Here is a 230,686-nt window from a genome sequence, read left to right as displayed (position 1 = left end):
CGGGTCAATGAAATTATATAGCCGCTTAAAGGCATTAAAAATACTGGTATTGATCAAGCTCGTCACATACATGCCCGTTACCGAATCCTTTTCGATTGGTAGTCCGCCCTTAAACTGCAGATCGTCTCGATATCCTGTGATCAGGACCTTTCCCTTCAGGTTAGCATCGGCCGAATCATGTATCACTGTCTTGGTATTAAAATCGTCCTTTACCGGGATATCCAATTTTTCGTTCGCAATAAGTTCATCGATAAACTTTGATTTGATATAATCCGGATAGGTAATAGCTTTTACCTTACCCATATAAATAAACACCGTGTGTGGTACCCCCTGATACGGAAAATATTTTTTTAATAGCGAGTCCGACACAATGGTGGGCAAATACGCATTTTTCTCTTTGAGGTATTTATTCTTTTTATAAAATTCCGTGATCAGCTCTTTGGACTGCCAAGTCACCGCAAAGATCTGGGCTTTGTCCCCCACTTCCTTTTGCACTTCCTTGACATGGGGCATCAGCTGGATACAGGTAGCACAGCTGGTATCCCAAAAATCCAGGATCAATACCTTGTCTTTATAGTCATCCAGGTCGACCTTTGTCCCTGAGAAATTCAGTATTTCCATGGCAGGCATATCCGGTACCGCAGCGCTAATTTTCAACTGGTTACTTAAATCTACATTTGCATTATGTTGACCAAAGCTAATCTGAAAGGCTATCAATAAACCTAATGTCATTATTAATTTTCTCATCTTTCTATTTGTATATATTATCGTTTGTTCTGTTCAATTGTTGGATTTAGGTCTACTACTGCACGGGGGATTAAAAAAGCATATTTAGGACTGCCGACCACAAGCTGATAATTCGTCCCATTGACCTCGCGCCGAGGAACGACCTGTGTTACACCTGTTTGATTCAATCGTTTCGTGTCGGCCCAGCGTCTTCCCCTAAATACCAATTCGCGTCGTCGTTCTTTCAATATCTCGGATAGCAGCATATCATTCCCCCAATCGACGGGCACGAATTTTCCATTTGCGAACCTGTTCTTACGCAGCAGGTTGATATCAGCCAGAGCATCCATGTTTTTGCTCAACCGGGCTGCAGCCTCCGCACGGATCAGTAACATCTCACTGGAAGTAAAGCCTATGAATGCTCCAATAGCGCTCTGGTCGTAATTGGTCTTGTAACCATAGGTTCCGGGATCAAAATCATTGTATTGAAAGTAGATCAGTTTACGCAGATCATGATTCGCATAAAGCGCCATCAAGTCCGGATTTATCCGTGCGGCATAAGGTGTTAATGTTTCCGAATAAAATGTTTGCGCCGTAAATATGATCTCCGCATTGTTCTTGGGGATACTCATTTCATCGTATATATCCAGTGTATTGTAGTCTAACAAATTTGGCTGTGCTTTCCATGCAGAATCTGCATAGCGAAAAGCACCCGCGTAGTCCTGCATATCAAGATACAGTCGTGCCAGTCCGGCATAGGCAGCCGTTTTATTGGGTCTGCTCCGAGCAATAGCCGTTAGCGGCAGCTTATCTGCGGCCATCTGATAGTCCGACACAATCTGCTGATAGGTATCCAATAGGCTTGCCCTTCCCTTGGGCAACTCAAGATCCGGTGTAAATTTCAGGGGTAGCCCCAGTTCCGCAGCAGCCGTATTTTTATTAAAGGGCAGACAATAGAGCTCGAGCAACTGCTGATAGGCAAAAGCCCGAAAGAAATGAGCGTTACCCACAATCTCCTTTGCTTGCTGACTCTCCTTCTCCTGCGCCGAAAGTGCTTCCACTACACTTAATATCTGGTTTGCATAGAAAACCGCCTTATAGGGCCCTTGCCATGCAGCGGCATTGATCGTGGGCTCATCCGACCAGATGTAGGCATTGCGCTCATCCGGATCCGATATGGAACTCCAGTCTTCGCCATTCAGGTAAAACTCTTCCCCTGCGATTAGATTTGCTGCTGCAAAACTGCTGTTAAGTACAGCATATTCATTCAACAAGAGTTCGCAGTCAGCAAGCGTACTCGGAATGTCCATTTTCCGATCAGGCTTGAGCTCTAGAAAATCTGAGCAGGAGGCCATTAATAGGCCTATGGTAAGTATGATATAAGTTTTCATATAATCGTGTTAAAAAGAAAAACTAAGTCCTAATGATCCGGCAAAGGGGTCGGGTGGATTATTCCCAAATTCCGGGTCTATTCCCAATTTGTTTGCCCGCCATATGGACATGATATTGGCCGCGTAGGCATACACCCGCAGATCTTTTAGCCAGCGGTTTTTGGGTGAATAGCCGATCTGAATATCGCGCCATTTGATCTGATCTGCCGGCGACACCAGGGCGGCAGAATACATATAGAAATTCGCCTCCTGCGCATTGGCCGGATAGGTAAACACAGGTACATCCGTTATTTTTTCGTCCCCGGGTTTCTGCCATCGCCTGGCATAGTCAGCATGCCCTACATTGTTGGCCACCAAGGTGGAATAGTTAATAGACTTGCGCATAAACTTGTGCCCCAACTGAAAGCTTATATTGAACGAACAGTCCCAGTTTTTGTATGTAAAGCTATTCCGCAATGATCCAAAGTAAAGCGGCAATGCCGAACCTGAATTCTGCATATCTGCCAGCAATGTACCATTTACGATGGACGTATAATTGGTGGAAATCTCTCCGTTTTCATAGCCCCGCGGCTTGCCCGTCTGTGGATCCAGCCCCGCCCATTTGTAACTGATGATGCTATTGAGGTCAGCCCCTTCGATCGGTGTGACATTCATAGAATACGCCCCCGAGCGGTAGTAGCGCCCAAGCTGATCGGCCAGATACGATTTTGTCACCTTGGTGCGGTTATAGGAAAAAGCAAGATCCGAACGCCACGAAAAATCTGTAGCACTGATATTGACTGAATGGATAGAAAGATCTATCCCTTTGGCTTTGAGATTGGCACTGTTCACATTAAGCGATGCAAAACCTGTAGTCGGGTCTATCTGCGTAGCCGAAATCAGATCTTTTGGCGTTTTGATATAAAATTCTGCCGAACCGCTCAGGCGGCCACCCTTAAGACTAAAATCCATCCCTAAGTTAAACATCCCCACCGTCTCCCATCTCAGATCGGGATTTGGCGGGCTTTGCATACTTGCCTGGGGCAATCCCGTCAAAAAGTGATTTTGGGTAGACCGTAGCATAATCGGATAAGCCGATGTGGCATTGTTTACATTCCCATTTTTACCATAGGTCATGCGCAACCTGAGTGTAGAAAAGGGACCATCGGTCATAAAGCTTTCATTGGAAAGTAACCACGCGGCACCTATGGACCAAAATGGCTTGCCCCGATCATTGGCACTGACGCCAAACAGGTTGGAGGCATCCTTGCGCATGCTGGAATTAAAGATATACCGTTGTTTAAAGGTATAAGAAGCATTGGCAAAGTAAGATGTAAAGCGATTGGTTACCTCAGCTAACTGTGGGTAATTATTGATTTTACGGACACCCAGGATCCCATTAAGATAAGGGTGATCATGCACAAGGTCCGCTTCCTGATAGGACAGCGTCGTAGGGTCATAGCCAAAGAATACCGATGAGTGGGCTGTCGAATGATCTTGACGGATCTCGCCGCCCAGCAATACATTAACTTCGTGGGCGTCCGTAAATTTACGGTTGTAGTCCAGCTGTACCCTCCCCTGCTGTGCATCGCTGCTACCATTTAAGATATAGAGGTAGTCGCCGACCGGATAGTTCCATGTGACGGACTGCTTGTCCCATGATGCGAAATAGTTGATCTCATCGCGTTGGTGCATACTACCAATCCCCCGCCAATTTTCTTGTTTGGTATCCGCTTTTCTAAAATTATAGAGCAGCGAAAGCCTTAGCTCGGGCAGTATCTGATAGTTTGCTCCAAATGAAAACATGATCTCCTTTGTATTATCCTTGATCTGTGTTTCGTACAGTTCGGCAAGCGGCCTGTAATTCCAGTCGAGCAGTCTTCCGCCAGCCACGGTATCCCTAAAGTCGCGGCTCAGTCCCACAGTCTCTACCTCTAGTGGATTACCGTTTTCATCTGCCAGGCGCATATAGGGATAGTTGCCATAGCCAGCTCCCATTTCATTGTATTTGATCGGCACCATAGCATCCTTGGTGGTATACTGTGTGTACTGTGTACTCAGGTTGAGCTCCAAGCGATCTATGGGTTTGTACGCCGTCTGGTTACGGAAAGAAAGTCTATCGGACGAATTGGTAACCACCGCCCCTCGGTTTTTATCAAAACCTGCCGAGAAAATATTGCTCAGTTTTTGTCCACCACCTGCCAACTGCACATTATACTGCTGTTTTACGGCTTTGCGATAGATGTACTTGGAAAAATCATCCCGCATATCTATCGCCCGCAGCGCATTTATTTTATCGGTCAGCTGAGCATCCGTCAATTTGCCTTCCTGACGATCTTTGAGCAGTTGCACCACAGGCGTCATTGTATACATCCGGTCATACATACGGCTGTTGTAAAATCCCTTTTCAAAAAGCATCAGCTCCACATCAATGAAATCCGAGGTACTCATCTGCGGGAAATAGTAGAGGTCAGGTTTATTTTCAACGGTGGTATTTGCATTGACAGATACCCTAAAAGGTTCATTTCGTTTTGCTTTCTTGGTTGTGATGATAATCACACCATTTCCCGACTGGGCACCCCAAATGGATGAGGCAGAAGCATCTTTTAATATGGAGATATTTTCGATATCATTGGGGTTGATGTTATTGAAATTACCGCTATAAGGAAATCCGTCTACTACGATCAGAGGCCAGATGTTAGAGCTGATTGAGCTCCGCCCCCTGACATTGATATTGGGAAATTTACCCCGGTTCTCATCGAGCATTTTTACCGTCGAGATACTGGGCACTACATCTTCCAACCTCGATATAAAATCCATGGATACCTTGCGATTCAACAGCTTGTTATCTACGAATTCAAAGCTTCCCGCAGCCCTTTCCTTGGGAATCTGCTGTAATCCGGTGCTCACCACTTCCACCTCATCCAGCGTATTCTCTTTGAGAAAAAGGGTGATATTAAGCTTGATATCTACTTGATAATCGACTAATTGGTCGTTATAGCCGATATGAGAAAGTGCTACTGCTCCTTTACGGCTTGAAACCGGAATTGTAAAATTCCCATTTTTATCAGTTTTGGCGTTACCTTTTTCGCCTGATATGCGTACCGATACGCCGGCTAAAGGTTCCCTATCGAGGGATGATACCACGGTACCACGTAATAGTTCCTGTTTCAACCCATCGGCCCCACTGTCCTTGCGGGGCGTCTGAGCTGATAAACTAAACATATGAAATACAGCAATGCATGTCAGGAGCATTGATGTATTCTTCAATGCCTTAAAAGAAAAATATAAACATTGAAAAACTAAAGTTGCAATCAAGAGCAGTAAGTGCTTCGATACCTGCGTATATTTAAAATAATTTAGATTTGATAGAATAGAAAGTACCCTTCCACCCCTATAAAAATTTATCATTTTTTAAGGTATTAATGGTGGTTCAAGCAGCTTCTATCCCTCTGTTGAATTGTTTATTAAACAATACCGAGTCCGAGACAAGCTCAAACCACCGAATAAAAAATAAAATTATCTGTACTTCTAGTGCGGTGAAAAATTTCTATAACAAGGTCAATAACATAATGGTCGCTACGCACACTAGTAAAAATCGGAAGCCGATATATGGATGAGTCCTTGGTTAGATATGTAACATATCCCCAAAGTAATTCTCAACCTATAAAAGCTATTCTGGAGGGCATTTTTTTAGAATCAATGGATCCTTAAAAAATGTCCTCTTGATATATGATAGATAGAAAAGGAACCTCCCTTGCTCATTGGTTGAGCGTGAGAAACTACGCGACCATATCCTTAAATAAATAAGGGAGGCCCTATCTAAATATTTCCTGTATTCTTTTAAGCTTATAATGTTCATTCGTCTTGGTTTTCAGTTTCTCACGCTGTTACCAATGAATGATAATACAAATATAAGAAAAACAATGTAATTATTCCAAATTTGGTATAATAAATTTACTATTTTAAAGGTCTATTTGTTTATGGCTGAACAGTACATAGACAAGGAAAATTTAGAAATTATTAGGGAAAGACTTTGGGCTATTTCAAATAAAAAAGAAATTACCCTTGAGGATATCCAAGATCGCACTGGATTTAGTTATAGCCAAGTTTATCGAATCGTACGCGGAAGTAACAACATGTCAGTAAGTGGCTTTATCGCGGTATGTAAAGCCCTAGAAACTCAACCCACGGAAATATTTGACTTCAAGATCAGAATTCCCAAACATTTGCCATTGAGAAAAGACAGAAAATCCTAGCTTCTTTAAAGCTGCGTGATACGTTCGTTACATAGTCTTGTAACCACATCTTCAAGTTTACCAACTTTACCTATTAATTTTTTCAAATCCTCAGGATCGATATAATAATCATCCTGATAACGGGCATCCAAATAAGCCTTATTCAGAACATCAAACAATCTATATTCTTCACTATCATCAATAGGATATTTAAAGATTTGATTTAGGTTTTCATCAATATGCTTCGAGTATTTCCTATATACTTTTAATTTATGAGTTTTGGGCTTGTATCCGGTATACACTAATAGCAGTCCGCCATAAAGTTTCTCGGCTGCTTGATTTAAGTTAAAGATTATTTCATTCAGAGGATCTCCATCTTCCAACGCTACGTTCAAAGAGTTCTTTGTAATTTTCAAAAAGCGAGAACCGCTCTTAACCCATTTCTCATAGCTTCGAAGTGCAACTTCCTTCTCTTCATCTCTACTCAAAGGCTTAGAGTCTGAAAAGATAAATTCTCCTGAATCAAAAAGAACAATCCCTTCTTTGATGATATCCCTAAAGAAGTACTGTCCCATCTCTAATCCTTTGTTCACATAGTTAAAGCTATGTACAATCGGACTTACATCATTTTTATATTTCAGCGTTCTGTTTTCTATCTTGCTAGCAATATCATGCTCTCTATCTTTGTCGCCATCAGATATCACAACCAAAATATCGTAATCACTGATGTATGAATAAGTCGCACCCCTTTCCTCGTACTCATCTTCTACCCACTTATCAGATGTGTGACTGCCAAATAAGATAACCTTAGCCGGATTTGCTACTTCACAGATGATCTTCACGATTTCAGCTAATTCGTCCTGTTTGTGTTGGGGTAAGTGTGATAATGCGTTCATAGGGTTAAAGGTACAATTTTTTGAGATTTGAGATAAGCCCTACTATCTTCACTGCTTTTATGAATTACAAAAAAGTGTAACGAAAAAAACAGACAAAAACCAAATACTGCCATAAAATCAAAGACAATATGACAGCAAATGTCATGGTATATACAAATAATTACCGAAAATCACAAACGGCAATATAATTGATAAAAGTACAGTTTGAAAACTATAAAAAAGGAGACTTATATGATATAGATAAAACAACTAAAACCTTAACACTCTAAACAAGGCTTACAGCGTTCAAGTTTAGAATTATTCTAAATCATTGCCTCAAACAGTCTGCGAAGATAAGAAGCATTCTAATAAAAAAAGAATTTATTAACAATATTTAACAAATAAAACTAATTATAAATACAATAATATGTCAAGATGCACAGCACCAAGATATGGTCATCGCACAGCGAGTGGAGCAGCTGCTTGCCCCGCATGTAGCAGTCGCTACCGTAGTTACAGTCCCTATTCGTACTCATCATACAACGATACTTATTCTAATCCTATACGTAGTTCATCATCCGGAAATTATAACAGTAGTAAAGGGCGAACACAAAAAACAAGATGGTCGAAGTCAGGCTCATTAATCTATTATACTCCTGCAGAAATAAAAACTTTAACTCCAGTTAGAGAAATTGTAGAACAACGAGCAAAAAAAACCGATCTTAGAGACATTTTTCTCTGCCACGCTTGGGATGACAGGAAAGAATCAGCTAAAGATTTATGTGACTTACTTAAATCTAAAGGAGTATCAGTCTGGTTTAGTGAAAACGATATACCATTAGGAACAAATTTCCTTCGAGAAATTGATAAAGGCTTGGTAAAATCAAAAATTGGAATTGTTTTGGTTACGCCTAATTTTTTGAAAAGGGTCCAAAGTGAGGGTGTCGCAGATAAAGAGCTTTCTGCTTTACTCGCTAGAGATCAACTTGTACCAATTATCCATAACACAACGTTCGAGGACCTAAGAGATGTTAGTCCATTATTGGGTTCAAGAAATGGTTTAAGCACTAGCGAAGAATCGATGGAAATTATAGTAGAGAAACTAGCAGAACTAATTACTGTTGAAGTCGCTGAAATATAGTTCCAATGTGTCAGTGGCATTAAACCTATGCTAAGCGCAAGGAGTTTCCCATTCTCGTGAAGGGGTAGGAAACTCCTTTTGAATCAGTTCGTTTCACCCAACAGGCAAGAATTTTAATACTAAGTGATCGGCACCCTCATTAACCATTTTCCTGTTCAATTAACTTCACAACCTCAGCATATTTTAATGTAGAAAGTATATTGTGATATAGAGTAAATGGCGAATTTGAAAAGTTTAATCGATCGTTGGATTCAAGCCTTTTTTTGGAATAGGCTACATAATGAGTATCCTCTTCATCATTCATAGCCATTAGTTGATCAACCTGTTGTTGACTTAGCTCTCCATTCGGCATATTGAAAACCATTAAATCATGATCAGGAAGTTCGGTAAAACCTCCAACAGTTCTACAAAGCACATGTTTAAATTTTAATTTACTCAGAAATGTACCGATTTTTTCACTTCCGTCCTCGTTTGCACTTATGACCAAAATTTTCTTGGTATTCCTTAATTTATTATCGAATGTTTCTGTTTCTACCAAGCGGATAATATCATCTCTTTTCTTTTCGATCAATGATGCAATTCGCGACGTGACAAGTTTTCTAGCGTAAATAAGTAGAGCAATATAACCTAGTGCAAAACCGCCGATAGTCATTGGTATTCCCAATTTTACTAATAAATCAAGAGTCTCTTTTGATTCTTCAATCTCTTTTAAGCCATCTTTTACGTCTTTTTCAACTTGGTTTTTAAGAGTTTCTGCGCGCGCATCTGCTTGTGTGGCAATATCTATTTTGTAACCCTCCAGCTTAGATACCCGCTCCTCTAATGCTTTTATTTCTGGACCAGTCTTTGCTAAACTCATCTGTAACCATGTTATAGTGAACAGAAATAGCAAAAGTATTCTAAATAATTTCATATTTATATAATTTATTCTCTTTATAAATGAAAAATGCAAATTCCGCTGATTTCTCTGTAAGACCGATAATAATCATGACGGGGTTATCTATACTTACACTATCAGCAGTTACAATTACTCTCATAGCATTATAATCCGTATAACTCGGAACAGGAGCAACATTAGGATGTGTATGCCACTCTCCAATGTAAACCAAAGAAGGGTTTTGATGGTAATAGTCCTCCAATGCCTCCTTTAGACCTGCAACACCTCTTTCGAAGGTTGTTTCGGTAGATTTAAAATCAATTGGTAATATACTGTCGATGATATTCGCCGTTCTTTTATCGTCCGAATAATATCCGACTAACACACCTCCAAATTCTTTTGGATATTGATCAAGTCCATAACGCGCTAGCGTATCTATTAAACTCTGTTCAATAAAAATCCTTAATCCGGTTTCCTTATTTACCAATTTCACAGCTGCTGCAATTTAATTTCAAATCCATTTTTGTTATCCGTTGAGAGATAAAAAGACCGTTGCTTAACTTCACGTTCATAATTTAAATTGATCTGCTTTAAAGCATATTGCACAAGTACAGAAATATCGTTGTATGACGCTTTAAAAGTAGGACTCCAACATCCAGTAGGGCTGTAAAGATCTTCTATATCGTTATTCAATAAAGCATAAATAGCATTTGTTGCACCATATAAATTTGGATTTACAGCACAAACCAGCTCTTTGGCATGGTTGGTAATGCTAATGCTGAAAACATCTGCTTTTATTGGGAGGTTATTCAACATAAATGCGACATCATTATCCGTCGTACAATCGAATACTAGATCAAAATCAGAAAGTGCTTCGCAGAGATAGTTAGCCCACTCGTCGTTACCAATTCCAAGTTTCGCTGTATCTAATAACTGTTCATTAAATTTCAGTGCAACGAATGGAGAAATCGACCTTAACGTCATCATCAACTCATGAATCTTTTTATTCACTCCAGTTGCAAACAAATACTCCGATCTACATATATTTCCAGCCTCTTTCATATCGTGATCAATAATCGCCAAATTTGTTGCACCACCCCTTACCAAAGTTTTTGCCAGGTTGCTACCGATCGCGCCCACCCCTAATACTGCAATTTTTGCTTTAGCTAATCGATCGTTCATTTTGCCTCTTCCAAAGAAAAAATCATAGGAACAATTATCAGTTTGCTGCCACTTGATTTCTTGAGGTATGCTGAAGTAATTCCAAACCCTCGTTTTAGGAATTCTATCAGCTTTGATAGGAGGTTTGTTCATATCAATCCTTATTGATTGCCAATGAATATTGATATCATCTATTCTGTATCCTAACAAAAGAGATACATAACTACCATTGTTCGGCTTCCAAGCTCGTTGTATATTATACAAATATTCTTTGAATGAATATGGCAGGAATCCATCGAGAGCTGACCAATCGGATACCGCAAAACGACTCATTTCTACTGGGGGTTCTTTTAGAAACACAAAAAGTCCTTCAGACTTCTCCCTCGCATATAAATCAACAAAACCTGTATCCCACTTGCATGTAGCGACTTTTTTATTTTTAATTCGGTAATCGACTATAATATTTGAGTGTAATATCCGCTGAGGCTCTCCTTTCACAATATTTGAGCTAATAGTCGAATAAGTAAAAATTCCGAAATCATCATCGTTAAATAGGTAGTCTACATCTGTAAACAGAAACACGTCACCTTCTGTGCCTGATTCAACGGGAACAATGATATGCTCGTAGTGCTTATCTGTGTCTTTCTCAATGTAATATTTTCTTACCCAATGTTTTAAAGAATCGATGTCATAAGATATCTTTTGCGTTATATCTGGGCTATGTAGAGTATGTAAGCAAATTGACCCGTCACTATTAACGTGATTGAAAGAGATCAAATCTTTATTGATAAATCGAATAGCTTCCTGTCCTTGAAAACTTAGTGGATAGCAATCTAATATTTCAACTACGAAATCCAATTGAACGTCCTCGATCGAAATTCTTATATTCCCTTTGAGCCGAAATTCTTCGGCCTCAAAGGGAGTTAAGATATCGACTCCATCTATCTGTTCTAAAGCAGAACCTATTTGTTCAAACCGATCCATGTCTTATCCAAATTTGACAAGAGGAGGCACAGAACGAGAATTTCCCTTAGAGCCGTAAGTTTCCTCGGGAGGAAACTTCTCATTGATTGGAAAATAAAGTTTAATCAAATCGCTTGATTCATCAATTCTTTCAATCAGGTAAGCAAAATCTGATGAAAGACTTTGTTTTTCATAATCTGTTAATGTATCAGCGACTTCATTATTGGTATTACCCGGATCTGGAAGAGAAATTGATTCTATATTATCCTTAATAAATACTAAAACAGAACGTAATTTATCCCAAAGGTCACCTTCAATCGTCAGCTTATCAAACGCCTTTATAACAATAAGCTCTATAAGAAATGACTTAGGATAATTCTGGTTTATATGTTTCTTCCAAACCTTTAAAAGCCTGATGATATTACGAACGGACGTACGATCATCCCCGCTTTGTCTTATATGGTCGACTTGTTTGCGCACATTAGAACGGATATAGTCACTTCCTCGCGCAATCTTACCAAATTGCGAATACACATATAAGTTTAGCTTTTCATCCTCCTCGTACTGACCTTGATTTAATTCTCTACCTGGCACTATATCTATTTTTACTACCTCTCCGTCAACGTCAGGGAAGAATTCTATTCCAATAGATACTTTTTGTTTACGAACGTGCGCCTCTCCATTAAATTCTTCATATAAAAAGTCGTACACCGCTTCATACATTTCCTCCAATGTACTAAAGGCGTTGCGTTTAAAAGGAACCATTAAATCGAAATCAAATTTGAGATTAATTGCTGTATGCTTAGCAAACGAGCCAGAATTAAAAGGAGAATATAAATTATCCCCAAATCGTTCCTTGAGGCTGTCCTTTATTGTATCCCTCTTTTCTTTGAACTTATCTAATAGTCCCTCTTCTTTACTTACCTTATGGGAGCTCAATACATCCCATAGGTAACTACTTCTATCAGTTGCCATCTGTCACCTCCTTCTCGCTTTCCTCCTTATTATTACTTGTACTACTTTTCTCCTTTGAGCTGGTATAACTAGGTGTAACACTGGTGAGTATACCTGCAAGCATCACCAAACCCCAATAGTCCTTATCCGCATAAATCATATATGCTGATATTAAAATCAAAAGAACTGACACTAAATTGTAACTAATGTACTTCATTTTATTTCTCCCTCCTTACTCCTTTAAACTTACCACCAGATGTTTTCACATCCATAAATTGTCCTGTTTGTGTATCACGCTTAGTCCACAATCCTGTTGTTGGATTTTGAGACTGCGTACGCCCACCGACGTATCCGTGACGTCTATTGTCGCCAGATTTTCCATTTCCTGCCATAATCTTTTAAGCATTGAAATTTTAACCTTTGCTTATGCCAGACCATATTGAATATCTTTTTGCAAAAAATCCATATAGATAATCAAAGCGATCCTGCTTAAGCATTATTTAATCCCAGAAATAACGTGATTTGTACTTAGGAAACCGGTCAGCGTATAACCCCGGCTGTGACTAGAAAGAGAAAGTATAATTACGGTTTTTCCGCAAAAAATTTTGATTATGCAAAACAAAAAGCTTTATTTTGCGTTCAAATAAAAGAACAATTACTTTCGTCTTGGCTTTCTAGCCACGGATGATACAAAAGAGCTAAGAGGTCGAAGACTTAGCTCTTTTTTTTTATACCATCCTCCCACATCTATCCATATCTCATTTTCATACTACTAATTATTTTATTATTAATCCATCAGTTACAAACAAAAATACTAAATTTTAAATCATCTTCATCTTCAAATAAGATGGAAGTTTTCCACATATCAGGCTTTCCCTCCCAGTTCCTTAAAAAAAGCAACAAGCTTATGAACAGAGGTATATGGCTGTTGATCTAAGACTGAAACCCCTTCATTTCTCCTCTCCAATTTCTGGGCACGAACAATAGCATCATTGATATAGCCCCCCAATTGCTCAAAATGATTAACCTTTGTTTTATGATAATCCACCCAATGCTTTTTAAGATACTTTAGACATTCATCACCATTAGCAAATGAACGTCCACAATCTTCAAAATGCAAAATAAACCAATACTCAATGCTTATCGCCGAAAAAGCTAAATTGAATCCCTTCCTTTCAACCTCTTCAAATACCTTCTGTAGATGCGGAGAATTGTCATGGTCGAAAAACAACCAAACATCCTTATACGGAACTTTTTCCTTCTTAGCCTGACTCACTCTTTCCTTTGCTTCAGCAATCAAGTTTAATGGATCGTTCTTTTTATGACGAACGACATCAACATTCACGACACGCTGAAGATCCCGTGGCAAATACGCTGAACGCAAAGATTTCGCATAAACCTCTTCAGTGAACCCTTCACAGAGTATCAGTACTCTTCTTGTTGATGCTACCCTTCTCTTCATTCGCCTTGCATTTCAACCAAAAAACGTTCATCCCTAATAACAGGAGTCGCTCCTAGACGACCAGCAATATACCATTTATCCAAAGGGGTATCTGCACGCACACCTTCAATATCCGAACAACGAAACATCGTAGAAGAACCGCATTCATCCTTCTCTACAAACCAAACCTGATCACGCCTAAATATATCATGTGACAATTGGGTTACATCATGTGTAGCGAATATTAACTGTGCATTATTTCTGTTAATATCTGGACGATGGAATAACTTGATTAAAAATGTAGTTATGTCGGGGTGAAGATTCTTTTCTAGTTCATCCACAACCAAAACATGCCCCAATTCGAGTGCTTCAATAATAATTCCTCCAAGAGCAAAAAGATTCTTTGTACCAGCAGACTCATTTTCTACTTCAAAAGCTCGCTGACCAACAATTTTTCCATTCTTGTATATTGGATGAAATGTTTTTATATCGTATTTGTAACGGTCTAAAAACTTCTCCTTTACATCATTGGGAATATTGGAAGGAAATTTAAATAACTCCTCATTCGTTTCTTCAGCTGACACTTCAGAAATACCAGTATCCAATGCACATATTAGTGCATTAAACTTACGAGAGAAACCTGAATCTGAATCCTCGGCAAGCCTTCTAGCATACAAACGTTTCAAGTCTTCTTCAGCAGCCCCATCTAACATTGGGAGTACTTTTAAATTACTATCAAAGAATCGGTAAGCGTCCAATAATATCTCCACATTATTCTCCACTGCCTTAGAAAGGAACAATTGGTTGGAGAGAGTCATACGCTCTATAGTCTTCTTACCACCACGATAATTATCTCCAAACCTCATATCTTTGCCCCTTTCACGGCTAAAGAGAAGAGACTTGTAGTTCCCGTTCAAAACACTCATTTCCTCCAGCTCTATCTCTTTCTCATTATAAGATACCTTATACTCATATCGCACATTATTTGAAACAAAATCTATTTCAAATTTGACTGGATTACGTTCATTATCTTCGTCAAGCAGAAATGGTTCATAAGGAGGTATAGCTTTATCCAATTTATAAGAAGATGATCGGATCACTATATGCCTTAATGCCTTAAAAGCCCTCAAAAAACCACTTTTCCCTGAAGCATTAGCGCCGTAAATAACTGTTGATGCTAAAAGTTTACGGCCATCTATCTCGAAATAATTCCCATCATGCCCCCTTAATGCAGATTTAGTCATATCTAATTCGATACGATCTCTCAATGACCTAAAATTTTCGACTACAAACTTGATTAACATATTTTCCGTATTATTTCAATACAAATGTAACTACAAAATCTGATAAATCCTATTTTTTACGTTTTTTCGTATTTTTATTAGTTTATATCAGTTTTTATCCAAAACAATTTTAATGTCTACTTGATTTTCTAAACAAGCTTATGAATATAAATTTAATTGTAAAGTCACCCCAACTCGAGTGGTTCTATTTTAATCCTATCCTATCTCCTGCAATTCCAATTCAACTTTGGTAAGTACCTCATTAGACCTCTCCAATACAAATTGAATTCTTTCATCAGAAAACGAGATAGCCTGGTAAGAATGATCAATTGTATTATATACAAATACCCGCACCTTGGAGAGACTGCTTGCTTTCATTTTCCTCGCTATCCAATACTGTTCGATAGGCAATCGCAAAGTACTGCCAAAGTCAAACTCCCTATCTGTCAAAACAACTCCGACAGGATTTCCATCTAAATCTTTAAATATTGCGCAGCTCTGTCCCCCAATCATATGCCCATCTTCCAATCTTAAATTAATCTCAGAGTAGTTGAGGATACAAGTGAGTCCTTCTTGTATTAGAAATGTATAAAAATTATGCAATACAACTTGGCATAATTCTCTCCTCCGACGATTTGCCTTATTGTCTTTAAAAGTATCTCGCAATCTTATCTCAAGAAGACGTTTTGCCTCATTATAATCAACAATACCTTTTGCAAGTGAAAAACATACTTCGTGTGTTACCTTATTAAAACCACCTTTAATAAAGTTGTTCTGTTTTAAGACCTGCGCCATTCCTTTCGGATCCGCTTGGGCAAAATCTAGTTGTCTACATGACAATCTCATTACAACCTCCTTTTATACAATATCCTACCATCAAACTTGCTGCAATTCTGGCATGCAGACTCCTCCCATTTCCTCCAAAACCTTGTTTTGAAAGATCCGTTGTATTCTTTCGAATCATCTTTGAATAATATGAGTTAAGAGGCCACTAAACTCATCAAATTACGGGAGCCAAACCAATTGTCATTTTTCAAAATAAATTGTTACGAGTTAGCGTAAATATTTACATTTGAAAAACCAAAATATGAAGACGGGCTTGGACCTGTCCCAAAGATTTTAAGCCACACTAGCACTGTGGCTTTTATCTTTCTACAACAAATATCAATGATTTTCTTGCGAAGCGCTAGTTTGACTTTTACACATTTTGAACAAAAGTTTGTCATAGGATGCGTTTACCGTGAGTTATTAAAATTAAATATCTGACATACTGATATTTACGAATGTGGATAACTTTAAATTATAAAATATTACCTTATTTTTATGTACAAACAATTCAGTCATAAAATAATCATTTTTAACCATTTGAACTTTAAAAAATCACTATTTGTTCCTACTTTTGCACCACTCTGGCAGATTAATATTTATACCTACCATAAGAACTCTAACTCCCGCTTTCTACACCTAGTTCTAATCACCAATCTTCTGTATGAATCAAATTATATGTAGCGCAACAACGATCATTTGATTGGATAATAACATCTTTAAAGGATGCGCCGAAACAATTAAGTTTTTTTGCGATATACTCTTCTCTATTTTCAAGATACTCTCTTAATTTCCTTTCATTACCTTGTAATTCCCTCGGAATATTGAAGGTCATTTGATATGTTTCAATCATATTTCAAAGTTCCTATTATGAAACTTTTAGTGCAAGACATTGTGCTTTACGTTGCCTATAACGGTAACTTAAATTCATCCAAAAATGACACGAACTAAGATATAATTGTTTATAATTTACAGGGTACGGGATACCATAAAAGATTCTCTTCATCTAATTGTATTTTAGATAAAAACATTTTAAAATGGAAACAATTAAAGCAATCAAACCGGGACCAAAGCCAAACAAACCTGATGGCACACCCGACAAAAGACGACGGGTTACACCCGAAACGAAACCCAAACATCCAGAGCTAAAACCGCACAAGCACAAACCTGGGGATTCGAAGTAAAGAAAATAGAGGTAGTCTCATAATTGACTTACGAGACTACCTCTTATATATATTCTAAGCCTGTTGTCCACTTCCCCGATCAGATGTCAGCTTTAAATTAAACTGGGCTTTTAATTCATTGACCAAAGTTAAGGCCGTGGGTAAGTCCGTCGCATTTTGGGAAACAACATCAGCTACCGCTCCAGATTGTTTCACTACACCAAAGGTATCGACCTTTGCTTCATTTTTGGATGTTATCATAGTTAACCATTCACCAGCAATATTATTGGAGATTTTCTGAATATAGATATTCTCGTTACCTGATGACCTAAACGGCATGTAATAACGTGTCGCATAAAGATTAGCAACCTCAACCTTCAACGTGCCAGCAACTGCCGCACCAGTTGGAAGACCGATAATACTTGCGGCTATGGTATCATTTGTTATATTATATAAACCGGAAATGCTAAAGGTGTCTTGATTCATATCGCCAATATTTTCTCCCGCGATTAAATTGCGCCTAAAACTTATTGACTGGGACAACTTAAAATTAGGGGTATTGAACAAAGCAGTCAAAGTCGCCTGTGACTCCAATCGGATACGATTGCCGTTTCCCCAGAAATTATTCGTATCGAGTGTGCCTGATTCCAATAAATACCCACCAACTTTCAGCGAGTTATAAAACGTATTTCCATCGATTTCATTGCCATAGCTTTTGGAGACAGTATTCGCACTAGAATCCAATACAATACAGGCAACGGGTGCCACAGTGGCTACTCCCCATCGATTAAAAGTATTGCCCTGAATCTTGGAATTCGTTACGCCCTCGGACAAAATGGAAGATCCTGAGCTGGTAGTGAAATTATTGTTGCTGATGATTGTTTTATCTATCCTATCGGCATGTACTGCTCCTTTGGAATTGTAAGGCGGATTGGTCCCAGTATCGGAATAGCGCTGTGCGTGATCGACATTATTCGACGTAATATTGCTATTGATAATATTGCCCGCTTTAATAAAATAACCTAAAAGTGTGTAGTCAAGATTGCCGGTCACAAGGCTATTGACAAGATTACCCATAAAAAAGGTATTAAAACTATCGCTAAAATTGCCGATGATATCAAATCCATAGCCGTCTGTTGTCTTATTATTGATCAATGCAAAATTGTCCCGATTGGCATTGCCGCTATCGAATGAATGGAAGAAATTGTTCCAGATCCGATAACCTCTGGCACTGCCGCCATATTTGCCCAAAGTATTAAACTGTTTAAATACCATAGCATTATGACCACCGCTAAATGTATTATGCTTAATAGTAACTTGACGTCCCCAAAATTCCAGATGGGTCTCGGCATTGCCAAAGTCACAGCCTTGGATCACTGCATCAATGTTGTTTTCCAGATCGTCTTTCCATGGATCGCCTGAGTTTGGATATTCATCGACTCTTTTGAACAGTACGGCTACAGAATTTGCGATGTTAACCGATCGCCCCCTTATGGCCACATCTTTAAATGTGGTTCCCTGTGAGTAGTTTCTTATGGTATATAGGTCTGTAGAGCTTGCCATCAATTCGATACAGGATTTAACATAGGAATTACTACCTTGTTCGCTGACAATGCCCCCTCCTAGGCTATCATGTGGTACACTGAGTGTTTTTGAAGTATAGAATTTGCGCCCCGGAAGGCTGATACATTTTCCCTTGCCTGCACAATAGTTTAACGCATTTTGTAAATAAGGATAATCATCTGGGTGTGGTGGCTGTCCGCCCGTTTCGACACCTTTAGCGCCAAAATATAGCACATTCACATTGCCGCCCTTTAAATATCAAACCGTGGGCTAACTTAGTTTCCTATCGCCTGACGTGCAATAAGTTTCCAGCGTCCGCCATCGTTTTTCCAAATATTGGTAAACCTCCGATTTCGTATTTTCCCTCCAGCACCATATTCTACTTCGCCTCCCATTACGGTGGCTATGTCATCGTTAAACGTTATCTTTTCCACCTTCCGTTCTACTTTAGGAAACTGATGCCCAGATTTAATAAGATCCAATATATTTCGAACATTGACTATTTTTCCGGCTGCATTGTTAACTACATAATCGTCCGACCAAATCTCTTTCAGAGCAGTGGTATCATTGCTTTCCAGTAATTGAGTCCATTTTTTTTCAAGTTCCAAAATTACATTTTTCCTGTCTTGACAAAATCCTTTTGCCGAGAAAAGCAGCATTGATAATAACAATATCGATTTCATATCTCCTATAAACTTCAAACTATACTTTTTACCGTTAATATTAAAGTTAAATCCCACAAATACTAGCGTGAGTCCTCAAAATACAAAAAGCGATTTGCTTTCCAAAATCCAAACCTCTAAAAACAAAATTTTAACATAACTCACGAAGTCGAATGATACTCTTAGGGATTTATTTACTTTTTATAAGTTAATATCGGAATTTTTCTCAAGCGAGATAGTTCGTGTGTCGTTGAAGCAGAAAGTATTGGGTTTAAATAATGTTTAGATTTATTTATAAAAAAAACAACTAGAGACGGTCTTATTTTTCTAACCGCAAGATCAATATCTTCAATTAAAGTGTTCGTCGAGGTTCTGAGAGCATATTTAACCTTAACCGCAACTCCTATTCTTTTGAACAACCGCGCTTCTAAAAGCGTAGCTTTAAGCATAATTTCTCGTGGAGAGACAATATGCAGTAATTTAATTTCAAAATTAAGTGTTTTTAAAAACGCTACAATCTTCTTGATTTCCTTTTGATAATTAGTCATATCTGAAGCGTAACAAATACTATATATAGTTTTTGTCTTATAAAAACTAGGCACACTAATCACGGGAACTGGAGATTTCGCAATTAATTTGTTTGCTGAGGCACCAATCGTCTTTTTTAATCTCCCTCCCCCCTGAATACCATGGCATATACAGGTACATTTATGCTTGGACACGCATCTCAAAATAGTGGTCACTGTATTTGGATTCATCTGAAGATCGATCTCAAAATTGACGGCAGGCGCTTCTATGTTACTAAAAATTCGATCTAAAAACTTGTTTAACTTAGTTAATATAAAATCTCTTCTGACTTGACGGTAATTTTCAAACCTATGAGGTCTCCAGCTTTTGGGTTTCAAAAGATGATAAACATGCACAATAATCAAAGTAGCACCTTTTAACTGTGACAATTTATAGGCAAAATGAATAGCTGAGGTAGAACCAGCCGAAAGATCTGTAGCTACCAGAATTTTTTCCATACATCCTCATCATTTTTTTCTAAAATTACTTTTAGAATAATACAGACACAATGATGGCTATCAGTTAAAACACTGATCCTTAGCGTAAAATATGCTTCACAGATAATTTGATGATATACATTTTTCAAGATTTGGAGAGAACACCTTATACAGGCATTTTAGGGAAGGTAATTATAATTGTTCTGATGAAAACAGGGCTGTAAACCGTTTGTTTAGCTTTTCATCTTTATTAAACCGCCAAAATCCAAAATGTGGATCTGACTTCCATTTCTTTCTATTAATCCTCTTTCTCTAAAATCGGTAAGTATTCTACTAACCGTTTCTGTAGCGATACCAGCAAGTCCAGCAAGTTCGTCCCTACAAATATCTATTTGGTCTATTGGGACTGCATTCTTATTTAACCTAACTAATACTTGTGTAAGTCTTTTTCTCACAGACTCATAAGCAAGCTCTACGAGTTGATCTTTTTTTTCGCGTAAATTGGCTGATAATATTTTAATAAAGTGTTGATTAAGTCCAACATGTTCGTTTAACAAGTCAATAATTGCACTTTTAGATATAAGATAAAGAGATGAATCCTGAGTAGCTTCGGCACTTTCAAGCCAAGGATCATCTAGCAACAAAGTATCCAAACCAATAAAACTGTTTGGTTTAAACAACCCTGTAATCATTTGTCGACCATCGTCTGTTAGTTTCAAAGTTTTAATACAACCTTCGATCAATAGATAAAGCCATTGCGAATGATCGCTTTCGTAATACAACGTTTGTTTCTTTTTGATATGTCGTATTTTGCATTGAGAAATAAGATCGAACAGTTTTTCCAAGCCTGTACCATTATGGGGATGATTGTTATTCTTGTTAATTCGACCTTCTACAGATCTAATAAGCTGATCGCCCTGAAATGGCTTGGTGACAAAATCATCAGCGCCACATGCTATCCCTTTTTTTACAATATCTGGAGTCGATAAAGCATTTAAAAAGACGAAGGGTATTTTAGTAGTTGATGGATTTTTTGACAATATAGATAATACACCAAAACCATCTATATCTGACAACACAGTATTGCATAATATTAAACTAGGAAGTGTACTTAATGCTAGATTAATCCCTATTTCGCTATTAAATGCTGCTGTTACTTCATACCCTGATTTTTTTAATACATCCGAATATTTACCCAGTAAATCCAGATCATTTTCGATAATTAAAATATTATTCATTTTTGTCAATACCTGTATAAGATAATTCATAAATCTACTTCTAATTCTGCTTTGCGACAATTTTTTCTTAAAAAACATAACGTTTCAGCGACTAAAACCGATCAAAATATGTGACCATCGTCACTATAAACCCTGACAAGCATCATTTCACATAAAGAACATTTGAAGGAAATTTACATGAAAACTAATTTTGGCCTAAAAATTAAGAGAATTATGAACGCTATCATATCGGAAAAGGATTTTTTTAAAGTTGGTTTAAATCCCGAAAGCAGCAGAGCTACCTTAAAAGATTCTTCGCAAAAACATGCAGGTAATATTGTAGAATCCATTATTAGAAAGCAAGGTCATAATATAAGTAAGCTGGCCAAATATATGAAGATTAGCAGGTGTACATTATACAAATGGTTTGAGCAGGATACTTTACCTTTTGATATATTAGTTAGAATTGGCTCTTATACTAATTATGATTTTTCTTCTGATTTTCCCGAAGTTTTTCGCTCAAGTTCAGACGCTGAAATAGAACAGCATCCTTTACAAAACCCATCCAAAGATAATGAGAAGATTGACTATTGGATAAGAAAATATATCCTTCTGTTAGAAAAATATAACGAGTGTCTAATAAATCAAAATCACTCTCAACACCCCAAATAACTTTCTTAATTCGCTATCTTCTTAAAAAAAACATCCCTTTTATCTTTTCCGTTAGCTTATATGTACTAACGTCACTAAAACTTGGTTATGATCGTGCTTAGGATATAACGCCCGATTTGTACTCGTCTTTATATACCTCACCATAAAGACTGCACAATACCTGACGGGCTCCTCCCCCATTCTATCTGCTATATGCATTTTTCTTTTGGTTATCTGTAGTTTAAAACTGTAAAGAAATCAAAATGTTTAAACTGAGAAATACAAATCTCCTGTTTTACAACTTTTCTAAAATTGATATACAACAAAAATTACATTCATCACACATTAAATACAAACAAGTATTATACATATAGTAATTCACTTTTTTTACAACTCCTGCTAAATCTGTTGAACAAAACCGTAAACTCTTGTAAAACCGGTATACCATTTATACACTTTAAATACAAAGTAATCTGCCGCATAAATTATTGATAGTTTTCTATATAACTTAGTTGTGAAGAAGTTTTGCACATTTTAAGATATAAAATCATGAAAACAAAACACCTGTTAATTATTATATATATACTCACTTTTAGCTCATGTGCGCAAAAAAGAGAGTTGGCTTATTTCAGCAATTTAGCTCCGCAAACCGCCGAGAAAACGATACGAGACGAATCAATAAAAATACAACAAAACGATCTTTTGAGGATAAATATAAATAGTCTCAACCCGGAATCAAACACGCTATTTACGGTTAACCGCCAAAATGCAGCAGGAGCTACCTATGAAGGACCGACAGGTTACAGAGTAGCTAAAGACGGAACGATTACTCTCCCCGTAATAGGCAATATTAAAGTGGAAGGTTTGACTATTACACAAACCCAGGATGCATTAATAGAAAAACTAGCTAAATATGTCAAAGAACCAATGGTTGAAGTACAACTTTTAAATTTTAAGATTACCGTAATCGGAGAAGTAAATAAACCCTCGAGCTTTACCATACCTGGCGATCATATTAATTTATTAGAGGCGCTTGGTATGGCAGGTGATATGACGGTTTATGGTAAACGAGAAAACGTATTAGTCATTAGAGAGCAAAATGGGAAAAGAATAATGAAAAGGTTGAATTTAAACCAAGAAGATGTGCTTAATGACCACTTTTTTAATCTGATGCAAAACGATATAGTTTATGTGGAGCCGGATAAATCTAAAGCTATAGAGTATAGCCCTAACACGAGAATTATGCCTATTGTTATTGCCTCTATATCGGCAGTTGCGGTCCTGATTTCAGCCATTTTAAGAAATTAATTACTTAAGGAATAAGATCATGTTTGCAGAAAAGAACTTAAACGGCCCTAAAGATGTTGCAGAAGCTTTGAAAAGTTTTACCAAAAACTGGCCCTATTTTTTAATTAGCATTACGACAGCAATAGCTTTCGTTTATGGCTTCTTGTTCATAACACCTCCTGTTTATAAAATTAGTAGCACATTGTTAGTACAAGACGATAAAGAGGGTGCTTCTATGTCTAACGGCACTGCTTTTAGCGATCTGAACATGTTCCAAACCACTAAAACAGTTGAAAATGAAACTGAAATTTTCAGATCAAGAGATTTGATATCTAAAGTTTTAAAAGATTTGAATCTTGAGACATCATACTTTCAGAAAGTAGGTTTTAAAACAAAAGAGTTATACGGTAATACATTACCTATTAAAGTAGAAGTACAGGAATTGAAAAAAGGAGCTTATTCCAGAGCTATAGAAATTACATCTATTAACAACAACCAATTTCGTTTAACAGTTGGTAATATTAATATGATTGCAAACTATAATCAACCTATCAAAAATAAAAACTATACAATACTAATAAAGAAAGGGCCTGCTTTTAAATCTGAATATGGAAAAATAAATATTCAATTTCAAGATCTGTATAAACTGACAGAATCATATAGCTTAGCTAGGTTGAATATAGTTCCTGTAGTTAAAGATGCTAATACTATTACAATTAGTTTGAACGATAATATTCCGCAACGGGGATTAGATATCTTAACAAATCTTATTGAAAACTATAACATTAATAATGTAAACAATAAAAATATTATCGCTCAAAATACAATTAAGTTTATAGATGACAGATTAAAATATTTAATAAATGACCTCGCTGGAGCGGAACAAGATGTAGAGAACTTCAAACAACAAAATCAAGTGACCGATTTCGGTATAGATGCACAATTAAATGCAACAAGATCGGTTGAATACAATCAATTGTTAGCGGAATCAGTTGTAAAGCTCGGCCTAGTAAAATCTATAGAAACTTATTTTCAAAGCAATCAGGCACAAGGCAGTTTAGCGCCAAGCGCCATGGGAATAGAAGATCCTATACTAAATGTAATGATTGGAAAGTTTAATGATTTACAGTTAGAAAGAAACAGAATGCTTCGTACAGCTAATGCTGAAAATCCTCTTGTTTTAAATTTGAATGAGCAATTATCAAGTTTAAAAAGCAACATTCTGGAAAACTTAAAGTCAATTAAAAGTGGGTTTAATATTCAGAACAAAAATTTACAAAAAAATTATTCACAATTCTATAGTAAAAGTAAATCTGTCCCTACAATAGAAAGAGGACTTTTAGAAAGAAGTAGAGATCAAAGTGTGAAAACTGGGTTATACCATTACTTGTTGCAAAAACGTGAAGAAACAGCATTATCATTGTCTACAACTGTACCTACATCACAAGTTATAGATAGACCAGCTTATAATACGGTACCTATTGCTCCAAAAGCACAAATGCTTTATTTATGTGGTTTAGTCTTCGGATGCTTAATACCTGCAGGGTTTATTTATGTTAGGGGATTTTTTAACAATAAAGTGAGGGATGCCAGAACAATTGAGCTTACAGGTGCAAAATTGCTAGGTGAACTTTCCCACAATCTAGATAAAGATACCAATGTTTTTCAAACAGACCATCGCTCCACTATTTCCGAGCTATTTAGGTACATACGCATGAATTTAAGCTTTATGACAAATCAACGTCATAAAATGATATTGGTTACATCAAGTATGAAAGGGGAAGGAAAGACATTTTTTAGCATCAATTTGGCGACTACATTAGGAATGCTTAATAAAAAAGTTGTTATTGTAGAACTTGATTTAAGGAGCCCCGTACTATTAAAAAAGTTAAAATTATCATCAACGCTAGGAGTTACAGATTATCTTGATGATGAGTGTATTTCTGTAGATGATATTATCCAACCCAGTCTATTATCAGATAACGTCAGTGTAATTGGGTGTTCAGAAATTCCAAAAAAACCAGCAGAAATGATAATGAGCTCCAGAGTTGATGAACTCCTAAGTGAATTAAGAAAACGCTTTGACTATATAATTGTAGATACATCCCCTGTTGGACAAGTAGCTGATGCTTTCAGTTTAGCGCCTTATGTAGATGTAAGCATTTACCTGGTAAGATATAATTACACGAATAACTATCAATTAGATATCCTGAAAGATATTAACGACGAAAATAAGCTTAAAAATCTAATGGTAGTATTTAACGACGCTAAAAGAGGAAAGAACCAAAAGTATGGTTATGGTGGCTACGGATATGCCATGCCTAACTAACACGCTTCTTAAAAGAAAAAAATAGATCTATTACAATATTTAAAGCAATAACTATCATAAAAACAAACTTACGCTGCACCTGATTTGAAATAAATGATCTTTAAATAATTATTTTAGCCGCCTCCAATTTACCCTTTATCTAATTACTTCACCAAAACACACGCTCATCACTGTAAGTGATATGGCGAAGCCTTGCACCCCAAAGTAGCAAACCAGTATTTACACAATGTCCGGAAAACTCTATTGGGTCTAATAAAACAACACATTTTTTTACTTCCTCTTAACGAATCTGACAATGGAAATGGCATTAAATTACAAAAGAAAACTTAAAAAAAACTGGCTGGTTATTTATGTACGTCCTCGTTGGGAAAAAAAGGTTGATAGGTTGTTGCGGGAACAGGGAATTGATACTTTCTGTCCCTTAAGAACTACAGAAAACCAATGGGCGGATAGAAAAAAGATGGTAAGTGTACCACTTTTTACTGGTTATGTTTTTGTTAAAATAGATGATAGAGAGCTTACAAAGGTCAGATATACGCTTGGAGTAGTTAACTATATCTATTTTATGGGGAAGCCGGCTGTGATAAGGGATTCAGAAATTGAACAGCTTAAGGAACTGATGAAAACATATAATAACCTTGAAATAATTAACCTAAAAGATCTTTCGCCTGGTGATAGAGTAAGAATTAAAAGTGGCTTATTCTACAATCATGAAGGTAAAATAATCAAAGTACAAGGAAAAACAGTCCTGATGTCGCTTGACCATATAGAATGCGCATTGGTAACCTGTATCGAGATTAATCATCTTATAAAAGCTTCACCTTTAAACACAGCATTATGCACGAGATAGAACCCGTAAGTATAGCCATAATTGGCCTTGGGTATGTTGGACTTCCACTCGCAGTAGAGTTTGCCAAAAAGCATAAAGTCATTGGTTTTGACATTCTTCAACGAAGGGTGGATGAACTTAACGAAGGCAAAGATTGTACTTTAGAGGTAAGTGAAGAAGAACTCAAAAAAGTGCTGACTTTTTACAGTACAGTTCAAAATGGACTGTATTGCACTAGCGAAAAAGACAAATTAAATTCTTGTAAAGTTTTTATCGTCACCGTTCCGACACCTGTTGATAAAAATAATAGACCAGATTTAACGCCATTAATAAAGGCTAGCACTCTAGTAGCAAGTGTATTAAAAAAAGGAGATATTGTTGTTTATGAATCGACTGTATATCCTGGTGTGACAGAAGATGAGTGTGTTCCTATTTTAGCAGAAAAATCAGGACTAGTTTATAACGAAGATTTTTTCGTAGGATATTCGCCAGAACGGATCAACCCTGGTGATAAGGAACATACAGTTGCCAATATATTAAAAATAACTTCGGGCTCTACACCTGAAACGGCCACTAAAATTGACAATCTTTATAGATCTGTAATTGGGGCAGGCACCCACAAAGCTTCATCAATAAAAGTCGCAGAAGCAGCAAAGATTATAGAAAATGCACAAAGAGACATCAATATTGCCTTTGTTAATGAATTAGCGATGATTTTTAACAGGCTGGGTATAGATACCACTGAAGTGCTTACTGCTGCAGGTACAAAGTGGAATTTTCTGAATTTCAGACCAGGTCTGGTAGGTGGGCATTGTATAGGTGTTGATCCGTATTACCTTGCACAGAAAGCACAAGAAGTTGGTTATCATCCTGAAATTATTTTGGCTGGGCGTCGCGTAAACGATGGAATGGGAGCTTATGTAGCAGATCAGCTTATTAAACAAATGATCTATAACGGCACGCATATCATAGATGCAGAAGTGTTGGTGTTAGGATTTACTTTTAAGGAAAATTGCCCCGATGTAAGGAATACAAAGGTAATCGACATAGTTAGGAGGTTAGAAGAATATAAAGTAAAGGTCTGCATTCACGATCCTTGGGCCAATTCAGATCAAGTTAAACAAGAGTATGGCGTGATTTGTCAGAACGGGGAATCGAAAAAGAGACAATACGATGCAATTTTAATAGCCGTTGCTCATCAGGAATTTAAACAGCTCGACCTTACAAAGCTCTGCAAAGAAAATACAGTCATTTACGACATCAAATCAGTCTTGCCAAATACCATGGTAAGTGCACGCTTATAACAAATGACTTTAAAGGAAAAGACCATCTCTGGCGTAATATGGGCAGTAGGTCAGCAATTTGGTTCTAAACTAATTAGTTTTTTTATAACCATAGTGCTTGCCCGCATTTTAACCCCGGCAGAATTTGGGTTAATAGCTATGTTATCGGTATTTATATCCATCGGAAATACATTACTAGACAGTGGCCTTACTTCTTCGCTTATACGAACGGCCGATGCAGATCAAAAAGATTTTTCTACCGTTTTTTATTTTAATTTGATAGGGAGCACAATAATTTATTTTATATTATTTTTTTGCGCCCCTCTTATTTCATCGTTTTACCATCAGCAAGTCCTTACAACTATCATTCGTGTTTATAGTCTGATATTTATTTTAAATGCTTTCTTTGGTGTACAAAACACCTGTCTTATAAAAGAGATGAGGTTTAAAACACAAACAAACATACAAATTCCTTCATCTTTAGCAGGGGGAATTTTAGGAATTATTTTGGCTAAAACCGGATATGGCGTTTGGAGTCTGGTATGGATGAGTTTATTTACTACATTTTTATCTACCATACTTCATTGGATATATTCAGACTGGCGTCCTGCTTTGATATTTGATAAAACAAGTTTTAACCGTCATTTTGATTTTGGTTATAAAATGACCCTATCGGGAATACTTGACACCCTTTACCAGAATATATATACACTGATTATAGGTAAATTTTACTCTGCTACTCAACTAGGATATTATTCCCGGGCCGATTCTATCAGTCAGCTACCAACAGCAAATATTTCAGCAGCTGTCAATAAAGTTACCTATCCGATGTTTTCAGAAATATCCCATAATAATGTGCAATTGAAAAGGGTAAACAAAAAAGTGATGCAACAGGTTATTTTTTGGAATGCTCCCATATTGATTTTTATGAGTGTAGCAGCTCAGCCTCTTTTTAGTTTTTTATTAACCGATAAATGGTTGCCAGCAGTACCTTATTTTCAAATACTTTGCATTGCAGGTGTAATGCAGCCCCTTCATGCGTATAATTTAAATATTTTAAAGGTAAAAGGCCGGAGCGATTTGTTTTTAAAACTGGAGGTTATAAAAAAAGCACTAAGTGTAATAGGCATTTTGAGTGTAATACCATTTGGTATTTATGGTCTGTTATATTTTCAATTATCCTTTAATTTTATTGGATTTTACATCAACACAATCTATAGCGGAAAGATGATTAACTATCCGGTCAAAGAACAGATATTCGACATTTTACCCACCATAATCTTAGCTGTCTTTATTGGTATTTCAACTTATCTTCTTGATTCTTTCTTAGTGGATTCTTTTAATATTAACAATTTGACACGGATTATCATAAGTGCTCTGTTTTACGCTCTTACTTATTTAAGTATCAGCAATCTTATAAACCTTACAGCAATAAAAGATTTTAAACAATTAATACTAAAAAGATGATACCAGTAACTAAGCCTTTTCTTCCTAAAATAGAGGAATTTGAAAACTATGTAAAAAGCATTTGGGACCGCCAATGGTTAACCAATAATGGCCCTCTAGTTAATGATTTGGAACTTAAACTCAAGCAGTACCTAAATGTGGATTATTTATTATATGTATCCAATGGTACTATTGCTCTCCAGATGGCTATCAGAGCATTGGAATTGAAGGGAGAAATTATTACAACCCCATTCTCTTTTGTTGCTACAACGAATAGTATTTTATGGCAGGGCTGCAAACCAGTATATGTGGATATCGATCCGGATACGTTCAATATTGATCCAGGTAAAATCGAAGCAGCAATTACCCCTAGAACTTCCGCGATTTTGGCAACCCATGTGTATGGCAACCCATGTGATATTGATGCAATACAAAATATTGCTGATAAATATGGTTTAAAGGTGATATATGATGCAGCCCATTGTTTCGGAACAAAATATAAGAACAGGTCAGTCTTTGCGTATGGAGATATTAGTATCACAAGCTTTCACGCAACTAAATTGTTTCATACCATAGAAGGAGGAGCTGTTTTCACTAAAAAACCAGAGTTGTTAGAGAAAATGGCATTTATACGTAATTTCGGATATAGCGGCCCGGACACCATTGCGCTGGCAGGCATTAATGCGAAAAACTCAGAATTTCATGCAGCTATGGGGTTGTGTAACCTGGGACATATTGATGCCATTCTGGAAAAGAGAAGATCTTTGTCTCTGCATTACCGAGAGAACCTGAAAAAGTTAAAAGTTAAATTTCAGTTCATTGATTCTGCTCCCGATTACAATTACGCCTACTGTCCGATTCTGTTTGATTCAGAAGAACTGATGCATGATTGTATTGTCAAACTTGAATTGGCAGGTGTATATTGCAGAAGGTATTTTTTTCCTTCTTTGGCTACATTACCGTTTGTAAGCCGTAAAAGAATGCCCGTATGCGATTCTGTGGTAAAGAGAATTGTTTGCCTGCCCCTGTATGATACACTCACCATCCCCGATCTGGATATGATTTCACGTATATTATTGAGAGCACAGAAATATCCTGTGAAAACCATCAATACACAAAAAGGCTTTGGAGAATTGATTGCCAATCGAATAGAAAAAGTCATAAATGGTCATGAAAAAAAGTAAACCAGCTATGAAAAGTATAGAAACTGAAGTGATGGTTAGCATCTGCTGTGTAACTTACAATCATGAGAAGTATATAGCACAGGCTATTGAGGGCTACTTGATGCAGCAAACTTCTTTTAAATTTGAGATTCTTATCGGGGAAGATTGTTCTACCGATAATACCAGAAAAATTGTAGAGGAGTATGTGCTAAAACATCCTGATAAAATAAAATTAATTACTTCAGAATCTAACGTGGGTGTCCACAAGAACGCGGTGAGACTGAATAAAGAGGTAAAAGGTAAATATTTGACCCAATGCGATGGAGATGATTATTGGACAGACCCTTTAAAACTGCAAAAACAAGTTGATTTTTTAGAACAAAATCAAGAGTATATCATGTGTTGTCATTATTCAAAAAGGATTAAAGAAAATAATGAAATATATTATATGAATTTAAATCCAAAACCAATAATCTATTCGTTTGAGGATATATTATTCGATAATGATTTTGAAACAGTACTCAATACAATTCTTTTCAGAAATACGCCCGAAATTAGAGAAATTTACTCAACAGATTGGTTCTTTAAATTTAATGCCCCAGACAGATTTCTTAAACTTTATTTAACATTTACTTCCGGAAAGAAAATCTATGTTTTACCCGAAATAATGTGCTGCTATAGAAAACATCCAGGAGGCATCTGGAGCATGTTAAAAGCAAAAAGTTTAAAACAAAAAACACTTGACGATTTGTACTTGATTATTGAAATTTTCAAATATTCCCGCGTTCAAAAAATCAAGTTGCTTCTCTATTATCTTAAAAAATATTTCCTATTTGAAGTTAGAGATCACAGTCTACAAAATGCTTTTAGTACAATAAAAACCATATTGTAAGCGGTTAGAAAATATAATTATACATTAAATAATTTCCGATATGAAATATCTTAAGATTATTATTTTATTCTTAGTTTTCTGCAATCTTCCGAGTTATTTCTTGGTTAAAGCTAATGCCGCAATTGGCCAGCTTTTAAGCTACAGCACCTTCCTTCTCATAATCGTTTACTATTTTTTAAGTGAGAATAAGAAGCCAATAGTTCCATTTATCGTATTCGGTCTTTTATTCTTTTTGATATCGATAATAGTCAGTGCACAAAATGACGATGGTTATTTAGTAACGCTTATTAAATATTTTATTGTCATAGTTATGGGAGCAAGTGTTGTAAGCGATACCACAAAGGAAGATATATATATAGTGCTTTTACTAGGATGTTTAAGTATAATTTTTGAATCTATTTTTATTGAAGGTATTGGTGGCAGATATAGAGGGTATTATATTAACCCTAATGCAGCTGGCTATGCTTGTATATTAGGTTATTCTCTAAGTTTTTCAATAAATAACAAAAAATTAAAAATCATTGGCCAATTACTATTTTCAATGGCCGGCTTTCTTACTTTCTCCAGGACTTTCTTATTTATCTGGATATTAGTCAATTTGATATCTTTGCTAATCAATTATAAAAATGTATATAAAATACTAGTAGGTATTGTTTTATTTGGCCTGTTTCTTTCATTTGGAGATAAACTGGATTTAAGTACGAAAAGAATGCATGCATTTTCAGGAATACTTGAAGGAAAAGTAAATGATGATTTAAAAGAAGAATCGAGAACAGAAACCTGGTCCCATTATTATAATCAAATTTTAAACAATCCAATCTTGGGTAATGGATACCATTCCTTTAGCGGAGAAATTTTTGGACCTGAATACAATACTTACACCGTAAAAAATGGTGTACACAACACTTTTTTAATGGTTATTGGTGAAGCTGGCTTTTTTGTCCTTCTCTATTTTCTATGGATATATGGGTCTTTTTTAATTAATGGCATAAGAATGTTTCATGATAATCCGGTAATTTTTCTGGTTTCATTTTCTTTAGTAATGTACATGCTTACCAATCATAATTATTTTGAAAATAACCTGGTATTATTTGTTTCGATGTGGCTGTATATTCAAATAGATCTGGGTAAGAAAGTATCTGAAAAGAAACATTTAGATCTTCACCAAGTCAAGAACTATCAGGTTGAGCATCTAAATATAAATGCATTTTAGTATGTGTGGAATTTATTTAACCAATATTCCTATTGAAGAGGAGGCCGTAAAATTAAAACTGGAATCTATACAATTCCGTGGACCGGACTATTTAGGGATTCAAAAAGTATTTGATTTGACTTTTGGACATTTACGACTATCCATTTTAGATTTAAATGTTCGTTCACATCAACCTATGACATTTGAAGACCTTGTTATAGTGTTCAATGGTGAAATTTATAACTTTCAGGAGATAAAAACAGATTTAATAGCTCTAGGGTATACTTTTGATACAACCAGCGATACGGAGGTGTTATTAAAAGGTTATAAAGAATGGGGAGCTGCTTTAGTGCCGAAACTAAACGGAATGTTCGCTTTTGCTATATATGATGCCACATCAAGAAAAATATTTTGTTCACGCGACCGCTTAGGTGTAAAACCCTTTTATTATTCATGGAAGGACGGTGAACTTGAAATTTGCAGCCAGTTACGTCCAATAAGCCAACACAAACAAATAAACGATGAAGCTATATCGATGTATTTGGACTGCGGTTATATCCCCAGCCCATACACGATCTATCAAAATGTCTATAAATTACCTCCCGGAAATAATCTGGAGATTGATTTGGACAGACAAAAATACGATGTTAAAGAGTACTGGAATCTGAAGGAGGTCGCCGAAGTGAGCTTATCTTATAATGAGGCCAAAGAGAAGTTGCACAATCTGTTAAAAGATGCCGTAAAAATAAGATTGCAAGCAGATGTGCCTTTTGGATCATTTCTCTCCGGAGGAATAGATTCTGCTCTAATATCCAGTATTGCTTCAACGGTTTCAAAGGATCCTATCAAAACATTTTCGATAGGCTTTGAGGATCCGGAATATGATGAAAGCAAGATCGCTGCAGAATATGCAAAAATTATAGGTTCTGAACATACAGAAACAATTTGTAAAGCAACAGATATTTTAGAAATGATCCCCCAATTAGTAAAAGTGTTCGATGAACCTTTTGCAGATAGCTCTGCATTGCCTTCTTTACTGTTGAATAAAATAACGAAGCAATCTGTTACCATGGTCTTGTCTGGAGATGGGGGGGATGAAAGTTTCTTTGGATACAACCATTTTAGATTAGTGCCTTACGCAGATAAAATTACGTTTGTACCCTATTTTTTGAGAAAAATGGCCGCCAGCGTATTAAGTTTTAATTTCCTGGGTGCCCGAGCACTTTCCTATAAAGGAATACTCAACGCTGCTTCAAAATATGATTTCATTGCAGGTATATTTGTTGGATATGACTCTCTTCTAAAGAAGAGAAACTTTAATTGGTTGTCCCACTATAATGGCTATAAAATATGGTCGAAAGATTTGTTACAGGCAACAGCTGATTTAAATATTAAATTGTGGTTAGAGAACGATAGTAATGTAAAAGTAGATCGTGCCAGTATGGCTCATTCAGTAGAAGTAAGAAGCCCATTTCTTGACTATAATATCATTGAGTTTGCAAGAACACTTCCTATATCATTTCGTTACGAAAAAGGCCGAAGAAAAAAAATATTAAAGGATATTCTGAAAGAATACATTCCTGAAGAAGTATTTGACCAACCCAAAAGAGGATTTGCTGTGCCTTTAGCCGGCTGGATAAGAAATGAACTGCGTAGTGAATTTGAAGAAAATCTAACAGACGATTTTTTACGTCAGATTCCTATCTTAAATGTACCCAGGTTTAAAGATATTTTTAAAAAGCATTTAGAAGGAAAGCATGACTATTCATCTTTTATTTGGAGAATATATATATTGTCAAAGTGGTATCAAGAATTTGGATTTTATAAAAAATTTGGCACCCAATAAATACCTTTAGCACCGAATAATAATACCCTTTACTTCTTCTTTAACTAAAAAAGAAAAGCATTGTTTTAGGCATGTATGGCTTTTTTTAATGCTTTTAATCGTTGGTATTGCCCCATTAAATATTTTGATCATTGAAGTTTTCCAGATACTTGTCAACTATGAAACACTCATGGTTAGCAAAGCCCGCGTGTGTATTCCATTCCGGTAACTCGGAACAAGTTAATAACAGATAAAAGACAGATTAAACACATATGAAAAATAAGTTATTTTTTGTTATTAATAACCTTCATAGTGGAGGGGCAGAAAGAGTGTTATCTATATTGGCAAATGAATTTAGTAAACAAGGATTGAGCGTTTTTGTTGTTTGTCTCAATGAAGCCGAACCAGGTTATCAAATTTCATCTCATGTCAAGATGATTAATTTATTAGAAAAGAGGGAGAAGGAAAATATTTTTAACCGTATTAAATATGCATTATTAATATTTCTACGATTGTCTAATTTGATTATTAAAGAAAAGCCAACTTGTGTTATTTCTTTTATGACCACAGCAAATTTATGGACCGGTTTAGCTTGCTCTTTAATTAAAACACCCTTTATAGTTTCGGAACGAACTACCCCTGATCATACGATTAATTCATTCAACTTTTTTTTAAAAAGAATTTCCTATATCATATATAAAAAATCTAAGGCTATAGTTATACCAGCCAAAGGAATAGAGGACTGCATTAGAAACCATAAATCTTTTAAAAGATTAAATAATTTTAAAATTATCCGAAATCCTTTAAATGTATTTAAATCGCCCTCTGTTAAACCGGTAAACACCAGGAAGTTCATCTTAGGAGTTGGTCGTCTTTCCTATATTAAGGGATTTGACCAACTAATTGAGGCCTATAGTAAAATTAAAGCTGATGACGTTGATTTATTAATTGTTGGTGGCGGAAGTGAATATGAAAACCTATCCAACCAAATTGAAAAATTGGGTATGCAAAAACGGGCTAAACTAATTGGACCAAAAGATAATCTGCAGGATTATTATAATCAAGCCGAATTGTTTGTTCTACCATCCAGAAATGAAGGATACCCAAATGCTTTAATAGAAGCGATGAGTTTTGGCTGTCCTTGTATTGCAATGGATTGTGAGTTTGGCCCATCAGAAATAATAGAAAATGAAGCAAATGGAATTTTAATAGAGGCAAATAATACTGGTCAACTTACTTCCGCAATGGATAATTTATTAGCCGATGAAAGCCTTAGAGTAAAAGTTGCTAGCAATGCGCAGTTAATAACTCAAATAAATTCTATAGAAAACATTCTGCCAAAATGGAAAGATTTGATATTGCATAATGCATAATCAATGTCCTTTCTTTTACTGAAACAGACATTTAACCACCTTAAATTTTAGAATTATGAATATTCCATTTTCACCTCCGTTTATTGATCAATCGGTTATTGATCAAGTAATACAAACACTTCAAGATAAGTGGATTACAACCGGACCTAAAGTTAAATCTTTCGAGCAAGAAATAGTTAAACTTACCAATTCTGATGCAGCAGTTTGTGTGAATTCCTGGACATCCGGAGCAATACTGATGTTAAAATGGTTTGGGATTAAAGAGGGTGATGAAGTAATTATACCAGCTTACACTTATTGTGCAACCGCTTTAAGTGTTTTGCATTGTGGTGCTATTCCTGTAATGGTAGATATCAACGATGATTTTTGTATAGATCCTGAAAAAGTCAGAAAAGCCATAACTGCGAAAACAAAAGCTATTATAGCTGTAGACATTGCAGGATGGCCATGTAATTATGTTGAACTAAAAGCTATTATTCTGGAATCGGAGGTGAATAATATGTTTACAGCAGAGTCTGAGAAACAACAACTTTTAGGACGTATCTTATTGATCGCAGATGCAGCACATTCTATCGGTGCAACGTATAACGGTTTGTCTTCGGCTAAAATGAGCGATATAGCTATATTTTCATTTCATGCAGTAAAAAATATCACTACAGCTGAAGGGGGCTGTATTTGTTTAAATCTTCCTCGCAGTTTTAATGCAATGACAGAATATGAATATCTAAAGATATATACACTTAATGGACAAAACAAAGATGCCTTGGCCAAATCAAAAGGTGGTGGTTGGCGTTATGATATATTATTTCAAGGGTTAAAAATTAATATGCCAGATATATGTGCTGCTATTGGTTTGGCACAAATAAAAAAATACACGAATGAGTTATTGCCTAAGCGTAAAGAAATAGCTTCAAAATATTGTAAGGGCTTGGAGCAAATGGATTGGTTTATAAAGCCACCTTTGCGGGATGATGAGAGAGAATCTTCCCACCATTTGTTTCCACTACGAATAATGGGTATTACCGAAGCACAGCGGGATCGGATAATAGATGATTTGGCCCAACTAGGTGTAGCCGCCAACGTACATTTTATACCGATGCCTATGCTTACTTATTTTAAAAACCTTGGGTATCATATAGAAGATTATCCCGTCGCCTATAAGCAATACTCATGTGAAATTTCTTTGCCTATTTACCCTCAGCTTTCAGATGCCGAAATACAATTTATTATTGAATCGGTAATTGCCACCGTACAAATTCAAGTAAACAAACCAGCACAGGCAGAGGCTATAGATAAAAATAAGAAAACAAGAAAAGCAATCGTTTCAACAAGAATTTTTGGACATGGACACCAAACGCATATTTGATATTTTATTAGCCTCATTTGGCCTAATTGTACTTAGTCCGGTTTTTGTAGTAATTGCTATACTAATACTTCTAGATTCGAATGGAGGAATATTCTATCGTCAGATCAGGGTGGGAAAGAACGTGGAAGATTTTCCGCTGTTCAAATTCAGAACAATGTATGTGCATCCGAAAGACCAACAACTACTTACCATAGGTAATCACGATACTCGTATCACAAAAATTGGATATTGGTTAAGAAAATATAAACTGGATGAATTACCTCAGTTATTAAATATATTAAAAGGCCATATGAGTTTTGTTGGTCCCCGCCCTGAGGTTCGTAAATATGTAAATCTTTATAACGAGGAGCAAATTAGGGTACTCTCCGTTAAACCGGGAATTACCGATTGGGCATCAATTGAATTTTCTGACGAATGCGAACTTTTGGAAAAATCCAATGATCCGGAGCATTTCTATATAGAAGAAATAATCCCATTAAAAATCACACAAAATCTGAAATACATCAATAATCATGATTTATGGATTGATCTGAAAATCATATTTCTGACTTTAAAAAAAATTGCGATTGGATAAAGCAGTCAATTAATACGATTCTAAAACTCATCAACAAAATGAAAATAGTTCACATTATAGGCGCACTTAGAAGAGGTGGAGCAGAGCGCTTTGTTGTCGACTTATGTAATGAGTTGGCAAAGAATGATCAGTATCAAATATATTTAATTTCTCTTTGTGATAATGATGCTGATACAACTTTTCTTAATGAAATCAGTGAGAAGATAAGTTATTTATCCCTACACAAGGGCAAAGGTCTAAATTTCCGGGTACTTTTTAAATTGACCAGTTGGCTGGTTAAGCAAAAAGCGGATGTAGTTCACACGCACTTAAATGCTTTTGAGTATTTGCTTTTGTATAGATTTATGAGTGGTAATTGCAAGTTTTTTCACACCATCCATTCAACAGCCGAAGCCGAATGTCCGAATTTTTTAATTAAGGCATTTCGTAAAACTCTTTACAAGAAGAATAAGGTAATTCCTGTCGCAGTTTCAAATGATGGGGGCAAATCATTTAAGAAATATTATGGTTTGGATAATGTTATTGTAATTGAAAATGGTCGTCCATTTTTAACTCTGACTGATGAATATCCTGTACTTATTAAAAGATATAAAGAAAATATAAACTCTTTCCTTTTAATTCATGTGGGAAGGATTATGAAAGTGAAAAACCAGCAGCTATTAATTGAAGCTGTACAAAAGTTTAATGCAAATGAAGAGAAAAAATGCAAACTATTAATAATCGGTGATGTTCGTGATGAATCCTTATATCATCATCTTTATTCAATGATAAAAGACGACCCTTACGTTGAGTTTCTTGGAGGAAAAGAAAATATCGCTGATTTTCTAAGTATGGCAGACTTTTTCTGCTTATCAAGCTTTTATGAAGGGATGCCTATATCCTTAATTGAGGCATTATCAGTTGGATGTATATCGATTTGTACTAAGGCCGGTGGTGTTAAAGATATGATTAAGAATGAGGACACCGGCTTCTTGAGCAATGATAATAGTGTGGATTCATATTATCAAACGATAAAAAGAGCCGTTTTCTATCCAGATAAACAAAAGATAAAAGAAAATAGCCTGAATTCATTTAAACAGCACTACCATATAGGAACTTCGTGTAAGAAACATGTAGATGTATACCTTGTGATCTAAACATAAATACTAAATAAACAGAACCTTTTAAGAATTTGCATAATCAGGTTTGGATAATGAAATTCTTGTTATTTAATCTTGATGAAAACATGAAAAACGTAATTGACAGGTATTTTGGTGCAGACAAATGGAATATAGGATTTGTTAAACAATCTGCTGCAGATTTAATCCGGAGAAAAAGATTTAATGGAAAAGTAGTATGGCTGGAGGAGGATGAAGCCCATTATTCGGCAGACCCCTTTGTTGTCAAAATTAATTCCAGTCTTTTCATCTACTATGAGGAGCTTAACTTTTGGAAAATTAAAGGCAAAATTTCAAGAATTAAAAATTTTAATTTTAGCACTAAACAAAGGATATCTGGCCTTACACCAAAAGGGATACACTTTTCATACCCATACATTTTTGAAGAAAAGTCAAATTTTTATTGCATTCCAGAAACAGCAGATGCAGGTGAAGTAAGTCTGTATCAGCTGGATCATGAAAACTCGACCGAGTTGAAGAAGAAAAGGGTTTTGCTAGTGGGGCCACGCTATGTAGATACTTCGATTATCTACTACAAGGGAAAACATTGGCTATTTACCAATATAGATGGCATGTTAAATAATCTATACATATACTATTCAGATTCATTAGAGGAGGAATTTAAACCACATGCATTAAACCCCATTCCGGTAAGTTCAAAAAATTGCAGAAGTGCCGGAAACTTATTTATAGTAAACGGGCAACTTTACCGCCCAACTCAGAATCTGGAAATCCGTTACGGAGGATCCATAATTATTAATAAGATTTCTGAACTTTCTGAACATTCATTTAAATCAGATCCTGATTTTGAATTATTACCGGAAGCCCCTTATTTGGAAGGTATGCATAATATCAGCTTTGGAGACAATTTGATTGTTGTAGATGGAAAGAGAAGAACACATTCTCCCATTACTCCCGTACATAGATTATTAAAAAAAGTTCTTTACTAAATATTGGCGCATAATGTTAGCTGAAAAATGTGATTATTTTCAAAGGATGGATACGATTTCAAATAGATTATTATTTGTATCAATGTCTGATACTGCAGGTGGAGCAGAAAATATCCTGTGTATGGCAGCAGGTGTAACAAACAGTCCATTAATATTTCTGAAACATGTATTTGATTCTCGCCTTTTCATACCAAAAAAACAGGAGGTAAAGCATTTAACTAAAGGGGCGATGTTGATCGGCTTTTTAAAACTTGTTAAAGAGCTGTACCCTTACAGAAAAGATTACACGGTCATAAGCACAAATCCTTACCTAAATTCATATTTAGGCCTGCTCAAACGCGTTGGGTACCTAAAATCAAACCTGATTGTCCGTGAATGTACTTCGGTATTTACCCGTTTTACAGGTCTCAAAAAATTAAGCTATCAGATAGCTTATAAATTAGGTTATCCAGCCGTTAATTTAATCGTCTGCCAAACGGGAATTATGCGTAATCAGCTATTAGCCCAAAATAAATTTATCCCAAACGATAAGGCTGTAATAATAGAAAATCCGATTGACCTAAATCATATATTAAGAAAAGCAGAAGCCTCTATAGATGAAAGTCTGACAGATTCAGAATTTATTTGCTCAGCCGGCAGGTTAATTCCTGAAAAGGGCTTTTCAATACTAATCCATGCATTTGAAAAAATTGCACAACAGCATGAGAACCTAAAGTTATTGATACTAGGAGAAGGCAAAGAAAGGAAAAATCTCAATACTTTAATAAAAGACACCGGTCTACAAGATCGAGTAATCCTAATGGGGCATGTCGATAATCCAATACCATATTATAAAAAAGCAAAACTATGTGTTGTCTCATCAATTAAAGAAGGATTTCCAAATGTTTTGCTTGAAATGATGGCAGTAAATGACTCCGTTGTTTCAACCCTTTGCGCCGGCGGCATTGAAAAAATACCTTCTATTCTTAAAGTTGAACCCAATAATATCAACTCTTTAACATCAGCTATAGGGTTTGCGCTCGCTGATTATCCCAGCCAGAAAAACGATAGCAGGCAAGACTACCTCAAAGATCGCAGTCCTGAGCTATTTATTAGTTCCATTCTGGAAGAGTTGCACCGGGTAAATAGCTTATAACTTTTAATAAAAAGACTCAAACAATCTATAATTCATCTATAAACTTATATCTTATGAAAATTTTAGTCACAGGCACGGCCGGATTTATTGGCTTCCATTTAGCCAAACGTTTGTTAGAAAGAGGTGATACAGTAGTAGGTATAGATAACATCAATGATTACTATGATGTCAACTTAAAACACGATAGACTTATAGAAACAGGAATAGATGTGACAGAACTAGAATATGGTATAAGTAGGATAAGTACTAAATATCCAAGCTATACTTTTATTAAATTGGATATTTGTGATAGTGAAAGTTTAGCGACTTGTTTTGAAACTTTTCAGTTTGATGCTGTTTGCAACCTTGCTGCACAAGCAGGTGTAAGATACAGTATCACAAATCCTGAAGTTTATGTAGAGACTAATATAAAAGGTTTTTTGAATGTTTTAGAGTGCTGTAGAAATTTTAAAATTAAACACTTACTTTATGCCAGCTCATCAAGTGTGTATGGATTAAATAAGGTAATGCCTTTTTCTACACATGAAAGCGTAAATCATCCCGTTTCACTATATGCTGCATCTAAGAAAAGTAATGAATTAATGGCTCATGCCTATAGCTATTTGTTCAATTTGCCAACGACAGGTTTAAGATTTTTTACAGTTTACGGTCCTTGGGGTAGACCAGACATGGCTTTGTATATTTTTACTAAAGCAATAATGGAAGGTGAAGAAATAGAAGTTTTCAATAGCGGTGAGATGAGTAGAGATTTTACTTATATTGACGATATTGTCGAAGGCATAGTTCGAGTAATTGATACTCCCGCACAAGCAAATCCAAATTGGAATGCGAAAAGCCCTGATCCTGCCACTTCAAAAGTACCTTACGTTATTTATAACATTGGAAGAGGAGAACCGGTAAGTTTGCTAAATTTTATTAATGAAATCGAAAAACATACTGGAATTAAAGCCAATAAAGCTTTTTTGCCTATGCAAGCCGGAGATGTTGCCGAAACTTCTGCTGACATTAATGATTTAACCAATAAACTTCATTATCAACCAATAACAAGTGTGGGAACAGGGGTGAAAAATTTTGTAAACTGGTATAACACCTATTATACAGCGCCTTATCAAAATCAGACAAAAATTATACAAACCGCAAATGGTTTGTCATAATACTGTAACATAAGGTTTTTTAACAACTTGAATAATTTTACTTGAAAACAAAAATTTGAAAAACCACAACTAACTAAATATCAAGACTTAACGAAAAAACATTCAAAATTAAGTTAGATAACTACTTCATTATCTGCATTGTGTTTTAATTTACAAATCCTTTAGGTTTGCGCCCAAGATGTAAATTTAAAACACAAATTCATGCAGAAGAAAACAAAATTAATTACAAAAGTGCTAGTATTTAGCTCACTACTGTTTACAATTTTTACCTTTAGTCAATGTCAAAAAGAAGGGGTAGAAAATCTAACAATTGATGCGCCTAACGATGTGGATTTACAAAGTGTTGTTTCAACAACTTCAACTTCTGTATTCACAGTAAATGTTTCAAAAGGTATTTCCGATGGCGGATTTTCGGTACGAATTCCGATGGACGCCAATTTAATAAGCGACACAAATGATAAGCCAACTGCATCAACTGTAAGAGTATTTGAAAATGGTGTTGAAATAGGCCCTTCGCACTCTGTACACCAGGAAATCAGAAACTTAGGTAAAGGTCGTTTCAGTCATAAATCGGGCTTCTTGTTTCTTTCGGCTTCTGATAACTCAGATCCGAGAACCAATCGTAAGAAATACACCTATACTGTAGGCGATCAAAGCATTACAATACCTCCAGTAGTTCCGCCAACCGGTACACCAGTATCTACTAATGAACCTATCGGATATGCTTCTGTAAATGGTAAAACAACAGGAGGTGCAGGCGGTCAGACGGTAACTGTGTCAACTTTTTCAGCGCTTCAAAGTGCTGTTTCATCCTCGGCACCATTAATTATACAAGTTTCTGGTACAATTACAGGATCTGGATTACTTAGAGTACAATCTAATAAAACGATTCTGGGCCTTAACGGATCTAAACTGATTGGTGCAAGTTTGTTTATCTACGGGAAGAGCAATATCATTATCCGGAATATGACAATCAGCAAAGTTAAAACATATTCAAATATAATTATCAAAGGTGGTGCACACCACGTGTGGGTAGATCACTGTGACCTTTCATCAGAACGGGTAAGCGACTGGGATTACTATGATGGATTGTTGGACGTAGGAACTGGTGCTGATTACGTTACATTATCATGGAATAAGCTGTACGAGAACCATAAAGCTATGCTGATCGGTTTTAGTTATAACGAACCTGAATCTGTTGGTAAACTTCGTGTTACTGTACATAACAACTATTTCTATAATGTTTCAGAACGTTGTCCGAATGTAAGATATGGAACTGTTCATACTTTCAATAACTATTATGACAATGCAGGATTTGTTAGCTCTCTTATGGGAGCAATTGTAAGAGTGGAAAATAGTTATTTCAAAAACACTACGCTTCCGATCAGAACAGAACTTAGTCCTGTAGCAGGTGTTATCAGCGGTGAAAATACCAATATATTTGATAACTCTGGAAAAAACAAAATTACTACGGCCCCTTCAAATTGGGTACCTACTTACGAATATAGATCAGTACTTAGTGCTGCAGCAAATGTTCCATCTATTGTGATGAAAGGTGCTGGCGCAACTTTATAATCAACAGAAGTAAGTTAAAACATTTAATTGCAAGGCCATCTGACTGTAAGTCAGGTGGCCTTTTGGTTCATGTATAATTCTTTTTAATTCCACTATTATGGCAGAAAATAGAAAAAAAGTATTGATAGCGTGCGATTCTCCGCGTACATTACTTGATTTTAGGGGTAAACTCATTGAAGAACTTATCAAGAAGAATGAGGTGTTTGTTTATACCCCAAAAATTTCACAACAGCATGTTCAAGAAAAGCTAAAGAATCTTGGAGTAACTGTTTTTGAAAATCATCTGAACGGAAGTAATGTATCGATCCTCTCCGATCTTACATACATGATTCAATTATACAAGGTTATCAGGAAACTAAGACCGGATATTTTCTTTCCCTACACATTTAAACCTGTAATCTATGGAACTATTATAGCAAAGCTTTGTGGAATAGATTGTATAACTCCGATGTTAACCGGACTGGGGTATAATTTCACCGATAATGGTTCTAAAAAAAGTGTAGTAAGCCTGATAACCAAAACACTGCTTAAGTTCAGCCTGATGGAAAACCGGAGGGTCAGAATCATTTTTCAGAACCGAGATGATTTTAATAAATTAATAGAATCAGGTATAATCGGAATTAAACATCAGGCATTTGTAGTAAATGGTTCTGGTGTGGATTTGGGCCATTATGATTATTCTGAACCAGAAACTACTAATATCAGCTTTCTAATGATAGCTCGCCTTATCAATGCAAAAGGTGTAAATGAGTTTTTTGAAGCCGCGAAAACCATCAGATCCAAATACCCGGATATAAAATTCAGGCTTATTGGTTCTTTTGATGATAACATTGACTCCATTAACAAAGAACTGTATTTCAAAATCCAATCCGAAGATACCTTGGAATATATTGGGCAAGTGGATGACGTAAGACCGTATATAAAAAATTCATCCATCGTTGTACTCCCTTCGTATTATGGAGAAGGTGTTCCCAGATGTATCCTAGAAGGCATGGCCATGGGAAGGGCCATCATTACCAGCGATTCTGTTGGATGTCGTGAAACTGTAAATGTTTCACCTTCCTGTACTAATGGTTTTTTGGTTCCGGTAAAAAATATTCCAGCGCTTGCTTCCAAAATGGAACACTTCATAAATAATACCCGAGATATTATCTCATATGGTATCAATGGTCGAAAATTCGCCAAAGAGAAATTTGATGTGAACCTTGTCAATGCAGAAATGCTGAAAATCATGAACGTTGGCTAGCTTGTACATCTAAAAAACTGTAGTTCTTTAAAAATACTATAAGTCATGGCATATCGCTTGATCAATTTTCAACAATCGGAAGAATGGACAGCATATGTCCTTAATTCTGTAAACTATGATTTTTATCATACCTGGCACTATCATTCACTAGAGAAAAACGGGGATCCATTTCTTTTCGTTTACGAAGAATCGGATGTGTTTATTGCGCTACCTCTGCTAAAAAGAGAAATTGAAAATTCAGGTTTATATGACCTGACTTCTGTATATGGTTATTCAGGGCCGATTTCCAATAGAAAATTTGCAGACATAAGTGACCAGATACTTGAAAATTTCAAGTATTTCTTCTTAAACTTCATGAACACTGGAAGATATATCTGTGTTTTCTGTAGACTTAATCCTTTTATTGACCAGAAAGTGTTGATTGAAAAAATAGGAGGTATTTCCAACAATGGTAAAACTGTATACATGGACTTATCCATTTCTATTGAAGAGCAAAGAATAGGCTATGAAAAAAGGATGGGCAGACAAATCAGACACTTGAGAAAGATGCCTTACATTATTAAAGAAGCTAAAACCGGAGATGAAATAAGTTTATTTACGGCCATGTACAATGAGAACATGCACCGGCTGAAAGCAGAAAAAAGCTATTTTTTCAACGAAGATTATTTTGCAGCAATCATTAAAGAGGATAGTTGCAAGTTAATCGTGATGTATGATGGAATTAAAATGATGTGCGGCGCAATTATTATGTGTTGTGGAGGCATAATCCGAAACCATCTGTCTGCCACAGCAGTCGATTATGTTAATCAATCGCCCAGTAAGTTACTCACGGACGAAATAAGTATAATAGGCAGGCAGCTGGGAATGAAGTATTTTCACCTGGGCGGTGGTTTGGGAGGTCGGGAAGACTCCTTATTTAAATTCAAATCATCCTTTTCAAATCTGTTTCTCGAAGATTCTACCTGGAAATTTGTATCGGATACAGTCGTATACAATGATCTGATCAAAGAAAGAAAGAACGATTTAAATATAAATTATTTCCCGTTGTACCGTTGCCCTGAAATGGCCATTAAATAAAAGCAATCCGATTTCAAAATACCGGGTTTTCTAAAAAAAAATAAATTTTTAACCATTAAATCTATATACTTTGAAAAATATATTTAATTATTCTGGAGCTACTATTAGTGACTTTAAGAATGCAATTGATCAGTTTGGTTGGGTTATATATGAAAACGCTCTTAATGAAGGGCTGATTACTCAAATTATTAATGACCTGGAACCGGCTTATTTGCAAAGAAGAGAAATCCAAACCCAAAACGGTATTGAAACAAATATGGAGGGTACCCTTCATCATTTATTGGAATGTGACAATTTTAGTTTACATTTTTTAGAACAAATGTTTTGTGATAAGGAAATGCGCTTCTTTTTAGGCGGAAACTATATCTTAAATGGGTTTAGTGCGGTTATTAACATGAAGAATGATAGGCCGTATGTTCAAAATATTCATCGGGATTTGAGAAGTTTTACTGGAATTAATAAAATGATGATCCAAATGATTGTACTGCTTGATCATTTTACAGAAGAGAATGGCGCCACTTATCTACTTTCCGGTTCACATAAGGAAGATGTCAAACCAAGTGAGGAATATTTTTACAAACACGCTGACCGGGCGATAACAAAAAAAGGTAGTATTATTTTGTTTGATTCTAACTTATGGCATGCTGCCGGTAAAAATTATACTGAAAATGCCAGAAAAGTATTAACATTAAGTTTTACCAAACCATTCTTTAAGCCGATGTTCGATTTTCCAAGATATTTAGGGTATGAATTTGGAGAATCTTTAAGTGAAAGCTTAAGGCAAGTTGTTGGTTACAACGCCAGAATTCCAGCAGATTTGTACGAGTTTTATCAACCTCCTCATAAAAGAATGTACTTATCAAGTCAAGGTTAATAGTTTTTTCGAAAAAATTTTATTTCCAATTTTTATGAAATATCAAAAAGAACTTCAGAAAACCATTGGAGGCTTTTTTCAGTTACAACTCTCAAATGGCGAAGAATACTATCCTTCACTCATAAAATTAAATACAACCAGAAATGCATTAGAATATATAATGAAGGTTAAGGGCTATACTAAAATTTATATACCCTATTTTACCTGTGATACGATATTGGAACCTATGTTAAAATTGGCAGTTCCATATGAGTTTTATACAATAGATAAACAGTTAGATCCTATAGTCAATTTTGAGATTGGGTATACTGAATGCTTTTTGTATACCAACTATTTTGGTATAAAACAGCATACAGTAGAAAGATTAAGCAAAGACATTAAAAATTTAATTGTTGACAATTCGCAGGCCTTCTTTTCAAAACCAGTAGATAAGATCGATACAATATATTCATGCAGAAAGTTTTTTGGCGTCTCTGATGGTGCTTACTTACAACTTAATAGTAGTCTCCGATTGAACATAGAAATGGACATATCTTTTGATAGATTGTTACATCTTATAAAGAGTATCGATGTTGGGAGTGAAAATTCTTATGGGGATTTTATTGAAAACGATAAAAGTCTTGAAAACAACGATATAAAAAAGATGTCTGTTCTAACGCAGAAAATTCTTTCTGGAATTGATTATCAAAACAGTGAAAAAATAAGAAAACAAAACTATAATTATCTGCAGGAAAATTTGGCTCTAATAAATGAACTTGATATTGAAATACCTTTAGATGCTGTTCCTATGGTATACCCTCTTCTTATTTCAAATGATAAAGTTAAAACTAAACTTATAGCGAATAAAATATTTGTTCCTACCTATTGGCCTAATGTTTTTAAGTGGACAAACGAACGTATGTTTGAAAATCATCTGGCAAAACACCTTGTCCCACTACCAATAGATCATCGGTATACTATAAAAGATATGGAACGAATAGTTTGTGTGTTGAAAGATATAATACATGAACTAGCATCCTAGTTCTATTAACTAGCCTCTTTATTTTTTGATTCACATTATGAATTTGCTTTATTTTTTTTTTAAATAGTATGGATAACTTAGTTTATATAAGACCATTGGTTTTAAGCGATGCAAATGTCTCTTATCAGTGGAGAAATGATTCTGACATCTGGAAATATACTGAATTTAAACCTGATAGATACATTTCTTTAGAAGCTGAGCAGGAATGGATAAAAGGCAAATTAGAGAATAAGGATGAACGACGGTTTGCAATTTGTCTTAAAGAAAACAATCAATACATAGGAAATATTCAATTATTAAATATAAATAATGGACTGGCATCCTTTCATATATTCATAGGTAAAAAAAGCTTATGGGGAAACGGAATAGGCAAGCAAGCTACAAAGCTTATATTAAAGTATGCTTTTTTCGAACTAGGCTTAAAATGTGTCTTATTAGAGGTAAATCCATTAAATATTTCTGCTAGAAAAACTTACGAAAGAATGGGCTTTGTGGCAGTAGGTTTCAATGAAGGAAATGGATTTATTAAAATGGAATTAAATAAAAAAGAGTTTCCCATCTAACCTTAGTTCACTTACTATCATGAGAAAATTAATTACTCTTTTTCACAAAGAGCAATGAAAAGCCTACGTATGGCGCCAATGAGCCAATATATAATTCCTTAGTTGATCGTATAGGAATCGATCCTAATAATAAGATTGAGTATTTCCCCTTATACAGATGCGACTTTATGCCGTTAAATAATGCAATACCCCAATATTAGCTGATATATGTTAGTATTTGTTTAACCTCTTGGTCTTGTGCCCACCTAAAAATGCACCCTATGATTAAATTACTTACTCTTAACGAAAGAAACGAATGGAATTCTTACATTAAACGCTCTTTTATACACGATTTTTATCATACCTGGCATTATCATTCTTTAGACAATAGTGGTAATCCTATACTCTTGATTTATGAAGAAGGTGAAAATTTCATAGCCTTTCCGTTCCTCAAAAGAGTTATCCCTGATTCGCCATTTTTTGATTTAAGCTCTGTGTATGGATATCCTGGACCAATTGCAAGTAAAAAATTCGAACACCTGGATGAAGGATTAATCGATAATTTTAAAAAGTCATTTTTAAAATTTCTGAAAAACGAACAGATAGTCTCCGTATTCTCCCGATTGAACCCTTTTTTTGATCAGTATATTTTGATGAAAGAATTTGAGGGGGTTCATGAAAATGGACTTACTGTTGCACTCGATCTGAATTTACCTTTAGATGTTCAGCGTAAAAAGTACGATCGGTCTGCCACTAAAGCGATCAAAAGGTGCCGGAATAAAGGATACTTCGTAAAGGAATCAAAACGACAGGAAGATATTGATACATTCATTGATATCTATACAGAAAACATGCGTCGAATCGGCTCCACTGAATACTATTTATTTGATAAACAATACTTTATAAACCTAATTCATTCAAAAGAGTTTGACTGCAGATTATTATTGGTTTATTTAGGTGATGAAATAACATGTGCAATGATCATCTCTTTTTCTCACGGCATTATTCAGGCACATTTGGTTGCTACTAAAGCATCATATTTAAATCAATCTCCTGCAAAATTTCTAGTTGATGAAATTACCATTATTGGACGGGAAAGGGGAATGAAGTTTCTTCATCTAGGTGGGGGGCTCGGCTTTAAAGAAGATTCCCTGTTCCGATGGAAATCGGCTTTTTCAGATCTGTTCTTAAACTATAAAAGTTTCCGGTTCATTGCAAACCGCAAAGCATACAACTATTTGCTTGATAAGCGAGGAATTGATAAAAAAATAGCAATCGACTATTTCCCTTTATACAGAGCTTTCATTACCTTATTTTCCTCTCTATTATTTATCTAAAATTACGCTTATTATGAAAAAGTTATTATTTAGTAATAAAGTACATTCAAGATGGCTGATATTATTGATCGATCAGTTAATCGTAATCTGGACACTCTTTATGTCTTTATTGCTGACAAAAAAAATTGAATCTGCTGAATTGTTTTACACCAGCGATATCTTATATATAGGACTTTACAGTGTGATCTCTATTTACGTGTTTATCAACATGAGAATTCATACAGGGATCATAAGATATTCCAATACAGAAGATATCTTCCGCGTATTCATGGCGGTGCTAATAAGCAGTATTGGTTTTATGCTTATCAGTAATTTGTTTGTTGCTCCATATTTTAAACTTCCGTGGAAATGGTTTGACAAAGTACTGTTATTGAACTTTTTTATTTCTTCATCCTTGTTAATTATTTTGAGAATAGCCGTCAAACACATTTTTGGATATTTAAAAGATTTACAACCCGGAAATATAAAGGATAATATTTTAATTTATGGCACTGACAACACCTCAATTCTGGTGAAACAAGCATTGGATACCTGTCAGGAAACACCTATAAATGTGTTTGGTTTTATTGATGATGATCAGGATAAAATAAACAAACATATAGAACAAAAAAATGTATATCCGTCATTTTGCATAGAAACACTTAAGAAAAAATATGCTATCAATAAAGTTTTATTAGTTGGCAACGATCTAAATATTAATGGAAAAAAGAAAGCAATTGAAAAATGTATAGAACTGGGTATTAAAGTGGTTACAGTGCCGTCTTCTGATAAATGGCTATATGGTAAATTAAGTCCTAATCAGATACAGGACTTGAAAATTGAAGATCTTTTACAACGGGAACCTATTATCCTCAAAAAGAATAATGTATCAAAAGAGATAAGCGGAAAGAGAGTTTTGATTACCGGAGCAGCAGGCTCAATAGGCTCCGAAATTGTACGTCAGGTTTTAAACTATAACCCAGAGTATATCATCCTCTGCGATCAGGCAGAAACACCTTTACACGAACTTCAGCTTGAAATTCAAGATTATTATCCCGAAGGTAAAACCAAAATATTCATGGCCAACATCCAGAACAAAAGCCGAATGAAAACACTGTTTGAAGAATTTAAACCACAGATTGTTTTTCACGCAGCGGCTTATAAACATGTTCCGATGATGGAAAATAATCCTGCAGAAGCTATATTAACCAACGTATTGGGTACGAAAAACATATCCGAGCTTTCGATAGATCATGAGGTAGAAAAGTTTATTATGATTTCTACAGACAAAGCTGTAAAACCCACTAATATTATGGGAGCTTCTAAACGTCTTGCAGAAATGTATATCCAATCGCTAAATAACAATAATATATTATCAGCTTCGGAGAATGTTAGAGCAAATTTTAAGAGTTTACTTAAACCAAAAACTAAATTTATTACGACCCGTTTCGGAAATGTTATGGGATCAAACGGATCTGTCATTCCGAGATTTAAAGCTCAGATAGAAAAGGGTGGCCCAATAACAGTTACCCATCCCGAAATAACCAGATATTTTATGACTATTCCTGAATCTGTACAATTGGTATTGGAAGCTGCAGCAATGGGAAATGGAGGTGAAATCTTTATTTTTGATATGGGAGACCCGGTTAAGATTGTTGATCTGGCAAAGAACATGATCAAACTTGCCGGCATGGCGCCTGATAAGGATATCAAAATTGTTTTTACCGGACTACGCCCCGGAGAAAAGTTATATGAGGAGTTACTCCTTTTGGAAGAAGAAACTATTCCGACCCATCATCAAAAGATTAAAATATCTAAAATTATTGATTATAGCTTTAATTATGTTCATCAGGTTACAGAGGAATTATTGTGCTTAAATAGCATGAACAATGACTATGAAATGGTAAAAAAAATGAAAGAAATTCTACCAGATTTCATCAGTAATAATTCCAAATATGAAGAGCTAGACTTGTGTGGGGACTAATTAGATCAACTTTTACATTTTTTTATTATGGGCATACACTTAGGAAATATTCTAAAACAGGTTCTTCGAATGGAACGTATTGGGATTAGCGAATTATCCCGAAAGCTAAAAGTAAGTAGAAGAACAATATATAATTGGTTTGAACAAGAAAATTTGAATCTTCAAATTCTCTTAGAAGTTGGTAATATAATTGGACACGATTTCACGGCCGAACTACCTGAAACGTTAGTAAAAAACCATCGTCACGTGCTTAGTGCACAAGATGCTTCTTCTATAAAAAATACAGATGTCGATAATAATTCTGTTTACTTCTGGATGAATAAATATATTGGCTTGTTAGAAAAGTATAATGATCTATTAAATCTCAATTCAGAGAACTCACCTTCAAATAAGAATTCAACAGGCAAAAATGGTTATTTTTTATTGTAAAGATGACCTGAAGCCTACCCTCCGTTATGATGGAAATAGCTTCACGGACTTTAAGTTACCAACTAAATATAGATAGCAGAAAACTTGAAGTATCTTTGCTTGACGATAAGCAACTCAATAAAAACTTCTCCATGATTTCTTGTTTGTCATTTTTTACAATGATGACAAAACCAGAATGGATGAAATACCAAATCTTAAGCAGGACGAATACAGCACGAGCAACAACACCATTGGTAAACGTAACCAAGAAATTCAGCAGCAATACCTGAGCTCTAAAGCTATTCCTGCATTTATATTATTGGATAGCCAAGGAAAATTAATCAAAACGTTGTCTAAAAATATAAATGAAGAAACCTTGAGAAGTTTTCTAGCAAATTAGACAAATAGATACTTTATAAAAAACCGAGTTTATTAGAAGTCCAGGTAACGCAGCAATGGGCGGACCGTTTTAACCAACGATTCAGGTCTGAGTCTGCCTCTGATTATTGATCATTAAAAGATAACAATTGGAAAAAAATAGCCGCTTAGGATACAATCCCAAGCGGCTTAATATTACGCAAAAAAACATATCCCAAGCTAGTTCCAACCGGGATTCTGTACCAAATTTGGATTCTTGTCTATTTCAGCTTGCGGGATTGGAAACCAATAGTTTTTTCCAGTAAAAATGCGCTTTTGATAGACCGACCGTTTGAAAAAAGCTTTGGGATTAGACTCACTATCGTCCTTTTCAGTTCCGGAAAAATTCATCCCATAAAAATTTCCATTCAGTGTGGTCTCTCCTATCTTCCAGCGTCGAATATCGCGGTAACGGATGCCCTCATTGTTGAGCTCTACACGACGTTCATTCCTAATGGCTTTGCGCATCGCGTCTTGTGAAGCGGGTACCGGCAGTGCATTAGGCCCCGCACCATATTGTGGCACTCCGCCACGCAAGCGGATCAAATTGACGTACTTTAAGATATCCGGATGATTGGGTTCCGTCTCGTTGAGGGCTTCGGCATAATTCAGATAAGCCTCTCCCAAACGATAAAGTATACCCGGCCGATAAGGATTTGTGTTATTACGCGGGTCATGGTCTGGATGAACTTTCTTCCGGATGAGATAGCCATTCTGTGGAGCATCGTGGGTAGGCCCTCCATCCCAGTTTCCGCTATAAAACTGGGTGGTGCGATTTTCCCTCCTATACCAAGCTCCGTTGTATAATACGGAAATATAGAAACGCGGTTCACGATGGGTATACATGTTATAAGTTCCCTCTAACGTAACCTTGCCATTGCCCTGGGATTCGACCCAACGCGTATTTCTGATTTCTGCAGTTTTTGAAAAACCTTTCTCCTGATAGCCGGACAATGGATCGTCGATGGTCCTGCCATTCTCCATAAAGAAGGCATCGACCAATGATTGCGTAATCCCCAATCCCCCATTGCCACCAGTTCCCCTAGGTTGAGCATGGCGGTCATACTCCCCGAAATTACAGTCGGGCCGGGCAAAAAGAATCTCTTCATTGCCGTCCTGTGGCCTGCGGAACAACATGTTCTGGTAGGATAGAAATGGATCAACAGAACCATCACTATTATATTCTATATACAATTTGTGCCCAGCTGCCTCAGCCTTTTCGATAAGGAGCTTGGACGCTGCCACTGCAGATTTCCATTTATCTGCCGTATAAGTAGCATTAAATATCGCTTCACCTTTGTTATTGGTAAAACCAGCATAGGATGTGTTCCCATTGACCAATGGACTTGCTGCAAATAAAAGAAGACGTGCCCTGACCGCCAGACACATTATGGAAGTTGCCCGACCATACTTTTGTGCCGCACTATACCTTGCTGGCAGAACTTCCGATAAATCCAATAGTTCTTTATCTGCCCATTGTACCACCTGATCAAAGGGAGTCTGTCCAATCATCAGTTCCTCAGCAGGTGCATTGGGATCTGACAAACCAAGATGGAATGGTATCGCACCATAGGTTTCCAGTAAAAGTGTATAATAATAGGCAATCATAAAGCGGGCCTCGGCTTTCATTAGGTTGACCTCTTCTTCGGTCACCAATTGCGCAGGGTTGGGCTTGACATTGTCCAGGAAAATATAGGCCGAACGGATACGTTTGGGAAGCTCCACCCAATAATTGGGATCCCAGGATGTACTCGGATTCCAGTTCCCAGTCTGCATACCAATAACCGACCAGCCGAACTGTTCCCAACCGGTAGACGGAGCCATATCATCAGAGAGTGGATCCCAGCCCAGCGTCCGCGTATTTCCCCAATAGGGATCGGGCACATTGCTGTATATACCCGCCAGCCAATCTTCTGTTCTGGTCTTATCTTTAAAAATCATTTCAAGGGTAAGCTGATCATCAGGGCTTTTGTCAAGATATTTCGAACAGGCCCCCATTGTGATACCCAGAGCCGCAAGCACTAATACTCGGGTAATCTTATGTTGTATTTTCATCTTCATCATTGGTTAATGCTATTTAAAATTTAACTCTAGACCCATCGATACCGATTTCATTATTGGGTATCGCATGCCGTTATTTGAACCCAGTTCGGGATCCCAAAGCTTAAAATCGCTGATTGTTAACAAATTATTTCCACGTAGGAATATTCTAAAATTTCGGATGGAAAGATGATCTAGCAATTTTGGCGGTAAGCTATATCCGACCTCAACATTGCGCAAACGAACAAAGCTCATATCGCGTAACCACCAAGTAGATGCCAGATTGTTATTGGCACTTTGGTAATCCGACAACCGTGGGTAAAAAACATCCTGGCTGGGGTTGCTCACAGTCCATCTGTCTGAAACATTGTCAAATATATTCCCCATGGCACCATTGGCACTTCCGGGAATAAAATTAGAACCACCGATAATGCGATAGGTCCGCGAAATCCCCTGGAAAAAGAAGCCAAAATCAATGGCCTTGTACCGCAGGTTGGAGCCAAAACCGAATACGATCTGTGGATCTTCGGTACCGCCAATTGCTGTTCTGTCAAGTGCATCGACGACTCCATCATTATTCAGGTCGCGGTAGCGGATATCGCCGGGGCGCACCGGCCCGAAGGTATGCCGTGGGATATCTGGACGTAGTGTACCATTGGACACATCTGAAAAATCAGCATCAGTAAACAGTCCCTCATCAATAAAGCCAAACAGCTGCCCAATCGGCCTGCCGGTAGAGGAACGTGTGCTTCCCACTACTGCAATAGGCTCATCTTGCTCTAGAATCTTATTACGGGCATAGGTAAAGGTGCTACGCACGGAAAGGAACAAATTTGGATTCAACTGCTTGTTCAACTCAAGTGACATATCTATACCTTTATTGTTGACGCGCCCAAAATTTGCCCATGGTGCATTGGTAAAACCACTGGAACCGGGAATGGAGCGGCGCTGCATAAAAATGTCTTCGCGATTCTCATTAAATAAATCAAGCTGGAATTCTAATGCTCGCCATAATCCAAGTTCGACACCAATATTGGATTTGGCGACTGTCTCCCAAGTAAGGTTACTATTCCCCTGATCGCCTTCCATACGGCCCGCACGCTTAAAGTCGTTGTTTAAGCCCCAGGAGTAACCACCGGTCTCATTAATGGTCGTAATATAAGCGAACCGACGGCCATCAAGCTTGTCGTTACCGACAAGTCCATACGAACCGCGAAGTTTGAGTTTGGAGATCGTACTTTTCAGCTGTTCCATAAATGGTTCTTCGGATATGTACCACCCCAAGGCAAAGGAAGGAAAGAAACCGTAGCGTTTGCCGGGAGCAAAGTTTTCGGATCCGTTATAACCAAAGTTGAACTCAGCGATATACCTATTGTTATAGTTGTAGGAAAATCTGCTGGCTATTCCTTGATTCCGATAAGGCAACAGATCACCGTTATCGTAGTTACGCTGATTGTACAGGAACATACCTTCTACATTGTGATTGCCAAAAGACTGGGTATAGTTGATGGCTCCTTCGAGGTACATGCTTTTATCGCCCCAGTCTGAGTTTTTCTCATAACCTAAAAACTCTTGGCCATAGCTGTCAATCACAAGCTGTAATTTCCCATTTTCGTCCCGACCGATGGCTGGATTATAATAATCCGGACTTTTACTCCTTACAACGGACGTGTTTGAATACCTGTCGAACGAGAAAAGCCCCCTTGCTTTTAATCCCTTGAGCCAAAACGAAAGATCCTGCTCTACAGCAAATAAGGATTCAATTTTGCTTGCGCTGATGCGTTCATAGCCACGTTGCGTTGCCAAAGCCCAGGGATTTGTACGCTGTGGCGTACGTGGTATCTCACCTGAAGAATAAATGGTGGGATGGACATATGGAGGAATCGTAAATGCTTCCTGAAATAGGTCATCCACACTTTGGGGCGCACGGGTCCGATCCTGCAGATAGCCTCCAATATTGAGCCGGAAGAGCGTGGTCGGACTTACATTAATATCCACATTGGAGCGTACATTATAACGGTTCAAACGGGAGGAAGAATTCCAGGCTTGTTTCTCATCACGTTCGATCAGACCACCCTCGCGATAATAGGAGGTAACCAAAGAATAACGCAAGATATCCGACCCCCCATTGACGCTCACGTTCCCTCTTGAATTCCCAGCACGATCGCGGAGTACTGCATCGAGCCAGTTGACATCTGGATAAAGATCTGGATCAGTTTGGTTCCGGATATTTTCGATTCGCTCTTTAGAATATAATCCCTGTTCACCTCGCTCCTCCCGGATACTGTTCATAATCTCCAGATAATCAGCAGCCCCAACAAATTTAGGGAGCTGGATGGGAGATGTGATGCCCTGCTCAAAACGGGCAGAAACACTAGGCTTTCCCACCTTACCCCTTTTGGTGTTGATCAGGATCACACCATTTGCGCCACGAACACCATAGACCGCACTTGCTGCGGCATCTTTTAAGATCGAAAATGACTCGATCTCTTCGGGATCCATATTGTCCAACGAACGTTCTACTCCATCGACAAGAATCAATGGGCTGCGGCTTCCCCCGAAAGTGCTGATACCACGTATCCAAAAATTCGAATTATCATAACCCGGTTCGCCGGAGCGCTGTACCGCGATGATGCCCGCCAGTTGTCCAGCAAGATTATTGCTCATGGAACGGGAAGTTCCAATCTGCAATCGTTTGGGTTCAATAGTCGTGATTGCCCCTACCACAGAAGCTCGCCGTTGTGTACCAAAACCGACGACGACAACTTCATCTAGCGCGCTAACGCTGTCGGCGAGCACTACAGTATAATCTCCACTTGCCTTAAGCGCCACGCGTTGACTTACATAGCCGACCAAACTCACTATAAAATAGCTATCCTGACGGTCCAATTTGAGCGTAAACTGACCATCCTCATCGGTAGAAGTTGTGTTTTTACCCTGGCCGCTGCTCACGGTTGCCCTGGCGAGGGCAATCTGGCGCTGGTTGACCACACGACCAACCACTACACGCTCCTCCTGTGCTGTAGCTTGCCTGGCATAACGCTTTATGATGATCGTATTGTCGTTTATGGTATAAGAGGCTTTTAAAGTTGAAAAAATTCGATCCAGAACCACCTTTATCGGCTGATCTTTGAACGTCATTGAAATACGTTTGGAATCGTCAATATCGTTTGGCGAATAAATAAATTTTAACCCCGTTTTGGAATTTAGCTCTTTAAATACCTGCTTTACTGGAAGGTTATTAAAATCTAGGGTAATGTTTTTTTGGACATCAAAGAATGGCCTGGCAGAACTAAATAACCAGACAAGACAGCCAAAAAAAAGACATAAAAAGTTTGGCGCAAACTTAATTTGTTTGCGGGATGTCATAAGTAATTTATACATTTGAAAATTGATTAATAGTTGATCATTATCCAAAGCCTTTACGGCACGATTAGGAATGTAGCAGCATTCCTAATTTTTTTTACGGATTTGCCTGTGTTACATATATCTTTCCTTTCTTTTCTGAATAGTTTATATTATTGGTCATTTTAATGATATTTAGGACTTCCCGAATATCTTCGTATCTGCTTATCATACCCGTAATCGGTAGATTTGCGATAGCTGGCTCAATATTAATCTCAGCTCCATACCACTGTTCAAATTCAAGTACGACATCCGCAAAGTTTTCATTGTCGAAATAAAATAAGCCTTTTCGCCAAGCATTGGCTTTTTCGATGTTCTTGGACTGGATCAGTAAGATCTTCGGTTTATCTTTCTGTATAAAAGCCTGTTGACCGGGCTTAATCAGCACTTGCGTGCCGTAGTGATTGTGTGTAAGTCGGATACTGCCTTCGCTCAACAGCACATTTTCTTCTAAGCCGTTGGAGGTATTAACGTTGAATTTGGTACCGAGAACTTCAATAGTCTGTAAGGAGGAGTGAACCAAAAAGGGAACTTTCCGTCCCATAGCATACTGCTTATGCACATCAAAGAAAATCTCTCCCCTAACATGTACAGAGCGGTTGCTCTTATTGAAGCTGGGATCAAGCTCTAGTGATGCCATATAGTTGAGCCACACCTGTGTACTGTCGTCCAACAAAACTGAAAAGACCCCTCGCGAAGGATTCTCAATCCGTAGTTTACTGTTACCGGCCGTTTGGGCGAGTGTGCCAAGTGCAAGTACTTTTTCCTCGTTTATCGTCGTGTAATGACTGCCTGGAGGCAATGTATCCAATAGATCAAAATGTTCTTGACTGCCGACGAATAAGGATGGGTTTTGGAGATTTGCCTGTTTCGGCCTGTCAGTGGTATTGTAATGGTCGATAATCCGATAAGATATATATATACCCAGCACCACAAATAGACTTGCGGCTGCGTACCAGGCTGTATGTAGACGGAAAGCAGATACCCGGGGTTTTCCAATGTGCTGCTGCACCCCTGCTTTGATTTCTTCACCGATACGCGCTAGATCGTCAGTCTCAGATTTACCTCTGTCCATGGCATCATACAGATGTTCGACAAGCTTTTGCTCCTTGTGATTCGCACTCCCCGAAATATATCGATCGAGAAGATCTTTTAAAACTGCACGAACATGACGTTTCCTTTCAGACATATCAAATGGTTTATAATGGTCCCTTTCCTATATGTCGTTGTCACCCCTGGTAATTCCCAAAAAAAATTAAAAAAACATGAAAAGAATTTTGTGTATCAGATCTTTTAACGTGTTTGTTGTATTGAGCAATTGATTTTGAACGGTTTTGGTAGATATTCCAAGCAATTTAGCGATCTCCTTGACCGTTTTATCTTCGTTGTACCGCAATTGGAATATCGCTCTACGTTTGTGTGGCATACGTTCGATCCATCCGTTGAGCATTGTCTGGAGCTCATGTTGTATATACCGCCCGTCGGCAGTTGATCCGTCACTCAACTCTTCGACCAATGTTTCCAGTTCGTCAAAATACTTTTTCTCTTTTCTAAACTTATCGATCACTTTAAAACGCACAGCTTGACAAAGATAATGGTCTATATCTTGGATAGTTTTGCGATCACGTTTCTCCCATAAGTCAATGTATATATCTTGAACAATTTCTTTTGCGACATTTTCGTCTTGTAGCCTTCGAACAGCGATTCCATACAACTTCTTCCAGCTACGATGATAAAGTTCGTCAAATGCGCCTTCATTTGATTCTTTCACCAAAAGAAAAAGATCCTCTAGACTCATACTACGCATAGCTAACGATTTATAATGTTCCGAAATTTTAGTGGCTTAAAATTGATGAATGCAATATATAAATTCTGAGGGGAACTTCCTATAAAAGTTATACATTCAACAGAACTTATAAAGCTATTAAATAGTTTTAGCTCGGTATCGAACACGCTTGATTATTATCGCACCACCTCCCCTCAAGTATAGGATATATATTTGAATATGGTACTATCCCTTACATCAGACAACGTGTATAAGCTATACAATATTGATCTTTCTCAAAAGACAGAAGCAATTGCTCCGCTCCAGCAAAAGCACATCAACGCTATACTGCCTGGGACAATGCATACCATGTTGACACAAAAAACAGATTTGTTAATAGCCATGATTTCCGATTTCCTTGATTTGGAATCTTATATCGGGATAAAAAGAAAAGATTTGATGCACAATACCGTATCCGTTACTTAAAATCGAATAGTGTTCCGTCCTGATAATGATTCAAGCGGTTTCATCAGTATTACTTTGTACTGAATTTTAGGTAATGGTCTTTCATCGGTATCCCATCTGCAGTCCGGAATGCATTCCTTGTAATAATAATCTCATAGGTTTTGTTTGGTTCCAATTCCCAATCTATAAGCACGGATTTCTTATCTGGGGAATAGCGATGGCCTTTTATTATCGGAAAACTTTCTTTGGAAATTCCCCTAAATGACCGTCCCTGTCCCAATAGGGGCTTGTCGAAATTTATCTTCAGCTCACCTAACATGCTGCTGACATTTGTTTGTCCATCCTGAATTCCATCAAAAGAAATGATTTTTGGCCTTCTTTCTTCAAAGGTTGCATCTAACGAAGAAATATCTGCGGCATAGGATTGATAGGCCTTTGCAAGTACTGGCATGTAGTTCTCCAAAGTAGGATATCTGTCTCGCTGACGGTCAAAGTTATCAAGTTCATCAACGAGTTGTTCAATCCAAAGAAATCCCCTATCGAGTTGTTCATTAGTTTCCTTTGAGATCTCTTCGGAGCTAAAATGATGATCTTTTTGATATTTAATAACCGCAGCTCGAACCAATGCCTCATTCAGCATCGTTTGCCAGCTACCGTATGCCTGTCGGTTCATTTTTTCCTTCACGGCGCTATATAATTTTTCGCCGCTGTCTCTAAAAATTGTGGTGTCTTTTTCTAATAAATAATTAACAAAGGAGTGGTTAAACTCATGAAGTAATGTGGGGAAATAATGCTGTAACGGAAATTGCGCCATACCAAGACTATCCATACTCCATGTCCCCATAATAGCATAAACTTCCTTATGCCCCGCTGGATTCTTAATGGCTACTCCATAGTTACCACCACCATTCCCCAAACCATTCACAATCAAAAACTTTTCGGAGGGTTTCTTACCGTAGAATTTAGGATACCAGTCCAATTCAATATGTTCGTAAATTGGAAGAAAGCGCTTTTGTACCTCATTGTACAGTGCCCTGTTATCTTGAAAAAACCGTTTACTATTACTGTCTTTGTAAAACTTCTTTAAAAGTGCAACAAATTGAAGAGCATTAGTTCTGCTCCATCTTCTGTCCAGGGTTTCGTCGATATTTTTTTGCTTAAGATTGAACTTGTCATCTAGATGTATGGCCATACTCATCACGGCATCATAGCCTATGCCATTTTCATTTTTAATCTTATTGACAAAAGTGATCAATTCGTGTTCTTCAAAAGGGCCATAGTGTTCATTGATCCGATCAACGTAACGCTTGAAAACGTCTGAATTATACTCTCGATTGCCCGCAAGCCTAAATACAATACTTAGCATCTCGATACGCTCATCAACTTTGGGCCTATCCATAATTTGATTACGCTGTCCATAGGTCAACATAAATGACAAACTGAATAGTATAATCAATACATATTTATAAGTCTTTTCGAACATATTCGAGATACGTTTTACCATTGTTTATTAATTGTATATTTTTAATGGAGATGCCAAATGGTCTGCCAAAAAAATAACACTCTATTTATCAACACACTAAGAACACCCCCCTTTTTTAATACTGACCGTTATTGAACACTAGCCGTTCAGTATTGAACAGGCTGCCTGCCGTCTTCTATATTCCTTTTTGCTATCACTTAAGTCCCATAATTCAGCAGTAAAATTAATGCAAGCAAAGTCAGAGAAGAATATGAGGGTTGGGTTAATTTAAAAACACGCTTACCGTAGTCAAAAATAACCTTTTAAGTTTACTAGAAACGATTATTTACTAGAATAACTCCTTTAATCTATTCGTTTTAAATCCAGATCTTGGAAGTCGAAACTAAAATCAATGGAAGGTGATATTCCTTTCATTTTAAATGATTGGGCTTTACCTTTTTTACCATAAGAAAACATTACAAAAGCATCACAATTCATATCGTGATAATCCCATTTCACGGCAAATGTATTTTTGTCATAAAAGAACATGCGACCACTTAATTTTGGCGAACGCAAACTCCTGATCCTAAGATCACCATTCTTCTCATAAATCTCTATGCGTCCAAACCATTTATCGTTATACATACCGATTAAATTCTGACGATTATATTTGATATTGCTTACAGAATCTACTTGTGCCCAAGCTTTTTTGGTTACCGCATCTGTTGCACTTATGTTGCGCGAGAGATTTCGGGCTCTGTTGTCGATCCACTCCGCATCATCCAAGCCGAAATAACTGTCAATAATTGCTCTAGTAACAGCAAATGCCAGCCCCCCGCCCCCACTTTCAGTATTGGTTAAAACAACAATCCCTAACTTCATATCCGGTACCAACATCACCTGTGACAACATTCCGGGTAATCCGCCGGTATGCATAGCAGTAAGATGGCCTCTCATATCATTTATCAACCAACCTAATCCATATCCGTTAAATTGCGTGTGATATCTTTCCGAAATATAGTTGGGTAGAACCGTTTGAATCGTCCACATTTTTCCGCTGCTGGAGGAACTAAATAATAATGTTTTTGGATCAGCACCATAGCGTCCCTTATTAAGCTGTGTTAACATCCATTTTGACATGTCTGACACATTTGAATATATTCCGCCGGCTGGTCCAATCATCCCAATATTGAAACGGTCTATCTTTTTCAATTCACCTGTTGCAGCAGAATGCGGTGCTGCCAGATTTTTGACATCCTGAATATTTGAATCTCCGACAAATGAAGAATTCATCTGCAACGGACTGAAAATTCGTTTTTGAATAAATTCTTCATAACTCATCTTGCTCACCCTTGCGATAATTTCTCCGGCAATGATGTATAGTAAATTGTCATAATTGTATTCTGTCCGGAATGAAGAAACTGGTTTGAAATGTTGGAAAATACCAAACAGATCTTTCACTGTGAAGTCAGCTCCATCGGGAATAAATGTTAAATCTCCTGCCCCAAGTCCAAGACCGCTACGATGAGTCAGTAAATCAACGATATTAAAATTATCGGTTACATACTCATTATACATTTTAAACTCGGGAATATGATCTTTTACTTTATCCTCCCATGTTATCTTTCCTTCATCTACTAATATTGCAAGTGCAGCAGCGGTGAAAGCCTTAGTGTTCGATGCAATTTGGAAATTGGTATATTCTGTTACTTTTTCTTTCGTAGTAATTGAAGCAATACCATAACCTTTTTGGTGTATCACTTGTCCATCTTTCACAACTGCAATCGAGGCCCCTGCGACATTCAATTTAACCAAAGCTTCTTCCATAAGCGAATCGATCTTTTGAGAAGATAATTGGGAGAAAAGCGGAAGTGCTATCAATAACAATACTATTAATAAGGCAAACTCAGATACTCTTTTTTTCATGATTTAATTGTCAAAATGTAGCTTAAAGTAACAATGAAAAAAACACTAAAAATTGTAAAAATGTTACCCACTATATAAAACGCCAAATATTCTTTATTTCGATATCTACATTTTTAAAGAAAGAATTCGGACTCGATTTAGTAAGAGCCTTAAAATCTTTTACAAAGTGGGGCTGATCGTAGAATTCGTTTTGATAGGACAATTCCGTTAAATTTCTAACTCTTCCTTTGCTATTTATTGTATTCCTAAACCTAAATATTTTTCGGTAATCCATGGGTGATTTTCCAAGATGTTTGTAAACCATCTTGTAAAGATGCTTTCTTGAAATATTGTTCTTTTGGGCAATGTCTGCAATCTTCATATTAGATTCAAGATCAACTAAAATATCTTCGATTTTACTAAAATCTTTGACTGTAAACTTCGACAGCCAATAAGCTTCTAGTTTGTTTCGCTGAAATTGTCTATCGGTAATATTAAAAATACGCTTCATTTCCCCCTCAAAATCGTCAAAATGAGATACAAATTCCACTGGCTGCATTGAAGAAAACATGGTCTCCAAGTTGTTCACAAAGCGATTTATTCCAAGCGGCTTAAAATAAATAGTTATCTCTCTAATGGGCCGTTCGTAATGTATTGTTATTGGCGTGGTATAATTATAAATCAAGCTGGCATAGATATTCTTTTTTGCTGAAGGGACAATCGAGATTTGATTTTCACTAAATGTAACGTTTGAATCAGAATTTATTGAAACGATGGCGTAGTTATTAGGGAAGGTAAAATATTCTTCAACTTCTTCCGACTCATCATCAGCAATGAAATAGTAGCCCTCAATGTATTTCCTTAACGTTTCATTTTCTGGTATATAAAACTGTAGTTTCAATTGACGTTTTGTTTAGTAATAACGAATAGTAGGTTAGTTTTCTGCCACGTTGTATGGAGAACAACTCAAATATAGTATACACCGCTAATTGGGTTTTCTATCATGGTGATCCCTGATACGTTGCTCAACATGGATAATCGTATAAATCTACAATAAAATACGTTCTTAATTTAATCGGTATCTTCATTATTTAATTTCAGTAAATGGGCGCTGTGATTGCATCGCACATTTCGACCCTAATCTCCCCTATCCTAATGGCCTATCCCGAAGCAGATATCTATCAAGTATCTGAAAATGGAATAAAGCTGATTGCATACCAGGATACTGAACAGTATAAACTGATGAAGTATTTTATGAATAATCATGAACGGATGTTATCCGAACTAGGATTTGATCTGATCCTTTAACGTTGGACAAGAACCTACAAAGAACAATAGCCGAGGTGAATTACCATATCCATACGGGCCCACTCGATCAGATGCCAGTTTTAAATTAAACTGGGTTTTCAATTCATTGACCAACGTTTCGCTTGTCAATAAGCCCATCGGATTTCGGGACCTCACATCAGATAGCCCTTCAGATTTTTTCACTGAACCAGTGGCGTTAACAGCTGCTAAATTTTTTGATGCATGGGGAGTTTTTCGAACACATAATTGTTCCGAAGCCATTTTTTTATGATATCAGTTCGATTGAACGTAGTATTATTAAGTTTCTTTAATATTCGGAAAATAAAGCGTTAAAAAAACTTTCAGATTCAAACCCAACTAGCGTATAAGCCTGATGTTATTATTCATCGCTTATATAATTCCGAAAATTGATAACTGAAATCACTACGTTAAAAATTGCTAAATAATAGAGGGACAAGACTATTGGTTTTATAATTTTAATTATATTGTAAGTTCATTAATATTCAAAAAATATGAAATGTCCAAACTGTAACGAAACACTACTGATGACGGAACGTCACCGAATTGAAATTGATTATTGCCCAAACTGCAGAGGAATATGGCTGGATAAAGGAGAACTGGATAAATTGCTGGAACAAGCCAGCAATAATATGGACAACAGTAGCCAAGCTCACAATAAAGATGTTAGCGATTACAATAAGTACGAAAGAGAAAACTATCAATCAAAGCAATCCTACCGCGAAAATGACCACTATACGGACAATCACAAATATCCACATGGGCGAAAAAAGAAATCTTTTCTCTCCGATCTCTTTGATTTTGACTAAAAAGAGTCTAAAAGAGTTTGCCATTAATAGATGATTCAGAACAAAGAAAGTAAGTACAAACATAACTGTCTGAATGATAAATACAGGGTAAAGTAGATCTCCTTCGGCATAGCAATATCCAAAACTTACAATCGGTACTGGAAATGTAAATACAAGTCCAACAACAAACCATTCGCTATAAAACGTATCGTCAAATGGGATAAATCCGGCAGGATAGTCATATCGGAAGCCCAGAAATAGATAAATCCACATCTTATTAAATGTGGATTTATTATTTATCCTAAGCCTGTTGTGGAGATTTTGATATCATTGACCAATTAGATCAGGCGATAGCGGCTTCAATTTCTCCCGTCGCCAATAACATATTTTCGTCCTTAAGCCCAGGCAACATCGTACCCTCTGTCTTGAAGACCTCTACATCTGATATCCCGATAAATCCAAAGAAAGTGCGAAGATACATTTCCATATTATCCACGATTCCATTGTCATAGATACCGCCAACCGCAAAGTTAAGATAGACCTTTTTATTTTTAAGAAGTCCTTTTACATGACCATCAGCATACGAAAATGTCTTTCCAGCAATCGAAATATGGTCAATCCAGGATTTCAATGTCGAAGGGATACTAAAATTAGTTGCAGTCACCAGTAGCTTTCCTTGTCAAACAACTAATTTGGCTTAATAAGCCATATATCCTCTCATCGGACGATTATTATATTTTCTTTTCAAAAATTTATTAATTTAGCTATGGCTCGTAGCATTGTCCAAGGTTTGTGTTAAATTGAACTTTTAGTCCAATTTAGCACAAACTATTGCCAAGCTGTGAACCGTTACCCATACTACTCAATCGACCGATATGACAAAATACTTTCCCGAAATACTAACCAATGAAAAAATTAACGACAGACACATTGAGTTTCGCAATGCGTTATTTGATTTAGACAAAAATGTAATCAGCGTAGAAAATTCACACTACCTGACAAATATTTACTACTCCACCAAACAACTTGACATTAGAAATAAGATTTTAAAACTTTTGTATGACTTTAATTTTGCGACATTGAAAGAATTCTTTGCAAATGCTTACAAGAAAGAACGATATTTAGATATGAAAATCTATGCTTTGCGTGGGCTTTCAAATTTTATGGAAGAGAAAGAGATTGCTAAACTGCTTGATAAGTTTAATCAAACATTAGCAAAAAGGCAAGAAACGACACCATATAATTACCAAGAATACGAATTATTAAGAGGGAAAAACGCTTTGCCTTTTTTAGTCGAAAAATTTGGATATAGCTGTTTCAAAGAAACCTTGGAACAAGTGAATAAACAATATGATGCAATGCCAGATGCATTCAAAGGACATTTTACGACAGACGAAAACGGAGAAAGTGTCATGCTGAGAAAACCGGAAGAAACTAAAATTATGATGGATAAATTTTGGGAAAACGCAAGAAAGTAATACACAAAATGATACTGCTGATAGTAAAGGTTTGCTATCATCAATTAGAAAAGCTATTCCACAACTCAACTATTAATGCCTTTGCAAATATCTTTAATTCTATCTCGCTATAAAAACCTATATAGTACAACGATCGTCCAAAACTATCAAACTCAGCTAGCTCATTGCCATTTTCAAACCGACCTCGATACAACAAGTCAATAGTCCTAAATTCCTCAGAAACATCTTTGTCAAAAACAAATAGGCATGTATCCATAACGGCATCAATAAACACTACATCAACTAGATTATAGTTAACATCAGTTTCTAGATTGACACGTTTAAAAGTAAGGCGAAATTCGTTATATGCTGCATTGTATACCAATTTAATGCAGTCATAGTCGTTATGTAGATCAAGATGAGCATCATCCAAATCTACCGGTATAATATTTTTAAATAATTCAGATTTTGGTAAAATAATCTTCCTCTTTATTATTGCGCTAGCCATGTACCTACAAAGGATAATAAAACCTATCTCAACATCAATCCCAAAAGGTACATATTAGGTTTTCCATCATAGTGATCCCTGATACGTTGCTCAACATGGATCGCATTCCAAGTCGCCAATCTTTCAAGTCCAAAACATTCAGACTTAGTCACTTGATTTCTTATACCATTATAATCGATCCAACATAAGTCATCATTACCTATTTCCTGCACGAAAAAAGGAGTTGCAATTTTGAATTTCTCCTCCAGCGGCTTAATAGCCAAAACTTTCCATCTTTTAGAAGTTATAGCAGCCCAGCCAACATGAATGGAAAATAGAATATTCTTTTCTAATAGCACATCCAAGTCAATATCTTCCTTTGATGATTGGAAATCAAAGAAAACAAAAATATAATCTTCAATGATTCTTCCGAATACATAATAATCCTCTAAATCGACAACAAAATATGTTCCTAATTTAATTGGTATTTTCATTAATTTCCTCCTATTTAAATGGATGTAAATTTTCAAATCACCATACGACGGATATTCCAGGACGCCACTTTCATATGAACAGCTTACGGACGATGTAATCGAATAAATCTTCTAGAAGAAGCAGCATCGAACTCTTAGTTTTTTTTGGGGGAAATCATTGAAGTAGATATATCCTTTTTTAGAGTCACGGTGCATTAATAATAAAATACAAGGCCATCTCTCTTCGTTGTAATCTCCTTTAATTGATCATAGTCCATTCCCAAGCATTGATACAATGAAAAAACTACGCCTGATCGCATTGAATAGATTTCATCAGGAAGTTTCCCTAAATAGGTGCCATTTAAAATAACATTGTTCACATTTTTTAATGCACAGATTTGTACAGGAAACTTCTCCAGTTTGCTATAATTGAAATCTAGCTTTAGTAAACCATCCAATTGTCCAAAACTGTTTGGAAAATGAGTTATCGAAGATGCTCGCGCATTAATTTCCTTGAGTTTTTTGAGCTGTCCAAATGTTTCTGGAAGGCTGCTCAATTTACTATTTTCCATATTGAGGTAGGATAGATTTGTCAAGCCGCCAAATTCATCCGGAAGCTTCTCTACGGAAGGGGACAGCCAAAGATCTTCTAAATTTTTCAAATTGCCTATTGAGGTTGGTAAGGTCTTAAACTTACCGCCTACTAACCAGAATCTAAGATTGGACAAATTTCCAATATTATCAGGAATCGATTGCAGAGTTTCCCCCTGAATCCAAAGTTGCTTTAAGCTTTTTAAATTACCAAAAGATTGTGGCAAGGTCTGAAGCCTACTTTCTCCATAAATTTCCAAAGTGTCCAACTTAGTCAAATTATCGATATCCGAAGGTAAGGTAACTGGTGATGATCCAGGATAAACAAAATTGAAACGTGCAAACCTCAAATTACGGCATTGACTCAAACTTGAAGGTATATAGGCTTGCTGCGCTAGAATTTCCGTAGAAACCAGTTTCGTCAGATTACCAAAATCCTTAGGTATCTGGGTAACAAAACAGTCAAAATGCTTTAGGTTTGCCAGTTTGCCCAACGTACCATTGAAATCTATATTGCCGACATATCGCATAATAAGAGTTTCCAGCGACTTTAAATTCCCGAAAGTTTTTGGCAATACCACAGTATACCCCAGATCAGGGCTTCGCATTGGTGTCAGGTGAAATGATTTCAGTTTGGTCAGATTTCCAAAATTCTCAGGGATGGTAAGGTAATAGCCAACTCTGTCTAAACTGAGTTCTTCAAGGGCAAGATAATGATCGCCAAAAATAGTGGGGACGTCTTTCAATGAAGATCCACCTAAAATAAGCTTCCTTAGATATTTAAAGGCTTTAAGTGCCGGAAAGAAATCTGGTTCATTAAAACGATGTGCAATACCAGAAGCCTGCATATTTATTTCGATAATATGTCCGTCCTTATCCTCGATAACACGTCCGCCCCGGCCCATCTGAAGTTCACTTAACGCTTCGTTTTCTTGATAGTCTCCTGTCTGAACCTTTTTTGTAAACTGATAACTTTTTCCGGCGTAACTCATCGTATAGGTAACCTCATAGTTCGTATTGGCATAACCATGCAACTCGATGGTAGGGTTTTCTTCTACGGGTCTTGCCCAACCATCGTGGTATGTGCTATTTAAGTGACCATAGGGTTTATCGATAGACCATTTTCCTTTATATTTTGGATCAACAGCAAAGTGCAGAATTGTCTTGAAAGAGGCCGGAGTATTTTCTTGAATTTCAATATTAAGTTCTGGAATTTTAATTATTACATCTACTATACGGGTAGTTCCTGCATTTGTGACTGACCAGGTTAAGTGGTATTCTTCACCAGGTAATCCTTTAAAAAACGAATTGGGATTATTGGGATCTTCAATTTTCACATAATCTTCGACAATCTTGCCCTTTTCGATATTCCATGTACCAGTCTCTCCTTTCTGCAAGGGGCTACCTTTAAGCTGCACTGTGAATTCGTCATATAGTTCACCTGGATCGGCTTTGGGTTCATATACTGTTTTCAAAACGTCTTGATACTCCGTTTTGGAGCAAGCAACGAAAAAAAGGCTTCCAAAAAAAATACACAGAAATAAGTATCGGAATAGTGTGGACTTATGATACATGGCTGCTAGGGTTGAGTTGTAAAATTAAAAATTGCTGAGCGTGCAGTATTGCCATTACTATCGTAAACAATTAATTGATAATAGAATTTTTTGTTTTTTTCCAGAGGCGAAAAAAACACACCATATCTACTATTACTTTGGCTGACAGCATCATAAACCTTTCCACCAGTCTGTTTATACATGACAGCAAGATCTTCATGCACATACACCTCCACCTTACTATATGAATATGGAGCGAGTACAAAAGACAGTATATACTGGCCTCTGTCTAAAACAACTTTATTTTGCGTGTCTGCAAAAGCATCTATTTCATTGTACACGATAGCATCCTTTTTGCAGGAACTGATCAGGAATAATAGAATCCCTAAAAACCAACTTACATTGATTTTATTGAATGGACATTTCATAAATCGAACCTTCTAAAAAGTTTAAATCAGCGTTGAGGTAATATTTATCTTTATAGGTGAACATACCTCCAAAATACATATGATTTGCATTATTACTTAAATGCACGCGACTAAGCGTATTTTTTGCCACATTGTAAAGCATATAATTATTAACATCAAGCGCTAGCAATATATCATCCTTATAATTTATGACACCTGCTGGTGCATAGGGATAGGTTTGATTGGCCGTTCCGGCACGGTATAATTCAGTGAGTTTAAAGTTATTGGCATCAACAGCATAAATGGTGAGTGTGTACCCGATATTGAAACCTTGGTCAAACACATTTGTGACACCAAGTGCATATAATTTACCTTTGACAGAAACAAAGCAATCACTGGAAAATTTGATATCGAAAGTGGCGATCTCTTCAAATTTATCCTTAACTGGATTATACTTGGCAACGATATTTTTTATACCACGCGAATTCAATGTCAATGTGTAGGTTTGATAGACAGCATTGTTATGGACAAAAATCCCGAGATTGCTATAGCCGTGCGCTTCCTTTATTTGAGGCCGTCCAAAAAAGTATCTAGAAAATTCACGTTTATCGACCTGGAAAGACTGACAAAACAACTCATAGCCATTGAAAGGATCAGGCTCCAGTGAAGGTAAGATATGGCTCACTGGTTGCGCAAGAAAAAATATCCTATTACCTAAGGTCACTGACTTTGGAGGAATAACCCCGATCGTATCGGGAATATGAGCAATATTTTGCAATCGGCTCGTTTCAGGATCAAAGTGCGAAACCGAATTATCCCAAAAATAATAGATCTGGTCATTGCAGACGGATGGATAATTAGTTCTCCAGTTCGTCTTTTTCAGTCCAATGGCCAATATCTTACCGATATAGATAAAATCAATCGCCTGGCCAATGATCTCTTTCTCTTTATAAATTACACGCAACATATAATTGCCGTCCCCATAGGGGTAATAACCCGTCAGGTTGATCTGGTAGGTTCCATTTTTCGTCGCGATGGGATAGTCCATATGGAGCGTATCCATTCCAAACAGAAATTTGATATCCCTTAGATTGATATTATTAAGGTTTTTCCCTTCTACCACAGTACTGAACCGGCCATTCTCATCGTACTCTGCCTTTGTAGTTGGCCAAAAGAGCGTAAAATCTTCGGGGAACAAAGCGGTGGTCGTTATTTCTTTTTTTTGCTCAGATTCAACTATATTACCATTATATTCAATAAAAGGGATCAGAATATACGTAGATTCAGGATCCAGCTCGTCTAATGTCAGACGAAATATATCTCCAGTACGGAAGGCTTCGATGGTTTTTCCTTGACTGGGATTATCTTTTTTATAGTACCTGACGCCAGATTTTGTATATCCAAGACTGGAAATTTGATAGGTCATTGAAATTTTTTTATCCCTAATACTAACAATAGCCTCGTTGATAATTTGTGGCGTAATTTCAATTTTTTCGGTCTTACAGGCTCCTATAAAAATAATCAGCCCCAATAGACAAATGTATTTGCTAAAGTTGCCCATCTGCCTTTGTTTTAATATAAATGAAATTAGAATTCTCATAAGACCATGTCTGTATATAATAGAAAAACAAATTGTACGAATTATCGACATTTTGAGTCACATTTTTGAACATATGCATTTCCAACTGAGGATATTTTAGCGTCGAAAGGAGCTTAAGATCAGTGTCATACTTATTTATGATACCATATGTCGCTATTCCACTGCCTTCTTCCTGCCCATATACCACGATATGGTTGTCCTGATCAAAAAAAGCGCCTGCAGGCTTCAGGTTGACATATTCATTTAATTTTGCTTTGACGTCACCATTCTTATCAAATTTGATATACCTTAACGAATAGGAATAAAAGTCAAAGCCCCATATGTAAAAAATATCATTTTTATCCTTCAACAAAATAGGCATATGGTATTGGCGTTCGTAATCACCGGAAATCTTCCCATCAAATTCAAATGTGGCCAATACATTACCCTCACGATCTGCTTTTTGAACCTTAATTTTTGTTGCTTCCGAATCGAGTAAACTATAATAGATTCGCTGCTCATTGTCAAATTGAATGGAAGAAATTCCTGCAATACTGTTCTTACGTTTCCAAACAGTTTTAAAATCATTGGCAGTTATTTTTAATAGTTCTCCTCCAGCCGTTCCCAAAATAATATTTTGAGATGCATCAAATTGCGCTGCCGAAACATAGTCATTCGGAGACAAATCGATCGTAGTGGGTTTATCCGTTTTCAGTACACCTTTATTTCGATCAATAACATAGATATCATGTTTAACAATAATGATGGCTTCATCCTCTTTCGAAGGCAACAATACATGTGGTGGCAAATCAAAATAACCTAGGTCCTGGATCAGACGGTACCATACAATTTGACCCTTATTATTCGTACGGTATACGATCATTTTAAAATTGGTCTCTCCGCCTTCGTGCTGCAAAAATGTACAGATCAAATGCCCGCCATCCGCCAAGAGACGGATGCTATTATTGCCCGTAAGACGAGACTGTGTATGAATTTTATATTCGACATATATGCCTAGATCAATCGAGCCTCCCCCTACTGTCCTAGCATCTATTTTTTGCTCTTGTGTTACACCTCCCTCCGAACTTGCTACGACACGGATTTTATAATTTTTATTAGCTTGAAGATTGATCAAGCTGTATTTTGTAATGCTAAGGTCCTTGACTACAAGTTTGTCGTCTGCGTAAATCGCGTAGGAAACTGGTTTAAAATGGGAACTGATTACCTTATCCCAAGATAACTCTATAAGATCTTTGCTGGCAGCGCTTACAACAAGATTTAAGGCATTTAATTTTTCGGCTTTTTCTATGTATTCATCAGGCTTGTTAACAATATTTTCTTTTTTTGAACACCCCCAAACCAATAAAAGAAGAAATAAGAAAAATAGCTGACCACAATGACTAAAAGTTACTCTTTTCATAAAAATAAGTTGCTCTTCAAATATATTAAAAGATCATATCAATTATTTATTTATTTTTCAAAATATTTCTTTGGTATCTAATCCTTTAGCCATTCCGCTTCCGCCAACTACTTTTATACTTTAGGATAACTTTTTCCAAAAACAGATATATCTGTATTTAACTGCAAAAGGCTCATTATTATAATTACCTTTAGCTCCATCTGCAAAAGTAATGACAGCCAAATCTTCTATGATGTTCACTGCTTCACCTTTGGGGATGATTTCGTTTATATCCTAAACTGTAACTTCGAGCTTATAGTGGTATTAAGTAGAAGAATAAGGATGGAAGTTATCGTTAATGAGAAAAACCAATAAAGCTATATTATGACGCTAGTTGTAAAAATATAACCCAATTCTAAACCCCTCGAATTCGACGGGTTTAGAAAACAAGCTGGTTTAAATAGCTTTATAATGGCTCCAAATCGCTGGATGGAAAACCTATGTAATTGGTATCGTATCCAAAGCCTTATTTACTCATCCCTCAAGCTATTCACTGGATTTGCCAAAGCCGCTTTTATGGACTGATAACTAACTGATAGGAAGGCTATAAAAATTGCGCTTAACCCTGTAATAAAAAATATATTCCAACTTATGTTTGTCTTATAATCAAACTTTGATAAAAATTTATCCATCAACCAATAAGCAATTGGAAAGGCTACAACACAAGAAATCAGAATTAAATAAATAAATTCTTTGGACAATAGGTTAGTTACAGATAATATAGAGGCTCCTAATACCTTTCGGATTCCAATTTCTTTGGTTCTATTTTCAGCCATATATGCCGATAAACCAAATAATCCTAAACAGGAAATAAATATTGTTAATCCTGTGAATAGATTTGCTAATAATCCTAACGTTTTCGTCTCCTCAAATTTCTGCGCATAGGCTTCATCAACAAATTTGAATTCAAAAGGGTAATCAGGGTTATATTTTTTAAATATTTCTTCTGTTTTCTTCAAAGCCTCTTGCGTAGGTAGCTGAGGATGGAATCTAATATTAGTAAATGCTGACCAACCATATGCTCCTTCAATAACCATAGGTGTTATTGAACCAAATGGGGATTCTTGAATATAATCCTTAATGACACCGATGATATGCCAATCTCTGCCTTCGTCGTGAACAATCTGTCCAATGGGGTCGTTAAAATTCATTTCTTTTGCCGCAGATTCATTAAGTATCATCGCAGAGGAGTCAGTTGGGAATTTTTGAAGATCAAAATCCCGCCCAGTAATTAGGGTAAGACCAAAGGTTGTTATGAAATCTTCATCCGTAGAAATTCGATTAAATTGGGTTGTATTGTCAATTGGTTTGCCTTCCCATTCCATTATATTTCCACTCCAATTTTCAGTAATTGGGCTTTTACTCCGAGATACAGATGTAGCTATGCCTTGATCTAATAACTCCTTTTTTATTTTGGAATAGTTTTTTTTCAAATCTCCATCATCATTGATGTAAATAAGTTTTTCTTTGTCAAATCCTGATTCTCGATGTAGGCCGTGTTGGATTTGTTTTGCTGCAATAATTGAAATCAGGATGAAAACGATGGCCATAGTAAATTGGAAAACCACTAATATTTTTCGAGCATTCATCCCTCCAGCAATTTTTTGTAAACCTCCCTTTAAAATCCGAGTAGGTTTAAAAGAAGAAAGAAAAAATGCTGGGTAACTACCAGCGAGTACCCCAGTGAATAATGAGAATAAAAAAATAGAAATCCATAAATAAGGGGATTTTAAATTAAAACTCAGCTGAGTGCCAATCAAGTCATTAAAATATGGAAGTATTATTAGAAGTAGGATTACTGCTATAAAACTTGCAATAAAAGACATGATTAAAGCCTCAACTAAAAATTGGGTTATCAAACTGCTTTTAGTCGCTCCCACTACCTTCCTTACCCCTACTTCTTTTGCTCTTTTCTCACTCTGAGCAGTACTCAGATTCATGAAATTAATACATGCAATTAGTAGAATAATGCCTGCTATAGATAAAAAAATAATGACCAGATCAACCCTCCCTCCAATTGCAATTCCATTTTCAAATTTATTATATAACCAGCTTTGGGAAATTGCTTGCAGATAAACCTCATTTTTAGTATCTCCGTGTTGCTGGTAAAACCCCTTTATTTTGTTTTGAAAGTCTATAAAATTTACACCTTCATTAAGTTCGATAAAGGTTTGTGTCGAATTGTTTCCCCAATTCTGGTCTGACCAGCCTATTTTTTCAAGAAATTTCCATGACAGAAAGTAATTATGATTTCTAAATCTTGAATTAGATGGAATATCCTTTAAAACTCCTGAAACTGAAAGCATCTCTGTACTATCAATTCTAATCATTTTACCTACAACATCGGTGGATCCAAATATTGACTTTGCGAGTTTTTCGGTAAGCACAATTTCAGAAGGACTTTTTAATATAGTTGTTTTATCTCCTGATAAAAGAGGAAGCTCAAACATCTCAATAAACGACTGATCAACAAATGCACCATTCCCCGGCTTCAATTTCTTGTCACCGACGGTCATCAAAAAGTTCTTGCTAAATTCTAGTCGTGAAATACTAGCAATCTCTGGAAATGCTCCCGAAGCTGCAGGACCAAAAGGCTTAGGAGTAGAAAAATAGACTCTTGTAATGCCGTCTAATATGCCTTTATTCCCAACAACGTAAAGCTGGTCCGTTTTTTTATAAATACGATCATAACTTATTTGATTGTATGCCCAAAGCATAATGAGAAAAGATGAAGCCATTCCAATGGCCAATCCTATAATATTTATCGCGGTAAAGCCCTTATTCTTCTGAAGATTACGGAAGGCAATTTTTATGTAGTTGGTCAACATAAGGTGAAATTGAGATTCTAGTACTAATTATGATGTTTCAATTCGTCTGCCAATTTTATAAACAACTTAATATCAGAATAATAAAAGTTTATAGTTAAATAGAATTGTTCAATTCCGAACATTTTTTTTGTTCAAAACTGAACAGAAACCTATAGCGTTCCTTTTTTCAGCTCGTGTAAAAGTAAGTATGAAAAACACATAATTGGAAAGACGGAGACTTTTTCAATTCTGATTGACTTCGAAATAGAAACACTGAATACCTAGATATTTGGAAAAGCATTTATACCCCACTTTCTATTCATGGCGAATTCATCATGAATAAAAGTCAGGCAAGACTTACCGGTTATAAAATCAGTATTTAAAAATTGGGTTGAGAAGACAAATGCCATCGGCTTAAAAGCGAACGTAGGACGTTAGAAACAAGGAAACAGTATACGGAAATACGGGCTATAACCATTTAATCTGTCTCAAAAATAAACGCAGAGGTAAATAACGAAATCATTTGCATCTGTACTACCGATTATCGTGTGGCATAGCCCCCATTTGCAAAAATAGTCTGTGAATAATATAAGTAACCAGTAAAGATGATTACGACAGAAAATGTTCAATAACAAATTTTACTGACGAACTCAATTTTAATAATTAGGTATTAAGTTATGGCAAGATAAAATAAAAATGATATATTTGATCAAAGCAACCGATTGCATAAAACTAAAGTATTGTACAATGAAGCCTCATATCTTTTTAATTGTGATGCTGCTGACCTTGTCTGGGATCACGTTAGGGCAGAAACCTACTCCCATAAAGCCCCGTGTTCTAATTAGTACAGACATTGGTGGCACAGATCCAGATGACAATCAATCCATCATTCATCTATTTATGTATAGCGATAGATTTAATCTTGAAGGCTTGGTCTCCTCACCCTCATACGGAGAGGGAAGTAAAGAGGAGATATTACGAATGATCAACCTCTATGAGAAAGACTTCCCTAAATTAATCAAACATCAGAAAAACTTGGCTACTCCACAATTGCTGAGATCAATCACAAAACAAGGGGCAAAGGGCGCTACGGCCTTTAAGGGTTATTTATCTTCCACCGAAGGTTCCAACTGGATTATAAAAAGAGCAAAAAAGAAAAGTAAAGATCCACTATGGGTACTAGTTTGGGGTGGCTTGGATGATCTGGCTCAAGCCTTGCACGATGCACCCGAAATTCAGAAAAATATTAAAGTATTTTGGATCGGCGGTCCTAATAAAAAATGGAGCGCAAATAGTTATGCCTATATCGTAGCTAATTTTCCAGATCTTTGGTTTATTGAAAGTAATTCCTCTTATTATGGATTCTTCTCGAAGAATACTGAAAACGATATTTCTAACAAAAATTATTATAATAATTTTATTAAAGAGGCAGGTTTTTTGGGCAAAGACTTTCGTGCAAATCGTTATAATGGAAATGTAAAAATGGGTGATACTCCATCCCTCCTTTACATGATGGATGGAGATCCCAATAATCCGCAGAAAGAAAGCTGGGGTGGCAGCTATGAAAAATTCACACGAAGTCCTCGTGAAGTATTTGAAAGAAATCTAACGATTAATGATACAGTCGCAGTTTTCTCAATTGTAGAATTAAGGTTTAAAGGGCCCAAAACCGACATCAACAAAGACAAGCCCTGCTTCAAAATGGTTGTAAAAGCAAAAATCGGAGAGCAAAGCTGGGATGGCTTCTATATTGGAGATGGTAATTATGCAGTACGTTATATCCCTAAACAAACTGAAACTATAAACTATGAGATAAGATCCGATATCCAAGATTTAAAAGGTCACTCCGGACAGTTTTTCGTCAGCAATGTTTGGCCAGGGAAGAAAAATGATACGGATTATTTATTAGGTTCCAATTATTACACAGATAAGCAAGCCCCTGATTTGTACGACGAAAAATGGCAGGGCGGTAAAACTGTCCTAAAATGGCGTAGTGATGTCCTGAGAGACTGGGCAGAGAGATGGAAATGGTTGCAGTAGGCCTCTTGAACAGGAGATCAACTTCTATCGCTGAACGAATATTTACGTAAATTACTTGTAATCGAACTAAAAGATATTCTAGAGGCGGAAACAACTTTTAAAAAGTTAAAAAATAAGCAAAGCAGCCAACGAGCAACAAGCATTCGATGAATATTATAGGTAACTAAAGGACAGATCATACAACTTAAAAAAGTATTCATTTTTTGGAAATTATAGCAATCTAATTTAGTGATTATTACCTTTGTTCAAAATTTTGAAAATGAAAAAAACGTTTGTTTTACCAGTTCTTGCAGTAGGATTTTTAATTTGGTTTTTGGCAACGTTGGCTTTCCGTTTTGCGGGGCAGTTCTTTTTTATCACAGATTCAGCAGCCATACTTACTAGTTTATATATAAGTGTAATCCCTGCATTGATTTTGATTTCAGTCCTAACTTTTAAAAGATTTAAACTTTCAGGTCTTGAAATTATAGTCGCTGGCGTACTATTGGTATTACCAGGAATGGTTCTCGATACGTTCGTTATTCAATTTTTTGAACAGATCTACCCCAACATGCCGTCAAGCCAAGCTGCAACATTTGGTTCTTGGCTCATGTGGGCATATAGCGTGGTATTATTGACATCAATCTTTATTGGGTTGCGACAAAAAAATCTTAACAGGGAGTAAAAAAATGCGAGCGCTAAAGAATAGCCTCTACTTTAGCACCGATTATTTTTAGCATCCTTTCAAATCCGACATCTGTCGGATGGGTACCGTCAACGGTTCCTTCCGAATCATCGCCTATTAAATGGTCGGTTGGCAAGTAGTACAAATCTTTATATCCGGCTTGCAGCAGTTTTTCATATTGTAACCTAAAATTCTTATTCTGCTCAATCAATCTTGCTTTCCACTTCAAATTGTAATTGCTTATCTGCCGTGTGATACTTTCTATGAGCAATATGGGGACCTTCGGATGAGATTTACGAAGCCGCGCTACGAAATTAAAGGTCCTTTCTTTCACCTGCTCTGGACTGCTATTTGGAACACAATCCATGATAATCAAATCTATAGAACCGATCTCGCTCAGCATATCAGCTACCTCAGACTCCATACGGGCATTACCACTGACTCCCATGTTAATTACATTGGCATTCAACCTACGCCCTAATTGAGCCGGATAAGCTAAGCCTGGACGGCTTGCCGAAGCGCCATGAACAATACTAGAGCCATAAACCACCACAGTTTTATTAAAGTACTGCCTAGTGGCTACAAAGGATGCTTTCTCATCAATAATCACGTCAAAATCCGCTAATTCTTTGTACAAGGGAAAATAAAGAAGAAATTCTTTTTCGGTTGTGGCCATATCTTCGACCAATATAGCCTTACTTTCTGCATTCTTGAGATCTGGACGGGCCACTCCCGCAAAGCACCAGCCGGTTACCTCTCTTACATATACATCAAATCCCCGTGACATAATCGGAGTTGAATTATTGCCCAGTTCCGCATCGACAGTCTTCCATCTCAGCGATAATTTGCTGGTATTACTCTTAAAAGTAACAAACATTCCTGTCGCATGTGTATACAATTTCTTTACGGCAGCAGGGAGTTCTCTATACTTTAATGTGTCTACCCTGTGAAATTTTGGGGTATTTTCAAAAGGCCTTCCTTGAATCTCAAATTTAGAAGCAGGAATAATTTGTTGTGCGTAAATAGAAAATGAACCACAAATAAGGATGAGTAAGAGAAGAGTACTGATCTTTTTTTTCATTGCACTTTAAATTACTATTAACAGAAATCATAATTGGTTTAATCATTGCCTTATCAACGCTTGAAACGGCTGTCTCCAGAAATTCGTATAATACGCTGATAAACGTTTGATATCACAAGATAATAAAATTCGCCCCCATAAGGAGCGAATTTTATTATTTACTGAGCTTAAGCTCTATAAATGTTGGGTAATGATCAGAAATATAATGTGTATATTCATTCTTGATGATACCACTTTTGGTAATCCGGGATGCTGCTACTAAATTGGCCCAAATAAAATCAATACGTTTAGAATGACCGGTATTATTTTGCTTGACATTTCCATTACCATCCTTATAGGTCGGAACGGAACTTTCAAACTCCTTATGTAACAAACGATAAGTATCCTGAAATCCTGCTTCATGTAATTTGCCTAATACAGAATAATCAATTGCTCCATTACGCAAGTTACGGATATGATCATGTTTTTGCTCACTTTGCTGCATAGCGTTCAAGACCTCCTTTCCATATTGGTCCTTGTCCGATATATCCAAGGAGTTAAAGTCACCCATGATCAGTATAGGTTCGTTACCTGGGATCTCATTGACTTGTGCCAAAATATCGGTTACTTCCTTCAATCGCTTTTCATAGCTGAATGGCGAAAAATGAATGACAAAAAAGTGTACACCTTTTATCTTCGCATAGATGTAGCTATGCCACATATTTTCAGTGACTTTCCTAAAATTGACCAGTGGATATTTCGAAGTAATAGCTACTGGAAATCCCTCTTCTTTAGATTGAAGAACATAGTCGTGACCGATCTCATGACCTAATTGTTCCAGTGTCTTTTGCGTATATCCATTCATTTCTTCGAGCGCTATGACATCTGGCTTCCAGTCTTTTGTAAACTTTACAAACCGATCTATATTGGCGGAATCTTTCTTTAATCCATAAAGCACATTATACGAGACAATCTTTAATGTTTCCTGCGCATTTGCTACGCCCAAATTCACCGCCATGATGATGGCAATAACAATCGTATTTTTATAGTTTTTCATTTTCTTTTTCTTTTAAGTTCCTGATTTGTCCCAACCTTTGTTCTGTTCGAGCTTGGGATTTAACTGAAGTTCTTGTGTCGGAATTGGATAGTAGTAATCTTTTTCCTCTGTCCATTTTTTAAGAATGTCCGGCAAATTGACAATACGGCCCCCGCTCTTTCCATCTTCTAAAACGAGCTCACCTAATTTCTGATATTGGACACCGGGCTTTTTGACCGGTGCAGTGCCTTCATAAATAACAAGATCTAATTTGCTATCCCGATCTAGGTCATACTCCCCCGCCCCCGGAAAATACATACCGTAAAAAGGCCTGGCAACTTTCGCTCCTTCTTTCCAGCGCAAAAGATCATCGTAACGCAGTCCTTCTTTGACCAGCTCGATGCGGCGCTCTCGTCGGATTTCCAATATCACCCCTGTTTGGCCACTTTTGCTAACATTAGGATAGCTGGACAAAAGATAAGGATCAATTTTGGAGTTGGCATGTGCTAATACCAAATTGGGCATATTAACGCGATCTCGCAGTAACTTAATAGACCTATCGATATCATTTTGGCTGATCGTACCTAATTCGGCCTTTGCTTCGGCATAGTTTAGCAATACCTCTGCATAGCGGATAATGGGCATATCATTGCTGCTTTGTCCTGCATCAAAAACCGGCGAAAGAATATACTTTACACATTGATAACCTGTTACTGATGTTGCAAAATCCGGAACTGAGGTGGTACTTGCACCGATACGTTTGTAACCTGGCGTACGAATGGTTTGCGATAGCCTCGGGTCACGGTCCTGCGTTTCGTCGTAAAACGATAGTTTATCAAAATTAGGTTTGTCCGTAAATCGACTTCCATCTTTCATCAAATAACTGTTCACAAGTTCTTTAACCATCCCTGGACGACCATAAGAAGCCGACAGAATATAGAAATTTGCAGAGTGTACAAAAGGAACAGTTGCGCTATACTGCCTTGCCAAGATCATTTCCGCTGGATTGGCTTCCTCAGCAATAAACAGTTCCTGATAAGCCTTACTGGGATCGCCTTTGTAAATACTGTAAGTATTGGACCTCATCAATTCGTCTGCAGCCGCCACACTTTGTTGAAGAATATCTTCCCAATCACCCAAGCCATGGTATTTGCGAAAGGTCCCTTCGAATAAACACATGCGGGATTTGAAAGCAAGAGCCGTCCATTTGCTGATTAATTGTGGACTTTTGTTTGTATTACAGTTCGCAATAGCAAAATCAAGATCTTCAAGTATTTTAGCGAAAACAACTTTGCGGGAATCCCTCGGTTTGAACATAGCAGGATCATCAAGCTGATTTACTTTATCGTACCATGGCACGTCACCAAAGCGTACGATCTTGTCATAATAGAAATAAGCACGAAAAAAGCGAGCAACACCGTCATACTGTAAACGTGCTGCCTCATCCGCACATTTGTGCGAATTTTCAAGATAGAAATTTATACGGCGGAGTGATGTCCATGCCCACCCGCCACCACTCGCTGGGGTTGTACGGGTACCCTGAAATTCAGAAGCCAGCGTATTACGGGCTTCGTCATCGCCCTGACCGGGCGTATTGTAATGTATGGCGAGTGCATCAGGAAGATCTGCGTAAAAAGCATTAGTAAAAGTCTGTAACTCGGAGGCTGTCCGGAAATAGTTTTCAGGTGCCAATTCGGCTATGGGATACCGCTCCAGATAATCGTTATTGCAAGAACTAACTGCAAGTCCAATAATGAGCGTAAAAATATTGAGGTTTCTTTTCATGATTTTTCATTTTAAAATTTACACGCACAAACTAAAAAGACAACTGAGCGCCAAAAGAATAGACGCGGCCTACAGGGTAACTCCTACCTGTATTATCGCTCATTACTTGTTCGGGATCAATATAATCGGTCTTCAATTTGGTCCAAGTGTGTAGGTTTTCTCCACTAAAGAATAGACGTAGTTTATTTATTTTTGCCTTTTCGGTAAGTGCAACAGGAAAGGTGTAGCCTACAGTCAGATTACGCAACTTTAGGTAGGCAATATTTTGTATATACATATCATTGGCGACAGAAAGTTCAGAGTTTTGCGCTGTATAGCCCCGTAAAAATGGAAAATAAGCATCTGGATTCTCTGGTGCCCATATTTTATCCTGGAAATTGGACGGAATAAATGAATCGTATGGTCTCGCATAAACGGACCAAAAAGCTTGTGCTTCTAGGTTAGGATACCAGTTTTGTTTGCCAATACCCTGAAAAAATGCGGACAGGTCAATGCCATTCCAATTCGCTCCTAGATTTAATCCATAAGAGTAACGTGGCTGATCGTTACCGATGATTGTGCGATCTCCGGGATTAGACAGCGTATTATCTCCGGCATCAATGATGCCATCGCCATTAAGATCCAATATCTTGATATCTCCTGCTTGAAGCATACGCAGGTCGGCCGTGGGAGCTTGCACACGACGCCTATTGATCTGATCTTGGTTTACATGCTTGGCATATTCCTGTGCCTCTTCGGTTGTCTTAAAAAATCCGTCGTAATGATAGCCCCATATTTCGCCCAATTTTTGTCCTTTATAATAATTACTCAACAGTCCGGCATCGTTGGCAAACTTGGTGATTTCAGCTTGATAATCGGATAGCATCGCTCGCACGGAATAATTAAAAGGTCTTCCGCCGACATCAAAACGGTCCTTCCATAAAAGAGAAAGCTCAAAGCCTTTGGTCTTTAAATCGGCTGCATTCTCTTTGGGCTCGGATGCGCCAAATACCGCCGGCTGGGTCTTACCTTTACTGAGCATACCTTTGGTCTGCCGGACATAAAAATCAGATTGAAAATCCAGTTTATTATTGAATAAACTAAAGTCGAGACCTATGTTGCTAGTCGTGATTTCTTCCCAGGTCAGTGTGGGTGCTACTGGTGCGGGACTATTGGCGACATTTAATTTCTGACCATTAACTAAATAAGAGATCTGGCCCGTACCCATCGATGAAATATAAGCATAGGTATCCACTTCCTGATTACCAAGGGAACCATACGAATACCTGATTTTTAGATTATTAACCTTATCCTTTAGCGGAGCAAAGAATTTCTCTTCGCTGATACGCCAACCTGCAGAAAAGGATGGAAAGAATCCAAAACGGCTATGCTTCGGAAAACGCGAAGTACCATCGTAACGACCACTGACTTCTAGCAAGTATTTGCCTTTGTAATCGTAATTGGCACGATAAAACCCACCACGTACTGCCCACTCGTCGCCACCTGCTTCAAACTGCTTCTCCCCGATCACCAAATCAAGATCGTTTAAATTTTCGGACAATAGATCCTGACCAATTCCTCCAATCCGCTTGTAAAAACGATCTTCTTGATTAAAACCGCCCATCATAGTAAGGTGGTGATAGCCAAAATCTTTTTGGTAAGTGGCGAAAATGTTTATAAAATGCCAAGCATATTTGCCCATATTTTCGCGAAGCTTATCTTGGTTCAGGGCACCTAGAGAAGACAATTCGAGCTGTCCGGGATATTTCGAATAGTACTGTTTGGTCTGTCTATAGGAATAGTCAGAACGATATTCACGATAAGAATAGTTTCCTGTTAGGGATAAACCTTTTCCCAATTTCAGCACCGCTTCAGTCATGTTGGTAAATTCGGTACCGCGTGTGTACCCCCGCATCGTGCCGCTTTCGAGTGCATTGTGCAGGCCGTACCCAATGGGGTAGCTATTGATACCGGAATAACCAGTAAGTGTGCCATCCGGATTTCGCGGCACGTACATCGCATGGTAATGGTAAGTAGGACTATTGCTTACGTTGTTGGCAACAGTACTGAAATTATTTTCCAATCCTGCCCAGTCATAGGTAGATTTGAAAAAGTGTGTACTATTACTGATGGTCAGCCAGCTCCGGATATCTGACGCGATATTTGCCCGGAGATTGTAGCGTCCAAATTTATCGGGATCAATATTGAATATCCCCTGTTCACTCGCTTTGGAACCAGATACCGCATAACGCGTATTGCCCGAAGATCCGGAAAAAGAAAGATTATGCTCGTTTTTTGGTCTTGTCTTTTTGTACAAATAGTTGAACCAATCGAAGTTGGCATAGTACCGATAGATGTCATTGCCGCTGGCATCTTTCTTGACTACGACCCAAGGTCTATCTGGATTTTCGGTCTTATCGTTAACACGTGCTAGCAATTCTTCATAATCTTCATCCGTATAGCGTGTGGTCCGATACCCCAATGCATTGTACATGGCGTCATCATTGATCTTGGCATTCCAATAACCACTGGTTATAAAATCAGTGTTGGTGGCATGAGTGGTGAAACCAATATTGTTATTATATTCAATGGAGGTCTTTCCATTTTTACCACCTTTTTTGGTTGTGACCAAAACGACACCAAAAGCACCACGCGCCCCATAGACAGCCGCTGCCGATGCATCTTTGAGTACCGTGACTGATTCTACGTCATTGGGGTTGACACGGTCCAATGTTCCTAAGATACCATCGATCAAGATCAAAGGACCACCGCCGTTGATGGAGGTATTCCCGCGTACATTTACCGAACCGCTGGTACCTGGTTTCCCGGACCCAAAGACAATATTGAGATTGGGAATATTGCCCTGCAGCGCTTGGGTAAGTTGTGTGACAGGACGATCTTCAAATTCCTTGCCCGATATCTGGCTAACTGCCCCTGTTAGATTGACCTTTTTTTGTTCTCCATAACCGACTACCACAACTTCATCCATGGCTGTGATAGCCATATCGAGCCTAACTTGAATCTTATTTTGTCCACTTACATTAATTTCCTTGGACTGGTAGCCAAGCATCGAAAATATAAGCTGATCATTGTTTGTTTTGAGACGAATCTCAAATTGGCCATTTTCATCGCTGGTTATTCGATTTTCCGTACCTTTTTCCGTTATAGTGACATTACTAATTGGGTTTCCCTTCGAATCAACAACGTTCCCAGCTATACTGCGCTGTTGGAGGACAACAGTATGATTGAGACCTGCAACATAGCGATTCCATGAGGTTGCTGTTGGTGTAGAAGCTGGCCTGCTTAATACGACATTGTTGTCCATTATCTTATAGACAATCTGATAGTTTGCAAGAACATCTTTCAGTGCGTGTTCGAAAGGTACATTCTTGTAGTTGACATCGATGCGTTTAGCGTCGTTTAGCAGAGCGGCTTTATACAGAATATTGTAACCGCTCTGCTCTTCAAAAACCTTTAATATGGTTTCGAGCTTAGCATTCTTCTTTTGGAAATTGACTCCTTGTCCAAATGTAATTGCACTCAACTGGAGGTTAGAGGCCAGCAACAAGGGAATCGCTAATGACATTTTCATAGCAAATTCTTTTTTGGTAGAGATCGTACTTTTAGGCATAGGGTCTCCATACCGTTTTTTTTTGTACTTTTGCATACGGTTGTAATGGTTTTTAAGTCTATTAAATCTTTTTCAACTAGTCTTTTCGAAGACAAAATTCAGGAGCGATCGCAACGCTCCTGAAATCTTCTTAATTGGTTATCTTTTCACATAAATTTTCCTCCCTTTTACTTCAAAGTGAATATCTCCGACTAATTCGATTGTACGGAGCAATTTGTTGATATCATCATATCTTGACACAGTGCCCGAGAACGCAAAATTTTCGGGACGATAATCAAAGTGAACTTCCACGTCATACCATCTACTGATAATTTCCATGACTTCGTCAATAGATGTATTATAGAAAGCAAATTTTCCTTCTTTCCATGCGGTGAAGTAGCGCGGGTCAACTGCAGTCTTTAAAAAGTTTTTGTTCGTAAAATGTAGCACGGCCTGTTCAGCAGGACTTAGGTATAGGTTGTCCTGTGGGCTATCGTGAACATTTAACTTCACCTTGCCTTCTACCAAGGTTGTCACGATCGATTTCCCATAGTTCTGAAGGTTAAAAGATGTTCCCAAAACCTCCAATGTCTGATTTCCCGTATTGACAATAAAGGGGACGCGCCTTCCATGGTGAACTCGTTTGGAGACTTCAAAATAAGCTTCACCCTGTAGTTGGATTTTTCTCTCATCGCCATTAAAACTAATCGGATAACGTAGTGTAGTGGCGGCATTCAGCCAGATCTTTGTACCATCCGCCAACAGTAGTTTATATTCCCCTCCCCGTGGTGTAACGATTGTATTATACGCTGTCTGCTGATTACCAGCTTTTGAGTTCTTCAAGCGATAAGATATAATGCCTTTGTCCGATTTTATAATCTCAAATGCACCATTATCGATGACCGTATCTAATTTTAGTTTTTCGAGATCTATCCGCTCTCCATTTTCTAAAATTATTTCGGCTTTTTGGGAACCTGGAACTACAGCTAGTGAATTGGCAGCCACCGATTGACTTTCATGTCTATTTTTTTGCACATAAAAGAAGATCGAAGCAGATATACCGACGAGTAGTAACATGGCTGCTATGCGGACATATCTTAGCATATAGATTGTTGATTTCTTTTTATCCGAGCTGGATACAACTTGATCTTTTATTCGTTTATCTTGAATGATTGTCTTAAAAAGATTATCATGCGCAATTCGATTGTTTGGAGACTGCTCTATCTCTCCCTCCTCCAAAAGCTGTTGCCATGCTTCCAAAAAATCTGGATCATTGAGATAGTTGGCAAAATTTTCCTTTGCACGCTCGTCTAATGTTTTTGCCAAAAACTGACTGATAATGATTTTATATGCTTCTACTTTGGACATCCTTATCTATTGTACTCTATAATAATATTCGTACAACCGGATAGAATGAACTAGTCAAAAGATATTTTTTATTAAAAAAAAGATTAGAAGTAAACTATCAAGTTTCAAACGTACAAACTGGCATGCTGCTACGAGGTGGTTACGGACGGTATTTTTGGAAATACCAATTTCTTCGGAAATTTCAGCATAGCTCATCTCATCTATTTTGCTTTTGTTAAAAACAATCTGCTGTTGCGGTGGTAAACGGGATACAATTGTTTGAAGTATTTTATCCAGATCTTTATGAGCGATCTTCCGTTCCAATTCATCGCTCAATTCATCCCATTCAGCCAAGTGCGACGCTTGATATTTTTGTCTCGATAGTTCTTTTCGAAACAAAGTGATAGCCATTCGTTTCGCTACTAAAAATAAAAATGGAAAGATGGCTTCCGTAGAGGGGATTGAATTGCGTTTCAAAAAAAGCTGTACAAAAATCTCCTGCGTAATCTCCTCCACGTCTAGGTCGGAAGTACATACACGACGTACTTTGTGATACATCAAAGGTCTGTAAAAATCAAAAATCTTTTTAAAAACCTTTTCGTCTCCCAATTTAAAGCGATGAAATTCATCAAGACTCAATGGAACTGCATTTAAATCCATGGTTATATTTTCCCTAGGTTACACTTGGTCTAAGCAACAAAACTCATATTAAATCTATATAAATGCAAGGTTATTTCAAAATGAAATGTACATATCCCGAAATTCGAGCCAGTTTTCAAGAACGCTACGAAAAATGCAGTCACATCATTTTTCGTTTATATTCATTTTTTTTATAGAATTCATGTGTTTAACCATGAACTTAAGCAAGCTTGAACAGGATTTTTTTGTAAAAAAAAGACCGTATCAAAAAGGCACAATATGATTCTTTAAAAGTCGTTAACAATCAGCTGCATATACTGGAACATTGGCAAAGCAATAACGCTCAAGCAGAAAGAGGGGCGGCGAAAAGATCAATAGTCCAAAAACTATCTACTGAGCTTCAAAAGAAGTTTCCGGATATAAGTGGATTTTCGACAACAAACCTGTGGTATATGACTCTATTTTATAATGAATATAATGATAATCCGAATATCCAACCATTGGTTGGAGAAATTAGTTGGACGAAGCATATCGCCATATTATCTAAATGTAAGGATTAACAGGAGTGTAAATTTTATATACAAGCGACCAAAAAATTTTGCTGGACAAAAAACATATTAATTAATCAAATTGAAAATAAGAGTTTCGAAAACTAGCATGCTGTTAGAGATTGGTCTGTATGCTACGCTGGGTTTCAATAACAAAAATAACTGTCATTCGCTGTCTTCTAACTTTATTTTCCTTATTGCATGAGCTACTTGAGGAATTTTGATATTGACGATATATTATGACACATCACAGCCAAAAAGCATTTATTTCTGTGGAATATATATGTGGTGGATTGTGTGGCCAAGGATGGTATTTTATTCTAGAAAAAACAAAAGGCAAATGGAAGGTTGTTAAATATGAGGGCACTTGGATAGCTTAATACCAATAGCAACATTGGGTGATCGTCAACACGGCTTGAATAGGTTCTCGGATTATTAAATGGAACAGAATTTTCAATTGCGTATAAAAAATTAATACTAAATGCTATTTTTACAGAATATTCGTATTTGGCAACCAATTGATAATAGCAATATGATGGCAGACGACGAGCTTGAAAATGTAGATCCAGACGACATTAGTGATTTACTTGTTAAAGTTGAAAAATCATTTGACATGAAGTTTGGGAGCACCGAACTGATGCACATCTTCACTTTTGGTGAACTGTGTGATCACATCGCCAATAAAATCCAACTGGAACATTCCAACGACTGCACAAGCCAACAGGCTTTTTATAGGCTTCGTGATGCAATGGCATCAACGTTTCAAATAGACCACAAAACAATCACAACCAGTTCTGCTCTCGTTGACCTTCTACCAAAACAAAGCAGACGTTCTCTGGTAAAAAAATTGGAAGTGCACCTTGGTTTTAAACTTCATATCTTACGACCACCCTACTGGGCATCAGTGACACTTGGGATTCTACTTATTGTATCTTGCGTCGCTCTATTCTTTAATTGGCAGATCGGACTTGCAGGACTTTCATTTTCAAATGCTGGACTTTGGTTTGCAAATAAATTCGGTACCATACTTGACCTACAAACTATTGGTCAAGTAGCAAAAAAAATGACAAGTGAAAATTATTTCAAATCTAGACGCAACCCAAAGACTTTTAATAAAAGCGAAATTGAAGAAATATTGACTGATTGGTTCAGTAATGACTTAGGCATAGACAAAAGTAAACTAACAAGAGAAGCCAAACTCAGCTAGCTTTACATTATGGAACCTATCCAGTTGTTAGGCATCGGTAAGTTTGAGCATGCTGTTGCTCTTTATATCTCTCAATAAGGTCTATCATAGATTAGTTCGATCTCCATGAGATTTAGGTTCTGAAATCACAACAAATTCTAAATCCTCGGTAGTTCGGTTGAAAATTCTGTGTATTTCATTTGCTTGAATATGAAATCCACTTCCTTCTTCAACGGAATAAATTTCGTTATCAACCTCGAAAGTTGCTGTTCCTTTAAGGATATAAAAGAATTGCTGTGCTTTAGTATGAAAGTGCAAACTTTCTTCAGTATCAGGTGGCATTTTTTCTTGGATTATACTTAAAGAATCAGATTTCAATAAGTGCCATCCATCACAATTCTCTCCCCAAATATAATGTTCGGAATTACTGGTATTTTTTATTTTCATTATTTATAATCTTTTAAAATTTATTAACTATCATATTTAATTTGTACTGAATTTTAGATAACGATCTTTCATCGGTATACCGTCGGCAGTCCTGAATGCAGTTCCTGTAATAATGATCTCATAGGTTTTGTTTGGTTCCAATTCCCAATCTATAAGCACGGATTTCTTATCTGAGGAATAGCGATGGCCTTTTATTATCGGAAAACTTTCTTTGGAAATTCCCCTAAATGACCGTCCTTGCCCCAACAGGGGTCTATCGAAATTTATCTTCAACTGCCCTAACATGCTGCTGGTATTGGTTTGTCCATCCTGAATTCCTTCAAAAGAAACAATTTTTGGTCTTCTCTCTTCAAAGGTTGCATCTAAAGAAGAAATATCCGCAGCATAGGATTGATAAGCCTTGGCAAGTACAGGCATATAGTTCTCTAAAGTAGGATATCTGTCGCGCTGACGGTCAAAGTTGTCAAGTTCATCAACGAGTTTTTCAATCCAAAGAAATCCCCTATCTAACTGTTCATTGGTTTCCTTTGAGATCTCTTCGGAGCTGAAATTGTGATCTTTTTGATATTTAATAACCGCAGCTCGAACCAATGCCTCATTCAACATCGTTTGCCAGCTACCGTATGCCTGCCGGTTCATTTTTTCCTTCACGGCGCTATATAATTTTTCGCCGCTATCTCTAAAAATGCTGGTATCTTTTTCTAATAAATAATTAACAAAGGAGTGGTTAAACTCGTGAAGTAATGTGGGGAAATAGCTCTGTAACGGAAATTCAGCCATGCCAAGACTATCCATACTCCATGTTCCCATAATAGCGTAGACTTCCTTGTGGCCCCGAGGATTTTTAATGGCTACCCCATAGTTACCACCACCATTCCCCAGACCGTTAACAATCAAAAACTTTTCGGAGGGTTTCTTACCGTAGAATTTAGGATACCAGTCTAACTCAATATGTTCATAAATTGGAAGAAAGCGCTTTTGTACCTCATTGTACAGTAGTTGGTTATCCTTAAAGAATCGTTTACTATTACTGTCTTTGTAAAACTTCTTTAAAAGTGCAACAAATTGAAGAGCATTAGCTCTGCTCCATCTTTTGTCCAGGGTTTCATCAATATTCTTTTGCTTAAGACTAAACTTATCATCAAGATGTACGGCCATACTCATCACGGCATCGTAGCTTATACCATGTTCATTTTTAATCTTATTGACAAAGGTAATCAATTCGTGTTCTTTAAAAGGGCCATAGTGTTCATTGATCCGGTCAACGTAACGCTTGAAAACGTCTGAATTATACTCTCGATTGCCCGCAAGCCTAAATACAATACTTAGCATCTCGATACGCTCATCAACTTTGGGCCTATCCATAATTTGATTACGCTGCCCATAGGTAAGTATATATGGCAAACTGAATAGGATAATCAATACATATTTAGAAGTTTTTTCGAACATATTGGAAATAAGGTTTTACCATCTTTTATTCATTTCTTTCAACGGGGATCCCAAATAGTTTGCCAAGAAAATTAACACGCTATTTGACAGCACACTACAAACAATTTCTTTTTTAATACTGACCATTATTGAACACTAGTCGTTCGATATTGAACAGATCGAATGGCACTGGCCCCTACAACAAGCGGGTTATTTCTAGGAAGGCTAATTGTAGGGCTTAGATGCGGCAGTATGTCAGCCGCACATCTTTAAATTTGGATCGAGTGAGCAAATGGTGGTTATCTTTACCCCTTATTGTTTATCTATAGAGGCACTTATAATTCTAATCCAAATAACCATTTGGAATAAAATCCAGCGAACTTGATGAACCTATATAAGCCTCCAAGATAAAATCAGTATTAATTTCTTTCATCGTAGTAAATACTAAAGTTGTCGGTGATAATTTGGTTGTTGGAAATGACGGTAATTCCTAATTTACGCCAAGTAATGAATGTACAGCATCATAAAACTGACTGTTGCTTCCTGTTAAATCAAATTTATGTTCGGTAGGTATGTTTCCCGTATTTGTAGATTTTCCACTCTCGTCTGATGAATAGGATAACAACAGAAACGGAGTTTTAGTCTTTCATTTTTAGAGATGCTTTAATGATTATTTTTTTAGTATCCACACTTGATTTTTTTCATCATAGCGACCGGAAAGGTCATTTTGCTTTATATCTATTAGTTTATAATCCTTGCAGGGCGACTTTTCGTCAATTTTTGAAGTATAGCTAATTTTGTCTAAAACATTGGAGTTAAGTTTGATATAGAATACCCCGGATTCAACTTTGTCCAAATTAATCGTAAGAAATTTTGCATCCTTATTGATGTTAAATGTCAGAGGCACAGCTATGTCATTCATTATGATCTTATAGATCTTTATCTGGTCTACCGGATATTTAGCTTGGTCACCAAAAAGTAGCTCCTTTCCATTTGAATCTGTATAATTTATATTAACTATTAATGGACGGTAAATATCTTCACAAAGACCTAATGGTTCTTTTTTATCTTGACAAGAGACAGAAATGAAAATAAATAATAGAATAATTAGTTTTAGAGAATATTTCATAATTGATTTGGGTTATTAATACTCTTAACGTTTCATTTTGATAATTCGCTACACGAATAATTATCCTACACTACAGGATTATTAATTTACTACACAAATTGTGTAGCTTTCCACTTAGTCAGCTAAATATGCTAAGCCGAACAAAACAGCTAATCCATCTGATATCGCAATTTATAATTGCAACACATTGTCCTATACTAATGGCCTACCTTAAAGCAGACATTTACTAGGTAACTGAAGATGGAATAAAATTAATTGCATATCAGAATACTGAGCATTATGACAAAGAATAAAAAGACTAATTTACAGGGAGTAGATATACACCTATGCGGTCCCAAAATATAGTGATTTTGTATACAAATAACCCTACAAAAATTAAAAGGAGGCAAATTTGATCGAACTAGGAATTGGACACCTGGAAGAATTAAGAGCAATTTTTACTAACGTAAACTTCTCATTTCTCCATCTCGTCACAGAATGACGAAAAAGGCTTTGTAGCATTAGTCTATGATCGTGGATACTTTGTGGTCAGAAGAGTGAATTTCCTCTCAGTTCCGAAATAATACCGTGATAAATTTACTGCGCAAAATACCCTGCGTACCTTTAGAATATATTTGTTTAGTTTTTACAGTTTTATGTTCAATATCGAAAACATCTAACAACAGTAAATAATAATAAGTGATTATAGTATATGAGACTCGAAGAATTAACACTTGAAATTTATGCGGAAAGAGCATTGACGTATTTTGAAAGTAAACACCTGGTTGCCTGGGCCGTCAATGTTTTAACCTTGGGCTATGAGAGTGACAATCTGTATGTATTAGCTGTTTGGATTACGCATCTACTGAAGAACGCGAAATCTATTTTTGGAAATCAATTGCTGATCTGAAGCTGGATATTGAGAAAAGCGAAGAAGATCTAATCGAAAACTATGCCTTAACAATCGCAAAAAAAGCGATCAGAAAAGAGATCAATATAGACTATGCTTTTAGCCAAATGTTAAAAATTGTATCTGCAAGCGAGTATAACTATAGGTATATTGCTTTTTATGAAATTGATGAGGATTTGAATTATTTGAGGTATAGCAATTCAACCCTTTATAATACCGAACTTACACTAGAAAATTCCAAAGAATTCATCTTGGAGGAAATGAAAATCTTCGTCGAAATGGAAGAATTAAATATATTTCCCGAAGAACGCGCCAAATGGTATTGTGAGACTTGTAAAAACCTAAATAACCCTATAACAAAAAATAAATTTCAATTCAAAAAACCATTTAAATATGCAGTTTGGACCTGTGGGATATGCGGTTCAGAGAAACTGAAATACAATAGCAACCATGATGTTAAGAGGATAATAATAGAAAAATCAAAAAAGAATTAGGATTGAATAAATATGTTGGGGAATATCCTTATCGAAGTATACAAATAATCACACAAAACAACGAAACATTGAAATGTGTAATCGGTAAATCAGAATGGTTCTCCGCCAATTTTTATGCACCTATCCAGTTTGTGAAAGGCAAACTTTTCTCCTGAGTAGCTCAAAATCTCATCTACCATACATCTCATGCTTTTTGTTCTTTAGTCTGTTTACATTGATCTTAACTGAAAAACCTGAGACTTAACTTATATTGAAAAGCAGATTTACCAATTGAGCTACAATCTTTTCAAAGTATTCAGGGTTCTGCATTGGGTGGTGGCACTCCCCTCCACTTTAATACCGATTAATGATCTGTTTCATAGAATTAATCATGGCCATCTCAGAAACAAATATCTTTAGTAGCTCTAATCAATCCCAATTTGCTGCATACGGCCTTAATATGCTCCAAAAGGCCCCTAGAGAATGGGCTAAAACCCTAGCCATCAGATCGAATGAAGGTCACACTGGATTTCAATAATAAATATTTTCTTGAAATAGCTTGCATAAGCCATGTCTTTCTCTTTATATTTGACTGCAATTTTTAATCAATCTAAATAAATGTATATATCTAACAATTCAAAATATGCTGGCAGGTATATTAATTACATTTTAGCAGCAATCATTGCTATATGTTTATATAGTCTTCCAGCATTCTCGCAGTCTACAGATCTCAAACCGACAATGAAAGGTCTGGTCGTTGACGAAAGCAACAGTCCTCTAGCAAATGCGACGGTTATGGTCGACGGGAAAAATGTGAGTACAACGAACGCAAAGGGTCAGTTTAACATTTCTATTCCTAAAAACGGTACGTTCAGCTTGCGCATTTCTTCCATTGGAAAAAAAATCTTAACAGACAAGATTTCAAGCAACGAAGTGGCCGGAGGGATCAGAGTGTTTATGCTCCAAGAGCAAATCAATACGTTAGAAGCAATTGAAATATTAGGATTGAGTAAAGTAGACGAAGTCAATAAGCAGTCTTTCAACGTAACCGCACTGGACGCGACCAAATTGCACAACACATCCATGGATGTCGGGCAACTGATCAACCGTGTTTCGGGCGTCCGTGTCCGTGAGTCTGGTGGTATGGGATCACAGACAGCAATAAGTCTCAATGGATTTACGGGCAATCAAGTAAAACTATTTCTGGACGGACTCCCCATTGACAATTACGGCAGTTCATTCCAGATAAACAATATTCCGATCAATTATATCAATCAAATTGAAGTTTACAAGGGTGTTGTACCGGTATGGCTGGGTGGCGACGCATTAGGCGGAGCAATTAATCTAGTAAAGAATACAAAGGCTGGTAACTTTTTAGATGCTTCATATTCGCTGGGCTCTTTTAATACGCACCGCGCTAACGTAAATCTGGGATATATTGCTAAAAATGGATTCACTGTAGAACTAAATGCGTATAAAAATTATTCCAAAAATAATTATTGGGTTGACATCAATGTCGTACCTGATATTGAAACTGGGGTAACTGTGGCAGATCGTGTAAGACGCTTCCACGATCAATATGATAACCAGATGCTGGGCCTGAACGTCGGCTTGAGCAACAAAAAGTGGGCTGATCAATTTCTTGTAGGCTTACAGGTGGGCGATAATCATGCGGACATACAAACCGGTAATCGTATGGATGATGTGTTTGGAGCACGCTTTAGGGAGGGTACCATTGTACTGCCATCCGTCTACTATAAAAAAGATAACTTTTTGATAGAGGGATTGGATCTCAGCTTACGTGGAAGCTTTAATCTGGGCAAGGAAAAAAATGTAGATACGGTATACCGACAATTTAACTGGTACGGGGAAAGTATCCCTAAAGGCCGAAATTCATGGGACGAGGGCGGAGAGGTATCCAAAGAATTATACACTTATAAAAACAATAATAGCAATGCTGCCCTCAACGTGAAGTACGCGATCAATCCGACCAATACGCTCTACCTAAATAATACCTTTACTTCGAATAACCGAAAGGGGGAAAATATATTGCAACCTGACAATGATTTTTATAGACAACCCAAAAAACTACAAAAAAATATAACAGGGCTTGCCTTAGGAAATGCCGATATCAAGCACATGGTCAACCAGATTTTCGTTAAATATTATGCGCAACATGTACACGCTTATCAGGTAAACAATAACCTATATAGTGACTATCAGGACCGGCAAAATATGCTGGGTTATGGATTAGCCTCTTCATATGCGCTGGACAATAATTCACAAATCAAGTTTTCCTATGAGAAAACGTATCGTATGCCCACGGTAGACGAACTTTTTGGTGATGTGATCAACCTCACGGCCAACCCGCAATTAAAACCGGAATCTTCACACAACTTCAACCTCAACATTAACCATACTTTTCTGTGGAATGAAAAGAATGCCCTCGCTGTTAGCGTTGATGGCATATACCGTCAGGCTAAAGACTTTATCCGCTATGTAAATTCAGCGTCCAATAATAATGGAAATATGACGCAGATGGCACAAAATCAGCGCGATGTCAATAACCTCGGGGGCGATCTCGAAATTCACTATGCTTATGACCAAAGATTTAATATCAGTGGGAGCTTAACTTATCAAAACCTTCGTAATAAAACAAAATATGAGACAAGTACAACTGATGTCAGCATATTCTATAAGGACCGTCTGCCTAATATCCCCTACCTATTTGGACATGGTGACATCTCCTATGAATGGCGGAATGTATTACTCCCAAACAGTAGTCTGAAGGTGGGAACTTATGTTTATTATGTACATGACTATTTCCTAAGATGGCCCTCGGCCGGTACTACCAGTACAAAGGAAACTATCCCAGAGCAACTTTCTTATGATGCTAGTATCGTGTACTCATTTGCCAGAGGTAAATATAATGTTGGTATCGATGGTAGAAACCTCACTGACGCTTTACTTTATGATAATTACATGCTACAGAAGCCAAGCCGCAACTTTAGTGTCAAATTCAGATATACAATTTCAAAATAATATACACTCAACAAAATCATGAACTTAAAATTCTATACAAAAATTGCATTTCTAGGAATTGCTATCTCCACTTTATCTGCTTGTAGTAAAAGCAAAGACGATTCTGCTCCAATAGTAAATAGCAGCGGAGAAAAATTCGTATTTGTTGCTTATTCTGATGGTACAGCCGGAGAGGCTGCCAATTATATCATCACTGCTGATGATCTCAGTAAAGGAGAGATTTCCATCAAGAACAATGGCGTCGAAACCAGTGCATATTCTTTTCTGGTACAAAACAATACACTCTTTGGCATTACGTATGCCAACTATGGCCCTACACAAGCTTTTAAACTTAATAGTGCCGGAAAGATGGAGAAAGCCGGAACCCAGGTAAATACTGAATTTACAGGAGCTTATACACCAATCAATAACGATGCTTATGTCGGTGTATCTCTTTCTGGTGGCATTGAAAACCCCGAAGCGACTCTTTACAAATACGATGCAAAAAATTTCAAGGTATCCCTACGCAAACCTTTTAGTCTAGACTTGTTCAAAACCGGCGAATTTGCCAATTACAATGCCGTAAAGGAAATCGGCGATAAACTTTATATGCCTCTTAACTCGGCCACGGGTATTACCGGTAAAAGTACAGCATATATCGACAGTGCATGGATCGCTGTATTTGATAAGTCTACTTTAGCTTACAAAAAATTAATCCGCGATGGCAGGATAGGCTCTATCGGAAACTGGTTCGGCATGCAAGGCGTAGAAAAAATTTCCAACGGTGATGTATATGCTTGGTCTACTTCGGGAAATGCACTGAATAAAGCGCTCACACCAAAAAATCACTCTGGAATTATCAAGATAAATCCAACAACTGATGAGGTGGATAAAACATACTTCTTCGATGTCGAAGCTGCCTCAGGACATAAAATCGCACGCGGCACTTATCTTAAAGAAGGTAAATTCCTCATGACCATGTACCAAACAAGCGAGGTGGGTGCTGTCTCTGGCGGAATTGTCAACTTGGCAATAATTGATGTCATCGGCAAAACATACACTGCTGTAAGTGGTATTCCAAATCACGCACAAATGCCTTATGATAACAAGACTTACGTGGATAGCCAGGGAAATTTAGCTTACTATGTGATGAAAAATAACGAAGGTAACTTCTATGTTTATAAAGTTGAGGTCAATAAAGCAACCGCTACGCAGGGAGCTCGCTTTGTTGGTGTCTCAAACATCACTGCCATATCAAAGTTAACATACTGATCTAAAAATCTGATTAACATAGCTATCAAAACGCGACAAAATAAATCCTGACCAGCCTGGTCTAACCTCATATGGAATGTTTTCAAAAATCTGCTTTCCAATTTTGATGTTTGATCTTAAGTCTTTTTGCTGTCTTATCATAAAATTACATTTCGTTTATAGACATGGCCAAGTACAAATTCAGTGAATTTGATAACCCGCTACAATGCAGCTTATAATTTCGAACTTGGCCATGTAAATACTTTTAATTGATTATGACGATGTAAACTAAAACAAATTAGCCCAATCTTTTTATAAAAAGATTGGGCTAATTTAATATTTAAAAGTTTGAATTTATTGAAGCTTAGTAATCAAAGGGAAAATAGAGCTTTCAACATGAGCTTTTTCGATCAGACTACGTAATTCCATTACCTTTTTTGGATTGTCGATAGCAATATTATGCTGCTCTTTTGGATCTTTCTTGAGATTGTACAATTCCATTGTTGGTGAACCGCTCATAACTTTCTGCAAAATAAGTTTCCAATCACCTTTACGGACGGCCTGACGTCCTCCATCCTCATGGAACTCCCAATAGAGATAGTCATGCTGCTTTTGCTTTTTACTATAACCCAGCAATGTCGGCACAAAAGAAATTCCATCCGTATATCTTGGATGGTCTGTTTTTGCTAGATCAGCCAGCGTTGGCATAATATCCCAAAAAGCACCTAAATAATTTGACGTTTTTCCTTTGGCAATTTTACCTGGCCAATAAGCAATAAACGGTGTCTTTATCCCACCCTCATAAAGATCCCGCTTCGTCCCCCGCAATCCACCCGAGCTATTGAAAAAATTTGGATCTGCTCCGCCCTCTTTATGTGCCCCATTATCACTGGTGAATATAATAATTGTATTATCAAGCAGGTTATTTCGACGTAATCGTTCAACAATTTGTCCTACATATGCGTCCATCCGACTTACCATACTGGCATACATCGCATGGGGCTTTTCGACACTGTTGTACCCAGGGACTGTTGCTTTGGAACCATAATCGTTTCCTCGGTAAGGCTTTTCATCAAACTTTTGAGCGTATTGCTTATAGTACTCATCCTCAGGCCCTGCGAGTTCAGCATGCGGTAGTACCGTGGGCACATAAAGAAAGAAAGGTTTATCTTTGTTGGCATCGATAAAAGCGAGGGTTCTCTCCTGAATCAATGCCGGAGCATATTCACCCTGTGCCATCAACCCATTGCCATCAAGCTCTATGCGCTTTGTATTGTGCCAAAGATGAGTGGGATAATAACGATGGGATTGACGTTGACAATTGTATCCATAAAATTCGTCAAATCCTTTCTGGTCAGGCGCTCCAGTTGTACCCACCATGCCCAATCCCCATTTGCCAAAGGCACCAGTGGTGTAACCGGCCTTTTGTAATAACATAGCGATAGTCTGCACTGAATCGGCCAATGGCTCTTGACCCTCTGGTTCAATCTCTTTATTGCCCCTGACGTAAGTGTGTCCTGTATGCTGACCGGTCATCAAAGACGAACGTGATGGCGCACAGACGGAAGTGCCTGCATAAAAGTTGTCAAACTTCATACCTGAGCTGGCCAATGAATCGATATGTTTGGTTTCAATCTTAACCTGCCCATAGGCCCCGAGATCGCCGTAGCCAAGATCATCGGCCATAATAAAGACAATATTCGGTCTTTTACTTCCATTTTGTGCAAAAATACTACTTGTTGTTGTTACCAATAATATAGCTAGGACCGCTTTCTTCAGCGCGATAAATATTAGTGCTTTCATGTGTTCTAAATGAGTGCTAAAATATGAAGGTTAGGATAATATTTACCAAACCTCGTTCTGTTTTAAATTTTTATTCTGTACCAATTGACCTTGACCAATGGTTCTCTTGGAAGCTTGCTCTTCTCTGCGGTGGCCAATATCTTATAAGCGTCAATATATATACCTGCTGTAAAGTAAAATGCAGCGAGATCAAAATTGCTTTCATTGATCCGATAAACAACACTGTTCTTAATGGCCAACTGTAGATTCTCTCTAGTATAGGCAATAGCAGAGTCCAGCTTATAGGAAGTATATTCTTGATAAAGTAGCTTGTTTAATTCATATAGCCGAGAAATAGTCTTATTCCCATCTCTTCTTTATTTTTGAAATGATAGTAAAAGGCCCCCTTGGTCACATGTGGCGTAGCCAAGATGTCATCAATACTTTTGGATTGAAAACCTTGCCTGTATATTAATTTCATTGCTCTTCTGAGAATATCTGATCTTATTGCCTGTGTTTTTGACATAAACATACCAATTAGTAAAGCGAAATTCAAATCTGGATAAACAATTACAGCAAAATGGTAGAGCAGGCATTACACTTTCTGCCAGTGAAAAAAGCAAAATTACAGTCTTCTTAACAACCTTAACATACAAAGATTTTTTAACTGATCCAAGATTTCAATGGCCATGAAAGCGTAGAGCAAGATTGCCGCAATTTAATATAATAAATTATCTAAATACCATAGCACTCCTTCCTTCTAAATGTATAATGATTACTTACCTGTTACTCCGCATATTTAATGAACTAGAAATTCCCTGAATTATCCGCTTGGATGGAGACGGACAGGTTCAGGAAAGATCATTGCTAATTTGTAAAAAAGAAAAAGCTTATGATCAACTTAAAAACTTTCTATATCGCGATACTCATTGCAGTAAATTATTTCACAGCAGCAGCACAGGTAAATTCCAATACCACCATTGCGCAACTGCATAAACAGCTCGAAACCGTTATACAAAAGGAAAACATCCCGGGTCTGATGGTCGCGATTGTTAAAAATGATAGCATTCTTTATTCTGGCGGACTGGGCTATGCAGACCTTCAGAAACACCGTCCCGTAGATCAGCTCACCCAATTTCACTTTGCCTCCGTTACCAAATTTTTCGTGGCTATGGGCATACAACAATTGATTGCTAAAGGAAAGCTTAAACTCAGCGACCATATTCGCGATATAGCACCTGAAATTCCATTCAGCAATCGTTGGGAAGATACAGATCCAGTTAGGGTGGTTCACCTCCTAGAACATACAGCAGGCTTTGATGATGTGCAGCTCAATAGTATGATAAACATAAGCGAAAAACCTCTACTTGGTATTAACGCGATCAAGGCTGTCAGCAATTCACTGACCGTTCGCTGGAAGCCCGGAACGATGATGTCCTACTCAAACCCGGGTTACAATGTACTGGGCTATATCATTGAAAAAGTGACGGACATGCCTTGGGATAAGTATCTACACGAGCAGATTTTTTTGCCACTGAATATGCACAATAGCTTATTTGATCGGAATGGAGCACGCAGGCCTAACTTCGCCATAGGTTATGATTTTCAAGATGGTGAATTCAGGCCAATGCCATTCTATCAGCCAGGTAGCAATGGAGCTGGAAGTGCACTGGTATCAAATGCCCATGATATGGCCAAATTTATGCTTTATCTGCTCAATGGCAATGCCGACAGCACACTACTAAATAATGCTTATTTAAAGGAGATGGAGACTATCCACAGTACTTTGGCCAGCCAGGCGGGATTACAGACTGGCTATGCCTTGGGAAATGATCTATTTCCGAATAATAAAAAGGTTAGCCTGCGAGGCCACAACGGCAAAGGGGAAGGTTTTGTATCCTGGCTATTTTTTAACCGTGAAGCTGGTTTAGCCTATGCCATAGCAGCCAATAGTGTCGTCAATATGTGGCCAATCTCGCAGGCTATCGAAGAATTTCTGACAAAGGACATTGCCGCTCGGAAACCAGTCAGTCTACCAATAGATGAGCAAAAAATAAAACCGCTATTAGGTTACTACCAATTTATGAATCCCAAAAATGACCGTTGGGAATTCTATCGGCGGATCTTTGGCGGCATTGAATTAAGGGAGATCAGCAAAGATCGACTCCTCGTCAAAAAAGAGAATGGACAGATAGATTCTCTTGTCCATCTGGGCGATGGCATATTTCGCGCAAAAGATGATATTCTCCCTTCTTTTGTATTAGCCAAAGATTCCAATGGTCAACCTTTCTTTCAAGGTTATGGCAATAGTTTCTATCGAAAAGTGTCCCGGGCTTCCCTTTTAATACAAAAGATTCCTATCTATCTAGGTTTTTGTGCCATTTCGATTTATATGATCTTTAGTCTGGTGGGAATAGTGCTTACACTTTTTCGAAAAATGAACCTGATGGACCTCGGAATTCCTTTATTGCCAACAGTAGGGACCTGTTGTTTTATTGCAGCCTATCGTCTCATGGGATTGACAGATGCCAGTCACAAGGAGTTGTTTACCTCTTGTAATACAACAAGTTTTTCCATTTTTCTGGGCATGCTCTTATTTGCAATATTAGTTATGGTCAGTAGTTTACTTCTCTATAAGCGTTGGTTTCAACTAAGCCCCAAATGGTTGCGTCTGCTCTTAGCGCTCTGTAATTTCTTTTTATGCTACCTGGTTGCACTACTGTCTGTAAATGGTTGGATTGGTATGCCGATCTGGATGATGTAGTTTCTTTTGATTAATTATATTTAAATTCACGGTACAAAGATAGGTTAATACAAACCATGGTCAACATACTCTATACTTTTCACGCTTTTTCAGCGGGTGCGCTTTGGTTGCTCGGAACTTTAATCTTTATGGGGGTCAACAAAACAGGTATCCGGGCCGATCGCTGGCTGGGCACATACTATTTTCTGTTGGCATGTTTATTTACCCAGCTCTTTCTCGAAGGTTTTCATATCGACAACGAAGCATTGATCCATGTCCTTGAACTACCCCGCTGGGCCACCCTCCCCTGCTTTTATCTTGCGGTTCATTACATGGTCAAACCGACGAAACCGATTCGGTATTGGGGATTACATTTTGTTCCTTTCCTGGCTTTTCTGCTTCTTTCTGTTATTTACTTAATACCGGGGCTTTTTAATAGTCACATCCATCCGCCTCAATTACCGCAGTGGATCATATTTGCTGTTAAATATTTCTTCTTTGCTCAATGTATCTTTTACTGGCTTGCTTGTTACAGACTCTTCAAAATACATCAGAATAACATTCGACAGTTATCTTCTTACACGGAAAAGATCAACATGATCTGGTTGAAATATCTATTGATCGCTCTATTATTTATGATCGTTGTCCGCTTACTGGCGTTGGCTCATTTCGCCTTTAACTCCTTTGCGCCAATCCTATATTTTATGGGCACAGTGGCACTTGGGTACGCAACTTTAACACAACGGTCAATATATACTGTTGAATCTACCGATAATCTGATTGATGAAAGTGATACAACAGAGAAAATTAAAACCGAAGAGCGGTTGACAGAACAACAGGTAGACACATTAAAAGAAAAACTCGTGCAGAAAACAACAGCTGAAAAGCTATATCTCGATCCGGGATTAACGCTCTCATCCCTCGCAGATCATATCGGCATCAATCCGCATGATCTTTCCTATATTATAAACAATGGATTGAAAAAAAACTTCTATCAATTTATTAATGAACTCCGTACGGAGGAAGCCAAAGTACTGCTATTATCAGCAGAGTCAAAGCGCCTCGATATGTTTGGGATCGCGATAAGCGCAGGCTTTAATTCAAGAACAACTTTTTATAGCAGCTTTAAAAAGGCGACCGGTATTACGCCGACAGAATATATGAAAGTCCATGGTAAAAAATTAACTTAACGCATGGCAAAGTGAAGTTTGTTCGATTGCATCCATTCGGACGTTTAGCCTATCAAAAAGACTTATTCTTGTATCATATCAACAAAAAAAATTATGATACAACAAATTAAACCACGTATTCGCTCGAAAGCGATACGCCAAATTTCTAAAGCAACCTTCGGTCTACTAGTGGGAGCATGTTGCTTTTTAGCCTCCAATGATACGTTTGCACAGATCCGCTCCACAAGTGCCTCCTACCAGCAACATCAGACTCCACTGAAATCATTTCAGGGCTACTACCAGCTACCCAATAAAGTAGCTTTCATTGCTTTCAACGAGCAAGATAATACGCTACATGCGACACAGCTATGGGATCAGAAAAAAAGATATCAGCTCGTCCGTAAAGATGATACGCATTTTGAATCCAAAAACGAAGGCTATGCGATAGAGTTCTTAAAAAATAGCGCTGGAGATTTTAGCCAAGCCAAGATCCTTGGCAGAATTGTATGTGAGCGTGTACCGTTTGACCCCAATAAAATTGTAAGTCTAACCGCATCTCAACTGAAACAGCTTGCCGGAACTTACCTTATGGCCAACGACAACAATTTAAAAATTACCATAGAACCTTCAGCACAAGGCTTAATCCTTAAACAATTGTGGGACAACAAAACAATTTCATTTACCCCACGTTCGGAGCTTTTCTTCCTCAACGAAGATGGTACCTTTCCTTTGACATTTTCTGTTTCTAATGGAAAGCTGGAGCAGATGACATGCTTTGAAAAAGATCTTTGGCTGAGGGCTGATTAATAATCCCAATAAAAAAATCGTATGAAAAGAATGATTGGCTGCTTATCCATTATACTGATGGGTATAGCACAACTAAAGGCGCAGCAGGTAGCTGATGAACAGTTTCATTATCCCATTACCGATCCGCACCATCGGGTCGGTAATGGGCCTCTGCTCCTGTTTGACGAAGCGCACAACAATCCGGTTACTTTGCGAGGAGCTTATGCTGCCTTTTCAGATCTCTTAAAAGCTGACGGGTATAGCCTCCGAAGTACCAAAGAGAAAGTTAGTTTTGAGAGCCTGAAGGAGGCAAAAGTATTCATCAGCGTAAATGCGCTATATGATCCAGAAGACTGGAGCCTACCAGCCCGTTCGGCTTTTACTGATAAGGAAATCGATCTCCTTCGTCAATGGGTATCTGACGGCGGAAACTTATTTTTGGTCACAGACCATATGCCCTGTGGTGGTTCAATACAAGCTCTTGCCGCCGCATTCGGCATTCATGTTATCAATGGTTTTGCGCTACGCAAAGATGAGCAGCCCGAAATTTTTTCAAGAGATAGAAAAACACTTTTGCCCAATGAAATCACAGCTGGATCAGGTAAAGAAATAGACAGTATAATGTGCTGGGGCGGTACGGGATTTACAGTCCCTTTAACCGCACATATTATCTCGTTGTTGAACGAAGAATATGAGATTTATCTACCGAGCGACGCTAATCAGATAAAAAGACCCATTCCAGATGATATCCCCCGGATATCGGGCAAGGGATTTGCCAATGGTGCTTATCTTAGGTTTGGGAAAGGAAGAATTGTGCTATTCGGGGACGGCGCTCCTTTTTCGGCACAACTCCATGGCATCAAAAGTAAAAAAAGGGGTATGAATCATCCTTCTGCTTACCAAAATGCACAATTGCTACTTAATATCGTTCATTGGCTCGACCAATGAACGATCAATCAATCCCAGTAACACGATATTGAAAAATTTCATGTCAGTTCCTATATTGACAGGCTTATTTTCAACTTTTATTCCGGAAGTTCAGGCATCGCAATCCGACGTTGCGTTGGTGTACTTAAAGCCTGTAGAAAAGCTATCACCGCATCAACTTCCTGTCGCGATAAATTCAATTTTTTTAATAATGGTGAATGTATAGGTCTTGTCTTTTCATCAATTTTCACATGCCTTTGTATAGGTGCCGGATTGCCCAGATTATAGAGTTCGACCACATCACGCAAGGTTGGAAAGTTGCCGTGATGCATCCAGGGACCTGTCAGGCCTGTATTTCGAAGGGATGGCGTACGGAATGCGCCAATGTCTTTTTGATCTCCCGTGAGATGGTAGTGGCCAAAATCCTGTTGTTTGCTTCCGTACAGTGTCTGTCCATCATTATGAAAAAGATTATCCGAGAACAAAGGTGTGTTGTGGCAATTTATACACCGTGCCTTTGTACGAAATAAATGCAGGCCGGTAAGTTCCTGATCGTTCAGCGCATCGGCCTGCCCCTGCACAAATCGGTCAAACTTTGTTGGATAGCTTACAATACCACGTTCAAAGGTTGCTAATGCTTGTTGTATTCGGAACAGGGTAATCTGTTTATCCCCAAAAGCCTGTTCGAAGTATGCCGCATAGCCAGGCACAGCTTTTACATGCGCTATTAAAGTATCTAACGGCGTATTCATTTCCAAATGGTCCTGTGTCGGCAACAAAACCTGATCTTCCAGACTCTTAGCACGGCCATCCCACATAAAAGATTTGTAAAATGCGACATTGTATAGCGTCATCGCATTTCTTTTTCCCTCTCGCCTTCCATGACCGTGCGCAAGGCTTTTTCCATCTCCAAATCCCAATTGCGGGTCATGACAACTTGCGCATGATATTTGCTTCGATGCCGAAAGTCTGGGGTCAAAAAACAATAACTTTCCGAGCAATGATTTTTCCTTGCTATAAGGATTATCTGCCGGATAGCTTACCTCGGGCAATACCCCGATATCCACAAAATTAGGTCTCACAGCTGAGTCGATATGTGGTTTGGGCCATAGTTCCTGGCGGCCGCTACTGTAGCGTTGGCGCAATGCCTGTAGATCTTCCTGCTCGTCAGTACGATTTGCAAATGCCGAAATCAACAAAGGTGCAATAAAGATGGCGATAACAATCAGTGTATTCTTCTTCATCAAGGTCCACTTCCTAAAATCCATATGCTACCATTAAATTCACTTGTTTCCGGGTGGTCCCTATAGGGGCAAGATTCTCGCGATTCAGATCAGATAAACGTCCCACTTTTTGATAATTGTAGTCTGCTATCAAGTGAATGAAATTCCCCTTTCTTAAGCGCTGTTTGAAACCCAATTTTACTTTACCTCCATATAAATTTGCACGACTGTAAAGGACATCATGATAAAAAACATATTGGTGGAATACATTTTCATTGATTTGTGGTAACGACCAGGATGTTCCTATATTTTGGCGAAGAGAACCTGTGAGACCAAATTCTATTTCTTGATTCGTAGCGGTTATATAGGTCCACGCTCCATTGAGTTGATAGTTTAAATGCTCGTAGTCCAGACTTGTACCAGTGCCACCATCCCTTCTGATTTCATTCAATATACTAATTTTGCCGCCGTAATAGTGTTGCCACTTCTTCTTCGCTAGCATATAAGATAAATTCAATGCGCCATTATCATTCTGGTAAACATAATTCTGTGCGTTGCCACTTTCCGTTACCTGATCCTTTCCACGTGTGCTCGACCAATCAAACGATGCCATATAGGAATGAACTCCTTTGGACAGCTGCCATACCAAATTATAGTCTAGTCGATTTAAATTATACTGACTGAGTTCATTGATGCGAGACTCGTTGCGCAGCGTTTGTCGATACTTCTGTTCTTCACGCAAATAAGCTGCATTGCCATAAAAGTCACCTATTGAAGAAGTCCATGAAAAGTAAACCTTACCACCAAAGCGCTTCATGTCATTCTGATAGAACATCTTCTGCTCCAGGAGCCAGTCACTTACCTTCCATCCATACCCTCTGATAATATAATTCATATAGGGTGATTCCACAGCGCTTGTGGCCGTATTTCCATTTTTATAAGCTATTTCAAAATCCTCCTGTCCATAACCATACTTCCCTTCGATACCAATATCAAAATCTGTGGCTATACGCATGCTACCGCCCGCTGTACCGTTCAGTTGCGCTACGCGGATGCTACCTCTCGGATCATTATTGCTAAAATGATTGCCTACCTGGTAATCGAATCCACCAAAAACAGCATATTTTCTGTCTGCAAAATAACGCTGTCCGCGTGTCTGGATACGATAGGTCGTTCGTTCATAATGATTGTAACCATAGGAGCCAAAATACCAGGGGGAAGAAGTGTTTTCTCTGGTCTGATGGGCAAACCTCGTACTGTCCTCGACAGATCTCGTATAATTGAAACGCCCCCACAAGCGTACATCTTTAATAGTAACAGCTCCCTCCGAACTAAAATTCAGCGTATTTACCCGCTGTGCGTCCTGGGCGCGGTGATAATCGCCCGAGGTGGAATTGTATCCCATACTAATCAAACTGTAACGCTGCGGCACCTTCTTTTCCAGCCACATCGGATTATCGACAGCATACTGCCGTAAGCGCAATTGCATGCTATCCTGGTCAATATATTGAATATAGGGTATGGTATCTTGTCTTGCTATCGCTTTGGCCGGAAGCTGGGACAACGCCCCAACAATTAGGCATAAGGTAACTTGAATATAGTTTTTCATTTTTCTTTGCTTAATCAATAAATCCCTTTGGATTTGCCTTCATTGACACAAAATCATCACTTGAGTTATTAGAATCCTCCAGTATTCTTTTTCCATTGATAATCTCTTTTGTTTTCCTAATAACTGAATTTGAGGAACGCACACCTCCGTCTACAGCGATAGACCCTGCATCGATTTTTGCCGTAAATCGTTTCGGATATTGTGTAGAGGTTGAGGACTGAATTTCCACACCATCCAAAATATTAGCTACTGGAATCTGGAGGTAATCTGTGCCCAAATTTTCCCGTCCATCAGCATATGGCGGCATATAGCCCTTCCAACTGATTACCGGTCCCATGTTCTGATCACGGAAAATGATCCAGCTGCGTTGGCCCGCTTGGTTCATAATCATGTCAGCACCAACACCCCGGTTGATCAGCCTTATATTGGGAACATTTGGATTATCGATGTCAGATGCCAAAGGTTTGGTACTTCCAAGATAGGGTACATAATAAGCTTCAAAATCTGCCTTGCTGAGGTCGATGGTGAGGCTCGGATTCTTTACGGAGATCCCGACCCCGTCAGCTCCTATATAGGGCGACTGATGGTTAGCTGCTGTTGAGGCGACAACAATACTCTCGCCCGGCAGAATCGGATAGTCCTTTCCACTGCCCGGAAGCTGGATGATCAGATGAGCGTAGACATAATCATTATTGGCATCAATATCCTGTGGCATACGATACGACTTACTCCAATCATACTGTCCACTATTGGGCTGGTACACATAGGTGGTACTCGCATTTGTCGTACCAAAAGCTTCGGCTATATAGAGACTGTCTGCATAACGGACCTGATCGGAATTATTATAGATTTCGATAAATTGATCCCTAAAACTAGCGCCTTGATTGGCGTCTGAACCTGCGTAATAAATCTGTTTGATAACCAAGCCCTCCTCATTACTATTACCGGTCAGGAGAGAAAGGTCCCAATGTGTCGCCGCCGACCCTTTGACGACTTCGATCCGACGAATCACCGAACTAAAGGTAACCTCACTGTCTTCACGCTGCCCTGTTAACTGGTTGAATTCTGCAGCACTGAATTTTTTCACGACCTGAACATTATACGTATTAGGCGCCAGATCCACGAACTCAATTACACCATTTTCATCAGATTTTACCGTCAACAACAGTTTGCCTTTCAAGGTGTAAAGGTTTAAAGTAATATCATCCAACGGCAATTTATTGGCATAGGTTTCACTTTCGTAGGACGCACTCAACGAGATGTCTACCGATCCATTTTCGGCATAGCTATCTTTTTGACAGCCGCTAAAAAGATAGCTGGAGCCAAAGATTAAAAGTATAAGTTTAATGATGATTTTCATGGCGTTATAGTTTAAGTCTGAGTTGCGCACCGTAAGTAGGTTTGCCATTGGGAATGATCATGGAATTATCAGAACGTTTGTACTGTGGACGATAATTAAATACGTTATAGACATGAAAAGCCAAGCTTAGCCGTTTACTGATTTCCTTCGATACATTTAAGTGGAAATTTGTATAGACAGCAGGCTGGTTCTGATTGTTGATTTCTTCTATTGGCTTTAGCGTATGCGCATAATTGACATTGTCACGATCAAAATTGTCTATGGCATGGTAGGCTCCATCCTGCGTATAATAACCGATAGGTATGCCGTCGGACGCATCGGTATTCGTTTTATTCATGAGGTTAAATTCGGTCGTAAAATTGATCAACAGTTTAGCCTTAGGAATATGCGTACTTGAAGTAATTGCCGCATTGCTTACCGTAGTCGTCCTGCGCTGTGTTGGATATATTGCAGATTCTGCACGATTGGGATTGTCGGTGTTGTTGGGAAATGTCGCCATATTCTGCAAGGGTCTATAGGTTGATTTGGTCAATCCCGCCCTTAGATTAAACGAGGTAGCGATGGCCATCCATTTTGGGGTCGATAGCATGAATTCGATCCCCTGAGTTCTTTTGTCGTCAGCATTCATAAATTCAAATCGCGATAGCCTATATTGTTTTGTCCCATCAATAATATAGGGAACTTCCGCATTGGGATCGGGATTATCGTTGTATTTGTCCAGCACGATTTTCTCAAAACTGTTGACGGTAACGACATCTCTGTAATTCCTTTTATGATAAAGGTTCACCCCCCATTTAAAATCTTTATATTCATAGGTGGCTGAAAATTCGAGCTGTTCGGACAACGAAGGCTTAAGCTTACTATTATCCGGTGTAAATTTATCTACATACATCAGGTAAAGGCTATTTGCCTCATCGACACTTCCCCCATTAAAAGCGGTATGCTGAAATAAAGGAATCTCATAAAATACCGGGCCCGGATACAATTGCGCCAATGCGGGCGCTTTACTTGCCCAGCCATATGCTACCCCCACTGTCAGCGCAGGGGTAATTGCATAGTTAATATTCGTACGTGGTGAAAATGTAATATATTTTTCAAATTTGTCCAACCGTGTACCAATACGGACGTTCAGGTCACGCTCAGCGATTTTCGCCGTAAAGAGGTCTTCCGCATAAAATCCCAGCTGTTGTTGTCCATGGATACGTGAGACATCATAATAGCGTTCTTTGCGAATATCAGCATTTGCTGCGATGGTATTATTGCGTGGTCTGGACGGGTCGACAATCTGTCCCTTTCCTATATTTTTTGAGTAATTAAAAAATGAACCAAAATTCACTTGATGCAGTAGGTCGCCGGTCTGAAATGTGCCCGTCAGATCCAGGCGTGCTGTTAAATCGATGGGTTTACCCTCAATATTGGTTACCGCCTGATAAATCCCGCTTGCATATTGGCCTTGATGAACTCCTATTTCTGTGGCATCTGAGTAGATGATATAAGTACCGTTGACGTCCTGTTCTTTATATGTATTCTGATAAGTTTCGCTGTAACGGACATTCAACCCGATATTGGAAAGAAAACCTCGGTCAATCCGATAATTGGCGCGGCTTCCGATAGCGAAATTATATGATTTGAAGCGCATGACCGCAGCCGTTGGATCATCACTATCACGACGGACTTTATCCATGTTGCGGCCATAATCTATGGATAAGGTATTGGTGAAAGCTTTTTCTTTTCCGGCGAAAGTGCTCCACATGATATTTCCGCCAACACGATCGTAGGATTTCATCTTATCCCTGTTGTCTTCAAAGGAGCGCGTGAAATTTCCACCAACAGTGAAAGCTCCAAACTTACGGGTATCAATACCTTTACTAACTCCGTAAACGGTTGCATTATCGCGAAGTTGAACATTAAAATTGAGCGGCGTTTTTCCTGCAATACGATTGATGATAATCGCACCATTTGTCATATCCCCATACTTCACGGAGGGTACGCCGGCAGCAATTTCTATACTTTCGATATTGTCTGTGGCAATCTGGCGGAGATCGGTACCTCCAAAAGTATAATCACCGGTATAATTATCTGTACTGGCATCACTGCCACTCAGCCCAGATATCTTGCCACTGACGTAGGAATTACCCATACCATAGATTCCCGCATTTAAGGTCTGCATATTGGCGTTGTTGGACAATGCGATACCATCCATGATTAGGGCTACACCAAAAGAATTATTGAGTGCAAATGGATCTTTGTTGGAAAAAGAATTTGTGCCTAATGTTGCACTTCTTAAATTAGCTTGCTGGACCTGTTGTAAAGAGGGTGCGGCAAGCTTTTGTCCAGGAATAAGGCTCAATAAATCATTGATACTTAATGCGCCCGACTGTTCGATCACTTCGCGGTTGATATAAAGTGAACTATTGCTTTCCAGTCGCCTGTTAGTCCGGGGAGTGACGGCTATTTCTTCCAGCCCTACACTCAATGTTGGTAATATGATGTCGGCAATAGCATTATTTGTTCCATTTAAAACAGTTGTAATGGAAGTCCCTTGTCTTCCGATCATGGAAAACTGCAAATTTGCTGACTTCAGCCGATGGGCCGGAAACTGGAATTTAAACGAGCCATTATTATCCGTAAAATAGTACTGGTTCAGTTCTTTAAGATGTACGGTTACCAATGGTATTCCTTGCCCATTCTCATCGACAACTCTACCCGATAGCACACCCAAAGAAGCCTTACTGATCAAAATATTCTTACCTGAGACCTGCAATTTGAGATAAGTTAACTGTTCCAGCTGATTTAAAACCTGTGGAAGGGCCCCATTTACCTCGATATTGATACGGCGCTCCACATTGATCTGAGATTCGTCATAGAGAAAGCTATAACCCGATTTTTCTTCAATCTGCTTCAAAACAGACCTTAGTGGTTGATTTTTGCTTTCAATCTTCAGTTGTTGTGCATCTACAACTAACACCTGAAAAGAAAGAAGTACACCAAGAAGCAGGGCGCTTCTATTGATGGATTTAGAAGACATAGATATATGATGTTATTTTTTGCGAACGATAAGTGTATTGGATTCGATGTTGAACCGGTAGTCTGTTGTCATGGAAAGTTTTTCAAGCACCATTTCCAATGGCTCGTGTCCTATGGTCCCTGAATACATCAGTTTGATATCTGGTCGGTCCTGCACGATGATTCCATATTTTCGGTTCAGCTGTCTGGCTATTTCGCTGAAAGTGGCCCTCTCAAAATGCAAAACACCCGCCATATTTTCCTTTTCTTTCGCTGGATCAAAGGATTCTACCGCAAAGGTCGCTTTGTTTTTATTATATACAATAGCCTGACCTGGATTTAGCTGTAATCTCTGGGCTCCCTTTAAAACCTCCACCTTCCCCGTAAACAAAGCTATTTTTGACAGTTCATCATCTTCAAAAGCGTGTACATTAAAAGAAGTTCCCAACACTTTGATTTCAAGTTCACCTGTTTGAATAATAAAAGGCTTATGGCTGTTATGAGTAACTTCAAAATAGCCTTCCCCATTCAGGCTAACTATCCGCTTATCTCCCGTGAAATGCTTCGGATATCGCAGTGTAGACGTTGGGCCGAGCTTCACTTTGGTACTATCGCTCAAAAGTACATTCATATACTTACCGGTCGGTACCAGCTGGCTGACAAGCTCAATTTGACTGGCATTTTCCGCTAGCGGCAATTGTCTTTTCAAAAATAGCAAACCCATGGATACGAATAAAAGACTGACAGCGGCATAGCCGATCCACCTGTAGTTTCGTAAACGATGTACTGGAGTGTTATTTTTATGGATAAAGGCCTGAAGTCGGGCACGCTCCTCATCTATCTCGACCGGACTTGGACCAGCCTGCATCAGTTCGACTAATCCTTTCGCATCTTCTATAAGCTGCCGATGCTGCGGATTTGCCTCAACCCATTGTTTCCAATATTCCATATCCTCAAGCCCTGCTTGCAGACAATAATTGATAAAGGATTCATCACAGATCAGTTTTTCCAAAGTAGGTTGTTCCATTGCTTGATGTTGCGTTTATACAATAGTGCAGCAAAGTCTCTTTTTTTACCTATTTTTATTTGGAAAAATTTAAAATAACAACAATAACGACTGATAGTGAGCCTTTTAATTTTTTAATCGCTTCATGAACAACGTTGTAAACTGTTCTTAGTGCGGCATTTTCCATGTCCGCGATTTCCTCATAACTCTTATTTTGAAAAAACTTTAGATCAATATAGCGATGCTGTTTTTTCGTCAGGTTGTCCATCGCTGCACGCAGCGCCTGATCCCGTTCCAACGTTTCTTCAATTATGATTTTTTGCGATTCGATAGAATCCTCTATCGGTGTGTGCAACAGGTCTTCCAGTGGTATATTTTGGTAAGTATGCTGTTTGTAGATCACGCGTTTTAGCCATACAAAGAGATAATATTTTGGATCTGTAGTTAGCATGGGTAATTTTTCCCGTTTTTCCCATAGGTCACAGAATAAGATATGGATGGATTCTTTTACAACTTCACGGTCGGCATTAATTTTCAATCCGTAGCGGAACAGGGCTGTATATAACGAGTCGTATAAGGCCAAAAAACTGTTGCTATCGCCGGTTTTAATCGAGTTCCATATTTTTAGTGCATCCAAGTGCGCAAAATAAACAATTATTTAGATCTATTCCAAATAATATTAAATCTTTAGTATTCCATCTTTTTCACTTAGAATATGACCTCTCCAAAAGAACTGGATTATTTAAAAGACACCATCACTACCCAACGATTCATAAATCTCATCTTGCGAATTGTAAGTCCATTCATAAACAAATACAAACCTCTATATATTTAAAATTTAATTCAAGATGACTATGTTGAGCAAATACAAATTCAGTAAAAATCCACTGCATTATATTTATGCCCTGATCTGGTTGGGGGTGTTCGCTACTTTTGCTTTTTATCTCTTCACTGGGGAGATGTTCAGGCCGGAAAACGGCAAGATCCATATTGTAGCAATTCTTATCGCTTGGGTTGTACAATATCTTGGCCTTACACTGACATGCCTGATCATCCTATTTTTAGGGGTATACAAAGCATTACGAACCGTTTTAGACAAGAAAGAAACTGAATCTTAATAAGTTGATACGCATGGTCAAAAATACTAAAGGCAAATTTTCCCTTCAGCAAGTCACAGCATTACCATTTGTTAAGACATACGGTCATTAAATTTTTTGTGATTATTTGCGTTACCGTTTTTTTTCCAAAAACTTTTGAAATAAATACGCTGTATGTCAAAATCGGGATTGTCTTTCAAAAATTTATATATGGCAGTGGCGTTTTCCGAATCGCCCAACACATAGGCGACTGTATTTTTGCTATCTTTTGGAAAATAAATGTTGATTAGGTCTAAAATACTTTCGGAATCTATTGGCCTTAAAATATAATATTTTAAAGGAAAACTATGGTCAATATCCGGGAATACATCCTCTTTGCTCCCTGCATAAATCAGACTGTAGACCTCTTTACTGACTGCAAGTGCCCGGTTGATCTCGTACAGATGCGATAAAGCTGTGATGTCACCAATTAAAAAATAATTTTCTCCGGATTGATCTATAACTAAGTCGCCTGAAGGTTCTTTGAAAAATATCGTATCCCCCTCCTGTATGCCTTTTACCCAGTCTGTACCTTCGCCGTTTGAGAATGTATTAATGGCAAGATCAGCTATGTTATAGACCGGTTCGTAATTCCAGAAAGAATATTCGCGGGAAACGCTGTGTGGATTATAATAAGGGTTGGAAAGAAATACATCCGTAGTAAAGCCTGCAACATATTTAATTTTGGAAAAATCAGCACTCTGGATTTTGATATGAATAGTATGTTCGGCTATCTTACTTTTTTGAAGAATAATGCCGGTAAAGATTTCTAAAGTTGTACCCTGATTGCTCATTGTCTGAAAATTAATGATGTAAATTTGCTAAGACCTGCATCCTAAAACATTGACTTGAGTCAAAAAATGAAAAATCAAAGCTTAGATTTCAACCGACTGAGTGTTTCCTGTGATATATTAAGATAAGACGCTACCATTTTGTTGGACAGCCGGCGCACTATAATAGGACTTTCGTCCAATAACTGACGGTATTTTTCCAATGCATCCTGAATAAGAAATGACATCAGTCGTTTGGTATTGTTAACGTAAGCAATTTCAAGATAAATTCGGTAAAACTTTTCCCATTGTGGTACAATCTCCAAAAGTTGGTAAAAATTTTTGTGCGTGATATAATAGACTTCTGAATCTTCTACTGCCTGAATAAATTCCTCGGAAGGTTCCGAAGTTATAAAACTGACTAAAGCAGTGGCAAACTGATTTTCAAAAGCAAAATACCGTGTAGAATCCTGTCCTTCTTCATTAATAAAGAAAATACGCACGCAGCCCTTTACCACGAAAAACGTCCGTTGGCTGGATTGTCCGTGCGTAAGAAGCAACTCATTCTTCTTCGCTTTCATCGGTTTGAAATAAGAAAGAATAGTCGCCAATTCCTCATTTGTTACGGATATTTTGCTTTTGATATAGGAAATTAAAAGTTCTTCCATTCCATTGAAATCAGTCTCAGTCAAATTTACCATTAATTGATAAAACGTAATATTGCCTCGATTTAAAATTTATCGTTCAGATGGTATTTCATCTTCTGATGCTCCGGCTTTCCAATAACTGCATGTGTAAATGAGATGCGGATTCCATTCCATTTCGTCTCGGAAATAGTTACGCAGTTCTTTTACCGTTTTATATTCCGCAGCAACATAAATGTAAGTATCTTTTTCATTATCTGAAAAACTATTCAATAATGCCTTTTCTGCTAAATGACTTCCGTTTTCAGGATTGGTGTTATGCAACCATTCCACTTCAACATTCGCAGCCGAACACAGCAAAATTTCATCTTCTTTGCTGTGGACTTCCAATATAGCCTTTGCTGACACTCGCCAAGGCAGCTGTTCCAAAATTACTGTTATCACAGGGACAGCAGTGGCATCACCCACAAAAAAATAAGCATCTGCTTTAGGAACTAATGCTCTTTTGCTTTCTTTCATCCCGATTCCCAAAGGGTCGCCTATTTTTGCATTGATTGCCCAGGCAGAAGCCGGGCCATTTTCCCCGTGAGCCACAAAATCAATCGTCAATTCTTTGTTTTTCAAGTCGATTTTGCGGTTGGTATAAGTTCTAGTAACAGCGGAAAATTCCGTTTTTATTTGCGAACCACCTTCTAGAAAATAGATAATGTCCACATTCGTCGGTGGTATGAAAATTTTATTATTAGAACCTTCCTGCACATTGGACAATAATGGCATTTGTTCATCTGAAATTCCGAACACCACGCGGATAAAGTGCGGCGTAAGGAACTCTTTTCTTTTGACGGTAAATACAGAGCGTATTTTCCGTGTATTGGTCTGATTTATCATTACACATTTGTTTTATAAAAACATCTCAGTTTTCAGTGGGAATTCCACTGTATGGTATTTTCTGTACGCAATAATATCCTCAATAGATAAAACCATCAAGTTATTTTTACCGGCAAATTCTATAATCTCTGGCAGGCGTGACATTGTGCCATCATCATTCATTAATTCGCATAAGACAGAGATCGGTTTTAATCCAGCCAGTTTCATCAAATCAATACTCCCCTCAGTATGTCCGTTTCTGGCCAAAACACCGTTATCACTGGATCTTAGCGGAAATATATGTCCGGGACGTACCAAATCGCCGGGTTGGGCATTGTCTGCGCATGCTGCCTTGATGCTTGCAATTCTGTCGGAAGCAGAAAGGCCGGTTGTAGTTCCTTTTTTCGCATCAATAGAAACCGTAAATGGTGTATGAAACGGACTGGAATTATCATTCACCATAAAAGGTAACTCTAATTCATCTGCTTTTTCATTGGTAAGGCAAAGGCATACGACACCACTACAATGCCGAATCATCTGTACCATATCTTTTGTATTCATTTTTTCGGCGGAAAAAATAAGGTCGCCTTCATTTTCCCGATCTTCATCATCAATTAATAATACGCCCTTGCCAAATTGCAATTCTTTTATAGCGTTTTCAACTCGTTCTTTTGCGTTAGCACCGAATATTTCTAAGGTGTTTTTCATTCTTAGATTTTTTTACTTTTTGTTAAACATTAAAATTATAATCGACAAGACACAGCTTATGCCCCCGAATAAATATACTGCCTGATAATTGAACCATCCTGCTATCAGCCCCGCCATCGGACCGGCAATACCCAACGATAAATCAACAAATGCAACATAAGCTCCAAGAGCCGTTCCTCTCATTTGAGGTTTCACCTTTTTGATGGCTAATACACCCAAGGCTGGAAATACCAAAGAAAAACCGATACCGGTCAATCCGCATCCGATAATAGCAGCGGTTTTGGAAACAGAAGTCCAGATGAATACCTGCCCCACAACTTCTATAAACAAGGATATTAATGCAATTTTGTAACCTCCAAATCTGTCGGGAAAAGATGCAAAGAATATCCGCGTCAGTACATAGCACGCTCCAAAAACCATAAATGCTAGAGAGGCATCTCCCCAGTTTTTCTCAGTAAAGAACAAGGCGATAAATGAAGCAATACACCCAAATGCCAAAGAAGAAAATGCAAGACTTAATCCCTGACCAGATATTGCTCCGATTACTTTGTAAAAAGGTGTTCTGATATGGTCTTTGTCTATCGGGATTGCAGGAAGTTTTGCCGTGGCCAGCCAGCTCACAAATGGCAATACTATAATCAGCAAAAATGCCGGTAAATCCGCGAAAGATCTTTCTAACCAAATACTTAGTGGCGCTCCGATTGCGATACCCGCATACATTGCAATACCATTCCAAGTCATTACTTTGCCGGAATTAGAATGACCAACCAAACCGATACCCCAAGTTAAAGCACCGGTTACTAAAAAACTTTCCCCAACACCGTGAATAATCCGCGCTAAAAGTAGTAATACCAGAGCAAGAGCTCTGTTAACCTGAAAATAAACAGCCAAAACGTAAACAACCCCGGCAATGACAGCCAAAACAACACCTGACATTTTGCTTTTCTTCGCACCTTGGGTATCTGTAATTTTACCCGAATATGCCCGGGTTATTAAGGTTGAAACAAACTGTAAACCGATAACGAGACCGACAATGATACTGTCGTAACCGAGATTGCTCTGCACAAACTTTGGAAGTATACCTAATGCAATCCCTATGGTAAGGTACACCCCAAATACAGCTATAATAATCGGTGTGGTAGCCTGATAAAAATTAATTGTTTTCCCTTTTTCTAATGTTACACTCATAAAATTTTGTTTTAAAAAATAATTCAAGTGCAAATATGCAATTGCCGGAAAGGGTAAACATTGACTTGAGTCAAAAAAGGAAAATAGTTTAAAAAGATTGCATTAGATGAAAAACAGTATAAACAATCATTTGATGGTATTTTATCAAATCCGCCCCCGTTCGGTTCAAAAGGAGACCTGCAGATCTAGCCGCTAGGCTTACAGGGGAGAAAGTCTAGAAATTTTTTGGAGCAGTCAAAGAGTTATCCAACATGTATTTGATCATGAGCATTCAATTGATACAAATGTAGTAGCACAATTGCAAAAAAAATATTCAGAAATATGACTAATGAGATTAAATTGATGATTTAATTAACACAAAATACTAAAAAAACTTATTCCACATCAATATTTACAATAAAAACAGAAGATATTTACTAAAAACAAAGCACTTTAAACTTAAAGCAATAATAAAACAAACATAAAAACAAAAAAACATAAACAATAAACCACAAAAAAACAAAATAACATAAATAATAAAAATAAAACCAACCAAAAACATGTTTTATATAATATTATTTTTAAATTTGATATAAATAATTGAAAAATAATATGATAAAAATCATAAAAACTCTTTTTATTAATGATTTTTTAAAAATTAAAGCTACTTATTATATATAAAAAAGAATAAAACGTGTTTTTTCTCATAAAATAAGATTAAAAACATTTTTATGAGATCTATTTCAACAAAAATTGACTCTAAAAAATAAAAAAACAATCAACATGAAAATTTAGATAATTATTTCAATCATCAACCCATAAACTTATTAAATCATGAACCTACAAGATCAACCTCTTAACAAGCTCCGTATCTTTTCTTTTAAGGGGGTACAGATGCGTACCTTTCACATCACATGGATCACCTTTTTCTTTTGTTTCTTTGGCTGGTTTGGCGTTGCCCCGCTTATGCCACTGGTGCGAGAGGAACTCGGATTAACTAAAAATGAAATCGGAAATATCATTATTGCATCTGTTTCAGCAACCATTATCGCGCGATTATTTGTCGGGAAGATGTGCGATACACTGGGGCCACGAATTTCATACACCATCCTCTTAGTTGCAGGCTCCATCCCTGTTTTACTTATCGGATTAAGCAATAGTTACGAGTCATTTTTGTTATTCCGTTTTTTCATCGGTATTATCGGCGCATCTTTTGTGATCACGCAATTTCACACGTCAATGATGTTTGCGCCCAACATTATTGGCACGGCAAATGCCGTAACCGGAGGCTGGGGTAATCTTGGCGGTGGGGTCACCAACCTAGTGATGCCGCTTATTGCCGCCGCGTTCGTTGGCATGGGCTTCGTTAGTCAATCTGATTCTTGGCGGATCGCCATGGTTGTTCCGGGTGCTATCCTACTCATTATGGCATATATCTATTATAAATACACTCAAGACACACCACAAGGTAATTTCAACAAACTGTCCGCAGGTCAGGCAACAAACAAAAAGAAAAATGGTTCTTTTTTGCTCGCATTAAAGGACTATCGCGTTTGGATCCTCACACTCGCCTATGCAGCTTGTTTTGGAATAGAGATCACCGTAGACAACGTCGCTGCTACATTCTTCATGGATCGTTTTGATACAGGAATTATCCTGGCCGGAGCTCTGGCCAGTATCTTCGGCGGCATGAACCTTTTCGCCCGTGCACTTGGCGGAATTGTAAGTGATAAAGTAGGGCGAAGTTACGGTATTAAAGGCAAAGGCTTGATTTTGGGCATACTGTTGCTTCTGGAAGGAATTGGCATCAGCCTGTTCGCCACTTCCAATACCTTACTTCTTGCGATAATTACGATGTTGCTCTTTGCGCTCTTCCTTAAGATGGCGAACGGCTGTACGTATGGCATCGTTCCATTCATTAACAAGGATAACATTGGCAGTGTGAGTGGAATCGTCGGTGCCGGAGGGAATATAGGAGCCATGTTAGTCGGATTTCTTTTCAAATCTGAAACGCTCAGTTATGCTGATGCCTTTCAGTACATTGGTATTGGTGTTTTTGTTATAGGTTTCACTGTCCTCTTCGTGCGCTTTCATCCCCGAACTGAAACTGTTGTTCAGAATGTATCATTAGAAGTGTAAAATTAGCATCCTTTCACTATGAATAAAGAGTCGAACAGTGTGTATAAAAGTACCTGCTGCTACTGTGGTGTGGGTTGCGGGGTGAAGATATCGGTCGAGAAAAACCAGCTGATTTCAGTTACCGGTGATACCGAACATCCTGTCAATCAAGGCAAATTATGTAGTAAAGGCATGAACTTGCAATATACAGTCAACGATCGTTCAGACAGACTCCTCTATCCGCAGATGCGCCATCACAGATCCAGTCCGCTTCAACGTGTTTCATGGGATGAGGCGTTGGATCGTGCTGAAGCCGTCTTTCGTACATTGATTGCAAAATATGGTCCTGACGCAGTGGCATTTTATGCTTCCGGACAATGCCTTACGGAGGAGTATTATATCCTCAACAAACTGGTCAAGGGATTTATTGGCACCAATAATATCGATACCAACTCTCGTCTTTGTATGAGCAGTGCTGTTGCTGCTTACAAAAAATCGCTGGGAGAAGATAGCGTGCCGATATGTTACGATGATATCGAGCTTGCTGATTGCTTTCTAGTCGCAGGAGCCAATCCCGCCTGGTGCCATCCGATCCTTTGGCGACGTATTGAGGCGCACAAGGCTAAAAATCCAGAAACCAAAATTATCGTTGTAGACCCTCGTATTACGGATACCTGTGCATTGGCTGATCTGCATTTACAGATTAATCCGGGAACGGACATTGTGCTCAATTATGCGCTAGGAAGATTGCTTATAGAACAGGGAGATATAGACCTTGATTTTATAAACGATCATACCGAAGGGTATGAAGCGTACAAAGAGCGGGTGTTCGAACGCTCTTTATTGGAATCTGCTATAATATGCGGTGTCCCAGCGGAGGACATTGAACGTGCAGCCAGCTATATTGGCGAATCTAAAGGCTTTTTGAGTTTGTGGACAATGGGACTGAATCAGAGTGTGGTAGGCGTTAACAAAAACCTGAGCCTAATTGACCTCAACCTGATCACAGGGAAAATCGGAAAACCAGGAAGCGGCCCTTTTTCACTAACCGGGCAGCCCAATGCCATGGGTGGCAGAGAAGTTGGCGGACTGGCCAATCTCCTGCCCGCTCACCGTGATATGGATAATAAAAAACATCGCGATGAACTTCAACAGTTCTGGTCGGGAACTATTGTGAGCGGCAAACCGGGGCTAACAGCTACTGAAATGTTCGAAGCATTAGCCGATGGACGATTGAAAGCAATTTGGATTCTTTGCACCAATCCCCTCACCAGCCTTCCCAACGCACGGCTTGTGGAAAAAGCATTGCAAATGGCTAAATTCGTCATCGTTCAGGAGATATCCAATAAGGCCCAGACCCTGGACTTTGCGGATATTATTCTTCCCGCTGCTGGATGGGCTGAAAAAGAAGGTACAATGACGAATTCAGAACGCAGGATCAGTCACCTGCACAAGGCTATCCCTCCCCCGGGCGAAGCTCTTCCGGATGCAGAAATCTTTTCACGATTTGCACAGAAAATGGGTTTTAAAGGATTTTCATATCCTACACCTGAGGATATCTATAAAGAACATGCCCAGTTAACCTCCGGGACAAGTATTGACATTTCTGGCTTAGATTATACACTTATTGACAGCCTGAAAACCGTACAATGGCCTTTTGATTTGAAAAAGAAACAAGGAACAACACGTCTTTTTCAAGATAAAAAATTCCTTACACCGAGCGGTCGTGCACAATTACATAGCCCTCCTGATCAGCATCACAGCGAACTGCCGGATCAAAATTTTCCATTTATCTTGACAACAGGACGGGTCCGTGACCAATGGCATACAATGTCGAAAACAGGTAAGGTAAGTAAGCTTAATCAGCATATTCAGGCTGCATTTTTGGAAATTCACCCAAACGATGCAGCAACGCTGAACCTGGCTGACGGACAATTGGCAAATGTTTATTCCATACGAGGAGAAGTTCGTGTCAGGACACGGGTTAGTAAGACGATTAAGCCCGGAGTGGTTTTTCTGCCCATGCATTGGGGCAAGCTATTGGGATCTGATCTTCATAGAGCCAATAACCTGACCAACGATTTAGTGGATCCTATTTCCAAGGAGCCCGACTTTAAATTTTGTGCTGTACGTGTTGAAGCCCATGTGAAGAAGAAAGAACGTATTGTTATTATTGGTGCTGGTGCTGGAGCACATGGCTTTGTTCGCTCCTTTCGGGAGTTAAACAAGACCGATGAAATTGTCATTTTTAGCAATGAAGATCTACCCTTCTACAATCGTGTTATGTTGCCACATTATGTGAGCGGAGAGCTTCAATGGGAGCAATTGGTCAAGATGAAAGATGCCGAGGAGCCCTTACTGGATATACAACATATACGTGGTGTGCAGGTTAACACGATTGACCGAGACAATAAGTGCGTCTGGGATTCCCGGGGAATCAAAACACAGTATGATGTCTTGATTCTTGCGACAGGCAGTCGTCCCAGTCTACCAAAGCATGTACCGCAATTGCCCGGTATTTTTACAATGCGCCGTCGTACGGATGCCGATCTTTTGAAACGGTACCTTCCCGAACAGGCACATGTCGTTATTGTGGGAGGAGGTCTATTGGGGCTTGAAATGGCAGCTTCACTCCGCGAGAATGGAACCAAAATCACCATTGTGCAACGCGTTTCGCGTTTTCTGAACCGGCAACTTGATTCTCTGGGAAGCCAATTGCTTCATGAACAAATGGTAGATCTCGGTTGTGATATATTCTACAATGATGAAGTTCAGCTATACTGTGGCCGCAATAAGCTGACAAAGATCGAATTAAAAAGCGGGCGACAGATAAAATGCGATGCTGTTATCCTGGCAATTGGCACTACTCCCAATATTGAGTTGGCTAAAGAGGCTAATCTCATATGCCAGCGCGGCGTGGTTGTGGATCATCATATGCAAACCAGCGACCCCACAATCTATGCTATTGGTGAGATTGCCGAATTTGAAGGAACACTCTATGGTATTACTGCAGCGGCCGAAGAACAGGCAGCTATTGTAGCGCATTACCATCAAGGTGATATCAGCAGTCATTACAAGGGAAGCCTATTTATGAATATTATCAAAATACAAGGTTTTGACCTCTGTAGCATTGGTTTGACGGAAGCACCAAATGAAGACTATGAAGAGATTATCTTTATCGACAAGGCTAAACGTTATTATAAAAAATGTATTATCTATCAGGATAGACTTGTCGGTGCCATTTTAATTGGAGACAAAAATGAATTTCTAGAATTTAAAAACCTGATAGCAAACAAGATTGAATTAAGCGAGAAACGTCTGCAGTTGCTACGAAGTGGTGCCGCAAAAGAAGATGTCATTGGCCGTTTGGTATGTTCATGCAGTCAGGTTGGAGAAGGAAACCTACAGCGACGTATGAGCGATGGATGTATCGATCTCCAGGAATTATGTACATTAACTGGAGCCGGGACGGGTTGTGGATCTTGTAAACCCGAGGTTAAGCGCATTCTGGAAAACTATAGAATAGAAAAGGATCAGGAGGTAAAATCCTATGCAAAGTAAAACAATGAAAAACGAACAGTTCGTTAAGATTAACCTCTCGGGTGGTGCAATCTCCCCAGGAGAACTTACCAACCTATTGATCCCTCTGGAAGAAGCGGGTATAACGGAGGTTAAATTCGGTAGTAGGCAGCAAATGTATTTTAGGATAAATGATGTACAACTCGAAGAATTGGAGTACACATTGCTCAATCAGGAGTTTGCTTATGAAATTTGTCAGGAGGTATATCCAAATATTGTGAGTTCTTATGTCTCAGACGGGCTTTTCAATCAGAGTTCGTGGATACGTGAAGGGGTATATAAGGATGTGCTGGATAGTTTTGATTTCAACCCGAGGTTAAAAGTGAATATTGTGGATTCTACTCAATCTCTTGTACCCTACTATACTGGAAATCTAAATTTCATCACTTCCGAACTTAGTAATTATTGGCATCTGCAGCTTCGATTTCCAAAAAGCACATTATTTCATTCCTGGTCAACTTTAGTAAATACTGACGATATTGCTGGACTCAGTCAGTTTTTGGAACCGATGATGATTGAAACAATGATTACAACAGCAAATGAAGGACAACAACTTGGTCAAAAATTGGAGGGATTGGCCGCTGCCTCAGGAAAATTTCTTTTTCAGCCCATTGGGCAACCCTTTCCGGAAACCGCATTCAAACTCCCTTATTATGAAGGATTTAATGCTTATCAAGATAGGCTTTGGCTGGGGGTATATCGGCGCTCTGAAACTTTCCCAATCACTTTTCTACGCGATATATGCACCCTCTGTATGCAACACAGGATTGGCCAACTCTATACTACACCATGGAAGTCGATCATTATCAAAGATATTCAAATCAGTACAAGACCATCCTGGGATGTTGTATTGGATCGACATCGGATTAACTTGCGTCATGCCCTCAATGAGCTCAATTGGATGACGGAAGATTTCGATCCCACAGCATTAGCCCTTAAGCAGGAATTGGTACACCATCTGAACTGGTTGGACATTCGTACTTACAAACTGTGTTTTGGAATTAAAATGCATCCCAAGAGCGGGATTTGGGGCTCTGTAATTTTGCGTTTCATTGACTCCAGCGATAATAAATCCTGGTTCCAAGTTGAACATACGCACGATTTTAACCCCAATTCAAGAGACTTTGTCACTTACCGTAAACGTGTGGAGCGCGGAGAGCTCACGGGTGTAATTTTGGCGCTTTGTGAAGATTTCTACCAGCTTCAAAGTCGAGAAGCAGTTCGTGAATTTTCTAATATCCCTATTCCGGCTACCACGGAAAAATCTGATCTAATCAGTATTACCTATCAATGCCCAGCCTGTCAGACAATCTACGACCCCATTTGGGGGGACAGTACACAGGATATCGCCCCAGGGACCTCATTTGAAGATCTGCCTGCGACATATTGCTGTAGTATTTGTGAAAACGAAAAGTTAACTTTCAGCAAATTGATAAAATAGTACTGATTGGACTTTCCGCTTTGACATATTTTCTTCCAGATATTGTTTGAGAAAAGGTTGCCGATTCTCTGTGGAAACATCGCGTGTAAATGGTCATCCTCGTCCAGTAAAGGCACATTGTCTTCCTGACGACCGTTTACACATCGCCGATCAATCGATACACCGTAAACTTTAGAAGATGATGCTACGGATTTCACGCCATCAAGTTTAACAAAATCATTAAGCGCCTCGTTGATGGAAGCGTTTCAAATTTGCGGTGAAAATATGTAACTTCAATAAGATTGATCCATTAAAAACAGTAATGATAGTTCCTAATGATAATAGAGCATATCCTTTAAATGGCCTGGTGCTTATCGGCGGCAGAAGTCGACGTATGGGGAGTCCAAAAGAAAAGATCAATTGGCACGGTAAAGAACAAGTGTATTATTTAGCTGATTTATTACAGAATTATTGTAAAGACGTATACATTTCTTGTCGTCCAGAACAGTTAGATGAAATAGACTACGGTAAAAAGACGGCGTCAAACTACGCATGGCTTTCCGATCGTTATAAAGATATAGGTCCTATGGGCGGTATTTTGACCGCTCTTGAATTTCAGTCAGACCAAGCATGGCTTGTCGTCGCTTGTGATTTACCCCTATTGGGGCCAGAAGCAGTCGATTACTTAGTCCAAAAACGTGATCCTCGAAGGATTGCCACTGCATTTACAAGGTCAAAGGACAATTTGCCCGAGCCATTGTTTGCAATTTGGGAACCCGATAGTTTGCCCCTAATCCAGCAAATGTTTGCGCAAAATAGATTATCTCCGCGCCGGGTTCTGATAGAACATCATGCATTGTGCGTTCAAGCGCCCGATCTGCAAATACTTACCAACGTAAATACACCTGCTGAAGCCAAAATTGCAGCGGCAATGATAACCAACAAAGGTCAAAGCCGCTGAAGTGCATCACAGTGAAGCATTTCGTCTACCTTTTTGTATACCTCAGGATTGTGTTTTTTTAATTTTGATCTTCACATATTTAGACGCCGGCATATTGCTTTCTTTTACTACATTGTTGATCGAAACAAATCCATTCGTCTCCGGAAATACGTCACTGTATTTCCGATATGCTCAGCATTTGAGATTTGGATTCGGAAAGTTGTCACTCTGATCCTCCATGGTATTGTCGAGGCAAGCAAAATCCTTTTCGACGAGTATTTTAACTGGTCCTGACTGACCTTCGAAACCTATTCTTTCTGTGTCCACCAATTCCTTTATCATATTGGTAGGTAATCCGATCACAATTTCATTTTCAACAAAAGAGGCAATGATTTGTGCAGTATCCGTTTGCACAATACGATATACAAAGGGCTGGTTGATAAATTCAGTTCGACAGTCAACCTCCCCAACATTGCCCAGTTTATTGATTTCAGACATGGTCAATCGCAGTCTAACGGAATTATCTTTAATCCTTATTTTCATTTTTATATTTTTTGTTCAAATTCTTTTTTAACTACTTAGATCAATTGGCAAGGTGTAGATCCGCTTCCCTGTTGCAGCATAAATCGCATTACAGAGTGCAGGTGTAAATGGCGGTACTGGAGGCTCTCCTACTCCGGTCGGTTTTGCGTCGCTATCGATAATATCCACATGGATCTGTTTCGGGGAATCAGGCATTCGAATGATCTGATAACCGTCAAAATTACCCTGCTCTACCTGACCATCTTTTACCGTGATCGTGCTTTTGAGTGCCAGACTTGCCGAAAATTGTGCACCACCTTCAAATTGAGATTTGATACGGTCTACATTGACAGCCAGCCCACAGTCGACCACATAGTAAACATTGGGAATACTGATTTTCTTGTTCTGATCCACATTTACCTCCACCACGCAGGCAACGTAAGTTAAGAAGCTTTTATGTGCAGCAAAGCCCAGTGCACTCCCTGCTGGCATGGATTTCCCCCACCCGGAAAGCTTGGCTACCCGCTCGATCACCTTTTTCATGCGTGCTGTATCCCAAGGGTAATCTTCGATCTTCTCTCCATAATTGGGATAGCTTGTCTTGATCAGTTCCTGCTCAAAGGTAATGTGGCGGTCTTCACCGAGTAGCTCCAGGGCATTCGAAACAGCATCAATACCTCTTGCTTCAGCAATTTCGTCGAGCATTGTCGCAGCGGCAAAAACCTGTGGAATATTGCGCACAGACCTCAACCAGCCAATCCGCAGATGGGCTTTCGCATCATGCGTAGCAATATTGATCGCTGGAACATTGTAAGGGAAATCCGAGGCTCCCAACATTAATTCGCCATCACTGGGTTGTACCACCGATAAATCCTCTGTTGCAGAGATAGATGGATTGGCAATATGATGGGCCCAGCCGCTCAATTTATTTTGGTTGTCGATAGTAGCGACAATACGCTGTACGCTCATGGCATGGTAGTAGTCATGACGGATATCATCCTCACGCGTCCACTGCACCTTGATCGGTAGACCAGATTCTTTGGCTAATATTGCTGCCTCCAAGATAAAATCAGGCTTTGACTTTCTACCAAAACCGCCGCCCAAGAGGGTTACGTTCATTTTCACCTTGTCCACTGCGATCCCCAGTTCGGTGGCTACCGCATCCCGTGCTCCCTGCGGATTTTGTGTACAGGCCCACACTTCGCAGCTTCCGTTTTTCACGACAGCCAAAGCACAAGGCGGTTCAATGGTGGCATGCGCCAGGTAAGATGCGATGTAAGTGTGTTCAATAATTTTTTTTGCATTCGCTTTTGCGGCATTGAAATCGCCACGCTTACGTCGGAGCGTTCCCTCCTGTGCCACCACCTGCTTAAGTTCTTCGATTTGCCTAGCTGAATCGTAGCCGGCATTGGGTCCCATTTCCCATTCTACCTCCAGCAAGTCGCGGGCTTTTATGGCGGCCCAGGTATTTTCAGCGATGATAGCTACCCCACTCAATGGCTTGGATAAGGTGGCTGGCAGTCCGGCACCTTTGATCGTAATCACCTTGAGAACGCCAGGGACAGCCAGGGCTTTACTGTCGTTTACGGCTTTTACTTTTCCTCCCACCACCGGGCAACGCTTAATGACCGCAATTTTCATCCCTTCGACAACAGCATCAATTCCAAACACAGCTTTCCCAGTTACAATATTGTGTAGATCAATGATCGGTGTTTCTTTGCCGATCATATTGAATTGCTGTCTGTCTTTTAGTTTAACTTCGCTAGCTTTCGGAATAGGAAGGGTTTTTGCAGTTTCCACCAGGTCTCCAAAATCTTTTTTCTTGCCGGATTCCCGTTGGATGACCTGTCCATTCTTGGTGTCCAATTGGTCTACGCCAACGTTCCATTCTTTGGCTGCAGCACGAATAAGGAGTAATCGCGCTATAGCACCGGCTTCCCGCATAGGTTTATAGAACATCCGTACTGAAAAGGAACCGTCCGTGTTTTGGTTACCATATTTTTTTTCATCACCTTCAGCCTGGATGATTTCCACCTTAGTCCAGTCGGCCCCCAATTCATCGGCAACAATTAGAGGAAGAGAGGTGCGGATACCTTGCCCCATCTCTGAACGATGTGCGACAATGGTGACTTTACCATCTGAACCAATCGTCAAATACACATTTGGAGCCACAGTGGCCACTTTTTTACCTTTGTCATCACAGCTAAAGAAGCTTACACCAAGAACCAAGCCACCAGTAAGCAAGCCGCTAGCTTTTAAAAAGTCGCGTCTAGAAACAGTAAAAATCTCCGAATTGACCTTGTCGGTTTTTCTTTTTTGAAAAGGAGCTAATATTTTCATCTTGTTTATATTTTTGATCAATACCTAACCGTTTGTAACTGGTGTACCGGCTGCTTCTAAAATGGCTGCTTTGATTCTATTATATGTGCCACAGCGACAGAGATTGCCCTGCATAGCTTGCTCGATCTCCGCTACCGAAGGTTTCGCATTTTTCTTCAAAAGAGCAGCTGCATTCATGATCTGTCCGGTCTGGCAATAGCCGCACTGAGGTACGACATATTTTTCCCATGCCTCCTGAACAGGGTGATCACCCTCCTCCGAGAGCCCTTCGATTGTTGTAATTTTGCCCTCGCCGATCGCAGAGACCGGAAATGAACAGGATCGGATTGCAGTATCGTTGAGATGTACGGTACAGGCACCACATAGCGCTTTCCCACAACCAAACTTGGTCCCTTTAAGACCAATGATATCACGGAGTACCCAAAGCAAGGGCATATCCTCAAGCACATCAATTTCGTGCTTTTTGCCATTTACTAAAATTGAATATTTTGCCATAATCGTTATTTTTTCTTGTTTATGTAAGCGATATTTATCGGTCCATATGGGATAAGCTCTCTCACTTATACACTAGCATTCAGTTCATTCAGTTATACAAAATCGTTACTTAAATTAATCAAATAATTATACATTTCACGGATGTTTTTACCATTATTACAGTTTTGGTGTTTTTTAACGCGTAATTCACTAAATTTGATAAACGGCATTGTATCATATCGCTGTTGATTTAATCATTATATCCGAGTTCAATGCCTTGCCCGTATTTGCATGAAAGAGATTAAAGACATTGTTTTAGCTGCAGGTGTAGCTGCTTCCGAAAATATCAGGATGGTGCTTGCCACTGTGGTTAAGGTTGAAGGTTCCTCCTATCGAAGACCCGGGGCCCGCATGCTGGTAACAGAAGACGGGCAAATGACGGGAGCGATCAGCGGCGGATGTCTGGAAGGAGATGCCCTAAAAAAGGCTCTCTTAACTATCCATCAACAGAAAAATCGACTGGTGAGTTATGATACGAATACTGAGGAAGGTTCGTCAATCGGATTACAACTTGGATGCAACGGAATAGTTCATATTCTTTTCGAATATGTAGACCTTCAACGAACGGATCATCCAATCGCGTTACTGCAGCACTTGCTCCAACAGCGTGAAGAAAGCTTGTTAATTACGTTCTTTTCTACAGACAGACAGGGAGAGCAAAAAGGAACCCGTTTACTTATTAAAGATTTGACGGAGCAGGTTTTTGCCGTAGATTCTCACTATTCGGCACTGCATGCACATATTCAATTCGCAAAAAAAGAACGGAAATCGGTCCTCACTTCCTTTCAGGAGAAAGGGGAAAGCAGCGAAGTGCTCATTGAATACCTCGTTCCTACCGTGCACTTGGTTATTGCCGGTGCTGGTAATGATGCACAACCTCTCGTGGAGATGGCGCATGTGCTCGGCTGGGAAATTACGGTGATCGATGGACGTGCCAGCCATGTCAATGCCTCGCGCTTCCCAAAAGCCGCTCAGCTTCTTGTATCTCCGGCACGTGAGATCGCGACCAATCTAAGCATAGACCCATGGACTGTTTTTGTGTTAATGACACATAACTATGCTTACGATCTCACACTCCTTAAAGATTTGATGCACACGTCGACACGTTACATTGGCTCATTGGGCCCGAAGATCAAATTACTACGTATGTTCGACGATATGCAAGAGGCCGGTATAACCATTACTGAAAGTCAACGAAGCATTATCTACGGCCCAGTAGGACTCGATATCGGTGCCGAAACTTCCGAAGAGATCGCCATAGCAATCGTTGCAGAGATTAAAGCTGTGCTGAACAGTAGGCCAGCAACTTCATTAAAGTTCCTCAAAACGAAAATACATACTGAATACCCTACAATAATTTAGAGATCATGCTAACGGATACATTTGGACGGATACACAACTACCTGAGAATATCGCTTACCGATAATTGCAACCTCCGTTGTTTCTATTGCATGCCGGAGGAAGAGTACAGCTTTACACCGAATGACAAATTGATGCAGGTGGATGAAATTGAGCAATTAGCTCGATTGTTTGTCGATCAAGGAATCAGCAAAATACGCCTAACAGGGGGGGAACCATTGGTCCGCAAGGATGCAGCCAATATTATAGCCTGTCTGTCCAAACTTCCGGTTGAACTCCATATGACCACCAACGGAATCCGTATCAACGACATGTTGTCTCAGATTGTAGACGCAAAATTCAAAAGCATCAATATCAGTCTGGACACCTTGCAACCCGGAAGATTTTTTCAGATCACCCGAAGAGATTATTTTGACCGTGTGCGTGCCAATATAGACCTTTTGCTTGAACATGGAATCCATACCAAGATCAATATGGTGGTCATGAAAGGCGTTAATGACGATGAGATTTTAGATTTTGTTGCATGGACAGTGATGAAGCCAATAGAAATCCGTTTTATCGAGTTTATGCCATTCAGTGGTAACAAATGGACCAGCAACCAAGTATATACACAGGCCGACATTTTAGCGACTATCAAGCGGAGCTATCCCATAGAACCGATCACTGCAGGTCCACACGATACCGCTAAAGCATTTTCGATTGTAGGACATGCTGGGCGTATTGCTATTATAAGTACAATGACCGCCCCTTTTTGTGCAGGATGTAACCGGATACGGCTTACAGCGGACGGGAAACTTAAAAATTGCCTATTCTCTTCAAGTGAAACCGATCTATTGAAAGCATTACGGACCGGCGAAGAAGTGCTTCCATTGATCCGAGCTACGATTAGCGCCAAAGCAAAAGAATTGGGGGGACAATTATCAACAGATTTTGAACATATTGACACCGATTTTCTCAAGAATCGAAGTATGATAACCATTGGCGGATGACAAAGCAAACAGGTATAGTGATATTGGCGGCCGGAAATTCTTCGCGGCTCGGCCTACCTAAGCAACTGCTCGAATTTGAGGGTGAGACTTTATTGAAACGTATCAGCAGGGAGGCTCTTGCAATACCCGATGTTAAGGTATCTGTCGTGATAGGTGCTTATCCTGACCCAATCAATATGGCATTGAAGGATAGTAATGTCTCTGTGGCAATCAATCCGCATTGGACAACAGGTATGTCTACCTCTATTGTTGTGGGCTTAAGCGATCTACTAAAACATCATCCCAATCTGGACCGTTGTATAATCAGTCTATGTGATCAACCTTTTGTTGACCGCCATGTCTTTCAGCAACTTATTCAATTGGCAAATAGTACTGATAAAGGTATTGTAGCAACCGGTTTTTCCGGAATATGGGGAGCCCCGGTACTTTTTGACAAAAAATACTTTGAACATCTGATGCGCCTGGAGGGACAACAGGGAGCTAAAAAAGTCGCCGAACAATTTTCCGACGATCGGGTCATATTCTCTTATGAGGCCGCAAAGTATGATATCGATACGCAAGAAGATTATTTCAATCTACCTCATCAGTTTATCAGTGTTCAGCAGGCCAAAGATATTATCCATCATCATCTGCCTAATCCAAAACAAATACGGCTTCCCTTAGCGGAAGCGTTGGGCTACACGCTGGCCCAAACCGTTGTTGCCGAGCAGTCAATCCCTGCTTTTCCGCAGTCATCGATGGATGGTTACGCTATTCGATATAGCGACAAAGATCGTGGACTTCCTGTCGTAGACAAAATTCCCGCAGGTACCACGGTTGAAAAAATATTGACAGAGGGACAGGCGATGCGCATTTATACTGGAGCTCCGTTGCCTCGAGGAGCAGATACGGTGGTGATGCAGGAAAAAGTAGATTTGAGTGACGCAAATACAATCCGGATTAGCGATGAAACCCTCCAGTTGGGGGACAATGTACGCCCTACAGGGTCAGAAGTTCCGGCAGACAGTATCGCCATGCTCACAGGAACAGCATTGACCCCGGCGGCTATTGGCTATCTCGCAGGCATCGGATGCAGGGATGTTCTTGTTACTGCGCCACCGCGGATACAACTTATTTTAACCGGAGATGAACTGAAACCTATTGGTACAATACTTGGATATGGGGAAGTTTACGAGTCTAACTCCTATCAGCTAAAAGCCGCACTGCAGCAGCTAGGCATACTGCATGTCGAAAGTCGGCATGTACCGGATGACAGAAGCCAACTTCGGGCAGCTTTGGAGAATGCATTGGATGAAGCTGATATTGTTCTTTTAGTTGGCGGTGTCAGCGTAGGTGACTACGATTACGTGGTGGATGTGGCTAAGGACTGCGGTATTAAACAGCGTTTTCATCGTATCCGACAAAAACCGGGAAAACCCCTCTTTTTTGGCACACAAAATGAAAAGCTGGTGTTTGGGCTACCCGGCAATCCGTCCTCTGCCCTAACCTGTTTTTACCTCTACGTCGCTCCTGCATTAGAGCGTATCATGCAACTTCCGGAGCGAACACGTTCCATCAAAACCCATACAACACATGCTTATAGTAAAAAGCCCGGTTTAACTCATTTCCTTAAGGCACGATACGACGGACTTACTGTTGAACCTTTACACGCGCAAGAGTCTTATCGCCTCCAATCCTACGCACAGGCCAATTGCCTGCTGATTCTCGAGGAGGATAGCAATGGTTGTGCTGCTGGAGACGAAGTTTTTATCCATCTTTTAACGTAATCGCGCCATGCAATTTGAGCTTTTTTATTTTTTCCTTTTTATTCTGGCTTTTCTTTACGCATCAGTAGGGCACGGTGGTGCAAGTGGCTATTTAGCATTGATGGCAATCTATGGGATCGCACCGCAGGAGATGAAACCTACAGCACTGGTACTTAACCTCTTTGTTTCTTTAACATCCTTTATACAATATTACAGGGGTCATTATTTCAAACGAAATTTGTTTTTGATGGTAGCCATCACCTCTGTTCCCATGGCATTTATAGGCGGTATGATCACTTTAGAAGATCATTTGTACAAGAGGTTGCTGGGACTACTGCTACTCTTTCCGATTTTTCGTTTTTTCTTTTTCAGAAGTCCAGCCGAAGATGAGCTCAAACCGTACAACAGTTATGGTGCACTGGCAATTGGTGGCATTGTAGGACTACTTTCAGGCATGATTGGTATTGGCGGTGGAATTATCCTCTCCCCTTTTCTGATCCTGCTTAAATGGACAGATCAAAAACAAACTGCAGCTATCAGTGCTGCATTTATTTTCGTAAATTCATTGTCGGGACTTGGGGGTATGCTGACAAAAGGTGTATCGTTCAATGCCCATATGTGGGGGTATATTGCAGTTGCATTCCTTGGTGGCCTGTTAGGAGCCTATCTCGGATCGAAAAAACTAAAACAGGATGCTTTAAAATACGTACTTGCCACAGTACTGTTTGTTGCAGCCTATAAATTGCTATTTACCTCGGCTTAATAAATTTAAAAAACAATATGACTCTATTTCTCCGAATTGGATAAAATAAGCATAGATAACACGTCTTTTGATTGTGGGATGGGGCAAAGCTGAATGAAAGAGGTGAAAATTTGAAAAAAAATGAATTAAAATATGAAAGTTCAAGTAAAGACCTTTGGCTCCTTGACAGATATATTGGCAAAGGAGTTTTATATAACAGCCAACGATACGACAGAGTTATTGGCAACATTAACGCACGACCATGCTGAATTAGCACAGCGTAGCCTATTGATAGCCGTGAACAATACCATTGTTAAGACAGCAGTGACATTTCAAGAAAATGATATCGTTGCCTTAATGCCACCCTATTCAGGAGGATAAGCGATGCGAAATGAACGGTATTCGAGGCATTATATCCTCCCGGGTTTTGGTGAATTAGGCCAACAAAAGCTGCAAGCTGCCCGCGTACTCGTCGTTGGTGCCGGAGGACTAGGTTGCCCTGTACTCCAATATCTGGCAGCGGCAGGGGTTGGAACACTTGGTATCATAGACCATGATCATGTCGGATTGAGCAACCTGCACCGCCAGGTTCTGTATGATACCAACGACATCGGTCGAGCTAAAGCTGAGGTAGCGGCTAATAAGCTCAGGCAGCAGAATCCTGAAATTGAGATCCGCTATTGGGTAGAACAATTGTATTCAAATAATGTCGCCGACTTGATCCGTCCGTACGACCTGATCATGGATTGTACAGATAATTTTGCTGCGCGATATCTACTTTGCGATGCTTGCCGCTTATTAGATAAACCATTGATTTTTGCTGCAATCTACCAATATGAGGGACAAGTAGCTGTATTCAATGTGGCCGATAAAGAAGGAATCAAGACAGACTATCGGCATTTGTTTCCTACAGCTCCAACACCCTTGGAAGCTCCAGATTGTAATGTAGCAGGGGTATTGGGTGTATTGCCCGGTATGATCGGAATATTACAAGCAACCGAAGCCATCAAGTTGTTAACCGGTATTGGTGTCGCTTTGATTAATAAATTAATGACGGTCAATATGCTTGATAATAGCAGCTTTATCTTTGAAATACCCTTAACGGCATCCGCAGGAACTGTTTACCCACAAACTTTAGCTGAGTTGAGTACGTTTAATTATGAACAATACTGTGCATCGGAGAGCCAACTAATACAGGCGATAGATGCAAAAGAGTTCGTTGAAATGTGGTCTGCAGAAGATGTTGTCCTTGTCGATGTGCGCGATCCAAATGAACTTCCGCGCCTGTCACATCCACATCTATCCATTCCGCTTTCTACATTATCAGCACAAATCAAAAAAATAGATAGCACACGTGTTATTTTTATCTGTCATACCGGAAAACGGAGCCTGATAGCTGCCCGGTATTTTTATGAGCAGGCGGATGCCGGACAACAAATATTCCATTTGGACGGCGGCATGATTGCCTTAGAAAACTATACAAATGACTAAACAAAAAAACGACATATTTTTTCAAGGACCCATTCCGGCCACTTTGGTTGCTGAAGCTATCTCACAGCATCACAATAAACCTAAAATAGGTGCACATAGTATCTTTCTTGGACAGATTAGAGCAGATCAGATCGATGGAAAGGCTGTAAAATCCATCGATTACACGACAAATCGAGAACTGGCCCTGCTTAAAATGGCAGAGATTCGCGAAGCGGTATTTGATAAGTATCCATTAGCCTGTATGCATGTTTATCATAGTGAAGGTGAAGTACGGGTTGGCGAAATTTGCTTCTTTGTATTCACATCTTCAGCACATAGACGCGCAGCGATGGATGCTTGTGACGAACTTGTTGAACGTATAAAAAAGGAAATGCCCATCTGGGGGAAAGAACTATTTGAAGACGATACGCATCAATGGAAAATTAATAAATAATATGGTTGATATTACACATAAAAGTGCGACTTTAAGGAAAGCAACAGCAATGGCCACGGTACTTGTTTCTTCTGAAAATACCATCAAGCTTATTGAACAACGACAGGTTCCGAAAGGCGACATATTTGAATTTGCACGTGCCTCCGCATTACTCGCAATCAAGAAAACTGGCGATATGATTCCAGATTGTCACCCTTTACCAGTAGAATATGCAGCTATCCGGTATACCCTATTGGACTTGCAAATTCATATTGAGGTTGAAGTACATACGGTCTATAAGACTGGTGTTGAGGTTGAAGCCATGCACGGAGCATCTGTTGCAGCTCTTGTTATTTATGATATGCTAAAACCCATAGACAAACAGGTGGAGATTGGTGGTATCCGGTTACTTGAGAAACGAGGGGGGAAGAGCAATGATTCCCAACCTTGGATCACGGATCTTAAAGCTGCAGTCGTAGTTTGTAGCGATTCGGTAGCTCGAGGAGATAAAGAAGATATCTCAGGCAGGCTCCTTTGCGATCTTTTGGAGCAACAAGGCTTACACGATATTGCCTATGCGGTAATTGCTGACGAAAGGAATGCGATACAAGAACGTCTGGAACACTATGGGCAAGCCGGCATAGATCTTCTGGTCTTCACGGGTGGTACAGGACTCTCGGAGCGAGATATTACACCAGATGCTGTGATGCCATATATTACCAAAAATATTCCCGGAATTATGGAAACAGCAAGACAATACGGACAGCAGCGTGTTAAAACGGCTATGTTGTCCAGAGGTATTTCAGGATTTGTTGATCGCATGTTGGTGCTTACCCTGCCGGGGTCACCTAATGGTGTACGCGAAAGTGTAGGCGCATTATTTCCACAGGTGTTGCATGTCTTTCAAGTGAGAGCAAACGTTGGACATTAAGTCCTCAGCTTTTCGACAAGCTGTTTGACCCGCATAATGGTCTGGCTGATTTCCGCTTCACGCGTAAATCGGCCCAGACTAAATCGAATGGATGATAAGGCATCCAAATCTGACAGCCCCATAGCCTTGAGCACATGTGAGGGTCTTGAGGTCACCGCAGAACAGGCCGAACCACTGGATACCGAAATTGTACCCAATCGCGTAATCAGCTGGTCTGACAGTACACCTTTAAAGCAGATGTTTGTCGTGTTGAATAACCGATGGGACGTACTTCCATTTATGAATGTATCTGGAATAGTGAGGAGTTCGCTCTCGAAGTGATCTCGAAGCTGTTTTATATGGTGTTGATCTACTTCTAAGTCTTCCAGCGCAATTCGCAAAGCTGCAGCCATCCCAATGATGCCGGTGGTATTGACAGTGCCGCTACGCCAGCCTTGTTGTTGTCCGCCTCCATGGATTTGAGGTATCACCTGCTCTTTAACCCGACTGGCGGTATACAGCCCTCCTATCCCTTTCGGTCCGTAAAATTTGTGTGCTGAAAAAGCCATAAAATCCACATCTAGATGCTGAAGACTTATATTCATTTTCCCAACTGCCTGTGTTGCATCACATAAAACAAGTGCATGGCTTTGATGCGCTATTTCACAGATCTGTTTTATCGGTAAGATAATACCCGTTTCATTATTCACGAGCATGGTACAAATCAACAGCGTATCCTCGCGAATGCTTTCTTTAAGCAATCTGAGATCGAGCATACCTTGATGATCTACCTTTAGAAAGGAAACTTCAAATCCCAATCGCTCCATAAAAGTGCAGCTTTCCAAAACAGCTTTGTGCTCTGTGGAAATGCTGACAATATGTTTTTTTGGCGAAAATTGGAATCCCTTTAGGACCAAGTTAATTGATTCAGTCGCACCCGAAGTAAAAATGATATTTTGGGGCAGTGTACTCAGTCTATCAGCAATGTTTTCGCTCGCCTGGTCCATAGCATCCTGTATGGTTAAACTAAATAGATGCGAACCACTTGGATTAGCATATCCCGTCCTAAAAAATGGAAGCATCTCATTCAAAACACGCTCATCTACCGGGGTGGTCGCATTGTAGTCGAGATAGATAAAGTTTGAGTTTATATTGTCCATTTAATTATCCTATAGTATCTTTCTATCAAAAGTTTTTCGTTCTCATTTTCAACAGCTATTTTAGTTCGTTTTACCTTCAATAAAGGACTCAGGATAAAAAAAGTAAGCACAAACATAATCCCCTGAATGATAAATACTGGGCAAAGTAGATCTGCTTCGGCATAGCGGTATCCAAAACTTACAATAGTTACCGGCAATGTAAATACCAGACCAAAAAGAGACCATTCTCCGTAAAAGGGATCTTCAGGAAAGTGAATATACGGATAAAGTACCTAATCCTACATAGATCAAAGTAAAATTAATGTCAGCCTATCATATTGATAATCACCCTATCAAAATGATCGTTTTTTGTATATATTATCTACCTAAAAACAATATAACACATTTATATACAAAAACTTAAATAAAAAAAACTCCAGAATGGAATAGATTTTGGCATAGTGGATAGAAAAGAAACTAGAAATGAAAAAAGAAAATGTAAAATGGCGACAACGGAAAAAACCTCCCCAGTTTCCAAAATGGCTAAAATCATATCATCTTTTGTTTTTCGCATTTATAGTGGTGTTGATTTTCGGGGCAATTTTCAAACAGTTAAGTGAGGCATAATTTAATAACATGATGACAATAATTTTGGCGCTAGCGGGTTTAGCCCATTTCGGTCTATTTACAAATGCAATTGATTTTTTTGAAAAAATATAGTATGTAGACTGAAATCTTATCAGCCAATAAAAAAGGAATAATTAAATGAAAACAAAAATTATAAATACCATATGCCAATGGGCTCCTGAAGCCAATGACCTTATGTCGGATATCGAACGCATAGATGATACCCTCGCAGACTATGAACTACTTCATAAATTGGCGGAAGTATGTATGCAAAAGATCCACTCAGGATCGGAAAATGAAATCGAACGCGTGCAGGAAATAGCAAAGGTTGTTAATCTGCTTTATCAGGGGGGGAACCAGTATACCCGCAACGCCATTGAGAATGAATTTTTAACAGTAATGTCGTTTGATGAAAGTCCAGGAAGTCTAAAAAGACATCTTGATCTATTTCCTGCTGAATTGCGAAAAGGATATATCAAGACAATCCTGGAAAATTAGCTTTCTTCCTGTATCGTTAACGAAAGACCAGTTAGCGGATATCCTAACATATTTGAGCGTTGAGTCAATAAAGAGGAACGAGCGAGTGCTAATGCAAATCGTTTTTTTAACAAAAGCTGCCTGCGTCTTTATTTTCGCAACGACGAGATATCTGCCGCAGCGCGCTGTATGGCTTTTGAGCAGACATTTTTAACCGCTATTGTGAGCTTTATCTTAAAAAAAACCGATACAGCCTCATTCATGAATTCCAATATCTAATTAATTCATAAAATGAGAAGTGAAAAGTAAAAAATTCACTCCGCTGTCGTTATTCCCCCCTCAAATTGTCGTATATATAGACTAAGATGAATACAGCTGTGTCTATATATTTGTAATATACAATTTAATAAATCAAGAATATGAAAAGAATAACGCTATTGTGGTTTACAACGACCATCTTCCTTGGACTTTTAGTATCCTGCGTGCAAACGCCTGTGAAACAGGCGCAGGAATCAAGTCGAAAAGATTCATTGAGTGGAAAAGCTCTCCGGGCGTCGGCAACCGGATATGCAGATGTCAATGGGCTGAAAATGTACTACGAAGTTTATGGTAAGGGTAAACCTTTGGTGCTATTGCACGGCTCCTATATGACGATTCCGTTAAATTGGTCAAATATAATTCCATATTTCACCGACCGGAAGGTTATTGTCGCCGAAATGCAGGGGCATGGTCGTACGAGGGATATCTCTCGCAAAATCAGCTACGAAAGTATGGCAGACGATGTCTCCGGCTTGTTAAAACATCTGAAAATTGACAGTGCAGACATCCTGGGTTACAGCATGGGTGGTGGAATTGCCTATCAGCTAGCAATAAGACATCCCGATCAGGTTCGCCGCCTCATTGTTCTATCAGGGAGCTATAAACATGATGGCTGGTGGCCGGATGTAGAGAAAATGTATTCCACTATAAATGCCGATATGTTCAAGGGATCTCCGATCGAGAAACAATACGATAGCCTCGGCAATGATCCCAAACACTTTCCGGAATTTGTAAAAAAGGTAATCCAGATTGATCTCGAGCCTTATGACTGGTCTAAAGAAGTAAAAGCGATAAAGGCACCGTTATTTCAAGTTATTGGCGACGCCGATGGAATACGGTATGAACATGCACTGGAATTATATACAGCATTGGGAGGTGGTAAAATGGGCGATATACATGGTCTACCAAAGTCCAGACTAGCGATTGTGCCCGGTACAACACATATTGGCATAATGTATAGAATGGATTGGCTTAAGCCTATGATCAATGACTTTTTGGATTCGGATCTAAACACAGCACCGCCTACTTTTTAAATGCGAGCACCATCATCCATCTACTCAACAGATAAATCTTCCAAGATTGACATGATCGCAATACTTTCGGATCGAGAGGAAGATTAACAAATAATAAACCCGTCCCTCATTACGGGCTTATTATTAGTTAGCACTTGCCTGTTGATGAAATAGGATTTTTAAATTTATGAGCTATCTCTGCCGTTTTAATAGGCGTTTTTCACCGTTAAATTATAAGTGCTTGGTGCTCCTGGGATTCCACCTCCAGTTACTACCGTTTTTACTAGCGTAACTGGAGTCGTAATGTTGACATGGTATTTGCCATTGGCATCTATCGTAACGTCGGCCGTTCCACCTGAGGTAGCAGTTGCTACATAACCAACAGCACCGCTTGATACTGCAGTTCCCACGGTGCAGGTTAGCGCCATATAGCGTACGTTGGGATTAGCCGACATAACACTACTGGTCGTTAAAGTATATTTCCCTGCTCCCAAAGAAGATCGAAAAATAACATTTAATGCACTGCCCGAATAGGCACCATAATTACCCCCGTCTCCGGAAGTTGTAACTGATATGCCCGCTAAACCACTGGTATTAGTTTGGGCAGAGGCTCCTCTGTTATAGGAATAGGTGCCGAGTTTCCAGCTAGATTCGGATGCATGTGGCTCGGGAACCGGGTCATCATCTTTGCTTCCACAGCAAAGTAGTGTGGTCGAGCTGATAAGTAAAATGTAAAGAAGTGATTTTTTCATGTTGTTTTATATTAATTATTAAAGATCGAATTAGACAATATTTTGGTTAAAAAATTTCACAGTAAATTACCTTACTATGGATTGCGCGATTATTGTAAATCCGTATTGCCCAGAATCTCGCTATTCGAAACTGAATGATTGAAATGTTGATAAACTCGTTTGATATAAACATGTCAATTGTAGAAAAAGCTATTAGGTATAGCATGATTTATCGGGTTTCGAGCCATATACTATTCTGGCTGGTCGTTTTTATTGTCCCTCAATATCAAACGGATATGAGCATCCGTGATATGCTGATCCAGAATCTGTTTTACGTTTCTTTTTATATGATGGCTTCTTATTTTGTCGCTTATTTTATTATTCCAAAGTTTCAAAAAGGAGAACATTATTTGATTGTTATTTTTTATTTCATAATGGGGAGCTATTTAATTAGTGCCACTTCAAGAATCATGGTTGTCTATATGCTGGAACCCTTGATACGCACCCCCCCATATAGCCAGGAGCCGATCGTAGAAATTCTTACGGATCTCAGAAAACTCATCACGGTTTATTTCATTCAAAACTTTTCGTTGGCATGGATTTTCGGTTTTATTAAACTTGCTAAAAACCAGTATCTGACAAAACAACATACATTACAGTTAGAAAAGGAAAAGGCCGAAGCTGAGTTAAATGCTTTAAAAGCACAATTAAATCCACATTTTCTATTTAATACTTTAAATAACATCTATAGTCTTTCATTGGTCAATTCTCCAATCACTTCTTCATCTATAGCGGGATTGGCCGAAATCCTAGATCATATATTATATCGCTGCAACAGCAATTATGTCCCGATATCTACCGAGGTCAATCTGCTGGAGAATTACATTGCATTGGAAAAAATTAGATACGACAAGCGCTTAAACGTCAGTTTTGATCATACAATCGAACAAGACGTGCAGGTCGTCCCACTAATCCTATTATCTATCCTGGAGAATGCATTCAAACATGGTGCTGGAGAGGATATCGGCGATCCACGCATCGCTATTGATCTGACAGTGCAGGCAGGCACTTTAAAGTTTAAAGTAGAGAATACATTTGTTGGTCAAAAAGAACATGAATACACGAAAAAGATAGGGATGAGCAATATAAGCAAACAATTAGCGTTGGCCTACACTAAAAATCATGAATTTAGAACTTACATTTCAGATGGCAGATTTGTAACTTTACTCACCATATCAAATTTGACTAGTGATGATACTCGATTCAAAGGTAAAGATACGATGTCTTTTAGTTGATGATGAACCGTTGGCAATTCAGTTGCTCCAGACTCATCTAAAAAGAATGGAGATATTCGAAGTGACAGCAACTTCGAGCAATGCCTTAAAAGCGCTGGAAATCATACGGAATCAAGCAATTGACCTTATGTTTTTGGACATAAAAATGCCACAGCTAAATGGAATAGATTTTTTAAAAACGCTAAGACATCCCCCAGCTGTTATTATTACGACTGCTTTCAGGGAATATGCTGTAGAGGGATATGATCTGGATGTTGTAGACTATTTATTAAAGCCGATTACTTTTGAGCGTTTTTTTAAAGCAATAGACCGTTATCTTAGAAACCGAGAAATTCAGCCTCAAAACATATTGCCAACATCAAAAGATCAAGCGATCACGATTAGGTCCGGTGGGAAATTTCATAGGTTGGAGATTGCAGATATTCTTTACATTGAAAGCAACAAGGATTATATAACCATCCATTGTAGCCAGCGAAAAGTGACTACAAAATATAGGATCACCGTAATTGAACAAGAATTAAGGCAATTCAATTTTTTACGTATTCACCGGTCATTCCTCATTAATATCAATAAAATTACAGCTTTTACAGTAAACGATGTCGAAATCGTTAAACAGGTGATTCCAATTGGTACCAATTACAAAGAACTTGTCCAACAAGCGTTAAAACATCATTAATTCATGTGACTTACCAAAAACGGACAACCATATGAAATTAAATAAAGTCGGGATAACCAGCACGGCAACTACAAATTCACGAATGGTGCGCCCCTTGGAAATTTTGCCAATTCTACGATCGGATAATTACGAAGCCAACTTTCGAAAGCTACAAAACACAAAATTCTGTGTCGTGTCAGATGGTGTCCGATGGTTTACGCTATGGCAATTGATCTTACTAAAATAATCCTTGAACTGATTTGTTAAACTTATTTCGGAATACTGTTTGATCTCAATGCCGCTGCATTTTTTTGGACCTTGCTCAGAAAATGTGCCTATAACTAAAATACCATCTGGATTTATATTTTCTTTTACCTTCGCTAGATAACCTGCAATATCATCTTCGCTTGTTAAAAAATGAAAAGCTGCCCGGTCATGCCAGAAATCATAGCATTCTGTAGGTGCAAAATGAGTAATATCCTCAACGATCCACTTTACCTTATCAGCTTTATCGCCTAACCGTTGTTTTGCTCTGTCAATTGCTTTTTCCGAAATATCTAAGACCGTAATATCTTCATATCCCAAATCTAATAGATAGTCTACCAGCAAGCTATCGCCACCACCAACGTCAATAATTTTTGCAGAGACAGGTACATTGAAAGCACTTAAATAATCCAAGGATGTTTGCGGTGTTTGCTGATACCAGCTTGTCTCTTTAAGCTCCTTGGTTCGGTAAATATTTTCCCAGTGATTTTTACGATCAAATCTTTCCATACATGTTTTTATGTTATGAACTTACTTAATTTTTATAGCCTGTTGCACCTACGCTATTCCGTTCGGGCTGTTGGCCTACTTTGCTACGAAGACTTAAATTTACAAAAAAGAGTCTATAAGCTCTTGCAATAAATCCATTTGTGATTTATTGTAGTTTACTTTAGGTAAAAGCTTTTAAATACAAAAGACGAATGTTTCGAACAGGGTAGTTATTTCATAAAAATAAAAGCTATTTTTCTTAAATTTGAACTTATACGCTGCTACTGATGCTGACCCAATCGGAAATATTAAAACATTTAGAGTGCCTTCAACAACTGAATGATGAAGAACGGCTCGAATTGTCTAAAATATGCAAACCGCTATTTCTTCCAAAAAAAACAAAACTTGTAAAAACGGAAGATAAGTTTGATTCGGTTTTTGTGCTCACGACAGGCCTGCTGCGCTGGTATTTCTATTCAGATGACGGTACCGAGAACAATGTTTTTTTCTCCTCAGAGGCCGACCACGCATTTATTGCCGGAATTCCAGAATATTATGCTGATCAGAAGGAAACGAAATACACCATCGAAGCAGCTGTCGACACGCAATTGTTACTCTTTCCCAAAGATCTATTTGAAGATTTGGCTTTCCGATACAAAGGAATATTTCAGTTCTATATAAAATCATTGAAAATTGTCATTGATACACTACGCATACGTACCGAACAATTGTGCAGTGATTCTCCGAGTGCCCGCTATGAGGTTTTCCTTGAAAACCGTTCTTACATCACCAGAAATACAAACCGAAAACATATCGCCAATTTTCTGGGCATCACCCCCAATTCACTGTCTAGACTAACGGCACGTATACAAAAAAAACGGCCACCAAAAAACTAACTTAAGAATACTTTTCCCAGGCTTATTCGTTCTAATTTTGCTGTGTCAAAAAAAGCTGTGAAACAGCATTTTGCACAAATAGTATGATTTAAAACGAAAAGAAAATGAACAATTTTTTTGTAAGAATAGGTGTGCTAAGCTTATTCGTACTTTTACAAACCAATGCCGTAAATGCACAATCATCGAATGTAGAAAAGGTTGGCACTTACATGACCCAAGAAATGTCATTTTTAAACATGACAGCAACGCAGGCCGAGCAGATTTATCAAATAAACTTTCAAGCGGCTAACGCAATGGAAAGGCTAAGGGCGCTAAAGAAAACGGACCGAACATTTGACCAGGTTCTGAGCCCTCAACAAGTTACAGTTTACCATGAAAATGTTGATTTTTTGCGAAACCTAATTCGCGAAGAATATGGAACTAACGATTCGTTTTAAATCATGTTTTCGTGATGCTCGGCTTTATCTTAATTGATATTGCCGAGATTTTTAACACCAAATTTACTTTATCATGCAAAAATTATTGGCAACACTGCCCTTACTACTGTTCTGCAGCGTTTCGCATGCGTCTACCGGCGGAGCAGAGGACACCATCGCTGACATCGCATCATGGCTTATTATATTCATTTTACCGCTGGCGGGAATTTTTCTATTTTGGAAAGTACACATCTATCCCGAAAAAGTTGCGGAGAAGAAAAATCATCCGCAATTGAGCGCCATAAAAAGCATGTGTTTGCTGTCGCTAATATTTGGCGGACTTCTTTGGCCGGTTGCTTTAATATGGGCCAACTATGATTACAAAAAAGATAACACATCTTCTTCAGGTTTAGAAGAAACAGATTCTTCGTCAGCAAAGAACGAGGAATCTGCCGAAGACAAGAAATAAATTCCGTGAATACGGAATCATCAAAAACAAAAAATTATGTTAGAACTACTCATAGGAATATATGCTGGTATTTGCTGGCTTCTTATCAAAAAATTAAACCTGATCCCCTGGAATTTCAATACACAGGTCGTGGTATTTTCATTGCCAATTTTTGGGTCTATTGCCCTTATATTGAGCCTTAACTATTTTTGTCCAATAACATCGGACGTCAAAGTAGGTAACCGAAGTGTGGACATTACGACCCAAACATTGGGCAAAGTAAAGAAAGTATATGTAAAGACAAATCAAGAAGTAAAAAAAGGAGATACGCTATTTACCATAGATCCAGTACCCTACGAACAGGAGATAAAATCATTGGAAGCCCAACTAAGCAATATGAAATCCACCGTATCCTCCTACAATTCGGATATTGAGGCCTCCCGCAAAAACGTTTTGAGCTTACAATCCCAGCTTGAATTAAGCAATAAAAGAATAAAACAATACCAGGAGCTCGTAGCTGCTGGTGCTGCGAACAGATTTGACCTTGAACAAGCTGTCGCTAATTCGCAGGATCTACAATCGCGAATTAGTGCTGCACAGGCACAAAAGTCATCTTTAGAAGCCAAATACCATTCAACACATCATGGCGAAAACGCTTCCATCGCAGAAATAAAAGCAAAATTGGATCAGGCGAAATGGAATCTTTCACAAACAGTGGTTTTAGCACCTACTGACGGGTTAATACCGAACGTACAGCTGAACGAAGGAGCCATGATGGCGCCTTTTAAATCAGCTTTTGTATTGATTCAAAAACAGCAATCCATTGTTGCCTTCTTCTCCCAAAATGAACTAGAAACGGTAAAAATTGGAAATGAAGTGGAACTTGCCCTAAAAACTGCTCCCGGAAAAGTGGTGAAAGCCAAATTGGAATACGTGGTTGATGCGACGAGCCAAGGAATCATGAACAATGCCGGTGGAATGCTTGGCGGCAATGGAACAACTTCGGGAATTCCGGAAACGGCACGTCTACAGCCCGAAACGGATGGAAAACTCATCGCTAAATTTGTGCTGGATGAAAACGAACAACCGCTGACCGTGGGTGCAAGAGGAACAGCAGTCATCTATTCCGACCATATCAAACCCTTACATCTTATCCGGAAAGTGATGGTACGTGTAAGCAGCAAACTCAACTTCTTAATTCCAAAACTGCATTAAAATGATAAAAAAAATAGGTATTGGAATTCTCTTGTTCGTAAACTTGACTTCTTGTATCGGTTACAAAAATGCAACACCAGAAACGGTTGAAAATTTAAAAAACTCGAGCGTGGTAAAGGCGAATATTGAAATTTCTGATAAATGGATCCAAGATAAAGCTCAAAATCAATCTGCTTTTTCCTATGAGTGGTTGAACGAACTACTGACACCAGAACTCAAACGCTTGATCAAGGAAGGGCTTGCCCACAATGCGGATATTATCATTTCCAAAGAAACATTGGATCAAGTTGAATTGACGATGGATATTGCCGGAAGTAACCTTTATCCCAGCGTCAATGCCCTGGCGAATACGGGCAACAATCTTATCAGCGGGAGTCATATCGGCAAGCTGCAGCTTAAAGCAAGCTGGGAGCTTGACCTCTGGGGAAAAAATAAGTCTGCGGAAATGGCAAGTGTAAGTCGATATTTCTCCGCGCAGTTTCAACAAAAAATGCTAGAGCAGTCTATCGCCGGAATGATCGCAAAGGCTTATTACCTAAATATTGCGGGACAATATCAAGAACAAAAAATCAGCGAATACATAGCGAAAACCGAAGAATTGAAAAAAATCTTGATCATTCAAAATAAAGTAGGAACCGCAAATGCACTGGACATATCTAATATTGAAAGCGAATCTATTCTCTTGAATTCGTATCTTGAAAAAATTAGGAATGCGAATACGCAATCAAGCAGGAGTATAGAGATCCTTTGTGGGAAATATCCAGCAGGTTTGACAAAAGTAAATGCTAAATTTTCAGCGTTGGAACAGCATATTCCCACAGATTTCCCGCTCAATATATTAGAAAAGAGGGCCGATATTATGGCCAAGCAATTTCAAATAGAATCCAATTTCTATCAGGTTCAGGAAGCCAAAGCAGCGAGACTGCCCGCCCTTAATATCGGAGCAGGTTTTGGCGCAGCAGAAACCAATGTCGCTGGTATCAGTAATTTATTTTCTAATCCTTTGATCAAAGTTGGCGGTGGTATAACGACCCCTATTTTTAATAATGGAAAACTAAAAAAGAATGTCGAGATAAAAACCTCACAACAAAAGCAAGCGGTGGAAGAGTATGCGAAATCGGTCCTAATAGCTTTCAATGAAGTCGAATCTGCTTTAGCAAATTTGGGTTCTATCGATAAACAGGAGATATACCAACAACAGGCAATCTCATCGTTGGAGAAAAATATAGATTTAACAAAAAAACAAATAAAAATAGGTAGTAACAACAGCTTTATTCTACTCCAAAAGCAAAGAGACCTCATAAAAAGGGAGATGAATACCATAGATCTTGACCTCCAACAGCGGATCGAAAGAATCAATCTTTACATGGCGCTGGGCGCAAATGGTCTTGTGAATTTTTAAATTTCACAAACTTCCATAAAAAAAGCTAATCAAGAGATTAGCTTTTTTTATGGAAGTTTGTGAGAAAGCGCGATACGGTCAGCGTACCAGACAAGTACAAGAAAGGGTCTTGTAACTATCATTATACCCGGCACGCCTTTAAATATGTCGGTGCGATCAATTCGTCGGGCGAAGCAATTATATGTGCGACATAAATGATTTTTAGGGCACTTAATGCCCTCTTTTCGAGCAAAAATCTTGAAATAGAAGAAATACGATTATGGCATGGTTTCAATTGGTTGCTAACGGTGATGCCACAGATCCTAACGATTGCATTATAACAAGCCTGCCAACACCTGTACTCAACACTTCATTGCGGACCGAAATGATCACTGCATTAAAGAATAAAGACAGTACTCATGAAAGAGAGTATTAGGTTAGCAAATCCCCGTTACAAAGGGATACTTAAACTTTTATTCTGGGTAAAAATGAGCATCGCTCTTAGATCCTACTCCAAATAACCCTCAGCCCACAATCACGCAATTTAAATTACAATATATTAAAACATCTATATTAAAAACTGTAAACATTTCTCTACAACCAAACTCATAGACCTAAAAACATCATAGTTAATCAAAGGGATACCAATATAATTGTAACACGAAATTTTAGAAGTTAAAGAAAAACATATATAGCGAAGACTAGCTAAATCACACTTATATAAAGTCTTTAGCTATATGGTATAACTAAAACAAATAATTACACAATTAAAAAAAAACAAAATCATGGACAAGAAACAAAGTTATTGCACACCGCAGATCCACATATCTGTGATCGAACTAGAGCAGGGAATTGCTGCAGGCTCAAACTCCCATCGACCTGAACATTCACATGAAGGAAAGGAATGGGGGCAAAGTCATAATCCTCATAATGATATGGACGAATAGCCATTATACCCCAGGAAATAAAAATCTTGGGGTTCATTTTTTTACTTCAAAACAGCCCCCTTTCCTGGTCTGGCATAAATTCCTTATTTACTGGATAGCTTCCTTTATGCAATTATAAATACTGGGCTATGAATCTCAGGCAGCAATAAACCACAAAGCATAAAGTCGCTCGGAATTTTTTCCAAACGACCTTGATTTCTCAGTTCTTCAATAGTATTAGCATAGCTGCCAGTATATCTATCACTTTACAGATCCCATATGCTTGGACTTTTTCATCATACTATTTATAGGATTTGGGCGCGCGACCTTACTGTTTGGCAGTTTTACATAATAGGAAGTATGGTAACCGTTTCCTGGTCTAAAAAAATCTGTAGAAACAATTTGAGCGCCACTGTTAAATGCCGCATCTGCCCTACTGTAATCGTTGATCTTGGCTTCATATGTTTCAATATCGGATCTACTCCTGACGATATACCCTGCTCGCACCAGATCCTGAATTTCCTGTTGGCGGACCAGCGCATTATCCAACAGAACAAAAGATGCAAAGCTATCATTGGGATTTGACTGCACAAACATCATCCGCTTTTCAAGATTAGGTCTGTTTTTGGTATAAGCAGATTCAAGATTCATCCCTGCTGTTGTTGGCAGTAGCAAGAAAATAAATTTTCCACGGGATGCCTTGACACTGGGCCAATGACCAGCATGCACTGCTTCACGCAAAGTACCGTAATCCCCACGTATATCATCAGGTGTAATGAGCTTTTCTTTTCCCAACACCTCGACAACTTCTGCATCCAACTCATCAAAAGCTTTTTCATCAAATGGAAGTATATCGGCACTATTGGGGAAAAGCGGAATGCCCTTATCTTTAGCTTCGACCATAATGAAAACAGGTAGGTGTCCGGGGTTCTTTTCTGACCAAGCCCGCAAAGCTATAAGCCCGCTACGGAAGGAGGCATAATGTGATCGAAAATCAAAATCCGCTATATGTAGCATCTTGAAACCGGGTTTTTCCAGCTCTTCTTTTTGATATGGAGCCAGATCCGAAACTCCCATTTTATTTAGTACTTCATATCCGGCAGGTCTATCAAACCGATGTCCTGTGGGATCGTAATATACATCCATTTCTAAACTTCTGATACCGCTATCAAGTTGTACGTCAAACGCTGGGTGATCGTATTTCAACCCTTCACTCATTGTCATTGGATTGGGATGGAATTCTTTAAATGAGCTCAGTTTATCAGGAGGAAATAGTGTTGCCATCTTCTCCGACATTTTCGAAAAAATGGGGTCAGCATATGCCGCGAGACGTGGATCTACTGGCCTTGCATAACTATTGTGTGTACCAAGCACCTGAATCTGATTAATCTTGTGCTGATCAAGCTGTGATAACTCGGGCTGCTGAGCAAAGGCTGTTCCTATACCCAGCGAAAGCAAGGATACTTTGATGAAAGTGATTTGTTTTAATTTCATATTGCTATTGTTTAAAAAAGTTTTGCGCTGATTCCGACCTGGCCGCGTACAGAATACCATTCGGCTTGTTCTGCACGATCATATACACCATGATAATAGCGTACTGGGGCACCAGTAATGTTATTTAACTCAGCGAATATTCTGAACTTGGAGTTAATCGAATAAGAAGAAGAAAAGTCCACTGAAAAATTGCTCGAATACCACCGGTAATGTTCAGGTCCGGCAATCTGCCGAATGGCATCGAGGTATTTTCCTTTGTAATTTCCGGCAATACGGGCCATAAATTTGCTATTTTCAAAGATTAGGGAAAGATTAAAAATGTGTTTAGCCTGCTTGGGAATCACGCTTTCATCTTCTATTCGTTTTCCCTTGTCAAAGCGCGGAACTTTAGCCTTAGAATCTGTAAACGTATAGTTGGCATCTATACCAAATCCTTTCCATATCCCCGGTAAATCGACAAATCGCTTGGATATCCCGGCTTCAAAACCTGCTAACCAAGCATTTTGGAGATTATCCGGTTCGTTTACATTGAACATGACACCATTGATATTTTGGGTAGATTGATTTGAATAAATCAAATTGGAAAGTTTTTTATAGAATGCTCCTACCGACACCATACCAATACCACCGAAATAATGCTCAGCCATCAGGTCAAAGTTGCTGGCAAAAGTAGGTTTCAAGTTGGGATTTCCCCGTGTAATGATCCGGTTGATATCGTCTTGGGTTGTACCCGGATTGAGGTTTCCAAAATCGGGACGCGCGAAGCTTCGCGTAAATGCCAGTCTAATAAGATCATTTTCAGTCGCATTGATCTTCAGGTGCAACATAGGTAGAAAGGCGTTGTAGCTATTGTCCTGATTAATGGCCTCGACTTGAGGGGATTTGTCTCCGAGAGTAGATACTTTGCTGCCAGAGAAAGTGACTTTGTTGTATTCGTTTCGTATACCTGCAATTACTGTAAGCTGATCAGTCAATTTGTATTCAGCAGAACCATAAATGGCGTATACATTTTCTCTTCCACTGTAATAGTTAGCTGCACCTGAGGCGTTTTCAGCAGAATCAACGCGGAAAGGGTACAGCTTATTGTCTGCAATCCCTGCTGGCGAGGCAAGCTGTCTGACTGATTCCATCGACATCTGGTCGATAAGCACATTGCTGTAAGGTGATCCAATTTCGGTCAAAAAACCGCCACGATATGGATAGGGTTCAGTGCCTAAACCGGCGAGTGTCGGAGCTGGTCCTGAGACACCTGCCACATAAACGCTATAGGGATTTTCTACGTTTTTGTCCTTATGAATAAATTTTCCACCAACTTTGATGGTAAGCGAACTGCTAGGCGTATATTTTAAATTGATTCCAGCACGTTTGTTACTCTCCTGGTTTTTGCTCCTGATATTGACAACTTGTGTTAACTTCATAGCCTCAGCACTAATAGGGGTGGTAGATGAAAGCTGTGGTAGAATTTTGTCGATATAGTCCCCCTCTCCATCCGGTGAGTCCATGGCGAGGTATTTCTTCCCATCTGCAGCCATACCATCGTAAGAAACTTTTTGAGAGAAAGTCGCCATAGGATAGTAGTCCGGATCTTTAAATTTAAATGCAGATTTATCCATGCTAAAGGACCAATCCAATCCTATTTTTTCAGAAAAATTCGATTGTCCGCTCAGCTCTCCGGAATAAAGATTTGTATGATAATCCGCAGCTCGCGTTGTTATAGTTGCTGTTTTAGTATTAAAATAAAAATAATTTTCACGCACCCGTTGCGCATCCAGGTACTCACTATAAAGTCCCTTGAAGATAATTTTATGCCTTTCATTGAAAGCATATTCAAGACCTCCATTAAACCCAATGGTGCGTCTGTGGGCTATATAATCGCGTAATTGGAGATCGGTAATAGAAAAAGCTTGGCCCGCATTGCTGTTTCCAAAATCATAATTTAGATTGTATCGATCTTGGGCGGCTGTTCGGTCCCAGATCACTGCCGAAAGGATATAGCCCAATTTTCCATTGGCAACACGATCGCCAAAGAGAAGAGAGCCATTATATGATGCTCTTTGAGACTGCCCATTGTATCCACCGGCAGCACTGATGTTTAGCGTACGCTTAAGTGGCGCTGTCTTGGTAATAAAATTGATCGACCCACCAATAGCATCTCCTTCCATATCAGGCGTGATCGCTTTTGACAATTGTACATATTGAATCATTTCGGATGGAAAAATATCCATCTGAATTCTTCTGTCCGCATAATCGAGACTAGCAGAAGGAAGCCTATTTCCATTTAACAGTGAAGCGCTCCATTGGATAGGTGTACCCCGTACCGAAACATACCTTCCCTCGCCTTGATCCCGTTCGATAGAGACGCCTTGAATACGTTGGACGGCTTCTGCTGCATTTCGATCTGGCAGTTTACCAATGGCATCAGCAGCCAGCACCTCCATAATAGCATTTGCACTCTTTTTAATATTCAGTGCTTTAAGCTGAGAGCCGGCAGAAGACCCTACTACAATGACCTCACCCAAGCTATTGTTTGAGGGTTGTAATTTAATGTTTCCCAAATGGATACCTTCTGTGGAAACTACTGTATCCAGTGTGAATCCCTGGTAACCGGTGTAGAAAATGGAAAGTTGGATACGTCCTTTTTCTTTTAAGATCAACGTAAATTTACCCTCAAGATTGGTTTGTGTCGCAACCTTTCCAACTTGTACTGTTGCTCCGGGCAATACCTCATCGGTCGTTGAAGTGACAGCTCCTGTGATTTGTTGTGCCTGTAGAAAAATAGGCATCAACCAAATCAAAAAGAATAACGTTCTTTTCATATCATGCAATCAATTTTGTTATTTGCTGCGAAATTGATATTTCATAGAATAAGGGTCGTCTTTCTCGATAAAGAAGAACGTACTACTTGAAACAGAAGACATAAACACCTGTACCTATGTTAGTTACAAATGTTAATTTTTTATTAAGCTTTGATTATCGACGGATTGGCACCTATTTAATGACACTGAAATACTCTTTTCCCTGACGTATTGAAAAAGTTTTTGCGACTGATAAAGCAATACATATTAGGTATTAAGTAGGTTATAATATGGTTTTTCTTTTAAGTAGGCTGATGGAGTACAGCCCTGGACTTTCTTGAAATATTGATTGAACGAAGATTTGGAATGGAATCCAGCCTGAAATGCCAACGAGAGGATATTGATGTTCTCTCCCCTACTTCTATACTTATCCATCAGGCTAACCACTTCCATAATCCGATACTCGTTGACATACTGATAAAAAGATTTTTCTTTATACTGATTCAATGTTTCGGAAAGGTGATGACGTGATACCCCGGCCCTTGCCGCCAGGCTCTCGAGTGTGAGATTGGGATCTAAAAACACCTTATGTTGGGTCATCAAGTTTTCTACGTTCTCTAAGATACCGGCATAGTCCACACTAGTGTTCTTTTCATTTTCTGCTGCAGATAGATAAGTAGGCATGTCACCGATAATCGCTATCGAGTCTTTAAGATTATCGGCAGAATTTGGCTCGTTTAGTTCTTCTTGTTGATACATGTGAATGTAAAGAAAAGAACTTACTTTGACATAGATTATGGATATACAGATAATCACCAAAATAGAATAGATAAATACCCGAAACCATAAATGGATAAAAGAAAAATAAGTAGATATATCAAATAGTTGGGCACAGGAAGTGATGAAAAGAAATGCCAAGCCGATCAATAGGAATAGACAAGCTGCTAATTTGATCATACGCTTTTCCAACTTCCAGAACATCGGTATCTTCTCAATCCTAGCGAGAATCTTTAAAGGGTAATGAATATATAATATCGTATATGCATAACCAGATATCGAATTGTACATTTTAATAAATGGCGGTAATTCACCGGAACGGTTAATCACATAAGCGGCGATCCAAAAATAGCCAACCAACGCACACATCGATGGAAACATGGCCAAAAGGATATCAATAGGCTTTCCTCTATGTTCAAGATAGCTCATATAACACCATAACAGTCCTGGGTAGGCCAAAGCAATAAATGTATTGAACTGTTGATGGATCTTTGAATTGGGCCAAAAGACATTCAATATAAAGGTGATAGCCAAGTGTAAAAAAATGGCAGCTAATAAATACGAAAGAATATTATCATGCTGCCGATTGTTTTTTTTATTTTTTAATAAAATACCCAGTGCCAATAATGCTTGGGTTGCCCCTACAATAATAATATAATTCACGTCCTTGATCTGATTATGCTGCTCAACAAAGTTAATAATCAGGTATTATCAAATTGTTAAATAACAGAAGCCTTCAAACTGAGAAATCTAGGCGATTATTATTTCTGATTTTTCATAACTATTCAATTATTGTCAAGAGATCAAGTCGTTAATATCCATTCTGTCAATACATGTTTTAAGCGTCTCCAATTTGCAGTCAGGAAGGTTAATTAATAACAAATGTCCAATCTATTTTTCCATAATTTTTAGTCCAATAGCTTGTTCAATTCCGCAAACCGATCATTTGTAGAGTCATCGTCCCAATTATATTCCGTTCGCTGTGCAATAGCCAAGGCTTGTTCCCTGCCAAATAGTTTCGCGATAAGTGCCAAAGACATATCAGTTCCTGCAGATATTCCCGAGGACGTAAAAAAATTAGCATCCTCCACCCATCTAGCTTTATGTATCCAGTTAACTTTCTCATTCTGGCTCACGACCCAATTATATGCTCTCTTATTTGTTGTTGCTCTCCTGTCATCTAATAACCCTGTTTTGGCCAAGAGTGCTGCCCCAGTACAAATGGTAGCAACATGCTTTGAGCTTCTGGCCAATCGGCTAATTTTTTGAATAAGGCTCTCATTGGTCACTTCCGTTCTCGTGCCGGCACCCCCTGGAATCATTAAAATGTCCAAGGCCGATAGGTCTTCAAACGTTTTGTCGACGATAACTGATGGGCCCGCTGTACTTTGAATCTTTCCAAGCCTCTCTCCGATCAGAAAGATCTCCACCTGCTCTTTAAGAAACCCGAACATCTCTAATGGACCGAAGACATCTAGCAATTCAAATCCCTCAAAGACAAGCATACCTAATACTAATTTCTCATTTCTCATCTTCAATATTATTACTCTACATATAATGCATCTTTGAAATCCTAAAATAAGCACTTCCAATTAAACAACAAAGGTTTGAAATTTAATTAGTTTTAACGTTGGATTTATAATTTATCAATGGAACTTTTGCTGAATACCTATCCTTCAATGTGCCAGAAGACTTTGGATTTAATGATGCATTGAATAGGGATTTCCCTTTTTTCAGCTTCTAATTTACGTGTTTTACATAGGTAATTTTAAGGTCACTAAATGGAACAATTACTTACAGCTGGTGCCGAAGCACTGAGAAAGGCTGCTACAGGACATTGTCGAAACAAAGTAATCATTAGTATTAGAAAGTTTATAGTATATACAACCCTAATTTTAAACCCCTCGAATTCGAGAGGTTTAGAAAACAAGCTGGTCTCAATAGTTGAATTAACAGCGCTCAACTTAAAAACGATCTCTTGCGATTTAGTACTGTTTATCCGTCGGGTAGCGGTTCATCGGGCTATTATTAAATTTTCTTTTCAGAAAGAGATTAGTTTTAATGGAATTGGAAAATTTCCTTTTACCCTAAAGTAGCTACTTTAAGGTATCGTTTATACTGATTTCTATTGGGATATCAATAAGCTTTTCAGGCCCTTGATCAATTTGTAATTTGAGCTGTACCGAACCTTTTAATTTAGAAAAAAATTGTTTGGTCTGTATCATTACACCTACATTTTGACAGAGTTTATGATCATAGTCCCAAAGACCAAAACGTTGCAGATATAATGGATTTTGAACGGTATCCATCAAGTTCACTTCTTCGTTTTTTTCATTCCTAAGCTCAACATGTGTGAGCGTGCAATGTATTTCATCTGCTAAATCCGTTGCAAAGCTACCTTGTTGCTTAGATGCAAGCTCCATGGCCTTAGTTTCCGCTTGAGTCAATGGATAATAGCTCGCCAATAAAAACTGATTGGCCGGAATACGCTTTGCTTCGGTAAGATCGGTAATGCTAGGATGCATGTGACTGCCTAACGCATCTAAAACAGCTTGCTGTTCCGATACGCTCATCCTATCAGGCGTAGGTTTCGAATCGTTGTGACAATTTGAAAATAAAATTGCCGAAACTAATATTGGGAATAGTCTATTCATCATCTATTATTCATTAAATTTCATTGACTGGCTTTACTTACGCTGTAATCCAACACATCCTTTTCACTAAAATAAGTACTTTTTAAGCATTTTGTCAGGACAGTTACAATTCGCTGAGGCTAGTTTATTATTTGTCGAGCGTAAACTGATAAGCGCTTTGTAAATGAAAGCGACAATTCATAAAGGAATTCAACTTTTGAGGTTAGTTTTCACAAGATTTTCTAACAAATTCAACTTGATCAATGAAATCAATCGTTTCTAAATTTAAATTTTTGGAATATGAAGATCTTCTGTTCCTATCACATAATAATATTATTTGGATTAACAATGGTCTGTGCAGGTCTCGCATCTCCCCATATATCTCTTATCTCATTTTCAAGAGTATAACATATGTGCGAAATAGGGATATCATTTGGGCCGCCCTCAAAAGGATTTTCAGTACTTTCTCCCACTTGATCTAATGATGTATATACCCAGGATATTATCATGCTGAAAGGGATGACAAGCCACACCATGTGGCCCCTCATCCATCCAGTTGTAAATTCATTGAATGAATTAAACTCCTTTAACATAGCAAAAGGCAGCAGAAGACAAAAAAGCCAAACAAATATCCGATTAACAGTGGCATACTGCCTTGGGTAAGGAAAATTTTTTATTTTTTCACTTCTCGCTTGTAAGGTAGAAAATTCACGCAAATATTTATGTAGTTCGAAAAAACGGGAATTATCAAGCGCACCGGTATCAGACAACCTCGCCAGTGCGGCGCTTTGTAGACTCATCAGCTGTGTCAGGGGATTACTGGAGGAAATCACTTCTTCAAGTTCTTCATGACGAATATATTTTTGTAGTACTGTTGATAAGGCTATTTCCCGTTCTGGAATCGTATAGAAGCTAGCGTATTCGCGATTATAAGACTTATCAATATTTTCCCAAGCCCGCTTGGAGCGTAACTCATACCGCAGCAATGTGAGCCATGCCAAATGGCGAAATGCAATCTCCCGCGCAATATCGCGGTCTTTGATAAAATCGCGACACATTATTGCCCAAGCCCTGCTCATGCCGATCTTCAGCCCCCAAATGTCACGTGCCTCCCACGTCCTGTTATAGGTCTGTTGGTTTTTAAATCCGACGACAAAGGCTGTTGCTGTTCCTAAAAACGCTACTATTGGCCAGGGTACTACCAGCCATTGAAGGCCCAATAATTCATACATCAAGACTGGAACAATACTGATCAAGAGCAACAAAAACAGATTTCGTCGCGTCCAAAAAAGAAATTCGGTTATTTTATAGGTTCTTCCAATGTACATCGTTCAATGTCTTATTAAAAATAATGATAATCAATCAGGTAAAATATTCGCTCTTTCGAATATTTAGTTTTTTCATTTTTGAATGTAGAGTGTTGCCGGGAATCTGCAGAATTTCTGATGCACTTCCCGGTCCCGAAATCTTCCCGGAACAACGCTTTAAAACCTGGATAATATAATTGCGCTCCAATTCATCGAGTGAATAATTTAAATACTGCAGCTCTTCCTGTCCAGATTCAGCATGCACCTTAGGAAGATAAACATAATCAATCTCTGCAGTTGTGGTCAAAAGAATTGTCCTTTCAATCAAATGTTCGAGTTCACGTACATTTCCGGGCCAGCTATAGCTACGCAATTGCTGAATTACTTTTGATCCTATTTTCTTCATTTTACGCCCTGTATTGCGACTATATTTCTGCATAAAAAAGTCGGTAAGCTGGGGGAGATCTTCCAGCCGCTCCCGTAGTGGTGGTAGGTGTATCGGAAATACATTGAGCCTGAAATACAGGTCGGCCCGAAAACGTCCTGCCTTTACCTCTTCTTCCAAATTACGGTTGGTCGCTGCAATAAGTCGGACATCAATTTTTATGGTCTGCTGCCCACCGATCCTTTCCAGTTCGCGTTCCTGAATAATCCGCAACAATTTTGATTGCGCTTCTAACGGAAGTTCTCCAATCTCATCCAAAAAAAGTGTGCTTTGGTGCGCCAGTTCAAATTTACCGATACGGCGTTCTACGGCGCCTGTAAATGCGCCTTTTTCGTGTCCAAATAATTCGCTTTCGATCAGATGGGCAGGCAGAGCTGCACAATTTACCTTGACCATGACTTTATCTTTTCGATCCGAGGATATATGGATACCCCGGGCGACCAGCTCTTTTCCAGTCCCGGTTTCACCTGTAATCAAGATGGTAGTAGCTGTACCCGCAACGAGCGACATCAGGTGATATACGTGTTGCATAGACTCTCCACTGCCGATGATTTCAGAAAAATTGTAAATAGTTTTGATCTGCTCTTTTAAGTAATCATTCTCTATTTCCAGATTCTTTTTATAGGCCAATAGTTGCTCATTAGCACGGATATTGTCAATGGCAATTGAAATTTGTGAACAAATGCCTTTGATAAGCATCTTATTGAGCTGGTCCGCCAGCAACCATATCGTACCGATATTTTTGTCACCGATCCGCAAAGGCAGACCATACATATTCCTTCGCCCTGTGGTCTTCCATAACCGGGCATAATCGTTTCCTTTTTTAATTTCCTCCTCAACATTGAACACAAGCCCCTCCTTGCTGGCCAATACTTGGGCAGTATATAGCTCGTTGACTGTAATAAGATTGTTCGCTAATTTATCAAAATCGGATTTTGCACCGGCAAACAGCGCGGCATCATACATAAAAGGAGATAGGTGGATACCATCGGCTTCGATCACACGGATCATGGATAATCTTGTGGACAGGGTTTTATCCAGAACCCTACTGATAGCTGACTGAAGGTCTTGCTTTGTCCTCAGCTGGGTAATATCATTGCTGAAATCTAATAAAAAAGATTGCTCTTGCTGCTTTTTAACCAGCTGTTCATTAGCTAGCGTATTGGAAATCGCTGTTGAGATCTGCGCACAAATGCTCTGGAGTAAGGGGATATTGATTTCGGCAGTCTCCAATAACAACAGGCCTAAATTGGTCTCACCATTCCGCAAGCGTATCCCTGTAAATGTCGCTATCCCCAATGACTTCCAATAATGGAGATAACCTGAGGAAATACCACGCTGCACCTCCCGGTCTACATCAAATAACAAAGGAATCGCACTTGTTAAAATACGATTCTGTAAACCATCATTGAGGGGCAATTGTTGGAACCAATCCACTTTGTTTTTCGGTACGGGATGCGTTCCGAAATCATAAATGTAGGGTTCTGTAAAAGATTTCGAATCACCACAGATTCGTCGAATGACAAAACTTCCCGTCGGACTAAGTTGCTTCAATACATCGCGAACAGTCTCCGTTAACTCTTGCTTCGTCCGAACGGCGGCCATTCGGCTGCTGAATTCGAGCAGAAAAGTCTTCTCCTTTTCCCTTTTAAGTAGCTCTTCGTTTTTTATGATATTGGAAACTGCACTCGATATTTGGGGAATAATACCAACGATGACATCTCTGAAATTCTGGCTAAAGCCATTTATTTTATCGGTATAAATATGAAGGAAGCCAATAGCACGTCCCTCACGCATCAATTTGGCCATTAAAATTTCCCGTACACCTTTTTCATAATTGACGCGCAGAAATTTTGGGCTTCCCGGATCGTCCATAATATCCGATAACACAAATGAAACTGGCTCGGTTGAATTCAATACAGCCTGAATAAATGGTTCATTAAGGGGAAAACGGGCTTTTATCATTTCTGCATAACGTGGATGATCCCTGATCGGGGATCCGTCATTGTCAAGTAGAAAGGGACTGTAAGTATCGTCTTTGTAATCGATGGTCGTAACAATGGTATGGGTAATAAAGTATAAGCCTTTTATGCCTTCCTTAAAAAGCCGAATGAGATCATTTTTGTCTCGAACTTTTGTTAGATCATTGCCCAATGCTAATAGTATCTCGCGCTCTTTCTGGTAATATGCGATACTCGGCTTGGACACCTCATTTTTAGGACTGGTTGTTTTATTTGCTTTCATGATATACAGAAGTGCGGTACGACGGTACCCTTACATTTTTACTCATGCGTTTATGTAGTTGGCTATAATTCGAATATACGCAATTCTGAGTAATCAATTTATCCACTTAAAATAAATTGACAGTGGCATCAAGAATAATATAAGGGGCACAATTACTGAAAAGCTCGTTCCCATCCATTTTATAAAACCATTGTACCGACGATGCGATATACCGAGCGAAGTAAAAGCACTGGTAAAACCATGCAAGAGATGCCAAAATAAGGAGACACAACCAAATAAATAAACCAACACTTCCAGCGGGTTGCTAAACTTCTCCAGCATCAAATCATAAAGTGGCAGCTCCTCATCATAACGAAACTGGTGAATACGATTTGGTATCCAAAAGTTGGAGGTGTGTATCACTAAAAACAGAAGCAAAAGTGTCCCCAGCAAGGTCATACTCTTGCTATACCATTTTATTTTAGGCGTAGCCAATGGATAAGCATATTTAATGGGGCGCGCATCTCTATTTTTTTTCCATAATAGAAGCCCTTGCACGATATGGAGAACAAATCCAACAATAAGAACGATTTCCAAGGTCCTGATCACGGGATTTGTGGCCATAAAATGTGCGCCAATTGTAAACGTTGCTCCACCATCATTATAAAATATGAGTGCATTGACCGACATATGCACCAACAAAAAACTGATAAGGAACAGTCCGCTCAATGCCATTGTAAATTTTCGGCCCAAAGAGCTCGTAAAGGTGTTATAAAAACTCTTCATAGTTATAATCTTTTTAAGAAGGGATAGATAGGCTTCGAAATCCAAGGGCATTATCTGCCCTTGGATCGGAATATATTTATTTTTGAGCACTAAGGCGAAACCATTCTTCAAAGGTTAGCTTACCCAATTTTGCATCCGCGGAAGGCACTAAAGTTAATTCTTCCAAGGGCGCACCAAAATATAAGGCATCCTTACTTCCAACAACTTTTTTGGAATTTTCTGTTTTGATCAAATATTGTTGCACCAGGCCTGCAAGTTCAAATTGTTCGGGGCCACCAATTTCCACGATTCCATTCATAGGCTGGCCAAGTACGAATTCGGTAACAAAAGAAGAAACATCCTCAGCTGCGATCGGTTGTATTTTAGCGGTCGACAGATTGATCACATCTCCATCCTGTGCAGAAGCAACGATACCGCCTAAAAATTCTAAAAATTGCGTGGAATGAATGATCGTGTAGGGAATGCCTGATTTGACAATAAGATCCTCTTGTACTTGTTTTGCCCTAAAATATCCACTTGCCTGAAGGCGGCTCGTACCAACAACAGACAATGCAATATGGTGTTTAACTCCAGCATTAATTTCGGCTGCCAACAAATTTTTCCCAGAAGTCTCAAAAAATTCCATCACATCCTTGTCCGCAAATGATGGTGAATTAGCAAGATCAATCACCACTTCGGCTCCGTTCACAGCTTCTGCTAAGCCTTCGCCCGTAATCGTATTTATACCAGTATTAGGGGATGCTGCAATAACTTCATGCCCGAGTGCTCTCAACTTAGCTACAGTTTTTGTTCCGATCAATCCTGTGCCTCCAATAACTAAAATCTTCATGTTTTTAAATTTAAAGTTTATCAATTCTTTGTATATGGCGACTGAGACAACAGTGAGGCCAAAAGAAACAACTCTTTAATAATCAGATTTTTAAAAAACTACAACCATTTAATAGTTCCTGAAATAAAGTGATATCACCCGAATGATCACTATATATCGTGATTCTGCGTCTTTTAATTGTGTCTAAGAAATAGAGATTCCACCATCCACTGGTATAATAGTTCCTGTGGTCCACTTGGAATCTAAAATAGCTACGACAACAGAAACAATGTCTTCAACATTCCCTCTACGTTGCAAAGGAATTTGTACTAAATCGCCTGAAGGTTCTTTGGTTTAATCATTTATCTCCTGCCAATACGGTAGCTCAGTGCAGCTTTTCCATATGCCATGTTGGAAATAGAGAAATCATTGACTGTCTTTTGATTGATGTCGAACAGTTCATAACGATTCAAAAGTCCCATACCGCCTTGTACCTGAAGCCAGATTCTTCCTATCAGGCGTTGATGTACCTGTAGGCCACCATGTATAGTGGAGAATTGCGCATAATCGACTTCCTTACCACTGTAACCACGATAATTTTTCAAATTAAATCGAGTCCAATCTATTGACCCCGCTAAACCAACCTGTGTGTTTGCACTCACACTATAAAGCACATTTAATCTGGGCCAATAAAACTGGGCTAACCATTTGTTATTTGGACTCCGATAATCAATTGATATTCCTGGAGTAATTAAAGTCTCGCCAAAGGAATGTAAAGCATGAACACCAAATCCAATTTCGAGATTCGATTCAGCCCCAAATTTTTTCGATACACCAAGTATTCCGTCCAGGATCAGGTCATCTAAGGAGAGCGATTTTTTAAAATCCGTAGCAAGGGTTGGCATTGCTATTCCCAAAATAGACCATTTGCCTGAAATGGGGTGTCGGATAATAATTACTGATTTTATCTCATGAATTCTTTCAATCCGGTTTGGATCTTCTATCGTCTCGTTGCCATAATTGAAATCCATTAAACGATAATTCAGATTACTAAAAACGCTTGTTCTGCCAATTTTTAAAGGAGGAATAGGCAGCCAGGCATCATAGGTCTTCAGTTGAAATTTATTTCCTGAAAGGGAACTTTCTGAAGGCAGATCTTTAAAGTTAGCTTTACCATGGACAGTGGTGGCAATACCGCCAACATCCTGAATGATCTGACTATTGCTTTTATTTGAAAAGAGGAGCGTTAAAATAAAAATACCAAGATATGACCATCTGGGTGTCATCCGGTTTTTACAATAGGAAGTAAATTGGAGGTCAGTTCTGATGCCAAGGTTTCTAATAGCGATTAGTGTTTTCATTTTCTTTGAATTTAATAATACAAAGGTGGACTGAAAACATGCATTGCTTTAAAACTAAACCACTTTTTACTCGGACAAATCTTGCATAAAGGCAATTCTATATTCGGATGGGGTTACTCCGGTTATCTTTTTAAATAGACGCCCGAAATAGCTAGGATCGCCATAATTGAGCTCAAAAGCAATTTCAGAAATACTCTTGGTCAGGTCCTGCAAAAGCAGCTGGCTCTGCAGGACACTAACTTTATTGATCCATTCCTTTGGACTTTCACCGATGGTTTCCTTGACACATCTATGGAGATAGTTTTCAGAAACAGACAGCTCGCCGGCATAAAATAAGACTGACTTATGTTTCAGATAGTATCTGTAAACCAGCTCTTTGAAGTTAAAAGTAATCTCTGCACCCCGATTTATACTTTTATTCAGTTCTTTACTTGAGGTAAGAATTTTCTGTAGTCCTGCCTGCAAAAGAGAATAGCAAACACCAAGATTCGGATTTGGGTAATATATCTCAATGCTCAATAGTTCAAACAGAGATGTTAACCATACGCTACTCTCCTCTGACAGATGAATAATTGTATTCGCAGAAAAGAGTTTAATGAGCTCCTGTTTTGACAACAATTGACTGAGTGTCTGATCTTCAAATAAAATCATGTATCCCGCAGCATCTGGGCTGACCTCCTTTAATGAAGTTACGTTTCCTTGCCTGACAAATAAGATTTCATTCTCTTTTATTGACACCAAATTAGCATCTACCTGTTGTTTTGCGCTTCCCCTTGTAATATGAACAATGAAGTTGAACTCGGGTCTATGTAACGGCGTGGGGACTTTAATGAAACCAGATGTTTTTCCGATATCATGTATCTGAACAGGTGTTCTTAAAATTGCAAAGTCAGTTGACATTTCTGACATAAACTGCCCCCTGAAATCTGTTGGAGTTATTCTCTTTATTTTAGTCACAGCACAAAACTATAGGGTAAATGATATCATGTATAAACTTTCATTAACAAATGAACGGAATTTAGATTTATCATTGTTGTTTTTATTGATAAAATAACTTCATTTTCTATTCTCAAATCATTTTTTTTAAATTCCTCTCCAGACATTATTAAGTCTAAAGGGTTGGGTTCAAGATGCAAAGAATAACTTATGAAATTAAAAATAACAATAAGGAAGTCCTAGCTGGCTACGGTGATGCTTAAGGCCTGATCTAGGACAATTTCCTTCAATACCACAAAACACGAGGATTTATTTTATTTTTACCTTTCAAATGACTTACATGGCTAGCAAAACAATTATCGTAAAAGATAAACTCGAACCCCAAAAATTATTAAAGGTTGTTGCATTTGACAATTCAAAAGCCATAACCAAACCACATAGGCACAATGGATACCTTGAATTGGTGTTTTTATCAAAAACATCTGGAAAACAGCTTATTGACAACTGCAAAAGCCTAGTTAAGACGCCATGTATATTGATTATTCGCAAGGAATCCGTACATTGCTGGGAATTGGAGGTTCCAATCGAGGGCTATGTGCTCTTACTAAAAAAATCTTTCGTAGAACAGAGCTTAGATCTTGAAATCGCAAGGTTAGTCGATGAGATCAGTCAATTTGACATTCTTTACCTAAAAGAAAATAAAGTCATTCCGACCCTTCTGCAATTGCTATCACAGGAAGAAAACAAAATATGTCAGGAGGGATTGTTTAAATCACTTTTAGCTAAAACTCTTGAAAATATTGGCAAGACGGAGCAATCCACATCGGTCTCCAACGACCTGTATGTAAAATTTATTGAGCTGTTAAATACTGATTCGAAAATCATAAACAATGTCGCTTACTATGCAGGCCTGCTCCACACAAGTCCTCAAAATCTGAGTGCAGCTTGCAAGAGAAATGCCAATTACACGGCCTCTCAGATATTGGCAACTTATATTATCAAAGAGGCGAAAAGGCTTATTTTCTATACCAACAACTCAATCGCCGAAATTGCTTTTGTCTTGGGTTTCTCCGATAAATCAAACTTTTCAAAATACTTTAAGCGATACACAAACTTCACCCCTTCCGAATTCAAGAGACAACATAACTAAAATTCTTTTTCGCCAAACTCACTCTTAGGCAGTTTCAAAAGCTGATTCAGCTTATAAAAATTAAAATTGAGGTTAAGCATCAATATATTCTTTTCGTAAATATAATTAGTGGTGGTGAAAAAGTCATTTGAGGATGTCGTAATACGCTGCTCATTGACTCCCCATTTACCAAGTTCAATGAACTGCCATTGAAACTGTGCTTTAATTGCTCCTTTCAAAAAAGCCTTGCTCAGATTAAAGTGGGGGGCGACAAACCTGGAATCCTTTCCCTGTACCGTAGGCCTTTCTGAGAGATAGTTTACCTGCAAACCTGTACTCCAATTCTTGGCCAGATCTGCCTGAACCCCAGCGTTCAGGGAATAGACCCAGTCACTATTACTGTTTGTCTCCTGATAAGTAAGCACTCGTCCAGATATCTTATAACGATACAGGTTAAGTCCACCGTTGACTCTTAACCAAGGGAGAAGCTTTCCCTCCCCTCCCAGTTCCGCCCCCAAACGGGTAGCATAGTCGGCATTGGTAAACACCCGATTGAGTATTGTATCTGCATACACCGAATTGACCCGTTGGATCGGATTTTTCGTGTGTTGGTAGTAGGTGTTTAAGAATATACTTCCTGTTTTTAACTTCTTCACAATACCAGTCTCGACATTAGTTGTAAATTCTGGAAGCAAGTTGGGATCTCCTTGTTCCAATGTCTCCGAGTGTTCGCGTTCGGGTATGGGATTTAGCTCAAAATTATTGTTTCGTTGAACTCGACGGGCAGCAGCAAATTTCCAGGACCAATCCTCGCTGAGGTTATGCATTAAATTGAGCGTAGGATACAATTGGTGGACGGAATATGGATATTCCATCCCGGTATTGACTAACAGTACATCACGTTGATAATATTCATAACGAAGTCCAAGTGACAACTGCGTTCTTTCAAGTTTATGATCATATTGGCTAAAAATAGCATGCACCGTATTATTTGCATTTAACTTTCCTGTAAATTCGGGTATAAGTTTAATTGCCTCACCTGGCTTTTCCGTGGCAAAATATTCAAAGTTACCTTTCTGCCGATCATTTCTTAGTTGATAACCACTCAATAGCTCCCCATGCGACAATTTCCATTGATGTTGGACTGAAATCCGTAGCCCGTTTAAAGGATTGGTATAATTGTTATTTGTCCATTGGACAGTATCAATCCGATGTTCGATATTCGCGTTCTTGGTCGATCCATATATATTGGCGTATTCATAAATAGCACCTGCCTGCAATAAATGGGTATCACTAAACTTGTACTTATAATTGAAATCGATAAGATAAAATTCTCCCTGTTTATTCTGCAGATTGGAGTTGAAATAATTTATTTTTGAAAGTTCTTCACCTGTTGATGGACGAACTGTTCGATTTGTATAATCGATATCGGCCAGTCGGTCCTGAAATTTCCGGGATGCCAACATACCTAAGTTAATTTGCTGTTTCTTTGATAGTTCATATGAACCATTCAATCTGAGACCAAAATTATACTTGTCAAAACTCCGTTCGCCTTTAGATGGAAAGAACGTCTGCCGGTCGCCAATAATGGTATAAACGCTACCTTCTCTGAAACCAGCATTGTCGTTGCGCAGATAATTGGCCGAGCCGCTCAATTCGAGCTTATTTTTTTTTAGCTGAAAGGAGATATCTCCACCAAATCGTTTTTGCCTCCTCTTGTTCCCATGATTATCTATACTCGGCAATCCACCTTGGAGATTAACTATCCAAGCAAATCCATCCGATGAAGCTTTTTTCGTCCTGAGATTGATAATCCCTCCTTTGCCATCAGGATCAAATTGAGCTGAAGGGCTGGTAATATACTCTACATCGGTTACATCATTAGCTGCGATCTGGCTTAATATTGTCGCAGGATCTAGCAAGGAAGGTTTACCATTGATAAGTACAATAATGCCCGTATTCCCGCGCATGCTTATATTGCCATTCCCATCCACAGCAGCCGAGGGTAGATTTTTCACGATATCCAAAGCTGTACCGCCAACAGCATTTCCATACTGACTAGCCTGATAGCGCTGCCTATCAGCGGAGTGCTTCTGCGCAGCAAGCTCTCCGGTAATCTTTACTTCGGTCAACCGCTGATCCGTACTGACAAGCGCGATTTCAGCTAGATTGGTCTGGCTTCTACCATCGAAGTCCACTACTAGTTTTTTCTGGCGGTAACCAATAAATTTAACCACAATAGCATATTGTCCTCTTTTCAGATCGAAAAATCGGAAACCACCTATCGAATCCGCAACCGCACCATCGACAACATGACCATCCATATCGAGGACAGCGATAGTAGCAAAAGAGATTGGCAAACTTGAGATAGAATCCTTTATACTTCCAAAAAGCAAGGATTTTTGCGCATGCACTACTGTTAGCGTAAATAAAAGGTAGAATAGAATAAAAAATCTTTTCACGGGTGTCTAAGTTTCCCCAAAAATAGAAAAGTTAATAAAGATGGTGTACATACCTGAAAATTATACCACAGTTTTTTCAAATCGACCTTAATCTTACTGAAACAAAATGTTATACCTGGCATTGCTATCTTTAAAATCGAATAAGAGTGGACGTCTGAACCATCTTCATTCTTATGTTAGTCCACCCAGATTTCATCACAGGCGATAGAGACCTTTCGTGTGGGATGATAGCGCCATTCTGGCAAGGAGGAAAATGGTAAGGCATAAACGCGAATTATTTTAACATCATCCGCTACTGGAGCTTTAAATTTGACTTTCTGCACCGTATAGTCCTCGTCTATTTCTTCAATTTTAGAGGAAAGTAACTCCTTAAAATTTTCACCATCTTTTGAAGCCGTGATACGGATCTCTTTTGGAATAAAAATCCAATGCCGTGCATCCTGAAGGAAATTGAGTTCTATAGCCTCCACCTTTTTTGCCTTTTCGAAGTTAAAGGCAATCTCCATAGGTTCTCCAGTCCATAAGAGCCAATTATAGCTATAATCCAGATAGCCGGGGACACGATCAGTCAGGGTCTGCATACCGTTGGCAGGGAATGAAGGGTCAAAAGGGTATTTCATCGTCATTTTTGCTTCAGCAGCTTTATTCACACGTACTCCTGTGCTAAATATCTCGCTCCATTCTTTCGCATATTGGTTGGGTGAGGCACCGCCCTCGGCAAGTTCAGCTACGCCGAGTTTCTTGGCATCTTCAACAAACTGTTGCAGTTTGCGCTGTACATTCGGCCTTACGTGCCACTCTCCATTCTCGTTGCTAAATATCCCATGTTGCCGTGGTCCATAAAACCGGGCCTGTTGTAAATAGGTATAATCCAGACCTAGTCCCAACCGTCTGATACGTTGTTCCAATACCAGGTTGCCTTCACTCCATATTTCAGCCTTTTCCAGTAATGTACTATAGTGATCCATTTGCTCCGGACTTAAATAATCCTTCCTATTATCAATGGGATTTCCATAGATCGATAGCGCTGATGAGGCAGCAGGCAGAGCCTTTCGCCGAGCATTGAGGTAGGCTTTGACAGCTTGACCGGCCTTGCCATAATAAGCATTTACAAATTCATCCGTAAGCTGTTCTTCAGAGATCGTATTGTCCCACAACAGGTGGGCCAGAATATAAGCATTTAGTTCAGCCATATCACTATAGCTAGCACCCCCACCCTGCAAAAACACGCCCTCCACGCCTTGCTGTTTTAAATAACCCAGACTTTTTTGCAATGTTCCCTGAATAGGAAAAGGAACCAGATAATTTGTAAACTGTGTTAAATAATCCCATACAAAGACATGTGCAGCTTTGGATTTCCAATCACGCAGCTGCCTGCGGAATGTCGCTGCAGAAGGTTCGTTGCCAATATCACCTTTACGAAAAGCATCAATATTGCTTAATATCACCGAAACATTATTCGCCACGCGTAGATGGGCGGGGGCATTCGCTGTCTGTAAGTATGCGAGCGTTGTAAATTGCTTATCCGGAAATTTAGCGGCTACTCTATTCACAAAATAGATCAATGACCCCTGGGCTCCGCCTTCGCGTTTATCAATCGCTTGACAGCGATCACAGGTGCAGCTACCAATGTCATCATTTTGCGCTATCGACCAGTATTTAGCTTGCGGATTTTCAAGCATTCTTTGCCTGAAATATGCAACGGTATGTTCAAAAACAGCTTCGTTGGAAAGGCAGAGCTGGGTAGCTTGTCTTTTCCCATGATACAGCGAGTAGTATTCGGGATGTTCTTTAAAATACACGGATGGCGGTAATATCTTGTTGAAGGTGTGTCCCCAGTCGCCCCATTTTTCTTCTAAATTATGCAGCCCATACCAGTCCAAATATTCCTGATCCAATTCGATCGGGAAATAAACTTCGCGAAACTGGAAGTTAGGTTTCGCGAAAACGTGAAAATCGGCATCCACCACTAGCGAAGACAACTCGGGAACGAAGGTATTCTCCCTACCGGTATACCATTTCTTTGCACCGATAATATCTCTCACGTAACGGTAAGCGCCATAAAGAACCCCTTTTCCACTACCTTTAATATACATATTAGCCCCTTTAAACTGTATTGAATAGCTGTCTTCCGGGTAGCTTTTGCTTAGTGGCACCTGCTCCAGTATAATTGCCGGCCGATCCTGTTCCCGGGCCTGCAATTCAAAGCCTGTCCCCGTGCTCAATAAGGTAAATTCGTTGATTACCGCTGCTGCTTTCAGCAGGGCCGAGTTGTTTTGGTCAGTACGGATAACATAATTGGCCACACCTTCATTCACCAATGTAATCCGTTCTTTAGCCTGAGCGATTGTTGTGAAAAAAAGCAGCGCTAACATATACTTCCACATATTAAAAATATTTCCTTAATGAAAGATTCAGATCATACTGATTGATAAATCTGTTTTCAGCCACCTTATAATAACTCCATCCACCCATAAGCGTAAATCCCCAGCTTTCGATACGATGTTGCCATCCGGCGTTGACTGATCGTGACAAAAAACCAAACCTGTTGTTTAAAAATTGGTACCGAGAAGGATCATCCGGAGATGTTCCGATATTAGCAATGACGGTGACATAAGAATTAGGCTTTTCGCTATTGTAATAGTGCCTTACTGCCAGCGAGTAGGCCTGATTCCAACGCTGTTCATCATGCAACAAAAATCCCCGGAGATAGACAAAGGTCGGCCCAAGATACCGGCCTACCGAGGCCACCATGCCATAGTTGCCGGTATGGTCTGCCGATCGCACGTAACGCCCGCCTACATCAAAGAGCCAGGGGCCGGCCTCCCGATAAAGACTATATGCCGCCCGCCATGTCGGAAATACTGTTCCATCGGCCCAAGACAAATGATGATAGGCATATATTTTTGCGCTATAATTCAACCAAGCATCCAATCCCACCTGATACCCTTTTTCTCCTCTTCTGTTTCCATAGTTAAACTGACCAATGAACATACCCTTTGTGCCCACTTTCTTCCCATATTCCACTCCAGAAATAAAGAAGTGTCCGTTGGGCCTATCTTGTGCGCTTTGGGTATGATTTAAGCCAACATAGAAGCTATAGGGTAAATTTTCCCGGTAGACTTTTGCCTGTTGGCGATAACGTTCCACTTGCGGTGATTGCCGCGACAGTCGTTGCATATAGGTCAGAGCGGTCTGATAATCTTTATTTGCAACAGCGATATTCGCTAACTGTTCTTGTATAAACACGGTACTATCCCCTTTATCCCAAAGCATCTCATAGCCACTTTTGGCTTTATTATAGTCGTTAACGGACATATAAGCACTGGAGCGGAGGTATAAATACCGGTTATCGCCAGCATCTGCCCGCTGCATACTGTCCGAAATTGATATGGCTTTTTGCAGCTCTCCACGTGCAATACATTTTAGGCCTTCTTTGTACCAATTGTCGATGTTATTGTTGACAGCATTTCGCATGCTCCTAGCTTCATATTCCCGGTAAGCAGCTGCCAGCTCCATATCATCAGGAAATCGCGTGCGTGCCAGCTGCCAAACTTTATCGGCTTTGTCTAGATCGCCTTTCGCTTCATACAATAATGCTAGGGGCGAGTAGCAGTCTTTATACTTCGCATCATTTGCCATTACCTTTTCGAAATACGGAACAGCCCAATCTCCCCGGCCCATCTTTTGATAACTCAGTCCCAAAATATAGTTAAAATCGGTGTACTGCGGGTATTTTGCCAACACGGTGCGGCTCAGCATAACCGACTGATCAAGCTTTCCCTCATGCAGATAGCTGATTGCCTGCGGTACCAAACTATCCACATCGCATTTTTTATTTTGCCAGATCACCTGTGCGGAAATGGTATATGCTAACAAGGATTGCCAGAAAACGACCATCAATATCAATAATTTTTTCATTGCTCTATTTTTTAGTCCCATTCGGTGATAAGGCTGTTAAGGTACCTTTGCGTTTCATTTCTCCCCAGGCATGTTTTTTACCGAAAAGCTCCTGTATATATCCTTTTATGGAACTGTACACAATGATCGGATGATATATAAAAGGTTCTAAAAATACAGTAAGGCATAAGCGGACAATATCCTCCCTGCGCTTGTAATACTTATAGACATAATTGTCCAACAAGATCGAAAAGCTGGTTAAAAAAACCGAAAACGCATATACGAAAATCAGTAACAGGATGGCCATCTGCCAATTGATACCATTTGTCAAGATCAGGTAGATATAAAAGAAAATACCCAGAATTTCCATAACCGGCGCGAAGAATTCAAAAATGGCATTGTAGGGAAATACGACCAGCCCGAACCTTTTATAGCTGGGATTGAAGAAAGCCCTGCGATGGGTGCGCATGATCTGCATCAAGCCCCTAGCCCACCGGATCCGCTGTCGGGTCAGCATTTTAAGGCTATCCGGTCCCTCAGTCCAGCATAATGTCTGGGGAATATATTTGACCTCATATTTTTCGTTATTGTCGCACATCTTCATACACATCCTGGTCACCATCTCCATATCCTCTCCTAGGGATTTTGGGTCATACCCACCCGCCATGATAAGAATTTCCTTGTCAAATAAGCCAAGGCCACCAGATACATTGGGGATACAATTCAGGTAATTCCATCCCATTTTACCGAGAAGGTATGACCGGATATACTCCATCTCCTGAAATCGCGCCAAGATGGGTTTAGGTAAGGCTGCTTCGACCAACATCCCTGAGTCCACATAGCTTGAATTGGACATCCGTAAAGTGGCCCCCACGGCGATGACCCGTTCTTTAGCGTCCAATACCGCCTCCATCAGATATACCAGTGTATCATTGGCAAGCACGCAGTCAACATCTGTATTCAATATATACGGAAAAGCCGCAACGTTTATCCCTGCATTGACCGCATCAGCCTTGCTTCCACCGTTTATCTTGTCAACGACAGTCAGGTGTTTATGGGAAATATCACGCGATTTATAAATGGCTTTAATTTCCTTACAGGGAACCAAATAATCGACCAGAAAATCGACCGCTACCAGATCAAATTCTTTGATCAGTTTTGCCAAAGTATCATCCTTACTTCCGTCATTAACGATAACCACCTCATATCGCGGATAAAACAGCGTCATCAATGAACGCACGTTATTAACGATAGTCACTGACTCATTATAAGCAGGTGCGACAATACTTACCCCTGGCGCAATTTCCGATTCCATCAGCGTCTGGACATGTCTAGAACTGTGTTTTTGGAGATTCCTACGAATTGATAGCCATGACATGCGAAACAGCATCACATATACGACCAGCAGCAAAAGACAGTACAATCCAAAAACAAACTCTACTGAAGAAATAAAATGTGTCATATCAAACCCCTTCCTTTTAACTCTTTAAATGTAATGGACCATTGGGTGATTAACATAGCGGATGAGTTTACTTTCTACGCGATCCACCTGTTCATCTATTTTTCGCAAAAGCGGTATACTGTAAGGCCTTTGAGCGACCAATGAGCGATAAGCATGTTTTCGCAGGCTTAATGGCAAATTGCTGTCCATAAACAATCGGTTCAGAAAATCAATGGACTTTCCTTGTCCGACACGGCCGAGTGCCTTTAGTATTTCCAGCTTGGCTGCCAAGCTGCTTTCCTCTGTATATAAATCCTGCAATCGCTCCTCACTATCCTTAGCCAATAGCTTTCCCAACGAGTTAATGGCTTTTAAAGCAGTTTTTGATTCTTTATTGGCAGTAATTAATGCCCAGAGCCCAGCTTCGTTTAACTCCTGATAGTAGACCATCAGGTCCATGAACAAGCTGTTAACGGCAAAGGACTTTGACACATTCAACCATTGCGAAAACATATAGTTACCGTAATAGTCTCCCTGAACAACCGTCTGAAAGATATCGAGCGCCTGAAGCTGACTGATCCCAATTAGTCCTTCAAATACCCTGTCAAAGGCCTGTTCGCCTTCTACTTGCAGGAGGTATTTAGATGCTGCGACACGGATTTCAACCTGAGGGCTTTTGAGCAGCTGATCCAGGATCTTTTCCTGAATGGGTACCTTCATCAAGGCCAAATTGGCCAGAGATCCCACTGTTGTCACCATGTTTGCGGCCGAATGTCTGATTTCATATTGCGCTTCTTTATCAAAGCCCAACTCATTGAAAAGACGCCGCAGACTCTGCCCTTTCTCTCCGCCGACGGTAAAGATAAACTCGTGTATAATATGCCGGACCACATTACCTACGAGCTTATTATGCAAGTCCAGTCCCAATTTATCCACAGGGAAATGACTGGCCCTGTTGTTCACCAAAATCTGCTCATAGATAAAATCCCTTAATGCCGGATAGATACGGGAATAGACATTCCGATATCGATAATCACGGTAATAAAAGAAGGCGATGCCAATTAGACAAATAGTCCAAAACAACACGCTCAAAAGCAGGGCTACGGTAACAAGTACCGCCCAGCCGTCACCTTCAAAAAAGGCGCGAATATCACGGATGATATGTACCAATGTGCTAAGCATGGCCAATTCTCAAACGTACACGTGAAATCAGCTCGGTTGGCGATATAGGCTTTTTCATATAATCGTTTGCCCCCACTTCAAAACCCTCAACAATACTGTTGTCGTCGTGATAGCCCGAAATAATTATAACCGGTACCTGATTATTTGTATTGCTCTTTCTGATCCGGTCTATAATTTCAAAACCATTGGCAAAGGGTAGTGCCAGATCAGTAATGACCAGATCAATTGATTCGTCCGAGACCAGAGTAAGAGCTTCCTTGCCTGATTTGGCTAGGAGTAGATCATACCCCTCACGTAAAAGAACAAATTGCATGGTGCCCAACAGAATCTCATTATCTTCGACAACAAGGATTCTCTTTTTTTTGTCCCACATAGTGTGTTTATATTAGTTTTTCATAGTGAAACAAAATTTGATAAAAAAAAAATCAATCTCTGTAGTGGAAGCACTACAGACTCGTTTAATGCATTTAAACTGCATTAATCACAAAAAACAACCAATAAAATGACATTAAAAAGACAATAGAAACAAAATTTGTATCAACTTCTAATTGAGCTATTATATAAATTTAAACTCTTAGGATCAATCGCATCAAAATTGCTATAAGTCAACTCCGCTCCGCTTTCTGCCATATCACTAGCGCTGTTTCTACCTAACACTCAGCGCTATATTGTCCTAATTTGGCCTTGTAAAGTCAGTAGATGAACAATACGGAAGGTTCATTATTCGCCACCAACTTAATTAGTAATTGAAATATTTATGGCACATGGTAATTTTATACGCAAAACAACAATAGGGCATTGTTCGGTCTGCATTTGAGGTATTCACTGGCTGGAACAATAGCTAATCTTCTATCGTAAAATCGATCGATCTGTTGAATTCTTCTTTTTCCGTTTCTGACAGCTGGTCACGCATGGCGCGGATCGTATATCCTCCGCGTAATACTCCTTTATCCAGATACATCCAATCTGATATTTTTTGTTTATCAACGACAACGGTGTCACCGATAGCTACCTCTTTTGTAGAGACGGGGCTGTTATGGACAACACCCGTAAATTGACCATTTAGATAGCTGAGATTTCCTACCCAAATGTGCTCCAAACTGTTGTCGGGTGTATCAAACGCCAGTTTGAGGGCAAAACCTTCATACCCCTCATGCGGTTTTTGAAAAGCTTGTATAAATTCTTTTCCTATGTCAAGTTGACCGAAAAACAAATCGTTTAAATTTGTAAGACTGTAAATGATCAAAATTTAGATAGGATGAATAGAAGAACCTCAATTGTTTGTTTACCGATTTTAAAAAATCGCCGGAAGATACCTGACATAAATTTAAACAGCTGGGGATAGTCGATCTTTCAGGTCCTAAGAAAATAAAAAAATAACCAAAATATAAAAGCTATGCAAAAGATAATTCCAAACCTATGGTTTGACAGCAACGCACAGGAAGCCGCAGAATTTTATCTGTCGGTTTTCAAAGATGGTAAGATCATCAATATTACTTATTACCCGAATTCAGAAACCGAAGGACTGGCTGATTTCCAGAAGGATTTCGCGGGGAAAGTACTTACCGTTGAGTTTGAGATTCTGGGAATGCGTTTCATCGGGATTAATGCCGGACCGATATTCAAATTTAACGAAGCTATTTCGCTGATGATCCCATGCAAAGACCAGACTGAAATAGACTACTATTGGGAAGCACTTACATCGGGTGGAGGACAAGAGAGCGTCTGTGGCTGGCTGAAAGACAGATACGGATTAAGCTGGCAGGTTTCTCCTGAAAATTGGGCGGAACTCAACAAAAGACCCGGTGCATTCAAAAAAATGATGGGAATGAAAAAGATCATTATTGCTGATTTCTAAAAACAAGGTAACGACAAAGTCCATGTTCCAGCGCTATAAACTGGAAAAAAGCTTATGTGCTGGTACATTGGGCTCAGTTATGCTATAAGCAATGTTCAAATATCGAAAATCCGATAGTCGAGACATCTAAGGCAGCATTGGACAGAATAACAATTGCTTTTTGGGATTTATCATCAAATGCAACAAAAGACCTAAATCCGCCTGTACCTCCAGAATGATGAAATATCTTTCTGTTTCCAGCTTTTTTAATACGCCAACCCAACGCCATACTTTGATCGTTGTCCACAAAAGTTATCTGATGGGTCAAATGAATGGCTTTTGTCAGTTTATTCTCGGAACCTAACTGTGCCTCCATAAAAGTAATCATGTCATCCAATGTCGATCTTATGGCCCCAGACCCCGCCAAAGATCCCAAGTGCCAATACGAGGTTGGTCTTCCTTTTTCATTGTATCCTTGTATGGCACCGGCATCTTTTAATGATGTATTTTTCATTCCCAGGGGCATACAAATATTGTCAATGACCAACTGTTCAAAACTTTTATTATTATGGCGTTCTAATGCTACACCTAATATACCTGCGCCTAAATTTGAATAAGAAAACTTGATTCCGGTTTGAGACAAAACTTTATATTTTTTCAAAAAATGGAAGAGCGAATCTACCGTGTAATGACTATATGGATCAGCCAGAATAACATTGGTCGTAAAAATATTCTCCGGGAGCCGAGGGAATCCCGCGGTATGATTGGACAGTTGCACCAGTGAAATCGGATGACCACGCCATGCTAAACGAGGAATAGAATCGGGCAAATATTTACTGATCGGATCGTCCAATTGCATATTGCCGCCAACTACTTCTTTTGCCAATAAAAGTGAGGTGAAAATTTTTGTAACCGAACCGATCTCAAAAATACTTTTAGAAGCGTGCGGGAGTTGATTGCTTGTCTTAGCGATAGTCCCATAACTATATTTTCTTTGCTGCTTTCCATTAATTACCGCTAACATAACACCTGCGGTAGCGCCCTTTTGGATATACGGCCTGACGAATTTTTCAACCAGTAAATCTATGGAGTCTTTTAATGGATTATTGCTCCCGACCACGAAATTCTTATCTTGTATGACAAATGGAATTTCTTTGAAATTCATCCTTAGGACCCGCTTTTCATGATCGAGCAGAACAGAAAATAATTGGTCAGAGTTTTCAAATTTAATGGTATAATTGTATCCGCTGGCAGTCGAATCAACAAAAGAAAACTGCTCCATTGCGCCCACATTTGCCACAAATTTCTTCATACCCAGTGAAAACTTTTCTTTTGAAATTTTAGCCTGATAGATGGCAGATGATCGCCCATAGATCTCACCCGATTTTTTTTCATTGAAAAGCCCTTGAAACTCTTTCATAAAAGAATCGTAATCGGAACGAGTAACTTGGGCAGGCAAGAACTGAACTGAAAGCAGAAATAAAACAAGGAGAACGTAAAACTTATAATTTAGTTTAATTTTCATTTTATTACTAAATCAACTCATTCGCCAAAAACGCAAGAAACTTATAATGAACAAATTAAACATGTCATATATTTAAAGCTTGTTCAAAATCGGACAACTTATGTTCATTTATGAACAAGCTAAAAAGCTATTTGGATAAACTCTAAAATCGACATGTTATATCAAGGCCTTGTTACAAAATATGCTATTAATATCTGGAGTTCCACCGAAATTGGATATATCGAGTTACCAGCCGCTTCCATATTATTAGAGCCCCCCAACGGTTCATAAATCGCATTAAACGAATTGTAAACCCCTTCATAAATAAGACAAAACCTCTATATATGTAAAATTGGAAGGCCTGTAATACTTGCCGTTATAGCATTGAATCAATAGCCGTATTACATGTCTGCAAGGCATTGTTAATATAGATGCCCTTGATATAGCAATTAACGTAGTTTTTCCATCGCAAGTGTCAAATCTCTTATTGCCTGTTTTTGCAAATTACTTAAAGTAGTAGTAGTATCAGTCCACTGGAGCAGCAGATCATACCCCCAACTCCTACTCACTTTTCCTTCGACCGCTGACGGATTAAAATTGGGTTAATAAAAACCTCATCAGACTTAATCTGGCAATCAAATTATTTCCCTTAACCATTTTATCAACTATTATATATCAGGTTCGAGGCCCTGCTGTGCTTGAAAAGAAAAGTTTCCCCCGCCACATCAAACAAATCGATAACAAAGTTATTATCGAAAGTTTAATTATTGGTGCGGGGATAATTAAGGTATTCCAGCCCGAAAGGACCAAATCCTTGAAAGAGATATAAAATCCAACCCATATTAATATCGTCATTAAGAAGAGTAGAATAAAAACTTGTTTTATTAATTCAGACTTCATATATCGGCTTTTGTTTCTTAAATATAAATATACTTATACTATCTAGCAAACAAAACCATATACCATTGAAAATCTATTGTAAGTTTTTTGTACAGGAAACCAGTAACAGAACAGCTAAGGGATGAATTCAGCATCCCTAATGCTGTCTATGATCAGCTGCCGCATGATGTAAAGGATATATGGGGCTTAAAGCCTGTGTTTTATGCTTCGCCATAGCCTTGGTCCGTCCAATGGACTGAATCCTGAGATTATCAAAATAAGGAGTGCTGACATGATTCTGCTGTAAGGATGCCATCAGTCCAGCCATGCCATGGGGATAGTGAGCCGATGTCGCTTTCACCACCTCCTTGCCATCGACAAAGCCGGTCAGTTCGTCACCAGCAAACCGCAGTGTCAGCGAATGCCACTGACAGGCGTTGATTCCGTCTATTTTGGCACTGGCCAATGTATACTCTCCACCCACCTCTTTGTCGGTACGGGCCAGGATCAGGGCCTGCTGTTCGGCATCACCGATGAGTTCGTTCGGATCGGGTTTTCCTCTGGAAAGAACCAACGTACAGTTACCTTTGTCATCTAATTTGAGGTAATAGCCTTTAGCCCAAATGCCATAGCCCGAACCGACATCACTCAAGCGCCCCATTACGGCCGCCTCGTCTTGCGGATTTAGATAGACGTCGGCACTGATTTCATAGTCAGTCCAGGCCGAATCACCGAGAATAGTATAATGATGCCATTCCGGTGCCCAGCTCAGTGTATGCTCGCCCACTACCTGGCGAATACACTGCCCATTGTGGTCTGGACGTTCGGTGAGTTCAAAGCTACCGATCAGGTCAGCTGTATAATGTGGGAGGTAACCCCACTGTTCGGGATGCGCATAGCCGTCGAAGTTATCTCCGTAGGGAATTGGAAAGGGTTTTGACTGCGGAATGTTTGCAAATGTTCCCTTCTGCTGCCCCTTTGTTGTGGAGATGGAATAGACTGTATTGGGCTGAAGCGTGATGCTATAACTGCCGTTTTTAGGTGTGATGTCAGGCATGCGGACGAATTGCTCCTGCGGATTGCTGTACCATACACAAAGTTTATCTGTTGACAAGCCCTCCGAAAGCTTAACCGTCACGGTCTGCGCCTTCTTGGCATCTTTTGTTTCAAAGATAATGCTATAGTCGCCAGTCTCTGGATTTTTTAACGTAGCCATGCTCCCACCATCTTTGAGATAAGCACAGCCATCATTGAGATACTGCCAGCCGATCTGCGTGAACTGCCCATAGTGAGCATAGCCCCAAAGCGCTTCACGCACCTCATAGTTGCCACTCCAGGGCTCCCGGGCCAGCACCATGGCGGGGGTTTCGCTGTACGGCTCCAGCGGGTATACCCCTGCTATATCATACCAGTTGATGACTCTGGTAGCGCCGCTGATGATATAATTCTCGTTGAAACACTTTACAATAGTAATCAGCGCATCGAAACCTTTGCGGTAGACATGGTCCTCACTATTCCATATCGGTTTGCCCATTGCTTCGGCCATTTCCCGCTGTTCTTTGGTCAACTGAATCTCGCTAAAGGTATGTGCGCTGACCACATCAAGTGCGTCCCGCAGTTCCTTATCCTTCTGCATATCCTTTAGGAATTCCATTTTCGATTCACCCCAGTTGTCGAAACCATGCAGTTTAACATTCCGGAAGCCATTTTCATTCATGGTCCTTCGGAGCATTTTGGCAAAGTCATAGCTTACTCCTTTCTCGTTATGGCATCCGATAGCATCTAATTCCAGGCCATGGACCTGGCGCAGCCCCTGCAACCAGGAGACATAATAGTCTGCCATATCCTGAGACCAAAAATTACCCACCCATGCCGGGGCGCTCCAGGCTGTTCCATCGAGCGCCAGCTGCGGATTGCGCTTTTTAGCTTCCTGCATGATCCACCACATATAGCCACGCTGGTAATTGAAATCACCACGATAATGACTATGGCTGGGCATGGCCCCCTGCGTGGAGTTGCCATCGCCGGGGATCTCGACCAGCAGCGAACTGACCGAACCGCCAAACATAGGTTTATAGACCATATCAAAAATTTCGCTGCGCTGCTTCCCGGAATAGTCCTTGAGCAAAACGGATGTCGCTCCGCCACCATTGACTACTCCGATACCGTCAAAACGCTTACTATGGCCTTTGCCACTCAATTGTATGGATTGCTGTGCGATGCTAATAGAGGAAGAACAGATCATCAATAATAAAGTGATCTGCCTTTTTTTCATTGGTTTCTTTATCATAAAAAATTAATTGAATGTCTTAGTCAATATGAGCAAATTTAAACGCCTGTCCATAATTGGCAATAGTCTCCCAAAATAGAACTAGTATTAAAAGAAGTTTCATTGGTTATTGTTTCAAAAACTCCGGGTCAAAATACTGATTTTATAAATTCGTACAGCATAACGAATCATTTTATACCCTAACCTGAAACATTTCCCCCCCCAGTTAGCATAATCACCCCTTCCCCCAGGAACTGCGATCACGCGGCCTCCTTCTTATGCCCCGTGCTTCGGCTCCCCTGACCCAAAGCCATTAAAAAAAAAGAAGCCGTATCTAACTTTTAACGTTTTGATACGGCCTCATTCCTTTCTAACCAAACATATGCCAGCACAGGATAGCTGGTACCGGCAAAAATCTATTTTGCAAAAATTTCTACCAGTTTTTTATCTAGCGCCTCACCACGCAAATATTTAGCGATGATTTTGCCGTTCGGATCCACTAAGAAATTCATTGGGATTGCCTTCACATCGTACATCACCCCGGCTTCATTTTCCCACCCTTTGAGATCTCCGACCTGTTTCCAGGTAAGTCCATCATCCTGGATCGCTTTTAACCACTTCGCCTTATCGGCCGCCTTGTCCATCGATACGCCCAGGATCTCAAATCCTTCTTTTTGATATTTGGCATATGATTTTACCAGATTCGGGTTTTCCCGTCGGCACGGTGCACACCAGGATGCCCAAAAGTCGATCAACACATATTTTCCACGGTAATCGGACAACTTCACGGGTTTACCGTCAACATCAGGTTGTGTGAAATCCTGAGCCTCCACCCCTTCGCTTGTTTTTTTGACCAATGCGATGCGCTTTGCCAGGTCTTTCCCGAGGATGGAAGCCTGTAGGCTTGGATCTAATGTGGCAAATATCTTTTCGGCTTTAACAGCATCGAATTCAGGCGGCAAAGTAGAATTAAAAGCCATTAATCCCATATAGCTTTTTGGATTCCTGGCGACATAGTCCAATTTGGCGTCAATCGTCTGCTGCTGTATCGCATTTGCCCGATCCTCCAATGACTTGATATATTTCGGATCCTGCTGATCCGCAAGAGATTTGGCCTTATACTCATTATTCAAAGCCTCATATTGATCATAAATCGGTTTTAGTAACGCATTCACGCGCTCGTTCTCCGCATTTAAAGGTGATCCCGAGATTTTGGCATGTTTGATGGAATCCGCGGCCACAAATTTAATCGTTGCTCCCTCAATTAAAAATGGCAGTATATCTTGTTTCGGTGGTTTGGCCGGATCAAAAGGAGCATTGTCGTGGATTATACGCAAATGCGCTTCCATCGGTGATGGGATACTTCCCTTAAATTCAAATTTTCCATTTTTCATCTCAACCGAATCGATCCGTTCTTTTCCGTCATAATTAAGACGCAGGTAAGCTTTCGCTGGCTTATCTAATTTGCCTACTGTACCCTGTATTGTATAGTTTTGTTGTGCATATCCCAATACCGGTAATACACATGCCAGGGCCAGCGCCCATTTCATATTCTTCATATTTATTTAGTTTTTATTTTATGCTGTTCTACGTTTTTTTGGGAAAGCTGTCCCACGGTTCCTGACTGTAACAATTGTTTATATAGCTTTTCGTCACGAAGTACAGCTAAGGCTTGCTTAAAACTTTGGTTAGCTTCATTACGTACGCGGGCCTGGTAATCACCGTCTGTATATAATAGTGAACCCACTTGCGCCTTAAATTCAATATCAATGGCCGTATGTGCCCCAACCTGTTCTTCGGGCGGAACAGCCACAGCGAGTTTACGCGCAGCTCCAATCAGCTGCGAGTGAACTTCCCGGGGCACTTGAAAGCGGGTATTGAAGGTAGGGAAGTCTGGATAAGCCTTAAGAAGAGCCTCACGATTTTGTTGTACAAACTCCAGACCTCCTTTGGCTACAATCCCATTGTTCATGAGCTGTGCCATCCACGTGCTATACTCATTTGTATCGATAGGCACAAAGCGGTCCGGCATAATCCCGCCACCGCCGTAGACAATTCTTTTGCTGGCAAGCGTTGTATATTTTAAGGAATCAGGAAAGGAACTATGTCCTTCTTCCAGTAATTCTTTGGATGCCATCCGGCGGTTAAAATCCTGAAAATAATCATCTTTCCCTTTGGTATATGGTTTTTGAATCGAACGTCCCGAGGGGGTATAGTAACGGGCACCAGTAAGCTTCATTTCCGAACCGTCAGATAGCGGAACGGGTTTCTGCATCAGCCCTTTTCCGAAACTGCGGCGGCCGATCACGACAGCACGATCCCAGTCCTGTAGCGCTCCGGTTACGATTTCACTGGATGAAGCGGTGGATTCATCAATCAGGACAACCAACTGACCGTCATAAAACTGACCGTAACCGCCTGTGAAGTAGTAATCCTTTCCGCCTTGGTTGGGTACTGAATAGAAGACTATTTTCTCTTTGGGCAAAAATTCGTCAACCACGCCAATAGCAGACTCCACATACCCACCGCCATTACTCTGCAGGTCAAGAATCAATTTTTTCATACCCTGCTCCTTAAGTTTTTTTAAGGCGGCGTCTATCTCCTGCCGGGTAGTCCGATTGAAAATCGTAAGCGCAATATAGCCGATTTCCTTATCCACCATATAACTTTCACGAACAGACTTCTCCAGTATATTTTCTCGAATAATGCGCACATTCTTCACATCCCTGCTTCCTGATGATAAAATCCCGAGCACCACGGGTATATCTTTTTCACCGCGCAATTTTTCCATAATCTCCCGATTGCCCCATTTTTTTCCGGCAATACTGTCGCCATCAATACGAAGGATCTGATCGCCAGCCCGTATTCCTGCACGCATGGCCGGGCCATCGGGATTGACTTTAGTGACAATGGTCTGGTCATTATTTTTTAGAAATTGAATGCCTATCCCGGCAAAGCTTCCACTCATGGCTACGCGCATTTGCTCTGCTTCCTCACGGCTTGTGTAACGCGAATGGGGATCTAAATCCGATATCATCGCTTTGATCGCTGCATCCACCAGATGTTCTTCATTGACCTGATCCACATAATTCTGCTGAATAAGCTTCAATGCCTCCTCAAATTTATATTTTGGATTCATCTGTGCTTGTAAGGACAGACTCAGACCTACCATCCCTACGAGCAAGCTCGTTGCTTTCCTGTTCATATATTGTATAAATGATTTAATATTCTATTTTTCGTTTTTGAGGGTTTCGATGGCCAGGGACAGCTCGTCCATCAATTTACTCGGGCTTCCGGAGTAACCTCCGGAACAATAGCGCACACGACCGTCTTTCACGATGATCTTACGCGGAATGGACGAGTCTCCAAACAATGGAACCAATTGTTTGAATACTAGATCCTGCTCATTGGTCTTTGGATTGACGGAATCGTGCAACAAATTGAAACGAAAGCCTTCTCCACGAACATAGTTTACCGATTTGCTCCTGTAATCTCCGGTCTGCATGGTTCCCAACATATAAACGGCTACATGGCTATCCCGGGCATATTTGTCTACCAGCAATTGCATCCCCGGAAACGCCATGATACAAGGCCGACACCACGTGGCCCAGAAATCCACCACAACGATCTTATCTTTCCAGTCTTCAGGTGTAATAAATAGTCCATCTGCAGTTTCCAGGCGGAAATCGGGCATAGGATGATTGACCCAATGATGATCCACATAGGCTTTCATTGCCGCTTTTTCTTCGTTGGATTTTAATCCCGCCAGATAAATTTGATACCCGCTTTCATCGCCGGCATGTTCTTTTACGTAAATTGCTCTGAGTTTATCAAACATGCGCGGTGTCATCGCATTGTACTTTGCAGTCATCTCCAATAAGGGCAATAATTGCTTGTCATCTCCCAAGCCCTCCAGCACCCGTAGATTGATCTCGTTCAGTTCAGCATTGTTGTATTTGCCATCTTCGGAGAGCAACAAGAAATATTTTCGGGCTTCCACATACTTTTTGAGGTCATTTAATAAGGAGATATGCGTGAAAAGGCGGTCATCCAAATTCTTAACCACATTGGAATCTGCCTGTGCCCTGTGGTCAAAATCTTCTTTGTATGAATTGTCGCCCCGGCGTGCAATCAATTTAGGCAGAATTGCCTCAGATACTTGATAAAGACTGTCTTTACCTACCATTTTAAACATGTAAGCACGCATGATGTTCCACCGCATCAGTTCATTTCCTGTACGGAAATCGACCTCATCGTAAAGCTTCGCGAACTTGTCAAACTGTTTCGATTCGAAATACGCCGTCCCCAGTCCACGGTACACCGTATAGTAGATGAATCCCTGACCATTGGGATGCTGGCGCCATTGTTGAACAGGAAAACGTCTCAAAAAATCCTCATACGAAGCGATTACCGCAGCCTTGTCCGGACTGCTTCCCATGGTATTGCTATAGGCAATAAAACGTGCTGTCGCACCGCTCGGAAAGTCATTATTTACTCGTTTTTCAATCAATTGAGTCAATTCCTTATCCTGGAGACGGCTACTTGAAAATGAATAGAGTTGATTAAGAACTTGGTCCGATACATCTTTTTGTTTTAATCCATCCACAATCAATTTTTTGGCATAAGCCGGAAAAGCATCTCCCAAAGCCAGCTTCTGCAAGCTCATAAAGGGCTGAAAATAGCTGAGGTATTGTTTTCCGGATAAAGCATACTCATGCTCGGCCAGGCTCTTCAGATAATTAGCGGGCAACACTTTAGGTTGATTGGTATAATAAGAAAAGATTCCGCCGCCGGCTATTGTAGGCACCTGAAAAGCAGCCTCGCCCAGATAGGCGCCCGGTACTGCTTTCCCTTTTGCATCGCTCAGGGAGACTGCATAGCCTTGGTCCTGATTGTTGTCCAGTAGATCCGGATGGTCAAGTGTTCCCTGATAGAATTTTGCGGCGATAAAGGCTGTTGTTGCTTTTACCGGTACCGTTGCAATCCATAGGCCAGCCGCATTCTTTTGCAGCGGTACGCTGATCTGCCTCCATGCGTAATCTTCGAATAAATATAAGGCCGCCTGTATGTCATCACTAAATTCCAGGTCCTTGTCTTTGGCATCGTAGACCACTTGCACAAGCGCCGTTGTTTTGGGTTTCGTCGGTTTAAAGACAGTGCTGTCAAATCGAGGCTGCGCATATAACACAGCCTGGACAAACAACAGCACTAAAAAAATCGTCTGTTTTTTCATGTTCTATAAATTATCGAGGGTTCTGACCAATTTCTGGGTTGAGTGTTAGCACTTCCTGGTTAATCGGATACACCAGCCGTGGGCTGGAAGCTGTCAGGGTATAGGTCTGTCCATTGAATGTCCGACTGACGGGTTTAAAATAAGAGCCATCCAAAGTAAGGCGGCGCATATCATACCAACGAAGGTCAGTACCCACAAATTCCCTGCGCCTTTCATCGATGACCGACTGCAACAAATCGCCACTGACGTCTGCTGCCGTAAGAGCTACATATTTATCTGCTGCAAAACGCTTTTTACGCAAAAGGTTTAGCAGCGCCACCACCTGAGCGCTGTTGTTCTGCCGTGCATATACTTCGGCACGGTTAAGCAGTATTTCGGGACTGGTCAAACCGACATAGGAATTATTGGTGTAACCGCTGCTATTAAAAACTGGTTTCATATACTTATATCCCTTATATGTCCCAGCATCATTTCCTATGAACAGTTTCAATCGAAGATCACCCTCCCTATATAAGGAAATAAGTTCCGGATTTAATGGTCCGAGAACATAACCGGCACTTACCTTGGAAAGCAGGACTTCCTTGTCATCGATGAGACGCGGGAAGGTCACCTCTTTGGTATAATCCTCAAGATTATAGACTGTCGGGTCCAGTGCAAGGGCAAGATCAGCATATCTGCCAGATTCTTCAAAATTGCGCATCGTCAGGTATACTCTTGACAACAGCGCATAAGCCGCAATCTTGGAGGGATGGTAATTGAAAGTTGGATAATTGGATAAATTCTCCGTTGCCGTGCTCAGGTCTGTAATGATCTGCTCATAAATGCGAGCTAATGACACGCGGCTTAAATTCTGAAAGAGATCAGCAGTCAGCAGCAAAGGCAGTCCTTGCTGACCTTCGGCTTTTGTGGGATCATATATCGGGGCGTACTGATTGGCCAGCGCATAATAAGCAAATGCGCGGTGGACACGAGCTTCAGCTGCCACAGCCAGCTTTTGTGCGGTAGTTCCATTTTGGCTTTCCATGACTCCGCCGAGAATCTCATTGGCAATATAAATCTGTTTATACAGATTGTTCCAAGCGACGTCCTGCTGATTGTCGACGTAGAAATATGCATTCCAGATATAGGCCCGTTGGTAATTTTCTCCCCAGGCTGATGAAGCTGATAAAGCGACCTCCGGAGCGATATTATCACTTGTGATAAGCGGAAGCACATAAGAACTTTCAAAGTTACTTTTATTGTTGAGTAAGTACAGGTAATCGTCCGTTGTCTTTAGCGTACGTTTATCATATTGATCTACTTCCACAAATTTCCGGCAAGAAGATACGAAAAGCGTACCGGAAGCAATTAAGCTATAGAGGATAATATGTTTGATTTTCATAATTTCACAGATTAAAAGGACAGGTTTAGACTCATAAAATACGTTGGCGAAGGCGGAAGGTTTGAATAATTATTCAATGTCCGGTAGCTCGGATCTATACCGTCTTTATTTTTGCGCCAAATTAAGCCGAGATTACGCACGCTGGCATTTACATTGACCGATTTAAACGGCGTACGTTCCAGCATTTTAAATGGAAAATTATAGCCTAGATCAATCTGCTGTAACCGAATATTACTACCACTGATCACTAAAACATCCGAATTGGCGTAACGGGATAAGCTATTATACTGGTAGCCCGCTTTGTTTAATCCAGGTACATTCGTAAAAGCTTCATCCCCCGGTTGACGCCACCTTTTTGCTAGATCAGACTGGAGTCCAATAGCCCCTGAATAGGGAGCATAGTCCGGATAGTTTTGTACCGAAAGACGTCTGAATACGTGCCCCATTTCATAGGTGATGCGAACCCCCAAAGTAAAGTTGCGATAAGAAAATGTATTGAATAGTCCCCCGAAATAAGGAGGCGTGGTACGGCCCACTTTCACCAGGTCTTCGGGTGTGAGGGCTGTTGCCGGTGCATCGGCACTCACAATTTCGCCGTTTTGTTTATATATCTGCGAACGTCCCTGGTTATCCAGACCCGCCCAACGATAAGCATACATATAGTCAGTAGCATTTCCTACGATCGGAATAGTTCCGGTGATATAATCAAGCACACGGGTAGGGCTTTTAAAACGGGAATCCGTCACTTCATTGGTATTGTAGCCAAAATTGAATAATGTTTTCCATTCCACCTTCGACCGCAACCAGATGGCACTCATTCCCAAATCAATTCCATGCCCCTCCATAGTGGAGCTATTGAATTTCAGGCTTGTCCAGCCATAGGTCGGATTATATGGGAAATCGTAGATAATGTCGGAAGATTTCTTCGTGTAATAATCCAGGTTAAACTGTAGTCTATTATTCCAGATTCCGTAGTCTATCCCTACATTAAATGTTTTCACCTTTTCCCAGCTGATCTGACTGTTGGCAGGTGATGCGATTGTTGCCGTTACTTCATTTGTGATCAGATCGTTGCTTGTGTTGATTACGACAACTCTATTTGCTCCTGTCGGAAGCGTACCATTCACGCCATAGGTCATCCGGATACCTAATGCATCCGCCCATTTTGACTCCTTTAAAAAGTTCTCTTTTTTAGCGTCCCATTTTCCCCCTATTGACCAAAGCGGTTTGCCGCGCTTGCTGCGCGAGGCACCGACTAAGGTAAAATCATCAAACCTTATGCTTCCGGAAAGAACATATTTACCGTTAAATGCCGAAAATGCTCCATTGGAATAATATGAAAGTGCACGATTTCTATTTTTTGCAATGGAAGTATTAGAGCTGAAATAACTGTCCCACCCGTAAATTGTCTTGTAGCTTCCTCTGGGATTGATCACAGCAGAAGAATAGGTATCGGCATTAAAGCCCAAATAGGCATCTGTAGAGGAACGATAGCTATTCTGTTTCCATTCTGCCCCTGCCAGAAAATTCAGATTGTGCTCGCTGGCGGCACCCAGCGGCTTGTTGATATTCAGTTGTGTCCTAAATAAATACTGGGATCCATTGTAATTGCGGATGCCTAATCTCCCCCCCATGGGGTATCCATATACATAATTACCTTTATCGTTGAATGTAGTACCGATGTTGATCATATTCCGCTGACCATAGCTATTGACACCATCGATATTTTCCTGATTTTCCAGTTCGCGCTGCCATTGCCCCATGACCGAAAAGTCCGCCCAGCTCGTCAACTTGGTATTGATATCCATATGCATCCGTAGACGGTGGGACTGGTCATTATAACTCGCCGCATCAAGCTCTTCGATGGGGTTATAAGCCCAATCGAGATAGCCCTTTTTCTCAAAATCTTGCATTATTTCGGGTCTGAATTGAATATAACGCCGGATATTATTTCCATTATCATCTTTCAACTGTTCGTAAGGAAGCAGACCACCGGAGCTAATATTTGACGATAACGCATTAATTGCTGCCGAATTACCAATGGAGTTTCCATAGTTATAAGTAATGCCGGTGGCGAGTTTTACCCGGTCGTTGAACAGCATATTGGTCAAATTGGCTGTTGTATTAAAGCTCTCTGCTTTATTGGCCCGGAATACAGGAACATCTTTATTATAATTGGCCGAGACAAAATAGGTATTCTTGTTGGCTCCGCCTGACACGGATAGATTATACTGCTGTGAAGTGGCCTTTTGTAAGAGATAGTCCTTGAGCTGACTCCGATTATCGGCGGCGGCAAGCCTTGCCAGAGCGGCATCACGCTCCTGTTCTGTCGCTGTACCCCGTTTTACACGAAAGATCCATTCGAGTGATTCGGAGTGCGGCTTACTGATATTAAATGGATCCCAGCTATTTTTTACGATATTGTCGGCTATAAAACCTTCTTCTACCAATTGCTTTTCGAGGTCAATATATTGCGCAGAAGACATGCGGTCCATTTTATTAAGGTCAGCCGGAGAAGCAATGCTCAGTGAGGTTCCAAAATTGACCGACGGTGCTGTATTTCTACCTTTTTTTGTTTCAATGACGATGACTCCATTTGCAGCTTTTGCTCCCCAGATGGAGGAGGCCGCGGCATCTTTCAACACCGTAATACTTTCAATATCGTTGGGATTGATGCGGCTTAAAATCGCACCGCCCGAGCTCTGTGTATTTCCTTTATCGGTCAAAGAAAAACGTGCATCCACTGTTTCCGCCATCGGGAATCCGTCAATAACAATCAAAGGATCTCTTGGTGTATCACTACCAAAGGTATTAACACCGCGGATCTTAATGGCATTGGTACGCGGATCTACGTATACGCCGGGGACCAGCCCCTGTATACGTTCCAGTATGTTGATGGACGGTGTTTCCTGAAGCTGTTTGGCAGTGACCCGACCAAAAGCCCCGGTTGCACGCTCTTTGGGCAAACTGGTATAACCCATCGAAACAACCTCCACATCATCCAATACATTGACCACCTGTTCCATCGTCACGTTGATCTGGTCGCTGCTACCGATTACGCGACGTTGTGGCTCCATGCCCATGTAGGAGAAAATAAGGGCATCGGCCGGATTTGTCAGTCGCAGGGTATAGCTACCATCACTACTTGTTGTTACCCCCGTACGCACAGCGTATCCGTCAGACATAACTGTAACACCAACTAATGGCGCTCCTTTACTGTCTTTCACCCTGCCGGAGATAATTTTCCAAAAACGTTCATCACCGTCGTTATCCTTCTTACCACGGCTATCACGAATAATGGTAAAATAATTGTTTTGCACGTACAGAAAGAGATAATTGTTTGGATACAATAATTCTTTCAATACGGATTCAACGGGTAGTCTTTTGTTTTTCGGGATATGTTCACTGTTGACAAAAGCGTCGCGAATAAGCCCTTCTTCATAAGAAAATTTGGTTCCATAGATGCGTGTTACCTCGCTAAGAGCCTGGCTGAGACTAGCCCTTTTTTGTGCAAAGCTACCTGTGGTACTCATCAGGCAGACGATAGGCACAAGAAGTTTAGTTTTCATAGATTTTGATTGATTAATACTTGTTTCTAGTTAGGTTTTATCACGATTTGTTTGTTTTTCACTTCAATGTTCACATTCATGGTATGTTTGATGACAAAGAGAATGTCATCAATTCCTTTTACTGGTATAACACCGGTAAATCTTTTGTGGAGCAGTGCCGAATCCTGAACAATAACCTGATAACCGTAATTATCTTCCAGTACACTGATAATATTGGCCAGGTCACTGTGTTCGATGCTAAGTTCGCCCCGAGTCCAAGATAGTGCCCGATTCACATCACTGTGGACGATTTGGTTTGCTTTTTCATTTTCATCATAGATGAACATCTCCCCAGGTGCCAGCAAACGATCCATCCCGTCCTTTCCCTGAACCCGTAGGCTACCTTCGAACAATGCCACTTCGATACGCCCACGACGGTCTTTTACATTAAACTTAGTCCCCAGCACAGTCAGCGAGAGGTCTCCCACATGCACCACAAAGAAATCATTCTCGCGCAGGCGATTTTTAATTGCGGTATGTTTTACCTCAAACATACCCTCGCCTTCAAACCATACTTCCCGGGGTTTGTCCGTTTTCCAGCCACGTACATAGGACAGGCTGGAATTACTGTTCAGTTTGATAATGGAAGCATCCGGAAGGGCAACTTCGCGTTGCTGGCCAAAGGCGGTGTTTGTCGCTTTAGGACCATACTGACTGATCTCATAGGTCAACATTGCAAAAAGTAACAGCGCAGCGGCTGAAGCAGTCCATCGCAGTATTTTCCGGATAACGCGTGTTTGCCTTTGTTTCTTTTCATATACCGGAATTTGTGCCATGATACCTGCCCAACGCTGATGACTACTCAAACCACTAGGGGCAAGTTCCTGCCCCTTGATCAGCAGTATCCACATCGTTGCGCGTTCCATCTCTGCAATCAAATCAGGAAAATGATCCCCCAGCTCAGACCAAAAATCGTTTTGAGGATCTCCATTTTGGAACGTCGTCTGCACAAAGTCTTCATCCGCAAAAAAGTCTGCTGCCTTAAAATCTTTATATTTAGCTAACCGAGAGTTCATACTGTTTTATATAGGTTACACCTCTCGACAAAATTTTACCCCAATAAATTTTATTTTTTTTAAAAAAATAGGCAATACCAGCTTGATCATCATAAAAACAGCGAAAGCACCATTTATGATCGTCTTATACTGGTTATTATTTATCAGAGAAAACTTGCCTGCAAGTGCGAGATTTAATTGTAACGTAACTGATTGAGTAAATGGAGCAACAGCAATAAACCAAACCTGCCAAAATGCTTCTTCAGGCTATCTAGCGCTCGGTAGTACAGTTTATAGGTATCCTTGGTGGACAACCCCATAATTTCTGCGATCTCCGGATAGGGCAATTCTTCAAAAAAACGGAGGTGGATAATCTCGCGCTGACGGGCAGTCATCTGCTGCAACGCTTGGTCAAGCCTGTCCCGGACCTCCAGGGCACGTTCTTGACGGATCATGCTGAGATCATGAGGAAGCTCAATGGTAAATGGCAAGTAATCGACAGAAGAACTGGTCATATCCGCCCGTCTGAGTGACTGTTCAATTTTCTTCACCAGTGTACGACGGAAGGCTTTATATAGGTAGTTTTTAACGGCGACATCCGAACTTAAATTGTCTTTGTTGCACCACAACTTGACAAATAGTTCCTGAATACTGTCTTCAATGATATCTTCATCCTGCGTAAACTTAAATCCATAATTGAACAACAGGCGATTATACCGTTCAAAAAGTATTTTGAACGAAGGTTCATGCCCTACTTGAAACATTTGCCAAATCTGTTGATCGGAGTTCATTTAGTAATGCGCGGTTTTTTGTTTTTCAGTTTAAGTAGATAAAATATTCATTCAAATCTACTAAAAAAAATTTTTCGACCTACACCACATAAGCGATTCTCCAGAAAACATGTAGCAGCTTACTGTTTCAGCATGCTGTTCATCTTTTTAGGACAAGTTCTATTGTACATTTTTCAGGAGGGGTAGCATCATCGAAACCTTGACCGTAAAATCTTCCTCCTGCGGGTTTTTGTCAATTTCGAGCCAAGCGGAGTTCGGCAATTTTTCGCTATTGATCATCCGCAGCCTATCCTCAACCCCCATTATACCGAAAGAGGCACTTTTAAAAGGATTTAAATTAGGTTTAGGAGCGAAATCAAAACCGACACCGTTGTCCATAATTTCAATACACAAATTATTATCCTTTTTAGTGGCTTTTATACTGATCTTGCCCCTACGTCCACTCAGATGTCTGACACCATGATGCACCGCATTTTCGACCAGCGGCTGTATCAGCATCGAGGGGATCCTATAGCTGCTTTTGATCAGATCCTCATCGACATGTATCACATAGTCAAAAGTCTGCCCAAAACGTTCCTGCTCCAGTTCCAGATAGAGCTTCACCAATTGCAGCTCGGAAGCTATGCTAGCCATGGAAAACTGAGAGTTCTCCAATACGAGACGGCTTAACGTCGCAAATTTATGGATCAATTTGCTGGCATGGCGGGCATCATTTTCCACGACATAGGCCTCAATCGAGTTTAATATATTAAAGATAAAATGGGGATTCATCTGTGACCGAATTGCTTTCAGCTCACTTTCATATAGTTTTTGCCTAAACTCAGAAGCCAGTTTCTTTTCCTTTTCCACCTCCAGTACCTCTGCCTGTTCCCGGATCTTGATCTCATTTTGCTTCAACTCCTGTTGTAAGGTCAGACTGAACTCATGCTGCAGCCGATTTATTTTCTTCTGATGCGCAATTCCATAAAGCAGTATCAGGATTACGGCAAGGAAAATACAGGCGATCAAACCTATTTTAAACCAGAGCCCCTGATACCAGAGCAGCTTCACCGAAAGCGGAATAACCAGCTGATGCGTGGACCATTTTCCGTTCTGATCCTCCACCCGGAGAAAAAAGCGGTAATTGCCTCCGGGGACATTACTGTATACGGCCTCATGCCTGTCCTCGGCATCAATCCAGTCCCGATCAATCCCTTCGAGTTTATAGCTGAAGCGCAAATTTTTACCATTCATGATCTCCGCTGCGGAAAAAAGAAAAGAGAATGTATTTTCACGAGGCTGAAGCAAGATTCGCCCTGTCCTTAACCGATATGAATTATCGCGGTTAAGGATCTTAAATGCACTTATTATCGGTTTTATTTCCCGCCGGTTATCATTTAACGCTTTGATCGATCCCTTGATCAGCCCTTTATCCGTAGTCCATACTAAGTTATCGGAATCCTGGTAAAAGTCGTAAATATGGAAACGGTCAGGCGGTACAACCCCCTGCCCCGGATCAAGCTGGTCAAATGTTGAATACCCCGGATCGAAGATCGTCATTCCGTCCGGAGTCCGCATCCAGATCCGTCCTTTGAAATCATCTTTTAAAGCATAAGCATAAATACGGGGAAAACGGTTCCGGTCATTGACCTGTCGAAAACGCACATTGGCGGCCGATCCAGTGATCTGCCCGATCCCTTGCTGACTGCTGCTATACCAAAAATTGCGATCAGCATCCAGCAGAAATGAAAACACGGTATTTACGGCCAGGCTCGTAGGTGATTTTCCATGTTTAAAATGAATAAACTTCATACCGAGCTTGTCTTCAACCTTGACCGCACCAAAGCCGTCCATACCCATCCAGAGGGCGCCCGCGGCATCCTTTGCCAAAGTAATTATTTTATGGTCAATCAAGCCATTTGTTTTGTCATACCGTACGACGCTATTTGCCTGCATATCGTACCGATACAATCCATCGCTCCATGAGCCTATCCACAGTACCGGTCTTCCGCCCACCGTATCGGCGACGATACGATTACAGTCGGCATGTTCCAATCCGAAAGAGCTGCCGACGACCTTTAAAGGCCCGAGCGTCTTTTTTGTTGTATCGAACACGAATATACCTCGATCCAATGTGGAGATATAGATCCTGCCATCCAATGCCATCAGCTGGCTGACGCTCAGTTTAGCCAGGGGAAATACCGATATCCGGGTTCGGAAATCAGCCGAAAGCTGGCCGATCCCCCCCGCTGTCAGGTACCAGATGCTGTCATTGACCTTGATCAATCTATGGATGGGCTGCTGTCCACCGGAAATGAAATCCGTTATCTGATTTATTTCTTTTGAATAATAATAAAGGCCATTGTCGGAGCATATAAAATACCCCCGTCTGACCGGTACTATGCGATTGATCCTGTTCGGCTTTCCTGATCCATCAGGTACGTTTAAGTTCCAGTCCACTTCCTCGATATGCTTATCCTGTAGTCCATAGCGGTATAGTTTTCCATTTCTATGCGCTGCCAGTACGATATTCTCTTCCGGAAAAAAGGCGGCCTCATCGATATTGTTATCATAAAGTGATACATTGGGCCCCAGGCCGAGTACATCTTTTTGTTTAATTTCCCGGAGAGCAGGATCTACATGGATCAGGTTATAGTTATAATAGGATGCAAATATCTTGCCGCCGACATCACATACAGCCGTGACAGCATTTTCACCCAGATTGGCCAAGCCATAATGAACGATCTTCTTCGATCCGGGATCATAAGAAAACAGCCCGTGATAGCGCGTGCCGATCCACAGTAGCCCCTGTCGGTCTTTATGGATACGGAATATGGTCATACAAGCCTTTCTATCCAGTTTTATAACTGTGATATGCCCCGATGCCAAATCCAGCATCTGGAGATCTGTCTCCTGTCCGCCAAAGTAAACTTTGCCCGCTGATTCATGAACGGCATAGAGTTCATGTTTTACGAGTGCCCCCTGATTGACGCTGGCAGCATATTTCGTCCAGGCCAGATCCGATGGTTTGCTTCTGTCGTAGCACAGCAGTCCCCTGTTGTAGCTCGTGACCCATATTTTGTTGCCTTCACCGATACTGATGCTACTCAGGTCATAAGAAAAATCTCCTTTTTGGTCAAAACTGACCGGGTGGAATGTTTTCCCGTCAAAATAACAGAGGCCCCGCGCGGTGGCCATCCAGAGCAGGCCGTCCGGATCCGTTGCCGCGTCCCTGATCTTATCGCTGGGCAGGCCTTCCCGACTTGTGAAATGGCTGAAATTATAGATCCGCTGTGGCAATCGTTCTTGGGCAAATGCGATGAAAGCAGTTAGCAGCAAGTAAATAAAGACCACAATTCTAGCCATAACACAAGATTAAATACCAAACAACCTTCCCATGAGATTGATCATCACATTAAATTTTCATCAACAGGTTGTAAGCGATGACAGCTCCTTATAAATTTACGCTATTTTTTTGATTGCCATACCATTATCACTGTTCCTCTTTCAGGGCTGACTCTATGGCCTGGTTGTTATTTAAGTCAACACCCTTTCTTTTAAGGCTAGCCATAACTCCACCGGGAATTAATACATAGCGATAGTTCAAAAATGGGTTCAGAGTGCTCAAATTGGTTCCATCATGTGTAAAACGATAGATGATGATCTGATTGATCTTTGACACGAATGAAATGGTATTGGGTCTTCCTCCGACGGTAGAAGTGTAAGGCAGGGCAAATACTCCCCCTCCATAATCCATATAAACTAATATAGCACTACTCTTGAGGTAAATTTTTGTCAATCCATTTGCAGGGAGGTGGCCTAACCTGCAGGATGTAGCATCAATTACAGAATCCTTATTAACATCCTTGGCATATTGCCAGCCACTATAGATGACATTTGCCGCACCCGTAGCTCCCTTTAGATTAATCCCCGCTCCCCAGCCGGAAGCTGTTTTGGGTCCAAAAAGCTGATAGGTATCGGTTTTAAAATAGAAATCACCCACGGCACCGAGTGATACCGCAGGTATTGCGGTTCCGCTTAATATTTTCGTTCCTGCGGCACCGTTGGTTCCATTGGTACCATTTGTACCTGCGGCACCTCGAAACGAGGTAGCTGCCCCCCAGCCGGCATCAGTTTTGGGACCGTACATCTCAGAAGTATTTTTTCGGATATAATAGTCACCATTTTTCCAGTGTAGCGCCGGGAACAGTAGTCCCGCTAAAAATTGTTGCTCCGTCGGCACCTTTTTCCCCTTGCATACCGGTAGTGCCCTGATCACCTTTAGGCCCTTGCTGTCCCGGTTGACCGGTATCCCCTTTTTTACAGGAAAATAACATGATCAATCCCAGATTGACCATCACTAATGTCTTTACTACGTTCATTGGTCTTATTTGTTTATAATTACTGTTCAAATATATTTCCTGTAGGACAAGGAAAAATCAACAATGTGTGAAACAGGTCAACCAATGCGTAGACGGGGCTTTTCATTTAGCCAAGCATCCGATCCGCCTCTTCGGGCACATCCATTCCTCACACTTCTTCCCACTATTTTTGTTGCAAAGAGTGCGATATATCAAGGCGATATATATTGCGTTATGAAAACCGCAACATCCCGATTGTCCCTGAGAAGCGCGGTAACCTATCGGGTCGTAGCCCCGGGCCGATTTCCAACTGTCTCCCGCCCTACAGCACGATTGCCACCGATTACATTCATTAATAATTTATGCATGAAGAATTTTAAGAATTTCAAGGCGAACAATTTCTCCCTTAAATTCCTCATTCAACGCAATCTTCGGTTCAAATGGCACCGGAAGGTCTATCCTACTGCAAGCTCTATTCAGGTAGCGGCCGGAGCTTTCTTTCTAGGTCTTCCAAAAATAGTCAATCGTCGACATATTCAGGAAAACGAAATCCGTTTCTCTATGAATATGATTTCAAAACAAACCGAGTATTTTACGCCCTTAATAGTTGAAGTCACCTCTCCACAAATTGAGAAGTGTGCTAAAATAGAAAATTCCGCTGTTTGAAAAGACCGCCCGTAGCTGAACACCTACATTATAAATTTTATTGCCGTTCTGTCGATATTTTCAGCCCAAACTCCACATATTCTTTTGTAACATTGCTAAATATTATTGCTTACAAACCACTTAATAACTAAAATAATCTATTGTCTATTAAACAAATAACAAAACTAAAAACTCGTTTATAGGTCTACATCATAATGTACGACAGCTGAAATGCTAAAGTAATTTTAATATTATCTCTTTTTGTCAAACTTCATCTATCCATTCAAAAAGAGTACAATATTTTTTAGGTACGATAGCCATATTTCAGTTAATAAGAACGCGATATATTGACTAATTATTTAAATGAAATAGAAATTAACATACAGCATTAAATTTAGGTTATCACGAAAAGTACTAACAAATAAAATCTATGCTCAAAAAAAACATTTATCAACAGAATACAACGGTTTTAATCCATGATTAAACAGGGTATCATGTTTCAGTAAATGTCGAATATAAACCAAATAATAAAAATGAACATGAAAAAGAAAACTGAAAAAGAGATCTACGTGACACCCGTAATCGAGCGGTTACAGGTGATGATGGAAGAAGGTGTGGCTGCAGGCTCGGCAGGGTCAGCCCAACCCGGAGGAGGCTCCGGCGTCAATGAAACAGACTGGAATAGCGGCGGATCAGAAACCCAAGATCCGAGTAGCGGTGAATGGTGGAACTAATCAAAAATTATTTAAAACAATTATGAAAAAAATGCATCAGATTATAAAGACAAAACTGGCTTTAATTGTCTTTCTAGCAATTGCCGTTTCCTGTAGCAAGGAAAAAGGTGAAAATACTATTGAAGTGAATAAAGGGATAAAATTGGCTTTAACTGAAGCCCAATTCGGCGGAGATAATATATCTATGGCGAAAGCTTCGGCAAAGGCTGGCGCAACCGAACCTTTAACGATAACAAAAGAAATTCAGTCGGGACCGTTTAGCATTACCGCAGAACTGACCGAAAATACCCCAAGTAACAGCGGGCTTAAAGCTTCTACCGGTAAAAAGGCCGCAACGAAATTGCTGTCATTGAGAGGTCCGGTAACCTATCGGGTAGTGGCCTATGAAACGGACGGTACCTACATCGACCAGGCCGTTGGCGATGCTTCGGATTCAACCCAGGTATTCTTTGGGGATAAATTGATCGCGGGTAATAAATATACCTTTGTGATCTATTCATTGGGGTCTACGACTACTGCCCCTCCTGCTGCCCCAACAACAAATCTATATACGGCAGGTCAGGTGAATTTCGCTTTTACAAGCTATGCTGAAAATGGAGCGGACTTCATGTATGCCATCGAAAAAGATGTCACCATACTCGGCAACAATACTCCGACTCCGTTGACGACACCATTGCAGCACATGTTTACCCGTGTGACCCTGCTTGTCGACAATAGCGATGCGACAGGTACATTTGGTACCGCAAACTATGTAAAAGGAGGTTACCTTTCGGAGGTTCCGGTACAAGCTGAATGGGTTTCACCTTTCGCTAACCCAACTGTTGACCTGAGTACCGGTGAAACCCTATCCGCTACCAATGCGATAAATGTACCCCCTGTTTCAAATCTAAATGCAACAGCACGGACTTTTATCGTCAACCAGAGTCAGTCGACCAATTTTTCAATTGCATTAACAATACCAAGCGGTCAGATCAAAATCGGTCATGATGTCAATGCGCAAGCGGTAAACTTTAATTTTTCAAATGCGGGTCTAGGCTTAAAACCGGGCTTTTCCTACACCATGAAATTACGTTTCAACAGCGACCGCTTTGTCAATGCGTCCAATGTCACCAGAACCCCTGCTGCTGCTGATGCACGCTATGCTGTCATCGCCGGTTATCGTTGGGACCGCTATAACCTTGGTGTGGTCGATGTAAACCCAGCAACCAATAATCCTGATGCCGTTCCTTCTGTACAGGCACTATATGGTAATTACTACCAATGGGGCCGTCAGGCTGCAGTAGCAAATGCTTACAGTGGCGATGGCGCTATCGCAGGATGGAATACAACATCTGCTCCGGACGGTTCCTGGAATAATGGTACCGCAGCTGCTCCTGTGAAAGCAGCATTGGATCCATGTGGTACAGGAGATAGAGTACCTAGTCAAGCTGAATATACCCGTTTAGGAACTTATACCCGCCATACCTCGATTGGAAACTGGACTACTTTTACTGGTAACATTACAGTTGGATTATCTGACTTTACAGCCGCGCATATTATGACCAGTAAAAAAAGCAGTGATATTAAATTAAGCTTTCCTGCAAATGGTCACAGAAACCCGACAACAGGAGCCCAGCTTATCCGCCAAAGCTCCGCAATTTATTGGCTAAACACTGCAGTCGGCGGCAATAATTATGCGTTACAGGGACGTGGATTCCAAAGTTCTTGGGATACATCGAATTATCTTAAAACTGCTGGTTATCCGGTACGTTGTATCCAAGATAAATAAGAGGCTTAAAAATTCTCTTAAGTAGTCATTATATAATCCCTATTTGACTAGAAATTTCCTATTGAAAACAACAGGAATCAAAGCCCGGCTGGTTTATCCAAGCCGGGCTTTCTTTATATTGTAAACAGATTGTCAACGTGCAAAAACCATTGATGTCTCAATTATCTTTTTGTATATTGGTATGATAATTAAAGAACGGAAAGTGCGATTTAGCATGAGAGCAGTGGAATACAACGGTCTTACATAAATCGGTTTTTTCGATACAGATTTTTAACTTTGTCAACTCCCCAATAATGCTAGGAAAATTAAAATTGTTCTATGAAACGGATAATCATATTGACTTGTATTTTAGCGCTCATAATTGGGTGCACCTCAACTGGTGATAAGAACGAATCTATTAATAGATACTGGAAGGAGCTGACAACTGCGCAATCTAATCAAAAGGAATTAAAGATTCTTGAAGAATTTCGCGTATATCTTAGTAATGAGCATATTTCTTACGAAGTATTTGGTGAGCATGGCAAAGATAGCCTCCTAAATTTAATTACCGTTCCCAACAGTTATACCCCCGAAAGCATTACCATGAAATTTTATTACGAAGATAAAATCGATACAAAACATGGGTGGAAACCCAAAGATCCGAATAATGCATTCTATTTATTTAACGAGTAATTTAGCATTTTCCAAATTAATGACGAGACTAATTATCCCGGGCCACGGAACCATTGATTTAATGTACATTTGAACCAAATGGAACTCATACCTTATCTACTTACGCAAACAAAATTAAATAGGGCTGAATGTGAAGCCATCGACAACGCTTTTACTAGGAAAACTTTTGCGAAAGGTACCATATTGACACAGCCCGATAATCATCACCAAAATGTTTATTTCATTGAAAAAGGACTATTACGTGCTTTTTATAACTTAGATGGAAAAGATATCACCCATTATTTTTTCAATGAGAGTAATTTCTTGGTATCTTTTGAAAGTGTTTTTTTTAACCGCCCCCATCCCTATGGCAAACAGGCTTTGGAAAAAACCGATTTGCGTATCATCCCTTACAGCAAACTCGATGAGCTCTGTAACTGTATCCCTGCTTTTAGAGACTACCGGCTGCAGGTATCGCTGCAAGTAGTCAGTATGTTATCAGATAAGATTCTTGCTTTGCAATTTCAATCTGCCGAACAACGCTATAAAAACCTGCTCGACAAATTTCCCGGCATATTGCAAAGAGCTCCCCTGGGACATATTGCATCCTATCTGGGCATTACGCAGCAAACACTAAGCGTGATACGGGCAGGCAAATAAGTGATTCCATTTTTTAAGAAATATTAAAAATACTACTGATTATTTTAATTTGCTTTGCAGTATCACATCATTAAATAATAAAATATGAAGAAAATACTGTCATCCCTTGCCATCATGTTCATGACAATGATCAGCATTGCCCAGTCCGCAAACGATAATTTTGTAGGTAAATGGAAAACTGAGGAAGGATTCATTATCAGCATCTCCAATAAAAACGGAAAATTCGTCGGTACCGATCCCAAAGGTCGTCCTACACTCTATAATGTGCGTTTTGAAAAAAATGAATGGAAAGGGACAGTGGAAAATCACGATACAGGCCAAAAGGGCAACTGTGAAATGTACCTGATGGGAAAAAAGCTGAAAATTGTAGCCCATAAAGGCATTTTTTCAAAAACTTTTTATTGGATTAAACAATAGACAAGGGAAGTAACATTCCAATAAGAATAATATGTTCGAAAATATGAGTTTTTAAGCGTAAAAGGTTGAAAACAGGTTACCCCATAGCTGGAGAACATATGAATAAATATTAAGCAGTATATGTTGACGTAACATAATTTATGTATTTTGCATTGTAAATTTTAAGATTGCCAAATGGAACAGTTATTAACAGCCGGTGCTGAAGCACTAAGGAAGGCTGCATTAAATGAAGATGCCAAAGCTTATGTTTTGAATAATGAAGCACTCTATAAGCTGATGAAGAAAGCCGCAGATCGCTATATCGGAGGAGAAAACCTTACGGAAACGCTAAAAAAAGTACAGACTTCAAATGATGAAGGCTTTAAATGTTCGATCGAGTACATGGGAGAAAGCACGCGATCCGTTCAGGAAGCGATTAAAGCGACAGATGAGTTTTTAAATATTTGTAACGCAATAAATCAAAAAAAACTCAATTCAACGATTTCACTCGACCTCTCGCACATTGGACTGGAAATCTCTGAAAACCTCTGTTATGAAAACCTTTCAAAAATATGCGAAATAGCGAATGACAAGGAAGTGATCATCAGTGCTGAGGGGACTGAAAGAACTGACCGGATATTAAAACTCTATCAGAAGGGCTCTAAAGAATTCTCAAATCTTTCCATTACGCTGCAGGCTTACCTCCATCGTACCGCAGATGATTTTGAGGCCATATGCAAGGAAAGGGGACGTATCCGGATCGTCAAAGGGGCTTTTGAAACAGCCAAAGGTTTATCCCTGCCGAGAGGACAGGAACTCAATGAACGGTATCTCTATTATGTCGAACAGTTGTTTTCAAGAGGTCACCTATGTTCCATCGCAACGCATCATCACGAAATTCAGCAGGAAGTTAAAAAACTTATAGACCGACTAGGTCCTAAAAAGGAATCGTATGAATTTGAAAGTTTATTTGGTATCCAAACAGAACAGTTGGCCCAATTGAGAAATGAGGGTTATCCCACAAAACTGTATTTCGTGTATGGTCAGGAATGGTACCTATACCTCTGCAACAGATTGGCCGAATATCCGTTAAATTTATTCAGAGCACTACAGGATATTGTTGAAGCAAATTGACGGTTGGCGATAATAATCTAAATCTATAACACTAAATATTACACATGGTCAGATCTATGAATCCGGGACATTGGATATTAATCCTATTTATTTTTATCAGTAGTCAATCCAGCTGTTTTGCCCGCGCAGCAACTACTTATTTTCAATTGAAAGTTTATCACTTCCAGACCACAGACCAAGAAGAGGTCATCGATCGTTTTCTTGAAAAAGCCTACCTGCCGGCGATGCACAAATTAGGCTTTAAAGAAATTGGTGTTTTCAAACCGATTGACAATAAGGACAAAGCAGATAAATTGGTTTATGTATTCAGTTCATCGCCAAATCTTGAAAAATATGCAAGTCTTGATGTAGATATCTTAAAAGATAAACGGTATTTAGAGTCGGGAAAGGAGTACTTGGATGCCGCACATAACCACCCGCCATATGCTAGGATTGAAACGATTTTGATGAAAGCCTTTGACGGGATGCCATTGCTTTCCCTTCCAAAATTAAGCACCGATAAAAGTGAACGTGTTTACGAATTGAGGAGCTATGAAGGTCCAACGGAAAAGTTAGCTGCAAATAAAATTTCCATGTTTAATAATGGTGAGATCGATATCTTCAAAAAACTAAATTTTAATGCCGTTTTTTATGGTCAAGTTATTGCAGGGAGTACAATGCCTAATTTAATTTATTTGACGACTTTCGAAAACATGACAGAACGTGAAGCACATTGGAAAGCTTTTGGACCTTTGTATAAACCAATGGCTGAGCTGCCGCAATTCCAGAATAATGTTTCTAAAAACGTAACTATCCTTTGTAGGCCAACAGATTATTCAGATATATAACGAAACGAAGGGACTGTCCTTTGAAAAATTGGCCAGTCCTTTCGAACGAATGCTAAGCATAAATAATGACTTAGGCATGGACAAAGGCAACCTAACAAGTGAAGCGAAACTCAGCTGACTCGCAATATCCCAGTAAAGTAGCTTTACTTTTTTAATGGACTTTTTCTTTTAACTGTATGTGCTTCAAAAACTGGTCGATCATGTCGACACAGCGATCTACCCAAGGGTGAAAAAGCCAAAAGGGATGTACATTTACATCAATGCAATGCACTTCATGGGGCGTTCCCCAGCGCTTCAGCATGCCGACGAGTTCATCCTGGCCTGCATGAAACCTCGGAAATCCGCTATTGATAAAAAGCATGGGAACCGGCCGGTCCTCTCTGGCCCAGAATATGGGTGATGCTTCCTTCCAGACAAGCGGCTTTTCGGCGAAGGTTCCACCCAACCAAAAGGCATCCGGGGAGTCGGCCTTACGTTCCAGATTGAGCGAAAGGGGGGCCAAGAAGTCTACCACACCATCCAGATCCACTATAGCCTGTACATGCGTACTCGCTTTAGATTCGACCCGGGGTTCAAAACGGTCCACTCCTCCTGTCAATCCGACCAAACTTGCCAATTGCCCTCCTGCTGAACTCCCTGCCACAACGATTCTGCTGCTGTCTATACCATATCGTTCAGCATGTTCTTTGACCCATATAATCGCCGATTTGATGTTGAGTACCGCTTGAGGGTACTTCGCTTCCAAAGACAATTGATGCTCCACTGGAATACAAACATAGCCTTTTCTGGCCAACAGTTGAGCTATGGGCATATCCATTTCCTTGTGGCCCGAACGCCAGCCACCACCATGGATCCACAGCACCGCGGCACGCTTTAATTTATCATCGGGTCGGATAATATCCAGGTGCAAATCACGTGGCCCAAAATCTGTGTGGGGTAGATGCGCATATACGACGTTGCGGATTACCCTGAGCTCCGCTCCTGTACTGTCCACCGCAGGTCTCGCTTGTGGGTAGTTTTTCTTAATCTGCCGCCATACACGCATGGTATTATACGTCGTATCCCGTGGAATAGCCTTATGCTGTGCCCACAGCGTACCACCGTAAAAAAGAAGTATAAAAATAGAACTAAGCCGCCAGTAATGACCTCTATTATTTTTCCATTTCATTGAGCATCAATTTAACGTTCCAATCGTCCATAACTTTATCAAGACTATACATACTGCGTTTATTAGCAGACAGCTGATGGGACCAGGTCACCCGCCGGGCGAGATCCGCCGCACCTGCTCCTTTTGACCCCAGTTCAGCATAGAACACGGTCTTATCCTTATCAGGAAACATCTTGTCGCCCTTCCATTCATTCCAGCCCTCAGGCACAATATGGCCCCCCAAATGGCAATCGACAAGTACCGTCTTGGCATAAGGTCGCCATGGCCGCCCCAAAAACACCTTATTGACAGATTCGTCAGCGGCCACAAAATCACAGCGATCAAATACATAACCATAACGTTGTCCCTGCGCTGTGGAAGCTGCGGTGACATACGAATTTCGCAATGAGATCAGCTTACATGCCGCAAAAAAAGCGGTCCCGGGACCAAAAATAAAATCTGTTGTCCCGCTGATGTTACAATTGGAAAAATAACTCCTGCCACTGCTCTTTCCAAGGTACAAAGTGTCCTGAAAGCCCATAAGATGACAGTTTACTAAGGCGATCTGGTCACCTTCCAAGTGCAGGGCCACAGCCTGGCCTACAGGTCCGGCAGCATTTTCAATGGTCAAATCCTTAATGAGTACCCTGCTGGCACGCACCAGCAGGGTATAACTGCTGAACGTTCCAAGCTTCGTCTGCCCTGTCTCATCTGGACAGCTGGCGACCTTACCAGCATAATCATCAAAGACAATCTTCGTACTGACAGCATCCTCACCCACCAGCTGAATATTTTCCAGGTAAGCGGGAATGACCACTTTCTCATGGTAGGTCCCTTTACGGATCCAAATCCGGACAGCATAATGCCCCCGGAAAGCTCGCACGGCATTAACTGCAGCCTGTATGCTTGTAAAGTCTCCTTTCCCTTGTTGGTCTACAGTAATCACTTCCGGACTGGCCGCCCGTAATTCCGAACCCAATAACAGCAGGCTGACAAGTAGGTAGGCTGCCAAGACTTTTATCATATCTATTCTTTTCATAAGCAGTAAATAATTACATTATTTAACTTGTTTAGTTAAAAAACGTGGTTCATAAATCAACGTATTGCAGTAATTTCATGGCTTTTTAATCGTAACAGCATGGCCCAAACTGTTTTATTTCTCTATGCGAAACCAATCCACTTCTGCATAGCCACTATCATTGATATGCTTCTCGCGGCTGGCATAAAGTCCTAATGTGGCGCCGATCCATTTGCCCGGTTTTGCCTGGAAGCCATTTTCCACGACTGTATATTTTTTACCATCCAAGCTATAAGCCCAACTGCAGGTCTTTCCATTTTTGACTTGTACACGAAGGTAGACAAAATCTTCCGGCAGCGTACCTATGAGCCTGACCTGCTCTTCGGTCCCAGAATAGGCCCCTGTACAGCTGCCATAATAAAGTTGGAAACTGCCCTTTTCCTTGCGGATAAACAATTGGCTATAAGCTTCTCCCACCACCACAAGACCGGCTTTTTCACCTAGATCCTTTTCATTGGGGCGTAGCCGTATTTTTGTTGTCGCAGTGAAATCATCGCCCGGAAATTTCTGCGTGAGTATATTGGGGGCTGCCATCAGATTCTTACTTCCTTCAGGGAGCTGTTGGCTATAAAGCCGAAGCTTTCCGTCTTGGGAGGGCATAAGCCAAGTACCGTCCGGATTGGCCTGCCATTGCCACTGTAATCCCAGGTGTGGTGTATCAAACTCGTCTGACTCCTGCGGGTTGGTCGGGGGATGTACCGAGGTTCCCACATTCGGTTTTTTATAACTCATCACGGGTGTCCCTATTCCATCCCCATCTTTGTCCTCTCCGATGACAGGCCAGTCAGCGTTCCAAACCATAGGTTGTAAATGGACGACTCGTCCCATGGCTTCCTTATCCTGAAAGTGGAAGAACCAATCCTCACCAGTAGGTGTATCCACCCAGGCCCCCTGATGGGGTCCATTGACGGTAGACTTATTCTGGGCCATGGCGACCTTGCGTTCATATGGGCCATAGATATTTTTCGAGCGTAGAATCAATTGCCAGCCTGTTGCGACACCACCTGCCGGAGCAAACAAATAATAATACCCATTTCGCTTATATACCTTGGGCCCTTCAATCGTAGGATCCAGTTCATGCCCGTCATAGACAATGGTTCCCCGGTCCAATACACTGTTGCCCTCGGCATTCATCCTGGCTATACCAATCACGCTCTTTAGCCCTGCGCGGCTGCCAGCATAGGCATAGGCCAGATATGCACGCCCATCCTCATCCCAAAAAGGACAGGGATCGATCAGGCCTTTTCCCTCGAATACCAACGTAGGTGCAGACCATGGTCCACGGATATCCTTCGTTCTGATCTGATAGATCCCATAATCCGGATCTGGATAATAAATGTAGAACTCATCGTTGTGATACCGTATCGAAGGTGCCCATACCCCACCACCGTGCTGCACTTTGCTAAACACGGATTCAGGGATCTGCCGCGGCAATGCATGACCAATAATCGTCCAGTTGATCATATCTTTCGAATGTAAAATCGGTAATCCCGGACTGTGGTTAAAGCTCGATGCGGTCATATAATAATCTTCACCAACACGGATCGCATCCGGGTCAGAATAATCGGCATTGATGATCGGGTTTTTGAATTTTCCATTTCCCAGGTCAGGATTCCACACCTGAGAATGATAATTTTGTCCAAATGTCGATGATGATTCGCCGCAGGCGAGATAAACCACCAATGAGGAATATTTCCAGACATTTCTCCATGTATTTGACATAAATTTTATATATATAGAGTTTACTTCAATTGGTTATTCTATTGCAAAAGGAAGTGAAGCAACCGCTTGCATTAACACTGAAATTAGCATATTTTATTTCTATTGTAAACAATTTTTCACGCAATCGTTCCCGATAAAAAAATTCTGGTAAGTGTATTCTTACAAAGTTGATTCCCCATCACATTGTCCGTCAATGATTTTCTGTGTGAATTTCATGAAACATCGCACGGTTAACATACCTCATTATTGAACGGCAAATTCATAGGCCCCACCTTTGCTAGTCGAGATATCATACAGCACCGTCCGAGGAATCTCTAACATCCCTTTTTTTGTTTTTATCAATGGCTTTTTGATTTCATCGACTGCAAAAAAGGCATTTGTATTTTCTCCATTGGCTTTTTGCAGCGGTTTTCCTTGCCAAGAAAGTTGGGTGTTATGACTAACACGGATCCGGCAATTCCCACCTAGGGTTGACAGCACCTTTAATGCGGTCAACTTTCCCTCTTTCCAACTCATATCGATGATAAATCCACCCCGGGCCGCCAAGCCTTTTACCTCCCCACTCGATAATTCATCAGGCCACGCGGGCAACAAAAATATACTTCCGTCATAGGATTGCAACAACATTTCGGCAATGCCTGATGTACAGCCAAAATTGCCATCAATCTGAAAAGGAGGATGAGCATCCAAGAGATTGGGGTATGTTCCCCCGTTTTGTCCCTGCTGTTCTTCAGGAGCTGGACTTAATTGATCTTTGATCAATTTATATGACCGATTACCGTCCAATAATCGAGCCCACCAATTCACTTTCCAGCCCATTGACCAACCTGTTGACTTGTCGCCACGATAGATCAATGAATTTTTGGCTGCCTGGGCGAGATCAGGATTACGAAAAGGTGATATTTGCCCTGACGGAAACAGTCCATACAAATGGGATATATGACGGTGATGATCATTTGTTCTATCCAGATCTTTGAGCCACTCCTGCAGCTGGCCATGCTGCCCTATTTGCATTGGCGGCAACTGCTTCAGGCACCGTCTCACCGAGTCACGTAAAACGGCATCGTCCTCCAGAAAGGTGGATGCATGAATAAAATTGTTAAAGACATCAAATAGTAGCTGGTTATCCATTGTCGTACCTGCCGAGACCCCTACACTCCCCGGTTCATAACTATTTTCCGGACTGATCGAAGGGCTCACAACCAACCATTTTCCAGAAGGATCCTTCGTTAAAACATCCAGGTAAAATAAGGCTGCCCCCTTCAGCACATCGTAGTAATCTCTCAAAAACTGCTTATCACCATGATACAGGTAGTGTTGCCAGATGTGTTGACTCAGCCAAGCTCCCCCCATAGGCCACATTCCGTAGAAACCGCCATCTACTACTCCTGTGATACGCCATAGATCGGTGTTATGGTGGGCATTCCATCCCCGGGCCCGGTACATTTCCCGAGCGCTCTCCTGTCCGGTAATTGACAGGTCCTTTAACATGCTAAAAAGTGGTTCATGCATTTCGCTCAGATTCCCGACCTCCGCTGGCCAATAGTTCATCTCAGTATTGATATTTATAGTATATTTACTATCCCAGGGCGGAGAAAGTTTAGCATTCCAAATTCCCTGTAAGTTGGCGGGTTGCCCTCCGGGTTGTGAAGATGAAATAAGCAAATAACGGCCAAACTGAAAATAAAGAGCAACCAGCTGCGGATCAAAGTTTGTCGCAAACTCGCGGATACGTACATCTGTTGTTTTTTTGGCCTGTGCATTGTTTCCGAGATCCAATTTAACCCGATTAAAATACTTTTGGTATTTCCTCACATGATTTTCTACTGCTTTTGCATAACTGATTCTCTTGGCTTGTTCAAAAACCCGGGCCGCTTTTTGTTCAGGGTCGATGGAGAGATCATGGTAATTTTTAAAATTTGTCCCAATAGATACGTAAAGTATTACTTCGTCTGCATCTTTAATGATAATTTGTCGGTCAAGATGGTTAATTTGGCCACCTTTAACCTGCGGATAAACAAATCCATAGAAAGCTACCTGCCCTTCTTTGGCATCAACTTGCCCTCCTTTTCCACGGAGAAAAAGTGCTCCATTCTTTTGACCAATGCGGGCATCCTGATGGGGACTCTTCCAGTTTAGATCCATCGAAATACTTTTCTCCTTATCGGCAGTGATACGGATTAATAGCACACTATCAACTAGCGAGGTAAACATTTCTCTACGGTAGTTGACACCATCGACATTATAAGAAACAGTCGCTATTGCTTTATTCAAATTCAGCTCCCGTTGATAATGGACAGGGCTATGATGTGCCGGAAATCCAAGCAACAGACTACCGAAAGTCTGATAGGGCATCCCATAATCAAGTCCTTCGGGTGCTGCCCGGGGAAATGCCAGATTTGACAGATCTTGTGCTTCTTTATTCTTCCCCTCGACTAAAAGTTGACGTATCTTCACAATATCATCGTATTTGCCTTTAGGTACATTATTCCCCGGACCTCCTGCCCAGATCGTCTCCTCATTCAGCTGGATCTCCTCTTTGTCAACTCCACCATATACCATGGCGCCGATGCGGCCATTTCCCAAAGGTAATGCTTCATTCCAGTTTGCAGCTGCTTTATCGTAAGTCAATTTCAATTCTTGGGATGCCCCGAACTGCCAGGACAAGAATAGGACAATAGAAAAAATAAGGTGTTTTATCTTCATATTGCTAGATTATGGTTTGATCATTTGAATTTCTTGTAGCCAAGCCACACATATCTCGGGCCAAATAGCGGTAGATCCCGGATTGTTGACGAGTGCAATGGCATGCCCTCCCTGTGGAAAGATGTGTAGTGTGGCTGGTATATGATGAGCTTGTAAAGCCTGATAATAAAGTAAGCTATTTTGCACCGAAACGGTCTTATCATTTTGGGCGTGAACCAAAAATGTCGGCGGTGTTGTGCCGGTCACCTGCTTCTGTATACTGAACAGTTCTTTTTTAGATGGATCGTCAACTGTTCCCAAGAGATTTTCCACACTCCCGCGATGTGCAAAATCGCCCTCCATCGTAATGACCGGCGACACCAATATACTGAAATTGGGTTTACTGCTTAACTGATCTATACTATCGCCCAAAGACTGGACAGGCTGTTCGATGCTTGCTAAGGATGCTGCCAGATGCCCGCCCGCCGAACTACCCATTACCCCAACACGATCGGGATCCAAATGCCAGTCAGCAGCTTTAGCGCGGATTAACCGGATGGCCCGTTGTGCATCCTGCAGGGGTGCCAGTGACCTATTGATCAAATCAGGTGAGTGTGGCAAGCGATGGATCAGTACAAAGGCATTAATACCAATGGTATTGAACCATTTGGCCAACTGTGTTCCGCTGATGATATAAGCCAGTCGGGCATAACCACCACCGGGAATAATCAGTACGGAACTTCCTGAATTTTCTTCCTTGGAAACAAGAAAAGGAATAATTCGTGGTTCACCGACCTGGTAAACACGTTCGTTCGTTATACTATCCGACAGCTTTTGCCCCTTGCTATTGGGCTTTACTTTCCCATACAATGGTATCGGCTCTTGAGCAGATGCCAGGAGAAATACCAAAGACAATAAAATCGTCAGCAACTTTTTCATATGTATTCAGATTTAAGTCGACAGCCCAATGATAAGTGCTCCCATTCACTGTGCCAACTGTTTAACATTTTCATACGTCAATTGATTTTAACAGCATTCGTCTTTGCGCCGTGGTTAAAGTTCAACTTTCGTTTATCGATGTTCGATTGATTAAAAATAATATTGGTAGCATGCGGCCCATTTACCTCCACTTGGGGAGACTGGTTTCCGTCAAAACGCAAATCCTCAAATCGTAGGTCAGCGGCGTTTTCAATATAAATGATTGCACTTTCATCATTTTTTGAATGTAGAAACGCATTTTTCAGCGTAATATCTGCTGCGTCTTTCAACTCAACTGCCTTGTTGGCCGTTATATTTAAATTCACCATGCTTATCTGCCGTACCGGCATCTCCGGCAAACCCCGAACAAAGATTCCTACTTGAGCTCCCCTGCACGTAATCCCATCTATAGCAATATTCCGAAATTGGGGTGTTTCGACAGTTACCGGCGGAACTTGTTGTACTTCATTTGCCTGAGGCGGTTTTGTCCAATAGTACATATCAAAATATATAGCTTCCTGTACAATATTATTCATATTGATATTGCGGATATGGATATTCTCCACAATCCCGCCACGGCCCCGTGTGGTCTTGAAACGAAGTCCTTTGTCCGTCCCCATAAAGGTGCAGTTCTCGACAAAAATATCCCGTGCACCGCCAGACATCTCACTACCTACCACAAAACCACCATGCCCCTTGTACACTTTATTATGTCGTATAATTACCCGCTCGGTTGCTATTCCCCGTTTGCGACCTTCTTCATCTTTACCTGATTTTATGCAGATCGCATCGTCACCTACGTCCAAAATACAATGTTCGATCAGCACATTGGCACAGGATTCAACGTCAATACCATCACCGTTTTGGGCATAATCCGGATTTTTGATTTTCACACCCCGTATGGTGAGATGCTGTGTCATGACCGGATGCAAATTCCAAGCTGGCGAATTTTGAAAGGTAACACCCTCAAGCAGCACTTTTTTACACTTAGTCAAAACAAGCAAATTAGGCCTTAAATAGTCTTTGATCGCTTCAAAATCAGCCAATGTTTTGCCATCTGCCAACAGGACGGACCGTTTTTCCTCATGTGCAAGCCTAGTCTTTGCACTTGGGTACCAAGTTTTACCGTCTGCACTGACCAATCCGCCAGACGCAACTTTGGCTTTCCATTCGCTTTCAGTCAATGCACCTTTACCGACCATTCGCCAGGCATCTCCATTGCCATCTATGATCCCCTTTCCTGTTATGCCGACATTCTCAAGCTCCGTACCACTTATCGGAGATTGATTCCGTGCTGACGCTTTTCCTTCGTAATTACCGGCTACGATTTTATACTCGTCAAAATCAGCTGTAAACTGTAGAAACGCATTTTCATCCAAATGCAAGTTTACATTGCTTTTTAGTGTTATCGGTCCCGAGAGCCAATAGCCTGCTGGCACCACAACGACACCACCACCACTTTTGCTACTGGCAGAAATTGCTTCGTTTATACTCTTTGTATTTAAAGTATAACCGTCCCCTTTTGCGCCAAATTTCTCGATATTGAGTGTGTCTTTTCGAAATTGAGGCAGTTCCACTTCGGGGAGGTTATTCCAATGGTATGGGCTTTCCACTGACTGAGCCTGTATCTGACTGCATATTCCGAGCATCATGCATAAACTCACTATCACCAAGCCATTTTTTTCGATTTTCTTAACCATCTATTTTTATTTTATTAATTCTATTACACGATTGTCCCATAAAGCATTTAGATCTGCCCTTCCGTAATGGGAAGCACCAGTTCATTGAGATATTCTTCTAAATAAGTATAGCCTGCTTCATTCAGGTCCTTGGCTTTTTTGCCGGGATAATGCTTCTCAAGCCAACCATCTGGTATACCGTCCCGGTCACTATCCTGGACGGCAACGCCGGCTGACAAAATTGGCCATGCGCCAGACGAATTAGCTGGATCTGGATTTGTATCCTGCTGTGAGTCCAACAAACCTTTGCGCGGGTACTGTAAACTTTTCCATTTTCCTCCTTCGCCGTTATGAATGCCCTTGCCCCGAAAAGTAGCGGTCCCTTTACGTGTTTCGGTGATGATCCGCTGATCTACGGCATCACGTACATAGCAGTTTCCGCCGTAGGTCAATACTTTCTCATAGGCGGTCTGTGCATCATGGGTACGAATAGTTCCCTGCACAGGTATCTCCTTGTCCAATCTGATTCCCGCTTGTGTTTGCTCGCCCACGATACGCACCCCTTGCCAATTATCTGAAGAAATCCTGGGGTTGTGAGCCAGTAGATTTCCATTTACAAAGTATTTCCCCCATACATCTTTGATGCTCGGGAAGGGTTGTTCTTCTGTTTTCGCATTAATAGCTATAATTCTATCCTTTATATTTTTGCCCGTGGCAGGTCCAGGTTTATAAAAGTTATTAACAATGTTAACACACATGGCTTCGCCACCATACGCTCCGTTCCCGTTCCAATTGTATATTACATTATTACGTATATCGGTCGTATCCTGTCCAGCATAGCGTGCACCGGGCCCCAATCGAGGGGTCCTACTATCATGATGCGCTAAGAGATTATGATGAAAGGTAGCTTGTACCCCACCCCATATCGCCCCATAGCCATGCGGTCCCTTGGAATGCCCCGAGAGACGGAGACTTTCCGAAACAATACACCATTGCATCGTGAAATTTTTATTGTCATAGAAGGAAGCACATTCATCAGTACTCCAACTGATCGAACAATGGTCAACTATGATATGCTGCCTTTGACGGCCACCAAGGGCATCTGCACCATCAGATTCCCGGCCAACGAGTTGCAGGTCTCCCATTCGGAAGCGGATGAAACGGATGATCAAATTATCAGCATCAACGGATACAGGATTACCGGCCAACGTGATCCCGCCGCCGGGAGCTGATTGACCTGCTATAGTCAAATTCCCCTTGTCTATTGACAATCGCTGCTGAAGCCATATTGTCCCACCTACCTTAAATAAAATCGTTTTCGCTCCATCTTGCCGAAGACACCAGCGTAACGAACCTTCTTTCGTTTTGGCATCGCCACGGTCTTCGTCAACCAAAGTGTTAACATAATAGACCGCACCGGCACGACCTCCCGTTGTATACATACCACCACCTTCAGCACCAGGAAAGGCTGCAATATGCTGCGCATAGAGTATTGGCCAAGTCATTAGACACAGCATCCCACTCCATATTAATTTCTTCATATTCTTTTTTTGCATCTATTTGCCCATGACATATATCCGATAGCATCCAGTTTCGGATTCCATCGGATATATGTCATGGACTATTCTTTACCTATTCAAACCAACGTGGATCTCCGGCGGTACCGCGTCCACCAAACCCGTTGCCCGCTTTAATGCGGAAGTCTTTATTGGTCGGATCCACAAACAGGTCATCCGCGCTGCCGCTGAAGACGGTGATCTCCGAGAAATCTCTTGATGCTCTTTCTATCTGCAATTCATTTGTCCGATAGCTTCCGGCAAATGAAATTTTGAGACCAAAACTAGCATGATCATAGCTGGTTGCATTTAAACGACCGCCGCCGTTCATCCCTGAAATAATGTTGTTGCTACCGACAAAGGCCAAAGGCAATCGTGCTGTATCAAAGCGTAGCAATTGGGACATGGCCGAATTTTGATTGTAAAAGGTGCAATTCCCAACTACAATTTTTCCAACAGCAACACGGACGTCCATCAACTGCGTCGTCAAATCGGTAAAGGTACTGTTGGTTATGGAGATGGAATCGACACTTGCGGTACTGCCTCCGATATTGACTACACCATATCCGCCAATTTTATCAACCACACAATTGTCAAAATTTATTCCTGCTACAGTAACCGCGTTATTAAGACGAACTACTCCGCTACCAAACCTTTCGATATAACAATTTTTAAAAGTGTAAGCAATTACGCTCGCGCCATTTTTATCCTGAGATATTAGAAAAGGGCTTCCGTTGGCATGAATTGAGAGGTTTTCAAACAGCACCTCGCCCAAGATCAAGTCAGTGAACTGTAGTCCCATAAGATTTAACTTGGGCTTATTGCCATTGGCATCTGGGATACCCGTTAGATTTAGGTTACTGATCCCCGCAGGAATCACTACATTAGCCAAATCATACGTTTTGCCCCCGGCAAATACCAACACAATATTGGTTTTTCCACGGGCAATTGCTGAACTGACCAATGTTGGAATATCATCTCCCGGATTTACTGTTATCATTTCACCACCAGCCAGTCCCAAGGTTTTTAATAGCTTTGCACCTCGCTCATTTTGCTCATTAAAAATTGCCACTCGATAGTTTGTACCCGCTTGTAACCCTTCAATTTTGATGTGACCTTCTGCTTTATTGGCCGCGGATAAGGGTATTTTCTGCAATTCAGTATTTTTCTCCGCATCAAAAACACTGACATGGGTGACGCGATCTGTCGCAGGCCAGTAGAGTTCAATTTCAGTTACTCCAAGGGTCCATTTGTTGAATAGCTGTTCCGCAGCTGTCTTAAAATACAATTGCAAATAGTTGGATTCATCACCGGTTTCAGTATTTAGTCCCTTCATTCTGACCGAGTAACCCGTCAGTCCCTCCAGATCGTCAAATAAGGTACGGTATTCGACCCGGGCCGGAATAGTGGATGGCGCAAATGGAGTTAATGTATCGGCCAATATTTCCACTGTTTTAACAATTTCAGCAAATTGCAGACTGTCTTTACTGAATTCAAAAATATATTTTTGCGCGGCAACTGTCTGGGTGTAGGCAATCTCCACCGAAGTTGCGCCAACGATACTAGTAGCAAACTTTAAGGACTTAAAGAGCCGTTGATGTGAGGCATCGACTTCCCAATCGTTGGCCTTCTTGCAGCTGAATAGGTTTAAAACCAATGCCAGCGGCATGATGATATTTAAAATTATCTTTTTCATAAAACCATATGTTTGATGTTAGTACCCATAGGCATTACTCAGATAGCCTCTTGCTTCCCGGATATCATCGATATAGATCGGATAAACGTATCGATAATTGCAGACACTATTGCCCATTTTATACTGATTGAGCTGAGCTTGAATTTCGGCACCATATTTCAATGTGGACAGAAATGCTGAATAGTTGTATGTAGCCATCAATCCAGTTCCTGCCAATAGGGCTCTAATCGGCCATATCGTATAATTGTATACTTTGCCTGATTCTGTTTTTTCTGGCTTGGCAGCATCCTGTGGAAACCATCGGACTGATTGATAATCGCCTCCCGGAGCAGCGGGTAAATCACCATAATAATTCAAGGAAGTCCTGTCAATATATTCACCGTCTTTATAACGGAAATATACCGTAGACGGAAATTGAGCAGGCTGATAGCTTTTATCAAATATCTTCACTGGTTTACTTTGGTCGTACATGAGGCAAAGCGCCATTTTCATATCTTCAATTTTTTTGTACAGCAATCCCCAACGGATCAGATCTTGTTTGCGGACAGACTCGCCACCAAACTCCCAGGCCCGCTCATTAATCACTGCGTCCAAAAAATTAGCATCATATGATTGTATTTTTGATGATCCTGTACCAAATGCCCTTTCCCTTACCTTTTCCAAGGCCTGTCTTGGTGATATCCCGGCGGCTTGATGTACGGCATTCGGATTTTCCAGCTGACTTTGTGCTTCAGCGTACATGAGATAGACATCTGCATATCGCATCAAGATCCAATTTACTCCAGTAGCAATACGTCCTGTAGCGGTCTTATGCATGGCGAGGTATGCGTTAGACATCCAGTATATCCTCCATTTGCCAAATTTTACATCATTCGGGTTGCTGCTGACTTTCTCTTTATTATCTGCGCCATAGCCGATCCAGGTGAGCGTCACGTCACGCCGTTTATCTTCCCTGTCAAAGGAATAAAAATAATAAGCGGTCGAGGTCACATAGCTCCCCCCGAAGCCCCTTGAACCATACTTTGAGTTTCCATCTACACCGTAGCCCATCAGCGAACCTATATCACCATTGTTCCCCATACCAAAGGCTACTTCAAATAAGTTCTCATTTGCCACATTTGAACGATTGCCACATACTGAGGACCATATATTCTCAAAATCCGGATCCAAACGATGCGGATTATCCGCAGATCCAATCAATTCAGCAGTCTGTTGGGCTGCAATACGATAATACGCCTTCCAGTTCTGCGGACGTCCCACATAGTAGCCGTTGATCTCAGGTATAGTAGGATGCTTTTCAGCAGTGGAGTTGGGAAAAGTTTTGCTATCCCGGAGCGACCAACCGCCGGCGAATAATGCTACACGTGCCAACAAACCTTTTGCAAAACCTTTTGTCACACGTTCTACGGTACCATATTCGCTATTTCCACCTTTATAAGGGAGGTATGACTGCGCTTCTTCTAGATCCTTCACCAAATAATGGTATATTGTATCCTTATCCGATTTTGGTAAATACACATTCGACAGATCAGACTTGGATGCTTCTTTTTTGTAAGGAACATCTCCCCAATAACGGGCCAACTCAAAAAAAGCCAGGGATTTTAATGTCAATGCTTCTCCCAACAGGGGATTCATGGTATTGGCTTCACTGATTAAAATTGGTGATTTGCGTATGCCATCGACTACAGCTGTCGCCATTTCGGCAAACTCAAACAAACGTTGCCATCTTGTTGTAGAATTATTGGCGTGTCCAAAATAATTGCCGGCACCAAAATCATCTGTCTGCGAAATATAGCCGGTCTCACTGAATTGGCCATTAGATTCCGTATCTGAAACTCCTTGCCAGTTAACCGAAAGCTTTTGGCCATAGATATAAGTATCGGTCATTTTCCCATACAACCCCATGACTGCTGCCTTGGTCATCGAACTCGTCTTAAATACAGTTTCTCCGCTCAATGAAGAAGGAGAACTAGTGTCGAGATATTTTTTGCAGGAACTCATACACGCCAGTACGACGACAGCAATAAAGATTATCTTTTTCATTTTCTTTTATTTAAAATGTAACATTTAATCCAAATAACACCTTTCGCGCTTTCGGATAGGCAGAATATCCTACTCCGGGCGTCAAGGGATTACGTTGGGTATCGACCTCGGGATCCTGTCCGCTATATTTTGTCCAGACATGCAGGTTATAGCCTGCGATATAAATACGTAAATTCTGCATCAACAAGCGTTTAGCGATATGGGTAGGTAATGTATAACCAAGTGTAAGATTACTCAGTCTAAGGAACGAACCGTCTTCGATAGCCCAGTCGGTCAGGATACGACCATTTGCCGCCATAGGGTTCCACATTGTCTTCCCTTCATTGAGTGACCGAAAGAGTTCGGGGTTAGCATCATTCCCAAACATGATATTCGCACCTGTCGCCGGGTCGATTGTCGTAAAACGCTGGGAAAGACGCATTTCGTCACTGATATTTTGATACCGCTTAGACCCTTCATAAGCCATAAAATCGATCTTATCCGCGTTATATATATCATTGCCGTAAGACCAGTTAAACATCGCGGCCAGGTCAAAACTTTTGTATTGCATATTCAGCATCAATCCGCCTGTATGCTTGGGCTGTGCATGCCCAATGACCATCCTGTCATCCTCCAAGGTGATCGTCTGACCTTCTCCATCCAACTTTTTAAGCTTGATATGGCCAGGTCCAAAATAATTACCGCTCCTTGACATCACCTTCGACACATCCGCTACCCCTTCATTCAATAGCCATCTATTTTGCGTTTCGTCAAATGTAAAATCATCGAAGGAATAGAATCCGTCTTGTTTGAAACCATACATCAATCCCAGTGGTTGCCCAACAATAGCCCGGTAATCGTCGCGTCCAAAATCCAACCAGGCTGAGGCTGGCGTTGTCATTTCATTCAAACCATCGATCAGCTTACGAATCTTGTTACGGTTAAAGGCTATGTTAAAATCTGCTGTTAGGCGAAAATCTTTTTTTTCTACTAGTACTGCAGAGGCCGAAAATTCAATCCCACGGTTGGCTGTACTTCCCACGTTTTGATATTGATTGGCATAACCTGAGCTCGAAGGCAAGGGCACCTGCAGGATTAGATCATTTGTAATATTATTATAGGCATCGACAGTTAGATTCAATCGATTTTTAAACAAGGAAAGATCCAAACCTATATTACTGGACACCGTGCTTTCCCAAGTTAAATTTTCATTCTTCAATGTAGTCTTCGTCCGCAATGCACTCTGTGGAGTTTCCCCAATATAATACAATTGATTGGCGGCATTAATAAAATCATAATCCTGTCGCCAGTAAGACCCTACACGCGCATTACCGACAGAACCATGGCTTACACGTAATTTTGCGTCAGCAAGCCATGCTTTGGTCCCTGCCATGAACGACTCATCCGAAAATCGCCATGCAAAAGCAGCACCCGGAAAAAATCCCCATCGGTTGCCCGGAGCAAATACATTTTTACCGTCCGCCCTACCTGTCAATGTCAGGATGTAACGGTCATTGAACGTATAGTTAATCCGTGAAAAGAAGGAGGTGGTCCGTGATGGTTCACGGATGGTCGTGTAGGTGGGCGAAGGAGTGCCATAATTCCACATCGCAAGCACATCGTCTGCCGAAAAGTCCTTCGGATAAAACTTAGATTCCAGCAACATATCATTTTGTTCGTTGTTTGTCATCTCCTGTCCTCCGACGATCGTAAAACGATGCTTATTTTCCTGCAATTTGAAATCGTAAGTCAGCACATTTTGGAAAGACCACAATGCTCCTTTTTGATCTTCACGCCTTGCGACGGGCTGACCACCGTTGGCACTGGACTGTCCAGTGCCCTTTATCCAGATATTATCCGTAAAATTTTTATTGAAACCATAAGAACCTTTGGCGTTAAAGCTCAATCCTCTGGCAATCTTCCAGTTCAGCCCGGCGTTGAAGATTAAATTAAAGCGATGCTGATCTTTATACTCATTCACGACATTTACGACGGGGTCATTGAGTGAGCTCAGCGCTTCAGCTGACGTGATGTCTTCTGCTCCACCAAGAGCACCTTCGGTCAGGGACGCCAGACTGCGAACAGGAGCATATTTAACAGCTTCCCGCAGTTTGCGTCCATCAGATATACTCGGACCCGTGATCTTAGTATTGGACATCCGTGAGTTAAACTCAAATGAAAGCTTGGGACTGATTTTCTTATTGAGCTTCGCGCTTACATAATCACGCTGATAGGCTGAGTTTAACATGATATAATCCTCGTCATCGCGTGTATAGTTCAGATTATAGGTCAGGCTTCCATCCTTATCACCGCCTGTCATCCCTAAGCTATAATTTTGCTGCAGCCCGGTATTTCCATATAATTTATCCTGCCAATTGAGACCAGCCTTGGACTTGTAAATATCCACATCCTCCCATAATCCGTACATCGAATTAAAACTGTTATTCGCTGCCATGGAAGGATCAAGCTCGCGCTGCCAGTATACATATTCATAGGGCGACAGTACCTCGGTGAGGTTGTACACTTTACTTGCGGCCAGATAAGAGTTGAACGTAATCTTTGGACTCCCTCCTTTCCCAGACTTGGTCGTAATTAAGATTACTCCATTGGCTCCTTCCGAGCCATAGATCGCTGTAGAGGCGGCATCCTTAAGAACATCAATATTCTCAATGTCTGCCATCGGGATATCGTTGATATTTGCCACCCTAAACCCGTCAACGATATACAGGGGTGAATTATCCTGTGTAATGGAACTTCCCCCGCGCACACGTACTTTTATCTCAGCATCAGGTGAACCTTCTGTTATAGTGACGTTCACGCCGGGCAGACGACCGGATATAGCCTGAAGTACAGATACTGTAGGCAGGTCTTTCAATTGCTCCGCATTGATTGAAGCCACCGAGCCTGTCAGGTCTTTCCGTTTTGTAGTCCCGTATCCGATGGCGACGACTTCATCCATCATCAGTGTATTATCCACCAGAACGACATCTATTTTAGTTCGCCCACTTACCTGAATTTCCTGACTCTTTTTTCCAACATAAGCAAATACCAGAATAGCATTCTCGGGAATCTCTTTAATAGTATAGTTTCCAGATTGATCAGTGGACGTCACCTGACCACTAGATTTTAAACGTACAGTCACCCCTGTTATCGGTGCTCCTTGCTCGTCCAATACCTTACCTGTAACAGCGATAGACTGCTGAGCTATCCATTGCGTATGCCTATCCGGATTATCCTTTAGCACCATCGTCGCCGCATAAACGTCCTTGATCTGAATGGTAGTCGAGAGAAAGACCAGTAGGAAGCCAATATTCGCCCGGCTCGGCCTGTGGTAATAAGGCACATTCCTAATTCCATCAGAATGCAACAAATTTTTCCGCCGCTGCATTGCATGAAACAAAGGAAACTTCATTCCATCAAATGGCGTTAATTGATTATTTCTCATAAGATTTGATTTATAATTTCTTGGCTATTTTAACATCTGCGATGTCACTTCCATATTTTAGCGTTAGAAGAGATAAATTTACGGGGGTCCCACCGGTCATTACCCATAATCACCTTCTCATATGTGTAGCTTGCGGCTTCCGAATCGGTCAATGCTGCTTTTGAGATTCCCGTCTCATTATCTCTGTTTGTAAAATGTGTCTTACGATTTTCGGGACCAATCGCCTTCCCTGTTGAATCTATACTCTTGTACTCAGCAAATATCTCAGGGATTCCGCCCATATCTGCCCAGCCTTCTGAGGACACTTGGATATTCATTCGCGTGTAAAGAAATACGGCCTTGGGCCGATCGTGCCATGGGCGACCCAACTTTAGTTTTCCATCTGCAGCCGCACTATTTCCGTCGATCGTACAATGCTTAAATACGTACCCCCATCTAGTTTCCTCCGTATGGCTTGGTGCTACAATGACCGATCCGCTACGTAGATTATACAATGTGCTTTGCTCAACATACGCATTTCCTCCCCCATAAAAATAATCCACAGCTCCTTCTACCCAACAATTGTACACATAGACCCGATCATTGGGCTTACGCGTGCTGGTCATCCAGGTATCTTGAAAAGAGCGGAAAATGCAATTATTAAATGCAGCTCTGTCAGCCTGGATACGCAGTGCCAAGGCCTGTGGACCACTTCGCTGCTCGAAGCCCCAATCGTTTATAAAACTGATGTTTTCAGCATAAAAATCATCGCTGTTTACCGATACCACTGCTCCCGGAAAGCGATATACTGCTGCCTGTGGATTGTGGACAGAAAATCTCCACGCCGCGGTGTCCGTTTTATACGATTTCGAATCGAGTTTGGGAGCAGACTGTACGTTTAATTTAAAATGAATACGTGTTTTCTCCTTATCCTGTCCAATTAAATGGATAAAACTTTTTTCCCTTGGTATCAAGACGACTTCGTTGTAGTCGCCATTTTTCACAAGGACGCGATAAGGGATACGGCAGTATTGAGGTGCATTGTCAATCGCCTCCTGGATCGACGTATAGTCGGCGGTCTGATCTGCAGCTACTACCGCATGATATAGGCTATCGGTTCTTTTCGCCTTAAATGTGTCTGCATAAGTTAAAAAAGGAAAGAAGAATTGCACATACGTCAATAAAATAGATACAAGAGTTTGTCTAATCATTTGAAGTCTATAATTGGTTCGAGTAACATTAATTGTCAGGCCTGTCGCCAGCAATATTCAAAGCTACCGGAGCATAACAAATTATAGGTTCAATAATTGATAAAAAAGGTCAGATTTTTATAAAAACCTCATTACAAACACATTTAAAGTAAAAAAAACGCGATAAAACACACCTCAAATCGGTTATACTGTCTTATCTTTTTTTTGCATGGCATACTCTTTTGGAGAGATGCCAAACATTTCCTTGAAACTCGTGCTAAAATATTTGGGGTTATTAAATCCTACACGATAAGCTACATCGGATACATTTTCCATACCAGCATCAAAATATAGTTTTGCTTTTTGCAAACGTAGTTCACGTACGAATTCTACCGGAGCCATATTCGTCAGGCTCTTGAATTTTTTGTAAAAGGTATTTCGGGACAAATTCAACTGTTCGGCGATTAAATCAATATTAAAATCCGATTGATTCATATACCGTTCCACCACCTCAACAACTGTCTCCAGAAATTTTTTATCCTTATCATCAATCTGTACATCGGATGCTTGTACTACAGTTTTTTTTCGTCCGCTCATCTGTTCAAAATAGGTCCTTCTTTTCTGCAGTAAAGTGGCAATGGCTGTCAGTAAAAAAGCGGGATCGAAGGGCTTCGTAATATAATAATCGGCGCCATAAGTCAATCCCTCTATTTGAGTCTCAACAGCATGCTTCGCACTCAGCAATACAAACGGGATATGGCAAATCCGCACATCTTGACGAACCTCTTTCAATAATCCAATGCCATCCATTTGTGGCATCATCAGATCACTTAATATAAAATCAGGTACCATGGAGCGAATCTGTTCCAGGGCTTCACTACCGTTTGTAGCTACTTCCACATGATAATAGGGTGATAGCTGCTCCTTTAAAAACAGGCGCAGATCAGCATTGTCTTCAACCACCAACAATGTTTCCTTTCGTTCTGCCCTGCTCTCCTGTAAACCACTATCGGCATACCCACTGACTTCGAGTTTTACATCGCCAAAGGCAAAGCTTCCGGAATGGCTCCCCGGCAGGCCTGAGGCATTCGGAATGGGGATTTCGACAGTAACCTGAAGACCATGGGGCGGTCTGTTTACTGCATAGATATGCCCTTGGTGCAGCATAGTAAACTCCTTGGCCAGAGCAAGACCTATCCCGGTGCTTTTTCTTTTATAAGCTCCGTTGCTATTTTCGGTGTAAAATAAATCAAAAATATAAGGAAGTGTGCCGCTAGGCACCCCTGGCCCCTCATCAGCGATGTTGATGTACATTATTTGCTGCCTCAGGTTTAGCTGGATCTCAATTGTACTCCCTTCAGGGGCATATTTTAGCGCATTTGACAGCAAATTATACAGGATTATCTCCATTTTCTCCTGATCCAGGTGCACCCATAATTCTTTAAAAGCCATCTCAACTTTAAAATACACCTGTTTTGCCTCGGCCGATGCCATAAATGTGAGCAGCACATCCGAGAGCATTACGACCATGTCAAACTGCGTTTTCTGCAATTGATGCTTGCTTTCCTGTACTTTGCGTAAATCGAGCAACTGGTTGACGAAAAGCTCCATTCGAAGTGCATTTCGATGAATGATATCCATATACACCTGTTTTCTCCCTTCCGTTTCCTCACCCATCAATTTCTTGACGGGACTCAGGATGAGGGTCAACGGTGTGCGCAATTCATGCGAAATATTGGTAAAAAATTCCATCTTAAGCGCACTTAGATGTTGTTCAATCAGCACCTTCTGTCTTAACCGCAACAACTGTAATATAAGCCTAAAAGTTGCGTAAGAGATTACAAGGAGCAAGAATGCGTAGGCTAAATAAGCCCATCCCGTCTTCCACCAGGGGGAGTTGATCGTAAAATAGACCTTTCGATAAGGAACCCCATCGTAGAGATCATCTTCCCCTTTAATTTCCAGGGTATAATCGCCCGGATTAAGGTTGGTATAAGTAATACGTGCTATCTGATTGTTCAGGTGCCAAGTGGTGTCAACCTCCATGATGCGGTATTGAAAATTAGGGTGCATATGACGAGGATCCGAAACCGACACATCGAAAGAAAGATTATTTTGATTATGATCTAAAATAAGCCGATCGGTATATTGTATACCTTTCTCTTGTCCTTTCTTTTGAAAACTCGGTACAAATTCTTTGTTATTGATCAAAAGCCCCGTCATCAGAAGTTGTGGCCTACTACTTTTCTGCTGGAAATATTTGGTATCTACCCAGAGCATTCCCTTTGTTGTGCCCCAGACCATGCGTCCATCCTTCTGCTGCGCTACTGTCTTTTCAGAAAATCGCATATTACCAAAGCCATCACTTGCGTTGAAATTCACGAATTTCTTTTTTTGGAGATCAAACTTAGATAGCCCCCCTTCCGTTCCCAACCAAAGGTTATGGTCCGCATCTTCGATACAACTCAATACATAATCATTAAAAAGGCCATCCTTAACGGTATAATGTTCAAATTGAAGCCCTTTGAATGGGTCACCATAAGATTTTGACAACCCACCTCCTGAGGTGCAGATCCACATTGTTCCGTTATGGTCCTTGTACAGATACTGCACATCATTGTCAGCGACCTGATCACCACCGTAATGCACAAAATAAAAATGATCCTTCTTTCTGTTGGGATCCACCACAAGCACCCCATATGTAGTAGCGACCCATACCATCCCTTTTTCATCCAGAGACAACTGACGGATTCTGCTGAAGGCATCCTTCTGCAATCCTGCTTTGCGAATCGCTATTCGTTCGAAGACCAGCTTACCATTGACCTCCGTCGCCCGCAAAAGCCCCTGCCCATATGTCCCAATCCATATAGCTCCCTGTTTATCTTCCAACAAAGAGTACACCTGATTACTTCCCAGTTTTTTGTTTGTTGTACTGAACTGTTCCAGCTTATAAGAGGTTCGTTCCTTATTTTGGGGCACAGCCTTTAATAGGCCATGTTTCTTGGTGCCCATCCACATCGTTCCCTTACGGTCTTCCAACAAACAATAGACAGAAGACAGCGCTTCGGGATCAACACCGATAAAAGAAACCGGCAGCTGTTTCCCCCAATCATGTACTGATATACTTCCAAATTTTTTTCCTACCCATAGCCTTCCTTTCCGGTCAAACAACAGGCTACGAACCTCTGGATCGGTTATTTCGCCCTGTTCATTGGCGAAAGACTGAAAGGACATGCCATTATTTTGTAACACCACACTGCCCATCCCTTCACCTTCAACCGCAAACCATATTACACCAGCAGGATCATATACAATATCATGAACAAAGCGAGGAAATTCAATCCTCTTCCCATTGATCGACTTGAAAGAAAAATTGATGGCAGCCCGCTGTTCATCAAAGAAGCCAAATCCACCGCCACGCATATTGATCCAGACTCTATGTTCGGCATCTTCAAAACACTTAAAATTTGCCGTCGAACTTTTTTTGAAGAAAGGTGAGCTAAAATAGGTGCTATTTAGATGTTTTAAATCCAGCATGACAACACCATTTCTCTCAGATTCAAGCCACAAACGATGCTTACTATCCTCAAACATTCCGGCCAGACCAGTCCGAAAATGCAATATTGTCTGTAGTACCTGCTTTGCAACATCAAATGCAATGAGCTCACCCGCCGAAGTTGAAATAAAAAGCTTTTTTTTATCTCGTGACATCCGCATTTCATTGATGCGACCTTGAGTTAGCGTCAGTTGTTGCAAATCTTTTTTCTGTTTATTAAACACCAGCAACTTATTTCTCAAGGTAGAAAAATAAATAAAATCCGGAGCCTCGGCAATCTTAAAGATACCATCAGATTTTAAGTCAAATGATTGGACCACCCGGAATGAATATCGTTCTTTAGAGTCCATTTGAAGCATATGCAACCCTTCTTTCGTTCCTATCCATAGCTGCTTTTGGGCATCCTGATGGAAATAGGTTAACTTATTTGATGATAAATGATGGCTGGGCTTCTTATTCTCTGCGCTAAAAATGGAATAGTTATATGGTTTACCAAGAGCATTTATGCAAAACAAACCATTGTCTGTACTTCCTACCCATACCGACTGTGTGTCGATTGCTAAAATCTTATTGAACTGTACCGGTTTGTTTTGTGTTGACTCCACGACTTCCGATACAGAAAAAAAATCTTCTGAAGCCTTATCAAAATGATAAAGTTTCATGTCATAGGTTAAAAACCAGATGTCGTTGTTTATACCGTCAATCATTTGGATGATGCGACGGCTTGCTACTGCATGTCCTTTTTGCTCAGTAGAATTATATGTTTTGAAACGCTGCCCATCGTAGCGGTTGATGCCATTCCAGGTACTGATCCAAAGAAAACCATCCCTATCCTTCAGTAATCCTGTCAGATTACCATGAGACAAGCCTTTCTCCCCACCAAAATAATCCAATTTAAAATTTTCCTGCCCTTTCACTATCCCAGCATAAGCTAGTGCAAATACAAATAAAAACAGCCACGAACTACTAGATTTTGCCATAATTACAGATTAGGATCCCCATGCAGATCATAGGAATTTGGTTATAACACGAAGTTAGTTTATTATTTGTACGCTAGGTTGAAATTTCTACGCAATCGATCTCAATATACGTTTGTGCGCTATTGCTTCTTGGGCTAGCCCTCCATTTTTTATAAAACACTATATTTCAAACAAATAAACCTTATCTATATTTAAAATCCCGCTAGCTAAGGATGTCTCAAAAAGAGATAATCTCATCCTTCTTTTTATTCCATTTTTCTAAATGGAACCTTCTATTCGCACCTTATATTTTCCAACTCGACATCGAATATGTCCAAT

At 39.8% G+C, this 230,686-nt stretch carries 182 protein-coding genes (1 of these 182 only partly in view); 79 read left to right on the top strand and 103 right to left on the bottom strand.

Going from position 1 to position 230,686, the window contains the following annotated elements:
- The 3 genes in view from G6053_RS08010 to G6053_RS08000 are tightly spaced (at most 17 nt apart) and all read right to left on the bottom strand, a layout consistent with a single transcriptional unit that may run on beyond the window.
- Positions 1 to 747, bottom strand: the 5' portion of a protein-coding gene (locus G6053_RS08010) for a TlpA disulfide reductase family protein (RefSeq protein ID WP_165306102.1). 507 nt of this gene lie to the left of the window's left edge; the window shows 747 of its 1,254 coding nt (coding positions 1–747); its start codon is at positions 745 to 747; its stop codon lies off the left edge, out of view.
- A gap of 17 nt (positions 748 to 764) precedes the next feature.
- Positions 765 to 2,117 (bottom strand): RagB/SusD family nutrient uptake outer membrane protein, encoded by a 1,353-nt coding sequence (locus G6053_RS08005; protein WP_121126846.1) that lies wholly within the window; start codon positions 2,115 to 2,117, stop codon positions 765 to 767.
- Between the two features lie 9 nt (positions 2,118 to 2,126).
- On the bottom strand, positions 2,127 to 5,507 hold the full coding sequence (locus G6053_RS08000) for a SusC/RagA family TonB-linked outer membrane protein (protein ID WP_165306101.1): 3,381 nt from the start codon (positions 5,505 to 5,507) through the stop codon (positions 2,127 to 2,129).
- A gap of 572 nt (positions 5,508 to 6,079) precedes the next feature.
- Here G6053_RS08000 and G6053_RS07995 point away from each other — a divergent pair.
- On the top strand, positions 6,080 to 6,355 hold the full coding sequence (locus G6053_RS07995) for a helix-turn-helix transcriptional regulator (RefSeq protein ID WP_165306100.1): 276 nt from the start codon (positions 6,080 to 6,082) through the stop codon (positions 6,353 to 6,355).
- 5 nt (positions 6,356 to 6,360) lie between these two features.
- On the opposite strand, the gene G6053_RS07990 is transcribed toward G6053_RS07995, so the two are convergent.
- Entirely contained in the window at positions 6,361 to 7,230 is an 870-nt protein-coding gene (locus G6053_RS07990; protein WP_165306099.1) for a HEPN domain-containing protein, read from the bottom strand.
- 406 nt (positions 7,231 to 7,636) lie between these two features.
- Here G6053_RS07990 and G6053_RS07985 point away from each other — a divergent pair, with 406 nt between their 5' ends.
- Positions 7,637 to 8,350, top strand: coding sequence for a toll/interleukin-1 receptor domain-containing protein (locus G6053_RS07985; RefSeq protein ID WP_165306098.1), 714 nt, complete (start codon positions 7,637 to 7,639; stop codon positions 8,348 to 8,350).
- A 139-nt stretch (positions 8,351 to 8,489) separates the two neighbouring features.
- Here the strand turns inward: G6053_RS07985 and G6053_RS07980 are convergent, their stop codons facing one another.
- The 13 genes from G6053_RS07980 to G6053_RS07920 form a co-directional block, all read right to left on the bottom strand.
- Positions 8,490 to 9,209, bottom strand: a complete 720-nt coding sequence (locus G6053_RS07980) for an NARF domain-containing protein (protein WP_165306097.1) — start codon at positions 9,207 to 9,209, stop codon at positions 8,490 to 8,492.
- Positions 9,210 to 9,249: 40 nt separating this feature from the next.
- Positions 9,250 to 9,720 (bottom strand): Mov34/MPN/PAD-1 family protein, encoded by a 471-nt coding sequence (locus G6053_RS07975; RefSeq protein WP_206531892.1) that lies wholly within the window; start codon positions 9,718 to 9,720, stop codon positions 9,250 to 9,252.
- Positions 9,717 to 11,372, bottom strand: coding sequence for a ThiF family adenylyltransferase (locus G6053_RS07970; protein WP_165306096.1), 1,656 nt, complete (start codon positions 11,370 to 11,372; stop codon positions 9,717 to 9,719). Before G6053_RS07970 ends, G6053_RS07975 begins: the two co-directional genes overlap by 4 nt.
- 3 nt (positions 11,373 to 11,375) lie before the next feature.
- Positions 11,376 to 12,326 (bottom strand): nucleotidyltransferase, encoded by a 951-nt coding sequence (locus G6053_RS07965; protein ID WP_165306095.1) that lies wholly within the window; start codon positions 12,324 to 12,326, stop codon positions 11,376 to 11,378.
- On the bottom strand, positions 12,316 to 12,522 hold the full coding sequence (locus tag G6053_RS07960; RefSeq protein WP_165306094.1) for a hypothetical protein: 207 nt from the start codon (positions 12,520 to 12,522) through the stop codon (positions 12,316 to 12,318). Before G6053_RS07960 ends, G6053_RS07965 begins: the two co-directional genes overlap by 11 nt.
- Position 12,523: 1 nt before the next feature.
- Positions 12,524 to 12,697 carry a hypothetical protein gene (locus G6053_RS07955; protein ID WP_165306093.1) on the bottom strand — a complete coding sequence of 58 codons (174 nt, stop codon included), beginning with the start codon at positions 12,695 to 12,697 and terminating at the stop codon, positions 12,524 to 12,526.
- A 473-nt stretch (positions 12,698 to 13,170) separates the two neighbouring features.
- Positions 13,171 to 13,767 (bottom strand): RloB family protein, encoded by a 597-nt coding sequence (locus tag G6053_RS07950; RefSeq protein WP_165306092.1) that lies wholly within the window; start codon positions 13,765 to 13,767, stop codon positions 13,171 to 13,173.
- Positions 13,764 to 15,050, bottom strand: coding sequence for an ATP-binding protein (locus G6053_RS07945; RefSeq protein WP_165306091.1), 1,287 nt, complete (start codon positions 15,048 to 15,050; stop codon positions 13,764 to 13,766). Before G6053_RS07945 ends, G6053_RS07950 begins: the two co-directional genes overlap by 4 nt.
- A 195-nt stretch (positions 15,051 to 15,245) precedes the next feature.
- Entirely contained in the window at positions 15,246 to 15,875 is a 630-nt protein-coding gene (locus tag G6053_RS07940; RefSeq protein WP_165306090.1) for a hypothetical protein, read from the bottom strand.
- A 1,217-nt stretch (positions 15,876 to 17,092) separates the two neighbouring features.
- A complete protein-coding gene (locus G6053_RS07935; RefSeq protein ID WP_165306089.1) occupies positions 17,093 to 18,820 on the bottom strand; it encodes a NosD domain-containing protein in 1,728 nt (575 codons plus the stop codon).
- A gap of 35 nt (positions 18,821 to 18,855) precedes the next feature.
- Positions 18,856 to 19,263, bottom strand: coding sequence for a nuclear transport factor 2 family protein (locus G6053_RS07930; RefSeq protein WP_206531891.1), 408 nt, complete (start codon positions 19,261 to 19,263; stop codon positions 18,856 to 18,858).
- A gap of 173 nt (positions 19,264 to 19,436) precedes the next feature.
- Positions 19,437 to 20,267 carry a universal stress protein gene (locus G6053_RS07925; protein WP_165306087.1) on the bottom strand — a complete coding sequence of 277 codons (831 nt, stop codon included), beginning with the start codon at positions 20,265 to 20,267 and terminating at the stop codon, positions 19,437 to 19,439.
- A 212-nt stretch (positions 20,268 to 20,479) separates the two neighbouring features.
- Positions 20,480 to 21,514: a cyclic nucleotide-binding domain-containing protein gene (locus tag G6053_RS07920; protein ID WP_206531890.1), complete on the bottom strand. Its 1,035-nt coding sequence runs from the start codon at positions 21,512 to 21,514 to the stop codon at positions 20,480 to 20,482.
- 183 nt (positions 21,515 to 21,697) lie between these two features.
- Here G6053_RS07920 and G6053_RS07915 point away from each other — a divergent pair, with 183 nt between their 5' ends.
- From G6053_RS07915 to G6053_RS07785, 27 genes are all read left to right on the top strand, one after another.
- Positions 21,698 to 22,135 (top strand): hypothetical protein, encoded by a 438-nt coding sequence (locus G6053_RS07915; protein WP_165306085.1) that lies wholly within the window; start codon positions 21,698 to 21,700, stop codon positions 22,133 to 22,135.
- Positions 22,136 to 22,663: 528 nt separating this feature from the next.
- Positions 22,664 to 23,422 carry a polysaccharide biosynthesis/export family protein gene (locus G6053_RS07910; RefSeq protein ID WP_165306084.1) on the top strand — a complete coding sequence of 253 codons (759 nt, stop codon included), beginning with the start codon at positions 22,664 to 22,666 and terminating at the stop codon, positions 23,420 to 23,422.
- Positions 23,423 to 23,441: 19 nt separating this feature from the next.
- Entirely contained in the window at positions 23,442 to 25,730 is a 2,289-nt protein-coding gene (locus tag G6053_RS07905; protein ID WP_165306083.1) for a tyrosine-protein kinase family protein, read from the top strand.
- Between the two features lie 295 nt (positions 25,731 to 26,025).
- Positions 26,026 to 26,580, top strand: a complete 555-nt coding sequence (locus G6053_RS07900) for a UpxY family transcription antiterminator (RefSeq protein ID WP_165306082.1) — start codon at positions 26,026 to 26,028, stop codon at positions 26,578 to 26,580.
- A complete protein-coding gene (gene tviB / locus G6053_RS07895; protein ID WP_165306081.1) occupies positions 26,568 to 27,863 on the top strand; it encodes a Vi polysaccharide biosynthesis UDP-N-acetylglucosamine C-6 dehydrogenase TviB in 1,296 nt (431 codons plus the stop codon). The genes G6053_RS07900 and tviB overlap by 13 nt, the downstream gene beginning before the upstream one ends.
- A 3-nt stretch (positions 27,864 to 27,866) precedes the next feature.
- A complete protein-coding gene (locus tag G6053_RS07890) occupies positions 27,867 to 29,309 on the top strand; it encodes a lipopolysaccharide biosynthesis protein (RefSeq protein ID WP_165306080.1) in 1,443 nt (480 codons plus the stop codon).
- Positions 29,306 to 30,472: a DegT/DnrJ/EryC1/StrS family aminotransferase gene (locus tag G6053_RS07885; protein WP_165306079.1), complete on the top strand. Its 1,167-nt coding sequence runs from the start codon at positions 29,306 to 29,308 to the stop codon at positions 30,470 to 30,472. The genes G6053_RS07890 and G6053_RS07885 overlap by 4 nt, the downstream gene beginning before the upstream one ends.
- A 7-nt stretch (positions 30,473 to 30,479) precedes the next feature.
- Positions 30,480 to 31,343, top strand: coding sequence for a glycosyltransferase (locus tag G6053_RS07880; protein ID WP_241254948.1), 864 nt, complete (start codon positions 30,480 to 30,482; stop codon positions 31,341 to 31,343).
- 40 nt (positions 31,344 to 31,383) lie between these two features.
- Positions 31,384 to 32,556, top strand: a complete 1,173-nt coding sequence (locus G6053_RS07875; protein WP_165306078.1) for an O-antigen ligase family protein — start codon at positions 31,384 to 31,386, stop codon at positions 32,554 to 32,556.
- Between the two features lies 1 nt (position 32,557).
- Positions 32,558 to 34,381 (top strand): asparagine synthase (glutamine-hydrolyzing), encoded by a 1,824-nt coding sequence (gene asnB / locus G6053_RS07870; RefSeq protein ID WP_165309576.1) that lies wholly within the window; start codon positions 32,558 to 32,560, stop codon positions 34,379 to 34,381.
- Positions 34,382 to 34,632: 251 nt separating this feature from the next.
- The gene (locus tag G6053_RS07865; protein ID WP_165306077.1) at positions 34,633 to 35,733 is read left to right on the top strand and encodes a glycosyltransferase; all 1,101 of its coding nucleotides are present in this window, start codon (positions 34,633 to 34,635) and stop codon (positions 35,731 to 35,733) included.
- Between the two features lie 55 nt (positions 35,734 to 35,788).
- Positions 35,789 to 37,099: a DegT/DnrJ/EryC1/StrS family aminotransferase gene (locus G6053_RS07860; RefSeq protein ID WP_165306076.1), complete on the top strand. Its 1,311-nt coding sequence runs from the start codon at positions 35,789 to 35,791 to the stop codon at positions 37,097 to 37,099.
- Positions 37,077 to 37,673 (top strand): sugar transferase, encoded by a 597-nt coding sequence (locus tag G6053_RS07855; protein ID WP_165306075.1) that lies wholly within the window; start codon positions 37,077 to 37,079, stop codon positions 37,671 to 37,673. Before G6053_RS07860 ends, G6053_RS07855 begins: the two co-directional genes overlap by 23 nt.
- Before the next feature lie 38 nt (positions 37,674 to 37,711).
- Positions 37,712 to 38,809 carry a glycosyltransferase family 4 protein gene (locus tag G6053_RS07850; RefSeq protein WP_165306074.1) on the top strand — a complete coding sequence of 366 codons (1,098 nt, stop codon included), beginning with the start codon at positions 37,712 to 37,714 and terminating at the stop codon, positions 38,807 to 38,809.
- 56 nt (positions 38,810 to 38,865) lie between these two features.
- Positions 38,866 to 39,780, top strand: coding sequence for a hypothetical protein (locus G6053_RS07845; protein WP_206531889.1), 915 nt, complete (start codon positions 38,866 to 38,868; stop codon positions 39,778 to 39,780).
- 13 nt (positions 39,781 to 39,793) lie between these two features.
- Positions 39,794 to 40,915: a glycosyltransferase gene (locus G6053_RS07840; RefSeq protein ID WP_165306072.1), complete on the top strand. Its 1,122-nt coding sequence runs from the start codon at positions 39,794 to 39,796 to the stop codon at positions 40,913 to 40,915.
- A 53-nt stretch (positions 40,916 to 40,968) separates the two neighbouring features.
- Positions 40,969 to 42,069: an NAD-dependent epimerase gene (locus tag G6053_RS07835; RefSeq protein WP_165306071.1), complete on the top strand. Its 1,101-nt coding sequence runs from the start codon at positions 40,969 to 40,971 to the stop codon at positions 42,067 to 42,069.
- Positions 42,070 to 42,270: 201 nt separating this feature from the next.
- Entirely contained in the window at positions 42,271 to 43,644 is a 1,374-nt protein-coding gene (locus tag G6053_RS07830; protein WP_165306070.1) for a pectate lyase, read from the top strand.
- A gap of 97 nt (positions 43,645 to 43,741) precedes the next feature.
- Positions 43,742 to 44,890, top strand: coding sequence for a glycosyltransferase family 4 protein (locus G6053_RS07825; protein ID WP_165306069.1), 1,149 nt, complete (start codon positions 43,742 to 43,744; stop codon positions 44,888 to 44,890).
- 45 nt (positions 44,891 to 44,935) lie between these two features.
- Positions 44,936 to 45,967, top strand: a complete 1,032-nt coding sequence (locus G6053_RS07820) for a GNAT family N-acetyltransferase (RefSeq protein WP_165306068.1) — start codon at positions 44,936 to 44,938, stop codon at positions 45,965 to 45,967.
- Positions 45,968 to 46,037: 70 nt separating this feature from the next.
- The gene (locus G6053_RS07815; protein ID WP_165306067.1) at positions 46,038 to 46,841 is read left to right on the top strand and encodes a phytanoyl-CoA dioxygenase family protein; all 804 of its coding nucleotides are present in this window, start codon (positions 46,038 to 46,040) and stop codon (positions 46,839 to 46,841) included.
- 34 nt (positions 46,842 to 46,875) lie between these two features.
- A complete protein-coding gene (locus tag G6053_RS07810; protein WP_165306066.1) occupies positions 46,876 to 47,862 on the top strand; it encodes a hypothetical protein in 987 nt (328 codons plus the stop codon).
- A 68-nt stretch (positions 47,863 to 47,930) separates the two neighbouring features.
- Positions 47,931 to 48,425 (top strand): GNAT family protein, encoded by a 495-nt coding sequence (locus G6053_RS07805; RefSeq protein ID WP_165306065.1) that lies wholly within the window; start codon positions 47,931 to 47,933, stop codon positions 48,423 to 48,425.
- A gap of 260 nt (positions 48,426 to 48,685) precedes the next feature.
- Positions 48,686 to 49,741 (top strand): GNAT family N-acetyltransferase, encoded by a 1,056-nt coding sequence (locus G6053_RS07800; protein ID WP_165306064.1) that lies wholly within the window; start codon positions 48,686 to 48,688, stop codon positions 49,739 to 49,741.
- Between the two features lie 100 nt (positions 49,742 to 49,841).
- Positions 49,842 to 51,704, top strand: a complete 1,863-nt coding sequence (locus G6053_RS07795; RefSeq protein ID WP_241254947.1) for a nucleoside-diphosphate sugar epimerase/dehydratase — start codon at positions 49,842 to 49,844, stop codon at positions 51,702 to 51,704.
- A gap of 69 nt (positions 51,705 to 51,773) precedes the next feature.
- The gene (locus tag G6053_RS07790; RefSeq protein WP_165306062.1) at positions 51,774 to 52,133 is read left to right on the top strand and encodes a hypothetical protein; all 360 of its coding nucleotides are present in this window, start codon (positions 51,774 to 51,776) and stop codon (positions 52,131 to 52,133) included.
- A 175-nt stretch (positions 52,134 to 52,308) separates the two neighbouring features.
- Positions 52,309 to 52,512: a hypothetical protein gene (locus tag G6053_RS07785; protein ID WP_165306061.1), complete on the top strand. Its 204-nt coding sequence runs from the start codon at positions 52,309 to 52,311 to the stop codon at positions 52,510 to 52,512.
- Positions 52,513 to 52,709: 197 nt separating this feature from the next.
- Here the strand turns inward: G6053_RS07785 and G6053_RS07780 are convergent, their stop codons facing one another.
- The 4 genes from G6053_RS07780 to G6053_RS07765 form a co-directional block, all read right to left on the bottom strand.
- Positions 52,710 to 54,584, bottom strand: a complete 1,875-nt coding sequence (locus G6053_RS07780) for a RagB/SusD family nutrient uptake outer membrane protein (protein WP_206531888.1) — start codon at positions 54,582 to 54,584, stop codon at positions 52,710 to 52,712.
- A gap of 18 nt (positions 54,585 to 54,602) precedes the next feature.
- Complete coding sequence (locus tag G6053_RS07775; RefSeq protein ID WP_165306060.1) at positions 54,603 to 57,953, bottom strand: SusC/RagA family TonB-linked outer membrane protein; 3,351 nt, start codon at positions 57,951 to 57,953, stop codon at positions 54,603 to 54,605.
- Between the two features lie 79 nt (positions 57,954 to 58,032).
- Complete coding sequence (locus G6053_RS07770; protein WP_165306059.1) at positions 58,033 to 59,163, bottom strand: FecR domain-containing protein; 1,131 nt, start codon at positions 59,161 to 59,163, stop codon at positions 58,033 to 58,035.
- 66 nt (positions 59,164 to 59,229) lie between these two features.
- On the bottom strand, positions 59,230 to 59,781 hold the full coding sequence (locus G6053_RS07765) for a sigma-70 family RNA polymerase sigma factor (RefSeq protein WP_165306058.1): 552 nt from the start codon (positions 59,779 to 59,781) through the stop codon (positions 59,230 to 59,232).
- Positions 59,782 to 59,979: 198 nt separating this feature from the next.
- Here G6053_RS07765 and G6053_RS07760 point away from each other — a divergent pair, with 198 nt between their 5' ends.
- Positions 59,980 to 60,225, top strand: coding sequence for a hypothetical protein (locus G6053_RS07760; RefSeq protein WP_165306057.1), 246 nt, complete (start codon positions 59,980 to 59,982; stop codon positions 60,223 to 60,225).
- A gap of 49 nt (positions 60,226 to 60,274) precedes the next feature.
- Here G6053_RS07760 and G6053_RS07755 read toward each other — a convergent pair whose 3' ends face one another.
- The 3 genes from G6053_RS07755 to G6053_RS07745 form a co-directional block, all read right to left on the bottom strand.
- Positions 60,275 to 61,708, bottom strand: coding sequence for a DUF4932 domain-containing protein (locus G6053_RS07755; RefSeq protein ID WP_165306056.1), 1,434 nt, complete (start codon positions 61,706 to 61,708; stop codon positions 60,275 to 60,277).
- A 321-nt stretch (positions 61,709 to 62,029) separates the two neighbouring features.
- Positions 62,030 to 63,592 carry a serine hydrolase gene (locus tag G6053_RS07750; protein WP_165306055.1) on the bottom strand — a complete coding sequence of 521 codons (1,563 nt, stop codon included), beginning with the start codon at positions 63,590 to 63,592 and terminating at the stop codon, positions 62,030 to 62,032.
- Positions 63,593 to 63,662: 70 nt separating this feature from the next.
- On the bottom strand, positions 63,663 to 64,472 hold the full coding sequence (locus G6053_RS07745; protein ID WP_165306054.1) for a helix-turn-helix domain-containing protein: 810 nt from the start codon (positions 64,470 to 64,472) through the stop codon (positions 63,663 to 63,665).
- Positions 64,473 to 64,675: 203 nt separating this feature from the next.
- Between G6053_RS07745 and G6053_RS07740 the strand changes: the two genes are divergently transcribed.
- Positions 64,676 to 64,879, top strand: coding sequence for a hypothetical protein (locus G6053_RS07740; protein WP_165306053.1), 204 nt, complete (start codon positions 64,676 to 64,678; stop codon positions 64,877 to 64,879).
- Here G6053_RS07740 and G6053_RS07735 read toward each other — a convergent pair.
- Positions 64,856 to 65,140, bottom strand: a complete 285-nt coding sequence (locus tag G6053_RS07735; RefSeq protein WP_165306052.1) for a hypothetical protein — start codon at positions 65,138 to 65,140, stop codon at positions 64,856 to 64,858. The genes G6053_RS07740 and G6053_RS07735 overlap by 24 nt on opposite strands.
- Positions 65,141 to 65,391: 251 nt before the next feature.
- Between G6053_RS07735 and G6053_RS07730 the strand changes: the two genes are divergently transcribed.
- The gene (locus G6053_RS07730; RefSeq protein ID WP_108632628.1) at positions 65,392 to 65,706 is read left to right on the top strand and encodes a zf-TFIIB domain-containing protein; all 315 of its coding nucleotides are present in this window, start codon (positions 65,392 to 65,394) and stop codon (positions 65,704 to 65,706) included.
- Positions 65,707 to 66,028: 322 nt separating this feature from the next.
- Here G6053_RS07730 and G6053_RS07725 read toward each other — a convergent pair whose 3' ends face one another.
- Positions 66,029 to 66,349: an NAD(P)H-dependent oxidoreductase gene (locus tag G6053_RS07725; RefSeq protein WP_165306051.1), complete on the bottom strand. Its 321-nt coding sequence runs from the start codon at positions 66,347 to 66,349 to the stop codon at positions 66,029 to 66,031.
- A gap of 211 nt (positions 66,350 to 66,560) precedes the next feature.
- Between G6053_RS07725 and G6053_RS30580 the strand changes: the two genes are divergently transcribed.
- Positions 66,561 to 67,163, top strand: coding sequence for a hypothetical protein (locus tag G6053_RS30580; protein WP_206531887.1), 603 nt, complete (start codon positions 66,561 to 66,563; stop codon positions 67,161 to 67,163).
- Between the two features lie 40 nt (positions 67,164 to 67,203).
- Here G6053_RS30580 and G6053_RS07715 read toward each other — a convergent pair whose 3' ends face one another.
- The 7 genes from G6053_RS07715 to G6053_RS07685 all read right to left on the bottom strand — a co-directional run bounded on the left by G6053_RS07715 (position 67,204) and on the right by G6053_RS07685 (position 76,519).
- Positions 67,204 to 67,650: a hypothetical protein gene (locus tag G6053_RS07715; RefSeq protein WP_165306050.1), complete on the bottom strand. Its 447-nt coding sequence runs from the start codon at positions 67,648 to 67,650 to the stop codon at positions 67,204 to 67,206.
- Positions 67,651 to 67,673: 23 nt separating this feature from the next.
- Positions 67,674 to 68,123, bottom strand: a complete 450-nt coding sequence (locus G6053_RS07710) for an Imm26 family immunity protein (RefSeq protein ID WP_165306049.1) — start codon at positions 68,121 to 68,123, stop codon at positions 67,674 to 67,676.
- 194 nt (positions 68,124 to 68,317) lie between these two features.
- Positions 68,318 to 70,168 carry a hypothetical protein gene (locus G6053_RS07705; protein ID WP_165306048.1) on the bottom strand — a complete coding sequence of 617 codons (1,851 nt, stop codon included), beginning with the start codon at positions 70,166 to 70,168 and terminating at the stop codon, positions 68,318 to 68,320.
- Positions 70,169 to 70,272: 104 nt separating this feature from the next.
- Positions 70,273 to 70,674 (bottom strand): hypothetical protein, encoded by a 402-nt coding sequence (locus G6053_RS07700; protein ID WP_165306047.1) that lies wholly within the window; start codon positions 70,672 to 70,674, stop codon positions 70,273 to 70,275.
- A complete protein-coding gene (locus G6053_RS07695; RefSeq protein ID WP_165306046.1) occupies positions 70,655 to 72,214 on the bottom strand; it encodes a hypothetical protein in 1,560 nt (519 codons plus the stop codon). The genes G6053_RS07700 and G6053_RS07695 overlap by 20 nt, the downstream gene beginning before the upstream one ends.
- Positions 72,201 to 73,652 carry a fibronectin type III domain-containing protein gene (locus G6053_RS07690; protein ID WP_165306045.1) on the bottom strand — a complete coding sequence of 484 codons (1,452 nt, stop codon included), beginning with the start codon at positions 73,650 to 73,652 and terminating at the stop codon, positions 72,201 to 72,203. The genes G6053_RS07695 and G6053_RS07690 overlap by 14 nt, the downstream gene beginning before the upstream one ends.
- A gap of 509 nt (positions 73,653 to 74,161) precedes the next feature.
- Complete coding sequence (locus tag G6053_RS07685) at positions 74,162 to 76,519, bottom strand: FtsX-like permease family protein (protein WP_165306044.1); 2,358 nt, start codon at positions 76,517 to 76,519, stop codon at positions 74,162 to 74,164.
- Between the two features lie 726 nt (positions 76,520 to 77,245).
- Here G6053_RS07685 and G6053_RS07680 point away from each other — a divergent pair.
- Both G6053_RS07680 and G6053_RS07675 read left to right on the top strand, forming a co-directional pair.
- Positions 77,246 to 78,538, top strand: coding sequence for a nucleoside hydrolase-like domain-containing protein (locus tag G6053_RS07680; protein ID WP_165306043.1), 1,293 nt, complete (start codon positions 77,246 to 77,248; stop codon positions 78,536 to 78,538).
- 259 nt (positions 78,539 to 78,797) lie between these two features.
- Positions 78,798 to 79,202: a DUF5367 domain-containing protein gene (locus G6053_RS07675; RefSeq protein WP_165306042.1), complete on the top strand. Its 405-nt coding sequence runs from the start codon at positions 78,798 to 78,800 to the stop codon at positions 79,200 to 79,202.
- A 13-nt stretch (positions 79,203 to 79,215) separates the two neighbouring features.
- Here G6053_RS07675 and G6053_RS07670 read toward each other — a convergent pair whose 3' ends face one another.
- The 6 genes from G6053_RS07670 to G6053_RS07645 form a co-directional block, all read right to left on the bottom strand.
- Positions 79,216 to 80,283, bottom strand: coding sequence for an SGNH/GDSL hydrolase family protein (locus tag G6053_RS07670; protein WP_165306041.1), 1,068 nt, complete (start codon positions 80,281 to 80,283; stop codon positions 79,216 to 79,218).
- A gap of 154 nt (positions 80,284 to 80,437) precedes the next feature.
- Entirely contained in the window at positions 80,438 to 81,319 is an 882-nt protein-coding gene (locus tag G6053_RS07665; protein WP_165306040.1) for an endonuclease/exonuclease/phosphatase family protein, read from the bottom strand.
- Positions 81,320 to 81,331: 12 nt separating this feature from the next.
- A complete protein-coding gene (locus G6053_RS07660) occupies positions 81,332 to 83,083 on the bottom strand; it encodes a RagB/SusD family nutrient uptake outer membrane protein (protein WP_165306039.1) in 1,752 nt (583 codons plus the stop codon).
- A 31-nt stretch (positions 83,084 to 83,114) separates the two neighbouring features.
- Positions 83,115 to 86,654, bottom strand: a complete 3,540-nt coding sequence (locus G6053_RS07655; RefSeq protein ID WP_165306038.1) for a TonB-dependent receptor — start codon at positions 86,652 to 86,654, stop codon at positions 83,115 to 83,117.
- Positions 86,655 to 86,831: 177 nt separating this feature from the next.
- Positions 86,832 to 88,040, bottom strand: coding sequence for a FecR family protein (locus G6053_RS07650; RefSeq protein ID WP_108632658.1), 1,209 nt, complete (start codon positions 88,038 to 88,040; stop codon positions 86,832 to 86,834).
- 54 nt (positions 88,041 to 88,094) lie between these two features.
- Entirely contained in the window at positions 88,095 to 88,679 is a 585-nt protein-coding gene (locus G6053_RS07645; RefSeq protein WP_165306037.1) for a sigma-70 family RNA polymerase sigma factor, read from the bottom strand.
- Between the two features lie 1,008 nt (positions 88,680 to 89,687).
- Here G6053_RS07645 and G6053_RS07635 point away from each other — a divergent pair.
- On the top strand, positions 89,688 to 90,413 hold the full coding sequence (locus G6053_RS07635) for a hypothetical protein (protein ID WP_206531886.1): 726 nt from the start codon (positions 89,688 to 89,690) through the stop codon (positions 90,411 to 90,413).
- A gap of 84 nt (positions 90,414 to 90,497) precedes the next feature.
- On the opposite strand, the gene G6053_RS07630 is transcribed toward G6053_RS07635, so the two are convergent.
- From G6053_RS07630 to G6053_RS07620, 3 genes are all read right to left on the bottom strand, one after another.
- On the bottom strand, positions 90,498 to 90,839 hold the full coding sequence (locus G6053_RS07630) for a cupin domain-containing protein (RefSeq protein ID WP_165306036.1): 342 nt from the start codon (positions 90,837 to 90,839) through the stop codon (positions 90,498 to 90,500).
- A gap of 36 nt (positions 90,840 to 90,875) precedes the next feature.
- Positions 90,876 to 92,288, bottom strand: coding sequence for a DUF4932 domain-containing protein (locus G6053_RS07625; protein ID WP_165306035.1), 1,413 nt, complete (start codon positions 92,286 to 92,288; stop codon positions 90,876 to 90,878).
- A gap of 649 nt (positions 92,289 to 92,937) precedes the next feature.
- Entirely contained in the window at positions 92,938 to 93,396 is a 459-nt protein-coding gene (locus G6053_RS07620) for a hypothetical protein (protein WP_165306034.1), read from the bottom strand.
- A 691-nt stretch (positions 93,397 to 94,087) separates the two neighbouring features.
- Between G6053_RS07620 and G6053_RS07615 the strand changes: the two genes are divergently transcribed.
- The 4 genes from G6053_RS07615 to G6053_RS07600 all read left to right on the top strand — a co-directional run bounded on the left by G6053_RS07615 (position 94,088) and on the right by G6053_RS07600 (position 99,051).
- Positions 94,088 to 94,285, top strand: a complete 198-nt coding sequence (locus tag G6053_RS07615; RefSeq protein WP_165306033.1) for a hypothetical protein — start codon at positions 94,088 to 94,090, stop codon at positions 94,283 to 94,285.
- A complete protein-coding gene (locus tag G6053_RS07610; RefSeq protein WP_165306032.1) occupies positions 94,225 to 94,779 on the top strand; it encodes a hypothetical protein in 555 nt (184 codons plus the stop codon). The genes G6053_RS07615 and G6053_RS07610 overlap by 61 nt, the downstream gene beginning before the upstream one ends.
- 597 nt (positions 94,780 to 95,376) lie before the next feature.
- The gene (locus G6053_RS07605) at positions 95,377 to 97,800 is read left to right on the top strand and encodes a TonB-dependent receptor plug domain-containing protein (protein WP_165306031.1); all 2,424 of its coding nucleotides are present in this window, start codon (positions 95,377 to 95,379) and stop codon (positions 97,798 to 97,800) included.
- Positions 97,801 to 97,818: 18 nt separating this feature from the next.
- A complete protein-coding gene (locus tag G6053_RS07600; protein WP_165306030.1) occupies positions 97,819 to 99,051 on the top strand; it encodes a DUF4374 domain-containing protein in 1,233 nt (410 codons plus the stop codon).
- 333 nt (positions 99,052 to 99,384) lie between these two features.
- On the opposite strand, the gene G6053_RS07595 is transcribed toward G6053_RS07600, so the two are convergent.
- Complete coding sequence (locus G6053_RS07595; protein ID WP_108632665.1) at positions 99,385 to 100,833, bottom strand: arylsulfatase; 1,449 nt, start codon at positions 100,831 to 100,833, stop codon at positions 99,385 to 99,387.
- Positions 100,834 to 101,146: 313 nt separating this feature from the next.
- Positions 101,147 to 101,338 (bottom strand): helix-turn-helix domain-containing protein, encoded by a 192-nt coding sequence (locus G6053_RS07590; RefSeq protein WP_165306029.1) that lies wholly within the window; start codon positions 101,336 to 101,338, stop codon positions 101,147 to 101,149.
- A 366-nt stretch (positions 101,339 to 101,704) separates the two neighbouring features.
- On the opposite strand from G6053_RS07590, the gene G6053_RS07585 reads away from it, so the two are divergent.
- The 4 genes from G6053_RS07585 (at position 101,705) to G6053_RS07570 (ending at position 106,458) form a co-directional block, all read left to right on the top strand.
- Positions 101,705 to 103,576 carry a serine hydrolase domain-containing protein gene (locus G6053_RS07585; protein WP_165306028.1) on the top strand — a complete coding sequence of 624 codons (1,872 nt, stop codon included), beginning with the start codon at positions 101,705 to 101,707 and terminating at the stop codon, positions 103,574 to 103,576.
- Between the two features lie 56 nt (positions 103,577 to 103,632).
- A complete protein-coding gene (locus tag G6053_RS07580; protein WP_108632667.1) occupies positions 103,633 to 104,745 on the top strand; it encodes a helix-turn-helix domain-containing protein in 1,113 nt (370 codons plus the stop codon).
- Between the two features lie 93 nt (positions 104,746 to 104,838).
- Positions 104,839 to 105,531, top strand: a complete 693-nt coding sequence (locus tag G6053_RS07575) for a hypothetical protein (protein ID WP_165306027.1) — start codon at positions 104,839 to 104,841, stop codon at positions 105,529 to 105,531.
- A 21-nt stretch (positions 105,532 to 105,552) separates the two neighbouring features.
- Positions 105,553 to 106,458, top strand: a complete 906-nt coding sequence (locus tag G6053_RS07570; RefSeq protein ID WP_165306026.1) for a hypothetical protein — start codon at positions 105,553 to 105,555, stop codon at positions 106,456 to 106,458.
- Between the two features lie 77 nt (positions 106,459 to 106,535).
- Here the strand turns inward: G6053_RS07570 and G6053_RS07565 are convergent, their stop codons facing one another.
- Genes G6053_RS07565 through G6053_RS07540 form a run of 6 tightly spaced genes read right to left on the bottom strand, consistent with a single transcriptional unit; the run spans position 106,536 to position 115,278 of the window.
- Positions 106,536 to 107,705: a cytochrome c peroxidase gene (locus tag G6053_RS07565; protein ID WP_241254946.1), complete on the bottom strand. Its 1,170-nt coding sequence runs from the start codon at positions 107,703 to 107,705 to the stop codon at positions 106,536 to 106,538.
- Positions 107,695 to 109,269 (bottom strand): DUF6850 family outer membrane beta-barrel protein, encoded by a 1,575-nt coding sequence (locus G6053_RS07560; protein ID WP_165306025.1) that lies wholly within the window; start codon positions 109,267 to 109,269, stop codon positions 107,695 to 107,697. Before G6053_RS07560 ends, G6053_RS07565 begins: the two co-directional genes overlap by 11 nt.
- 10 nt (positions 109,270 to 109,279) lie before the next feature.
- Positions 109,280 to 110,629, bottom strand: coding sequence for a DUF4876 domain-containing protein (locus G6053_RS07555; RefSeq protein ID WP_165306024.1), 1,350 nt, complete (start codon positions 110,627 to 110,629; stop codon positions 109,280 to 109,282).
- Between the two features lie 4 nt (positions 110,630 to 110,633).
- Positions 110,634 to 113,657 carry a TonB-dependent receptor gene (locus G6053_RS07550; RefSeq protein WP_165306023.1) on the bottom strand — a complete coding sequence of 1,008 codons (3,024 nt, stop codon included), beginning with the start codon at positions 113,655 to 113,657 and terminating at the stop codon, positions 110,634 to 110,636.
- Positions 113,658 to 113,669: 12 nt separating this feature from the next.
- Positions 113,670 to 114,662, bottom strand: a complete 993-nt coding sequence (locus G6053_RS07545) for a FecR family protein (RefSeq protein ID WP_165306022.1) — start codon at positions 114,660 to 114,662, stop codon at positions 113,670 to 113,672.
- 55 nt (positions 114,663 to 114,717) lie between these two features.
- A complete protein-coding gene (locus G6053_RS07540) occupies positions 114,718 to 115,278 on the bottom strand; it encodes a sigma-70 family RNA polymerase sigma factor (RefSeq protein WP_165306021.1) in 561 nt (186 codons plus the stop codon).
- Positions 115,279 to 115,489: 211 nt separating this feature from the next.
- On the opposite strand from G6053_RS07540, the gene G6053_RS07535 reads away from it, so the two are divergent.
- Entirely contained in the window at positions 115,490 to 115,759 is a 270-nt protein-coding gene (locus G6053_RS07535; protein ID WP_165306020.1) for a hypothetical protein, read from the top strand.
- Positions 115,760 to 115,830: 71 nt separating this feature from the next.
- Here G6053_RS07535 and G6053_RS07530 read toward each other — a convergent pair whose 3' ends face one another.
- The 5 genes from G6053_RS07530 to G6053_RS07510 all read right to left on the bottom strand — a co-directional run bounded on the left by G6053_RS07530 (position 115,831) and on the right by G6053_RS07510 (position 119,981).
- On the bottom strand, positions 115,831 to 116,571 hold the full coding sequence (locus G6053_RS07530; RefSeq protein ID WP_165306019.1) for an FAD-binding oxidoreductase: 741 nt from the start codon (positions 116,569 to 116,571) through the stop codon (positions 115,831 to 115,833).
- A 74-nt stretch (positions 116,572 to 116,645) separates the two neighbouring features.
- Positions 116,646 to 117,248, bottom strand: coding sequence for a Crp/Fnr family transcriptional regulator (locus tag G6053_RS07525; protein ID WP_241254945.1), 603 nt, complete (start codon positions 117,246 to 117,248; stop codon positions 116,646 to 116,648).
- Positions 117,249 to 117,284: 36 nt separating this feature from the next.
- Positions 117,285 to 118,079 (bottom strand): siderophore-interacting protein, encoded by a 795-nt coding sequence (locus G6053_RS07520; RefSeq protein ID WP_165306018.1) that lies wholly within the window; start codon positions 118,077 to 118,079, stop codon positions 117,285 to 117,287.
- Between the two features lie 12 nt (positions 118,080 to 118,091).
- Positions 118,092 to 118,766 carry a 3,4-dihydroxy-2-butanone-4-phosphate synthase gene (gene ribB / locus G6053_RS07515; RefSeq protein WP_165306017.1) on the bottom strand — a complete coding sequence of 225 codons (675 nt, stop codon included), beginning with the start codon at positions 118,764 to 118,766 and terminating at the stop codon, positions 118,092 to 118,094.
- 12 nt (positions 118,767 to 118,778) lie between these two features.
- Positions 118,779 to 119,981: an MFS transporter gene (locus tag G6053_RS07510; protein ID WP_206531885.1), complete on the bottom strand. Its 1,203-nt coding sequence runs from the start codon at positions 119,979 to 119,981 to the stop codon at positions 118,779 to 118,781.
- Positions 119,982 to 120,767: 786 nt separating this feature from the next.
- Here G6053_RS07510 and G6053_RS07505 point away from each other — a divergent pair.
- The 4 genes from G6053_RS07505 (at position 120,768) to G6053_RS07490 (ending at position 128,011) form a co-directional block, all read left to right on the top strand.
- Entirely contained in the window at positions 120,768 to 122,072 is a 1,305-nt protein-coding gene (locus tag G6053_RS07505) for an MFS transporter (protein WP_108632680.1), read from the top strand.
- 18 nt (positions 122,073 to 122,090) lie between these two features.
- Positions 122,091 to 125,612, top strand: a complete 3,522-nt coding sequence (locus G6053_RS07500; RefSeq protein ID WP_165306016.1) for a nitrate reductase — start codon at positions 122,091 to 122,093, stop codon at positions 125,610 to 125,612.
- 4 nt (positions 125,613 to 125,616) lie between these two features.
- Complete coding sequence (locus G6053_RS07495; protein ID WP_165306015.1) at positions 125,617 to 127,071, top strand: rubredoxin; 1,455 nt, start codon at positions 125,617 to 125,619, stop codon at positions 127,069 to 127,071.
- Between the two features lie 256 nt (positions 127,072 to 127,327).
- Positions 127,328 to 128,011 carry an NTP transferase domain-containing protein gene (locus G6053_RS07490; protein WP_206531884.1) on the top strand — a complete coding sequence of 228 codons (684 nt, stop codon included), beginning with the start codon at positions 127,328 to 127,330 and terminating at the stop codon, positions 128,009 to 128,011.
- Positions 128,012 to 128,182: 171 nt separating this feature from the next.
- Here the strand turns inward: G6053_RS07490 and G6053_RS07485 are convergent, their stop codons facing one another.
- The 3 genes from G6053_RS07485 to G6053_RS07475 are packed head-to-tail and all read right to left on the bottom strand — an operon-like array spanning position 128,183 to position 131,347.
- Complete coding sequence (locus G6053_RS07485; protein WP_108632684.1) at positions 128,183 to 128,533, bottom strand: hypothetical protein; 351 nt, start codon at positions 128,531 to 128,533, stop codon at positions 128,183 to 128,185.
- Positions 128,534 to 128,560: 27 nt separating this feature from the next.
- Positions 128,561 to 130,852: a molybdopterin cofactor-binding domain-containing protein gene (locus G6053_RS07480; RefSeq protein ID WP_165306014.1), complete on the bottom strand. Its 2,292-nt coding sequence runs from the start codon at positions 130,850 to 130,852 to the stop codon at positions 128,561 to 128,563.
- A 24-nt stretch (positions 130,853 to 130,876) separates the two neighbouring features.
- Positions 130,877 to 131,347: a (2Fe-2S)-binding protein gene (locus G6053_RS07475; protein WP_108632686.1), complete on the bottom strand. Its 471-nt coding sequence runs from the start codon at positions 131,345 to 131,347 to the stop codon at positions 130,877 to 130,879.
- 270 nt (positions 131,348 to 131,617) lie between these two features.
- Here G6053_RS07475 and G6053_RS07470 point away from each other — a divergent pair, with 270 nt between their 5' ends.
- The 8 genes from G6053_RS07470 to moaCB all read left to right on the top strand — a co-directional run bounded on the left by G6053_RS07470 (position 131,618) and on the right by moaCB (position 139,055).
- Positions 131,618 to 132,748 (top strand): XdhC/CoxI family protein, encoded by a 1,131-nt coding sequence (locus G6053_RS07470; protein ID WP_165306013.1) that lies wholly within the window; start codon positions 131,618 to 131,620, stop codon positions 132,746 to 132,748.
- A 5-nt stretch (positions 132,749 to 132,753) separates the two neighbouring features.
- The gene (moaA, locus tag G6053_RS07465) at positions 132,754 to 133,734 is read left to right on the top strand and encodes a GTP 3',8-cyclase MoaA (protein WP_165306012.1); all 981 of its coding nucleotides are present in this window, start codon (positions 132,754 to 132,756) and stop codon (positions 133,732 to 133,734) included.
- A complete protein-coding gene (gene glp / locus G6053_RS07460; RefSeq protein ID WP_241254944.1) occupies positions 133,731 to 135,500 on the top strand; it encodes a gephyrin-like molybdotransferase Glp in 1,770 nt (589 codons plus the stop codon). The genes moaA and glp overlap by 4 nt, the downstream gene beginning before the upstream one ends.
- Positions 135,501 to 135,507: 7 nt before the next feature.
- On the top strand, positions 135,508 to 136,242 hold the full coding sequence (locus G6053_RS07455; RefSeq protein ID WP_165306011.1) for a sulfite exporter TauE/SafE family protein: 735 nt from the start codon (positions 135,508 to 135,510) through the stop codon (positions 136,240 to 136,242).
- Between the two features lie 132 nt (positions 136,243 to 136,374).
- Positions 136,375 to 136,602 carry a MoaD/ThiS family protein gene (locus G6053_RS07450; protein WP_108632691.1) on the top strand — a complete coding sequence of 76 codons (228 nt, stop codon included), beginning with the start codon at positions 136,375 to 136,377 and terminating at the stop codon, positions 136,600 to 136,602.
- A gap of 3 nt (positions 136,603 to 136,605) precedes the next feature.
- The gene (locus G6053_RS07445) at positions 136,606 to 137,712 is read left to right on the top strand and encodes a HesA/MoeB/ThiF family protein (RefSeq protein ID WP_165306010.1); all 1,107 of its coding nucleotides are present in this window, start codon (positions 136,606 to 136,608) and stop codon (positions 137,710 to 137,712) included.
- Positions 137,705 to 138,145 (top strand): molybdenum cofactor biosynthesis protein MoaE, encoded by a 441-nt coding sequence (locus G6053_RS07440; protein WP_108632693.1) that lies wholly within the window; start codon positions 137,705 to 137,707, stop codon positions 138,143 to 138,145. Before G6053_RS07445 ends, G6053_RS07440 begins: the two co-directional genes overlap by 8 nt.
- 1 nt (position 138,146) lies before the next feature.
- Positions 138,147 to 139,055, top strand: coding sequence for a bifunctional molybdenum cofactor biosynthesis protein MoaC/MoaB (gene moaCB / locus G6053_RS07435; protein ID WP_165306009.1), 909 nt, complete (start codon positions 138,147 to 138,149; stop codon positions 139,053 to 139,055).
- Here moaCB and G6053_RS07430 read toward each other — a convergent pair.
- The gene (locus G6053_RS07430) at positions 139,052 to 140,194 is read right to left on the bottom strand and encodes a cysteine desulfurase family protein (protein ID WP_165306008.1); all 1,143 of its coding nucleotides are present in this window, start codon (positions 140,192 to 140,194) and stop codon (positions 139,052 to 139,054) included. The genes moaCB and G6053_RS07430 overlap by 4 nt on opposite strands.
- A gap of 744 nt (positions 140,195 to 140,938) precedes the next feature.
- Between G6053_RS07430 and G6053_RS07425 the strand changes: the two genes are divergently transcribed.
- Together G6053_RS07425 and G6053_RS07420 are read left to right on the top strand one after the other, a co-directional pair.
- Complete coding sequence (locus tag G6053_RS07425; protein ID WP_108632697.1) at positions 140,939 to 141,298, top strand: hypothetical protein; 360 nt, start codon at positions 140,939 to 140,941, stop codon at positions 141,296 to 141,298.
- A gap of 398 nt (positions 141,299 to 141,696) precedes the next feature.
- Positions 141,697 to 142,629, top strand: a complete 933-nt coding sequence (locus tag G6053_RS07420) for an alpha/beta hydrolase (RefSeq protein ID WP_165306007.1) — start codon at positions 141,697 to 141,699, stop codon at positions 142,627 to 142,629.
- 185 nt (positions 142,630 to 142,814) lie between these two features.
- Here G6053_RS07420 and G6053_RS07415 read toward each other — a convergent pair whose 3' ends face one another.
- Entirely contained in the window at positions 142,815 to 143,360 is a 546-nt protein-coding gene (locus tag G6053_RS07415; protein WP_165306006.1) for a hypothetical protein, read from the bottom strand.
- Positions 143,361 to 143,530: 170 nt separating this feature from the next.
- Here G6053_RS07415 and G6053_RS07410 point away from each other — a divergent pair, with 170 nt between their 5' ends.
- Positions 143,531 to 144,634, top strand: coding sequence for a sensor histidine kinase (locus tag G6053_RS07410; RefSeq protein WP_165306005.1), 1,104 nt, complete (start codon positions 143,531 to 143,533; stop codon positions 144,632 to 144,634).
- Between the two features lie 46 nt (positions 144,635 to 144,680).
- A complete protein-coding gene (locus tag G6053_RS07405) occupies positions 144,681 to 145,310 on the top strand; it encodes a LytTR family DNA-binding domain-containing protein (RefSeq protein WP_241254943.1) in 630 nt (209 codons plus the stop codon).
- Between the two features lie 126 nt (positions 145,311 to 145,436).
- Here the strand turns inward: G6053_RS07405 and G6053_RS07395 are convergent, their stop codons facing one another.
- Entirely contained in the window at positions 145,437 to 146,063 is a 627-nt protein-coding gene (locus G6053_RS07395) for a class I SAM-dependent methyltransferase (protein WP_165306003.1), read from the bottom strand.
- 266 nt (positions 146,064 to 146,329) lie between these two features.
- Here G6053_RS07395 and G6053_RS07390 point away from each other — a divergent pair, with 266 nt between their 5' ends.
- The 7 genes from G6053_RS07390 (at position 146,330) to G6053_RS07360 (ending at position 151,345) form a co-directional block, all read left to right on the top strand.
- Positions 146,330 to 146,938 (top strand): Crp/Fnr family transcriptional regulator, encoded by a 609-nt coding sequence (locus G6053_RS07390; protein ID WP_165306002.1) that lies wholly within the window; start codon positions 146,330 to 146,332, stop codon positions 146,936 to 146,938.
- Between the two features lie 104 nt (positions 146,939 to 147,042).
- Complete coding sequence (locus G6053_RS07385) at positions 147,043 to 147,375, top strand: hypothetical protein (RefSeq protein WP_165306001.1); 333 nt, start codon at positions 147,043 to 147,045, stop codon at positions 147,373 to 147,375.
- 73 nt (positions 147,376 to 147,448) lie between these two features.
- Entirely contained in the window at positions 147,449 to 147,823 is a 375-nt protein-coding gene (locus G6053_RS07380; protein ID WP_165306000.1) for a DUF3302 domain-containing protein, read from the top strand.
- A gap of 36 nt (positions 147,824 to 147,859) precedes the next feature.
- On the top strand, positions 147,860 to 149,017 hold the full coding sequence (locus G6053_RS07375; protein WP_165305999.1) for a biotin/lipoyl-binding protein: 1,158 nt from the start codon (positions 147,860 to 147,862) through the stop codon (positions 149,015 to 149,017).
- A 1-nt stretch (position 149,018) separates the two neighbouring features.
- Positions 149,019 to 150,419, top strand: coding sequence for a TolC family protein (locus tag G6053_RS07370; protein WP_165305998.1), 1,401 nt, complete (start codon positions 149,019 to 149,021; stop codon positions 150,417 to 150,419).
- A gap of 259 nt (positions 150,420 to 150,678) precedes the next feature.
- Positions 150,679 to 150,834, top strand: coding sequence for a hypothetical protein (locus G6053_RS07365; RefSeq protein WP_165305997.1), 156 nt, complete (start codon positions 150,679 to 150,681; stop codon positions 150,832 to 150,834).
- A gap of 349 nt (positions 150,835 to 151,183) precedes the next feature.
- The gene (locus G6053_RS07360; protein ID WP_165305996.1) at positions 151,184 to 151,345 is read left to right on the top strand and encodes a hypothetical protein; all 162 of its coding nucleotides are present in this window, start codon (positions 151,184 to 151,186) and stop codon (positions 151,343 to 151,345) included.
- Between the two features lie 240 nt (positions 151,346 to 151,585).
- On the opposite strand, the gene G6053_RS07355 is transcribed toward G6053_RS07360, so the two are convergent.
- The 4 genes from G6053_RS07355 to G6053_RS07340 all read right to left on the bottom strand — a co-directional run bounded on the left by G6053_RS07355 (position 151,586) and on the right by G6053_RS07340 (position 157,922).
- Entirely contained in the window at positions 151,586 to 152,818 is a 1,233-nt protein-coding gene (locus tag G6053_RS07355) for a Ca2+-dependent phosphoinositide-specific phospholipase C (protein ID WP_165305995.1), read from the bottom strand.
- Between the two features lie 11 nt (positions 152,819 to 152,829).
- On the bottom strand, positions 152,830 to 155,634 hold the full coding sequence (locus tag G6053_RS07350; RefSeq protein WP_165305994.1) for a TonB-dependent receptor: 2,805 nt from the start codon (positions 155,632 to 155,634) through the stop codon (positions 152,830 to 152,832).
- 246 nt (positions 155,635 to 155,880) lie between these two features.
- Positions 155,881 to 157,053: a helix-turn-helix domain-containing protein gene (locus tag G6053_RS07345; RefSeq protein WP_165305993.1), complete on the bottom strand. Its 1,173-nt coding sequence runs from the start codon at positions 157,051 to 157,053 to the stop codon at positions 155,881 to 155,883.
- Between the two features lie 245 nt (positions 157,054 to 157,298).
- Positions 157,299 to 157,922, bottom strand: a complete 624-nt coding sequence (locus G6053_RS07340; RefSeq protein WP_206531883.1) for a DJ-1/PfpI family protein — start codon at positions 157,920 to 157,922, stop codon at positions 157,299 to 157,301.
- A 249-nt stretch (positions 157,923 to 158,171) separates the two neighbouring features.
- Between G6053_RS07340 and G6053_RS07335 the strand changes: the two genes are divergently transcribed.
- On the top strand, positions 158,172 to 158,486 hold the full coding sequence (locus G6053_RS07335) for a hypothetical protein (protein WP_165305992.1): 315 nt from the start codon (positions 158,172 to 158,174) through the stop codon (positions 158,484 to 158,486).
- Here the strand turns inward: G6053_RS07335 and G6053_RS07330 are convergent, their stop codons facing one another.
- The 7 genes from G6053_RS07330 to G6053_RS07300 all read right to left on the bottom strand — a co-directional run bounded on the left by G6053_RS07330 (position 158,487) and on the right by G6053_RS07300 (position 166,862).
- Complete coding sequence (locus tag G6053_RS07330) at positions 158,487 to 159,047, bottom strand: hypothetical protein (RefSeq protein ID WP_165305991.1); 561 nt, start codon at positions 159,045 to 159,047, stop codon at positions 158,487 to 158,489.
- A gap of 296 nt (positions 159,048 to 159,343) precedes the next feature.
- The gene (locus tag G6053_RS07325; protein WP_165305990.1) at positions 159,344 to 160,351 is read right to left on the bottom strand and encodes a bestrophin family ion channel; all 1,008 of its coding nucleotides are present in this window, start codon (positions 160,349 to 160,351) and stop codon (positions 159,344 to 159,346) included.
- A 34-nt stretch (positions 160,352 to 160,385) separates the two neighbouring features.
- Positions 160,386 to 163,019, bottom strand: a complete 2,634-nt coding sequence (locus G6053_RS07320) for a sigma 54-interacting transcriptional regulator (RefSeq protein ID WP_165305989.1) — start codon at positions 163,017 to 163,019, stop codon at positions 160,386 to 160,388.
- Positions 163,020 to 163,112: 93 nt separating this feature from the next.
- Positions 163,113 to 163,784 carry a succinate dehydrogenase cytochrome b subunit gene (locus G6053_RS07315; RefSeq protein WP_165305988.1) on the bottom strand — a complete coding sequence of 224 codons (672 nt, stop codon included), beginning with the start codon at positions 163,782 to 163,784 and terminating at the stop codon, positions 163,113 to 163,115.
- A gap of 76 nt (positions 163,785 to 163,860) precedes the next feature.
- A complete protein-coding gene (locus G6053_RS07310) occupies positions 163,861 to 164,613 on the bottom strand; it encodes an SDR family oxidoreductase (protein ID WP_165305987.1) in 753 nt (250 codons plus the stop codon).
- A 341-nt stretch (positions 164,614 to 164,954) separates the two neighbouring features.
- On the bottom strand, positions 164,955 to 165,953 hold the full coding sequence (locus G6053_RS07305; RefSeq protein WP_165305986.1) for a DUF6268 family outer membrane beta-barrel protein: 999 nt from the start codon (positions 165,951 to 165,953) through the stop codon (positions 164,955 to 164,957).
- Between the two features lie 66 nt (positions 165,954 to 166,019).
- On the bottom strand, positions 166,020 to 166,862 hold the full coding sequence (locus G6053_RS07300; RefSeq protein WP_206531882.1) for a helix-turn-helix domain-containing protein: 843 nt from the start codon (positions 166,860 to 166,862) through the stop codon (positions 166,020 to 166,022).
- 367 nt (positions 166,863 to 167,229) lie between these two features.
- On the opposite strand from G6053_RS07300, the gene G6053_RS07295 reads away from it, so the two are divergent.
- The gene (locus G6053_RS07295; protein WP_165305985.1) at positions 167,230 to 168,039 is read left to right on the top strand and encodes a helix-turn-helix transcriptional regulator; all 810 of its coding nucleotides are present in this window, start codon (positions 167,230 to 167,232) and stop codon (positions 168,037 to 168,039) included.
- On the opposite strand, the gene G6053_RS07290 is transcribed toward G6053_RS07295, so the two are convergent.
- The 7 genes from G6053_RS07290 to G6053_RS07260 form a co-directional block, all read right to left on the bottom strand.
- On the bottom strand, positions 168,036 to 170,480 hold the full coding sequence (locus G6053_RS07290) for a TonB-dependent receptor (RefSeq protein WP_165305984.1): 2,445 nt from the start codon (positions 170,478 to 170,480) through the stop codon (positions 168,036 to 168,038). The two genes, G6053_RS07295 and G6053_RS07290, sit on opposite strands and share 4 nt — an antisense overlap.
- Positions 170,481 to 170,656: 176 nt before the next feature.
- On the bottom strand, positions 170,657 to 172,855 hold the full coding sequence (locus G6053_RS07285) for a DUF4838 domain-containing protein (RefSeq protein WP_165305983.1): 2,199 nt from the start codon (positions 172,853 to 172,855) through the stop codon (positions 170,657 to 170,659).
- A 13-nt stretch (positions 172,856 to 172,868) separates the two neighbouring features.
- Positions 172,869 to 174,401: a YaiO family outer membrane beta-barrel protein gene (locus tag G6053_RS07280; protein WP_165305982.1), complete on the bottom strand. Its 1,533-nt coding sequence runs from the start codon at positions 174,399 to 174,401 to the stop codon at positions 172,869 to 172,871.
- A 4-nt stretch (positions 174,402 to 174,405) separates the two neighbouring features.
- Positions 174,406 to 175,842, bottom strand: coding sequence for a glycosyltransferase family 2 protein (locus G6053_RS07275; protein WP_108632710.1), 1,437 nt, complete (start codon positions 175,840 to 175,842; stop codon positions 174,406 to 174,408).
- Between the two features lie 24 nt (positions 175,843 to 175,866).
- A complete protein-coding gene (locus G6053_RS07270; RefSeq protein ID WP_165305981.1) occupies positions 175,867 to 177,003 on the bottom strand; it encodes a HEAT repeat domain-containing protein in 1,137 nt (378 codons plus the stop codon).
- Positions 176,996 to 177,376, bottom strand: a complete 381-nt coding sequence (locus G6053_RS07265; RefSeq protein ID WP_108632712.1) for a response regulator transcription factor — start codon at positions 177,374 to 177,376, stop codon at positions 176,996 to 176,998. The genes G6053_RS07270 and G6053_RS07265 overlap by 8 nt, the downstream gene beginning before the upstream one ends.
- 468 nt (positions 177,377 to 177,844) lie before the next feature.
- A complete protein-coding gene (locus G6053_RS07260) occupies positions 177,845 to 178,249 on the bottom strand; it encodes a DUF2314 domain-containing protein (protein WP_165305980.1) in 405 nt (134 codons plus the stop codon).
- A gap of 150 nt (positions 178,250 to 178,399) precedes the next feature.
- On the opposite strand from G6053_RS07260, the gene G6053_RS07255 reads away from it, so the two are divergent.
- Positions 178,400 to 178,861: a VOC family protein gene (locus tag G6053_RS07255; protein ID WP_165305979.1), complete on the top strand. Its 462-nt coding sequence runs from the start codon at positions 178,400 to 178,402 to the stop codon at positions 178,859 to 178,861.
- 82 nt (positions 178,862 to 178,943) lie between these two features.
- Here G6053_RS07255 and G6053_RS07250 read toward each other — a convergent pair whose 3' ends face one another.
- The 12 genes from G6053_RS07250 to G6053_RS07195 all read right to left on the bottom strand — a co-directional run bounded on the left by G6053_RS07250 (position 178,944) and on the right by G6053_RS07195 (position 199,861).
- Positions 178,944 to 180,365, bottom strand: a complete 1,422-nt coding sequence (locus G6053_RS07250; RefSeq protein WP_165305978.1) for a serine hydrolase — start codon at positions 180,363 to 180,365, stop codon at positions 178,944 to 178,946.
- Positions 180,366 to 181,380: 1,015 nt separating this feature from the next.
- Entirely contained in the window at positions 181,381 to 183,513 is a 2,133-nt protein-coding gene (locus tag G6053_RS07245; protein WP_165305977.1) for a galactosylceramidase, read from the bottom strand.
- 395 nt (positions 183,514 to 183,908) lie between these two features.
- Positions 183,909 to 185,051: a TlpA disulfide reductase family protein gene (locus G6053_RS07240; protein WP_108632716.1), complete on the bottom strand. Its 1,143-nt coding sequence runs from the start codon at positions 185,049 to 185,051 to the stop codon at positions 183,909 to 183,911.
- A 2-nt stretch (positions 185,052 to 185,053) separates the two neighbouring features.
- A complete protein-coding gene (locus G6053_RS07235) occupies positions 185,054 to 186,697 on the bottom strand; it encodes a S41 family peptidase (RefSeq protein WP_165305976.1) in 1,644 nt (547 codons plus the stop codon).
- A 24-nt stretch (positions 186,698 to 186,721) separates the two neighbouring features.
- Positions 186,722 to 188,725, bottom strand: a complete 2,004-nt coding sequence (locus tag G6053_RS07230; RefSeq protein ID WP_165305975.1) for a TlpA disulfide reductase family protein — start codon at positions 188,723 to 188,725, stop codon at positions 186,722 to 186,724.
- A gap of 10 nt (positions 188,726 to 188,735) precedes the next feature.
- On the bottom strand, positions 188,736 to 190,106 hold the full coding sequence (locus G6053_RS07225) for a RagB/SusD family nutrient uptake outer membrane protein (protein WP_165305974.1): 1,371 nt from the start codon (positions 190,104 to 190,106) through the stop codon (positions 188,736 to 188,738).
- A gap of 11 nt (positions 190,107 to 190,117) precedes the next feature.
- On the bottom strand, positions 190,118 to 193,675 hold the full coding sequence (locus G6053_RS07220) for a SusC/RagA family TonB-linked outer membrane protein (RefSeq protein WP_165305973.1): 3,558 nt from the start codon (positions 193,673 to 193,675) through the stop codon (positions 190,118 to 190,120).
- Positions 193,676 to 193,701: 26 nt separating this feature from the next.
- Complete coding sequence (locus tag G6053_RS07215) at positions 193,702 to 194,730, bottom strand: FecR domain-containing protein (RefSeq protein WP_108632721.1); 1,029 nt, start codon at positions 194,728 to 194,730, stop codon at positions 193,702 to 193,704.
- A gap of 173 nt (positions 194,731 to 194,903) precedes the next feature.
- On the bottom strand, positions 194,904 to 195,500 hold the full coding sequence (locus G6053_RS07210) for a sigma-70 family RNA polymerase sigma factor (protein WP_108632722.1): 597 nt from the start codon (positions 195,498 to 195,500) through the stop codon (positions 194,904 to 194,906).
- A gap of 159 nt (positions 195,501 to 195,659) precedes the next feature.
- Positions 195,660 to 198,845, bottom strand: coding sequence for a histidine kinase (locus G6053_RS07205; RefSeq protein WP_165305972.1), 3,186 nt, complete (start codon positions 198,843 to 198,845; stop codon positions 195,660 to 195,662).
- Between the two features lie 127 nt (positions 198,846 to 198,972).
- Positions 198,973 to 199,629 carry a hypothetical protein gene (locus G6053_RS07200; protein ID WP_108632724.1) on the bottom strand — a complete coding sequence of 219 codons (657 nt, stop codon included), beginning with the start codon at positions 199,627 to 199,629 and terminating at the stop codon, positions 198,973 to 198,975.
- A 28-nt stretch (positions 199,630 to 199,657) separates the two neighbouring features.
- Positions 199,658 to 199,861: a collagen-like protein gene (locus tag G6053_RS07195; RefSeq protein ID WP_165305113.1), complete on the bottom strand. Its 204-nt coding sequence runs from the start codon at positions 199,859 to 199,861 to the stop codon at positions 199,658 to 199,660.
- Positions 199,862 to 200,074: 213 nt separating this feature from the next.
- On the opposite strand from G6053_RS07195, the gene G6053_RS07190 reads away from it, so the two are divergent.
- The 8 genes from G6053_RS07190 to G6053_RS07155 all read left to right on the top strand — a co-directional run bounded on the left by G6053_RS07190 (position 200,075) and on the right by G6053_RS07155 (position 206,655).
- Positions 200,075 to 200,506 carry a hypothetical protein gene (locus G6053_RS07190; protein ID WP_165305971.1) on the top strand — a complete coding sequence of 144 codons (432 nt, stop codon included), beginning with the start codon at positions 200,075 to 200,077 and terminating at the stop codon, positions 200,504 to 200,506.
- 485 nt (positions 200,507 to 200,991) lie between these two features.
- The gene (locus tag G6053_RS07185; protein ID WP_206531881.1) at positions 200,992 to 201,219 is read left to right on the top strand and encodes a hypothetical protein; all 228 of its coding nucleotides are present in this window, start codon (positions 200,992 to 200,994) and stop codon (positions 201,217 to 201,219) included.
- A 22-nt stretch (positions 201,220 to 201,241) separates the two neighbouring features.
- Entirely contained in the window at positions 201,242 to 202,987 is a 1,746-nt protein-coding gene (locus G6053_RS07180; protein WP_165305970.1) for a hypothetical protein, read from the top strand.
- Positions 202,988 to 203,305: 318 nt separating this feature from the next.
- Positions 203,306 to 203,659, top strand: a complete 354-nt coding sequence (locus G6053_RS07175; protein WP_108632729.1) for a hypothetical protein — start codon at positions 203,306 to 203,308, stop codon at positions 203,657 to 203,659.
- 78 nt (positions 203,660 to 203,737) lie between these two features.
- Positions 203,738 to 204,298 carry a Crp/Fnr family transcriptional regulator gene (locus tag G6053_RS07170; protein ID WP_165305969.1) on the top strand — a complete coding sequence of 187 codons (561 nt, stop codon included), beginning with the start codon at positions 203,738 to 203,740 and terminating at the stop codon, positions 204,296 to 204,298.
- 84 nt (positions 204,299 to 204,382) lie between these two features.
- Positions 204,383 to 204,715 carry a hypothetical protein gene (locus G6053_RS07165; protein ID WP_165305968.1) on the top strand — a complete coding sequence of 111 codons (333 nt, stop codon included), beginning with the start codon at positions 204,383 to 204,385 and terminating at the stop codon, positions 204,713 to 204,715.
- A 174-nt stretch (positions 204,716 to 204,889) separates the two neighbouring features.
- Positions 204,890 to 205,828 carry a proline dehydrogenase family protein gene (locus tag G6053_RS07160; RefSeq protein ID WP_165305967.1) on the top strand — a complete coding sequence of 313 codons (939 nt, stop codon included), beginning with the start codon at positions 204,890 to 204,892 and terminating at the stop codon, positions 205,826 to 205,828.
- 44 nt (positions 205,829 to 205,872) lie between these two features.
- Positions 205,873 to 206,655: an NIPSNAP family protein gene (locus G6053_RS07155; protein ID WP_165305966.1), complete on the top strand. Its 783-nt coding sequence runs from the start codon at positions 205,873 to 205,875 to the stop codon at positions 206,653 to 206,655.
- A 151-nt stretch (positions 206,656 to 206,806) separates the two neighbouring features.
- Here the strand turns inward: G6053_RS07155 and G6053_RS07150 are convergent, their stop codons facing one another.
- The 12 genes from G6053_RS07150 to G6053_RS07095 all read right to left on the bottom strand — a co-directional run bounded on the left by G6053_RS07150 (position 206,807) and on the right by G6053_RS07095 (position 230,368).
- A complete protein-coding gene (locus G6053_RS07150; RefSeq protein WP_165305965.1) occupies positions 206,807 to 207,823 on the bottom strand; it encodes an alpha/beta hydrolase in 1,017 nt (338 codons plus the stop codon).
- The gene (locus G6053_RS07145) at positions 207,807 to 208,841 is read right to left on the bottom strand and encodes a pectinesterase family protein (RefSeq protein ID WP_206531880.1); all 1,035 of its coding nucleotides are present in this window, start codon (positions 208,839 to 208,841) and stop codon (positions 207,807 to 207,809) included. The genes G6053_RS07150 and G6053_RS07145 overlap by 17 nt, the downstream gene beginning before the upstream one ends.
- A 114-nt stretch (positions 208,842 to 208,955) precedes the next feature.
- The gene (locus G6053_RS07140; RefSeq protein ID WP_165305964.1) at positions 208,956 to 210,602 is read right to left on the bottom strand and encodes a glycoside hydrolase 43 family protein; all 1,647 of its coding nucleotides are present in this window, start codon (positions 210,600 to 210,602) and stop codon (positions 208,956 to 208,958) included.
- A gap of 243 nt (positions 210,603 to 210,845) precedes the next feature.
- Entirely contained in the window at positions 210,846 to 213,308 is a 2,463-nt protein-coding gene (locus G6053_RS07135) for a glycoside hydrolase family 95 protein (RefSeq protein ID WP_165305963.1), read from the bottom strand.
- A 9-nt stretch (positions 213,309 to 213,317) separates the two neighbouring features.
- Entirely contained in the window at positions 213,318 to 214,226 is a 909-nt protein-coding gene (locus tag G6053_RS07130; protein ID WP_165305962.1) for an alpha/beta hydrolase, read from the bottom strand.
- A gap of 77 nt (positions 214,227 to 214,303) precedes the next feature.
- Positions 214,304 to 215,965: a glycoside hydrolase family 28 protein gene (locus G6053_RS07125; protein WP_165305961.1), complete on the bottom strand. Its 1,662-nt coding sequence runs from the start codon at positions 215,963 to 215,965 to the stop codon at positions 214,304 to 214,306.
- A 47-nt stretch (positions 215,966 to 216,012) separates the two neighbouring features.
- The gene (locus G6053_RS07120) at positions 216,013 to 217,485 is read right to left on the bottom strand and encodes a pectate lyase (protein WP_165305960.1); all 1,473 of its coding nucleotides are present in this window, start codon (positions 217,483 to 217,485) and stop codon (positions 216,013 to 216,015) included.
- A gap of 91 nt (positions 217,486 to 217,576) precedes the next feature.
- Positions 217,577 to 219,196: a DUF5123 domain-containing protein gene (locus G6053_RS07115; protein WP_165305959.1), complete on the bottom strand. Its 1,620-nt coding sequence runs from the start codon at positions 219,194 to 219,196 to the stop codon at positions 217,577 to 217,579.
- Positions 219,197 to 219,214: 18 nt separating this feature from the next.
- Positions 219,215 to 221,239 carry a RagB/SusD family nutrient uptake outer membrane protein gene (locus tag G6053_RS07110; protein WP_165305958.1) on the bottom strand — a complete coding sequence of 675 codons (2,025 nt, stop codon included), beginning with the start codon at positions 221,237 to 221,239 and terminating at the stop codon, positions 219,215 to 219,217.
- A 10-nt stretch (positions 221,240 to 221,249) separates the two neighbouring features.
- Complete coding sequence (locus tag G6053_RS07105) at positions 221,250 to 224,663, bottom strand: TonB-dependent receptor (protein WP_165305957.1); 3,414 nt, start codon at positions 224,661 to 224,663, stop codon at positions 221,250 to 221,252.
- Between the two features lie 44 nt (positions 224,664 to 224,707).
- On the bottom strand, positions 224,708 to 225,853 hold the full coding sequence (locus tag G6053_RS07100) for a pectinesterase family protein (RefSeq protein WP_165305956.1): 1,146 nt from the start codon (positions 225,851 to 225,853) through the stop codon (positions 224,708 to 224,710).
- A 183-nt stretch (positions 225,854 to 226,036) separates the two neighbouring features.
- Entirely contained in the window at positions 226,037 to 230,368 is a 4,332-nt protein-coding gene (locus G6053_RS07095) for a hybrid sensor histidine kinase/response regulator transcription factor (protein WP_165305955.1), read from the bottom strand.
- Positions 230,369 to 230,686: the final 318 nt, after the last annotated feature.

The sequence above is a fragment of the Sphingobacterium sp. DR205 genome (assembly GCF_011064245.1).
GTDB classification, from domain to species: domain Bacteria; phylum Bacteroidota; class Bacteroidia; order Sphingobacteriales; family Sphingobacteriaceae; genus Sphingobacterium; species Sphingobacterium athyrii.
Note: the sequence above shows the minus strand (reverse complement) of the source record. Positions and strands in the feature narration are given on the sequence as shown.

What these genes read in the sequence shown, in the direction of transcription:
- G6053_RS07560 (WP_165306025.1), bottom strand. Translation starts at nt 109,269, where the DNA reads ATGAAAAACTATATTCAAGTTACCTTATGCCTAATTGTTGGGGCGTTG.
- G6053_RS07415 (WP_165306006.1), bottom strand. Translation starts at nt 143,360, where the DNA reads ATGAAAAAATCACTTCTTTACATTTTACTTATCAGCTCGACCACACTA.
- G6053_RS07630 (WP_165306036.1), bottom strand. Translation starts at nt 90,839, where the DNA reads ATGAAAATAAAAAATACCAGTAATTCCGAACATTATATTTGGGGAGAG.
- G6053_RS07715 (WP_165306050.1), bottom strand. Translation starts at nt 67,650, where the DNA reads ATGGCTAGCGCAATAATAAAGAGGAAGATTATTTTACCAAAATCTGAA.
- G6053_RS07670 (WP_165306041.1), bottom strand. Translation starts at nt 80,283, where the DNA reads ATGAAAAAAAAGATCAGTACTCTTCTCTTACTCATCCTTATTTGTGGT.
- G6053_RS07650 (WP_108632658.1), bottom strand. Translation starts at nt 88,040, where the DNA reads ATGTCCAAAGTAGAAGCATATAAAATCATTATCAGTCAGTTTTTGGCA.
- G6053_RS07685 (WP_165306044.1), bottom strand. Translation starts at nt 76,519, where the DNA reads ATGTTGACCAACTACATAAAAATTGCCTTCCGTAATCTTCAGAAGAAT.
- G6053_RS07500 (WP_165306016.1), top strand. Translation starts at nt 122,091, where the DNA reads ATGAATAAAGAGTCGAACAGTGTGTATAAAAGTACCTGCTGCTACTGT.
- G6053_RS07155 (WP_165305966.1), top strand. Translation starts at nt 205,873, where the DNA reads ATGGTCAGATCTATGAATCCGGGACATTGGATATTAATCCTATTTATT.
- G6053_RS07135 (WP_165305963.1), bottom strand. Translation starts at nt 213,308, where the DNA reads ATGAAGATAAAACACCTTATTTTTTCTATTGTCCTATTCTTGTCCTGG.
- glp (WP_241254944.1), top strand. Translation starts at nt 133,731, where the DNA reads ATGACAAAGCAAACAGGTATAGTGATATTGGCGGCCGGAAATTCTTCG.
- G6053_RS07335 (WP_165305992.1), top strand. Translation starts at nt 158,172, where the DNA reads ATGGAACAATTACTTACAGCTGGTGCCGAAGCACTGAGAAAGGCTGCT.
- G6053_RS07120 (WP_165305960.1), bottom strand. Translation starts at nt 217,485, where the DNA reads ATGAAGAAATTAATATGGAGTGGGATGCTGTGTCTAATGACTTGGCCA.
- G6053_RS07270 (WP_165305981.1), bottom strand. Translation starts at nt 177,003, where the DNA reads ATGCTTAGCACATTGGTACATATCATCCGTGATATTCGCGCCTTTTTT.
- G6053_RS07230 (WP_165305975.1), bottom strand. Translation starts at nt 188,725, where the DNA reads ATGAAAAAACAGACGATTTTTTTAGTGCTGTTGTTTGTCCAGGCTGTG.
- G6053_RS07185 (WP_206531881.1), top strand. Translation starts at nt 200,992, where the DNA reads ATGTCGAATATAAACCAAATAATAAAAATGAACATGAAAAAGAAAACT.
- G6053_RS07280 (WP_165305982.1), bottom strand. Translation starts at nt 174,401, where the DNA reads ATGAAAAAATTATTGATATTGATGGTCGTTTTCTGGCAATCCTTGTTA.
- G6053_RS07665 (WP_165306040.1), bottom strand. Translation starts at nt 81,319, where the DNA reads ATGAAAAACTATAAAAATACGATTGTTATTGCCATCATCATGGCGGTG.
- G6053_RS07795 (WP_241254947.1), top strand. Translation starts at nt 49,842, where the DNA reads ATGTCTTTATTGCTGACAAAAAAAATTGAATCTGCTGAATTGTTTTAC.
- G6053_RS07245 (WP_165305977.1), bottom strand. Translation starts at nt 183,513, where the DNA reads ATGATAAAGAAACCAATGAAAAAAAGGCAGATCACTTTATTATTGATG.
- G6053_RS07860 (WP_165306076.1), top strand. Translation starts at nt 35,789, where the DNA reads ATGAATATTCCATTTTCACCTCCGTTTATTGATCAATCGGTTATTGAT.
- G6053_RS07160 (WP_165305967.1), top strand. Translation starts at nt 204,890, where the DNA reads ATGGAACAGTTATTAACAGCCGGTGCTGAAGCACTAAGGAAGGCTGCA.
- G6053_RS07385 (WP_165306001.1), top strand. Translation starts at nt 147,043, where the DNA reads ATGAACAATTTTTTTGTAAGAATAGGTGTGCTAAGCTTATTCGTACTT.
- G6053_RS07915 (WP_165306085.1), top strand. Translation starts at nt 21,698, where the DNA reads ATGAACGCTATCATATCGGAAAAGGATTTTTTTAAAGTTGGTTTAAAT.
- G6053_RS07445 (WP_165306010.1), top strand. Translation starts at nt 136,606, where the DNA reads ATGCGAAATGAACGGTATTCGAGGCATTATATCCTCCCGGGTTTTGGT.
- G6053_RS07205 (WP_165305972.1), bottom strand. Translation starts at nt 198,845, where the DNA reads ATGGCTAGAATTGTGGTCTTTATTTACTTGCTGCTAACTGCTTTCATC.
- G6053_RS07235 (WP_165305976.1), bottom strand. Translation starts at nt 186,697, where the DNA reads ATGAACAGGAAAGCAACGAGCTTGCTCGTAGGGATGGTAGGTCTGAGT.
- G6053_RS07365 (WP_165305997.1), top strand. Translation starts at nt 150,679, where the DNA reads ATGGCATGGTTTCAATTGGTTGCTAACGGTGATGCCACAGATCCTAAC.
- G6053_RS08000 (WP_165306101.1), bottom strand. Translation starts at nt 5,507, where the DNA reads ATGATAAATTTTTATAGGGGTGGAAGGGTACTTTCTATTCTATCAAAT.
- G6053_RS07295 (WP_165305985.1), top strand. Translation starts at nt 167,230, where the DNA reads ATGGCTAGCAAAACAATTATCGTAAAAGATAAACTCGAACCCCAAAAA.
- G6053_RS07360 (WP_165305996.1), top strand. Translation starts at nt 151,184, where the DNA reads ATGGACAAGAAACAAAGTTATTGCACACCGCAGATCCACATATCTGTG.
- G6053_RS07945 (WP_165306091.1), bottom strand. Translation starts at nt 15,050, where the DNA reads ATGTTAATCAAGTTTGTAGTCGAAAATTTTAGGTCATTGAGAGATCGT.
- G6053_RS07865 (WP_165306077.1), top strand. Translation starts at nt 34,633, where the DNA reads ATGAAAAATAAGTTATTTTTTGTTATTAATAACCTTCATAGTGGAGGG.
- G6053_RS07380 (WP_165306000.1), top strand. Translation starts at nt 147,449, where the DNA reads ATGCAAAAATTATTGGCAACACTGCCCTTACTACTGTTCTGCAGCGTT.
- G6053_RS07375 (WP_165305999.1), top strand. Translation starts at nt 147,860, where the DNA reads ATGTTAGAACTACTCATAGGAATATATGCTGGTATTTGCTGGCTTCTT.
- G6053_RS07470 (WP_165306013.1), top strand. Translation starts at nt 131,618, where the DNA reads ATGAAAGAGATTAAAGACATTGTTTTAGCTGCAGGTGTAGCTGCTTCC.
- G6053_RS07480 (WP_165306014.1), bottom strand. Translation starts at nt 130,852, where the DNA reads ATGAAAATATTAGCTCCTTTTCAAAAAAGAAAAACCGACAAGGTCAAT.
- G6053_RS07890 (WP_165306080.1), top strand. Translation starts at nt 27,867, where the DNA reads ATGACTTTAAAGGAAAAGACCATCTCTGGCGTAATATGGGCAGTAGGT.
- G6053_RS07930 (WP_206531891.1), bottom strand. Translation starts at nt 19,263, where the DNA reads ATGAAATCGATATTGTTATTATCAATGCTGCTTTTCTCGGCAAAAGGA.
- G6053_RS07590 (WP_165306029.1), bottom strand. Translation starts at nt 101,338, where the DNA reads ATGTCAAAAACACAGGCAATAAGATCAGATATTCTCAGAAGAGCAATG.
- G6053_RS07145 (WP_206531880.1), bottom strand. Translation starts at nt 208,841, where the DNA reads ATGAAAAGAATAGATATGATAAAAGTCTTGGCAGCCTACCTACTTGTC.
- G6053_RS07855 (WP_165306075.1), top strand. Translation starts at nt 37,077, where the DNA reads ATGGACACCAAACGCATATTTGATATTTTATTAGCCTCATTTGGCCTA.
- G6053_RS07300 (WP_206531882.1), bottom strand. Translation starts at nt 166,862, where the DNA reads ATGTCAGAAATGTCAACTGACTTTGCAATTTTAAGAACACCTGTTCAG.
- G6053_RS07735 (WP_165306052.1), bottom strand. Translation starts at nt 65,140, where the DNA reads ATGGCTTCGGAACAATTATGTGTTCGAAAAACTCCCCATGCATCAAAA.
- G6053_RS07575 (WP_165306027.1), top strand. Translation starts at nt 104,839, where the DNA reads ATGATACAACAAATTAAACCACGTATTCGCTCGAAAGCGATACGCCAA.
- G6053_RS07850 (WP_165306074.1), top strand. Translation starts at nt 37,712, where the DNA reads ATGAAAATAGTTCACATTATAGGCGCACTTAGAAGAGGTGGAGCAGAG.
- G6053_RS07485 (WP_108632684.1), bottom strand. Translation starts at nt 128,533, where the DNA reads ATGAAAATAAGGATTAAAGATAATTCCGTTAGACTGCGATTGACCATG.
- G6053_RS07550 (WP_165306023.1), bottom strand. Translation starts at nt 113,657, where the DNA reads ATGTCTTCTAAATCCATCAATAGAAGCGCCCTGCTTCTTGGTGTACTT.
- G6053_RS07105 (WP_165305957.1), bottom strand. Translation starts at nt 224,663, where the DNA reads ATGAGAAATAATCAATTAACGCCATTTGATGGAATGAAGTTTCCTTTG.
- G6053_RS07240 (WP_108632716.1), bottom strand. Translation starts at nt 185,051, where the DNA reads ATGAAGAATATGAAATGGGCGCTGGCCCTGGCATGTGTATTACCGGTA.
- G6053_RS07330 (WP_165305991.1), bottom strand. Translation starts at nt 159,047, where the DNA reads ATGATGAATAGACTATTCCCAATATTAGTTTCGGCAATTTTATTTTCA.
- G6053_RS07825 (WP_165306069.1), top strand. Translation starts at nt 43,742, where the DNA reads ATGGCAGAAAATAGAAAAAAAGTATTGATAGCGTGCGATTCTCCGCGT.
- G6053_RS07140 (WP_165305964.1), bottom strand. Translation starts at nt 210,602, where the DNA reads ATGTCAAATACATGGAGAAATGTCTGGAAATATTCCTCATTGGTGGTT.
- G6053_RS07885 (WP_165306079.1), top strand. Translation starts at nt 29,306, where the DNA reads ATGATACCAGTAACTAAGCCTTTTCTTCCTAAAATAGAGGAATTTGAA.
- G6053_RS07100 (WP_165305956.1), bottom strand. Translation starts at nt 225,853, where the DNA reads ATGATTAGACAAACTCTTGTATCTATTTTATTGACGTATGTGCAATTC.
- G6053_RS07580 (WP_108632667.1), top strand. Translation starts at nt 103,633, where the DNA reads ATGGTCAACATACTCTATACTTTTCACGCTTTTTCAGCGGGTGCGCTT.
- G6053_RS07845 (WP_206531889.1), top strand. Translation starts at nt 38,866, where the DNA reads ATGAAATTCTTGTTATTTAATCTTGATGAAAACATGAAAAACGTAATT.
- G6053_RS07780 (WP_206531888.1), bottom strand. Translation starts at nt 54,584, where the DNA reads ATGAAAATACAACATAAGATTACCCGAGTATTAGTGCTTGCGGCTCTG.
- G6053_RS07800 (WP_165306064.1), top strand. Translation starts at nt 48,686, where the DNA reads ATGATTAAATTACTTACTCTTAACGAAAGAAACGAATGGAATTCTTAC.
- G6053_RS07965 (WP_165306095.1), bottom strand. Translation starts at nt 12,326, where the DNA reads ATGGCAACTGATAGAAGTAGTTACCTATGGGATGTATTGAGCTCCCAT.
- G6053_RS07525 (WP_241254945.1), bottom strand. Translation starts at nt 117,248, where the DNA reads ATGGTAAATTTGACTGAGACTGATTTCAATGGAATGGAAGAACTTTTA.
- G6053_RS07115 (WP_165305959.1), bottom strand. Translation starts at nt 219,196, where the DNA reads ATGAAAAAGATAATTTTAAATATCATCATGCCGCTGGCATTGGTTTTA.
- G6053_RS07790 (WP_165306062.1), top strand. Translation starts at nt 51,774, where the DNA reads ATGGAACGTATTGGGATTAGCGAATTATCCCGAAAGCTAAAAGTAAGT.
- G6053_RS07305 (WP_165305986.1), bottom strand. Translation starts at nt 165,953, where the DNA reads ATGAAAACACTAATCGCTATTAGAAACCTTGGCATCAGAACTGACCTC.
- G6053_RS07175 (WP_108632729.1), top strand. Translation starts at nt 203,306, where the DNA reads ATGAAACGGATAATCATATTGACTTGTATTTTAGCGCTCATAATTGGG.
- moaCB (WP_165306009.1), top strand. Translation starts at nt 138,147, where the DNA reads ATGGTTGATATTACACATAAAAGTGCGACTTTAAGGAAAGCAACAGCA.
- G6053_RS07900 (WP_165306082.1), top strand. Translation starts at nt 26,026, where the DNA reads ATGGAAATGGCATTAAATTACAAAAGAAAACTTAAAAAAAACTGGCTG.
- G6053_RS07505 (WP_108632680.1), top strand. Translation starts at nt 120,768, where the DNA reads ATGAACCTACAAGATCAACCTCTTAACAAGCTCCGTATCTTTTCTTTT.
- G6053_RS07325 (WP_165305990.1), bottom strand. Translation starts at nt 160,351, where the DNA reads ATGTACATTGGAAGAACCTATAAAATAACCGAATTTCTTTTTTGGACG.
- G6053_RS07425 (WP_108632697.1), top strand. Translation starts at nt 140,939, where the DNA reads ATGAAAACAAAAATTATAAATACCATATGCCAATGGGCTCCTGAAGCC.
- G6053_RS30580 (WP_206531887.1), top strand. Translation starts at nt 66,561, where the DNA reads ATGACAAAATACTTTCCCGAAATACTAACCAATGAAAAAATTAACGAC.
- moaA (WP_165306012.1), top strand. Translation starts at nt 132,754, where the DNA reads ATGCTAACGGATACATTTGGACGGATACACAACTACCTGAGAATATCG.
- G6053_RS07405 (WP_241254943.1), top strand. Translation starts at nt 144,681, where the DNA reads ATGGAGATATTCGAAGTGACAGCAACTTCGAGCAATGCCTTAAAAGCG.
- G6053_RS07520 (WP_165306018.1), bottom strand. Translation starts at nt 118,079, where the DNA reads ATGATAAATCAGACCAATACACGGAAAATACGCTCTGTATTTACCGTC.
- G6053_RS07220 (WP_165305973.1), bottom strand. Translation starts at nt 193,675, where the DNA reads ATGAAAACTAAACTTCTTGTGCCTATCGTCTGCCTGATGAGTACCACA.
- G6053_RS07625 (WP_165306035.1), bottom strand. Translation starts at nt 92,288, where the DNA reads ATGTTCGAAAAAACTTCTAAATATGTATTGATTATCCTATTCAGTTTG.
- G6053_RS07995 (WP_165306100.1), top strand. Translation starts at nt 6,080, where the DNA reads ATGGCTGAACAGTACATAGACAAGGAAAATTTAGAAATTATTAGGGAA.
- G6053_RS07660 (WP_165306039.1), bottom strand. Translation starts at nt 83,083, where the DNA reads ATGAAAAGAAACCTCAATATTTTTACGCTCATTATTGGACTTGCAGTT.
- G6053_RS07775 (WP_165306060.1), bottom strand. Translation starts at nt 57,953, where the DNA reads ATGTATAAATTACTTATGACATCCCGCAAACAAATTAAGTTTGCGCCA.
- G6053_RS07455 (WP_165306011.1), top strand. Translation starts at nt 135,508, where the DNA reads ATGCAATTTGAGCTTTTTTATTTTTTCCTTTTTATTCTGGCTTTTCTT.
- G6053_RS07805 (WP_165306065.1), top strand. Translation starts at nt 47,931, where the DNA reads ATGGATAACTTAGTTTATATAAGACCATTGGTTTTAAGCGATGCAAAT.
- G6053_RS07765 (WP_165306058.1), bottom strand. Translation starts at nt 59,781, where the DNA reads ATGCGTAGTATGAGTCTAGAGGATCTTTTTCTTTTGGTGAAAGAATCA.
- G6053_RS07265 (WP_108632712.1), bottom strand. Translation starts at nt 177,376, where the DNA reads ATGTGGGACAAAAAAAAGAGAATCCTTGTTGTCGAAGATAATGAGATT.
- G6053_RS07410 (WP_165306005.1), top strand. Translation starts at nt 143,531, where the DNA reads ATGTCAATTGTAGAAAAAGCTATTAGGTATAGCATGATTTATCGGGTT.
- G6053_RS07355 (WP_165305995.1), bottom strand. Translation starts at nt 152,818, where the DNA reads ATGAAATTAAAACAAATCACTTTCATCAAAGTATCCTTGCTTTCGCTG.
- G6053_RS07690 (WP_165306045.1), bottom strand. Translation starts at nt 73,652, where the DNA reads ATGAAAAGAGTAACTTTTAGTCATTGTGGTCAGCTATTTTTCTTATTT.
- G6053_RS07925 (WP_165306087.1), bottom strand. Translation starts at nt 20,267, where the DNA reads ATGGAAAAAATTCTGGTAGCTACAGATCTTTCGGCTGGTTCTACCTCA.
- G6053_RS07820 (WP_165306068.1), top strand. Translation starts at nt 44,936, where the DNA reads ATGGCATATCGCTTGATCAATTTTCAACAATCGGAAGAATGGACAGCA.
- ribB (WP_165306017.1), bottom strand. Translation starts at nt 118,766, where the DNA reads ATGAAAAACACCTTAGAAATATTCGGTGCTAACGCAAAAGAACGAGTT.
- G6053_RS07990 (WP_165306099.1), bottom strand. Translation starts at nt 7,230, where the DNA reads ATGAACGCATTATCACACTTACCCCAACACAAACAGGACGAATTAGCT.
- G6053_RS07495 (WP_165306015.1), top strand. Translation starts at nt 125,617, where the DNA reads ATGAAAAACGAACAGTTCGTTAAGATTAACCTCTCGGGTGGTGCAATC.
- G6053_RS07595 (WP_108632665.1), bottom strand. Translation starts at nt 100,833, where the DNA reads ATGAAAGCACTAATATTTATCGCGCTGAAGAAAGCGGTCCTAGCTATA.
- G6053_RS07195 (WP_165305113.1), bottom strand. Translation starts at nt 199,861, where the DNA reads ATGAACGTAGTAAAGACATTAGTGATGGTCAATCTGGGATTGATCATG.
- G6053_RS07095 (WP_165305955.1), bottom strand. Translation starts at nt 230,368, where the DNA reads ATGGCAAAATCTAGTAGTTCGTGGCTGTTTTTATTTGTATTTGCACTA.
- G6053_RS07655 (WP_165306038.1), bottom strand. Translation starts at nt 86,654, where the DNA reads ATGAAAATGTCATTAGCGATTCCCTTGTTGCTGGCCTCTAACCTCCAG.
- tviB (WP_165306081.1), top strand. Translation starts at nt 26,568, where the DNA reads ATGCACGAGATAGAACCCGTAAGTATAGCCATAATTGGCCTTGGGTAT.
- G6053_RS07740 (WP_165306053.1), top strand. Translation starts at nt 64,676, where the DNA reads ATGGGCGCTGTGATTGCATCGCACATTTCGACCCTAATCTCCCCTATC.
- G6053_RS07700 (WP_165306047.1), bottom strand. Translation starts at nt 70,674, where the DNA reads ATGAAATGTCCATTCAATAAAATCAATGTAAGTTGGTTTTTAGGGATT.
- G6053_RS07315 (WP_165305988.1), bottom strand. Translation starts at nt 163,784, where the DNA reads ATGAAGAGTTTTTATAACACCTTTACGAGCTCTTTGGGCCGAAAATTT.
- G6053_RS07980 (WP_165306097.1), bottom strand. Translation starts at nt 9,209, where the DNA reads ATGAGTTTAGCAAAGACTGGTCCAGAAATAAAAGCATTAGAGGAGCGG.
- G6053_RS07310 (WP_165305987.1), bottom strand. Translation starts at nt 164,613, where the DNA reads ATGAAGATTTTAGTTATTGGAGGCACAGGATTGATCGGAACAAAAACT.
- G6053_RS07960 (WP_165306094.1), bottom strand. Translation starts at nt 12,522, where the DNA reads ATGAAGTACATTAGTTACAATTTAGTGTCAGTTCTTTTGATTTTAATA.
- G6053_RS07920 (WP_206531890.1), bottom strand. Translation starts at nt 21,514, where the DNA reads ATGAATTATCTTATACAGGTATTGACAAAAATGAATAATATTTTAATT.
- G6053_RS07350 (WP_165305994.1), bottom strand. Translation starts at nt 155,634, where the DNA reads ATGAAAAGAACGTTATTCTTTTTGATTTGGTTGATGCCTATTTTTCTA.
- G6053_RS07555 (WP_165306024.1), bottom strand. Translation starts at nt 110,629, where the DNA reads ATGAAAATCATCATTAAACTTATACTTTTAATCTTTGGCTCCAGCTAT.
- G6053_RS07710 (WP_165306049.1), bottom strand. Translation starts at nt 68,123, where the DNA reads ATGAAAATACCAATTAAATTAGGAACATATTTTGTTGTCGATTTAGAG.
- G6053_RS07200 (WP_108632724.1), bottom strand. Translation starts at nt 199,629, where the DNA reads ATGTACGGTCCCAAAACTGATGCCGGCTGGGGGGCAGCTACCTCGTTT.
- G6053_RS07340 (WP_206531883.1), bottom strand. Translation starts at nt 157,922, where the DNA reads ATGAGAAATGAGAAATTAGTATTAGGTATGCTTGTCTTTGAGGGATTT.
- G6053_RS07210 (WP_108632722.1), bottom strand. Translation starts at nt 195,500, where the DNA reads ATGAACTCCGATCAACAGATTTGGCAAATGTTTCAAGTAGGGCATGAA.
- G6053_RS07810 (WP_165306066.1), top strand. Translation starts at nt 46,876, where the DNA reads ATGAAATATCAAAAAGAACTTCAGAAAACCATTGGAGGCTTTTTTCAG.
- G6053_RS07605 (WP_165306031.1), top strand. Translation starts at nt 95,377, where the DNA reads ATGTATATATCTAACAATTCAAAATATGCTGGCAGGTATATTAATTAC.
- G6053_RS07770 (WP_165306059.1), bottom strand. Translation starts at nt 59,163, where the DNA reads ATGTCTGAAAGGAAACGTCATGTTCGTGCAGTTTTAAAAGATCTTCTC.
- G6053_RS07430 (WP_165306008.1), bottom strand. Translation starts at nt 140,194, where the DNA reads ATGGACAATATAAACTCAAACTTTATCTATCTCGACTACAATGCGACC.
- G6053_RS07750 (WP_165306055.1), bottom strand. Translation starts at nt 63,592, where the DNA reads ATGAAAAAAAGAGTATCTGAGTTTGCCTTATTAATAGTATTGTTATTG.
- G6053_RS07225 (WP_165305974.1), bottom strand. Translation starts at nt 190,106, where the DNA reads ATGAAAATCAAACATATTATCCTCTATAGCTTAATTGCTTCCGGTACG.
- G6053_RS07615 (WP_165306033.1), top strand. Translation starts at nt 94,088, where the DNA reads ATGAGACTCGAAGAATTAACACTTGAAATTTATGCGGAAAGAGCATTG.
- G6053_RS07125 (WP_165305961.1), bottom strand. Translation starts at nt 215,965, where the DNA reads ATGGTTAAGAAAATCGAAAAAAATGGCTTGGTGATAGTGAGTTTATGC.
- G6053_RS07760 (WP_165306057.1), top strand. Translation starts at nt 59,980, where the DNA reads ATGGTACTATCCCTTACATCAGACAACGTGTATAAGCTATACAATATT.
- G6053_RS07910 (WP_165306084.1), top strand. Translation starts at nt 22,664, where the DNA reads ATGAAAACAAAACACCTGTTAATTATTATATATATACTCACTTTTAGC.
- G6053_RS07840 (WP_165306072.1), top strand. Translation starts at nt 39,794, where the DNA reads ATGTTAGCTGAAAAATGTGATTATTTTCAAAGGATGGATACGATTTCA.
- G6053_RS07535 (WP_165306020.1), top strand. Translation starts at nt 115,490, where the DNA reads ATGACTATGTTGAGCAAATACAAATTCAGTAAAAATCCACTGCATTAT.
- G6053_RS07645 (WP_165306037.1), bottom strand. Translation starts at nt 88,679, where the DNA reads ATGGATTTAAATGCAGTTCCATTGAGTCTTGATGAATTTCATCGCTTT.
- G6053_RS07830 (WP_165306070.1), top strand. Translation starts at nt 42,271, where the DNA reads ATGCAGAAGAAAACAAAATTAATTACAAAAGTGCTAGTATTTAGCTCA.
- G6053_RS07880 (WP_241254948.1), top strand. Translation starts at nt 30,480, where the DNA reads ATGAAAAGTATAGAAACTGAAGTGATGGTTAGCATCTGCTGTGTAACT.
- G6053_RS07320 (WP_165305989.1), bottom strand. Translation starts at nt 163,019, where the DNA reads ATGAAAGCAAATAAAACAACCAGTCCTAAAAATGAGGTGTCCAAGCCG.
- G6053_RS07170 (WP_165305969.1), top strand. Translation starts at nt 203,738, where the DNA reads ATGGAACTCATACCTTATCTACTTACGCAAACAAAATTAAATAGGGCT.
- G6053_RS07675 (WP_165306042.1), top strand. Translation starts at nt 78,798, where the DNA reads ATGAAAAAAACGTTTGTTTTACCAGTTCTTGCAGTAGGATTTTTAATT.
- G6053_RS07600 (WP_165306030.1), top strand. Translation starts at nt 97,819, where the DNA reads ATGAACTTAAAATTCTATACAAAAATTGCATTTCTAGGAATTGCTATC.
- G6053_RS07110 (WP_165305958.1), bottom strand. Translation starts at nt 221,239, where the DNA reads ATGAAAAAGATAATCTTTATTGCTGTCGTCGTACTGGCGTGTATGAGT.
- G6053_RS07190 (WP_165305971.1), top strand. Translation starts at nt 200,075, where the DNA reads ATGAAAACCGCAACATCCCGATTGTCCCTGAGAAGCGCGGTAACCTAT.
- G6053_RS07955 (WP_165306093.1), bottom strand. Translation starts at nt 12,697, where the DNA reads ATGGCAGGAAATGGAAAATCTGGCGACAATAGACGTCACGGATACGTC.
- G6053_RS07180 (WP_165305970.1), top strand. Translation starts at nt 201,242, where the DNA reads ATGAAAAAAATGCATCAGATTATAAAGACAAAACTGGCTTTAATTGTC.
- G6053_RS07370 (WP_165305998.1), top strand. Translation starts at nt 149,019, where the DNA reads ATGATAAAAAAAATAGGTATTGGAATTCTCTTGTTCGTAAACTTGACT.
- G6053_RS07420 (WP_165306007.1), top strand. Translation starts at nt 141,697, where the DNA reads ATGAAAAGAATAACGCTATTGTGGTTTACAACGACCATCTTCCTTGGA.
- G6053_RS07450 (WP_108632691.1), top strand. Translation starts at nt 136,375, where the DNA reads ATGAAAGTTCAAGTAAAGACCTTTGGCTCCTTGACAGATATATTGGCA.
- G6053_RS07475 (WP_108632686.1), bottom strand. Translation starts at nt 131,347, where the DNA reads ATGGCAAAATATTCAATTTTAGTAAATGGCAAAAAGCACGAAATTGAT.
- G6053_RS07390 (WP_165306002.1), top strand. Translation starts at nt 146,330, where the DNA reads ATGCTGACCCAATCGGAAATATTAAAACATTTAGAGTGCCTTCAACAA.
- G6053_RS07695 (WP_165306046.1), bottom strand. Translation starts at nt 72,214, where the DNA reads ATGGGCAACTTTAGCAAATACATTTGTCTATTGGGGCTGATTATTTTT.
- G6053_RS07215 (WP_108632721.1), bottom strand. Translation starts at nt 194,730, where the DNA reads ATGAACTCTCGGTTAGCTAAATATAAAGATTTTAAGGCAGCAGACTTT.
- G6053_RS07970 (WP_165306096.1), bottom strand. Translation starts at nt 11,372, where the DNA reads ATGGATCGGTTTGAACAAATAGGTTCTGCTTTAGAACAGATAGATGGA.
- G6053_RS07530 (WP_165306019.1), bottom strand. Translation starts at nt 116,571, where the DNA reads ATGAGCAATCAGGGTACAACTTTAGAAATCTTTACCGGCATTATTCTT.
- G6053_RS07150 (WP_165305965.1), bottom strand. Translation starts at nt 207,823, where the DNA reads ATGAAATGGAAAAATAATAGAGGTCATTACTGGCGGCTTAGTTCTATT.
- G6053_RS07130 (WP_165305962.1), bottom strand. Translation starts at nt 214,226, where the DNA reads ATGAAAAAGTTGCTGACGATTTTATTGTCTTTGGTATTTCTCCTGGCA.
- G6053_RS07985 (WP_165306098.1), top strand. Translation starts at nt 7,637, where the DNA reads ATGTCAAGATGCACAGCACCAAGATATGGTCATCGCACAGCGAGTGGA.
- G6053_RS07165 (WP_165305968.1), top strand. Translation starts at nt 204,383, where the DNA reads ATGAAGAAAATACTGTCATCCCTTGCCATCATGTTCATGACAATGATC.
- G6053_RS07680 (WP_165306043.1), top strand. Translation starts at nt 77,246, where the DNA reads ATGAAGCCTCATATCTTTTTAATTGTGATGCTGCTGACCTTGTCTGGG.
- G6053_RS07285 (WP_165305983.1), bottom strand. Translation starts at nt 172,855, where the DNA reads ATGTTAGCGCTGCTTTTTTTCACAACAATCGCTCAGGCTAAAGAACGG.
- G6053_RS07950 (WP_165306092.1), bottom strand. Translation starts at nt 13,767, where the DNA reads ATGAAGAGAAGGGTAGCATCAACAAGAAGAGTACTGATACTCTGTGAA.
- G6053_RS07730 (WP_108632628.1), top strand. Translation starts at nt 65,392, where the DNA reads ATGAAATGTCCAAACTGTAACGAAACACTACTGATGACGGAACGTCAC.
- G6053_RS07565 (WP_241254946.1), bottom strand. Translation starts at nt 107,705, where the DNA reads ATGGATTTTAGGAAGTGGACCTTGATGAAGAAGAATACACTGATTGTT.
- G6053_RS07440 (WP_108632693.1), top strand. Translation starts at nt 137,705, where the DNA reads ATGACTAAACAAAAAAACGACATATTTTTTCAAGGACCCATTCCGGCC.
- G6053_RS07585 (WP_165306028.1), top strand. Translation starts at nt 101,705, where the DNA reads ATGATCAACTTAAAAACTTTCTATATCGCGATACTCATTGCAGTAAAT.
- G6053_RS07785 (WP_165306061.1), top strand. Translation starts at nt 52,309, where the DNA reads ATGGATGAAATACCAAATCTTAAGCAGGACGAATACAGCACGAGCAAC.
- G6053_RS07835 (WP_165306071.1), top strand. Translation starts at nt 40,969, where the DNA reads ATGAAAATTTTAGTCACAGGCACGGCCGGATTTATTGGCTTCCATTTA.
- G6053_RS07875 (WP_165306078.1), top strand. Translation starts at nt 31,384, where the DNA reads ATGAAATATCTTAAGATTATTATTTTATTCTTAGTTTTCTGCAATCTT.
- G6053_RS07755 (WP_165306056.1), bottom strand. Translation starts at nt 61,708, where the DNA reads ATGGTAAAACGTATCTCGAATATGTTCGAAAAGACTTATAAATATGTA.
- G6053_RS07255 (WP_165305979.1), top strand. Translation starts at nt 178,400, where the DNA reads ATGCAAAAGATAATTCCAAACCTATGGTTTGACAGCAACGCACAGGAA.
- G6053_RS07395 (WP_165306003.1), bottom strand. Translation starts at nt 146,063, where the DNA reads ATGGAAAGATTTGATCGTAAAAATCACTGGGAAAATATTTACCGAACC.
- G6053_RS08005 (WP_121126846.1), bottom strand. Translation starts at nt 2,117, where the DNA reads ATGAAAACTTATATCATACTTACCATAGGCCTATTAATGGCCTCCTGC.
- G6053_RS07905 (WP_165306083.1), top strand. Translation starts at nt 23,442, where the DNA reads ATGTTTGCAGAAAAGAACTTAAACGGCCCTAAAGATGTTGCAGAAGCT.
- G6053_RS07275 (WP_108632710.1), bottom strand. Translation starts at nt 175,842, where the DNA reads ATGACACATTTTATTTCTTCAGTAGAGTTTGTTTTTGGATTGTACTGT.
- G6053_RS07250 (WP_165305978.1), bottom strand. Translation starts at nt 180,365, where the DNA reads ATGAAAATTAAACTAAATTATAAGTTTTACGTTCTCCTTGTTTTATTT.
- asnB (WP_165309576.1), top strand. Translation starts at nt 32,558, where the DNA reads ATGTGTGGAATTTATTTAACCAATATTCCTATTGAAGAGGAGGCCGTA.
- G6053_RS07570 (WP_165306026.1), top strand. Translation starts at nt 105,553, where the DNA reads ATGAAAAGAATGATTGGCTGCTTATCCATTATACTGATGGGTATAGCA.
- G6053_RS07940 (WP_165306090.1), bottom strand. Translation starts at nt 15,875, where the DNA reads ATGAGATTGTCATGTAGACAACTAGATTTTGCCCAAGCGGATCCGAAA.
- G6053_RS07635 (WP_206531886.1), top strand. Translation starts at nt 89,688, where the DNA reads ATGCTATTTTTACAGAATATTCGTATTTGGCAACCAATTGATAATAGC.
- G6053_RS07545 (WP_165306022.1), bottom strand. Translation starts at nt 114,662, where the DNA reads ATGGAACAACCTACTTTGGAAAAACTGATCTGTGATGAATCCTTTATC.
- G6053_RS07620 (WP_165306034.1), bottom strand. Translation starts at nt 93,396, where the DNA reads ATGAAATATTCTCTAAAACTAATTATTCTATTATTTATTTTCATTTCT.